Raw genomic sequence first — 223,780 nt, 5'->3', positions numbered from 1 at the left:
TCTGTGGATAAGCCGGAACAACATTACTTATATTCATGATTTCAAAGGAAATTTTTCCTTTGATTAAAATCATGGCAGTTCATGAATGCGAAACTCGCCTCATGTCATTCCATCTAAGGAAGGCCTCGGATGCGTGTATCGGGCCAAGCATCACATGGAGATGCTTGCCGCGCGTTCGTTTTTCCCAGGAGGAGTTGCGATGAAATCATCCAGAAAACTGGTTTCAGCAATGCTGATCGTGATGGGCGGCATGCTGGTCTTGCCGCCTGCAGCGCAGGCCGCGCGCAGCACCGAAGAAAGAGCTGAAGCGCAACAGTCCAGGGAGGACATGAGTCCGCAAGGACAATACAAGATTGCGAAGAAAGAAGCTGATGCCGCTTACCGCGAAGCGCTAACAAACTGCAAGAAAATGGGCAAGGCTGATCGTGTCGCCTGCATGAAAGATGCAAAGGCAAACTATCAGTCCGACCTCGCCCAAGCAAAAAAAGAGATGAGTAGCGGCAGATAAGTTTTATACGGGCCCAACTGTGCGAAAAATGCACTGAACAGCTCTTGCCTGCTTTCCCGCAGGTGATGCACTGAGCGAGGCACCGCATTCATCGTCAAACTGCTATATTGCGATATCCTAATTTGCTCGGAAGAAATTTTTTACAAGCATTCATTTGAAGGAAATCGCATGAAGCTCGCGCGCTATGGCCGTCCCGGCAAAGAAAAACCTGGCTTGATCGACGCCGACGGTAAGTTGCGCGATCTGTCGGCAATCATCCCCGACCTCGGACCGGACCAGTTGTCCGCCAAGTCCCTGGCTAGGCTGGCGCGCCTCGATGCGCGCAAGCTGCCTCTCGTGCGTGGCAAGCCGCGTTGGGGCGTGCCGGTTTCCCGCGTCAGCAAATTCGTCGCAATCGGCTTGAACTACTCCGATCATGCGGCCGAGGCTGGCATGGCGATTCCGAAGGAACCGATCGTTTTCCTCAAGGCGCCCAGTTCGCTGTCCGGTGCCGATGATCCGATCATGCTGCCAAAGGGGTCGAAGAAGACTGACTGGGAAGTCGAACTCGGCATTGTCATCGGCACCCGGGCGCGCGTGGTCAGCGAGAAGGAAGCACTGCAATACGTTGCCGGCTATTGTGTCGTCAACGATGTCTCCGAGCGCGAATTCCAGCTGGAGCGCGGGTCGCAGTGGGACAAGGGAAAAGGTTGCGACACCTTCGGCCCGGTCGGGCCATGGCTGGTGACCAAGGATGAAATTCCTAATCCGCAAAGGCTCGATCTCTGGCTCGACCTGAATGGCAAGCGCATGCAGTCAGGCAACACGAAGACGATGATTTTCCCGGTTGCCAAGATTGTCAGCTATGTCAGCCGCTTCATGACGCTCATGCCCGGCGACATCATCACGACCGGTACGCCGCCCGGCGTCGGCATGGGCATGAAACCGCCGCTCTTCCTCAAGCGCGGCGACGAACTGGTGCTGGGCATTACCGGCTTGGGCGAGCAGCACCAGAAAGTGATTCCGTATCAGGCCGATTGATGTACAGGGGGCTTGCGCGGCGGGCTCTCGGCCGCACCTACTCTGCATCTGGCTGTCTGGCCGGCATCGCGTCGGCAAAGGCACTCAGCGCCAAGCAAGCTTCGTTAATGCGCATAATGGTCGGCATGCCCGACAAGTCGCACTGCATGCGTTGCGCGTTGGCGATCTGCGGAATCAGGAAGCAGTCCCCTAACGTCGGCGCATCGCCATAACAGAATTTCCCCGTCCTCTTGTCCCGCGCCAGCATGGTTTCCACCGATGCCAGCCCATGCTCGCACCAATGGCGGTACCAGGCATTTTTGTCATCCTCGCCCACCTTCAATTCCCGCACTAGGTAGCGCAGCACGCGCAGATTGTTCAACGGGTGGATTTCGCAGGCAATCGTGAGCGCGATGCCGCGCAGGTAAGCGCGGTCGACCGGATCTTGGGGCAGGAGCGGCGGAGCCGGGTGCGTTTCATCCAGATACTCGATGATCGCCAGCGATTGCGTGAGCACCGCCGTCGGTTCTTGCGTATCGTCGATCAGGGCCGGGACCACGCCATCCGGATTGAGCTTCAGGTAATCCGGGGCCAACTGCTGGCCGCCATCCTTGAGCAGGTGTACCGGCACCGTTTCAAACGGCAGCCCTTTCAGGTTCAACGCAATGCGCACCCGGTACGACGCCGAGCTGCGAAAATAACTGTAGAGTTTCATGCGTCTGCTCCGAAAGGCGCCTAGACGATTTTTATGCGCAGCGCACCCAGGCCATCGATGCGTCCCTCGAGCAGATCGCCGCGCTCGACCGCCGCCACGCCTTCCGGCGTGCCGCTGAAAATCAGGTCGCCGGGCTGCAGTGCATAGTACTTCGACAGATGCTCGATCGTCTCGGCAACATTCCAGATCAGCTTGCCAATGTCGCTGCTCTGCCGCTTCTCACCGTTTACGTCGAGATGAATGGTTCCGTGTGTAATGTTTCCGATTTCGGCGACACGGTGAATCGGCGCGATCGGTGCGGCATTGTCAAATCCCTTGCCGGTGCACCAGGGGCGTCCCAGCTTCTTGGCTTCGCCCTGCAAATCGCGGCGCGTCATATCGAGGCCGACGGCATAGCCCCACACGTATTGCAACGCATCGGCGGCGGCAATATTCTTCCCACCCTTGCCGATCGCGACCACCAGCTCGATCTCGTGGTGCAAATCGCTGGTCATGTCCGGGTAGGGCATTTCACCGATCGCATCATGCGGAACGGGCAACACAGCATCGGCCGGCTTCATGAAAAAGAATGGCGCTTCGCGTCCGGTGCCCCCCATTTCCTTGGCGTGTTCGGCGTAATTGCGTCCGACACAGTAAATGCGATGCACGGGGAACAATTCATTGCTGCCGGCAACAGGAACGGCGGGGATGCGTGGCGTAAAAGCATAGTGCATGAAAGCCTCCTCCAGAATGGAGTTTCATTATGCCATCGCTCGCGCTGCACGGTAGGCTGCTGCGCCGCACGCAATTATGGCCATGCCGGCACTTTTCATTTGCGGGATGATCCCAATATTCTCAGCTACCGCTGCATTTCATTCTGGAGAATGCCATGTTCCTTCGCCTGCGTCGCCTGTTCCGCACGGCCGGCCGCGATATCGTCGTCTTGTGGTATGCGTTCCGTCATCCGCACACGCCCGGCACCGTCAAATTGTTGTCCGTTGCTCTGGCGCTATACGTATTCAGCCCGGTGGACCTGGTGCCGGATGCCTTGCCGGTCCTGGGATGGCTCGACGATGCGACCCTGCTTGCCATTGGTATCCCCGCAATCCTGAAACTCATGCCGCAGGCGCCGTTGCACGAATCATACGGCGCGGCCGACCGCTTCCTGTCGCGCTGGGCCTTCTGGCGCAAGCGCGCCTGACGGCGGCGCAAAACAAAACCGCCTTGCCGGTCACCCTGGCAAGGCGGTTTGTCTGTGTCAGGGCAAGGTCTCAGCCTTCGCCCAGATAGGCTTCCTTCACCTTCGGATCGTCGAGCATGTCTTTCGCATTGCCGCTCATCGTGATCAGGCCGGAGTCCATCACGTAGCCGCGGTGCGCGGCCTGCAGCGCGAGCTTGGCGTTCTGCTCAACCAGCAGGATGGTGACGCCCTGCGCCGACACGGTGCGCACCACTTCGAAGATCTTCTCGACCATGATCGGCGACAGGCCCATCGACGGCTCGTCCAGCAGCAGCAGCTTCGGATGGCTCATCAATGCGCGCGCCATTGCCAGCATCTGCTGTTCACCGCCCGACAAGGTGCCGGCCAGTTGCGCCGAGCGCTCCTTCAGGCGCGGAAACACGCCGAACCACTTGTCGATGTCGGCCTGGACGCCACCCTTGTCATTGCGGGTATAAGCGCCCATCAGCAGGTTTTCCAGGATGGTCATGCGGGTGAATACGCCGCGGCCTTCCGGCACCATCGCCAGGTTCTTCTTCACCAGCTCGAACGAATTGGTGCCCATGATGGGAGCGCCGGTATAGTGAATCTGCCCTTCCACCTTGCAGCCGGGCAGCGTGCCGGTGATCGCCTTCAGCGTCGTGGTCTTGCCGGCACCGTTGGCGCCGATCAGCGTCACCAGTTCGCCCTGGTTGACTTCGAGATCGATGCCCTTGACCGCCTGGATGCCGCCGTAGGCGATCTTCAGGCCGCTGATCTTCAGAATATTTTCACTCATTAATGAGACCCTCCCAAGTATGCCTCGATCACCGCCGGGTTCTTCTGTACCTCGGCCGGCACGCCTTCCGCAATCGGTTTTCCGTAGTCCAGCACGGTCAGGCGATCGCACAGTCCCATCATCAGTTTCACGTCGTGTTCGATCAGCAGAATCGTCTTGCCTTCGGCCTTGATCTTCACCAGCAGCTCGCGCAGGGCCAGCTTTTCGGTCGCGTTCATGCCGGCGGCCGGTTCATCCAGCGCCAGCAGTTGCGGATCGGTCGCCAGCGCGCGCGCGATTTCCAGGCGGCGCTGGTCGCCGTAGGACAGATGGCGCGAAGTGCGGTGCGCGAACTGAGCGATGCCGACGAAGTCGAGCAGTTCCATCGCGCGCTTCTTGATCGCTGCTTCCTCTTCGCGCGCCGCCTTATGGTGCAGGACCGCGCCCAGCACGCCCTGGTGGGTGCGCACATGGCGCCCGACCATCACGTTCTCCAGCGCCGACATCTCGCCGAACAGACGGATGTTCTGGAAGGTGCGGGCGATGCCTGCCTTGGCCACTTCATGCGGCGCGGACGGCGAATACGGCTTGCCGGCCAGTTCGAAGTTGCCAGTATCCGGCTGGTACAGGCCGGTGATGACGTTGAAGAAAGTCGTCTTGCCGGCGCCGTTCGGACCGATCAGGCCATAGATCTGGCCACGCATGATCTTGATGTTGACTTCAGACAGTGCCTGCAGGCCGCCGAAGCGCTTGTTGACACCCGAGATATTGAGAATGACTTGTTCGCTCATGGAGTTTCCTTATGCTGCAAGCGCGGCAGCTTCTTTTTCGTCGTGGCGCTTGGGCGCGTTCGCATCCATGCGGTCCTCATGCTTGGGCGACGGCCACAGGCCTGCCGGGCGATACAGCATGATCACGACCATGGCCAAGCCGTACAGCAGCTGGCGCAGCACTTCCGCTTCGATCAGCACGGTACCGAACAACTGACGCTGCAGCGGTTCCACCACGTGGCGCAGCACTTCCGGCAAGGCCGCCAGGATCGCACCGCCGAGCACCACGCCCGGAATATGGCCGATACCGCCCAGCACCACCATCGCCAGCACCGCGATCGACTCCATCAGAGAGAACGATTCGGGCGACACGAAGCCCTGGAACGACGCAAACATCGCACCGGAAATGCCGCCGAAAGACGCCCCCATGCCAAAGGCGAGCAGCTTGATGTTGCGGGTATTGATGCCCATCGCCTTGGCGGCGATCTCGTCTTCGCGGATCGCCACCCAAGCACGGCCCAGGCGCGAATGCTGCAGGCGGATCGTGATGAAAATGATCGCGCAGCACAGAAGCAGGAACAGGAAATAGTACGCGTTCACCGACGGCATCGCGAACGGCCCGAATTTCACCATGGCGCCGGAGCCCGGCTCACCCGCCAGCGACACGCCGAAAATGCGGATCGGGTCGATCAGGTTGATGCCCTGCGGGCCGTTGGTGATGTTGACCGGCGCGTTCAGGTTGTTCATGAAGATACGAATGATCTCGCCGAAGCCGAGCGTCACGATCGCCAGGTAGTCGCCGCGCAGCTTCAGGGTCGGCGCACCCAGCAACGCGCCGAACAGCGCAGCCAGCGCCGCGCCCAGCGGCACGATTACCCATACCGACAGGTGAATACCGTTCTGCACCACCTCCGGGCCATAGAACGATACCAGCGCTTCACCGATGGCCGGGTAGGTGTTCACGAACGATTCCAGCACGGTGGCGAACTGGGGCGAGGCCAGCAGGCCGGTCATGTAGGCGCCGACCGCATAGAACGCGATATAGCCGAGATCGAGCAGGCCGGCGAAGCCGACCACGATGTTCAGGCCCAGCGCCAGCATGATGTACAGCAGCGCCAGGTCCATGATGCGAACCCAGGAGTTGCCGTAATTGGACGCGACGAACGGAAAAGCGACGAGCAAGACCGCGAGGATCGCAAGGCTGGTATAGGCCTTGCGCGGATTGTGTTTGGTGTCGAATAGCGTAGCCATGAAGTTCTCCTATCCTTGTACGCTCAGGCGCGGTCTGCCACGCGCTCGCCCATGATGCCGGACGGACGCAATGTGAGCACGATGATCAGCACGACGAATGCAAAGATGTCCTGATACTGGCTGCCGAGGAAGTTGCCGGTCAGGTCGCCGATGTAGCCGGCGCCGAGGCTCTCGATCAAGCCGAGCAGGATGCCGCCGACCATCGCGCCGTAGATATTGCCGATACCGCCCAGCACCGCGGCGGAGAAGGCCTTCAAGCCGGGCACAAAGCCCATCGCGAATTGCGCGGAAGAGTAGTTCGCGCCCCACATCACGCCGGCAACGGCCGCCAGCGCGGCGCCGATCGCAAACGTCATCACGATGACGCGATTGGAGTCGACGCCCATCAGGCCAGCCACGCGCGGGTTTTCAGCTGTTGCCCGCATGGCGCGCCCCATCTTGGTTTTTTCCACCAGCAGCACCAGCGCGATCATCGATGCCATCGCCAGCGCCAGCAGCATCACCTGGGTGGGCGAGATCAACGCGCCGAGGAGATTGAACGACTCGGTCGGCATGACTGGCGGGAACGGCACCGGGCTGCGGCCCCAGATCATCATCGCGAAGGTCTGCAGCAGGATCGACACGCCGATGGCGGTGATCAGCGGCGCCAGGCGCGGCGCATTGCGCAGACGTCGGTAGGCAACACGCTCGATGATGATGTTGACCAGCACGCACACCGGAATCGCGCCGAGGATAGCGATGCAAAGCTTGACGATGCCAGGCAGGCCAGGCGCGGCCGTTTGCAGGAACTTCAAGATGGTGACGCCGACCATGGCGCCCACCATCAGCACGTCGCCGTGCGCGAAGTTGATCAGGTTCAGAACACCGTACACCATGGTGTACCCGAGTGCGACCAGTGCATACATACTGCCAAGCACCAATCCATTGATGATTTGTTGGATAAATATATCCATGGTTTACCTGCCTCTATAAGGATCGTTCAACTCGTTTTGCAAATTTGCTGTCGCCCGGCATGTGCGACTGCAGCAAAATCCATTCCGGATAACAAAAACGGCACCCGGGTGAGATCCTCATGGGTGCCGCTCGGTGCGCGCGATTGTTAACTGAAAAGACGTACTGCCGCTAGGCGAGTAGCGCTGGCGTGATTGGTGCACATGGTAATGTCTCCTGATGTCGTCTTCGGTAAAAAACTTTTTTAGTTGAGTGTTGCCTTTTGGGCGCTCACTGAAACCGGGCGGAATTATACCCAACCTGTTTAGTAAAGAAACATAATTGGGATATAGATTTGGTCCGTGATTCGATTTGGTGCACGATTGTGCTAATGCTGCAACATAAGGCCTGTAAGGTCTTGTCGCTCCGACCGCTGAAGCCGCTTCAGCTCTTTTAAAAAAGAGTTGACTACTTACTACGTTATATTCGAAAAAGAAAAAACCGCTCGAATATTTAGCATTTCCAGTCGCCGGAACTGACTTGCGGCATACCTCATCAAGCAAAAAAACAGCCTTTCGCCGATGAGTCTTCTTGCCAACATTCGATTCAGTAACGCAGCCTGAATCATAGCGAGGAACCGGATAAACTATTGATGGAAATTGAGAGGTCGTTCTGAATTAAATTTCGAGCATCAGGCAAGGCATCCTCATGCCGGACGCGTTCCGCTGAGTCCTTTCGGCATCGGGAAGGTCACGTTTTCCTCCACGCCTGCCAGCGGCCGCACGCTTTTCGCCCCCAGCTCCTTCAAACGGTCGATCACTGCCTGCACCAGCACTTCCGGCGCGGATGCGCCTGCGGTGACGCCGATCCTGTCGCGCCCTTCCAGCCATGCCGGACTGATCTGCGACGCGTTGTCGACCATGTAGGCGGCGGTACCCTTCTTTTCGGCGACCTCGCGCAAGCGATTGGAGTTGGAGCTGTTCGGACTGCCGACCACGACTACCAGGTCCACCTGCGGCGCCATGAACTTGACCGCCTCCTGACGATTCGTCGTGGCGTAGCAGATATCGCCCTTCTTCGGTTCGGCAATGTTCGGGAACCTGCGCTTCAATGCCTCGATGATGCCGGCCGTATCGTCCACCGACAGCGTAGTCTGCGACACGTAGGCCAGCATGTCAGGATTGGTCACCTGCAGCTTCTCGACGTCCGCCACCGTCTCGACCAGATACATGCCTTCCTCGGTCTGCCCCATGGTTCCTTCGACTTCCGGGTGTCCGGCATGGCCGATCATGATGATTTCGCGCCCTTCGCGGCGCATCTTGGACACTTCGATATGAACCTTGGTCACCAGCGGGCAGGTGGCGTCGAACACGCGCAAGCCGCGCGCGGCGGCTTCGATCTCGACCGACTTGGGCACGCCATGGGCGGAAAAGATGACCGTATTGCCTGCGGGGACCGCATCCAGTTCTTCGATGAAGATGGCGCCCTTGCGGCGCAGATCGTCGACTACATAGGCGTTGTGCACAATCTCATGGCGCACGTAAATTGGCGCGCCGAACTCCGCCAGCGCCCGCTCCACGATCTCGATGGCGCGGTCCACGCCGGCGCAAAAGCCGCGCGGTTGCGCGAGCAATACTTCCTTATCCATTGTCGAATCCTTCCCGCTATGCTGCCGGCAGAGAACCTGCCGTCACAGTATGCCGATAATCTTCACTTCGAATTTCACCGTTTGCCCGGCCAACGGGTGATTGAAGTCGAATAGCGCGCTGTCGTCATCGATGGCGCGCAGCACACCGGCAAAACGTCCGCCGCTGGGCGCAGAAAATTCGATCAGGTCGCCGATCACATATTCGTCGCCGCCAGCCGAATTCTCGTCGAGCGTGGCGCGCGACACGCGCTGGATCAGGTCGGGATTGCGCGGACCGTACGCCTGCTCGGGCGCCAGCTCGAAGGTCTGGTGTGAGCCTTCGGGCAAGCCGAGCAGGCAGACTTCCAGAAATGGCGCCAGCTGCCCAGTACCGAGCTGCAGCGTCGCGGGATTATCGTTGAAGGTGGTAACGATATCGTTGCCGTCCGCCGCAGCGAGGCGATAGTGCAAGGTCAGATAAGCGGCTTCGGTGACGACGGGGACGGTGGCGTTTGACATGACATCTCTCAATTGCGAGGTAACCCGTTATTGTAAGCGAGCACACGGAAAATCCGGTTGCTTTTCGGCCTGATCGCTGCCGCTAGGAATATCGGATTGAATACCGATCAATGAGAAGCGATTGAAAGTTAAATTTAATGCAACTTCTGCATATAATTGCCAGCCATATTTATTATTATTTTTGCAACTACTATGGCAATTATCGATTGGCCGGAAGATCAACGTCCGCGCGAACGGCTGATCAGGCATGGCCCGCACGTACTATCGGACGCAGAACTGCTCGCCGTTTTCCTGCGCGTTGGCGTCAGCGGCAAGAGCGCGGTCGATCTCGGGCGCGACATGATCGGGCATTTCGGCTCGCTCAATCGCCTGTTCACCGCGAAACTGCCGGAATTCTCCGTCATCAATGGCTTGGGTCCGGCAAAATATGCGCAGTTGCAGGCGGTCCTGGAGTTGGCGCGGCGCTCGCTCTCGGAAGACCTGAAAACCGGCCAAGCCTTGAGTTCACCGCAAGCTGTCACGCAGTATCTGCGACTGCTGCTTGCCAACAAGCCGTATGAATGCTTCGCGGTGTTGTTCCTCGATGTGAAAAACCGCCTGATCGCCTGCGAGGAGTTATTTCGCGGCACGCTCACCCACACCAGCGTCTATCCGCGCGAGGCCGTCAAGGCGGCCTTGTCGCACAATGCGGCGAGCCTCATCCTGGCGCACAATCATCCTTCGGGCACGCCGGAACCGAGCGCCGCCGATCGCACATTGACGCAGGCACTGAAACAGGCGCTCGGGCTGGTGGACATCCGCGTCCTCGATCATTTCGTCGTCGCCGGCCGCCAGGTTTACTCCTTTGCCGAGCATGGCGACATGTGAAATCAACGGCAGCGCAATTGTTAAATTCAAAGAATAAGAAAAGACACAATTGTTTTTCGCAAGTCATTGAAAAATCACATCATTTTATATATACTCTCGTTTTTCCAAATTTTGGATCTTTATAAGGAGTTAACCATGGCACGTGTTTGCCAAGTGACCGGGAAGGGGCCGATGGTCGGCAACAACGTTTCCCATGCTAACAACAAGACCAAGCGTCGCTTTTTGCCCAACCTGCAAAACCGCCGCATCTTCGTTGAATCCGAAAACCGCTGGGTGTCTCTGCGCGTATCCAATGCCGGCCTGCGCGTGATCGACAAGATCGGTATTGACGCGGTGCTCGCCGATATGCGCGCCCGTGGCGAAAAAATCTAAGCGGCACTTATTAGGAAATCATCATGGCAAAATCTAACCGCGACAAAATCAAGCTGGAATCGACCGCCGGTACCGGTCACTTCTACACCACCACGAAGAACAAGCGCACCACGCCGGAAAAATTGTCGATCATGAAGTTCGACCCAAAGGCACGCAAGCACGTGGAATACAAGGAAACCAAGATCAAGTAATTGATCCGGCCGTTTCAGCAAAAAGCCCCGCAATCGCGGGGCTTTTTTGTTTCAACCTCATTGACGCAGCCAATAAAAAAACGCGGCTCGAAAAAATCCGCAACCGCGTTTTCCATTCAAGCCGCCGGCGCCAGGACAACGCCAGGCCCATGATCAGCCTGCTCAGGCGTAGCTGCGCAAACGCAGCGAGAACTCCTGCAGCGCCTTGATGCCGGACGCCTCGGCGCGCGCACACCAGTCCTGCAGTTGCTGCAGCAATTGTTCGCGGCTCGAGTGCGAACGCTCCCAGATCGCCCCCAGTTCCACCCGCATTTCATGCATGGTCTTGAGCGCCTTGCTGTGCGCAAACAGTTCGCTCAGTTGCTGGCGTTGCGGCGCCTCCAGCTTGCCCGGTTCGCGCTGCAGCAGCTTCTTGGACGATTTCAGGAATTTCGACTCCAGCTTGGCTTTCCCGGCGAGGTGTTCCAGTTCGTCTCGCCAGGCACGCCTTACCGACTTGGCATACTTGGCCATCACGTCGTAGCGGTTGGCGATCACCGATTGCAGCGTATCGACGTCTGCGATCGCCTTCTTGCGGTCGAACTTCGGTGCCGGCGCGACCTTCTTGACCTTGGCCAGTCCCAGCAATTCCATGACGCGGATATAGAACCAGCCGATATCGAACTCATACCACTTGGATGACAGCTTGGCGGAAGTGCCGAAGGTGTGGTGGTTGTTGTGCAATTCCTCGCCGCCGATGATGATGCCGATTGGGAAAATGTTGGTCGAGGCGTCGGTGCAGTCGTAATTGCGGTATCCCCAGAAGTGGCCGATGCCGTTGATAATGCCGGCCGCGCTAATCGGGATCCACAGCATTTGCACCGCCCATACGGTCAGCCCGAGCGCGCCGAACAGCAACACGTCGATGATCAGCATCAGGCCGACGCCTTGCCAGCTGTATTTGCTGTACAGATGATGCTCGAGCCAGTCGTCCGGCGTGCCGTGACCGTATTTCTCTATCGTTTCGCGGTTTTTCGATTCGGCGCGATAGAGTTCGGCGCCTTCCAGCAAAACCTTCTTGATACCGCGCGTGACGGGGCTGTGCGGGTCTTCCTCGGTTTCGCACTTGGCGTGGTGCTTGCGGTGAATCGCAGCCCATTCCTTGGTTACCATGCCCGTGGTGAGCCACAGCCAGAAGCGGAAGAAATGGCTTGGAATCGCGTGCAGGTCGAGCGCGCGGTGGGCCTGGCAACGATGCAGGAAAATCGTCACGCTGGCGATCGTGATATGAGTCAGCACAAGGGTGTACACCAGGATCTGCCAGCCGGTCGCGCCGGACAATCCATTCGCCAGAAAATCAAGAACAGCGTCAAACATGGTATTTATGGTCATTAAAACTCCGGAAAATTGCTGTTATACAACCTGGCCAACTGGTTGCACAGCTTTGCTCGGTGCAGATTGTACGCTTTTTACGCAGCGCTCGCGGCCTGCACGATACGTGCGGCGGCAGTGCCATCGGTGGCATCGAGAATGCGCACTTCGCGCTGAGGATAAGGAACTTCGATTTGGTTTTGCTGAAACAAATTCCAGATCAACCGATTCACATCAGACAGCAAGGCCAGGCGTCCGTTCTCGGGATCGGCAATCCAGAATGCCAGCTCGAGTTCCAGTCCATCCGCTGCGAAAGCCACCAGGAAGGCTTGCGGCGCCGGATCCAGCAATATGCGCGGCATGCCAGATGCCGCCTGTTCCAACAGACGCAGCACCAAGTCCATGTCGGTGCGATAGCCTACCGTCACGCGCGTCGCCAGCCGCATGCGGCGGTCGGTCAGCGAATAGTTCTGGACCACGCCGGACAACAGCATTTCGTTCGGCACCACCGTTTCGATGCCATCCATGCCGCGCAATATCGTGTAGCGCGTATTGATTTGCGTAACTTGGCCGGAGTGCTCGCCGACCTTCACGATATCGCCGATGGCCAGGCTGCGCTCCAACAGGATCACGAAACCGGATACGTAACTGCTGACGATTTTTTGCAGGCCAAGGCCCAGGCCGACGCCAAGCGCGCCGCCGAAAACCGACAGCACCGTCAGGTCGATGCCGACCAAGGACAGGCTCAGCAGCACGGCAAGCAGGATGAATACGGCGCGCCCCATGCGCGCCAGCACCACGCGCAGCGACGAATGCATCGAATTCATGCGCATCAGACGCTCCTCCAGGGATGCGCCAGCCCATAAGGCGATGATGAGCGTCACCAGAACCGAGGCAGCGGCCTGCACGATGGTCATCAGTGACACCTTGTTGCGCCCGACCGGCAGCACTGTCTGCTCCAGGTAGGCGATCAACTCGGGCCACAATCCCGTGATATAGAGCGCGACGCCGCACCAGACCAGCGTGGCGAACACCTTTTCAAACGCCAGCAGGAAGGTACCCGCCTTGCCGCCGCGCGCGAAGATGCGACGCAGGACATAGAACGCCAGGCGAATCAGCGCAAACGAGCCGACCAGCGGAATCGCGACCCTGAGCAGGTTGACATGAAAATGCCATTGCGCGAGGGCCAGCTTGGCGACCGCGATGAACGCCAGCGCCAGCAGGGGTGACAGCACGCGCGTAAAACTTTCCACCCCCAGGCGCATCACGCGCATCTGGACTTCGCGCGACTCGACGCGATTGCGGACCAGGCGTGCCAGCGCCCAGCCGGACACCAGGCATGCCGCAAGGGCGGCGATTTGCCATAACAGGCTGGGGTCGCGCAGGTCGGACCAAAAATCGGATAAGAGGCTGGAGAGTGGGTTCGGATTCATTTCTGATATGGAGTCGCTTCCTGTCGATGCCGCTCCCAGTTCGCCGCGTAACGCCCCGCAAGCGCCGGGTTTTTCCGAATGATCAGGATATTTTCCGCGTTCTTGTGCTGCGCGGTCCAGGTGAAATTGAAGCTGCCGGTAACGACGGTCGCCTCCGGCGTATCCGCGTCGATCACGATGACCTTGTTATGCGCGTTCTGATACCGCGTTTCGAGCCACACCGGGATCCCGCAGGCGGCCAGTTCGGAAGCTGCGGACGCCCCGGTTTTGGCGAGCTGCTGCGCGTCGAGCATCACGCGCACGTCGAGGCCGCGCCGACAAGCTTCGACCAGCGTAGCGGCAATGGCCTTGCTGGTCAACAGATAGGCTTGCACCAGCACCTGCCGGCGCGCGTCGCGGATGGTTTCAGTGACCAGCTCCTCGACGTTATCCCAGGGAGCGAACGCGGCCTGCAGCGTTCCATGCGCGGCAATCGGTGCGTCGGCAGCATGCGCGCCGAGCGCGGCCGACAACGCCAACGCACCGAACACGGCACGCGAGCGTACGATCATTTCTTGCGTTCGAAAACCGCGGCAAAAAAACCATCAGTACGATGCACCTGCGGCGACAGCTTCAGATAGTCCTGCATGTCGAGCGTGATCTTTTGCTCCTGCAGCACATCCTTCATCGGCACCAGGGCAAAGTCCGGATGCGACGCGATGAACTGCGTCGCAATGGCTTCGTTTTCTTCATCGAGCAGGCTGCATGTCGCATAGACCAGCCGCCCGCCTGGCTTCACCAGTCGCGCGGCGCTGGCGAGGATCGACGTCTGCTTGCCGTTCAGTTCGCAGACCGACTCCGGTGTCTGGCGCCATTTCATGTCTGGATTGCGGCGCAAGGTACCCAGGCCGCTGCAAGGCGCATCGACCAGCACGCGGTCAATCTTGCCCGCCAGGCGCTTGATCTTGGCATCGTTTTCGTGGGCAATCACGACCGGATGCACGTTTGATAGACCGCTGCGCGCCAGGCGCGGCTTGAGCTTGGACAGACGCTTTTCCGACACGTCGAAGGCGTACAGGCGGCCGGTGTTGCGCATTGCTGCGCCAAGCGCAAGCGTCTTGCCCCCCGCGCCGGCACAAAAATCCGCCACCATCTCACCGCGCTTAGCCGCGACGATTTGCGCCAGCAGCTGGCTGCCCTCGTCCTGCACCTCGATCGCGCCCTCCTTAAACAAGGGAAGGTTTTGCAGCGCCGGCTTCTTCCTGAGGCGTATGCCCAGCGGCGCGTACGGCGTCGGCTCGCATTCGATAGGCGCTTTCGCCAGTTCGGCCAGCACGTCATCGCGCTTGGCCTTCAATGCATTGACGCGCAAGTCGAGCGGCGCCGGCTGGTTCAGCGCGGCCGCCAGCTGCATGGTCGCGTCTTCGCCGTCACGCGCCACCAGCTTGTCGAACAGCCATGGCGGAAGATTGGCGCGCAGCGCGGCCGGCAACGCAGTGCGATCGATCTGCGCGATGCGGCGCAGCCATTCGCCCTCTTCCGGCGAAATACCGCCGAGCGCGTCGATGCCGACCACGTCGGCAAGTCCCAGCAGGGCCAGGCGGCGCATCGCCGGGCCATGGCCGGATTCGGAAAAGCTGGCATAGGCGAGCTTGTTGCGCAGTACGGCGTACACGCCTTCGGCAACGGCATGGCGCTCGCGCGTACCTAGTTTTGGATGTTCGCGAAAATAGCGCGACAAAATAGCGTCGGCCGGGCCGGTGAAGCGCAATACTTCGCGCAGCACTTCTTCGGCATGGCTGACGACTGCGGGATGCAATCTCATTGAAATCTTTCGTTAAGCGGGTACTTCTTCTTGCACGCGCACCAGCCCGTTGTCGATGGCAAGCCGCCCTTCGACAAACCAGCGTACCGCGCGCGGGTAAATGAGGTGTTCCTGAACCAGCACGCGCTCGGCCAGCGTGTCTTCGGTGTCGCCGGGATGGACCGCGACGGCCGCCTGTGCCACGATGGGGCCATGGTCGAGCTCGGCGGTGACGAAGTGCACGGTCGCGCCGTGCACCTTGACTCCGGCGGCCAACGCCTGGCTGTGCGTGGCCAGGCCGGGGAAGCTGGGCAGCAGCGACGGATGGATATTGAGCATGCGGCCGGTGTAATGCTCCACGAAAGCCGGCGTCAGAATGCGCATGAAACCGGCCAGCACCACGAGGTCCGGCGCAAAACGGTCGATCTGCTCCTGCAATGCCGCGTCGAACGCTTCGCGCGACAGCCCCTTGCTGACGACGACCGCAGTTGGAATGCCGTTTTCCGCGGCAAACGCCAAGCCCTCGGCGTCTGCGCGATTGCTGATGACGGCGGCAATACGGCACGGCCATTGCTCGGATCGCGCCGCACGCACGATTGCCTGCATGTTGCTGCCGCGTCCGGAAATCAGGATGACGATATTTTTCATGGCGCGCATTTTACCGCACTGCGGAAATAAAAAAGCCGACCATCGGGTCGGCTTCCGGCTCCGCCGATATCGCTCCGTCTACTGGAAAGAATAGAAAACCCGGAACGCCACCTTCTTTTCAGCCCAGAACTCGGCGGCGTCGCGGAATACGTCCAGCAGGGTTTCGCGCGCCTCCTTGTCGAATTTCGGCGTATTGGGCAATTGTTCGATCACCACCAGAAATCCGGGCTGCGGCCCTGCCTTGTAAGGAAGATCGGTCAGGCAATCGCTCAGCGCGTCGAAGTTCTTGCCGAAATGCTTGGGAAAATGAAAAGCGTTGGCGATGCAAGCAAGCACCTGCTGCTTGGTCGTTGCATCCGCACAATACGCATACAGAAAGTGTTGGCCGAGGCGGGCGGCTTCTTCCTGCAGGTCGGTGACCCGGAACGCACGGATGGACTGCACCACATTGGGTGGCACGGTTTTAAACAAGCTCATGTCTTCCTCGGCTCGTACGATGTGCATAGAAGAAGGTTCAGTGTGGAATGACTCGAATCGCATTGCTTACTCTCTGATGCGCCTGAAAGTCGCATAGTGGTCGTCGGTGTAGTAATACTCCCCCGACGAGGCTGGCTCTCCTCCGCTGATGATGCGGCGTGCGCCGCGGTTGCGGGCGCCAGGAGTCTTCACCGTAAATTCGTGATAATACCCGCGCTTCCGTTTCGGCAAAACCCCTTCATAGTTGCCGAAAACGACACCGTCCTTGGCATAGGGAAAAGGGCCGCCCTGCTTGATCAGCGCGAGCGTTTGCCTTGCCTCTTTGGGCAACTCCTGGGCATCAATGCTTCCCAGAGGTGCTACTTCCCTTGCAAAAACAGTTATTGAAAGCAATAACGTCGCAAGGACCAATATCCAGTTTCTAAGAAACTTAGCGTTCATCGTCGAGTGCCTACCCGATTAATTGCAAGATCAACAAGATCGATGCTCGTAATACCGTAGAGTAACTTGTTGTGATAAGCGAATCAACTCAATTTGTGGTAAGAAATTCTCTAGATTGCAATATTGGAAATAACCTTGCCAGCTTTTTACTTTCTTGTTTCATTGGTCATGCTGCTCATTATTTTGCCCATGCTTTTTGACATGAAGTGTGAATCATTTTGCATGATTGCCTCCGAACGCTCCGCCATTACAAATTGTTTCAAAACTTACTTGCCTTTGAATAATTGCCAGTAGCCGCTTCCCGCTGCAATGGCGTTTAATGTACAAGAGGACATTAAGGAGAACGTCATGCAACACCTCTTCAGAATTTCAGTTACCAAGCTTATTGCGGCCATTGCGCTAGTCGCGCCGCTGACCTTTGCACATGCCCATGGCGACGTCAGCTGGTCGGTCAGCGTGGGATCGCCGGCACCTGTGTATGCACCTCCGCCGGCCGTCTATGTCCAGCCGCAGCCCGTCTATGTACGTCCGCAGCCGGTGTATGTCCGTCCGGCGACGATTGTCGAGTACAGCCAGCCCTATTACGTTGAGGAAGTACGCTATCGGAAACACGGGCACGGGCAGGGCCACTGGAAGCATCACCACCACGATTGAAGGACCAGTCCGCCGCTCCTGCCGGGAGCGGCGATCTCCGCCTCCCATCCTTTCCGACAGCGCGCCTCAACCGGTCCTGATCACGCCTTCCAGCGGCAACGCGCCGCTTTGCGTCATTCCAAAGAAATTGAGCACATCGATGCGGCGCTCCAGCGCATCGGCCTGCCCGAGCCGGATCAATTCGCCGGTATAGCTCGCCTCGAACAGCAGGTAGGATGCCAGTGCGCCGCCCCGTTCGTCCGTCGCGCCGATTGCACCGAGCAAAGCGCGGATCGGGCGTGGCAGGCTATGTACGTGGCGCACGGCAATCTCGTCGAGTCGCTCCGACGGAGCAATGATGAGCATATCGATCGGACGCAAAGGCGTTCTCGCCCTTTGTTCCTCGGTCAGGACCGAAAGCGTCAGGTTGATGCGACTCATCCGTTCGATGTCGACAGCCAGGCTGTCCAGGAAGATGCTGGACATGGCATGGCCCGCGATCTGCGCCAGGGTCGGGTATTGAGCCGACGTCGCAATGTCGCGCGGCTGTTCGATCAGCCGCCCCGCGCCGATCACCAGCACCTTTTCGGCACCGAGATGGATCGCCGGTGAAATCGGCGCCAGCTGGCGCATCGAGCCGTCGCCGAAATATTCGCGCCGGCCGTTGCAAAAGATCGGCATGGCCGGAAAGATCAGCGGGATGGCGGACGAGGCCAGCAGGTGCTCGACGCCAATCTGGCTGCGCAGCGCAATGCGCTGCGAGCGCACCCACGGCGCGATGTCCGCCTCGGTCTGGAAGAACGTGATGTGCTGGCCGGCGGTATAGGACGACGCCGACACCGCCAGCGCATGCAGCGCGCCGTCGAGCAGCGCCGCATCCAGCCGCGGGAAATTGAGCATCCGGTTCAAGAGCGTCACCAGCGGCGTATTGTCCAGCAGCGCGTTGGGCGATGTCGCCCTCCATCTGCGCAACACCCAGCCGAACGACAGCAGCGACAGCCACTTGGCGCCGGACCGGATCACGCCCAGCGAATCGGCGCGGTAGACCTGGTCCGCGCTGAAATTCTCCCAGACGTGCAGGACCCTGTGCAATCCTTCCTCGAAGTTGTCGGCATGGCATGCCAGCGCCGTGGCATTGATGGCGCCGGCAGAAGTGCCGCAGATGATGTCGTAGGGATTGCGTTCGGGCCGCCATCCTGCCTCGCCCAGTATCGTGGATATGCCCTGCAGGACACCGACCTGATAAGCGGCGCGCGCGCCGCCTCCCGTCAACACCAACCCGGTTTTTTTCTTGTCTCCCATACCGGCAGATTAGCAGGGCGGGTCGTATTTGGGGAGACATGCCGCGTTCGCCTCATGCAAAAACAACGCGGCACGATCAGGCCGCTGGCGCGTCAGTCGCCCATGACGCTGCCTTCGCGACGCGGGTCGGCGCCGCCGAACCACATTTCGTCGCCGTGAATGCGCACGCGCATGATGCCCTGCAGGCCCGACGTCTGCTCCATGAGTCGCACGTTGTGCCCCTTCGCTTTCAACTGCTCGACCAGCTTGGGAGACACCCGCCCCTGCTCCAGCTCGGTAGGGCCGTTGCGGCTGCCGAAGTTGGGCAGGTTGATCGCCTGCTGCACGTTCAGGCCCCAGTCCATCGTCGCGACCAGAACCTTGGCAACGTAGTTGATGATCGCCGAACCGCCGGGCGAACCGGTCGACAGCACCAGCTCGCCGCTGCCCTTCTCGAACACCAGCGTCGGCGCCATCGAACTGCGCGGCCGCTTGTTGGGCTGGACGCGGTTGGCGACCGGGCCATGCGCGTCCTTCGCGTCGAACGAAAAATCGGTTAGCTGATTATTCAGCAGGAATCCATCCACCATCTGCCGCGAGCCGAACGCATCTTCGATGGTCGTCGTCATCGAAATTGCGTTTCCCCTGGCATCGACGATCGAAATATGCGATGTGCTAGGCAGTTCGGGCGAGGTATCCGCTCCCCGGGCAACATCGATCGCGAGAGGCATGCCAGCCTGAGCCTGCCCCATCGACTGGTCAGTGATCAGCGCCGCCCGCTCGACGAGATACTTCTTGTCGAGCAGCGGCTTGACGCCATTGCCCGGCAAGGGCACGAAGTCGGTGTCGGCCACATAACGGGCGCGGTCGGCATAGGCGAGACGTCCGGCTTCCGAAAACAGGTGCACCGCCTGGGCATCCAGCTGCCCATCCTTCGGCGCGAGCGAACGCATGTCCTTCGTCTCCAGCATGCCCAGCATCTGGGCAATCGCGATCCCGCCGGAAGACGGCGGCGGCATGCCGCATACCGTCCATGTCCTGTAATCGGCACAGACCGGCTCGCGCACCTTGGCCTGGTACGCGGCGATGTCGGCCGCGGAGAGCAAGCCGGGGTTGGTTGGATGATTGCGTACCTTCGCTTCGATGTCGCGCGCGATCGGCCCCTTGTAGAATGGGTCGGCGCCACCCAATGCAATGTCGCGCAACACCTTGGCCAGCGCTGGATTTTTCAGCACATGCCCGGCCGGCCAGGGATTGCCATCCTTGTCGTAAAAATAGGCCGCCGCTACCGCATCCTTTTTCAGGTGCTGCTCGCTTTTCAACAAAGTCGCAAGACGCGGACTGACCGGAAAGCCCTCCTCCGCCAGCCTGATCGCCGGCGCGAACAGCGATGCCCAGGGCAGTTTTCCATACTGCCTGTGCGCCAATTCAAGCATGCGCAGCACGCCCGGCGCACCGACCGATCGGCCGCCGACAACGCCGTCATAAAACGGCATCGCCTTGCCTTGCGGTGTCTGGAACAGCTTGTCGGTGGCGGCGGCTGGCGCGGTTTCACGGCCGTCGAAAGCCTTGATGGACTTGTCGCCTTGCGCGGCCCGATCGAAATAAAGCATGAATGCGCCGCCGCCGATGCCGGAGGATTGTGGTTCGACCAGCGTCAAGACCATCTGCACCGCGATTGCCGCGTCGACGGCGGAGCCGCCCACGCGCAGTACCTGATAGCCCGCGTCGGTGGCAAGCGGATTGGCAGTCGCCACCATGAATTTGCGCGCCGTCCAGCCGGCTTTTTCGGCATAGCCGGAGGCGCCTTCCGGGGCTTGCATGCCGGGCATCGGTACTACCTGCCGAGATACCGGGCCGGTTGCACAACCGGCGAGCAGGGCCAGGACGAGCGCAAGAGAACTGATTCTGGTCTTGTTCATGGGAATTGCTAGCGCGTGAATGGATCAGGCTAGTCTAGCCCGGGCAAAAACAGCTGTCATTGCAGGTCTTCGCAAAAGCCCGCCCCATTCGGCCCGGGCTTGCGTTGCCTCATTGCCGGAAATGAGGCCGGGGCGGCTAGCGCCCCAGGCAGCGGCATTATTTCGGCTGCATGCGAATGGCGCCGTCCAGACGAATCGTTTCGCCGTTGAGCATCACGTTTTCGATAATGGACTTGGCCAGGTGAGCGTACTCGGCCGCTTTGCCGAGACGAGGGGGGAACGGCACCATGCGTCCAAGCGCATCCTGCACTTCCTGCGGCATGCCCAGCAGCATGGGCGTCTCGAAGATACCGGGGGCAATCGTCATAACGCGAATGCCGTTGCGCGACAGGTCGCGGGCCATGGGCAATGTCATGCCGACCACCGCCGCCTTCGATGCGCCATAGGCGGCCTGACCGATCTGGCCGTCGTAGGCGGCGACCGATGCGGTATTGATGATCACGCCGCGCTCGCCGTCCGCACTGGCGTCGGTCTTGGACATGGCATCTGCCGCCAGGCGCGCCATGTTGAAGGTGCCGACGAGGTTGACGTTGACGGTGCGCTGAAATACGTCCAGCGGGTGCGGACCATCCTTGCCTACCGTTTTGACGGCCGGCGCGATGCCGGCGCAGTTGACCAGGCCGCGCAGAGTGCCCATCGACGTGGCCGCATCGACCACGGCCTTGGCGTCCGCCTCCGAAGTGACGTCGCACTTGACGAAGCGGCCTTTCAGCTCGGTGGCGAGCTTTTCACCCGCTTCCACCTGTACGTCGGCGATCACGACCTTGCCGCCGTTGTCGACAATCATCCGCGCCGTTGCTGCGCCCAAGCCGGATGCACCGCCGGTAACGATGAATACGTTGTTTCCAATTTGCATTTTTTCCTCTCTGTGGAATGTGGGTGGCGAAGAGTGCCACCAAGAATTACGTTTACGTAAACGTAAATTTTTGGCCATTTTAGCGAATTTGCAGCAAAAGACAAAAGGCAGCCGAAGCTGCCTTTTGCCGGGACGAATGCGCTTATTGTTTCGTCGCAGCCTGATCTGCGGCTGGCGCGGTCGTCGTCGTGGCAGCCGCCGGGGCCGTCACCGCAGCCGGCACCGCAGCATGCGGAATGGACATCTGCACGCCAACCGAAGGCAGCAGCGGAACCAGCAGCAACGCGACGATATTGATGATCTTGATCAGCGGATTGACGGCAGGACCGGCCGTATCTTTGTACGGGTCGCCGACCGTGTCACCGGTTACCGCCGCCTTGTGGGCTTCGGACCCCTTGCCGCCGTGGTTGCCGTCTTCAATGTATTTCTTGGCGTTATCCCATGCGCCGCCACCGGTGGTCATCGAAATCGCGACGAACAGGCCGGTGACGATCGTTCCCATCAGCAAGCCGCCGAGTGCGGCCGGCCCGAGCACCAGCCCTACCAGGATCGGCACCGCGACCGGCAGGAGCGAAGGCACGATCATTTCCCTGATCGCGGAAGCCGTCAGCATATCGACCGCGCGGTCGTACTGCGGCTTGCCGCTGCCATCCATGATGCCCTTGATCTCGCGGAACTGGCGGCGCACTTCGATGACCACCGCGCCGGCCGCGCGCCCCACCGCTTCCATCGCCATGGCGCCGAACAGGTAGGGAATCAGGCCGCCGATGAACAGGCCGACGATCACCATCGGATTGGACAAGTCGAACGAGGTGCTCTTGCCGACCGAATCGAGCGCATGCGTATAGTCCGCAAACAGCACCAGCGCGGCCAGGCCGGCCGAGCCGATCGCATAGCCCTTGGTCACAGCCTTGGTGGTGTTGCCCACAGCATCGAGCGGATCGGTGATCGCGCGCACCGAGGCCGGCAGATCCGACATCTCGGCGATGCCGCCGGCGTTGTCGGTGATCGGGCCGTAGGCATCGAGCGCGACGATGATGCCGGCCATAGACAGCATCGAGGTTGCGGCGATTGCCACGCCATACAGTCCGGCCAGCCAGTACGTGGTCAGGATGGCGATGCATACCGCCAGCACCGGGTAAGCGGTGGCCTTCATCGATACGCCCAGACCGGCGATGATGTTGGTGCCGTGGCCGGTGGTGGACGCTTCGGCGATATGGCGCACCGGCTTGAATTCGGTGCCGGTGTAATACTCGGTAATGTAGACCATGAGACCGGTCAGGACGATGCCGGCCACTGCCGAGCCCATCATCGGCATGCGCATTGCCTCGGGCATCAAGGTCCAGGTCACGATCGCGAAGCCGATCAGCGACAGGCCCGCCGCCCACCACAGGCCGGTGTAGAGCGCGAACATGATTTTTTTGCCGGGCCGGGCCTTGACCATCGAGCAGCCGACGATCGATGCCAGGATCGACACCCCGCCCAGCAGCAGCGGATACAGGATGGCCTGGGTCTCCGCCCCGGTGACCACCAGCGCGCCGAGCAACATTGTCGCAATCAGCGTCACCACGTAGGTTTCGAAAAGGTCGGCCGCCATGCCGGCACAGTCGCCGACGTTGTCGCCGACGTTGTCGGCGATCACCGCCGGGTTGCGCGGGTCGTCTTCGGGAATGCCTGCTTCGACCTTGCCGACCAGGTCCGCGCCGACGTCGGCGCCCTTGGTGAAGATGCCGCCGCCCAAGCGCGCGAAGATCGAGATCAGCGATGCGCCGAAGCCCAGCCCGATGAGCGGCTTGATGACGTCATGCGCCGAGGCGCCGGCTGCGGCCGCGGATGAACTGAGCCCCCAGTAGAACAGTGTCACGCCCAGCAGGCCAAGTCCGACCACCAGCATGCCTGTGATCGCACCGCCCTTGAAAGCGACGTTCAGGGCGTCGTTCATGCCCTTGGTCGCGGCCTGAGCAGTGCGCACGTTGGCACGCACCGAGACATTCATGCCGATAAAGCCGCAGGCGCCCGACAACAGCGCTCCGAGCAGGAATCCCAGCGCCGTCTTGAGGCCGAGGCCGGGGATGAGGGCGATGACAATGAACAGGACGACGCCGACAATGCCGATGGTGCGGTACTGTCGTGCAAGATAGGCGGCCGCGCCTTGCTGGATGGCTGCGGCGATTTCCTGCATGCGTGCATTGCCCGCGTCCTGGTTCAAGATCCAGCTGCGCGATATCAGCCCGTAGATGACGGCAATGACGCCGCATGCCACGGCAAACCACAAGCCTGTTGCCATATTCTTACCTCCATTGTTGTTCACGTCTAAGTTGGAACACGGTCCGGAGGACGGCGGAGGCATCTGCCTTCACTTGCGACCGGCCGGCATTGCCGTCGTCGTCCTGCGGGCGCTGCGTACTGCAAAAACTCTTCCGTTCTTCTTTATTGGAGTCGGATTGGGCCGCTCGCTGTCTGAGCTGGATCAAGCCCGGCCATGGCAAAAAAAAGCGGACACTAGGTCCGCTTTTTTTATTCCGCCAATGCCGCGAAGGCTTTGTCCCGGATTTCCTCGACCGGCCCCACGCCTGCAATCTTGCGATATTTCGGCGCGCCGGGCTGTCCCGACTGCGCCCACTTGTTGTAGTAACCGACCAGCACTTCGGTCTGTTCGTGATACACCTTCAGGCGCTTTTTCACCGTTTCTTCCTGGTCGTCGTCGCGCTGGATCAGTTCTTCGCCGGTGACGTCGTCACGGCCGGCAACCTTCGGCGGGTTGAATTTCACGTGATAGGTGCGGCCCGACGGCTGGTGCACGCGGCGGCCGCTCATGCGCTCGATGATCGCCTCGTCCGGCACGTCGATTTCCAGCACGTAGTCGATCGCCACGCCGGCTTCCTTCATCGCATCGGCTTGCGGAATGGTGCGCGGAAAACCGTCGAACAAGTAGCCATTGGCGCAATCCGGTTGCTTCAGGCGGTCCTTCACCAGGCCGATGATGATGTCGTCGGAAACCAAGCCGCCCGCATCCATTACCTTTTTCGCTTCGATGCCCAGCGGGGTACCAGCCTTGACAGCAGCACGAAGCATATCGCCGGTAGAGATCTGCGGAATGTTGAACTTTTCCTTGATGAAATTCGCCTGCGTGCCCTTACCGGCACCTGGCGCTCCTAGAAGGATGAGGCGCATGAGATTTTCCTAAACGAGTTTTAAATTCGGTCGTGGTGATGGGTGTGTTTCACCCCAAGACATGCTTTTTATCACACAAACATTGCATGAAACTTACCACAGAATTCTGCCAAACCGGCACTTCGGAATTGTTTTCTTCTAATTTTCTTGACCAAAGTGCAGCCGCACCCGCGCCAGGTCTTCGGGGGTATCGACACCGGCTGCCGGCGCGTTTTCCGTCACGTGTACCGCAATCGGAAAGCCGTGCCAGAGCACCCGTAATTGTTCCAGAGCCTCGATCTGCTCCAGTGGCGATTGCGCAAGCCGGGGATAAGCCTGCAGGAATGTATTGCCGTATGCGTAAAGCCCGATATGGCGCAACGGCCAATAATCGGGGGGAAGCGTTTCCTTCGTGCGAGCGAAGGCATCGCGATGCCAGGGAATGGTGGCACGCGAAAAATAAAGCGCCCTGCCCGTCTTGTCCAGCACCACCTTGACCACGTTCGGGTTGAAGACGTCAGCCACGTCGGCGATCGGATGAGCAGCGGTGGCCATCGGCACGCGCGCATTGATCAGGGCCGCGGTGGCGGAAATCAGCGCCGGATCGATCAGCGGCTCGTCACCCTGCACATTCACGATTACCGCATCATCCGGCAGCTTCAGCGCGGCGGCGACTTCGGCGATGCGGTCGGTGCCGGAGGGATGATCAGAGCGGGTCATGCATACCGTTACCGCGTGCCGCTCGCAGGCGGCGACAATGTCTGCATGGTCGGTGGCCACCACGACCCGTGCAGCGCCGGATTGCGCGGCCCGCTCCGCGACGCGCACGACCATCGGCTTGCCGCCCAGGTCGGCCAAGGGCTTGTTGGGCAGGCGCGTCGACGCCAGGCGGGCGGGAATGATAACGGTAAATGACATGGGAATGGCGCCAGCGCGGTCGGTGCCGTTCAGCTGGCCGAGGGCGCGGTCGACGCGGGTGCGTTCAGGTCGCGTGCCTGGTCGGCCCACATGATCGGAATGCCGTCACGGATCGGGAATGCGAGCTTGTCCGGCTTGCAAATCAGCTCCTGCGCGTTTTTATTGTATTCAAGCGGTCCCTTGCAAATCGGGCAGACCAGGATATCAAGCAGTCGGGCGTCCACGAACTTTCTCCACAATGCGTTCAGCCAGCGCACCATCCAGGCGCGCCGTTACAGGTACGACCCACAGGCGCGGGTCGTTTCTCAGCGTATCAAGTTGCATACATTTTACTGCATCCTTCTCCGTGACCAGAATGATATCGGCCGGAATTTGGGCAAAAGGATTTTCGGAAAAAGCGAAATGATCCGGCAGCGGCATTTCCGCGATGTCGAGCCCCGCGTTGCGCAGCATCGCAAAAAAGCGTGCCGGATTGCCGATTCCCGCTGCCGCCACGATGCGCGGCTGACTCACGCCGGCCATGGCGGGCAGTTCCTGCAGCGCTACCGTTTGCGAAGGCGCACTCAGTCGCTGCGCCTGGTCTCCTGCCAGTTGCATGCGAAACACCGGCTGCTGCAATCCGGCAGGTTGATGTTCGCCGTTGACGATCGTGAAATCACGTCGGCGCGATGCCGGTTCCCGCAGCGGCCCGGCCGGCAACGTCCAGCCGTTGCCGTTTCCGCGCTCGTCGCACAGGACGATTTCCACGTCGCGCTGCAACGCATAATGCTGCAAGCCATCGTCGGAGACGATCAGGTTGACTTCCGGATGTCGCGCAAGCAGGGTCTGCGCCGCCGCAACGCGGTTGCGGCCGACTACGACCGGACAGCGGGCGCGATGCGCGATCAGGAGCGGTTCGTCGCCGACTGTCGCAGGCGACGACTGCGCATCGACTTCTTGCAAGTTGTCGTGATGCGCTCCGTATCCGCGCGAAATTACTCCAGGAACGTAGCCAGCACGCCGCAGTTGCTGCACCAGCCAGATGGTGAAAGGCGTCTTGCCGGTACCGCCGACAAAAATGTTTCCGACCACAATGATCGGCACCGGCATGCGCGTGGAACGTGCCATGCCCAGCCTGTACGCGGTACGACGCGCGGCGGACATTACCCGAAAAACTAGGGAAAGCGGAAACAGCGCGCATGCCAGCCAGCCGCGCCGCATCCAGGCGCGCATCAGGACAGACTCGACTGTGGAGCGTTGCAGGGGCAAACGGAGGTCCCGCCAAAGGGTGCAAAGGGTGAGACGGGTACCGCCCGCCGCGGCATGAAAGCGGCGGGCAAGCCGCATTCATGTGTCGTTTATTCTTGTTACGCATGCACAATGGCATGCGCCGGCATGATCGCCTATTTCGCGCCGCTGGCCTGAGCGGCGAACGTGACCTTGTCGAAGCCGGCCAGGCGCGCCGCTTCCAGCACATTGATGACCGACTGGTGAGCAGCGGTGGCATCGGCATTGATCACGATGACCGGGTCCTTGCCTGCCTGTCCCCGGGCGTTTGCTGTGCGTTTCAGTTCGTCGGCCAGGCCGGCGGCATCGTGCGCGCCGATTTGCGTATTGTCGATCGCGTAACGGCCCTGGGCATCTACGCCGACATTGATTTCGGCCGGCTGTTCGATCGCCTTTTCGGCATCCGCGGTCGGCAGCGTGATTTGCAGCGCCGTGAATTTACTGTAGGTGGTCGTGACCATCAGGAAGATCAGGATCACCAGCAACACGTCGATGAACGGAATCAGGTTGATTTCCGGATCCTCGCGGCCTTTGCCTTTACGGAAGTCCATTGCAGCGCCTTATTTGCGGTTGCCGTGCACGGTATCGACGAACTTCACCGCCTGCTGTTCCATGTCGACGATGAAGCTGTCGACCAGCGCGCGGAAGTGGCGGTAGAACACCAGGGCAGGCATGGCGATCGCCAGGCCGAAACCGGTGTTGTAGAGCGCCACCGAAATGCCGTGCGCGAGCTGGGCCGGGTTGGTGCCTGTGGCGCTTTGCGAGCCGAAGATCTCGATCATGCCAACCACGGTGCCGAACAGGCCCATGAGCGGGGCGAGCGTGGCGATGGTGCCGAGCGTGGTCAGGAAGCGCTCCAGTTCGTGCGCGGTGCCGCGCCCGGCTTCCTCGATCGACTCCTTCATCGCGTCGCGCGGCGCGTTCACGTTGCGCAGCCCGGCGGCGAGCACGCGGCCCAGCGGCGAGTTCTGTTCCAGCTTGGAAATGACTTCGTTGGTAATCTTGCCGTTGTGGTAAACCCGGATCACTTCGTCGAGCAGGTTGGGCGGCAAGATGCGACGGCGGCGCAGGTACAATAGGCGTTCGATGATCAGTGCCAGTGCGACTACGGATGCAATCAGCAACAGCCAGATCGGCCAGCCGGCGGCTTGGATAATGGCGAGCAAAACAGGCTCCTCGGTTCAAATTCGGATGGATGCAGAATGTAACTTGTTGGGCCTTTGTGAGCAAGCGTCGCGACACGAGAATGCCGGCAAAAAAGTTCTTCACATATCCTGTGGATAACTTTGTGGGCAAAACATGTTGTCATAGGCAAAGTATTTGATTCAAAAGGTTTTTTCCTTGCTGCACAGAAATACATCAAATTCCACTCCTTTTTTAAAATCAAAGACTTACGACTGCAAAATGTTTTTTGCAACCATATATGACGGCCAGATGACACATTGTCGCGGCTGTGGAAAGGTTTTGCCTTGGATGACCGCATGAATCCTGGCCCCGCACTTGACAATCCGGAAGGCAAGCCTTCGGTGCTGACGGTATCGGCCCTGAACCAGGCGGTGGCGCGCATGCTGGAGCGTAATTTCCCACTGGCCTGGGTGTCCGGCGAAATTTCCAATTTCACGCGCGCCGCCTCCGGGCACTGGTATTTCACGCTCAAGGACGATGGCGCCCAGGTGCGCGCCGTGATGTTCCGGGGCCGCGCGCAATATGCCGATTTTTCACCGAGGGAAGGCGACAAGGTCGAAGTGCGCGCCCTGGTCACGCTGTACGCGCCGCGCGGCGACTACCAGCTCAACGTCGAAGCCATCCGGCGCGCCGGCGTCGGCAACCTGTACGAGGCATTCCTGCGGCTGAAGGAAAAGCTCAATGCCGAAGGATTGTTCGATCCGTCGCGCAAGCGCGAACTGCCGCTGTTTGCCAGGACGATAGGCATCGTCACCAGCCCGCAGGCCGCGGCCCTGCGCGACATCCTTACTACGCTGCGCCGGCGCGCGCCGCACGTACAGGTGATCCTATACCCGACGCCGGTACAGGGCGAAGGCGCGGCGCAAAAGATCGCGCAAGCGATAGATACCGCCTCGGCCCGCGCCGAATGCGACGTGCTGCTGGTGTGCCGCGGCGGCGGCAGCATCGAGGATTTATGGTCGTTCAACGAGGAAGCGGTGGCGCGCGCGATTGCTGCCTGCGCCATGCCGGTGGTTTCCGGCGTGGGCCATGAAACCGATTTCACCATCGCCGACTTCGCCGCCGACCTGCGCGCGCCGACGCCTACGGCGGCAGCCGAAATGGCTGCATTGCCGCGCGCCGACTGGCTGGCGACGCTGGAGGCGCACGCGGACGACCTGACGCGGGCGATGCGGCGCCAGCTGGCCGACAGCGCGCAGTCGCTCGACTGGTTCTCGCGCCGCCTGGTCAGCCCGTCGTCCTACATCGGCCGCGAACGGTTGAAGCTGCAAGCCTTGCAGGCCCGGCTGGGCCACGCAGCGCGCGCGCCTTTCGAACGTTCGCGCTTCGCGCTGGCGCACCTGCGCACCCGCCTGGCGGCGCAGCTGCCGGATACCGCGATGCCGCGCGCGCGCATCAAGGACCATGCGCGCTGCCTGGCCGCCACGATGAACATGCAGCTTGGGCAGCACCGGCAGGCGCTCGACGCCTTGCAGGCGCAACTGGAACTGCTCAATCCGCAGCGCACGCTGGAACGCGGCTATGCGATGGTGCTCGACGCCAAGGGCAGGATCGTGCGCAGCCCGAAGGATTTGCATCCGCGCCAGGCGGTCACAATGCGGCTGGCCGACGGCTCGGCGGAGGTAGGCATTGCCAGCGTGCAGCCGGCGCTTGAATAAGGTTTCTCTCGATTTCAGGCTCGGAAAGTTCCGGTACTCGCTTGGCGATGCGTCAAATGCCGGCTTCAAGCAGCCGATTCGCATCCGACATACAATTGATATCTTACAAAAACGACAGCAACCCAAGAAATAGAAAGGAAGAGCACCATGGAACATACCCTCCCTCCCCTGCCGTATGCGAAGGACGCGCTGCAGCCGCACATGTCTCAGGAAACCCTTGAGTATCACTACGGCAAGCACCATCAGACCTACGTCACCAACCTGAACAACCTGATCAAGGGCACCGAATTCGAAAACGCGTCCCTGGAAGACATCGTCAAGAAGTCGTCCGGCGGCCTGTTCAACAATTCTGCCCAGGTGTGGAACCACACCTTCTTCTGGAACTGCCTCAAGCCGAACGGCGGTGGCGCGCCGACCGGTGCGATGGCCGATGCGATCAACCAGAAATGGGGTTCGTTCGACAAGTTCAAGGAAGAATTCACCAAGTCCGCAGTGGGCAACTTCGGCTCCGGCTGGACCTGGCTGGTCAAGAAGGCCGACGGTTCGGTGGACATCGTGAACACCTCGAACGCCGCTACGCCGCTGACCAGCGCCGACAAGGCGCTGCTGACCTGCGACGTATGGGAGCACGCGTACTACATCGACTACCGCAATGCCCGTCCGAAGTTCCTGGAAGCGTTCTGGAACCTCGTGAACTGGGATTTCGTGGCCAAGAACTTCGCCTGATCGACATACGTCCTTGGAATACATCCGGCAATTGCCGGAAAGCCGAGGCAAAAAATCCCCGCCCGACGAAAATCGGGCGGGGATTTCTTTTTTATCGGATAAGCGGCGCAGCGCCGAAAAAAGAGGCGCGGCCGATAGACCGGCGCCGTCAGCTGCGCAGCCACCCCTTCATGCGGGCGGTATGGATGAACGCCCTGGCGCCCTCGGCGATCTCGTTGTCCGAGCCGGGGAAAGCCGCCTGAAGGTCGGCCACAATGGTTGCCACGCTGGTCTGGCCATCGCAGCGCTTCAGGATTTCGCCGGCCGACGGATTCAGCTTGATCAGCCCTTCCGGGTACAGCAGGATGTAGGCATCTTGGCTGTCTTCCCAGCGGAACACGAAATGCGGTGCTAACCGAGGACGGGCTTCCTCGCGGGTATCGGTGTGTGACGTCGTCATGATGGTATGGGCGCCGGGCGCAAGCGCAATGGCTCGCCGCCCGGACTGCCGCTCAATGCGCGTAATTAACGCACGTAGACATAGGCGGTCACCTCGAAGCCGAGGCGGATTTCGCAGTAGGCGGGGGTTTCCCAGATCATTGCAAGTCTCCTTGAATTATGAAGCGGCGACATGCCGCTCCTTGGTTGATTATCTGTTTGGCGCGCGCGCCGCTCCAGCGCGATTTCGCCAAAAGCGGCTCATGAAAATCATGATGGAGCCGCGCCGCGTTCCATCGGCGCATAACGCCCCCACCCGCCGATTTGCACATCGGCATAGGCAAGCATCATCGCGTCGAGCATCGTCCACAGGATGTCGAGCTTGAACTGCAGGATGTCCAGCGCGCGCTCCTGCAGTTCGCGCGTATTGAAATGGCCAAGGGTGATGCGCAGGCCGTTGACCACATCGCGCGGCGCCTCGCTCAGGCGCCGCCGGAAGTAGTCGTAGCCTTCCGGCTCGATCCACGGGTAATGCCGCGGCCAGAAGTCGAGGCGGGATTGGTGGATGGCCGGCGCGAACAGCTCGGTGAGCGAGGCCGCGGCCGCTTCCTGCCATGGCCGCTGGCGTGCGAAATTGACGTAGGCATCCACCGCGAAGCGCACGCCAGGCAGCACCCGCTCTTGCGACACGGCTTGCTCGCGCGGCAGCCCCACCGCCTCGCCGAGGCGCAGCCAGGCTTCGATGCCGCCCTCGTCGCCGTCGCAACCGTCGTGATCCAGAATGCGCTGCACCCAATGGCGGCGCACTTCGCGCTCGGGGCAGTTGGCAAGGATGGCGGCGTCCTTGATCGGGATATTGATCTGGTAGTAATAGCGATTGGCCACCCAGCCCTGGATCTGTTCCCGGCTGAGCTGGCCGCGATGCATCATCAGCTGGAACGGATGGTGGATGTGGTAGCGCTCGCCCATGGCGCGCAGCCGCGCCTCGAATTCCTCGCCGCTCCATGGCCGGCTCTCGATCATGTTCATGGTTCGTCTCCCGTTTCGATCAGCATGCCATCCCACGCCACCTCGATGCCGGCTCGCGCCAGCTCGGCGCGCTGCGCGGAATCCTCATCCAGGATCGGGTTGGTATTGTTAATGTGGATCAGGATCTTGCGCGGCTTTTCAAAGCGCGACAGCAGCGCGATCATGCCGCCTGCCCCGCTCTGCGGAAGATGCCCGATGGCGCGCGCGGTATGGCCGGACAGGCCGAGCTGGATCATCTCGTCATCGGTCCAGAAGGTGCCGTCGAGCAGGACGCAGTCGGCCTCGGCGAGATAAGGCTCCAGGTGCGGCTCCATGGCGCCGAAGCCGGGAGCGTAGAAAATCTTTTTCCCGCTCGCGAGTTCCTCGATCAGCACGCCGATGTTATCGCCCGGCTGCGCATGGTGACGATGCGGCGAATACGGAGGCGCCTTGCTTGTCAGCGGCACCGGCGTGAAGCGCACGCCGCCGAGCGCGGGAATGGCGAACGCCGTCGGCGGCTCCGCCCGCAGCGGCTGCCAGCGCACCGTGCAGAAGTGCGACAGCACATTGAAGATGGGGTTGCCGGAAACGAGGTCTTCCCGTACCTGCGGCGTGCACCACACATCGAGCGGCTTGCCTTCCCTGAGCATGAACAGGCCCGTGGTGTGGTCGATCTGGGCATCCATCAGCACCACCGCAGCGATGCCGGTGTCGCGCAGCCCCCTGCCCGGCTGCAGGCAGGCGTTGGCGCGGAGCTGGGCGTGGATGTCGGGCGAGGCATTGAACAGCGCCCAGTCGCTGCCGTTGACGCTGACGGCAATCGACGATTGGGTGCGCGGGCGCGCCCGCACATGTCCTTGCCGCACGCCGTCGCAGTTGCGGCAGTTGCAATTCCATTGCGGGAAGCCGCCGCCGGCGGCCGATCCGAGTACGAGTAGTTTCATGGGCCCAGTATGCAAGCGGCCGGAAATGCGCCGCATGCATGGATTTGCGAAATCGCCGTCATGGATTTCTGGAGCCGCTCCGCTCGACGCCCGTTGTTCCATGTTGGTACACCCTGCTCGATTCTTGAACAGGTCAAGCTACCCGCAGCCGGCAGGCGCGCCGCCGGCGGCATGGCTCGGAACTTGCCTTGGCCAACTGACCGTGGGCCGTGCGCCCGATCAGGAGGCGAATGCAACCATGACCACTACACTGCGACTGGACGAATTGAGCCTGCATACCCGCATCAGCCTGGTGCTGACGGCGCTCGCCGCGGCGCTGGTGCTGGCGCTGGGAAGCCTGTGGCTGAAGCAGACGCAAGATTCGATCCGCGAAGAAGTTCAGGCCGCCACCCGGGTCGCCGAGCAGTGGCTGGGCGCCGTCGCACTCGAAATGCGCACACAGCCGCCCGGCTGGACCAGCCAGCGGCTGCTCGCGCATCTGCAGGCCGCAGGCCGGATCCGCGCCAATGCACTGGAAGCCGTCGATGCTTTCGGCCGGCGGCGCTATCTCTCTCCGCAGCCGACCTACAAGGCCGGCCATTCCGCTCCCGGCTGGTTCGCCGCCCTGGTCGAACCCGGATTCGCCGCGCATCGGGTCGAGGCCGGCGAGCTGACGCTGATCCTGCGCCCCGATGGGTCGCGCGCGACGCTGGATGCGTGGGACGATTTGTGCGCGATGGCCGGGTGGGCCGGCGTGCTGCTGGTGGTGCTGTTCTTCGCGGTGCGCCATGCGCTCGATCGCGCCTTGCGCCCCCTTGGCCAGGTGATGGCGGCCCTCGACCGCACCGGCCGCGGGTGCTTTGACACCCGCCTGCCGGTCTTTCCGGCACCGGAACTCGGACGGCTGGCGAAAGCTTTCAACGGCATGGCCGATCGCCTCGTCGAAGCCGTCAACGACAACGTGCGACTGAGAAGCGAGCGCGAATGGGCCGACCGCCTGCAGGCAAGAATCGAAGGCGAGCGCCGCGGCATCGCACGCGAACTGCACGACGAGCTGGCGCAGGGCATCACCGCCATGCGTGCGCTGGCCGGCGCCATCGCGCAGCGCAGCGGCGACCAGCCCGCGCTGCTCGGCCCGGCCCAGAGCATCGTTGCCGTGACCGGGCAGATGCAGGATGGCGTGCGCGCCATCCTGCATCGACTGCGCCCGCTCCAAGACGGCCCTGGCGCCGACGCGGACGATACGTTGCGCCGCTACCTGCAGGCATGGCAGCAGCACTATCCCGACATCACGCTCCGCATGATGCTGGATGCCGGCTCGCAGCCGCTCTGCGACGACGTGATCCAGGCCCTCGTGCGCATCACCCAGGAAGGATTGACCAACGTGGCCCGGCATGCCGCCGCCACGCAGGTGGAGGTGACGCTGCGCCGACTCGGGGCCGGTGAAGATGCCTGGCTGGAGCTGATCCTTGCCGACAACGGCCGCGGTCTCGGCACTCCCTCGGCGGCAGCCGGCTGCGGCTTCGGTCTGGCCGGCATGCGCGAGCGCGTGCTGGCGCTCGCGGGCGAACTGCAATTCGACACGGCCGCGGGCAGCGGCACGCGGCTGCGCGTGCGGCTGCCGCTAAACAATGTCACGTCTCTGGAGGAATAATCATGAGCGCATCTCTTGCCGGTCTGAAGATCCTGCTGGCCGACGACCATGCCATTGTCCGCATGGGTTTTCGCCTGCTGCTGGAAGGCGCTGGCGCGGCCGTCGCGGGCGAAGCCGGCAGCGGCGAGGAGGCATTGCGCCTGTACGCCGACGTCGTGCCGGACGTGCTGGTGATGGACGTTTCGATGCCGGGCACCGGCGGCCTGGCGGCACTCGAGCGCCTGTGCGTCCGCCACCCGCAGGCGCGGGTGCTGATGCTCTCGGCGCACCAGGACGCGGTAATACCGGTGCGCGCGCTCAAGGCCGGCGCCTCCGGCTACCTGTGCAAGCGCTGCCTGCCGGAGGAATTCCTACAGGCGGTCAGGCAGGTCGCGCACGGGCGACGCTATCTCGATCCGGAACTGGCGCAGCAAGTGGCGCTGGCCCAGATTTCCGGCACCGCCCATCCGGCCGATACGCTGACCGAAAAGGAATTCACCGTCTTCCTGCAGCTGGCGAAGGGACGCACCGTGAACCAGGTGGCGCAGGACTTCCATTTGAGCGCGAGCACCGTCGGCACCCACCTCTACCACATCAAGCAAAAGCTCAATGCCGCCAATGCAGCCGAGCTGGCTGTCATCGCCATGCGTTCGGGACTGATGGAGGCATAAAGGCATTCGCCATGCACGAGCCGCTATTGCCCAGGACAGCGCCCTTCCGCACGCATCAGCTGTCCGTCGGCGGCGGTCATTCCCTGTACGTGGAGGAATGCGGGCGACCTGACGGCATGCCGCTGGTTTTCCTGCATGGCGGCCCGGGCAGCGGATGCTCGCCAGAGCACCGCCGCTTCTTCGATCCGTCCCGCTTTCGCGCCGTGCTGTTCGACCAGCGCGGCAGCGGCCGCAGCGAACCGCTGGGCAGATTGCAGGACAATACCACCGCGCACCTGGTCGCCGACCTCGAACGCATCCGCGCAGCGCTCGGCATCGAACGCTGGATCATGTTCGGCGGATCCTGGGGCAGCCTGCTTGCGCTCGCCTATGCCATCCGGCACCCGGCTCCGGTCGCGGGATTGGTGTTGCGCGGAATATTTCTCGGTTCGGATGACGAGCTGCGGCGCTTCGTGAACGGTGCGGACGGCGCCGCGCCGATCGCGTGGCAAGCCTTCGCGAAGGGCATTCCGCCGCAGGAGCGCGGCGATCTGCTGCGCGCCTATACCGCGCGCCTGCTCGTTCGCGACGCCGGCGCAGCGCGCCGCTGGCTCGATTACGAGCGGGCGCTGATGGGAGAAGCACCGCTGGCGGACGCGCCGGATGCGCGGCGCCTGGCCAAGACCGCGATCCAGGCGCACTACCTGGACAATGGCTGCTTCACCGATCCGGATACCCTGCTCGCCGGCTGCGCCAACCTGCGCCACATTCCCGTGTGCATCGTGCAGGGCCGGCGCGACGCGGTCTGCCCGCCGGCCGCGGCACGGCGTGTCCATCGCGTCTTGCCGCAAGCCGAATGGTTCGACGTGGAAAACGGCGGGCACAATGCGCTTGCGCCGGACATGGCGGCGGCGTGCGTCGCGGCGCTCGCCCGGGTCGCTACGCGCGCCGGCATGTAGGCAACTCCTCCATCAAGAAAATCGCGAGCCCGCGCTCGGTAAAAAACCGACGGCCGTCTCCACGCTATCTCGTCGCGCCCTATGACGCGCCAGTCCACAATGCATCAGACGCTGGATGAGAAAGGAATCGACCATGCCGAAAGAATCGAAGGGAATCAGCCTGGACGGCGACGGCAAACCGCTGTGGCTGACGCTGGAGCTCACCTATCGCTGCCCGTTGAAGTGCCCCTGGTGTAACAACCCGCTGGATTTCAAGGACTACGCGCAGCGCGAACTGTCCACCGAGGAGTGGAAACGGGTGCTGCGCGAGGGGCGCGCGCTGGGCGCGCTGCAACTCGGCTTTTCCGGCGGCGAGCCGCTGCAGCGCGACGACCTGGAAGATCTGGTGGCCTATGCGGATCAACTTGGCTATTACACCAACCTCATCACCTCCGGCATCGGGCTCACCGAGGCGCGCATGCTCACGCTGAAGAACGCCGGCCTTAAGCAGGTGCAGCTGTCGCTGCAGTCGACCAAGGCGGCGCTGACCGATGAGCTGGTCGGCGCACGCGCGCACGCGCACAAGCTGGAAGCGGCGCGCCTGATCAAGGCGCACGGCTTCCCGATGGTGCTGAACATGCCGGTCGGCAGGCAGAACATCGGCGACATCGACGCCATGTGCGAACTTGCATCCGGCCTGGGCGCCGAGTACATCGAGTTCGCCAACCTGCAGTATTACAACTGGGCGCTGGTCAACCGCGAAGAGCTGATGCCGACCATCGAGCAGGTGCGCGCGGCGGAGGCGACCGTGAATCGCTGGCGCGAAAAGCTGGACGGCAGCATGACCATCTATTTCGTCATTCCCGATTACTACGAAGGCCGGCCCAAGGCGTGCATGAACGGCTGGGGCGCGATCCACCTGACCATCGCCCCCGACGGCGTGGCCATGCCATGCCAGGAAGCGCGCGCGATTCCCGGTCTGGAATTCGAATCGGTGCGCGACAAGCCGCTGTCATGGCTGTGGCATGAATCGCCGCTGTTCCGCAAGTACCGGGGGCTCGACTGGCTGCCGGAGCCGTGCAGCTCCTGTTCGGAAAAGGAGAAGGATTTCGGCGGCTGCCGCTGCCAGGCCTTCCTGCTCACAGGCGACGCCTCCAACACCGATCCCGCGTGCAGCCGTTCGCCGCATCACCATGTGGTGCGGGAGGCGGTGGGCAGCGTGACGCGCCCGCTGCGCTTTCGCAAGCCGCTCTATAAGCGCACCGGCAGCGCCGTGTCGACCGCCTTCATGGAGGATTGAATGCGCCATCCCTACGACACTGCCGCCGGCACGGTGCTGCTCGGCCTGCTGCTGACCGGCCTGCTGTCCGCGTTGCTGCGGCTGCTGGCCTGAGGCGCGCGATGGACGGCGTTCCTTTCGACCTGCTGCTGCGCTGGATCCATTTCGCCGCGGGCGTCATCTGGGTCGGGCACAACTATTCGAGCGTGATCCAGCGGCCGACCTGGCGGCCTCCGGCGGCGGCCGATCTGAGCGACGACACGAGCCCGCGCTTCCAGGCGCTGCTCAACCGCGAGCACGGCTTCTTCCGCTGGGCCTCGGTGGTTGCCTGGTGCGCCGGCATCCTGATGCTGCAGCAGCGCGGCTGGCTGGCCGGCGCGCTCGGTTTGCATGGCGCGCTGGCGCCGATCGGCGCGGGCACCTACATCGGCACGCTGATGATGGCCAACGTCTGGCTGGTGCTCTGGCCGCACCAGCAAAAGGTGCTGGGCCTCAAACCGGCGACGCTGGAAGAGCGCCTGCGCTGCTCGCGCATCACCCACCTGTCGTCGCGCACCAATACCATGCTGTCGATCCCGCTCCTGTTTTTCATGGCCGCCAGTTCGCACGGCGGCCTGCTTGCCGCCTGACGCGATGACTTTGCATCCGCCCCGCCGCGTTGACACGGTCTGGAATTTCGCCGCGGGGCCGTCGCGCCTGCCCGACGCGGTGCTGGCACGCGCTGGCGATGAATTGTTTTGCCGCGGTGCGGACGGCGCGGCGGCGATCGAGCGTCCGTTTTCCGGGCCCGCCTTCCGCAAGGTGCTCGATGACGCCCGCGTGCACCTCGCGCAGCTTCTCGATGTGCCGGACAATTATCGCGTGCTGTTCCTCGCCGGCGGCGCCATGCATCAGTTTTCGGCGGTGCCGATGAACCTGCTTGATCCGACGCGCGGCCTGACCCGCGTCGCCTATGCCGATTCCGGCTACTGGTCGCGGCGCGCGATGCAGGAAGCCTCGCGTTATGCGCAGGTCGCCGTCGTCGCCAGGCATGCCGATGAAAAGCCGCTGAGCGCGCCGACCGCCGGCGACTGGCATGTACCGCCGGACTGCGCGTATTGCCACATCACCGCGAATGAAACGGTCGACGGCCTTGCCTATCCCGAATGGCCCGACACCGGCGATGCGCCGCTGGTGGCCGATGCGACATCCTGCTTTCTCGGCGCGCCGCTCGACGTCTCCCGCTTCGGCCTGATCTATGCCAGCGCGCAGAAGAACATCGGGCCGGCCGGCATGACCGTGGTCATCGTGCGCGAGGACTTGCTGCGGCGTCCGGCGCGCGCCGCCCCGTCTCCCTTCTGCTATCGCCTGCAGGCGGCGTCGGAGGGGGGCGTCAATACGCCGCCGACACTGTCCATCCAGCTCGCGGGCATGGTCTTCGAGTGGATCGCCGACTGCGGCGGATTGACGGCCATCGCCGCGATCAACCGGCGCAAGTCGGATCTGCTGTACCGTGCCATCGACAGCAGCGGCGGCTTCTACACGGCGCCGGTGGCACCCGGCCACCGTTCGGTGATGAATGTGCGCTTCCATCTGGCCGACGACAGACTGATCGAGCACTTCCTGCGCGATGCCGAAGCGGCGGGTCTGACCCATTTGCGCGGCCATCGCGAGGTCGGAGGCTTGCGCGCCAGCCTGTACAACGCCATGCCGCTGGCTGGCGTGGCTGCGCTGGCCGACTTCATGGCCGAGTTCCAGCGGCGCCGCGGATGAGCGGGCGTCAGTGGCCCGGCGGGATCGGGCTGGCCGGGGGCATCGACAAGGATGGCAGCCGGGCGGCCGAATTGCTTGCAGCGGGGTTCGACAGTGTCGAATTCGGCACGGCGATCCCGCGGCCCGAATCGGGCGAGCATCCCTGCGTTGCCTCGCTGGCGGCCCGGCTCGCGGCGCTGGCGAGATGCGCCGACGCGCGGATCGGGATCGGGATCGGGATCGGGATGGGCGACGGCGCGAGTCCGGCGGCGCTGGCGGCCGAGTGGGTCTGCGGGCTGCACGCCGCGTATGACGTGGCCGATTACCTGAGTTTCAATCTGAGCGCGCGCCGTTACCGGCCGTTGTTATCCGCAGCACTCCTGCCTCTGCTCATGCATGCGATGGAAGCCGTCGCCGCCGCGCGGCGACGATGCGCAAAGGAGTCGGGACGACGCGTCGCCCTGGCGCTCAAGCTGCCGCTCGGTTCAGACGGCATGCTTCCGCTGATATTGGCCGAGGCGGCGGCGGATGCAGGCTTTGACGCGGTCACGGCGGTGCTGCCCGAGAATGTGGGGCGCCTGTCCCGCCTGCGCCATCTGGCGGCGCACCTGCATGGCAAGGCCGCGCTAGTCGCCGTGGGCGGCATACGCAGCGCCGGCGATGTGGCAGCGGCGCTGGCCTGCGGCGCCGACGGTGTGCAAGTCCATACCATCTTCGCGCAATGCGGCGCGGCCTGTCTCGCATCGCTGCGCGCCCGCTGAGCACCGTTGAACCGGGGCGCCGCCGAAAACGCCCTATGATCGCCGCGTGCCGAAAAAAGAATCGGCGCCCCAAGGCGCCGATTCTTTTACTTGTTGCTGTCCGACGAGCCGGATGGCGAGGAGGTACCTTGTCCGCTGCCGGAAGCGCCGCCCCGCATGGAGCCCGAGCTGCCGGTAGACGTCTCCGACGAGATCCCGGCGAGCGCCTCCTTGAGCACGTCGGCATGCGGGTTCTGCACCTTGCCGCTGATGACATCGTTGGCCGCCACTTCGCGCCGGTAGTAGGCACTGGTCTGATCCTGGCTGAAGCGGATGTCCTGCACGCCGATGGCGGCGCTGCCGAACAGGCCCTTGGTGCCCGACCAGGCGACGATGTCGCCGGTGCCGGCATTGCCTTGTGCGACTTTCGACCAGTCGACGATCGTCAGCCCGGCGTCGGCGCTGAGCGAGAAGTTGTTCTGCTGCCGGAAGCTGTTGACCGCCTTGTCGTTCGTCAGCACCATCGCGATCGGCCCCGCTTCGGCGCCGGCCTGGGCGCCGATGCTGATGCCCCCGATGTTATAGAAAACCGGATTTCCCCAGGTACCGTTGTTCTTGGCCAGCAGCACGCCTGCCCCGCCGCTGCCGCCCACGCCGAGCGCCGCGCGCCCGTATTCCGGCACGATGAAGACGCCCTTGGCTTGCTGCAGCAACTTGTTCATGCCGGGCTCGTTTTCCATCCTCTTGACCACCGCGGCGGCATCGTTGATGTGCTGCATGGCGTTTGCTTGCGCCTTGCCTGATTGCTGGCTTTCCTGACGGCTGGTGTCCATGGATTGTGCCGAGACAAGGCCGCCCAGCGACAACAGTGCGAGCGAACAAGCTGTAACAATTACGCGCATTTTGTATTTTGCAGCGATCATTTCATGCTCCTTTCAGGTTCGTTGCTTATCAAGCCGCACGCTACCCCGGCGGCCGCCTTCCGCATCAAGGCGCTGCAAGCTCCATGCCGCCCAGCCTTTCGATGATGTTGCGGGTGATCCGCTCCACCCGCTTGTCCTGTCCGCTGGAAAGCACCTGCGCCCAGTCGGTCGTGCCGGCGCTAAACACCGTGCCGTTGCGTGTGAAGACGGCCATGGTAGCCGCATGGATGCCCGCGCCAGGGCCATGATTTTCGCGCGGCGGCAGCTCCTGCCAATCGCCGCCGAGCACAGCGGCCGCCAACAGCTGCAAGTCCGGCGGCGTGCCGCAGCGCCCGGCATCGTCGGCAAGCTCCGCCATCCCGGTCGCCTGGTCAAAACTCTGCAGCGGCGCGCCATCGCACTCGTAGCCGACCAGCGGCGGCAAGGTATCGGCCCCGAACGATTGCCCGCGCCGCAGCCCGGTGCCCGCGAATGCCCAGTGCAGCGGTTGCTGCGCCACGTACCCGCCGGCGCGGCGCGGCCCATCCCACCAGCCGCCGCCGTGGCGATAGCTCGCGCCGGTCAGCCCATCCTCCGGGCGGCCCGCGCCGCTCGGAGGCCACCAATGGTCGAAGGCGCCGCGCGGCCCGCCCTGATGGCACACGATCGCGCCTGCATTATCGACCACATGAATGCGCCACCAGCAGATGTTCGCGCCGAAGAACGCCGCATTGCCGCCGGCCGTCACGAAGGCCTCCACCCGGTCGCGCATGGTCTCGCTCCAGTATTCGTCGTGTCCCACGCTGAGCAGCAGGCGGTAGCGGCCGCACAGCGCGGGGTCGTCATGGAGGTCGAAGTCGGTGCAGAAATCGGGCGTGCATCCGCGCCGCGCCATCCAGCCGATGAAGCGGGCATCCCAGTGCGCGAAAGTCTGGCGCGGCGAACTCGGGTCGTAATGATCGAGCGCGCCCCAGGTGTCGCCGCCGATGCCGCCGCCGGGACGATGCAGCGAAACACGCGCGCCCGGAGGATCGGACGAGCGCGGCGGATTGACGTAGAAGCAGCCGCCTCCGGTGCAGTTATAGGCGTGGTAGGTCGCCAGCGGAAGCTTGTAGAGAATCGGGCTGCGCCCCTGGCCGCGCACCACGAACAGCGCGGCCGCGCTGGTGGCGGCCAGGTGCAATGCCGCGCCGCCCGGCTCCTCCAGGTGCGCGATGTACACCGCCGACGGCCAGTCGCGCGGGATGGCGAATTCGTAGGCCGGCCACTGCCAGTCTTCGGCCGCGCCACGCGGCTGCGCGAGTTTCCCGGCCAGCCAGGGCGTTTCGCGCACCTGCTGCAAGCCGTCGCTCCAGCGGTGAAACACCACGCGAAAGCGCGCGGCATCTGTCGACACATGCAGCACCAGATGTTCGCCCGGCGCCACGCTGGCGCGGGCGGGATAACCGCTGATCATGCGGGCCTCCCCGGAGAAAATGCGGAGGGTTATGTGAATAGCTATGCGACCGCATCCGGTTCGATGCGCTTGCGTATCAGGAACGGCGGCATGGCAAGCGCGTGCATCGGCGTGCGGCGAAACGATTCGAGCGCCTCGGCCGGCGTCTCCACGATCGGCTCTTCCTTGCGGTTGAACGAGGTGTTGAGCAGGACCGGCACGCCGGTGCGCGCATCGAATCCGGCAAGCAGTGCGCGCAGCAGCGGATCGTCGCTCTCGCCCACCGTCTGCAGTCGCGCGGTGCAGTCGACGTGGGTGACCGCCGGAATGACGTGCGCCGCCTGCGGGCGCACCGGCGCGGCGAACTGCATGAAGGGCGACGGCCGGCGGATGTCGAAGAATTCCTCGGCGCGCTCCAGCAGCACGATCGGCGCCAGCGGCCGGAACCACTCGCGCTCCTTGACCCTGGCGTTGATCCAGTCGCGCACGTAGCCGTGGCGCGGATCGCCCAGGATGCTGCGATGGCCGAGCGCGCGCGGCCCGAATTCGCTGCGGCCCTGGTACAGGCCGACGACTTTGGTCGCGCACAGCAGGTCGACCATGCGCGCGCACAGCGCTTCGGCATCGTCGATGCGCTCGACCAGCAGGTCGTCTGCGCCGCGCAGCGCCGCTTCGATATCGTCCAGGCGCGGCGGCGGCCCGAGGAAGTCGCTGTCCCAGCGGAAGTCGCAGCGTTGTCCCAGCAGCTCGGTCAAGCCGTAGACGGCGCAGCCGAGCGAGGTGCCGGCATCGCTCGGCGCCGGCGGAATGAAGACGCGCCGGAACGGCGTTTCGCGCAGCAGACGGTCGTTGGTCGAGCAATTCAGGCCGGTCCCGCCGGCAAAGCACAGGTTCTCGGCGCCGGTCTGCCGGTGCAGCCAGCGCGCCACCTCGAGCACGGCTTCCTCGAAGGCGCGCTGGCCGGCAGCAGCGAGATTGGCGATATCGGCGAAGCGCGCGGCATCGGCCGCCTTGCCGCCGGCGTAGCGGAAGCGCCCGCGCTCGGCCAGGATCTCGAACCAGCGCGCCGGTATCGACACCCGCGCGCCGTCGACCTCGAGCGGAGGAAGGGCGAGTGCATCCGGATCGCCATGCGGCGCCATGCCCATGACCTTGCCCTCGTTGCCTTCGCCGGGGAAGATCGCCTGCGTCAGCAGGAAATAGAACATGCCGAGGCCCACCAGGCGCCGCTCGTCGCGGTCCCACAACTGCTTGCCGATGCACTCCACATGCCGGCGGTCGGCGCGGTAGAAGGACGACACTTCGCGCCAGTCGCCCGGCACGCCGGCCGCGCCGCTCCATTGCTCGGTGAGGTCGGACACGGCGCTGCCCTGCCCGTCGATGATCATCACCGCCGCTTCCTCGAACGGCGACGGGTGGAACACGCTATATACGTGCGACAGGTGATGCGAGATGCGCGCGCGGCGGCAGCCGGGGGAAAACCGCAGCGCTTCCATCAGTTCCTGTTCGTAGGCGGCCAGGTTGCCGATCTCGCTGTCAGACGAGTAGCACTCGACCAGCACGTCGATGGCCCCGTCCAGCGCAGCCAGCCGCGGCAGGTATACCTGGCGGAGGTCATCGACCTTACCCCAGTGGTGCTTCTGCCGCGTCAGCCTTTCCTTCTGAATCGCAAACACCACGCGCGATCCCTCCATCAGGCACAGACTGGCATCCTGGGTACGGTTCACGCCCAGTATTCTCGGTGTATCGTTCATCGTCTTCTCCTTTTGTTGTCATTGCAGCGCTTGCCATGCATAGCCGTCGCCTTCCTTGCGCAGGCGCCCCAGGCCGGGGGCCGGCGCATGCGGACATACCAGCAGCGCGTCACGCTCGACGGCCAGCGCAAACAGCCGTCTGCGGGTGCGCGGCGTGATGCCGGGATCGGTGTCGAAGGAACTCACCCAGCCGGGATGCGAGAAATGCAGCGGGTGGTGACAGACGTCGCCGAGAAAGAGCGCGCATTGTCCAGTCGATTCGATCAGCACGCTGGTATGGCCGGGAGTGTGGCCGGGCGTCGGCAACAGCGAAATCCCGGGGAACAGTTCCGTCTCGCCTTCCTCCAGCGCGAGCCTGCCCAGCCGCGCAAGCACGGCCAATTGCTCGTCGAATTCGGGCACATGCCCCGGCCCGCCGAACCACTCCCAGTCGGCCCGAGCCAGGTGGTAGCGGGCGCGCGGGAAGGTCGGCCGGCGCTCCCCGTCGCGCAAGGTCGTATTGCCCTTGATATGGTCGCCGTGCCCGTGCGTGAGGATGACGGTGCCGACCTGCTCGCGCCGGTAGCCCGCGCGAGTAAAGTCTTCCAGCAGATGGCCGGTGCAGCCGCCGTGGGTTTCGTCGCCGTAGCCGGTATCGATCACGATCAACTCCTCTCCGGTATCCACCAGGCCATAGTTGTGCCCGACCGGGATCTTTCCCTGCGCATCGACGTCGAGCAGGGCACGCCAGGCCGCTTCCGGCACGTTATGAAAAAAGAAGTGCGCCGGAAAGCGCCATGTGCCGTCATCTAGGACAGTGAAGCGGAAACGGCCTATGGGGAAGCTGCGCATCGATTTTTCCTTGCTCACGGTAGCGGATCGATGGCTGGCACAACCGATTCGGCGTTGCTGTCCATGTCCAGTTTTCCACGTGCAATCGTTGATCGAAAGACGGCGCTTCGGCGTGCAAGTTATGTGCCCTGAATACGCTTCCCGAGCCATGCCGAGGATTTGCGCAAGTGCAAACTGTTCATCGCATTGTCATAAATGGATCGCAGAATGCATCTCTCCAACCCGTAGGCGATTCCGTGATGGGACAGGAAATGAATATCACCGATGAAATGTTGCAAGCAGCGGTAGGGAAAGCCATCGAGGCAGGCTTGCTGCCTCGAAACGCGTGCCGTGACAATGCGGTCGAGAGCAAGGAACTCATGCGGCTGATCGTTCAGGCAGCCTTGTCAGCAGAACCGCATAGCGCCTTTATCAGCGGAGTGCCCGCGCTCGGCAGATGCCCCGGCGCGCCGCATCTTTCCGTCGTACAGGATAGAAAGCATGCAATTTCTACCTTTGCGTACGGCTGAATTTTTCCCTTGCTCTGCATATCGGCAGCCAGCCCGCTGATGTAACCGGACAGCGTTTAACCTATATCAAACCTGCCGCCTGCCCGGATGGCTTCTCCGCGCCGAGTCTCGGTACGCTGTGTGGATTCCGGTTTTCGCATATGTGCGCCTCGCGGGAGTTTTTATGTCCGACCCGAAAGCCGCCAGCGACAGCACGCTCGGCGTCGCCGCCATGGACGAGCGGATTTCACGCTGGCGAATCGGCGTCCTGCGCCAGCAAGTGATTTACGCGGGTTGCCTGCATGTATTGTGCGCCACCGTGCTGGCGGCGCTGCCCCTTCCCAAGCCTTTTCCTGCCCTGCAAGGGGTTGCACTCGCCGCCGCCATATGGATCGCCGGCACCGCCGGCTGCTACGGCTTTACCGCTACGCGTTTTGCAGCCAGGTATCCGCGCCGTGCGGCGGGCTTGTTTTGCGTTGCCGTGTCGCTCTGGGCGCTGGCATGGGCCATCGCGTTCCAGCAATTGCTTCCGCACGTGCCCGGCACTGCGCTGCCGGCGATCGTGCTGCTGCTCGCGGCGGGCACCGCGCTGGCGTTCGCCGCCAGCTTCGCGGCGATGGCGTGCTTCACCCTGTTCCTGCTGCTGCCGTTCGCAGCGCACCTGCTGGCCGGCGGCGCAGCCGACGGACTGTCGCTGGGCATCGTCGTGCTCGCGCTGCTGCCCCTTTACCTCGCATTGTGCCGGCGCCTGAACCAGGTCGTGCTGGAGAATTGCCGCCTGCGCATCGAGAGCGAACAGGCGGCAGAAATGCTGCGCGAACGCGCCGGGGCCGACGCCGTCCTGCGCGAGCGCACCGAGCAGGCGTTGCGCACGGCCGAACAGGCCTGCGCCGACAAGACGCGCTTTCTTGCCGCAGCCAGCCATGATTTGCGCCAGCCGGTGCATGCGATCAGCCTGTTCGTCGCCGCCCTCAAGCTGGAAAACTTCGACACCCGCGCCAAGTACCTGGTCGACCGGCTGGACCGCTCGCTGGCCGGACTGGACGAACTGTTCAACCGCCTGCTCGACATTTCGCGCATCGACGCCGGCGTCATCACCCCGTCGGCGCGGGTGTTCGAAGCCCATCCGATCGGGCAGACGCTGGAGACGCGCTTCGCGCCGCTGGCTGCCGGCAAGGCCCTGCGCTTTCACGTGCATTGCCCGAAGGGGCTGTTCCTGCACACCGACGCGGAACTGTTGATCGAGCTGATCATGAACCTGCTGTCGAACGCATTCCGCTATACCGAGCGCGGCGGCGTGCTGCTGGCGTTCCGCCCGCGCGGGGACAAGGCGCTGGTGCAGGTGTGGGACACCGGCTGTGGCATCCCGGAAGACCATCTCGACCGCATCTTCGACGAGTTCGTCCAGCTCGGCAATCCGTCGCGCGACCGCAGGAAGGGGCTGGGCCTGGGGCTGGCCATCGTCAAGCGCCTGTCAGGCATCCTCGGCTGTACGCTGCATGTGCGCTCGACGCCGGGCAAGGGCTCGCTGTTCGAGCTCGAAGTCGCGCGCAGCACCGACATCTCGGCCGCCGACTATGCGGCGACGCAGGCGCAACAGGCGGAGCAGGACTTGAGCGGCATGCTGGTGCTGGTGGTCGACGACGAGATCGATATCCTGGCGGCGATGGAAGCGATCCTGTCGTCATGGGGCTGCTATGCGATCCTGGCCCGCTCGATCGACGAGGCGCTCAAGTATGTCGATGCCAGCCTGCGCTACCCCGACGTGCTGATCACCGACCACCGGCTGGGCGACCACAAGACCAGCTTCGACGCGGTGCGGGCGGTGTCGGCGGTGGTGCCGTACGAGATACCGGTGATCGTGATTTCGGGCGAGGCGAATTCCGTGCTGGAACGCGAGGTGCAGGACATGGGCTGGCTATTCATGAACAAGCCGGTCAATGCCGCCGGCCTGTATCACGCCCTGCAGCGGGCGCTGGCCCTCGGCAGAAAGGAGTTGCCGCAGGTGGCGTGAAGAGGCACGGCCGGGCGGCGTTGTCGCGTCATAGCATCGGCAGCTTGATCCCGTACCTGGCCACGGCGATGAGCGCCTGCGTGCGGGACGCCACCTTCAATTCGCGCAAAATCGCGCTGACGTGGATCTTGACAGTCGACTCCACGATATTCAGGCGGCGCGCGATGAGCTTGTTGGGCAGGCCCATGATGATCAGGGCCAGCACTTCCTTTTGCCTTTCGGTCAGCGACCAGTTGCCGGAAGCGGCTGGCGCGCCAGCCGCGGCGTGCGGCAGCGCATCCGACTCCAGTATGCTTTCCGGCAGGTAGACCCGTCCGTCCAGCAGCACCTCGATCGCGTTGCGCATGCGTTCCGAATCGGCCGATTTCGGCACGAAGGCCTTGGCGCCGAGTTCGAGCGCCTTCAACACCGTGTTGCGGTCTTCTTGCGCGGACACGACGACGACCGGCATCAGCGCGTGCCGTTCCTTGAACAGTTCGAGCGCGACGAAGCCGGGCTGATCGGGCAGGTTCAGATCGAGAAAGACGAAGTCGATAGGCTGCGCCGCGGCAATCTCCAGCGCCGAGGCGCAGCTGCTGGCCTGCCACAACTCGGATTGCGGCTGAATTCTTTTGATCATGATCGCGATGCCTTCGCGGATCAGCGCATGATCGTCGACAATCAGAATCTTCATCGCTTGCGTCATCCCGCCAACCTGTTTGCGACAACCAAGAGGCTACTCCCGCGGCCTCGCCGCGTCTTTACTACTTGAGTATGATCGAATCGCCTCGCGTCCTGCGGTATCGTTGCCCTGATCTGATTCGGAAGAAATTTTTTATCTTCATCGTGGAAAAGCGGGGTCATCGTGATCAATGACAAGCAATCGCTCCATTGCGCGAACTATCTTTCCGCGGCACGAGCCCAATGGCTGGAAGAGACGGTCCGCATGCGCTCTCCCACCCAATTCACAACCGGCGCCATCCCGGCGATGCGTGCCCCGGCCCATCGGCAGCGACGAGACGCCATGCAGCGCCCCGCAGAAGTTGCGCCACGCCAAAGTCCGTGCCATGCCGCCCATCCAGCCTTAACGAGTCGGTGAATTCCTATGATGAACGACGACAAAGACAAAACCATGGTGCGCAGCCGTCGTGTGCCGCCTTCGGCCGCAGGCGGCTTGCCCGAGGAGCACAGCGTCAACGTGCTGCCGGTGGGCACGCGACTGGGCGAGTTCGAGATCCTGGAACTGATCGGCGAAGGCGGTTTCGGCATCGTGTACCTGGCCTACGATCACTCGCTGGAGCGGCACGTCGCGCTCAAGGAATACATGCCGACCGGGCTGGCCACGCGCACCACCCGCATGGCAGTCACGGTGCGCTCGCAGCACAACGCCGACACCTTCACGGCGGGGCTGAAGAGCTTCGTCAACGAGGCGCGCATGCTGGCGCAGTTCGACTCTCCATCGCTGGTGAAGGTGTACCGCTTCTGGGAAGCCAACGGCACGGCCTATATGGTGATGCCGTTCTACGAAGGCATCACGCTCAAGAAGGCGCTCAAGGAACACCGCATCACGCCCACCGAAAACTGGATCAGGATGCTTCTGGCGGACCTGTTCGATGCGATCGATACCATTCATCGCGTGCAATGCTTTCACCGCGATATCGCGCCGGACAACATCCTGCTGCTCAAGGATGGTCGTCCGCTGCTGCTCGACTTCGGCGCCGCGCGCCGTGTCATCGGCGACCTCACGCAGGGGCCGACCGTGATCCTGAAGCCGGGCTTCGCGCCCATCGAGCAATATGCCGACATCGCCGGGCTGCGCCAGGGCGCCTGGACCGACATCTACGCGCTGGCCGCGGTGGTGTATTACCTGATGACAGGACGCGCGCCGCCACCGGCGGTGGCTCGCATCGTCAAGGACGAGATGGTGCCGGCGCGCGAAGTCGGCAAAGGCCGCTACAGCAAGACCTTCCTGGCCGTCGTCGACAAGGCGCTGTCGGTCAAGCCGGAACAGCGCTACCAGTCGATCGCCGAATTGCGGCGCGCGCTCGACATCATGGAGTCGGTGCCACGCAGCCTGCCGCGCACCGGCACGCAATGGGGCAACACCGACGTGCCGACCGTCCCCATCGCCGAGGCCCGCCCCGAAAGAAAACAGGAGAAAAGGCCGGAAGAGCGCCCCGTGGCCCAGCCCGACCGCGACTGGCAGCGTGCGCGCGGCATGAGCCATGCCGACGAAGGCGTCAGGCGCGGCAAGCCGGCATGGCTCGCGCTGAGCTTGCTGCTGTTGGCCGGCATCGGCGCCGGCGGCTACTGGGGGATGCGATACTGGAACGCGCCGCATCAACCGGCGCTCGCTTCTTCCGGCAGCGCGCCTGCCGTCGAGTCGTCCGGCGCCAGCACGACACCGGATGACGCCAATCCCGAGCGCGAAGCTGCGTCAGCCCCGCCGCCCGCGCACGAACAAGTGCCACCGCCTGCGGCTTCCCAAGCACCATCGTCGCCAGCCACCGCACCGGCATCGCCGCCTGTCGCCGCCCTCACGAAGCCGCAGCCCTCATCCACCGATTCGTCCGAGGCCGCGGCCGCACCGCCCGCGCCGCCCCGCGAACAGGGCAACGGCAAGCGGCATGAAGCGCAAGCGCCGGTCGGGGAGACGCCGGCCCCCGCCGCGCGCAATGTCCGCACCCAGTCCGAGGATGATCTATGGCGCATCGCCTCCGCATCGGACCGCAACGACGCGTACGAGTTTTATCTCAACCGCTTTCCGAAGGGTCGGCATGCCGCCGTCGCGAAACAAAAACTCAAGCGCAAGACGCCCGTGGAAGAGCAAAGGCATGCCGCGATCGCGATGAACACTCCGGACGAAGCCCCTGCCCTGCCGTCGGCGCCTGCGCCGGCCGCTTCGGCGGCGCCAGAAACGTCCGGGTCGTCGGCATCCGAGAGCGAAAGCCAGGCCCAGGCCCCGGCACCAGCTGCCACGCCGCCGGCTGCACCGACCGCATCGGCGCCCGCTGCGCAAGCACCCTCATCCGCTGCGCCAGCCGCACCGGCGGCGTCGGCAGCAGCTCCCGATGCGGCACCGATTCCCCCGCAGGCATCGGCGGACGACCAGTCATGGCAGGCCGCGACGAGCGGCGACAAGATCAAGGATTACCAGGCATATCTCGACCGATATCCGAACGGGCGTCATGCGCCGGCGGCCAGCGACAAGCTGGCGAGCCTGAAGCGGCAGCTCGAACCGCCCGCGTCCCAGCCCAGGCAGCCGGCGCCGGCCGAGCGCGGCGAAAGTGCCGCAGCCGACGACGCCGAAAGCACATCCTTGCATAAGCCTGCCGCCGGCAACACCGTCCTGCGAATGGCTGGTCAAACCATGACCGGTCGCTTCACGGCCGATCCCAAGACCGGCATCGTATCGGGCACCGGACATATCGTCTGGAACAACGGCGACCGTTTCGAAGGAACGCTGGTCAACGGCGTCAAGCAAGGCAAGGGCCTGTTCGTATGGGCCAACGGCCAGCGCTACAAGGGCGAATGGGCCAACGACATGCCCAATGGCCGAGGCACCATCTACTTTGCCAACGGCAACCGTTACGATGGCGAAGTGAAGGATGGCCGCCCGCACGGCCAGGGCGTCACCCGCTTCAAAGGCGGCGACACCTATGCCGGCAACTGGGTGCGAGGAAAGAGCCAGGGACAAGGAAGATATACCTGGGCCAACGGCAGCTATTGGGAAGGCGAATTCCGCGACGACAGGAGAACGGAAAACGGCAAGATGGTGTTTGCCGATGCGGCCGCCAATCAGCGCGCGGCCTCCGCCGCTTCGGATACGCCCACCTCGGGCAACGGCCAGGATACCGGCAGCGCGGCGGCAGGTGGCGGCAAGGAATAAAACAGGGAGGCCGCGATTTTTCCAGATATCTCCTCGGCTCATGCAAAGGCATCGATGCAGACAACATGCGTGTCGCTCGCCAGCGATGCATCGGTCAAATCATCCCCACGATACAACATCGGGCAGACATTTATGCTCAGATGTATACGCGCCTTAACACACTTAGACAGGTAGCCTGTCAAAACTTGCATTCTCCATATTCACAAGCTAAGCTCCCGCTCGGCTCTTGTCGTATCACAACGTACTACAACCGATAAGGCCGATCCAACAACAATCGAAAAAAAGGGAGTTTCATAATGAAAGTCGCAGCATATGTCGCTATCGCCGCCGCAGTTGCATTAAGCGGTTGCGCATCCATCCTCAACGAGAAGACCCAGCCGATCAACGTGTCGAGCTCGACCGGCGGCGAAATCAAAGGCAAGGTGGATGGCGTTCCGTTCAGCGGTCCGGGCGTTGTGAATGTCCTCCGCGAGAACAAGAACAAGGTGATCGTCGCTGAAACCTCGGGCTGCGCCAAAGAGACCGTTATCGAAAAGAATGTCGATCCGAAGTTCTTCGTCAATATCCTGAGCGGCGGTGCTTTCGGCTCCACGACCGACTACTCCACCGAAAAGATGTGGAAGTATTCCGAGAACGTTGTGATCTCCTGCAAGTCGTAATGCGTATTGCGGACTTGTTCGCGAAAAGCGGCATTCTTGCCGCTTTTTTTTATTGCCTGTTCCTGCCTGCGACAGCGGTGAACGCTGCATCGCCATCCTCCGAGCTGTCGCAACGCCTCGGCGCATTGGCGCAAGAACGGCGGCTGCACGATTCCACGGTCTGGCACTCCCTGCTGCATGCGTCCGGAACACGCGCTTATCTGCGCGACCCGAATTTTTTGCTGAGCCTGCCGAATTTCACGCCCGAGGCGGAACTGAAGCGCACCGTCGAATTCCTCTACGGAGGACCCGCGGCCAACGTCTGCCGTTTTCCCGCACGCTACCAATTCCTGCGCCATCATCTGGATGCGCCTCCGTTGCCGCTGGAAGACTGCCCGGATGTGGTCGAATTCCGTGCGAAGGCGCCTGCCGAACGCATCTCGCTGGTATTCGCCAGCGAGAATCTGACCCAGCCCGCAAGCATGATGGGCCATGCATTCCTGAAGATCTCCGGGCACGACCGATCCGGCAAGGAGCTAAGCCACGCCATCTCCTTTTACACTGAGACAGGCACGGTCAACGTTCCCAAGCTTCTCTACGACAGCACGGTAAAGGGAAAGCCCGGCTACTTCACGCTTTCGCCCTACCATGAAAAACTCGAGCAATACATCAATGACGAGCAGCGCAGCGTATGGGAGTATCAGCTGCAGCTTGACGAGACGGACAGGGAGCTGCTTCTGCTGCATCTGCTTGAATTAAAGCAGGCAAGCTTTACCTACTTTTTCCAGGACTATAACTGCGCGACGCTGGTCTACTTCATCCTGGGCACGACCAGCGAGCGCCTCAAGCATGACGGTTACTGGGTCACGCCACGCGATGTCGTCCAACATGCCGCTACCGCCGGCCTGGTCCAGCGCACGGAAGTCCTCACACCGGACCGCTGGGTGATCCGCGCACTGGCTCAGCAGCTGCCGGCCGCGACTTTGCGCGAGACCGGCAACCAGGTGCTGCGTGGACTGTCGCCGGATGCGTGGGCCGAAGAGCGCGACAATACGGCGTTCCTGCGATTGATGCTCGCCGAGACCGACAACGACTATGCGTTCCGCCAGGGCCGGCTGGCTCGTTCGGTCTGGTCGCAGAATCGCGAGGTGCTTGCGCAAATCAAGCAGAGGGATTATCCGCATACCCAACTCGAAACAGGGGACGACAGAAACCCGCTGTTCGCGCCACCCGACAAGCAATTGAGCTTCGGATTGGCATCGGTAGAAGGCCTGCCGGAACTGCGTATCAATTTTTTGCCCGTCTCGCATTTCATCACCGACGATAATCGCCGCTATTTCAACGAGAATGAATTGCTCCTGTTCGAGACCGAGGCACATGTATCGCGACGTGGAACGCTTTCGCTCGATCACCTCACCATTTACGGAATACAGGCGCTGACGCCGTTCGACCCGCTCACGGGCGGCATTTCAGGAAAGTTTCGCATCGGCGTCGAACAACAACGGGATGCGCAATTGCAGAAGCGCCGGGCGGCCTATATCAGTGGGGCCGTCGGCCTCACCGAGCGGGTAGCCGGAGACGTGGACATGTTTGTGCTGGCAGGAGGCGGCCTTGGTTACGCGCGGCACAGTTATGCTTATGCCGATATCCAGGCAGGAATTTTGGTGCGCGAAGTGTTCAACATGAAATCCATGTTGACGTATGACCGCATCATGGGTCAGGTAGACTCCGGAACACACTATGACACGCTGCGCTTTACGCAGTCGAAATACCTCGATCGCACGCAGACAATCCAGCTGGAATTCGCGCAAAACCGAAATAGCCGCACGCATGAAACGACCGCTGCATTAATCTACAAGCGATTGTTCTAGTATTCCTCATGGCGGGTGGAAGCGCATCCCTCTATGACGAATCGGTCGCGCTCGTCCCCATGGAGCGCAATATCGTTGTTCGCCCGAGCTCAAATATGTCATTGTGGTGCGCGCCGTTCACCTCCTGGTAATCCGCCCAAGGAAATTTCTGGCTCAACTCTCGTCCGAAATCGACAGGAACGACTTCGTCGGCGCTGCCGTGCACGATATGCAGGCTCACCTTGCGGTTCTCCAGTTCCTTCATGCGGACCAGGTTGTCGTATTCGTTGTTTATCAGCGGACCGACCCATGCGCCAAGGATGCGCTTGCCGATAGCTTCGAGCGAAGTGAACGGGGAGACCAGCACAACGCGTTGCGGCGCATGTCTTGCAGCAAACTGCAAAGCCGTGGCCGCGCCCAGAGAATGCCCCAGCACCGAAGTCTTGCTCCATAACTGGTCCTGGTCGGAACGAAGGTTAAGCGCAAGCTGGGCAAAGGCCCTCTCGCTCACCTCAAGAATTGATTCAGCGCTGGGGCTACCTTTGGAGAACCCGTAACCCGGATAGTCGATCAATAGGAATCCTGTTCCGGCATCCGGATACCGGTCGGTCCAGGCCAGCCAATTCAGCGCGGCACTTCCGTTACCGGGAAAAAATACCCACAGAGTATCGAGCCTTCCGGAGCGCGGAAGAACGTAAAACGCCCGCTGCAGTCCTTGCTGTGTAGAAAACGCAATGGGATGTACTGCGGAGGAAAGTTGAGAAAGGGAAAAAGAATAGCTGCGTGGATGGTAGACCAAATAGTTTTGGGGAGAACATCCGGCGACCATGAAGGCCAGTAGAGGCAAAACTCCGTTGAAGAATCTCATATGTTCTCCGGCCGTGCCCGCAATATGGATAGTGTAGGACCGCGATGCACCTATGTCTATCGGACAAACCACATCCGTGTCCATGGCATGCGCTATCTCAACAGAGCGCGCCGCACGGCATACGGGGCGCAATGCCTCCCAAGCGGTCAGCCTCCCCTGGCGCGCTGCACCGTCGTGCTCTCGACCTCGCCGCACCATACGCCGACGGCGGAATAGTTGTCCGATCCATCCCCGATCTGCAGGCTGATGTCGGCCTCCATCCGGGTGAGCCACTCGTCGGGCGTCATCGCGTCCATCAGCGCGCCCTCGATCGCCGCTTCGTCCTGCAAGCCCCAGAAGCCGTCGCTGCACAGCAGGAAGGCATCGCCTTCGCTGATCGCGAAAGGCCGCTCGACCACGCTCGGCTGGAACGACTCCTGCGAGCCGATCGAGGCGATCAGGACATTGCGTTCGCTGTGCGTGAGCGCTTCTTCCGCGCTGATCAATCCGCCGTCGACCATGCTTTGCACCAGGCTGTGGTCACGCGTGCGAAACTGGGTCGCGCCGTGCCGCAGCAGATACAGGCGGCTGTCTCCCACGTGGCCCCATACCGCGCACAGCGCCTCCGTGTCGAGCACCAGCACCACCAGCGTCGAACGCATGTCGGCCAGCGCGGGATCGCTGCCCTGCTGCTGCAGCACCGCGTCGTTGGCATGGCGCAGCAAGGCGGAAACCGCGGCGACCGATGCTTCCGGCTTGGCCACGAATTCCCGCAGCACCGCCTCGACCGCCACGCGCGAGGCCACGTCGCCGCCGCCGTGCCCGCCCGCGCCGTCGGCCAGCACGCAGCAGACAATACCCTCTTCCTGCAGATAGCCGCAGGCATCCTCGTTGCGCTCCCGGCCACCGACCCGGGACAAGGCGGAAATTCTACATTCCACGGATTCTCCTGCCACGTTGGTTAATTGGCCGTGCCCGGGCACGCCGGCCTAGCGGCGCTCCTTTTCCCCCAGGCGCCCGGCCTGCGCCTCGTATGCGCTCACGAATTCGCGGCCGAACAAGGCCTCGATGTCGCCCTGCGCTTCCCTTGAAACATCGGCATGCATTTCCTCGTACAGTTCCCACAACCTGGCCTTGCGATTCATCGGCAGCATGGCGTCGAACATCGACCGGCCTGCAAGGCGCCTGTTCATTTCTTCCGGGCTCAGGCGCTGCAGCACGCCCTGCAGCACAGCCTGCATTCCGGCCAGGATGCCGGACTGATGGGCGAGCAAGTCGCTCACGGCATCCTGCACGGCGTCGTCGGGTTTCATGTAGCCGCGCGTGGGGCGCGCCGTGAGCAAATGGGCCAGCGCCTCCGCCGCGTCGGGAGCGAACTTCAGCGGATTGTTTCCTTCTGAAGAAATGATGGTCATTTCCGCCCGCAGTTCCGCCTTGAACGCCGCGCGCGTCGCAAGCAGGTCGACGAAACCCTGTGCAAAACTGCGCAGCAGGGCGCCCAGGCGCAGCATCGTTTCTTCATCCAGCGCGCCAAGCGGCAGGTCGGGCAGCCCGGCGCCGCATAGCAGCGCCTGCGCCAACTCGGGCGAGGCCTGGGCAACGTGCCCGCCGTCGCCGGATTTGGCATCCAGCACCTTGCGGTTGAGTTCCTGCAAAAAGCCGGTGGTGCGCGACTTGGGTATCGGTACAAAGTCACGCCGATGCGCATGCGCCGCCCTGTTCACGAGTTCGGCGAGCCTGGCGGGCGAATCCGTCGCGGGCGCCCCGGGCGCGGACGGCGCATCCGGCCGCACCGTCGGCGTGCCCGGCTCGCTTTTGCCGACAATGACGGTCTGGCTGGTGCCTTCCGGATTGTCCCAGGAGCGAAATGCCGTGGCCGAGGCAGGATAGGTGGCGGCGACCTGATACGGTTCGCGGCCGTTCTCCGCATTGCCGGCGGGCGCCACCGCGCGTTCCCGCAGCGCATCCAGCACGGCGGGGCGCTGCGACAGATTCAGCTGCGTCGCTTCCGTGCCAGGCTGGGTGCGCATGCCCGGATCGCCGCGCAAAGGCGCCGGCTTGGTGTCGAACAGTTCGGAATCTTCGGCATGCGGCTTGCCGGTCGGTAGAGTGGAAAAATCGCCGGGCCGACGCGGCGCCACCTCGGTCCTGGTCTGCTGGAACTCGACGCGCAATACATAATCGCCGATATGCAGTTCGTCGCCGTCGCTCAATTCCGTCGACTGTCCGGCGGCGACCGGTTCGCCGTTGCGCTCGATCGGGTTGGCCGCGCCGCGCCCGAACAGTAAGAAGCGTCCGTCCGTCCACCGTATTTCCGCCTGCACGCGCGAGACATGCCGCTCCGGGTCGGGCAGGGAGAGCGTGCACTCCGAACTGCGGCCGATATTGCCGCCGGCTTGCGAGAACTCTGCCTCTGTAATGGTGTCGGGCGCACGCCCCCGGTAACGTAAAACACGGATGAGCACATTATCTCCCGGTCATTCCTGTACGTACGGTGCCCCCGACGCACCGCATCGCAGCCAGGCGCTGCACAGCCATGCGTCTGCATCGGCTGCAAAGCAGGCTGCATTTCTCCTCTTCAAGCTATTGGACAACGCCGGATGATAAGGGTGCGATGAGAAAGGTCCCAACCTATCGATGACAGAATCGGTCTTTTTCGATCGGGCAGCCATACGACTGAAGTATGAGAAGGCGCGCCTGACCGGCGTGCAACAGGCATTGCTCCGGCGGGGCGCGCACGCCATGCTTCAGTGACGCCATGCGCCGCGCAAAGAAAAAGCCCGGCAACGCCGTGCCGGGCCTTCGTTCCCGCCGCCGAATCCGGATGTCAGTGTCCCGAGGAGGCCACCGCCTGTCCGCGCGCGAACATCAGGCCAAGCTGGTATTGCGCCATCGAATGCCCCTGGTCCGCCGCCTTGCGATACCAGTGCGCGGCCTGCGCGAAATCCTGCCGCACGCCCATGCCGACGGCATACAGCTGTGCCAGGTTGTACTGCGCATTGACGTCGCCCTGGTCGGCCGCCTGACGATACCACTGCGCCGCCTGCGCGAAATCGCGCGTCACGCCCAGGCCTGCCTTGTACATGGTGCCGAGGTTGTTTTGCGCGGCGGCATAGCCCTGCTCGGCCGCCTTGCGATACCATTCCGCCGCCTCCGGGTAATCCTGCGCCGCGCCCTGGCCGCTGGCGAACAGCAGGTTGCCCACATGGTTCTGCACGTAGGCGTCGCCCTGGTAGCCGGCCTTGCGATGCCAGCGCATCGCCGCCGTGTAATCCTGCGGCACGCCTTGCCCGGCGAGGTACATGTTGCCCAGGTTGTGCTGCGCCAGCGCATGGCCCTGCTCGGCTGCCCGGCGGAACCACTGAGCCGCCTGCGCATAATCCTGCACCACGCCTTCGCCGTTGCTGTACATGAGGCCGAGGTGGTACTGCGCGCCGGAGTCGCCCTGGTCGGCCGCCCTGCGGTACCAGCCGAGCGCTTCGGTGTAATCCTGCTTCACGCCTTCGCCGTTGTGATACATGAGGCCGAGGTTGGTCTGCGCGCCGGCGTCGCCCTGCTCGGCCGCCTTGCGATACCAGTACAAGGCTTGCGCGTAATCCTGCTTCACGCCCAGCCCCTTGCGATAGATATTGCCGACGTTGTTTTGCGCGTAGGCGCTGCCCTGGTCGGCAGCCTGGGTGTACCAGTGCAGCGCGAGCTTGTAATCGCGCGGCACGCCCTGGCCGTTGATGTACATGTTGCCGAGATTGATCTGCGCCAGCGGATGTCCCTGGTCGGCCGCCTTGCGGTACCACTGCTGGGCCTGGTCGAAATCCTGCGGCACGCCCATGCCATTGTTGTACAACAGGTTCCCCAGCGTGAATTGCACGGTCGTGTAGTCGCGCGTCACGATGTTGCGGTACACGGGCAGGTTCGTCTCGTTTTCCTGCGTTCCGCCTTCGCCGTTGTCAAAGCGAACGCCGAGGTTGACCGGCGCGCTGGTATAGCCCTGGTCGGATGCCTTGCGGTACCAGTACACGGCCAGCTTGTGGTTCGGTGCAACGCCCTGCCCGGTGGTATAGGCATTGGCGAGGTTGATCTGTGCCAGCGCATAGCCCTGGTCGGCCGCCTTGCGGTACCACTGCACCGCTTCGCCGGAATCCTGCTTCACGCCCTCCCCCATGTCATGCATCCAGCCCATGTAATACTGCGCGCGCGCATCGCCCTGCTCGGCCAGCGGCTTCCATTCGCCAAGCGCGCTCGCGTAGTCGTTCCTGTTGTAGGCGGCGAGGCCTTCCACGAATCCGGCGTGGGCCGAAACGGAAAAAACGGAGGCGGCGAGGATGGGAACGAGCGAGTAGCGCATGTTTTCGTCACAAGTGTGGATTGATGATAGGCATTACTCCGTTGAGGAAAGATGCCGTAAGGATCTGAATAATATGACAACACTTGAAGGGCTCTCGCCGGTTTGCGCTGACACGCCAAGCCAAATATTTGGCCTATAGAGCCAATAGTTGATTGTTGGAACTATCGCGGGAGATGAGGTAAGGCACTGCTTGAGTTAGCACAAGCAGTGCACTTTTCCCGGGCGAAAAACAACGTCGGATTTCAGGAGCGGGCTGGACGAAGCTTGCGTAGTGCGTCCATGACGCTTGTCGCGAGGCGGGCCGCCGCATCGTCCCGGCCCTGCAACTCGTGCAGCCAAAGCTGGCCCTTGCGCCGGCAGCTACGGGCGACGTCGTCGAGTACCGTGCCGAGATACAGAAGGCGATGCCAATGCGAACGATAGACTGTCAGGTGGTCGAGGCCGCGCTCGACGCCGAGCAGGCGGAACTTGTAGTCGTTCCTGCCCCACAGGAAGTGGTATTCGGCGCCGCCGCGTTCGATGCAGGCGCATATGGTGAGGTAACAGCACAGCGTGCCGAGGCGGTATTCGTTGTATGCCGGGTCGTGCGCGATCAATTCCAGAAAATAGTTGTCGCCGACCTGGTAATTGATGGTGCCGGCGCAGACACGGCCGTCGATCAGCAGCACGCTGAGCAATCCGCACTCGCGCGCCAGGCGCAGGATGCGCTGCTCCTCCTGTGCACCGACGCCGGCGGTCTTGCCCTTCTCCGCCATTCTGGCGCCGTTGAGCCGCACCAGCTCGCGCACATGCCGCTCTTCGATTTCGTCCCCGGCGATGATGCGGTGCTCCAGGGATGGGAAGCTGCGCTTCAGTTTGTTCAGGTAGCGCTTGATGTAATTGCGGGTCGAATTGCCGAGGCTGTCCAGGTACGCCACGCGGTTCTGCGGCAGCGACAGCACGATGTCTTCGAGGCAGTTATAGCGGTGATGGGGAAAAGACAGCTGGCGCGTGTCGGGCTGGAGCGCATGGAAGCGGACCAGATCGAGCGTGCGGTCGGTGGAAAACAGGTGGCTGACGAAGCGCTGCAAGGCGGCGCCGTCGATCCGTATGCCTTCGTTGAGCACGCGCGCTTCTCGTTTCGCGCGCTGGTACAGGAAGAGCGCGGAGATGTCCTGTCCCCTGCGCTCGACGTAGGTGCTGGTGGGCGCATCCAGCGCGCCGGCGATCCTGAACTCGCGCAGCGACGAATAAATGTTCCCGTACAGGCGCACCAGCTCTGCTTCCACAAACGGCGGCACCTCGTTCTCGTGGCAGGTCACGCCGCAGGCATCAGCAACCGGCGCCTGCGCCGGCACGGCAAGCGCCTCCGTCATTGTCGTCATCGATGCATTGATCGGCGCTTCGCTCATGTTCATCCTCGCCTCCCCATGAATTTCACCTTGTTTGGGTGATACGAGAAGCAAGAGTTCATCGGTGCCCAGGCCGGAAATGCGTTTGTTTGCGTAGCCACAAAAGTCGTGCCTGAGGTTAGCGAACGGCCACCCGGAGACGGCACCAGAAGGCTCATGCCATACAACAATTTGTTTCACCCATCCGCATCTCCATCCTTTCGGATGGTGACGTTCGCGCCTTCGCTTCCTACTCTGGATCGAGACAAGGCGACGCAGTTCGTCGAGGCATGCCAGGGGCCGGAGAAATCCATGCCGCCTGTTGCGCCAGGTCGGCAAGCCCGTTCCACCTGCGCGCAACCAGGCAACAACAGGAGACAAGCATGTTCGACTACGTGATTGTCGGCGGGGGCTCCGCCGGCTGTGTACTCGCATCCCGGCTGAGCGAAGACCCCGAGGTAACGGTATGCCTGCTGGAAGCCGGTCCACCCGACACCCATCCGATGATCCACATGCCGATGGGCATATTGTGGATGATGCACAGCAAGGTGCTGAACTGGCATTTCCAGACGCGCAGCGAGCCCGAACTCGGCGGCCGCCAGCTGTTCTGGCCGCGCGGCCGCACCCTGGGCGGCTGCAGTTCGAGCAATGCAATGTGCTACATGCGCGGGCATCCGTTCGATTACGACACCTGGGCCAGCCTCGGCAATCCGGGCTGGTCGTTCAATGACGTCCTGCCCTATTTCAAGCGCGCGCAGCACCAGGAGCGCGGCCCCTCCGACTTCCACGGCGCGGGCGGCCCGCTCAACGTGGCCGATATCCGTTCGCCGAACCCGCTGTCGCACGTCTTCGTCGAAGCCGGCCAGCAGGCCGGCCTCCCCTACAACGACGATTTCAACGGCCCCGAACAGGAAGGCGTCGGCCTGTTCCAGCTGACCCAGAAGAATGGGCACCGCTGCAGCACCGCGCGCGCCTACCTGGACCCGGCGCGCGCGCGGCCGAACCTGGCCGTCATCACCGATGCCCATGCCAGCCGCGTACTGTTCGACGGCACGCGCGCCATCGGCGTCGAATACCTGCAGCAGGGCCGGCCCAGGCAGGTGCGCGCGCACCGCGAAGTGATCCTGGCCGCCGGCGCGATCCAGAGCCCGCAGCTGCTGATGCTGTCGGGCGTGGGCGAAGGCGCGGCGCTGCACGCCGCCGGCATCCCGGTGATGGCGCACCTGCCTGGCGTGGGCAAGAACCTGCAGGACCACCTCGACGTGATCATCGTCCACACCTGCACCAAGCCGGTGTCGTGGGGCATTACCGGGCGCAATCTTTTGCGCGGCGCCTGGGATGCCTTCCGCTACGTCACCGCCGGCCGGGGCATGTACACCAGCAACGGCGCCGAAGGCTGCGCATTCGCCAAGAGCGCCGCGCACGAGCCGGTGCCGGACCTGCAGTTCCACTTCACGCCGCTGCGCCTGTCCCACCACGGCCGCAAGCTCGGCTTCCTGATGGGCGACGGCTATTCGCTGCATGTGTGCAACCTGCGCCCGAAGAGCCGCGGCGAGATCCGCCTGGCCGGCCGGGATGCGCTGGCCAAGCCGGACATCTTCGCCAATTACCTGTCGGCGCCGGAAGACATCGAGCACATGGTCAAAGGGGTGAAGCTGGCGCGCAAGATCCTGGCGGCGCCCGCCTTCACTCCATACCGTGGCCGCGAAATGGTGCCGGAAGCCGATTGCACGACCGACGACGACATCCGCCGCTTCATCCGGCAGCGTGCCGAAACGATCTACCACCCGGTCGGCACCTGCAAGATGGGCAACGATCCGATGGCTGTGGTCGACGCCGAACTGTGCGTGCATGGGCTGCAGGGCTTGCGCGTGGTGGATGCCTCGATCATGCCGACGCTGGTCGGCGGCAATACCAATGCGCCGACGATCATGATCGCGGAGAAGGCGAGCGACCTGATCAGGCGCAGCCGCCTGGCCAGGACCGACATGTCGATTCCCTGGGCCGAGGCGGAGACCGCCCGCATCCTGGCGCAATACACGACGCCGGCGGCACCGGCCACACCTGCCACACCCGCGACACCGGCGGAATGACGCACGGCTTCATGGGCAAGCGCCGCTTGCCCGCCGGATAATCCGGCGCGAACCGAAAACTGGCTATCGGTCAAAGCCGTGGCCTGGCGCGTTGCTATGCTGGCCGTATCATCGTCAGCCAGGCCGACCGCGCCAGCGCCCCATGAACCAGTTGTCGCTGCCCTCTCCCGGTTATGCCGCGCCCGCGGGCGCGGCGGCCGTCGCGCTCAACGTCACCAAGTTCCAGCCTCCGGTGGCAGGCCGCGGCGGCGTGCCGCGCGAACTGCTGCTGGCGCGGCTGGAGCGGCACGCCGACGTCCACCTGGTCCTCCTGCTGACGCCGGCCGGATATGGCAAGACCACGCTGATGGGGCAATGGATGAACCGTATCCTGCGGCGGCGCGGCCAGGCGTGCTGGCTGACGCTGGATCAGGCGGACAACGACCCGGCGTGCCTGATGTGCTATCTGTACGGCGCGCTGCATCCCTGGATGCGCTCGGTCGCGCCGGGCTCGGACGACGCGGCGCTGGTGGCGTCGTCCGACTGGATGTCGGTGCTGGACCGGATCGGACCGGACAGCGCGCCGCTCACGCTGTTCCTCGACGAATTCGAACAATTGACGAGCGCCGCGTCGATGCGTGTCGTCAAGCTGCTGGTCGAGCGCCTGCCGCGCCAGGTGCGGCTGGTAATCGGCAGCCGCGACAAGCCCGCGCTCGGCCTGGAGCGCTATCGCCTGCGCGGCGAACTGCTGGAGCTGACAGCAGCCGACCTGCGCTTCGACGTCGCCGAAACCGCGCGCTTTTTCGGCAGCCGCATCGCCGAACCGGTCGGTGGCTGGACCATCGAAAAAATGCAGGCTGTCACCGACGGTTGGCCGGCCGCCCTGCAGCTGACCGCGCTGGCCGCGCGCAACGGCGGCGACCTGGAACGCTATGCGCACGACCTGTCCGGCAGCCTGGCGCACATCGCCGACTACCTGGCTGAGGATGTGCTGAACGCGCAGCCGCCCGAAGTCAGGATGTTTCTGCTGGAAACCTGCACCCTGCCACGGCTCTGCGCCGGCGCCTGTGACGCCACGACCGGCCGCGACAATGCGCGCCACATGCTGCAATACCTCGAACGGCACGGCCTGTTTACCGCGCCGGTCGACGACAGCCGCCACTGGTATCGCTATCACCCCTTGTTCGCCGAATTCCTGCGGGGTCAGCAGGCGCTGACGTTCCCGTCCGCTGCGGTGCGCGAGCTGCACCGCAGCGCGGCCCGCTGGTTCGCACGCCACGGCGCCTCCATCGAAGCGGTCGACCTGTGGCTTGCGGCCGGCGACCATGCCGCCGCCATGCGCGAAATGACGGGCTGCGCGCGCGAGCTGGTGATGCAGGCGCAGTTCGGCATCATCCTGCGCTGGCTCGACCGCCTGAGCGACGCGGCGCTCGACGAAGCCGGCCCCGAACTGATGCTGGCTGCGGCCTGGGCCTGTGCCTTCGGCAACCAGAGCGAAGCCGCGCTGCGCTGGCTGGCCCGCCTCAAGCCCGCCCTCGGCGCCGCCGGCGGCACGCTGCACGATGAATGGACGGCGCTGCAAGCTGTCCACATGGCATTGTGCGGCGACACCCGCGCCGCGCTGGCGAGCGGCCTGGCGAAGTGGGAAAAAATCGATGCCGGCCACCGTTTCGCCGCCGGCGCGCTGGCCAACGTGATCTCCTACTGCCTGATGCAGGAAGGCGATTTCGCGCGGGCGCGGACCTTCTCCGATCGCGCAAGGCGCTGCAACGAAGATATCGGCAGCGCGCTCGGCCTCGGCTATGCGATGGCGCTTTCCGGCTTGATCGAGTCAATGCAGGGCAACCTCGATGGCGCGCTGGAGCAATGCCGGGAAGTGGGAAAAATGGCGGCGATCAGGTTGCGCCAGCCCTGGTTCGATCCCGGCCACGTCAATGCCGCTTCGGTCGGGCTGATCGCCGGCGTGCTGTACGAAAAGGATCGCCTCGATGAGGCCGAGGAACTGCTGCAGCGCTATCTTCCGTTGATCATGCACCAGCCCTCGCCCGACATGCAGCTGTTCAGCTACATCGTGCGAACGCGCATCAGGACCGCGCAAGGCGACCTGGAAGGCGCAGTCGCCGCGCTGGACCAGGCCGCGAGCCACTGCGCAGCATGGCCCTCGCCGCGCGCGCGGCGGCTGTTCGACTGGGAACGGGTGCGCCTCGACCTGTTTGCCGGACGGGACGAAGCGGCCCTGGCGCGCGCGGCCGCCCTGGAGCGCATGGAAGACGGCGCGGCCGGCGGGCACGGGAACCCGTATGTCGAGGAACTGTTCGGCGCCGGCATCGAATCGGTCCGCTGCGCCATCGTGCGCGGCGATCTGCGGCGGGCGACGCAAAGGCTGGAACAAGAAATCGCGTGCGCGACCGCGCAAGGCCGGCGCTGGCGCCTGCTGAAGCTGACGCTGCTGCATGTGCTCGCCCTGGATGCCGGCGGAGCGCCCCAGGCGGCCCGTGACGCGCTGATGCGGGCGTTGCAGATGGGAGCAGCGATGGGCGCACGCCGCAGTTTCTCCGAGTATGGCTCGCGCATCCCGGCCCTGCTGTCAGCGCTGCCGCCGCAGTCGTTCGCCATGCTGCCCGACGCAGAACTCGTGCTGGCCTACTGGCGCGACCTGCGCGGCGAATCGCCTGCCGTGCTGCGCCCCGCCGTGGGGGACGGCATGCCCCTGAGCGAACGCGAGCGCGCCATCCTGGCGCTGCTGGCAACCGGCATGGGCAACGAACAGCTCGCCCGGGCCGTGTTCCTCTCCGTTAACACCGTCAAATGGCATGTCCGCCGCATCCTGGAAAAACTCGATGCGCGCAACCGCAGCGAAGCGGTGTTCATCGCCCGCAACCGCGGCCTGATCGACACCTGAAACGCGCGGCGTGGCGGCCGGGAAGCGGAGTTTCCCTATCCGGGCACGGCAAATCCTTCTGGCGCGTCGCCTCTCTGGTGGCGCTCCCACATGTGAATGTAGGCATCCTCGATGTGGCGGCAAAAGCGCGCGGTGTCAAACAGCGGAAAGACGGCGCGATTGGCCGCGAGTTTTTCCCTGATCTGCGCCAGGCGCGACGGCGAGAAGGCCAGCAGCATCGCCAGCTCTTCATATTGCTCCAGGCTTTTCGTCACCAGCTCCGGCAGGCCGATGGCGTGCAGCAGGCTGCCCGCCACGCGCCCGGCAAAGGACTTGCCCAGGCAGGTGAGCACCGGCAGCCCGGCCCACAGGGCGTCGCTTGCCGTGGTATGCGCATTCACGGGCAAGGTATCCAGGAACAGGTCGCCCAGCTTCATGCGCGCCAGATGCTCGTCCTGCCGCATCCTGTTCGCAAAAACCAGCCGCCCGGGGTCCACCTCGCGCGCCGCCGCTTCGCGCCGCAGGCTGGCGGAAGCCGCGCGATTGTCTTCGAGCAGCCACAGCACGCTGCCCGGCACCTTCCGCAGCAGGCGCATCCAGACGTCGAATATCGACGGCGTGATCTTGTAGCTGTTGTTGAACGAGCAGAACACGAAACCGGACTCCGGCAATGCCGACTGGCCGCGCGCCGGCGCGTCCGGCGCGATGGCGCGCTTCGAGTCCGTCGCCTGGTAGGAAGCGGGCAGGTAAACCACCTTTTCCGTATAGTGCTGCCGTTCGTCCTCCGGGATGACATGCCGGTCGGCGAGAATATAGTCGATGTAGTCCGCCCCCATGGTGCCGGGATAACCGAGGTAATTGACCTGGATGGGCGCGGCGCGCTGCGCGAGAATGCCGGTCCGATTACCGAAAGTGAATCCCTTCAGGTCGACCGCGATGTCGATTTCCTGCTCGCGCATCAGCTGCGCGACCTCGGCGTCGCTTTTCTCCCGCACATCGATAAAGCGATGGAAGGCATGAAGCAGCCGCTTGCGCATTTCGTCGTTCGCATCCGGGCCGAAGGAGACCGCGCTGATCTCGAAGCGCTGCCTGTCATGCGCCTCGAACAACCCGGCCATCAGGTAAGCGGTCGCATGATCGTGAAAATCGGCGGACAGGTAGGCGACGCGGATCTTGTCGCGCCGCGGGCGCTGCACCTGCCAAGCCGGAGCGGCACGCGCGGGAAACAGATCGGCGGCGTAAATTTGCGCGCAGCGCTGCTGATCGGCGGGCGAATCGGAGGCACTGAGCAATGAAAATGGCGTGGCCGCCTTCTTCCCGGCCCGCACCATCTGGACCAGGCGCTCCTTCAGTTGCGCATGCTGCGACCAGTCGCAGCAGCGCAGCAGGCAGGAAAACAGGCTGCCGGATGCGTAATCCTCTTCCGGCGCGCGCTGCAGCAGCCTGGCATAAGCCTGCGCCGCCTGCTCGAACCTTCCCGACACGAACAGGATGGCGGCGTAGTTCCCGAGCGCTTCCCTGAAGTCCGGACTGGAGCGCAATGCCTGCTCGTAACTCGCCAGCGCTTCGTCGAACCGGTGCAGGTTCCTGTAGGCGTTGCCGCGGTTATTGTGCGCATCGGCGAAATCGGGCTGCAACGCCAGCGCCCTGTCGCAGCTGGCAAGCGCCTCGGCGTTGCGGTTCAGCGCGCTCAGGGCAATCGCGCGGTTGTTGAACGCGTCGGCGAATTCCGGGTTGCGGGCAAGGGCGCGCTCATAGCCGGCGAGCGCCTCGGCATAATCGCCCAGGGCCGCGTACGCCAGCCCGCGATTGTTGAGCGCTTCGGGGCTGTCCGGGTTCAGCGCCAGCACGCGATCGAAGTCCGCAACGGCGTCTTCATAGCGATGCAACAGGAGCCGCGCCGTTCCACGGCTTTGCAGCAGGGCGACATCGTCCGGCCTGATCCGCAGTGCGCGCTCGCACGCCCTGAGCGCCTCGTCGTGCCACTTCAGGCCCAGCAAAGCGTCGGTCAGCGCGTAATGCAGCTCGATCGTTTCAGGCCTGAGCTGCAGCGCGCGCTCGTAGCATTGCAGCGCCTCGGCGTGGCGGCCCAGCTGTCGCAATCCCGTCGCCAGGTTGCACAGCGCGGGGACCTGGCTTGCGTCGATCTCCAACGCCCGGCCGATCAGTTCCACGCCGGCCTGCGCCTGCCCCTGCTGCAACGCGATCAGCCCCATGTAGTGCAAGGCATCGAAATGCCGGGGATGCAGGCGCAGGATGTCGCGGTAAATCGCCTGCGCCTGCGCCAGTGCGCCCTTCTTATGCAGCGCGACTGCTTCCTTCAGGCGGCCGTCGACCTCCGGGATGGCGTCCTGGCCGTCGCGCGAGGCGGGATGCGAAGCGACGGGCGCCGTCACTTCCGGCATGCGTCGCATCCGCTTCTGCCTGACGAACATGGCGAGAATATCCGCCAACGGCATCATCCCTGCCCTCCCTGAAGAAGTTCAATCGCACGGTGCTCATTCCCCGGCGCCTATCGCGCCGCCTGCGGCGCCGGCAAGGCCACGCCCGCCGGACTGCTTGCCGCAGCGGCCTCCCGGCGCCGCAATGCGTAGCGGTTCAAGCCGGTCATGTGGATGCGGCACAAATAATCCGGCCAGTTGATCAGTCGCGCGTCCACCGGAAAAAGATACCCTTCCTCCGATCCGAAGCGCTGCGCCAGCGCAAGCAGTTTGGCGTTATGAAAACGGTAGCGCGGCTGTGTGTAAAAGGAGAACGTGATCGCGAGCGTGCGCGTGGTGCGCAATGCTTCGAGCGACCTCGATGCGCCGCCGGCGCCGAGCAGGCGCTGCGCCGCGCTGCGCACGCCGACCACCACGCCCATGCATCCCATCATCAGGCGGAACGTCGTGTTGTTCACCACGCGGAAATCATGCTTGGGCTCGCTGTAGAACAAGCGGTCGTATGCTCGCCAGTTGCGCTTGGACTCTCCTTCCAGCAGGCGGATGACGTCGCCCATCAGGATCGGATTGCCTGAACCGCTGCAGCATTGATAGATGCGATGCTGCGCCGGTTCGGCGATGGCTTCCGCCGTCGTCAGCAAGATGCTGTTGGCGACCAGGTCGGCGGGAATGATGTCGATGACGCCGTCGGTCTTGGCGGGGAAAAAGCTGGTTTTTCCGCGCGCATAGGCCAGGATGATCGCATCGGCGACCTTGACGCCCTCGATCCATCCCGGCGCCGGTTCCTGCAGCACGCTTTCGATGATGGACGGGCGCAGAATGCCGAGGGCGCGGCCATGCATGCCGCGCATGGCAAGCTGCTCGCCCATCCATTTCGTGAACGTGTAGGTGTCGTTCCAGCCATGGCGGTTCGACTCGGCGATGCCTAGCTCGGTCAGGCGCCGCTCCAGCAGCTTGGGGTCGCGCACCCTGGCCTTGATGCGCTCGATCTTCTTTTGCAGCTTGCCGATCAGCGCCTCGACGTCGTAGTACCCGTCGCGATGGCGGGGAATCGCGGCGCCGGCCGGCTTGACGATCTGCTCGCGCATCTCGCCCCGGTTGTAGCCGTTGACGTAACAGGTCGATATCTGAACGAGCGGCGCATCGGCGGCGCGCGCCAGCGCGGTGAGATGATGCAGGCTCAAGGTATTGATCGCCAGCGCCTGGTCGAGCGGCTCGCGGAAATTCACGCTGGCGGCAGCATTGATGATCACGTCGACCCGCCCGGCCAGCTCGACGAACTTACTTGCAGGCAGGCCGAATCCCGCTTCCGTGACTTCGCCCGTCAGGCATTCGACCTTGTCGGCAAAAAAACGCTCCAGGAAGTCAGGCTGCTCTTCCCTCAACCTGTCGAACACGGACGAAGTGGCGATCTCCCGCTCGAAACGTTCGCGCGCGCCGTCGCCTCCCCGGCCGCCGCGGATGAGCAGGATCAGGCGGCCGACATCCGGCACGGCGCGGATCAGTTTTTCCAGCACCACCTTCGCCAGAAAGCCGGTTGTGCCCGTCAACAGGATGCGCTTGCCGGACAAGGCCGTCCGTACGCTCAGATTCTGCATTGGTTGTTTCATCTTATTTCTCTCAATCGGACAGGCTGCCCGGCCGGCGGCCGCGGCATGCGTTGCTGAAGCAGTCAAATGATGCGCGTCAGGCGGAACAAGGCAAACATTGCAAAGCCGGGCAGCGCGTTGCGGTGGCAGCAGTACGTCTTTTCGACAGTGCCGTGGAAGCGCGACTTGGCGAATTCAAGGCCCTTGAAGTTGTACAGGAAGTCCATGCGTTCCCGGATCACCGACATCACGCTGCGCAACAGGCGCGACTCTTGCGGCTCGACGGTATCGGCCAGCATCAGCGGCACCAGTCCCAGATCGATGTACGCCACGCCCTCTTCCTTGAAGACCTCCATCGCGTGCGCCATCAGGGCGTACCACAAGCCCTGCTTGAAGTTGGCGGACGACCTGGAGATGTTCGGAACGTAGCTGACCAGCCTGCCGTCGCGGTAGATCGGATCGAAGAACACGAAGCCGACCGCTTTGCCGCCCAGGCAGGCGTAGAAATAACGGGTGCCGTCCCTGTAATCGATCAGCATCGGCCGGATCAGGAAGCGGATTTCATTGTTCTTGCAGCGCCGGGTGCGGATCCAGGCCTCGGATATCTTCTTGACGTCATGATCGAATCCGCTTTCGCGGATCTCGATCCCCTGGTTGCGGGCCTGGTTGACCGCGGTGCGGATGATCTGTTTCTTCGCGCCGCGCAGCGACCAGGTCGCGAGGTCGATCTTCGATTCGCTGCCGAACTGGGTGCCGTAGAAACCGTAGCGATAATGGAGATGATCGACCACCGCCTTGCTGACCTGCACGAACACCGCGTCGGGGAACTCGGCAATAAAGCGATCCAGCATCAGTTCGCGGTGCTTCGGATGGCACACCGGGTCGGCCAGCGCGAACCGCACCCCGTAATGCCGGGCATAGGCGATGTAGCCGATGCCCGGCATATCGAAATACGCCAGGTCCGGCTGCATCGTCGAAAAGGCCATCGAGTGCGAGCCGAACTGCTTCAGGCACGCGCTGCGGCGCACCATGTCTATATGCGTGACGCCAGTGGCAATAGGCCTATCCAGCGCAAAAGCCTGATCAGTCATGTCGACCTCCATATATGCGGCAAGCTGGCATCGGAATGCGGTGCACGCGATGGCGGCAGGACGGGCGAGAAATCAGCTCAGTCCGTTTGTCCCCTCCTGCCGCGCATGCGTCCTTGCAAGTTCATGCAATGCACATGTGACCGGCAGCGCGCCATACCCCCGCTTCCTTCGCTTCAGACAGGCTTTTTCCCAAGGACGGACCAGTAGCAGTTCAGCATCAGCAAGCGAAAATGCTTCTGCTCCCGGATATGCAATCCGAGTCGTCGCATCGACTCCGGATAGTTGTAAATGTTGTGGACCGCATTGCCGGCGAACAGCCAGAAAAACAGCACCGCGCCATACCAGTAGGCGACCTTGAAGGCGCGCGAAAAGAGATTGCCGGTCGGGTAGGAGAAATCGCCGACGACCACGTGCGCCCCCGGCTTGCCGAGCTTGATCAGGTGCTGCAGCACACGCACCATCATGTCTTCGCTAAACACGTTGAGGAAGAAATTGGCGACGACCATGTCGTACTTTTCGTACTCATCCACCTTCATGATGTCGCTGTGCACGCGCCGGATTTTCACGGTGACGCCTTCCTTTTCCAGATTGCGCTGGAAATTCCGCAGCATCGTTTCCGACAGGTCGACGACCGTCACGTCCGCGCCAAGCTTCGCCGCATGCACCGCGTCCCTTCCGTGGCCCACGCCGGCGAACAATACCTTGTCGCCCGGCTTCAGATGCTCCAGCATGGCCACCTTGCAGTGATGAATCGAATTTCCGCTATAGACCGCGCTTAACAAGTCGTAAATCGGGCCAACTATCTTGTACTTGTCTTTCATGGCTTGATCCTCAGGTTTTTCCAACCTTTTTGTTTGTAGCAATGCCAGCGGATGTTTTCGCCGGCACGTCTCCTCGAAATGAAACCGGCCCTGCTTCAGCCTCGCGTCATCGCATCGGCGTTGCTCGCGCCAGAGACTGAATTAGAGTTCTACCTCGATCCCCGAAATGCACAGCCCCGATCATCATGAAAGGGCGCGCCGTTTATTAGCATTTCATTAACACAGGGAACGTTTAGATTAAGCCAATATCCGGAATAAACATCGCGCGTCACCATGGCCTGGGAAGCCAAATTTGTGACCTTGAGAGTCAGTTTTCCTGGGGCAAAAGACCACTGCGATTAGATTCTTTTTATTAATATCTTCCCGGAAAGTTCACCCGGAATCCGCGTCTCCGCTGACTCTTAAAGCCAACCATTTGGCCCATAAAGACAATGAGGTGCGGCCTGTGCGTTGGCGGTTTCGCATTACCATCAATCGGGCCGGCGTTGCGTTTTTTGCATTTTCTTCCTGCTGTCTTACCAGCGCCGGCGGTTTGGAAAATGGCTGCCGCCACTCGTTCCGATGACGGGCCTGGCGGCGAGACATCCCTCTTTAAAAAATGCGCATGGACCAGGCATGCAGGTTTCCGAAGGCGGACCCGGGATCGCCGGCCTCGCTTCGGGACAGGACAAGCCGCCGTGCAGCACGACAAAAAGCGCCGCAGCTCAAAGACGCAAACACCGGAGACACCGATCGTGAAACATCCTATTTCCGCGCCACTCGTGGCCGAGCAGCAGGAACACCGCGTTCAGCCAGACTGCATGAACGATGCCGCACAAGCTGCGCAAAACATGCAGTCGGCCATGACGCGGCGCGACTATGCCTGGTACCGGATGGACACGAATCGGAACCTCATGGTGATCAACAGCATTCTCCTGTTCGAGGGGCCGCTGGACATGGCGCGCCTGATTTCAACGGTCGCGCACCGGTTGCCGAATTACCCAAGGTTCACGCAGAAAGTCGTGACACGCAGGGGAAAGCCGTACTGGACCGAAGACCTGGCCTTCAACATCCTTAACCACGTCAAGCTCGAAAAGATCGGGCATGAAGTCACGCGCCAGGAACTCCAGGCCCACCTCACCGTGCTGGCGCATGTGCCGCTCGACGAGAACCGGCCGCTATGGGAAATGACCGTGATCGACCAGGTCGAAGGCGGGTATGCGATTGTCTTCCGGGTCCAGCACTGCATTACGGACGGGCTTGGCCTGGTCCATGTGCTCAATCATCTCACCGACGACAACGACAGCCATGGCAGGAGCCCGGCCGCCGAGGGGCACCCGCACCGCGCCCAGCCGGTCCTCCACCCGGTATGCTCGCGCGTGGTCAAGGGCGTCTCCTGGTTGAAAATCGCCGCCCACGTCACCCGCCTTGCCTTGCTGCTTCCCGATGCGAAGACAAGGCTCAAGGCCCCCCTGGCAGGGAACAAGCAACTGGTGTGGCTGCCGCCGCTCGCCATGGATCAGGTCAGGGCCATGGCAAAGAGGATGGGCGTCACGCTCAACGATGTATGGGTGGCGGCCGTTTCCGCCGCCTTGCGCCAATACCTGGCGGAACGCGGCGAACGGGTCGAGGGAAAATCGATACGGGCGGCAGTCACGTTCAACTTGCGCGAAAAGGCGAACGCCTTCCAGCTGGGTAACGAGTTCGGCCTGGTGGCAGTCGAGCTGCCCACCGACCTGGACGATGCAGTGCAGCGCCTGCGCGAATCGAGCCGGCGCATGACCGCCATCAAAAAGTCGCATCAGCCCAGGGCGACCATGGCCTTCCTGTCCATCGCCGGCTGCCTGCCGCGGATCTTGCAGCGTTTTGCGCTGAACCTGTTCACCTCGAAAGGTTCGGTCGTCTTGACCAACATAGAAGGTCCCGCCAGGCCGCGCTATCTGGCAGGCTCAAGGATGACCGACCTGATTTGCTGGGTGCCGCAGGCTGGCATGATCGGCGTCGGACTCGCGTTCATTTCCTATGCCGGCCAGATCCAGCTGGCCCTGTTTGTCGACACCGACATGGTGCCCGATCCCGAGCGGCTGATGACATTGACCCAGGATGCCTTCGCCGAACTGGAGCGGGCGACGCGGGCTTCTGCAGAGCACGTTCCTGCGCCGGCCGCGGACGGCGAACTCGCCACGCAACTGCCCAGCGCTGCCTGAGCCCCGGCCGGGGCCGGAACTCGCGCCGTTTCATCATTGCCGCTGCAAGCCGCGCTTGCGCCGGTGCCGCATGCATCGACGATAAAACAAACCTGATCTTGAAAATGAAAAGCTGGGACAGCGCCGCTGCCCCAGCTTTCTTATCGTTCTTATTTAACGGCCGCCTTGCTACACATTGGCGCGCAACAACGGCGCCTTCAACGCGTCGTCCAGGGTATTGAGGCTTTCGTTCAGATGCGCCCTGGCTTCCCTGCTCATCGGCTTGTTGAGCGCGGCGTGGATTTTCCCCTGCAGTCGAATCGCGTTTTCGCGTTGCAAGCTGCGCACCTCGGCCAGCACGCCGGGCCGCAACAGCGCGCCGGCAACGCGCTTGAGATGCTCGCGCTGGAGATTGCGGCGCAGGCGCGGAATCTCCTTGCCGCTCTTGAGCTCGCTCCAGATGGCGTCTTGCAACGCGTCGTAGAGCTCGCTCAGCGACAGCAGCTTCTTGCCATCGACGACCTTTTCCTGCGCATCCAGCAGCCGTGAGGCGACCGGATCGGACATCAGCTGGTCGAGCGCCGCGACCTGCACCGCCAGCACGCGGCTGGCAACCGAAATGTCCCGGCTGTATGCCGGATCGAAATGGTCGACGCCAAGCCGGCTGATCAGGTCGGGCGGGAACTTGAAGCTGTCCACGTTGAACAAGCTGTCGTTGATCAGCGCCAGCGCCTCGCGCTGGCTTTCCGCGGACACCGGGGTAAAGGTCGCGCGCGGCGTGCCGGCATGATCGCGCACGAACTTCTCGCCGCCGATATATTTGACGGCCACCGGCACCGTGCTGGCGAACTGCGTGAATCCATAGTCGAAGCTGTTGCGCAGGCTCTCGTAGCTCTCGCCCGGTTTCAGCTGCCGCGCCTGCAGGCGCGACCAGAGTTCGCGCGACAGGACCAGGCGCTTCCTGAAATACGCCAGCGGGTCGCTGCCGAGGTCAAACACGTTCACCTCCGGGTCGGCCACGCTCCCTCCCGCGTCCTCGTCGGTGCCGTAGGCCAGTTGCGGTTCGTTGGAGCGCGCGGCGATCTTTTCCAGCTCCTGTTTTTCCCGCGCGCCATCGATGGGCTTGTACGCATATTCGATCGCCCAGTAATCGTACGGCCCCAGCGTCGACATCGCATACTCGCCTTGCCTTTCGCCTTTGGCTGCGATATTGAAAGGCGTGTAATCCATGATCGAACCCGCCATGCCGTTCTTGCGGGTGAATTCCGGGTCCTGGATCTGGCTCAGGCTGTAAGCCGTGGACGACCTGAAATTGTGGCGCAATCCGAGCGTATGGCCGACCTCGTGCATGACCACCTGCTTGACGTATGCCTGTGCCAGCACGTCGGCTTCGTGTGTGCCCATTTCGACTTCGCCGCGCGCCTGTAGCAAGCCGAGCGCGAATCCCATTTCATGGGCCGCTTCGTGCGCGAAGTCGCAATGCGTGGGGCTGAGCGTCAACGGGTGACCGATATTTTCATTGATCATGCGCCGCGCGCCGCGCGCATAGACGTCGGACATGCCGATGTCGGCGTCCAGGATTTCTCCGCTGCGCGGATCGACCTGCGACGGGCCGATCGCAAAGCCGGCGTCGGCGCCGATGAACCAGCGTATCGATGCATGGCGCGCGTCGAGCGTGTCGAAGTCGTCCTTCTCGGTCTGCTGCTTGACGACGATCGCATTCTTGAAGCCGATCCGCTCGAATGCCTTGTTCCATTCGAGCACGCCTTCGGCGACCGACTTGCGGTACTTCTCGGGGATGTTCTTGTCGAGCCAATAGACGATCGGCTGCTTCGGCGGGGACAATTCGGCCTTCGGGGCGGCCTTTTCCAGGCGCCAGCGATTCACGTAATGCACCGCCGTCTTCATCGTGACGTCGTCGGAAAAATCGTAGCGCGTGGTCACCGTATGGCCGATCCGGTCGTCGGCCACGCGGGCATGCATGGGCTCGGCCGGCAGCGGCGCGAAACTGTAGTAGAAGCCGATGAAGAAACTGCGCGGGTCCGGCGTCGTGCTTGGCAGGCTAGGCTGCATCGCTCCATTCTGCGCGGCCGTCGGTGCCGCTATTTTCGGCACGAAGAAATGCGCATTGACCTGGAATCCGGCAAGGGATTCGTCCACGCGCACCTTGCCAAAGCTGCTGTTGGCCGGATCGATCATATACGGCTGGTGATACGCCGCATCGAGCTGGGTCGCATAGCCGGGGATGTCGCCGAACAGCAGCGCGCTGGCGTCGATCAGGATCGCCTTGGTCTGGTGGTGCGGCGTGCTGGCCACCGGCACGCTGGCCAGCAGGCTGTCGGAAAATGCTTGCTTGACCGCGATTTCCTGGGGCGTGCCGGCTTGCGCGGTGAATTTGGTGTTCTTGGCGACCAGTTGAATATGGTTGCCCACCCGCTTGAATTCAGCCATGTGGCTGCCAAGCATTTGGCTGCCGTACAGGCGACGCTCACCGATGCCGTTGGAAACGTTGACCGAAAAGAAGAACGGTTTTTCCAACTGCTCCGGCCTGATCTCCATCCAGACTTTTTCATCCTTCTGATACAAGGTGAAAAAGCCCTTCATTTCCCTGGCATCCTTGACCAGGTACTCGTACGGTTTGAGGGCGGAAGGAGACAGTCGGGCGACCACCGCTTCCGAGGTGGCGAGGGCAATGGCGGCTGCGAAATTTTGCGCCGACGTCTGGGCTGTCTGAGCCGTTTGCGGCGCGCTATCCTGCGCGCTCGCCACGCTTCCCAGCGCCGGCGCCAGGCCGGCGGCCATCGTCAACAAAAAGCGCGTGCGAAACAGCAATGCTGGCATGGCAATCCTTTGTCTAACCTGAGTCGGTGAAGCCGGTCCGCGCTTATTCGGACCAGGCTGCATACACTTCGGAGTCGTTGCGGCCGCTGGCGTTGACGGCGTCGCGCGGCGAGCATGCTTCCCCGCCCTCGAACAGGGCCGCGCCCTGCTGCAACTGCTTCGGCGAACGCCCGAACCAGCGCTTGCAGGCCCGACAGAACGCGCTCGGCTCGGAGAACCCGAGCTGGAAGCTCATCTTCTTCAACGACAGCTCGCCCTTGCTGAGGTATTGATGCGCCAGCTCGCGCCGGGTATCGTCCACCAGCTTGGTGAAGTTCGTGCCCTCCTCCGCCAGCCGCCGCTGCAAGGTGCGCTCGCTCATCCTCAACTGCTTGGCCACGTCCTCGCGCAAGGGCTCGCCCTTGGGCAGCATCCCCGTAAGCAGCTGCTGCACCCTGGAGCTGAAACTGACGCTCGGTCCGGCGCGCTGCGTCTGGTCCATTTTCGCCAGCATGCGGCGCGTCCAGTCGCGCTGCGACTGCGCCAGTTCCGCCAGCATGTTCAGCGCCCAATCCGCCGCCATCGGGCGCGCGGTGGTAATCGGCGCCGCCAGGTCGGCATTGTCGAATTCCATCGCGTTGGCCGGCATGTCGAAGCGCACCGGGCATCCAAACGCCTCCGCATAAGCTTGCGCGATTTGCGGCTGCTCGGGTTTCGGAAAGGCGTAGGTCACCAGCGCCGGTTTCAAGTCGCTGCGCGCCGCCGCGCATTGTATGGTGCGCAGTACCATGCACCAGACGAAGTCGTAGTACTGCTGGGGCGAGTTGCGCTGGCGTCCCTGCAGGTACAGGCCGACCCGAACGCGGCCGGACACATGTTCAATCGTGCTCTGTATGGCGGGCGATACCAGCGGCGTGTAGCGCACCAGGTTTTCGATCGCCGACCTGACGTCCGGCGACGCCCGCAGGATATGGCCCATCAGCCCGGAGCGGTCCAGCGGCTGCGGCGACGACACTTTCAATCCGATCAGGGCGTCATCGGACGCATGCATGACCAACTCCCACAAGTGGCTCAGCTTGTCGGACAGTGTCAAAGCGTCGTCGGCAATGCATTCGCCGTCGGCAAGCCCCGCCTGCCTGAACAAAGCGTCAACCTCGAAATGACGCTCGGCCAGGCGGGCCTTGATGCTGTATACCAGATCTATCGCTGACGAGTACCTCATGTTGTCCCCTCACCAAAGATGCATTCGCTGTCCAACGCGGTTTCGCTACCCTTCATGACCTGCAGCGCTTCCAACACCGCTCAGGGCATGGCAGCGGTGCGCAGACGCAGGCCGATGCGCTGCTTCAGATCCGTCAGCTTGGGATCGATCGTCGGGCCGACGTCGCTGGCGACCTTCTGCCCCAATTCTTTTTCCATCTCGGGCAGCAGCGCCTCGTATTTTTTCTTCAATGGCGACTCCAGCATGGCGATAATCTGACGCAGTTCGTCTTCGGTGAACCGTTCGGCCAGCAAAGGCACTACCGTCACCGGAATGAATTTTTCCGCGCTTTTCTGAACGATCGGGCTGTTTTCGTCGACGAATTTCTTCGCGTCGGCACTGATATCCTTCAGCGCAGCATCCTGCTTGCTCGCAGCGACACGTCCCTGGAGCACGGCATTCGCCTGCTGCATGGCGTCGGCCACAGGGCGCAGAAGCATTGCGTGCGCGACCGAGTCGGAATGCGCCAACTGGGCGACGCGCTTGGCGAGCTCCAGCTTGGCCGCGGATGGCGCTGCCTTGGCGGGTTCGGCTGCATACGCTACAGCGGCGCTGGCTGCGATCACGACAACTGCAATAGCTGATTTGAACATGGGCAGTACTCCTCTATAAAATCAAAACAAATCCCGATGAAGCATCGGCTCGTCAGAAGCGTTTGGTGAAATTGAAGCCAAGGTATTTCACGCGAATGCCGCCTGAAACATCCATCCCCGCGTAGGGGTTGTAGACCGCGTTGAAAAATTTGTCGCAGTTCAGATTGCAGCTCGAGTTGGCCGGCGCATTGAAATCTCCCTTGAGGTAGCTGGCAGCGACGTTAATCTCGGTATCCCGGTCGATCTTGAGATTGAATCCCATACCGTAGAGCTTGGTATCCGGAAGAAGCGTCATCAGGGAAATTTTGTCGGCAGGGATAGAACTCTTGCGCGGCTCGTAGCCGAAGCGCAGCGTCAGCTTCTTGGTCGCCTGCACCTGCAGCCCGAAACCCCAGTGCACGACGCTGCGAAAGCCGGTATTCATCGTGAACTTGCTCGGGTCCGTGATACCCAGGATGCGGCCGGCTTCCAGCAGCTTGATGCTCTGGTCGAACTGGAGGGTCAGGTTGTCCCACTCGTTCCACTTGGAGTAGTTCGCGTCCACGTTGAACTGCACGCGCTTGACCGGCTTGAATTTGAAACCGACCTGCCAGTGGGATGGAAATGGGACGGTTGCGGTCACATTCCCTTTCTGCACCTCCGGGATCGAGGTCGGCATGCCAGTTACCGCGGCGGCAATCGGCCCCAGCAGGCTGGCATACATCCCCTCGACGAATTTGCGCATCATCGGGTCGGTGCGGATCTCGTACGTGCCCGTATGCACGGCCTTCGAGCCCCCCTGGTAAACCACGCCCATCGCGAACCAGTCCTTCGGCTCCCATAGCACGCCGAGGTTAATGGTGGGGTCGATCGGCGCGGTCATGTCGACATTGATGTTCGCCACCCGCTTGAACGGATTGATCCGTCCTTCCGGGCCGCCGCCGCACAAACCGAAGGCAAAGGTGTCGACCGGATTGCCGCTGTCACTGCACCAGCCTTGCTGCAGCTTGCCGATAATGCCCAACAATTTGTTCGGCATGCGCACGTCCGTATTAATCACCATGGCCTGGTGCGATATCGGCACGGATGCGCCGATGCTCAGCGTGTCGGACACCTGAAAGCCTACCGCCGGCGACAGCAGTGCCAGCCGCTGCATCAGCATCTTCCTGCCGTCGTACCGCATCGGATCGTTCGGATCCTTGGTGTGATCGACGGAGAAGACCGATTGCGGATACGTCAGCGTTCCGAATGTGAACGGGGAACCGTCATTGTTGAATGAAAAGCCCATCGTGGCCGCGGCGGCGGCCGGCAAGCGCCAGCCGGGCAGCCCGTATCCCGGAACGTACAGGTTGAGCCGCGTCGGTCCGCCGGTAGTGCCGTTCAGCGGGTCATTCTTGAAACCCCCAATGTCGAAGTCGTCCGGCTGATGGAACTTTGCCGTGGTCTTGAGGCTCGCCAGAAATATGTTATGGAACTCCTTGTCGCCCTTCACACGCGCCAGGCCGGCCGGATTGAAATGGATCGATTCGATCCCCGGCGGGTCGGCAGTAACGGCATTGCCCAAGGACATAGCCGTCGCGCTGGTTAATAGGTTTTCATTCAATGCAGCATGTGCGGCCAGCGGCATGCCGGCACTCAGAAAGGAAACCGCCGCCAGTGCCAGCCCGGTTCGCGCCCGGGGGCGCGTATTTCGCCGTGTGAAGGTGTGATCCATCGCAGTCGCTTCCGGTCAGAATTCCACTGGCAGGCTCAAGCCAAGGGTGAAGTTGGGAGAATCGGCTGTCAGGCCGATACCCGCAGTCAGGTTGACCGTGGTCTTCGGCGATACGCGCACGCCGAGACCGAAGCTCATGACGCCGCCGGTCTGGAGCTTGGTCTTGCTGGTCGTGCCATCGGCAAAGGTGAGCTTGGTGGGCGACGAAATCGATTCGCTGATCGAGAACGACGTCGTGATGTCGTAGGAAAGCGCGTATGCGAAACCGAGGCCGAAGCCGAAGCTGTTACCCGGCGCCACTTTTTTCAGGATGCTGCCGTCGCTGCGGATCTGGGAAAGATGCTTGGCCGGCAGGTTGTAGGTGTAACTGATGTTCCCGAACAGGGCGACGGGATCGATCACGTGGTTCAGGCTGACGCCGCCGGTGAAAGACGTATATCCCGACCCGGTTGCCACACCCTGGTTGGCATCGACCTTGAACGGGCTGCGCCCGGTAGGCAGGCGGACACCGCCCGTCAGGGTCAGTTGCGGCTTGCTGCGCTGGACCTCGAAGGGCTGGAAGCGCGCGTTAATGCCGATATCGCCGAGCGAATGCGACAATCCGCTGAACGACGGATTTTCCGAATACTTGCTCATGATCGGCAAGCTCAGGCTGGCGGTCAGGTTGTCGCGCACGCCGTAGTCGACGGTGAGCGTGTTGGTGATGGTATGCGAGCTGTCGTTCTCGATATTGAACAGCGTGAGCGTGCCGGTGTCCTTCGAAAAGTTGGCATTGATCTTGTCCTGGCCGATATAGGTGTAGCCCAGGTCATAGGTCGCCGCCAGCTTGCCGCGCTTGAGCAGCGAATACTGCTTGTCTACCGCCGTCAGCGTCTGCTTGAGCAGCGTGGTCTGATCGGTGTCTCCCTCTTGCTGCTTGAGCGCCTCGCGCGCCGCCGCGGTGCCCGGCGCGCCCGCACTGGCCTCCGTCCCGGTTTGCTGCGCATGGACCGGCAGCGAGAGCGCAGCAGCGATGACCCCAAGAAGTGGATATTTTTTCATGACGACTCCCTTGTAGTGGTTGTAATAGCCAGGCAAGAATTCCGGCCGCGAGATTACTGCTTGCGAACGTACACGCCGCCGAAACCCGAATTGATTGCGCGCTCCAGGCGGTAGGTGGTTGCCACCGATGATTGGAGAGTTGCAGAGTCCTTGACGCGATCCATGTCGAATACGCCCAGCTCCCTGTCGGTCAATGCAAGCTGGCCGGCCGCCGGCTTTGTCTTGGGCGGGTAAACGATGAACAGCGTGTTGCGGTCCCAGTGCTTGGCGAAGTCGCTGACCGAGAACACATAGTTGCCTGTGGATGGATCGGCGATGTACACCAACCCGTCGCGCAGGCCGCGAAACACCACGAAATGCTTGAAGCCCGCGTAGTCGATCGGCACGATGGCCGGCTGGTCCAGCGTTTCGAGGTCCTTCACTTCAGCTCGGAAACCGGCGCTTTCAACGCCGAGGGAAGCCACATAGCGCTTCATGTCGAGGAGAGAAAAGCCGCGGCGCTCGACGATCTTTTCTTTTTCGCCGCGTTCGAGCATGCCTTCCATGCTCTGCTGTTCGGTCACGTCCAGGCCGACGTGATATTTCAGGAGCGTCACCAGTGCGGCCGAACCGCAGCTGTAGTCGTACGCCTGGCGCACGATATGGCGGTATTTCAGTTCGGAATACGGCTCGACCTTCACCGTTTGCACGATCGGTCCCGCGCCGACCATCTTTTGCGGCAAATCGATCTGCCCCTGGAGCCGATCGGCGGGTTCGTGCTTTGACCACACACCGGAACCACCAATGAGCGCGGCTACGGCGCCCAGTATGATCATGAGCATGTCTTCATCCCCTTCATGTCCTCTCCTTGATGTCGCTACCTTGCGATGTCGCGATGTGTCCCGCGATCATCTCGGGAAGCCTGGCTGGCCACGCTTCCTGTGACGCTAAGTCGTTCGCAATTCCGGGTGTTTTCTATCCGTGAGTCAAATGTCAACAAAACTGCGAAGTGGCATTAATGTAAGAGGGAAATTGACTTACCGAACTCGTCCGATCGGACGATATCTGCTTGTGAAGTATCAATTCCAGCGTGGTTTACGCCGAAAGCAGTGCACAAAATTGCAGAGAGGAAATTAAAAGAATTCCCTGTGGAAATAATTCAGAAAAACGTACGCGATTGAAGCGCTATTGAGGTACTCGGGCACTTCATTTGAAGTTGCCCAATACCTTTGAGAAGAGGAAAGCGAGGGGTACGAAGCAAGGTGCACGATGCCACGAAGCACCACGCGTTTGCAAAAGCGCTCAGGCGATGATGGATAGCTTCCGGGCGACCGAAATCGCTTCGGTACGGGTGTGAGCGCCCAATTTGAGATTGATATTACGTAAATGCGTTTTGACCGTGGTAACGGAAACGAACAGCTTTTCGGCAATGGCCTGGTTGCCATAGCCTTTTGCAAGCAGGGTCAGCACATCCAGTTCGCGCCCGGTCAATTCGCTTTCCAGCGCTCCGTGAGGCTGGCGCGGCTCCATGGCCGCGCTGTCGCCTCCATGAAAGGCCGGCGCGGATGCGCCGTTCTTCAGTGAATTCAGGATGCGTTCCGCAAAGAAGTGCAGCGCGCCGTTTTCCACGCTGGACGCGTCCTTCATGCTCTTGAGCATGTCATTCACCAATGCCAGCAGCGCCGGCCCCTCATCCTTGAAGACCCGCACGAACCCCTCACCCAGCGCGTCCTGCAGGGCTTCCTTGATGGTTCGCAATGCGGGATTGCGCTGGCCGGCCAGATGCAGCGCCAGCGCATAGAGTGCCTTGACCCGCAAGGCATAGCGCACGCGCCCGCGCGCCTGGGCATCCTGCAAGTGCTCCTTGAGCAAAGGCAGCGTGGCCGCCGCCTGGCCGCCATGCACTTGCAGGCGCATGGCGCCGAGTAGCGGGGTTTCGATATCCTCGGCGATCATCTGCAGGTCGCGATGCTGCCAGGCGGGCGCAATGCCGACCAGCGAAAACATCGTCTTCGCCGCTTCCAGATCGCCGTCGAGAACGGCCCCCCTGGCCCGCTCCAGGCGCGCCGCATCGGTGATCCGCTGCAGGTTGCGCTGCATGCCGAGCTGCTCCAGCTCCAGCAGGATTTGCAGGGCACCGTTCACGTTGCCCTCGGCACGCAAAATACGGGCGTAAATCACATGACTGGCAATGAGCTGATCCGGAATGCCGGCATCCTTGATCAAGGGCAAGTAAAGTTTCAACAGGCGCTTGGCTTCTTCCAGCGCATCCATCTCGTACAGCACTTCCGCCAGGTAGATGCTGGCAAAGCCGGCGTCGGCGCCATACCGGCGGTTCGGCACGTCGGACTCGGCACCCATGATCGCGCGCATGCGCGGTGCGGTTCCGCGCACGCGCACCTGCGACTCGTCGCCGATCAGGGCGCGCAGGCGCGCCCCCGCCGCGCGCAAGTGTCCTTGTCGCAGGTCCAGCATGCCATGCATGTACCCGGCCACCGTCACGCTGAACAAGGGTCCGACGGCCGAATGCTCGCGCGTGGCCTGGTCGAGGAGCATGCGCGCTTCCTGGTACCTGCCGGCCGTCGCATAGTAGTAGGCGCAACCGATCATCAGCATGCTGCGCAAGAGCGGCTCCTGCGCGGCGCTGCCGAGGATCTGCGGATCATCCCACATCGGCGCCGTCTGCTCGACGCGATCGAGCATGACCAGGCTGAAGGTCCTGAGCACGTGAAACGTCGGATGCGAAATCGGCGAGGCGCCGTCTTCGTTGGTGACGGTCTCCAGCAGCGTCAGCGCCTCCTCGCTGCGATTGATATGGATAAGCACCCATGCGTAGACCGACATCAGCTTCGGATAGGCCGCCAGGCTGGCACGGTCGAGCGCATCGAGCCAGCGCGCCAGCAGGCGCACGCGTCCTTGCAGGAACAAGGGTTCCGCAGTCTCGCTCAGCAAATCGAATAGCAGCTTCTTGTCACCGGACGCGATGGCGTGATCGATCGCGGGAATCGGGCGCTCCTGTTCGACATACCAGAGCGCGGCGCGCCGGTGCAGTGACGATGCGAGTCCCGGATATTGCCGGCCGAGCTGGGCGCGCAAAAAACCGGCAAAAAGCGGGTGATAGCTGTACCAGACGTGCTGCTCGTCGAGCGCCGTCATGAACATGTTGGAGCGCTCCAGTTCCTGCAGCAGGACGCCGCTGTCCGCGCGTCCCGTGACCGCATTGCAGCTGTCGGCGCAAAACTTCTGAAGAATGCTGGTTTGAAGAATGAAATCCTGCACCGGCTTGGGACGGTGCGACAGGACGTCCTCGGCAAGGTAGGACGCGACGACCGTGTTGGAGCCGGAAAATGTCCGGATGTACTGCTTGGGATTGTCGTTGCTCTCCAGCGCCAGCGATGACAGCCACAATGCCGCCGCCCACCCGCCGGTGACTTCCTGCAGCCGTTCCACATCCTGGCTGTCGAGCCCCAGATTGCGCTTGCCGCACAAGAAGCGCGTGGTTTCCTCAAGACTGAATCTGAGTTGCGCGGCGTCGATCTCCAGCATCTGCTGGCAAGCGCGCAGACGGCCCACGCTTAACATCGGCAGCTCGCGCGAGCCGATCACGATTTTTTGCTGCGGACCGAGCATTTCAAGCAGTTGCTGAATAATCGAAAGCGCCGCCGGGTTATGCAGGTGTTCAAACTCGTCCAGCATCAGCATGAATGGCAGCGGTGTCGCGGCCATGGCCTGCGCCAGCTCGAAAAGCTGGTCGTCGCCCGCGCTCTGACGCGTTTGCGTGCCGGACGGCGGAATCTGGCTTATTTGCGCAAACGCCTGACCAAGGCAGGTCATGAACCGGTCCAGGTCATTATCCCCGGCATCGAGCGTCAACCAGGCAATGGTGCACCTGTCGGCGATGAAAGCATCGTAAATATGGCGCAGCAGAGTCGTCTTGCCGAATCCCGCGGGCGCTTGCACCAGGATAAGCTTGGCATCCTCGGCCTGCCTGATCCGGTCGATCAGGCGTTGGCGCGCCATAAATGGCGCACCCATTGCCGGAGGTCTGAATTTGGACGGCGGCGTCCGCAACACCATTTTTTTATCCGTGCCTGTTAAAAGAGTTTTTTGATCAATTACTTATTAAGGTAGCGCTACTTCGCAGCACATTATGCCGCCCTTGTAGATTCTGGGAAATAAATGCCATGAAGGATTACGTGGAAATTCCTAGAGGTGTGTTTCTAATAGGCAGGCAATTGTAATATTTCCCCTCGAACCGGGTACGGCCGGCCACCTCCACCGCCCCGCCCTTGAGCCGAGGCAGCCGAGGGCCGCGCCACGAACCTCCGGCCGGTAGACAAATAAACAAAATTACCGGGGCCGTCGCCGCGGCGGTCGAAAAGCCGATACCGACACGTCAAGAACGAAAAACAAGCCTGCCGGGGACGGCAAATATCGGATACGAAGCGATTGATGCTTCAAGAAATCGTTCCACGCCATTGCGTACGGATCCCGGACGAAGCGAAGAGAACCTCATGGATATTGGGTTGCAGCGAAAGCACCCGCTCACTTCCCTGGTGATTCGCCATGACGGATACCGTGCCGGCTCGGTTCACTGGCTCTCGAAGCCAATTCTTTGGCCCCAGCGGTCAGCGCGAAACACTCGGTTCGATCTTAACAATAACCTAAGATGAAGGCTCTTAATATTGCTTCAATGTTAAGAGCCGCAAGACGCGAAGCGCCGGCGAAATCTGGAATGTTGACAACACATGCCAAGAATCGCAAGCACCCACAAGGAGCATGGAGCAAGCGTTTGCAACATCGAAATAAAAAACTTTTAAGAAATTCTTTTACCATTTTGGAGACTACATAATGAAACTGATCAAGAAATCCGCTATCGCTCTGGCCCTGTCCGCAGTTTCCTTCGGCGCTTTCGCAATGACCTCCATCGATGACGCAGCGCTGAGCCAAGTTAGCGGCCAAGACGGCGTGTCGATCGCTGCTGACCTGAACATCAACATCGGTTCCTTCACCTACACCGACAAGTCCGCAGCAGGTAACGGCTCCGTGTCGTTCAACAACATCGGTATCCGTGGCGCCTTCATCATGACCATCGACGTGCTGAACGCTGCTCAGTTCAACGCTGGCGTGGTCGGCGCTCTGCAAGACACCTACTACGGCCTGGATCAAGCTGGCGCAACCAACCTGGCTCTGGCTACCAGCGCAGCACTGGGCCGTCCGGTTGACGCACAAGGTAACGGCGGCGACGTCGTTCAGTTCGCCTTCCCGAAGGTTACCGGCCAAGAAGCTCAAGCTCGCGCCGCTTCCATGTCGATCACGGTTGACTCGATCACCACCGGCAACGGCGGTGCTTCCTTCGGTAGCGTTGCTATCAAGAACTTCGACCTGCAAGGCACCAAGGTCTGGATGTTCGGTCACTAATCTCTTCTTGTTGCTGAAACAAGAGTCTGACCTCGTAGTATGAATACGCCCCCTTGCGCGAGCCGGGGGGCGTTTCTTTCAGTAGTGTTAAAAATCTTTCTGTAGAGATACTGCGCCTGGTGCTTAACATGATGAGCCTGCTCCGAATTGGTCTTGTATGCTTGACTGCGACTGCCGCACTGCTTGGTGCCGGTCCGGCCTCGGCACAGCTCCGGCCGATGTCGGAGAAGGAATTGTCGGCTACCTACGGCCAGGGCTTGCTGGACCTGACCAACAGCAGCTTCGTCTCCAACGGCGACACGCTTTACAGCACCCGCATCGCCATCGGCGCCGATGTCCTGCTGAACGCGAATTTTGGAAAAATCAACCTGGGCGCAAAGACGACCAACGGCGTCACCGACTGGAGCACGTCCTATATCGACATGCCGGTGCTGCAGTTCGGCCGCCTGGACAGCACGGCAGACAAGCGCCTGGTGCAAATCACCAATCCCTATTTCGAATTCGTCTACAAGAACGCGCCGGATGCAGCCACGCGCGAAGTGGTCGGCATGCGCATGGGCTTCGAGGGCATCAAGGGCGACATCGGGCTGACGATCAACACGCTGAGCGGATCGATGCTCATCGATGGTGTGGAATACAAGGGTTCTAAAATCGCAGGCCCTGCGATTCCTGGCGTGACTGCCGGCGACGTCAATGGCGCCAGCCGCGACTTCTGGATTTCGGCGCTCAAGACCGCCGTGCAGTTCCCGACGACGTCCGGCATGGCCGAACCGCCGTCTGTCGCACAGACGGGATTCTGGCTCAACTGGCGCGACAGGCTGACAGCCCTGAGCACCGCGAACGGCGCACCGCCGCCCAACGCCTTCAGGCGGTAACGCAAGGCGCGCCCGATCATGAAGCCCAGCCGATTCATGCCACGTCCCCGCAGCGCTTCCCCCGGCGCGTTGCTACTGTGCGCAACATTGGTCTGCCTCCAGGCGAACGCAGCCGGCCTGGAACCGTTGAGCGACGCGGCGCTGTCGTCCGTGCGAGGCGGCGATGGCGTCAGCTTCGACCTGAACAATTTCTCGATGTCGGGCAATGCGAAGATCACCTATCTCGCACCCACAGGAGCCAGCGCGTACATCAGCAATATCTATCTTGCGCGTTCGGACGACACCAGCAATCCCTTCGGCGATCCCTATACCCTGGACGTCAGAACGGCATCCGGGCTGGCGGACGTGATCGAGCTGATGTTTCCGAAAAATTCGGCGGGGCTCGCGAAGTGGCAGTTCGCCTACGATTGGGGCGTCAACGCGAATGACATGACCTTCGAAGGCGGCAGCACCGTTTTCAAGGACGTGGTGTTCTACGGCGGCGGCCTGCAGCTTTTCCCGCCGCGCGCCGGCGAGGGCATCGGCTTCGGCCTCGGCCTGCGCATGGATATCGGCGAAATCCTGGTGCGCCCGCGCGGACGCGACGATATAACGAATCCGGATTCGACTGCCGAGCAAATGAGGTTCAGCAGGATTCGGGTGGGCGCCGTCGGCAGCGACGGCATCAGCATCACCTCTTCGCCCTGGCAAATCGCCGATGCCGGCGCACAACCGGGCGTGATTAACGCGGTAACCGATCCCAACGACCCGACCAAGTCGCGCCTGCACATCGGCATCGGCTGGCCCGACCTTGACCGCGCGCCGAATGGCGCCGCGGTAGGCGGCATAGAAATCGGAAATATTTCATTCGGAAACAGCACTGCGCCATTCGATCTCGGCGCCAGCCGCATCGGCAACATACAGATCCAGTATCTGGACATTAAATTCAAGCCCTGACATGTACAAGAAATTGCTTAGCTTTATTGCTGGAATATGTGTCAGTGCCGGAGCACTGTCGCAGGGTTTGCGCCCGCTGGACGATGGCGAACTGTCCAAAGTGAGCGGCAAGGACGGTATCGGCATCATGATGGACCTGCGGCTCAATACGACGTCGCTGACCGATTCCAGCGCAAACGGTCATGTCGCTCTGGGCTTCAAGGGCGAGGACGGCAAGACCAACTATATTGTCGTCAAGAACCCGCGCGGCGCACTGTTTACTGGCATAGGGATCGATGTCAAGAACCGCACGGACGGCGGCCCCGACTACGTCGCGGTGAAACTGCCCAGCGACACACTATTCAGCAACTTCGGTTTCGAGTCGATCAACGCGCAAAGCGATCCGGCGGCCGTGGTGCCGTTCAACCAGACCCTCGGCGGTTTGAAGATCGACGGCAAGATGAACATGACGGGCGAGCTCCGGCTCTGGTCGCATTAATCCGAATGACGAGCCAGCCCCCTACAATCGCACCGCCGGCCGAATGGAACGCCGCGTCCTTGTCCATTCGGCTGCGCCTTATCCGGCGCCATCAGCGCCTGCGGCACATGCGTCGTCGGTTCGCCAGACGCGCCGCCGCGGCAGCGCTAGCGTGGCGCATGCCTCATACCGCCTGAACTTCCTGTCACTCGTTGGCCGCTGCAAGCATCGGTGCCGGCTCGGGCCGGCGCAGCGTGACAATGCGGGCCGCCTGCGATGAGGCTTCCGCTGCCTGCGGTTCATCCTGTTGCGGCTCCGTCGCGCCGTCCAACCGGAAAACGCTCACCGCGTGCGCCAGGGCTTCGGCCTGGTGCTGCATCGCATCCGACGAGGCGGCGGCCTGCTCCACCAGCGCCGCGTTCTGCTGCACCGCTTCATCCATCTGCGCGATGGCCAGGTTGACCTGCTCGATGCCGGCGCTCTGCTCGCGGCTGGCGGCGCTGATTTCACCGACGATGTCGCTCACATGCCTGACGCTGTCGAGGATTTCATGCATCGTGGCGCCGGCCTGGTCGACCAGCCTGGTTCCGGCATCGACCTGACTGACCGAATCGGTGATCAGCACCTTGATTTCCTTGGCGGCGGCGGCCGAGCGCTGCGCCAGGCTGCGCACCTCGCTGGCGACGACCGCGAAGCCGCGCCCCTGCTCGCCGGCGCGCGCGGCTTCCACCGCAGCGTTCAGCGCCAGGATATTGGTCTGGAAGGCAATGCCGTCGATGACACTGATGATCTGCTCGATCTTCTTTGCCGAGCCGCTGATCGAACCCATCGTATCGACGACCTGCCCCACCACCGCACTGCCCTTGCTCGCGACTTCTGACGCGGACAGGGCGAGCTGATTGGCCTGCTGCGCATTGTCGGCATTCTGCCGCACGGTTGCCGTCAGCTCCTCCATCGAGGAGGCGGTTTCCTGCAGCGTGCTGGCCTGCTGTTCTGTGCGCGACGACAGGTCGAGGTTGCCGGAGGCGATTTCGCCCGACGCGGTCTTCATGGTTTCGGTGCCGCTGCGCACCCGGCTGACGATGCGAACGAGGCTGTCGTTCATGTCCTTGAGCGCCTGCATCAACTGGCCGGTTTCATCCTTCGATTTGACGGTGACTTCGGCGCTAAGGTCGCCATCGGCCACCCGGCGCGCAACGCCGACCGCTTCGTGCAGCGACCGGGTGATGCTGCGCGATACTACCCAGGCGCCGCCGGCGCCGAGCAGCAGCGCCACGCCGGTAATGGCCAGCGTGAGGATGAGCGCGATTTTGTACGACTTTTCCGCCGCGGAAAACGCCTTGTCGGCCAGGCTTTCCTGGTAGCGCACCATTTCGTCCATGGCAGAGACCCACTTGCGCTGCGCCGCGCGCACTTCATTGCTGAGCAGCGGAGCGGCTTCGGCGCGCTTGTTCTCGCGCAACAGGCCGATCACCTTGTCGGTCAGGGGATCGATTTCGGCGCGCGCCGCCTCGATCTTGGCGAGCACTTCCTTGCCGTGTTCGTCGCCCAGGCGCGCGGTCAGCGATTCGATATGCGCGGCATACTCGTCGCGGTCGTCGGCAATGCTGTCCGATTCCCGCGCCAGTTGATCCTCATCGTCGGTGAGCGCCATGTTGCGGGTGGCGATGGCAATCGACAGCACGGCGCGGCGCATCTCGCCGATGGACTTGATCTTGGCGTTGTTGTCGTTGACGATGCGGTCGAGGCTTTGCTGGATCTGCGCCATGCGGGACACGCCGGTCAGCGCCAGCGCGACCATGAGGGTCAGAACGAGGCCGAAACCGGCTCCCAGGCGCACGCCGATTTTCAGGTTGGTGATTTTCATTGGTTTGCTCCCTGCGTGCGTTTGGCCATGACTTCCCTGCCACGGTAACCAGCACGATTGCTACCCCTGAGCAATTTTCTTGCCAGCCACAAAATATGCAAAATACGGGCGACTTTTCCGGATGCTTACCATGGCATCGTTTTCCTTGATGCCAATGTGGTCATTCCAATAAGCGGGAAGTGGCTTCCTGTTTTTGGAAATGGGCAGCCGCGCCACTTGCGACAGTTCAACGGCGTAAAATGCCTTTTTCAGAAATGCTTCCTCATCATGCTTTTCGATCTCACCGACCTGCGCCTGTTTATCGCCATAGCCGAGCTCAAGAGCATGACGCGCGCGGCCGAACGCCTGCACCTGTCACTGGCGGCGGCCAGCAGCCGCATCAAGGAACTGGAGGCGCGCTTCGGCGTGCGCCTGCTCTATCGCGAGAACAAGGGCGTGCAACTGGCGCCGGCCGGCGAGACGCTGCTGGTCCATGCGCAGCAATTCATGCAGCAGGTGGAGCGGCTGAAAGGCGACATGCAGCAGTACAACAACGGCATCAAGGGCCATATCCGCATCTTCGCCAACACCACCGCCGTGACCGAATTCATGCCGGAAGTGCTGGGCGACTTCCTGGCGAAGCACCCGCAAGTGAATGTGGCGCTGGAAGAAAGGCTGAATCACGACATCGTGCGCGCGGTGCACGAGGGCACGGCCGACATCGGCATCGTCGCCGGCGACATCCAGTCGCCCGGCCTGCAGATCCTGAATTTCTCCACCGACCGGCTGGTACTGGCGACCTCTCCCGCCCACCCGCTGGCGCAATCCGGCCACGTTCCTTTTGCCGCCACGCTGGAATACGACCATATCGGCCTGCACGAGGGAAGCACGCTGCAGCATTTCCTGAACCGAATCGTGGCCGAAAACGGCAAACAGCTCAAAATGCGCATTCAGGTGCGCAGCTTCGAAGCGATGTGCCGCATGATCGAAGCCGACGTCGGCATCGGCATCCTGCCGCAGTCGGCGGCGCAGCGCCTGAGCCGTTCAATGCGGCTGGCGCTGGTGGAGCTGGACGAGCCGTGGGCGGTGCGCGAACGCAGCGTGGTAGTGCAGCAGCTCGAGACGCTGCCGCATTACGCGCGCGAACTGGTCGATTGCATTTGCCGCTGGGAGCAGGACAAGTAGCGCCTGTCCGGCCAAGGCCTCAGGCGTCCTTGCGCAGCAGGTCGACCCGCATCGGGATCTGAAAGAAGGCGCCGTCCGGCGTCATGTGCCGCTCGAACCGCTCGCGCACCTGTTCGTGCAGCTGCGGCGACAGCCGGTGCGCGGTGTGAGTCACATTGAGCACGCCGCGCTCGAATTGCGCGAAGTCCCGAAAGCGCAGCGGCGCCTTGAAGAAGATCTGCCTGACCAGCGCCATGCGGCCGTCGTCGACGGCGCGCCGGACCGCTTCGAAGGCGGCGCTGCGCACCCGCTCCTCGTCATGGAACAGCCGCATGATCTCGTTGTATTCGCCGGCGAAAATCGGTTCCGACAGCCAGGCCAGCCCGCCGGGCCTCAGGACGCGCCGGATTTCGTCGAGCGCACGGTCCATCTCCGCCAGCGGCACGTGGTGCAGCGACTTGAACATCAGCACGATGTCGAAGCTCGCGTCCTGCGCCGGGATAGCCTGCGCGCCGCCCGCAGCGAAACGCACCCGCGGCAGGCCGGCGATCTGCAGGTTCTTCGCGTGCTGTACTTCATCGACTTCGAGCGCCAGGATGGCTTCCACCTTGCCGCCCTCGGCGATGGCGCGCGTCTTTTCAGCCTTGCCGCAGCCCAGCTCGAGCACGCGCGCGCCGGCCGGCAGCACCTCGTTTAGCAGTTGCATTTCGTCGCAGACGAGTTCGATCGTATCGGGCGACAGCAGCATGCGCATCTCCTTCCCTGTTTCCTTCCCTGGACAGCGTCGGGGGCCGGCAGCACGGCGCCGCCCCCGCCCTGGGCGATTATTTGTAGCCGAGCGCCGCCGCTTCCTTGTTGACCGAGTCGATCAAGTCCTTGCCGATGCGGCCTGCCATCTGCGTGTGCACCGGTTGCAGCGCCTTGCGCCACTCCGCCTTTTCCTTGTCGTTCAGCACGTAGACATTCGTCTTGCCCGCCTTCTTGATGTTTTCCAGCGCCTGCGCGTTCTCCTGCTCCGCGATGGCGTTGGTGTACTTGGTCGCTTCCTTCATCGCGCCTTCCAGCGCGGTGCGGATGTCCGCCGGCAAGCCGTCCCAGAACTTCTTGTTGACGATCACCGCATAGCCGATATATCCGTGCTTCGACACGGTCATATTGCTCTGCACTTCATGCATCTTCTGGGTGTAGATGTTCGACGGCGTGTTCTCGGTGCCGTCCACCACGCCGGTCTGCAGCGCCTGGTACACCTCGGAGAACGCCATCACCTGCGGGTTGGCGCCGAGGGCGCGGAACTGGGCGTCGAGCACCTTGGACGACTGGATGCGCATCTTCAGGCCGCGGAAATCGGCCGGCGTGCGCAGCGGCTTGTTGGCGGTCATGTCCTTGAAGCCGTTGTCCCAGTAGGCCAGGCCGGTGATGCCCTTGGCTTCCAGCTTCTTGAACAGGCTCTTGCCGATCGGGCCTTCGGTGACGCGGTACAGCACTTCCCGGCTCGGGAAAATGTACGGCAGATCGAACACCTCGAATTCCTTCACGCCGAGCGGGCCGAACTTCGCCAGCGACGGCGCCAGCATCTGGACCGACCCCAGCTGCAGCGCTTCCAGCTCTTCCTTGTCCTTGTACAGCGTGCTGTTCGGGTAGACCTCGACCTTCACGCGGCCGTTGGTCGCCTTCTCTGCCAGTTCCTTGAAGCGTTCGGCGCCCTTGCCCTTGGGCGTATCGTTTGCCACCACGTGGCTGAACTTGATGACGATCGGGCTTTGCGCGAAGGCGCTGCCGCTGGCGATCAGGGCGGCGAACAGCGCCGCGTGCAATTTATTCAGTTTCATCCTTGTCTCCTTTGAATTGAACTATGTACCAGGGTGCATCCGATCCGCCGGGTGCCTGCGCGCCGCTTCGTCCGCTATCTGCCTGGCGCGCAGAATGACCGGACGGTCGACCATTTTTCCATCCACCGCCACCGCCGCGCCGCCGCTGGCCGCGCTGGCATCCAGTATCCGTTTCGCCCAGGCGATGTCTGCGGCCGACGGGCTGAAGCACCTGTTCACCGCCGCGACCTGCTTCGGATGGATGCACAGCTTGCCGCCGAAGCCGAGCCGGCGCGCGCGCAGCGTGTCGCGCTCCAGTTCGCCCGCGTCGTCGATTGCCGTGCTCACGCCGTCCACCGGAGGCTGGGCGCTCGCCAGGCGCGATGCCAGCACCAGCTGCGAGCGGAAGTACAGCAGCGCGTCATCGTCGCCCTCGATGCCCAGGTCGAGCTTGAAATCGATGGAGCCGAACATCAGGCGCCGCACGCCCGGCGCTTCCGCCAGCACGCGCGCATTCTCAAAGCCGTGCGCGGTTTCTATCAGCGGATAAATCTCTTTCGCGCCGGCGTCATGCAACTCCAGCAGCTCGCCGGGCGCGCCGGCCTTGGGCAGCACGATGCCGGCCACGCCCGGCAGTCGGCACAAGGCCAGGTCGTCGTCAAACCAGCGCGTGTCTGCGCCGTTGATGCGCACCAGCACGGAGCGAGCTGGCGACAGCCAGGCTGCCAGTGCAGCGCGAGCCGCCTCCTTGTCGTCCGGCGGCACCGCATCCTCCAGGTCGACGATGACGGCATCGGCGCCGGCAGCGCAGGCCTTCTCGAAACGGTCGGCGCGGTTGCCGGGCACGAACAGGTAGGAGCGTGCCACCGGGTTGGATTCGGCTTGCGACATAGGCATGCCCTCTCAGGTGAGGAAATGGCCGACCGCGGCGGCGCGTTCGATATCCCACAGCTGGCGGAACACGGCCTGCATTTCCTGCTCCGTGGCGCCGCCGCTGAACTGCGCCAGGCGCAGCGCTTTCTGTTCCAGTTCGTCGCGCGACAGCGTGTTGCCCGGATCGCCCTTCGGTTCGTCGACGCGCCCGAGCAGCGTGCGCCCATCCACGGTCCGCACTTCCACCTTGCCTATCCAGCGCGCCGGATAGGCGCCGTCGACTTCGGGGTCGAGCGTCATGCCGACCTTGGCGCGGAATGCGGCGATGCGCGGATCGTTGAAATGGTCTTCGAATTCCTTCATGCCGGCGCGCTGGAACTGGGCGATCAGGCCGAGCACGGTGCCCATCGAGAATTTCGCCTGGTGCACGGTCTGCGGATTCACGACCGGGCCGAGCACGTCGATCGCTCCCTGATGCACCTGCGCGTTCACGGCGGCGATCTGTTCCGGCGCCAGGTTGTGTTCGGTGACGACCTGCAGCAAGGCGTCGGCGGCGGGATGGGTATGGCGGCACGATGCGTGGAACTTGAACGAGGTTTCCGCCAGCGCCCAGCGCTGCCCGAGGCGGTCGGTCAGTTTCGCCGCGTCGGCTTCCCACGACATGCCGGCGGCCATGCCCTGCGCGCCTTCCAGGATGCGCTTGGCGCCGGTAAAGCCGTCCCTGGCGAGATAGGCGGCCGTCAGCCCGGCGGCGGCGGCATGCGCGGTATGCAGCTGCTTGGAATCGGCGGCGTCGCGCAGGAATTCCCACAGGCCGGCAGCTTGCGTTCCGGCCGAGCCGAAGGCGTCGAGCATCTGCTCCGGCGTGAGTTTCAGCAGGCGGCCGACGGCGGCCGCGGCGGCGACGGTGCCGACGGTGCCGGTGGTGTGGAAAATCTTGTAGTGCGAGCGGCCGAGGAATTCGCCGATGCGGATGCCGACTTCGTAGCCGGCGACCGAGGCGGTCAGCAGTTCACGGCCGGAGCAGCGCAACTCCTGCGCCACGGCCAGCGCGGGCGAGAACACGACCGTTGCCGGGTGGAATACCGAACCGTTATGCACGTCATCCTGTTCCGCCACGTGCGACGAAGCGGCGTTGACCATGGCCGCGAACAGCGGCGAGGTGCGGCGGCGCGAGATCAGCACCTCGGCGGCGCCGCTGTCCGGCCCCATCTGCCGCGCGAAGCGCTCGATGGTTTCCACCGGGCGCGCACCCTTGCCGGCAACGGCCGAGCCGAACCAGTCGAGCAGCAGGTCTTCCGCGCGCCGCACCACCGCCGGCGGAATGTCTTCGAAGCGCAGGTTGGCGGCGAAGGCCGCGAGGGTCTTGCTGGGATGATCGGTCATGTCGGCGTGTCTCCGGATATGGTTCAGATGGCTTTTTGCTGGCGCAGTTTCACGATGGCGTCGTCCGCGTAGCCGAGTTCGCGCAGGATGCCGTCGGTATGCTGGCCCAGCGCGGGAATCGGGTCCATGCGCGAGGTGTACGTATTGGGCACGCCGGGCGGCAGCAGCGCAGGCACCTTGCCGGCGGGCGTGTCGACCTCGGTCCAGCGCTCGCGCGCTTTCAACTGCGGGTGCTGCCACAAGTCGTGCATGTCGTTCATGTGGGCATTGGCGATCTGAGCCTCGTCCAGGCGGGCGATCACCTGCTCGGCGCTCATCGCGGCAAACACGTCGACGATGATCGCCCGCAGTTCGGCGCGCGCCACGGTGCGGCGCGAGTTCGACGAAAAGCGCTCATCGGTCGCCAGTTCCGGCTGGCGCAGCACCTTGTCGCAGAAGGCCACCCATTCGCGCTCGTTCTGCAAGCCGAGCATGACCGTCTTGCCGTCGCCGGCCGGGAACGGGCCGTACGGATAGATCGTGGCATGCGCGGCGCCGGCGCGTGGCGGCGGCGAAGCGCCATCGAAGGCGTAGTACAGCGGATAGCTCATCCACTCGACCATGCTCTCCAGCATCGACACATCGATGTTGCAGCCCTTGCCGGTCTTGCCGCGCTGAATCAGCGCCGCGAGGATATTGCTGTACGCATACATGCCGGCGGAAATGTCGGCGATCGAGCAGCCCGCCTTGGCCGGTTCTTCCGGCGTGCCGGTGATCGACAGGAAGCCCGATTCGCTCTGGATCAGCAAGTCGTAGGCTTTCCTGTCGCGGTAGGGACCGTCCGAACCGTAGCCGGAAATGTCGCACACGATCAGGCGCGGGAATTTTTCGCGCAAGGCGTCGTACGACAGGCCGAGGCGCGCCGCCGCACCGGGCGCGAGGTTCTGCACCAGCACGTCGGCGCCTTCCAGCAGCTTGTCGAGGATCACGGTCGCCTCCTCGTGCTTGACGTCGAGCGTCAGGCTTTCCTTCGAGCGGTTGGTCCACACGAAATGCGAGGCTAGGCCGTTGACGCGTTCGTCATAGGCGCGCGCGAAGTCGCCCACGCCGGGGCGCTCGACCTTGATCACGCGTGCGCCGAGGTCGGCCAGCTGGCGGGTGCAGAATGGCGCGGCAATCGCGTGTTCCAGGGTGACGACGGTGATTCCATCCAATGGGCGCATGCTCATCTCCTCAGAACGAACGCGGCAGGCCGAGCACGTGCTCCGCCACATGCGACAGGATCAGGTTGGTCGAGATCGGCGCGACCTGGTACAGGCGGGTTTCGCGGAACTTGCGCTCGACATCGTATTCGCAGGCAAAGCCGAAGCCGCCGTGGAACTGCAGGCAGGCGTTGGCCGCTTCCCAGGAGGCGTCCGCCGCCAGCATCTTCGCCATGTTGGCTTGGGTGCCGCACGGCTGCCGGGCGTCGAACAGCTCCGCCGCCTTGAAGCGCATCAGGCTGGCCGCCTCGACGTTGACGAAGGCGCGCGCGATCGGGAACTGCACGCCCTGGTTCTGGCCGATCGGGCGGCCGAACACCACGCGCTCGTTGGCGTACTTCACCACCTTGTCGATGAACCAGTAGCCGTCGCCGATGCATTCGGCGGCGATCAGCGTGCGCTCGGCGTTCAGTCCGTCGAGGATGTACTTGAAGCCCTTGCCCTCCTCGCCGATCAGGTTCTCTTCCGGGATCTCCAGGTTGTCGAAGAACAGCTCGTTGGTTTCATGGTTCACCATGTTCGGGATCGGCCGCACGGTCATGCCCTTGCCGATCGCATCGTGCAGGTTGACGATGAAGATCGACATGCCTTCCGATTTCTTCTTCACGTCCGCCAGCGGCGTGGTGCGCGCCAGCAGGATCATCAGGTCGGAATGCTGCACGCGCGAGATCCACACCTTCTGGCCGTTGACCACGTAGCGGTCGCCCTTCTTCACCGCGACGGTCTTGATCTTGGTGGTGTCGGTGCCGGTGGTCGGCTCGGTCACCGCCATCGACTGCAGGCGCAGCTCGCCGGTGGCGATCTTCGGCAGGTACTGGCGCTTCTGCTGCTCCGAGCCGTGGCGCAAGAGCGTGCCCATGTTGTACATCTGGCCGTGGCAGGCGCCGGAATTGCCGCCGGAGCGGTTGATCTCTTCCATGATGACCGAGGCTTCGGTCAGGCCCAGGCCGGATCCGCCGTATTCCTGCGGAATCAGCGCGGCCAGCCAGCCGGCATGGGTCAATGCGTCGACGAACTGCTCGGGATAGCCGCGCTCCTCGTCGATCTTGCGAAAATATTCGGCCGGAAATTCGGCGCACAGGCTGCGCACCGCGTCGCGGATGTCCTGGTAGGCGTCGTGCTGGGCTGTCATTGATGTACTCCTGAATTAGTTCTTGAGCGTGGCGGTGGCCTGCATCGCAAGCTCGCCGCGAATATTCTTGGCCCACAGCTGGACGGTGCGGCCGTCGGCGGCGGGCTGCCCGCACACCTCGAACGGTTCGATGTCGAAGATCGGCCCGACGGCGCGGAATTCGAATGCGGCCAGCTGGGCCTCGGGCCGGTTGCGGTACAACAGGTCGACCAGCAGCGTGGCGATCAAGGGGCCGTGCACGATCAGGCCCGGGTAGCCCTCTACCTCGGTGACGTAGCTGCGGTCGTAGTGGATGCGGTGGCCGTTGAAGGTGAGCGCCGAATAGCGGAACAGCAGCACCGGATCGGGCGTGACGGTGCGCGACCAGGCGGCGTCGGCCGGCGCCGGCTTCGGCGCGGGCGCTTCGGCGCCCTTGGCCGGCATGTCGCGGTAGACGATGTCATGTTCTTCGGTGATGGCGACGGTGCCGCCGTGCGCGATCTGGTGCTGCACCGTGACGAAGGCCAGGTTGCCGCTCCGGCCCTGCTTGGCGGTGACGTTCAGGATGCGCGAAGTGCGGGTGGCGGGCGTGCCGATCGGCAGCGGCGCGTCGAACGTCAGCCGGCCGCCGGCCCACATGCGGCGCGGCAGCGGCACCGGCGGCAAAAAGCCGCCGCGTTTGGCGTGCCCGTCCGGGCCGACTTCGGATTGCGCATGAATCGACCAGAAATAAATCCAGTGCCACAGCGGCGGCAATGCCTCGCCCGGCTGCGGCGGCACCGCGCGGTCGAGCACGGCGGCCAGCGCGGCGGCCATGTTGGGGGAAATGGTGTCGTGATGTTGCTCGGTCTTGCCAGTCCACTGTTGCAGAAAAGCCAAGTCGAGGGAAGCGCTATCCATGATGATCTGTGCAGGAATCGTGTGTTGAGGACCCTGCGCAGTGTGTGCCCGCACTGGCGAAGTGACAATCTGGATTTTTGGAAGGGGGGCTTTGCCTGCGCTTGAGGTCAGAGCCTGTTCGGCATCTTAGGCGACCGCGCGCACCAGCTGCACGGCCGGCGCCACCAGTTCTTCCAGCAGGCCCACCCGCTCGCGCTCGATGGCGCGCAGCACCAGCTCGTGGATGCCGCCCACCACCGCCAGCGCCATGTCCGCCGACAGCGGCGGCCGCTCGCCGTTGCCGCTGCGCTGCCCATTCACCACGTCCAGCATGAAGGCGACGATCTGGTCATGCGCGCGGCGCCGCGCCATGAGGCCGGCCGCGCCCAGGCCGAGAATCTCGATGAACAGGGTGCGGATCAGCACCGGGTTCTGCGACAGGCAGCCGAGGTAGGCGCGCATCGCCTGCTCCACTTGGTCGTGCCAGTCGCGGTTCGCGTCGATGGCGTGGCGCAGTACGTTGAGCGCATTAAGGCTGGCGGCTTCGTACAGTGCGATCAGGCAATCGGCCTTGGTGGAAAAATGTTCGTAGAAGGTGCGCCGCGACACGCTTGCGGCGCGCACGATGTCGGCAATCGTGGTTTCGGCGTAGCCCTTGCTCGCGACGGCATGCGCCATTCCCTCGAGCAAACGCGCCCGATGCGGGTTGCCGGCAACCTCGCTGCTGAACATTTGATTCATCTCCTTGGCAAATCGATTGGTACTTGACAGTACCGGCAATGAACACCACCATTATCGCATGGTACCAAGCAGTACCATTTCCGCTATCAAAGAATAATTGCAACCATTGGGGACTCCATCATGACCGACCTCGTCGTGCGCCGCCTGCTGATCGATCTGGAAACGCCGTTCGACCGGCACTGGCATGGCGGGGATGCCTTCCGCTCCGCGTTCTTCAATGCGCTGTCGATGAGTTTCCCGGTCGGCGAACAGTTTTTCATCGATGCGGTCCGCAACGGCTTCAAGGCACTGCCGCTCGACAAGCAGGAACAGTTCCGCAAAGAGGTGCAGGGCTTCGTCGGCCAGGAAGCGACGCATCGCCGCCTGCACGGGCTGTTCAACGGCCACCTGGAAAAGCAGGGACTGCAGAATGCCTGGGGCCCGCGCGCGCTGAAACGCCAGAAGCTGATCGAAGGCCTCGATCCGCGCCATGCGCTGGCCATCACCGCCGGCTACGAGCACTTCACCGCGATCTTTGCCGACTGGATGCTGCGTAACCATGACTTGCTCGACGGCGCGGAACCGCGCCTGAAAACCCTGTGGCTGTGGCACAGCGCGGAGGAGTCCGAACACAAGAGCACCGCGTTCGACCTGTATTGCGCGCTGGACGGATCGCACGATCGCCGCATCGCCTGGTTCCGCCGCACGACCTTCTTCTTCCTGACCGACGTGCTGCGCCAGACCATGAACAACCTGCGGCGCGACGGCACGCTGTGGCAATGGCGCACCTGGAAGAGCGGCGCCGGCTACCTGTTCGGCAAGCGCGGCGTGCTGCGGCAATCCTACCGGGCCTGGCGCGACTACTTCCGCGAGGATTTCCACCCGTCGCAGCAGGAAAGCGACCTGTCGCGCCGCTGGCTGGAAAACAATTCCGGCAACTACTCGGTGGTCGGCGCCTGATTCCCTCGTCGTCCTGCTCCACTCGACAAGCGGGCCCTCAGCCGCATATCAAGCAGGACAGGCTCACTCCCGCTGCGCTGCCAGCGCCGCCCCTGCGCCCACCGCCTCGGGCGCGCCGGCAAGGCTGGCCTGATAGGCATTCGCGAATGCCGCTTTCGTCATGGCGCGTCGGCCTTCCAGCGCCGACTCGATCATCCGGTAGAAATGCCGCACGATGTCGGGATAGCTGGCGTCGATTGGATGCAGGCTGATGCGCAACAGCGGATTGTCCGTCAGCGAGCGCAGCAGCATGGCATTCCATGCGCACGACATCTGGCGCCGCCATGAGCTGCGCACCGTGTAGACCAGGCTTTGCGAATGCAGCGCGCAACCGTTGCGCAGCAGGTGAAAGCGGCGCCGCGTCGTGGTATAGGTGAACGGGAAATCGGCCAGCGCGCGCCACCCGCCCTCGCCCATCAGCCAGGCCGGCGCGACGAATCCCTCCAGCGGCCAGCCGCGTTGCGCGAACCAGTCCCAGCCGAGCCGCAGGCGGCGCCGTGCCTCGTCGCTGTCGATCGCATAAAACTCGCCTTCGCGGCGGGTATAAATTTCCCGCACAAAGCTGTCGCGCCAGCCCTGAGCCCGCGGCGCCTCGTCGAGATGGGTATAGCCGTGCAATACCAGCTCGTCGCCGCGCGCGAGCCGATATTCGAGCGCCCGCTCGAAGCGGCGGTTGCAGGCATGGCGCTGGCGATGGTAGGCCGGCACGACCAGGAGGCTGACCGGAATGTCGGCCACCGAGCGCACCGCGCGCAACAGCCGCTCGCACTGCAGCCAGGTGGCGGGCGCGACGTCGTGGATCGACACGCATACCGCGCGCAAGGGCTCAGTCTGGTGCATACGAGCTTCCTACGCCGAACTCCACCTGGCGGTGGGCGGCAAACAGGCTGGCGTAATGACGCATCAATTGCGGGAGGACCCGGCTCCAGTCGTATTGGGCGGCAGTGCGGCGGTGCGCGTTGCGCCCCAGCGCGCCGATGTCCTTTTCGTACAGATGGCGAATGCCTTCGGCCAGCGCCGCCGCGCTGCCGGGCCGCACCAGCACGCCGCTGCTGTCGTCGATCAGTTCGCTGATGCCGCCGGCATCGGCGCCGACCACCGGGATGCCGCATGCCATGGCTTCCAGCACGATCAGGCCGAAGGTTTCCTGGTCGCCCGGATGCACCAGCATGTCGCAGCTCGCGATCAGGCCGGCCAGCGCGGCGGCGTCGCGCTGGAACGGCAGGTAGGTCACGCGGCTGGCGGACGGCAGGGCACCGCCGCTGCCGATCATGACCAGGTGGTAGGGATCGCCCAGGCGGCGCACCGCGTCGAGCAGCAGGGGAAGGCGCTTTTCGCGCGTGAAGCGGCCGGCGTAAACGAGCAGCCGGGTTTGCTCCGGCAAGCCCAGCTCCCGCCGCAGCGCCGGATTCCTGCGCGTCGGGGAAAACATCCGCATGTCGACGCCAAGCGGCTGGTGGCGCGCCTGCGCGATACCCATGTCGTGCAGTTGCTTCGTCACCGTCCGGCTCGGCGCGAGCACCATGTCGAAGTGCCGGTAGAGCGAGCGCATGTAGCGGCTGGCAAGGCGCTGCGCGGCGGGGCCGAAACGGTGCGCGATCAGGCGCGGCAAGTCGGAATGGCAAAAGCCGACGGTGGGTGTGCCGGTGCGGTCGCGCACGCGCAGCGCCGCCCATGCAAGCTGATAGGGATCGCCGACCTCGATCAGGTCCGGTTGCAACTGCTGGATTTTATGCGCAGCAATGCGGCATGACAGCGGCATACGGTAACCCTTGGCATAAGGAATCGGCAGGCTCGGCACGCCGATGAAACGCGCCCCCTTGGCTTCGATCATGGATGGCGCGACCACGACATGCTCGATGCTCGTCTGCCGCGCCAGCCAGTTTCCTTTTGCGGTCAGGTAGGTGCGTACACCCCCGCTTTCCGCTGTATAAAACATCGTGACGTCGACAAAGCGCAATTTGAGATGGGCTGTTGATAGTCAATGCGCACACCGTAGCTGATATTCCGGCACCGCAGGTTGAGTTGTCTCAATCCGCGCCGGTACGCCAGATGAGCAGTCGATTGTTGGCCGGCATCGCGTGATCTGCCAGCAGCGTCATCCCCTGCTCTGCCGCAAGCGCGTTGACCGCCTCGAAGTCGCGTATCCCCATGTGCGGCGCCTGCATCTTCAATGCTGCATCGAATTGCGCGTTGCTGGCGCTGGTGAATCGGCCGCCGAAATTGAACGGACCATACACGCAGGCAAGGCCGCCGGGACACAGCACGCGCCCGATTCCCGCGAACATCGCCTGCACTTCGCGCCACGCCATGATGTGGCAGGTATTGGCGGAAAACACGGCATCGTACGGGCCGCGCGGCCATTCGCCGGACGCGACGTCGAGCGCCAGCGGCGGGAGCACGTTGGGCAGGCGCGCCTCCTGCTGCCAGGCGAGGATACTGGCGTGATTGTGCGGCAAGTCGCTGGTCTGCCATTGCAGGTGCGGCAGTTGCGCGGCGAAATACACGGCGTGCTGCCCGGTGCCGCTGCCGATCTCCAGCGCTCGTTTACTTTCGGCGAGCAGTGGGCGCAGCACCGCCAGGATCGGTTCGCGGTTGCGCTCGCAGGCTGTGGAGAATTTTTTGTCCATTGGGAATGTGAAAAAAGCGTTCCTGCGCCGGTAGCGCCGGCCTACTCCTCGGCATCTGCCGTCCCCAGCATGCGCGCTACGCGAAGGCGCATGCGTTCCACATGCGAGCCTTCCCAGTACACTTGCGCGCAATCCTGGCACTCGTAGAAGCGTTCGTAGAACTGGCGGCTATGCTGCGGCACGCGGTGTTCGACGGCGGCCTTTTCCACCGTGCGCAAAACGCCGTTGCAGCTCAGGCAGCGGCTGAAGGCGCGCGCCAGGGGCGCCAGGTTGAAGCGGCCGAACACTTCGGCGATCTGCGCATCGCACGAGATGGCGTGCAGATAACAGCCGTAGATGATTTCCTTGCGTATCAGCAGGTCGCGGTCGCGCGTGAGCACGATGCGATCTTGTTCCGCCGAAATGCGCGCGACCGTGGCATCGCTGTAGTCATTGCGATACAACACGTCGAAGCCGAGCATGCGAAGATTTTTCGCCAGCTGCCCGAGGTGGGCATCGGCGATGAAGCGTTCCGGTGGCAGCGGCCGCAGCCGGGGCAGTGCCGCCGTATCGATGGCGGTAAAGCACGGATAGACGCTGACCGATTCGCGGTCATGCAAACGGTGCGAAAAATCGACCGGCGCACCGTCGACCAGGATCAGGTCGACTTCGGTATGCGGCACGCCGAGCGCTTCGATCATGTGCTTGACGGAAGCATCGCGCGAGCAGGCGTGCGCCACGCGGCGCTGCCGCTGCGCCGGCGGCAGGAAATTGTTCAGCTCGGCATAAAAGCGGAAGCTGGCGGTGACCACAGGTCATCCACGTCTCGCGCGCACGGCGCCGGCCGAGCGCACCATGGGGGGTGCATCCTCCGTTTTCTGGCGCGCGGCCTCCCGGGGCGCGGGCGCGGTCGCGCCGGCGGGACCGGCCACGGACTGGACCAATGCTTCCGCCAGGGCAACGCCGGGCAGCGCCGCCTGGTCGAGATCGGCCAGCAGGTCGAGCAGTCGGCGGTTGCAGTCGGCGATGCGCATGCCGAATTCCTTGATGAAGGCTTCCTGTGCGCTGGAGGCGATATTCGCCAGATAATAGCCGTAATCAAACACTCTTTCCGAATTCGGCCTGGCCTGGGCGGCAGCCAGTTGGAAAAATTGCCGTGCGTTTTCCGCCGCGGCGAGTTGTCGCGCAACCAGGTTCGACTGTTCGAAAGTGGCTCGCGCAAGATTGAGATGCAGGTCGCTCAAGCGTTCGATGCTGTCGACGGCCTTGTCCGCCAGCATGGCGGTGGTCGACAATTGCGAATCCAGTTGCGCCATCGCCGCTTGCGACACACGGTCCCGGACTGAATGCATGCTGTCTCCTTTTTGTCTTGCCATTCCCGCATGCTATTGCTGCGGGCGGCAAAACTCCTTTCATCGGTTCCATTTATTCTAAGTAAAGGTCTCCTGAAATCAAGGCCATGGCGGGATATCGCTTGATCTTGCCGACCTGTTTGACGCCCATCAAATTTTCCCGCCTACCTCCTTGTTTGGCGTGAAAAGGCGGGTCTAAGAAACTATTCGGAGTCTTTTCCAGGGCCGCGCCGCCGGAGAATGCCATGCCCTACAAAACCGTGCTCGTCCATGTGGATGAATCGGCCCATGCGAGCGAACGCATCAAGATCGCCGCCGCCATCGCGATGGCGGAAAACGCCCACCTGATCGGCACGGCCATGACCGGCGCCTCGCGCTACCTGGTGCAGGCGCGCATGCTGGCCGAACTCGATCCGAACCTCAGGACGCATCTCGATTTCCTGCATGCGCGCGCCATGCGCGGCCTCGACGATTTCGAGGCAACGGCGCAAAAGCTCGGCCTGACCTCGTTCGAAAAGCGGATGGTGGATGACGAAGCGGGCGGCGGCATTTGTCTGCAGGCACGCTACGCCGACCTGGTGGTGATCGGGCAGAACGATCCGAACGAACTGTCGCCGGTGGTGATGCCGGACTTCCCTGAATACGTGGTGCTGTATTCCGGGCGCCCGGTGCTGCTGGTGCCGTACTCCGGCCACTTCGAGGGTATCGGCAAGCATGTGCTGGTCGCCTGGGACGCGAGCATGCCGGCCACGCGCGCGGTGAGCAGCGCCATTCCGCTGTTGCGGCGCGCCCAGACCGTGCAAGTCGTGGTCTTCAACCCGCATGTTCGGCCACAGGCTCACGGCAACGTGCCCGGATCGGATATCGCGCTATACCTGGCGCGGCACGAGGTCAGGGTGGAAGTCGTGCAACGCAGCGCCGAACACGACATCGGCCTGGCGCTGCAGGCGCTGGTATCCGAGTTGCAGGCGGATTTGCTGGTGATGGGCGGCTACGGCCACGCGCGCTTTCGCGAAATCCTGCTGGGCGGCGTGACCAGTACCGTGCTGGAGACCATGCGGGTGCCTGTGCTGATGGCGCACTGAGCACGCGCAGCGGGAATTGCCGCGCTGCCGCCTATGCGCCGGGACGCTTCGCGCCGCGCTGGGCACTGTCGCGCGCGCGGGACGCCGCCATGTTCGATTCGAATGCCTGCATCTGTAGCCCGATCGCCTGCAGGTCGAGGTTGGCCTGGCGTATCGCCGGGAACAGTTGCTGCTCCTCCACCTGCATATGCCGCAGCACATCATCGCGCAACTGCTGGAACAGGCGGTCGCATTGCGGATCGCCGGCATCCATGCCCTTGAGCTGCTGGACCATCTGGTCGACCTGCTCGTGATCGTTCTTGCACTGCTCGACCAGCGCGGCATCGGCCTGCGCGACCGCCGGATAAAACGTCGATTCTTCCAGCGCGGAATGCATTTCCAGCAGTTCCAGAATGCGCCGGCCGGCTTCCTGCTTGACTTGCCGGTCCTGGGTGTTGCCGTACCGGTCGAATAACTGTCTCACAAACTGGTGGTCTTTTTCCAGTGCCTGCATGGGCTGGTCTACGGGAAACGCGCCTTCTCCCCGTGTGCCGATAGGATCATCCGTCATCATTCGTTTCTCCATTCGTCGCCGAGCGACCAAAGTTGAACAATCGAGCGCCCGCCGCATGTGCCGCGGGCGTCTGCTTGGATGCAAAAGCGTCTACGGAATTCCGCCCGATCGGAAATACATGCATGCATAAAAAAACCGGGCTCCCTGCTACAGGGAACCCGGCTTGCTTTCGTGCCGGATGCGCTTAGCGCGGAGAAACTAGAACTCGGTCCAGTCTTCGTCGTTGCCGCGCGGCGCATTGGCGATGCGCTTGGGGCTCGGAACCGGGGATGCCGGACGCGTCTTGGCGAGCGGAATCACGTGCGCGGAAGGCGCAGCCGCAACCTTGACGGCGGCCGGCGCGGCCTGCGGCAGGTCGTTGAGCTTGAACACGCTGACCACGTGCGACAGGTTGACCGCCTGCTCCTGCAGCGAGGCAGCCGCCGCCGCGGCTTCTTCCACCAGCGCCGCATTCTGCTGGGTGACCTCGTCCATCTGCGCGATCGCCTGGTTGACCTGCTCGATGCCGTCGGTCTGCTCCTTGCTGGCGACCGAGATCTCGCCCATGATGTCGGTCACGCGCTTGACGCTGTCGACGATCTCTTGCATGGTCGCGCCGGCCTGGTCGACCAGCTTGGCGCCGGTGTCGACCTTTTCCACGGAATCGTCGATCAGCGACTTGATTTCCTTGGCGGCCGCGGCCGAGCGCTGCGCCAGTTGCCGCACTTCGGTGGCGACCACGGCGAAGCCCTTGCCCTGCTCGCCGGCGCGCGCGGCTTCGACCGCCGCGTTCAGCGCGAGGATGTTGGTCTGGAAAGCGATACTGTCGATGACACCGATGATGTCGACGATCTTCTTGGCCGACTCGTTGATCGAGCCCATGGTATCAACCACCTGCGACACCACGGCGCCGCCCTTGACCGCCACTTCCGAAGCCGACATTGCGAGCCGGTTGGCCTGGACGGCGCTGTCGGCGTTCTGCTTGACGGTGGAGGTCAGCTCTTCCATCGAGGACGCGGTTTCTTCCAGCGAACTGGCTTGCGTTTCGGTGCGCGCGGACAAGTCCATGTTGCCGGACGCGATCTGGCTGGACGCGGTGGCGATAGTCTCGGTGCCGCCGCGCACTTCGCTGACGATGCGCACCAGCGCCTCGTTCATTTCCTTCAGCGCCTGCAGCAGCTGGCCGGTTTCGTCGCCGCTGGTGACCTCGATCTTGTTGGTCAGGTCGCCGGCCGCCACGCTCCTGGCGACCTTGACCGCATCGGCCATCGGCTTGGCGATCGCGCGCACCAGCCAGATGCAGATCACGGAGCCCAGCAGCACCGAGAACAGCATGCCGCTGGCGCAGGAGTTGCGCACCCAGCGATAGCGCACTTCGTTTTCCTCGAAATCCTTCTTGCCCATGTCGAGCTGGTATTGCACCAGGCTGTTGGCGGCATCGCTGATCGCCTGGGCCTGCGGATTCATCTTGTCGCGCATGATGCCGCCAGCCTTGGCGACATCGGCTTCACGCAGGGCGGCCACCGCCGGCTTCAATCCTTCCTCGACGAAGCTCTTGCGGGCGGCGATGAATTTGTCCGCCAGCTCCTTTTCCTTCGGAGACAGCGATGATGTCATGTAGGCGTTCCACAGCTGGCTGATCTGCCCGATGCGCTGATCGACGCCATCCATTTCCTTGCCCACGCTCGCCGGGTCGGCGGTCAGTGCCTGTGCCACCGCCAGCTCATTGGTCTTGATCAGGCGGATGATCTGGTCCAGCTGCCCGGTCGGCACCAGCCGTTCCTGGTAGCTTGCCTTGACCGCTTCGTTGGACATGTACAGACTGGACAATCCGATGATCGCCCCGGCGATACACATCAGCGACAGGAAACCGACGACAAAAATCAGCCGGGCCCTGATAGTGAGATTCTTGAACACGCGTACTCCCCTTATTTCTACCTGTTTTTGGTTGCGCAAGACGCCTGCGGCACAAATGTTGCCTCATATCAATATGATGCATGCAGGATATGTGCCGCAAGGATGAAAAACCTTGATTCCGGTCAATATTATCATTGCGCTTAATGCCTAAAGGCAACTTCTCTCCCCGCACGGGCCCGGACAAGGACGCATCGCTGCCCCGATGCCGTGGTCGGCATAACAAATCCGTATCGGTACGGCCTGTACAATGGCGGTCCCGCCGCCCGCCATCGGCGCGGTATAACACCTATTCAATGTAATGAGCGCCCCCCACCTGACCGAATACGCCGGAGCGATCATCTTCGGGCTGGCCGTGCTGCACACGTTCGGCGCCAAGTGGTTCGACCATCTCTCGCATGCCGGCGGCAGGCACGCCGGCCTATGGCATCTGCTGGGCGAAGTGGAAGTGGTGTTCGGCTTCTGGGCGCTGGTCCTGGTGCTGTTCATGGCGCTGGCAACGACTCCCGCGGACGCGGTCGGCTACCTCGACGGGCAGGACTTCACTGAGCCGCTGTTCGTGTTCGCCATCCTGGTCATCGCCAGCACCCGCCCCATCCTGCACCTGGCGAGGGGCCTGGTGGACCGGACCGCGCGCCTGATGCCGCTGGCCGAGCCGATCGCCTGCTACCTGGTGTGCCTGACGCTGGTGCCGCTACTGGGATCGTTCATCACGGAGCCGGCGGCCATGACACTGGCGGCACTGATATTGCGCGACCGCTATTTCGCCGCCGGCGTGTCCGAGCGCCTGAAGTACGTCACCCTCGCGATCCTGCTCGTGAACGTGTCGATCGGGGGCGTGCTCACGCCATACGCTGCACCGCCGGTACTGATGGTGGCCGACAAATGGGGCTGGGACATCGCTTTCATGAGCAGCGTGTTCGGCTGGAAGGCCGCCGTCGCCGTCGTCGTCAACGCCGCGGCCGCGGCCTGGCTGTTCCGGCGCGAACTGGCCCGGCTGGGGCTGCCGGCGGGGCAGGCCGCACAGTCGCCGATGCCGGCAGCCGTCGTCCTGATCCACCTGTTGTTCCTCGCCGGTACGGTCGTCTTCAGCCACCATCCGCCGGTATTCATGGGGCTGTTCCTGTTCTTCCTCGGATTTACCGATGCCTACAAGCGCTACCAGGAACCGCTGCTGCTGCGCGAAGGGCTGTTGGTCGCGTTCTTCCTGGCCGGGCTGGTGGTGCTGGGCGGGCAACAGCGCTGGTGGCTGCAGCCGATCATCGGCGGCCTGGATTCGGTCGTGCTGTTCGCCGGCGCCACCGGCCTGACCGCGATCACCGACAACGCCGCGCTGACCTATCTCGGATCGCTGGTGGAAGGCATCTCCGACAGCGCCAAATACGCGCTGGTGGCCGGCGCTGTCACCGGCGGCGGGCTGACCGTGATCGCCAACGCGCCCAACCCGGCCGGTTTCGCGATCCTGCGCGAGTCTTTCGACGAGCAGTCGATCAATCCGCTCACGCTGTTCCTGTCTGCATTGGGGCCCACCGCCGTGGCGGCTGCGTGTTTCCTGCTGCTGTAATCGAGCTAATCACAAGGCGCCAGTTCCACCTCCGGCGCTGCTTCCACCGGGCCTACGATGTCTGCCATGGCGCGGCAGGCGCCGTCCCAGCACAGCTGGTAATCGGCGACATATGGAGAGCGCGCCAGGCGCACGCGCGGCAGCGGCGGCAGCGCCGGCACGTAATGCCAGACGCCATCCTGCAGCCGCGCGCCCTCGGGCGGCTCCATGCCGGCGCCGGAACCGCGGATGCGCGACTCGACCAGCTGCAGCCGGCCGCCGGCGATGCGGTAATCCTCTTCCCAGCGGATCTTTTCGATGGAATGAGTCCAGGCCAGCGTGAACGTTTGCAGCGGCAGCGCCACCGTCAGCGCGGCGGCCGCCACGCAGAGCGCGCTCATGCGACCGCCAGCCGGCGCCGCTGCATGACTTGCCAGATGAAGAACGCCGCGGTCAGCGCAAAGCCGATCTGGTCGGTCAGCGGTACCGCCGCCACCAGCAGCGCCGCCGACACGACGGCAATCAGTCGCTCCAGCGGTTTCAGCGGCGTCCACAGGTAACCGACCGAAGCCGCGCCCCACAGCCCGATCGCCAGCAAGGCCTTGCACACCACGTAAGCCACCGTCACGACCGTGAGTTCCCCCTGCAGCATCAGCGCCGGATCGTAGACCGCCATGTACGGAATCACGAAACCGGCAATCGCGATCTGCGTAGCCTTGAAGCCGATCTTCATCGGCGAGTCCTTGGCGATCGACGCGGCGGCGAACGCGGCCAGCGCCACCGGCGGCGTCAGGTCGGCCATGATGCCGAAGTAGAACACGAACATGTGCGACACGATCAGCGGCACGCCCAGCTTGAGCAGCGCGGGCGCGGCGATCGAGCTGGTGATGATGTAGTTCGGGATGGTCGGGATGCCCATGCCGAGGATCAGGCACACGATCATGGTCAGCAGAAGCGACAGGAACAGGCTGTTGGCGCCGACGTCGAGGATGAAGCCGGCGAAGCTCGACGCCGCGCCGGTCAGCGTCAGCACGCCGATGATCACGCCGACGATGGCGCAGGCCAGGCCCACCGCCAGCGCCTGCTTGGCGCCGTCGACCAGGCTCGACTTCATCGTGTGCAGCGTCTTCCTGCCGCCCTTGATCCACAAGCAGGCCACGGCCAGCACCGCGATGATCGCCAGCACCGGATAGATGCCCAGCTTCACGAAGGTGGCGGCGCCCAGGCCCAAGGCTACCCAGAACACGTAGCGGAACGCCGTGCCGGACAATTGCGCGGCGATGGCGGCGCCGAGAATCAGGATCGCGGTCAGCGCCAGGCCGGTCATGCCGGCGAACATCGGCGTGAAGCCGTGGAACAGCATGGCCACCAGCGCCGCCAGCGGCAGGACCAGGTACCAGTTCTTCTTCAGCGCGGCGAGCGGGCTGGGGCACTGCTCCTTCGGCAAGCCGGTCAGTCCCGCGCGCCCCGCCTCCAGGTGCACCATCCAGAATGCGGTCACGTAGTACAGGATGGCGGGAATGGCCGCCGCCTTGACGATGTCGACATAGGGCACGTTGAGCGTTTCGGCCATGATGAAGGCCACCGCGCCCATCACCGGCGGCATGATCTGGCCGCCCATCGACGAGGTCGCTTCCACCGCGCCGGCGAACACCGACGAATAGCCGAAGCGCTTCATCAGCGGGATGGTGAACTGGCCGACGGTCAGCACGTTGGCCACGCCGGAGCCGGAAATGGTGCCCATGAAGCCGGACGAGATCACCGCCACCTTGGCCGGCCCGCCCTTGGCCTGACCGACCAGGCCGAGCGCGATTGCGTTGAACAGGTTGATCATGCCGGCATGTTCCAGGAAAGCGCCGAACAGGATGAACAGGAAGATGTAGGTCGCCGACACCATGGTCGGGATGCCGTAGATGCCCTCGGTGCCGGTGAATAGCTGGCCGATGACCTGGTCATAGCCGAAGCCGCGGTGCGCGATCGCGTCCGGCAGGTATTGCCCGAACAGGCCGTACAGCAGGAAGGCGCCGCACACCAGCGGCAGCGCCAGGCCGAGGATGCGCCGCACCGCCTCGAACACCAGCACCACCACGATCGTGCCTACCACCAGGTCGGCCGTGCTCGGGTCGCCGGCACGCTGGATCAGGTCGGCTTCGAAAATCCATTGATAGGCGCCGAGCGCGAATCCGCCCGCCGCCAGCAGCCAGTCGTACCAGGGGATGCGGTTGTGCTTGCCGAGCTTGAGCGCCGGATACAGAAGGAAGCACAGCATCAGCAGAAAGCCCACGTGCAGCGAGCGGATCACCAGGCTCGACAGCGGATGAAAGGCGGCGACCACCAGCTGGTAGCCGGAAAAGGCCAGGGCTGCCGCCGTCAGGATTTTCAGCGGCAAGCCGCCCAGATGGCGCTGCACGCCGTGTTCCTGGAATTGCTCGCTTGCGGCCGGCGCGGCGCCGCCCGCAGCGCCTCCGGGCGGGGCCGCGTGAAGATTGAGTTCGGACATTGAACGTGCTCCTTGATGGAATGGCGGCACGGGTCGGCCGGTTCGTGCATCGGCGCATCACGATGCGCCATGCCGCCGCCCGCACTCTGTAATGATGGTCTTACTTGATCAGGCCGGCCTCGCGGTAGTACTTCTCGGCGCCCGGATGCAGCGGCACCGGCATGCCCTTGATCGCGGTGTCCTTCTTGATCGCCTTGGCGGCGGCATGCGCCGCCATCAGCTGGTCGGTATTGTCGAAGATAGCCTTGGTCATCTTGTAGACCGTATCGGCCGGCACGCCCTCGTGCGTGACCAGGAAGTTCTGCACATACGCGGTCGGCACGTCGACCGCCTGGCCTTCATAAGTCCTGGCCGGGATCACGCCGGACTGGTAGGCCGCGTCGCCCACCTTGGCCACTACCTCGGCCGGCACCGGCACCACCACGATCCTGACCGAGGTGGCCAGGTCGCGCAGCGAGGACACGCCAAGGCCGGCCGACTGCAGCGTCGCGTCGAGCTGGCGGTTCTTCATCAGTTCCACCGATTCGCCGAACGGCAGGTACTCGACCTTGGCGAAATCCTTGTAGGTCATGCCGGCGGCCTTGAAGATGGCGCGCGCGTTCAGCTCGGTGCCGGACTTGGGCGCGCCGACCGAAATGCGCTTGCCCTTGAGGTCGGCCAGGGTCTTGATGCCGGAGTCGGCGGACGCGACGATCTGGATGTAGTTGGGATAGATGCCGGCCACGCCGCGCAGCTTTTTCAGCGGCGCCTTGAAGCCGGCTTCCTCGTCGCCCTTCCAGGCATCCGACAGCGAGTCGCCCAGGGAAAAGGCGAGTTCGCCGCGCCCCGCCTGCAGCAGGTTCAGGTTCTCGGCCGAAGCCTTGGTCGCCTGCACCGAAGTCTTCGCATTCGGGATCGCCTTGGCGTAGTTCTGCGACAGCGCCACGCCCATCGGGTAGTACACGCCGCTGGTGCCGCCGGTCAGGATGTTGATGTACTGCTGCTGCGCGAGCGCCGGCGCCGCCGCCAGCAGCGCCACGCCAGCCGTCGCCAGCAAGCGGCGAAGGAATACAGAAACCATGGTCATCTCCTCTATCGAATCGTTATTAGTGACGCTATTGGCCTGTCATGCACATTCGGTAGCCAGACCAATCGTGCCTCGACCATTGTATTCGGAGTCGACCGATGGGGTGTATCGGGAGTAATACGGAGGGATAAGTATCTGAAAAGTAACGTTTTTATTCCAACCGGCGCAGGCTCCCCTACGCGAAAACTAGTACTTCCTTATCTTGAAATCGTGCTGCAGCACGATCCTGGTGGCGGCGATCAGGGGGCTCAATCCGAGCACCAATTGCGTCAGCGTGTGTCCCGGCAAGGCCCAGATGCGCGCAGGCGGCGCTTCGACGCCGGTCGCGGCGCTGAGCAGCGGCGCGACCCACTCCGCTTCCGGCGTCACATCCAGCAGTACGTCGCCGTCGGACGTGGTGTGCAGGTAGATTTCCCCGCCGTGCCCGAGCCGGAAGCAGATGCCGTAGCCGACGGCGCGGGTATTTTCGATCGCGCGCTGCAGTTCGCGGTTGTAATTATCGATCCAGGCCTCGACGTCATAGGTTGTCGCAAGCACGATCCACGGGCGCTCGGCGGGCTCCACGGATTTTCCGCTGTCTGCCTCTTGCATGAAAGTCCTTTTCAATTCCGTTAGTCACTCTTCTTCGCTGTCCGGCAGCTTGAGCCGGCCGGTATGGTAATCGTATTCGTACGCCTCGCCGTAGCGTCCCCATTCGATGGCGACCTGCAGCACGCGCTTGGCTTCGTCCGCCTTCAGGAATTCCTCCAGCAGCTCCAGGAACGGTTTCTCCGGCAGCGTGCCGCTCTGCTCCGCTTCCAGCCGGTGCCGGATATGCGCCGCCAGCGGCACGTGCGTGAGCAGCTGCTGGCCGAAAATCTCCTGCCTGAGCGCCTGGTCGGCCTCGGCGTAGCGATGCCCCAGCGGCGTGAGCGCGATGTCGCCCTTTTCCACCTGCGCCAGCGCCAGCAGGCCGAGCGCCTCGTAAGCCGGGAACAGCTCTTCGTCGGGGAGCTCGGCTTCCTGCGCCAGCTGCGGCAAGTCGGCGCGGCCGTTGAACGGGGCGTCGGCGAGCAGGTCGAGCACGCCCTCGATGTGCTCGACATCGGTGTCCGGCAGGCGGTAGCCCAGGTGCATGCGCGCCAGAACCTCGGCCGCCGCCTCCTGCGCCGGGCGCATGGTCATCAGCCCGTAGACCTCGTCCACCAGCCCCCTGACCTCGACCGAATCGGCGTTGCGCGGGCGCGGCAGGTCGATCCGGAATTCGCTGCGGATCCGGCCCGGGTCGCTCGACAGGATGATGATGCGGTCGGCCATCATCACCGCTTCCTCGATATTGTGCGACACGATCAGCATGCCCTTCGTCGGCATGCGCTGGCTGTCCCACAGCTCCAGGATGTCGTCGCGCAGCGTCTCGCCGGTGAGCACGTCGAGCGCGGAGAACGCCTCGTCCATCAGCAGCACGTCGGGGTCGGTCACCAGCGCGCGCGCGATGCCCACGCGCTGGCGCATGCCGCCCGACAGTTCGCGCGGCAAGGCGCCGCCGAAACCGGCCAGACCCATCAGCTCCAGCATCGCGTCGGCGCGCCGCTCGCGCTCGGCCGGCGGCATGCCTTGCGCTTCCAGCCCGAGCTCGACGTTCTGCTGCACCGTCAGCCACGGGAACAGCGCGAACGACTGGAACACCATCGCGATGCCGCCGACCGGCCCGCCGATCGCCTGCCCGCGATACGCGGCGCGGCCGGCGTCGGCCGGGATCAGGCCGGCCATGATGCGCAGCAAGGTCGACTTTCCCGACCCCGACTTGCCCAGCAGGGCGACGATCTCGCCCTCCCGCAGCGCGAAGTCGACCGACTCCAGCACTGTGCGCGGCGCGCCGTCGGCCGAGCGGAACGACTTGGCGACGCCCTTCAGTTCGATCAATTCATTGCGGCTCATCACATCATCCTCATCATCGGCTGCGGTCTTCGGCCAGCAGGTACAGCTTGCGCCAGAAGAAACGGTTCAACAACATCACGAATACGCACATCACGCCGATGCCCAGCGCGATCCGGTGAAAATCGCCGGCATCGGTCATCTGCTTGATATAGCTGCCCAGCCCGTCGGCCACCAGCGTGGTCTTGCCCCAGGTGACGTACTCGGCCACGATGCTGGCGTTCCAGGAGCCGCCGCTGGCAGTAATGGCACCGGTCAGGTAGCTCGGAAATACCGCCGGCAGGTACACGCGCTTCCATTTGAGCCAGCCCTTGAGGCCGAGGTTGTCGGCCGCCAGCCGCAGTTCGGTCGGGATAGTGGAGGCGCCCGCCACCACGTTGAACAGGATGTACCACTGGGTGCCGAACACCATCAGCGGACTCAGCCAGACATTCGGGTTGAGGCGGAACGCCACCAGGGCATAGACCACCAGCGGGAACAGCAGGTTGACCGGGAACGCAGCCAGGAATTGCGCCACCGCCTGCACCCGCTGCGAATACTGCGGGCGCAGCCCGATCCAGACCGCGACCGGCACCCACACCGCCGACGCCAGCCCGATCAGCAGCATCACGCGCAAGAGCGTGACAATGCCCAGGCCGACCACATGCGCCGCTTCGCCCCAGCCGACGTCGCTATGGATGTAGACGACCAGCCGGATCGCTGCCAGCGCGGCAGCGACGACCACCAGCGCATCCCAGGCGCGCGGCAGCCACGCCGGCCGCTTGCGCGCGCGCTGGTCGCCGGCACGCTGCGACGCACCGCCGAACCAACCCAGCGCGCCGCGCATGCGGGCCCAGAACCGGTCGGAAAGCGCGCGCATCCAGCGGCTGCGCCGTATCCAGTCGAGCAGCCACGACTGCTGCGCGGTCTCGCCCTGCGACTCCTCGAAACGGAACTTGTCGGCCCAGGCCAGCAGCGGCCGGAAGAACAGCTGGTCGTACAGCACGATGCCGGCCAACATGGCGGCGATCGCATAGGCGATGGCGCGGCCGTTTTCCTGCTCGATCGCAGTCGCGATCCAGGCGCCGATGCCGGGCAGCTTGATGTCCTGCCCGGCCACCGAGATCGCCTCGGCCGCCACCAGGAAGAACCAGCCGCCCGACATCGACATCATCATGTTCCACAGCAGGCCCGGCATGGCGTACGGCAGTTCCAGGCGCCAGAAGCGCTGCCAGGCCGACAGGCGGAACACGCGCGCGGCCTCGTTGAGCTCGGACGGCACGGTGCGCATCGATTCGTACAGGCTGAAGGTCATGTTCCACGCCTGCGAGGTGAAGATCGCGAAGATCGCCGCGCATTCCACGCCCAGCAGGTTGCCGGGAAAGAGTGCGATGAAGGGAGCGATTGCGATCGCCTGGAAACCCAGGATCGGCACCGACTGCAGGATGTCCAGGATCGGGATCATCACCTTCTCGGCGGCGCGGTAGCGCGCGGCGACGGCGGCGAACGCGAACGAAAACAGCAGCGAAAAGCCCATCGCCGTAAACATGCGCAGGATGGTGCGCAGCAGGTAGTACGGCAGATAGATCGGATCGAGTGCGATCTCGGTCGGCTGGCCGACGACAAACGGCCGGGTCATTTGCATCGCACCGAAGGCGAGCGCGGCCAACAGCGCCAGCACCAGCGGCAGCAACGCCCAGTCCCAGCGGTTGGGGCGCGCCGCCAGCCAGTCGCGGCCGCTGCGTTGCGGATCGAACAGATCGAACATGTTGGCCTTTCTCTATCTTAATATTCGGCGTGCAGCCGGAGCGATGCTACCTTGACCGGGCCGCGATCGGCGTTATACGCGGGATTGCCGATACGCTGGAAATCGAACGTCAGCCAAGCCTGACGCGCCAGCGCGACGCTGTAGTATGCCTCCGCAATGGTTTCCGGGCGATAGTTCAGGCGGCCGTCGCCGATGAACGCGCCCAAGCCGCCCGCCGCCAGATAATCGCGGTGCGCGCGCGACAGCCCGTTGCGCACCAGCGCGACGCCGACGGTATCGGCCGTGCGCTTCCAGGCGGCCCCCTTGAGCGCCCCGCCCAGCGAAACCGAGCGCTCGATTTCGGTGAAGGCGTAGGTTTCGGTGCCGCCGTCGTTGCGGCTGGCCCGCGCAAACACACCGAGATCGGCCGTCAGGTTCTGTTCAGCGCTGACGCCGAAACCGCGCTTGATGTTGTCCTTGCGCACCCGAGCCACATCGGGTATGCCGCCGTTGACCGCGGCATCGGCCAGCGCGTCGCGGAAACTGCCCATTTCAGCCTTGTTGCGGAAGGCCAGCAGCCGCAGCTTGCCGGGCTGCTGGCCGATGCTGTACGCGTGTTCCAGTTCCACCTGGTCTCCATAATGGGCAAAGATGCGCGTATCCAGGGGCAGGCCGTTGGATTCGGCCGGCTGCATGAAGCGCCCGGCGCGCACCGCCCAATCATCGTGAAAATATTCGAGTACAGCGCCCCAGGTATAGCCGCGCGCGTCGCCCGCATAGTCGTATGCGCCGTGCGCCAGCAGTGCCCAGTTCAGGAACTGGGCGCGGGCGTCGTGCGCGTAGGCGCTATTATCGAATACATCAGTGACCGCGAAATTGCCGGCGGTGAGCACGATGCGGCGCTTGTCGACCGCGCCGGCCAGCCGGTTGGCGTCCGACTCGACCTCCTGCCTGTCGCCGCCTAGGCCCCAAGTCTGGCGCAGGAACAGCCGCGCGCGGTACAGCGTGGGGTTGGGGCCGCTGGTTTTCTGCTGTTCGCCGTTGGTCATGCCGCCCAAGCCGTGCAAGCCCGACAGCGGCACGCCCTGCACGACTTCCGGGTCGAAATACAATTCCCCGCCCCGCCAGGGCCGCCAGCCGAAGGCGGCGTCGGCCGAGAACGAATAGCTTTTCTCGCGCTCTGGACGCAGGCTGTTGGCGCCGGAATAGGCTGCCGCAAACGCCGGTTTGGCCTGCCAGACATAGGTCGCCTGGAATTTGGCATTCCATGTTTCTTCGCGCTGCTCTTGAGCGCGGGCAGGCTGCGCCGCCATGAGCGCGGCAGCCAGCAATAGTGTTGCGCGGGTTGTGAACATCGGCACCTCCGTTACTGCTCAACGAAAAGCACCTCTCATCAGTACTTGCCATCCTCGCTGCGCAATGCGCAACATGTTCCGCGAGCCGGGCGCGGCTGACAAAAGGATCTCGCCGCCACCGTCCCGGGGCGACACTGCATAGATGTTTTTGGAACTCGGAATATTCCGGGGCGAACCGGAACATCGGGATACCGTCATTCGCCTGCGGCGCGACGACGGCAGGAGGAAGAAAGTCCTGCGTTATCTTGCCGAGGCAGAACCGGAGCGACTCCGGCAACAACTACCACTCGAACAAGTGCCCATGAAAGGGGGCTCCATGAAATGAAAACAGGCGGATTCTATTTGCGTATCGTTTATTCCGTCAAGGAAAAATATTCCCGGTCAGCGCCATGCGCCGTCCTTGCCGACGGAACGCCGCAAGAACAGCGCCGGGCGCACGCAACATGCCTTTCACCGGCTTCGCATGGCAGGCGACAGAGCCGATGAAAGGCGCGCAAATGAACAAGCCGGTATTCGCTTTAGCGAATACCGGGCGGTCCTGCCCGAGGCAAGGGCAAATATCAGTGCAGCGCGCTCTGCTGTTGCGCCGACGCGTCCGGTGCAGCCGGTTTCGGCTTGCCCTGTGCGTCGCTCAGGCGGTACTTGGTGCGCCGGTCGCCCATCAGGTCGCGCAATTCGCGAATGCTCATGTTGGTGGTCTCGTGCATGCGGATCAGCAGCGAAGCGCCGATCGGCAGCCGGCGGTGCCGGATCTTCGAGATCACCGGCGGCGCCACTTCCAGCATGCGCGACAGCGCCGCATCGTTTTTCAGGTTCATCTTCTCCAGCAGGGTATCCAGCAGGCGGTTCGGATCGTAGGTTTCCTGCCCTGCCAGCGCGTGTTCAGTCAGTTGTTCAGCCATGATGTACTCCTCGGGAAATGTGAAAGCTGTACTCCGGTGTAACAAATGACAGCTTGTCCGTGATTAAGTTTCCGAATGCAATAGATATTGTTTCAAAATATTTCGAAAACTTTTTCACCGCGCGCAAACTCTTGCTGCGCAACCAATCCAAACGCCATGAAGCTGACGTCCGGCAGCTTTTCTCCCGCGCCCTGTATTGTTTTCAAAAGTCATTGGAACATTTACACCGGTTATGCCCGTTATTCCGGCTTCTGATATGACGTTCAACAGGCACAGGATTTGCACCGCTTCTGGCGCCGCACGCATCCATCGGCAACACGGATTGTTCGAGGCGGGTTATTTCATCAGGAGGTCAACATGAATTGGGACACTGTCGCCGGCAACTGGACGCAATTCAAGGGCAAGGTGAAGGAACAGTGGGGCAAGCTGACTGACGACCAACTCGACATGATTGCCGGCCAGCGCGATCAGCTGGCGGGAAAGATCCAGGAAGCATACGGCATCAGCAAGGACGAAGCGGAAGACCAGATCACGCGCTTTAAAAACCGGGGCCTGCATTGATGCCCGCGCCGCGCCGCCGGCGATGAGCGCGGCACCAATCACGTTTCTCTCGCAACTAACTAGAAAGGAGCTGGAAGATGAAGACTGCATTCGCCACCCTGCTGCTTGCCGCCGCCGCGTTCGGCCTGGCCGGGCCGGCCGCCGCCGCCAGTGACGCCGCCAAGGCAGAGTACAAGCATGCCAAGGATACCGCAGACGCGGATTACAAGGCTGCAAAGGAAAAATGCGACGCTCTCAAGGGCAACGACAAGGATGTGTGCGTAGCCGAGGCCAAGGCCACGCGCGACAAGTCCAAGGCGGCCGCCGAAGCGAAGTACAAGGGCACGCCGAAAGCGGCAGCGGACGCGCGCAAGAAGGAAGCCGATGCCGACTACGCAGTCGCCAAGGCCAAGTGCGATGCGATGAAAGGCAATGAGAAGGACGTCTGCGTCAAGGAAGCGAAGGCTAAGCAGACCGCCGCCAAAGCCGACGCCAAGGCCGAGGGGAAATCCGCCCAGGCACGCAAGGATGCGCGTGAAGACAAGGACGAGGCCGCCTACAAGGCCGCACGCGAGAAATGCGACAGCCTGTCCGGCGCGCAGAAGGACAAATGCGTGGACGAAGCGAAAGCCAAGTACAAGCATTCGTAACGCCGCGCAGCGTGCGGCAAGGGCTGGAGCGTCCATGATGGAACGCGATCGGAACCAGGTACCGGTGATCTGCATCTCGCCCGGCATCAATGGCAGATGGGATGTATCGGAAAAGGAATCGGAAGAACCGCTTGCGTCATTTGACGAGAAGGAGGATGCCTATGACTATGCCACTGACTTGACGGCGTCGAAACAGGGCGCGACCGTGCTGATCGAGGACGAAGTCGGCTTCTCGCCGCTTCCGTTCCGGCGCGGCGGCGGCGCATCGGAACGGAACGACGGGCATATCGCAGGCTGGCCGCGCGTTCCGGGGACAGGCTGAACCATTTCAACAGCGGCCAGTCTATTTCACATAGCAGTTTTTCAACATACTGGAGGTTTATATGAACTTCATTATCTGGATCGTCGTAGGCGGTATTCTGGGCTGGCTGGCCAGCCTCGTGATGCGCACCGATGCGCAGCAAGGCCTGCTGCTCAATATCGTGGTTGGCATTGTCGGCGCGCTGCTCGGTGGCTGGCTGCTGGCGCCTCTGTTCGGCACCGGCACCATCAACCAGAACGACTTCAGCATCTCCTCGCTGCTGGTGTCCTTCCTCGGCGCGGTGGTATTGCTGGCGATCGTGAATTTGCTGCGCCGCGGCACGCCGCGCTAGCCGGGCCGTTACCGCGGGTTCTGCCCGCGGTTGTCTTTGGGGGCGAACGTCTTCGGTGTCGAACATCTGGTGCGGGACTGTTTCATGGCCTGAGTCCCGCACATCGACACCTTCTCGACCCCTTCCCTTCAGGCCGCCGCTCCTCCCTTCGCGCCCTTCCTCGCCTCTTCCTCGTACAGCTCTTTCTTCGACAATTTCCCGACCGGAGTCCTGGGCAACTGGTCGCGGATTTCCAGCGACTGCACCATCTCGTGCTTGCCGAGACGACGCTTGAGGAAAGTCTTGAGCTCTTCCAGCGTGAAATGCGGCGCCCCCGGCTTCAACGTGACAAATGCCTTGGGCGACTGGCCGCGGTACGCATCCGCAATGCCGATCACGCTCACCTCCGCCACGGCCGGATGCTCGTAGATCGCTTCCTCGATATTGCGCGGGTAGACGTTGTAGCCACCGCACAGGATCATGTCCTTGGTGCGGTCGACGATGTAGACGAAGCCATCCTCGTCCATGTAGCCGACGTCGCCGGTGCGGAAAAATCCGTCCGCCGTCATCGCCTCGCGCGTGGCCAGCGGCTTTTTCCAGTAGCCTTTCATTACGTTCGGGCCCTTGATGCACAGCTCGCCGCGCTCGCCCAGCGGTACTTCCCGCGCCGGATCGTCGACGCCGACGAACTTGAGCGTCACGCCCGGCATCGGCATGCCGCACGATCCCACCTTCTGCATCCCGTACACGGGCGTGAAAGTGCCGGTGGGCGACGTCTCGGTCATGCCCCAGCCCTCGACCAGGCAGCAGCCGGTCAGTCGTTGAAAGCTCTGGTTGACCTCGACTGGCAGCGGCGCGCCGCCCGAGCCGCAGAATTTCAGCGAGCTCAGATCGTAGTCGGCGATGCCGGGGTGATTGATGATCGCGGTGTACATGGTCGGCACGCCGGGGAAGATCGTGATCTTCTTGGCGGCGAGATCCTTGACCACCGCCTCCAGCTCGAAGCGCGTATGCAGCACCAGCTCGGCGCCCATGCGTATGCCGAACAGCATGTTGACCGTCAGCGCGTAGATATGAAACAGCGGCAGCACCGCCAGCACGCGCTCCCGGCCCTCTTCCAGCACCCGGGGTTCGCCGCTGACCGTCGCATGAAACTGGCTGCATGCGGTAGTCAGGTTCGCGTGCGTAAGCATGGCGCCCTTGGGCAAGCCGGTGGTACCGCCCGTGTACTGCAATACCGCGATCGCCTCGTCCAAATCGGCGATCGGATACGGCTGGTAGACGCCGTCATTGTCCAGCAGCTGCGCGAAACGCAGGTGCCGCTCGTCGGACGCAACCGCGGCCAGCTGTTGCGCCTCCTGCAAATGGGCACGCACGGCATCCGGCGCGGCGCTCATTTCCGCGATATCCCCGATCACCAGCTTCTTCAGGCGCGTGCCGCCGAGCAGCCGGTCCATCTGCGGATACAGCGCAGCCAGGTCGAGCGTGACGATGAAATCGGTCTCGCTGTCCTCGACCTTATGTTCCAGCACTTTTTCGGCGTCGAGCGGCGAATAATTCACCACCGTGCCGCCGGCTTTGAGCACGCCGAAAAAACTAATGATGTAGTGCGGCGTATTCGGCAGGTACAACCCGACATGCACGCCCGGCTTGACGCCGAGCCGCTGGAAACCCTTGGCCGCGCGGTCGGCCAGCGCCTGCAATTCCCGGTAAGAGATGCGCTTTCCCATGAATTCGAGCGCAGGAAGATCCGGCCATTTCCGCGCCGCGTCGTCCAGCAGCTGCGGTACCGGCATGACCTGCAGGTCGGCGTTCCAAAACACGCCCGGCGGGTAGGATTTCATCCAGGGGAATGGCGTCATTTCGCGTTTCATCGTTTAGTCTGCCTCTTTATTCTCTTGTAAACGAAAAAACTCCCTCCCCCATTATCAGGGGGAAGGAGTAACCAGTTTTGGAATAAACATTTAGATTGCGGTCAGGCCGCCGTCGACAGCCAGCTGGTGACCGGTCACGAACGACGCCGCGTCCGAGCACAACCACAGCACCGCGCCCGCGATCTCGGCGGCTTCGCCGATGCGCCCGATCGGGTGCGCGCGCACGATATGCTTTTCGCGGCGCGGCTCGCGCTCCAGGGCACGCTCCAGCATCGCCGTGCGGATCACGCCGGGGCACACCGAATTGACGCGGATGCCGGCCTTGCCGTACTCCGCCGCGGCGGTCTTGGTCATGCCGACCACCGCATGCTTGCTGGCTGCATACACGCCCTGCAAGGGTGCGCCGACCAGCCCGGCGACCGACGCGGTGTTGACGATCACGCCGCCGCCCTGCCTGAGCATCTGGCGGATTTCGTGCTTCATGCACAGCCACGCGCCTTTGACGTTGATGCCCATGATGCGGTCGAACAGCGCTTCCTCGCATTCGCCGATCGGCTTGCTTTCCTCCTCGATGCCGGCATTGTTGAATGCGCAGTCGAGCCGGCCGTAGGCCGCGACCGTTTTCGCCACCAGCGCCTCCACCTCGGCATCGCGCGACACATCCGCCTGGACGAAGATGGCTTCGCCGCCGGACTGCCTGACCAGGGCGACGGATTCCTCGCCCGCCTGCGCGCTGATATCGGACAGCACCAGCCGCGCACCGGCGCGCCCGAAGGCGAGCGCGGTGGCGCGACCGATGCCGCCGCCGGCGCCGGTGACCAGGACGGCTTTCCCGGCAAAGTTTTGCTCCGGCATGGCGGCCCCGCTCACTGCGCCGGCTTGGCCGGCTTGTACTTCGCCAGCTCCAGCTTGCCGACCTGGTTGCGGTGCACCTCGTCCGGGCCATCCGCGATGCGCAGCGTGCGCGCGTTGGCGTAAGCGTGCGCGAGGAACGGATCGGCCACGCCGGCGCCGCCGTGCGCCTGGATCGCCCAGTCGATCACCTTGCACGCCATGTTGGGCGCGGCGACCTTGATCATGCCGATTTCCTTCAGCGCCGCCTTGTTGCCGACCTTGTCCATCATGTCGGCGGCATTGAGCACCAGGAAGCGCGCCTGGTCGATCATGATGCGCGCCTCGGCGATGCGCTCCAGCGTCACGGTCTGCTCGGCGATCGGCCGGCCGAACGCGACGCGCTTCAGGGTGCGCTTGCACATCTGTTCCAGCGCGCGCTCGGCCAAGCCGATCAGGCGCATGCAGTGGTGGATGCGGCCCGGCCCCAGGCGGCCCTGCGCGATCTCGAAGCCGCGCCCTTCGCCCAGCAGGATGTTCGATACCGGCACGCGCACGTTTTCAAACAGCACTTCGCCGTGGCCGTGCGGCGCGTCGTCGAATCCGAATACCGGCAGCGGGCGGATGACGGTCACGCCGGGGGTGTCGCGCGGCACCACGATCATCGACTGCTGCTTGTGCTTGCTCGGGTTGTCCGGGTCGGTCTTGCCCATGAAGATGAACACCTTGCAGCGCGGATCGTTGGCGCCGGACGACCACCACTTGCGGCCGTTGATCACGTAGTGATCGCCGTCGCGCACGATGCGGCTTTCGATGTTGGTCGCGTCCGACGACGCCACCGCCGGCTCGGTCATCGCGAAGCAGGAACGGATCTCGCCTTCCAGCAGCGGTTTCAGCCATGTTTGCTTCAGTTCCTCGCTGGCGTAGCGCTCCAGCGTCTCCATGTTGCCGGTGTCCGGCGCGGAGCAGTTGAACGCCTCGGCGGCCCAGCCTGCGCGGCCCATGATTTCGCACAGCGGCGCATATTCGAGGTTGGTGAGACCCGCGCCCTTGTCGGACTCCGGCAGGAACAGGTTCCACAGGCCGGCGGCCTTGGCCTTCCGCTTGAGGTCTTCCATTACCTTGGTCGGAATCCAGGCGTCGCCCTTGGCGCGGTTTTCCGCGATCTCGTCGAAGAAGGCTTTTTCGTTCGGATAGACGTGCTCGTCCATGAACGCATTGAGGCGCTTCTGCAGTTCCTTTACCTTGGGGCTGTAGTCAAAGTCCATGTTTCACTCCGTTGTGTATGCGCCAGGCGCGATTGTGTTTTTTGCTGCTTAACCGATCAAATAGCCACCGTCGACATTGATGCAGGTGCCGGTGGTGTAGCTCGATGCATTCGACGCCAGGTACAGCACGGTGCCGGCCATCTCGTCCGGCTGCGCCACGCGGCGCATCGGCACGTGCGGCATCATGCGGTTCAGCACGGCCGGGTTGTGCACCAGGGCGGCGGCGAACTTGGTGTCGGTCGGCCCCGGCAGCAAGGCGTTCACGCGCACGCCGGAGGCCGCGCATTCCTTGGCGAAGGCCTGCGTCATCGAAATCACGGCCGCCTTGGTGATCGAATAGATGCCCTGCCCTTCGCCGGGGATGACACCGTTGACCGAGGCGACGTTGACGATGCTGCCGCCGCCGTTCTTCGCCATCAGCTTGGCGCCATGCACCGAGCTGTAGAAATAGCCGCGGATGTTGACATCGACCGTCTTCTGGAACGACGACAGGTCGGTATCGACGATCGGGCCGAAGTACGGGTTGGTGGCGGCGTTGTTGACCAGGATGTCGAGCCGGCCGTGCTTGCTTTCGATGGCGGCATACATCGCCTCGATCTGCGCCATTTCGCCGATATGGCAGGCGATCGTCTCGGCCGAGCCGCCCGCTTCGCGGATGGCGGCTACGACGGCGTCGCACGACTCCGCCTTGCGGCTGGAGACGAGCACGTGCGCGCCGTAAGCGGCCAGCGTCCTGGCGATCGATTCGCCGATGCCGCGCGAGGCGCCGGTCACCAGCGCGATTTTTCCTGAGAGGTCGAACAGGTTTGCGTTTGTCATAGGTTAGCGATAGGTGATGGTGTGCGGCTGCCCGAGCCATTCGAGATGGGCGTAATTGTTGAGATAGCTGAGCGACACGCGGCGCGACGGCGCGCCGCCCGACTGATAGAGCAGCTTGGTAAGGCCGCAGTTGGCCAGCGTCCAGTTCAGCTGCGCCATCTGGCGATCCTCCAGCCCGAGCACGTGCTGGCAGATAGTGGCGATGGTGCCGCCGGAGGTGAACACGATGATCGATTGCGACTTGTCGGCGCCTTCCACCAGGTGCTGCAATCCGCGCACGCAGCGCTGGCGGAATTGCATCCAGGTTTCGCGGTAGTCGGCGTCATGTTCGCCGCTCATCCAACGCGTCATCGCGGCCTGGAAGATTTCCTGGAACGCGTGGCGCGCATCCGGGCTGGCGGCCAGGAAGCGTTTGATCTCGGCAGGATCGTCGAACGGCGGATGGTGCCGCACCAGCACTTCGTGGTGGTCGTACTCGTTGAAATCCGGATCGGTGTGCCAGTCGGTATCGACCCGGTGCGCCTTGGGCAGCACCGCCATGCAGGCATCCGCCGTCTGCCGGTGGCGCTTCAGGGCGCCGGTGACGACGCGATGGAATTTCTGGCGCGAATTGGCAAACCATTCGCCCAGCAGGCGCGCCTGTTCCAGGCCGAGTTCCGACAACTGGTCGTAGTCCGCGCTGCCGAACGATGCTTGTCCGTGCCGGACCAGGTAGATTTGTCCCATGCCGAGCGTGTCTCCCCAAACTGCCGCCGCATTCGGCGGGTTGTGAAGAGCATATCGCCGGGTATAGAATCGATCAAATGAATAGTTATTATTATTTCAAATAAATTTCATGCATATATCCCGGGTCGACCTTAACCTGTTCACGGTCTTCGAAGCGATCTATACCGAAGGCAGCGTCACACGCGCCAGCCAGAAGCTGAACCTGACGCAGCCGGCGATCAGCCACGCGCTGGGACGGCTGCGCCAGATGTTCGACGACCCGCTGTTCGTGCGCCAGGGCCATGCGATGGTGTCGACGCCGATGGCGCGCAACATGATCGAGCCGGTGCGGCGCGCCCTGCGCGGGCTGGAAGTGACATTGAACGGCCTGCATACCTTCGACCCGGCCAGCACGCCCAAGCAGTTCAACATCGCCTTGCGCGACGTGCTGGAAGCGACCATCCTGCCGCCGCTGATGCTGCGCGTGCGGCAGGCCGCACCGCTGGTCGACGTCGCCGCCAGTCACGTCGAGCGGCGCGAGCTGGAGAGCGAAATGGCTGCCGGCACGCTGGACGGCGCCATCGACGTGCTGCTGCCGCTGTCGGGCGACATCATGCGCACCCGGATCTACCAGGATTCGACGGTGGTGGTGGCGCGCAAGGGGCATCCCGCAATCGACGGCAAGCTCGATCTCGACACCTACATGCAGCAGGACCACATCCTCGCCAGCTCGCGCCGGCGCGGCCCCGGGCTGGAAGATTTCGAGCTGAGCCGCTTCGGCCTGGAACGGCAGATCCGCCTGCGCTGCCAGCACTATTTCGCCGCCTGCCGGGTGGTGAGCGAAACCGACATGCTGCTGACGATGCCGGGACGCTACGCGCGCATCGCCAACCAGCAGTTCGACAACCAGATCCTGCCGTTCCCGCTGGAAGTGCCGGCCTTCGACGTATTCCTGTACTGGCATGCGAACATGGATAACGACCCGGCCAACCGCTGGTTCCGGGAACAGGTCATGGAGTCGGTCCGGGAGTAAGGACGCCATCCGGGCCACTGCCCGGCAAGCCAGGGATCAGTGCGCCAGTCGCTTGACGTTTGCCCGGCTGCCGGCCGCGGCGGGCGCCGCTGCCTTGTCGGCCGCCGGCGCGCTCGAACGGTAACCGACCCGAAAGCCGCCCCAGTGCCGTCCCTTCACGTAGATCGGCACCGACAAGTCATGCATCACCTCGCCGGTATCCCGCTTGTAGGTCTGCAGCAGGGACGGTTTCGTATTCGATCCGCAGCGCGCGCCGGTGGCGTCGTTGAAGATGCGCTTGGTGCGGTTGTTCACCAGGTCGACGTCGTAATTGCCCGTCAGCGGCTTGGAAAACTTGTGGTTATGGGTCGGGAAGTAGCCGTTGTTGTCGACCGCGCCAGCATAGGCCAGCTGCGGCAGCGACTCCAGGATGCGTTCCTGGATCGCCGGCAGCGTGCGGTCGGTGAAGGCGTCGAACGCGGTCGTATATTTCGGAGGATTGGTGTTCGGGATCGGCTTGTAATTGCGGTCGAACAGGGCCGTCTCGCTGATGCGGCCGCCGGCGATCGCTTCCTCGAACAGCGCGCCGATCTGCGCCGCGCCCTGCTCGGCCAGCGCGCGCACTTCATCGTGCGTGGTCGGCACGCCGAATTCGGTGGCCGCCTCGAACAGCGCTTCGGCCCGCTCGGTCAGCACCATCGCCGATTTCGACGCCAGCGGCAATGCTTCCTCGGTCGACAGCATGCCGTCGCGAATGCGCAAAATCGATTCCGCGATCAGTTGCGTCGTCTCGACGTGCTCGCGCGAGGCCGCCGCGATCATCTGGATTTCAGTCTGCGACACGCCGGCCGACTGCTCGATATTGTCGAGCAAGGCGTGGACCCGCTCGACGTTCTGCGCCGCTTCCGACACCTTGCCGCTCAATGCCGTCATGCCGGCCGAGGCGCGCTCGGCCTCGTCGTTAATTTCGCGCACCATCACGCCGATGTCGTCAGTGGCGGACTTGGTGCGTTGCGCCAGCTGGCGCACTTCGCCGGCCACCACCGCGAAGCCGCGCCCGTGCTCGCCGGCGCGCGCCGCTTCGATTGCAGCGTTGAGCGCCAGCAGGTTGGTGCGCGCGGCGATCTCGTTGATCACCTCGGTGATGACATGGATGCGACGCGACTTTTCCTGCAGATGGGTCATCACTTCCGAGGCGGCCTGCGCGTCCTGGCGCGCGTTGCTGATGCGGCGCAGGCCCTGGTCCACCTCCGCCCGCCCCGCCACGCTTTCGCTGCGTACGTCGCTGGCGATCTTCGACGCGCGCTCCGCATTGGCGGCGATTTGCTCGGTGGTCTGCGCGGTCTGCCGGGAACGCCCGACGATGTCCTCGGTGATCTGCAGATCCTGGTCGATTTTCTTCTTGATCGAGTCGACGAAATAGGACGTTTCCGCCGAACCGATCATGAAATGGTCGAGCACGCCGCCGGCACGTGCGGCAAACCGGCTGTTGCCGTCCGGCCGGCTCCGGATCGCCAGCATTACCACGGCGGCCGAACAGAGCGACGCGATGGCGGCCAGCGTCACCGCGCCGATGGCCGCGCCGGCCAGCCAGTCCAGCAGCGCTGCCAGCGCCGTGCCGCCCGCCGCCGCTGCCATCAGCGGAACCAGAAATCGGAGCAAGTGACGTCCCATCTTCTCTACTCTTTCTTGATGTTTCTTGATACTACCCGATCAACTGCGAATAGTCCGACGCATCATGCAAGGCATTGGCGCGCCTGCAACACGGTTCGCGGGTCAGGTAAATCGGTTCAAGGGAAACTGGTGCAGGGCACGGCCCGGTCATTCGGCATATCGCCGCCGGATATGCGAATGTGACAACCTTCCAACGGCCCTGTGGATGTCGAGTCGCCACCTATGGCCGGGAAGTCAAGCGTAGACTAGGATGCGCGGTGTTTATTACAGGAAACTTACAGCACCACGGACTGCAGGGGTTAACCGGACGCGCCGGGGCCGGTCATCTCCTGCGGGCGCACCCAGCGCTCGAAGTCGGTTTCCGACACATAGCCCAGGTCGAGCGCGGCCTGCTTCAGGGTTGCGCCGGTGCGGTGCGCCTGCTTGGCGATCTGCGCCGCGCGGTCGTACCCGATATGCGGCGCCAGCGCGGTCACCAGCATCAGCGAGCGCTCCATCAATTGCGCGATGCGCTCGCGGTTGGCTTCGATGCCGCGCGCGCAATGTTCCTCGAAACTGCGCATGCCGCCGGCCAGCAGGCGCACGCTTTGCAGGAAGTCATGGGCGATCATCGGCTTGAACACGTTGAGTTCGAAGTTGCCGGACGCGCCGCCGATATTGATCGCGACATCGTTGCCGAACACCTGGCAGCACAGCATGGTCAGGGCCTCGGCCTGCGTCGGATTGACCTTGCCGGGCATGATGGAGCTGCCCGGCTCGTTCTCGGGAATGGCGATTTCCCCGAGGCCGGAGCGCGGCCCGGAAGCGAGCCAGCGGATGTCGTTGGCGATCTTCATGAGCGCCGCCGCCAGCGTCTTGAGCGCGCCGTGCGCGGCCAGCAGCGCATCGTGCGACGCCAGGGCGGCGAACTTGTTGGGCGCACTGGTGAACGGGAAGCTGGTCCGGTGCGCCAGCTCGGTGGCCACGCGCGCGCCGAATTCCGGGTGGCTGTTGAGCCCGGTGCCGACCGCCGTGCCGCCCACGGCGAGTTCGCCCAGCGCGGGCAGGCCGGCCGAGATGGCCACGACGGCATGGTCGAGCTGCGCCACGTAGCCGGAGAATTCCTGCCCCAGCGTCAGCGGCGTCGCATCCTGCAGGTGCGTGCGGCCGATCTTGACGATGCCGGCAAACGCCTGCGCCTTGTCGTCGAGGGTGGCGCGCAGCGCGCGCAGCGCCGGCAGCAAGTCATTCTTCACGGCGGCCACCGCGGCCACGTGCATTGCCGTGGGGAAGATGTCGTTGGACGACTGGCCGAGATTGACGTCGTCGTTCGGATGCACCAGGCGCCCTTCGCCGCGCGCGCCGCCCAGCAGCTCGGAGGCGCGATTGGCGATCACCTCGTTCATGTTCATGTTGGTCTGCGTGCCGGAACCGGTCTGCCAGACCGACAGCGGGAATTCTCCCAGGCGCTGTCCGGACGCGACTTCTTCCGCCGCCCTGATGATGGCTTCCGCCTTTTTCCGTTCCAGGCGATCCAGGTCGCGGTTGGCAGTGGCGCAGGCGGACTTGACCATCGCCAACGCGACGATCAGCTCGTCCGGCATGCGTTCGGTGGAAATGGAAAAATGATGGAGCGAGCGCTGCGTCTGTGCGCCCCAAAGTCGGTCCGCCGGCACCTCGATCGCGCCAAACGTGTCATGTTCCGTCCTGGTTGCCGGCATGCTGGTCTCCATGCTGATTTCATAACAACAGACCCGTTTGCGGGTATTCGGTTCTGCCGTGCGACCCGCATTCCACTATTACACTCTATTGCTTCGATAACAGGCTTTCCAGCCTGACTTCAATCCGCATCTGGCTCTTGACCGGGGTGTCGTCGCGCAGACCCGGACGAAACTTCATCTTGGAAAATGCTTCGACCAGGATAGCCATCTGCTCGGGCGGCAGATAGGACTCCTCGGACGTCACGCGATCGATGGCGCCCTCCTCGTTGATGAACAGCCGCAGGATAACGGCTTGCGCCGGCACGCCAACGAACCCGCCTCCCAGGTCCGGCGGTATGTCTTGCACGACATGCGGCCGTTCCGACAGTTCCGAGGAGCGGAAATATTGCGGCTCGGGCTGGCGCGCCAGCACCACCACAGGCGCCTCGACCGGCTCCCGCTCCGCTTCCTGTTGCGCAGGCTGCACTTCCTCGGTAAGCGGCGTGCGTTTTTGGGGGGCCGGGACCGCCGTTTCCGCCGCTGCCGGAGATACGGCGGGGGTGCTTTCTTTCAGATAAACCGCGAGCGGCCGCGGCGCACTCTGCTGCCGCTTTACGCCGGCGGCCGGCACGCCGGAATATGCGACAACCGCCCAGGCCAGCGCGCCATGCGCCAGCAGCGACAGCATCCATGCCAGCGGCCGCCCTCCTGCCAGCCGGACCGAGGACGGGCGGGCGTCAATCGGAAAGTTCACGCCAGGACGCCCTCTTCACATCGCCGCCGGTGCCCGGATTCGAGGTCGGATCGTCGTTTCCGCCCAGCCCGCCTCCCGTGTCGGTGCTGATTGTCACGGTCTTCCCGGTGGTCAGCCTGATCGTCTTGATCCCCGCGATCAGGGCATTGGTGGAAAGCTTGCGGCCGACCGTGTTGTGCGCCGCCGTCTTGACGTACTGCCCCGTCTTGTAGTCGAAGGAATACAGCCAGGCATAGCCACCGGTGGTGCAGGCATTCGCGCTGGGCACGTTGGTCGCCACGGTCAGCAAGCCGAGCTGCTGCTGCATGTCGACATTGACGCGTTCGCCCGGCGACTCGTTGTTCGGGTTGAAGTCGACATACCATCCGGCATCGGTGGCCCAGTCGACATCGTTGACCGAGGAAGTGCGCAGCTGCTCGCCGGCGTCGCCGGTAAAGCTGGTCAGGGTCTGCCTGACCAGCACGCCGTTGGCCCGCACCCGCCCCAGGCCGGTGGCCGTCAGGTTGTCCTTGAATGCGTACACCGATTGCTGGCTGGTGTCGCCCAGGTCGGTCAGTCCCAGGTAGCGGCCGGTGGCGACGTTGATCACGGCATAGGCCGCGCCGCCCGCGGTGATGGCGGTCAGTTCCGGCTTGACGGTGACCGGCTGCAGGCCAGCGCCATTGATTTGGCCCAGTTCCGCGATCAGGGTCGCCTCCTTGCCGCTCGGTGGGACCGTGTCGTTGATGTCGAAGCGCCACACATTGCCGAGCAAGTCGCCGCCGTAGAGGCGCTCCGCCGTGTTGCTCGTGGTGCTGTTGACCCAGGCGTTGATTTTCGCCAGCCCGCTCGGCGTGGCCGGGCTGCCGGCACCGGTGCAGATCTTGTCGAGCACGGCGCCGGTGTTCGCATTGAGCACATAGAGATATCCCTGGCCGTCGCCGGGAGACACGTTGTTATAGCCGGAAGTAACGATCACGACCCAGGTGCCGTCCCGCCGCTTGGTGATCACGGGGTTGCCGAACGAATAGCCGAGATCGGCGTCGTTGCTGACCGTGAAGTTCCACAAGGCGCGCGGATTGGCCGGATCGGTCACGTCGAGCGCGTAGTAACCGCGCCCCCCGGCGTTGAGCCCGCCCACCAGGATCGACTTCCATTGCGAACCGCTGCAGGTAGAGGCTGGCGCGTCGGGGCAAATGTCGCCGACCGTGGGCGAACCGTCCACGAAATACTGGTGGTTCGCCGAGTAGCTTTTATCGGCGAGCTTGTACAGGTTCGGCAGTACCATCGGCGGTATATAGGCCCACTCCTCGACGCCGGTGTCGCCATTGAACGCATGCAGCATGCCGTCATTGACGGCGACATACACCATCGCCCGCCGGTTCTTCTGCGTGGTGTCCCTGAACGTGGCGTAGTTGTCGTCGTTGTAGGCGAACGGCGGCTTCTTTACATAGACCGGCTGCGAACTGACCATGTCGCCAAGCACGTGTTCGCGGTCGCGGTAAAGGCGGTTGGCATTTCCCGACTCGTCCTCGTACCCGTTCTGCCCGCGGATGAAATTGACCAGGTTCTCGCCGGAGGCGGCGGTTTTCTGCGCATCGGTCAGGGTGGCGCACTGGCTGAGCTTGTCGGTCGACGAGCACATGTCGCTGAAGTAGGCTTTCTCGGCAGCGGTCAGGTTACTCCAGGTGAAGGTTTTCAGGCCGCCGGTGGCGCCATTGAAGGTATAGATCGTGCGGGTGTCGGTGGTGGCGCCGGCCTTGGCATCGAGCAGCGGCTGCGCCGACCAGGCCGCCGCAGCCGAGATCGCGCCGCTGTTCGGGTCGATGGTCTTGGCCTGCAGATCGCCATCCCATTTGACGGTGCGATACAAGGCCACGTACACGTAGTTGTCGCCGGCGACCGGCTCGAGGTTGCTGGTGGCCGCGGCGGCCGCCGTTCCGGTGCGCGCCGACACGCCGCTCAAGGCCTTGCTGATGCCGCTGACCAGCGAATCCGGGTTTTGCGCGCTGAAATAGGTGCCCCTGCCGTTGACGGCGGCGTGCCACAGGTCGTCCACCGCGGTTTGCCCGTTGGCGGCCGGCGCCGGCCAGGAGGCGGTGCCCTGGACGATGGCGTTGTAATCGGCCGACCCGCCCTGCAGATAGTCTTCCGAGTAGGCCAGCGTGCCGTTGACGCCCAGGCCGAGCGTGAAGGTGGTCATGTGCTGCTGCGGGTTCAGGTCGGCTCCCGCGCCGGGCACGTTGTTCTCGCACACGTCGGTGCCGAGCGCTCCCCGGCAGTTCCCGAGGTCGGCGGTGCGCAGGTCCGTCTTGTAGTAATACATGGCGACGTCGGCCAGCGTGTCGCTGCGGCCGAGCGCATCGTACATCGGCCTGGCGGTGCTGCCGCCGTCCTGGTTGCCGACCGCGGTGCTGCCGTCGATCTGGTAACCCGCGCTGCTGTTCCAGTAGCCGTCCGTCGACAGGATCGCGAAGTTCTGCTGGCAGGAATACTGGACCGGATCGGCACCGATCTTGCCCGCGTAAATCCTGCCCGCCTTGGAAAGCGCGGCCCGCAACGGCGTATTCGCCCCCGGCTCGACGCCATAGAACTTGTCATACCAGCTGCTTTTCTGCGCCGCGTTGAAATCGCCGATGCTCAGGTAGCGGCCGTCGCTGTTGTCCGATCCCGCATAGTTGATGGTCGTCAGTCCGACGCGGTAGGCATTGCCGATCGACTTGAAAGCCCTGCCCGCCGCGCTTTTCATGGACAGGATGCGGGTCCGGTAATAGCTGTACCAGTTGGCGAAGTTGGTCCGCTCGTCGGTCCCTCCCGTGCCGGAAGCGGCGCCGACCGTCACCCTTGAAAAAACGTTCTTTCCCGGGCTGTCTCCGACATCGCTGTTGCACTCCTTGTAAAACGTGGAGCTGGTCTTGACGGTGCCGTCCGAGTTGTAGGAGAACGCCAGGTCGGCCTGGGTGCCGGAATACTTGTAGTACACGCTGCCGGTGAGATCGGTGCGGCCATCGGCGGTCCGGAAGCCGTTGTCCCATGCGGCGGTAAAACTGGAATTCGGATAGCTGGCACCGGTCGCGTCGACCGGCGGCGAGTAAGTGACCGTCGGGTTGTAGTACAGACCGTTGCAGTGCTTGCTGCGCGAGCCATACTCGTTCCAGCTGAAGTTTTCCGCGGCGTCGGGCAGGAAGTTATCCGCCATGCTGCCCGAATCGTCGAGGATGAACAGGATGTTCGGCTTGACTTCCGATGATGACGAGGACGCCATCGGCGCATTGGCGATATCGGTCACGTCCGCATGGGACATGGCCCAAGGCCAGAGCAGCACGGCCGGTATCAGCCGGACGAGCGTGGTGCGGGGTTTGGTCATCGAATCCTCCCGGTATCCGTGCGCCGCATTCCCGCAGTGCGCCCGGATGAAGCAGTTCTAAAAATGGACGATCGTCTCGACGAAGCTGACGGTGTTCTTGGGTCCCTTGACCCGCGAGGTAATCCGGTAGTACTCCACCGGCATCGGCTCGAACCGCTTGTCGTCGCCGTATTTCAGCTCGCCCCGTTTCGGGCTGGCCGAGGTCGACGACTTGAACGTGGCGCAGGAGTTTCCGGAGGCGTTAGGATCGCCGGCCGCCTTGCACAAGCGGTGAATGATGTAATTGACCGAGTTCCCGCCCGCGACCGCGATCGCCGCCGACGGCCGGATGCAGGCTGCCGGCGAGTTGCCGCTGCAATTATTCAGGTCCCAGTCGACCAGCGCGCGGCTGGCGTCGTGGCTGCTGCCGGTCAGGTCGAGCGTATCCTGGCTGGTCGCATAGTATCCGCTCGCGGCCTGGTCCTGATAAAGCGTCGCGGTACCAACCGCCGTCCTGAGCCAAGCGATGGCGCTTTCCGCGCCCGCGTCGCCCGCCGATGTCGCGCTCTGCTTGAAAGCGAGATTGCCGGCAACGAGGTTGCCGGTATCGACCGAGCGCACCATGGCCAGGCCGGCCAGCGTCATGGCCACCAGCACGATCAGCGCCAGGATCAGGACCACGCCGCTCTCGCGCCGCGCCCCGGCATGCCGGTTAAAGCGCGGCATCATCGTTCTCCCCACAGCAGGTTACGCAAGGGCACCACGGTTTCGAAGACTTTGTAGCGGTAGCAGCTCCAGTCGGCGCGGGCGGAACCGTCCGGTTTCTTGCTGACGTCGATATCGCCGGCGGACCATTTCGGACGATTGGCGGAGGTCGCCGTGGTGATGGTGCAGTTGCCGTCGGCGTTCGGCCTTTCCCGTGCCGCGCTGCGCGCGACCAGCGCCAGCCTGAGCGCGTATATGCGACGGATGTCGCCGCCGTCGCCTGGCGTGCCGTTGCCGTCGGCATCGATCATGGTGTCGCTCCAGGTATCGGCGCGCCCGTCCTCCTGCGCGCCGGCACGCGTGTCAAATCCGTATTGCGCCTGCAGGCTGACGATGTTGGAGGCGAGCGGCAGCGTTTCGGCGCTGTTGCTCGCCAGGCTGAAGTTCGACTGCAACAGGTTGTCGCCGGCGTCGAGCGAATAGGTGTGATCGACCAGGGCGCCGATGTCGAAGACCAGCGCGCCGGCGGTGTACCCATCCGGCTGCGGGAAAATGTTTTGGCCGCCCGGCGGATTCCACGGGCTCGTATTCTGGTGATGGATCTGCACATTCCCGTTCGGGATGCCGGTCAGCTGCAGCAGTGTGCAGGGCTTGCCTTCCTGGTACGCGATCAGGAAGTCGTTTACCGCCATGCCCTGGGTCGTGTTCAGGAACATGTTGGTCGCTTCCGGCGGATGGTCGGTCGTGATCCGGGACGGCACGCTCCAGTTCTGCTTGGCGCTGGCAAGCACCCTTATCGTATCCGGGCCGCCGCCGGCGCCATTGGTGATGATGATCGGCGCCAGGATGAACGACGACGCAGTGCCGTTGTAGCTGCTGTTGACCGTGCAGCCGAGCGCATTCAGGAGATTGAGCCCGTAGCCGGCCATGCGCACGTCGCGCTCGAGCGCATACAGCGCGATCCTGCCATTGATCTGCGCGTCGGCTCCCGCGCTCGTGGTGCGTTTCTGCCCCTCGAACACCGCGAACACCTGCATCATGACCAGCGCGGCGATCATCGCGATGCCGATGCCGACCATGATTTCCACCAGGCTGAAACCGGAATGGCGGGGCACTTCCCGGCAAGTGCGCATGATCGGGCTAGCCATTGATTCTGGCGACCAGGACATAGCTGTGCGGGACCGCATCGCCGGGCGCCTGCCATTGCACGCGCACCGTTGCCACGTTGTCGTCGCTGACGCCGATGGTCGGCGCATTGGACGCGACGCCAGGCAGCGCGCCGGCAACCGTGGTTTTCCAGGAAGCGTACTCGGGGCCGCCCGGGCTTTCGAAGTTGGCCTTCAATGCGGCATTCGACTTGTCGCCGGCCCACATCTGTCCGATGACCTGGTTGGCCAGCATGCTCGCATCGTTGCGGTATCTGGCGTCGGCATTGCTCCTGATCGAAGCGGCCAGCAGGCCGACGATGCCGAGTATGCCCACGGAAAAGACCAGTATGGCAACCAGGCTTTCGATGAGCACGATGCCTTCCTGCCGGCTTGTCGTTGTCTTCATTCGCCCCCCTACATGCATCCTTGCGGACTGGCGGACAAAGCAACGGCCGGGTCGCACATGCGCACCTGCCCGCCGGTTCCCACCACAATGACCAAGCGCCGCGCGGACGGCAGCGCCGCATTCGTAACGTCCGCCCGTGTGATATCGGTGCCGATGTTGGCGGCCGGAACCCGGCCCATCCCGTCAAAACTGACTCCTGCGCTCAACCCCGCTCCGGCGGCCAGCGCGCTGTTGAATTGGCCCGCCGGCAGCGGGCTGGGAATGGCCTGCGTGCTGACGCCGACGCGGGCGTTGGCACTGCCCTCCGCCGCCTCGCGGCGCTGGATGGAGGCCGGGCAATCGTCGCCGACCGTCACGCATCCCACGCTCCACGCCACCAGCCCGGTGGGGTCCGTAAGCGTGAACCGCACCGCGGTATTGCGCTTGACCGCCTCGGCGCGCGCCAATTGCATGCCGCTCTGGATCGACTCCGCGGCCACGCGGTTTTGCGCATTCTGCAGCCACAGCGCGAACGACGGCGCCCCCATCGCCAAGACGATCGCGACGACGGCTATCCCGACCATCAGTTCGACGAGCGTGACGCCGCCCTGCCGCCGCGGCTTCAACATATCCCGCCCTTTTTGGTGACCCAGCACGAAATCGGCGCCGTGCCCCATCCGCTCGGCACGGCTGTCGTGGTGCGGGTGTTCGCCTGGTCGATGGTGTAGGCAAAGCCGCTCATCGGCCCGCCGGCGACGCCTTGCGCCCGGGCGGTGTAAGTCGACGCGGTCAGCGTCGGGCAAGAGTATTCAAAGTCGTCCGAGGCAGGCAGCGGCGCCGTCGTTCCGGCGGCACATGCGCCGACATAGGTCTGGTTATCCTGGTAGTACTGTTCCAGTTGCGCACGCAAAGTGGAAAGGTTGTTCGTCGCCTGAGGAATCTTGCCGCGAATGACATAGTCCCTGTAGGACGGCATGGCTACGGCTGCGATGATCGCGACTACGGCAACGGTTACCATCAATTCGATTAACGTAAATCCGGATTTCCTGTGATGCCGCATGCGTCCTCCGCTATCTATTGCTTCACATTATTCTCGAATCAATTGCAGTTCGCAAATACATTGTTTTTTTACAAGAAGTCGTGCAATGCAAGTTTCCTTCTCCTTATCAGGATGCAATCCCGACCTTTCTTGACTATGAGAAATAACTAATCCGGCGCCCTTTGCATCCCCTTGGTTCGGCGCACAAAATTGCATTATTTGCAACGTAGAATATTTCCTCTAATCATCAGATTAGTCGTCCGGAAGACTCAAAAATCGTCCCCTTGGCAGCGAGGCATTCGACAATGTGCTGATAGGAAATATGATTGGAAGACAACCGTTGGTGGGCATCTCCTTCGCGTGGAAGGCGAGCCACGAATCAATCGACTTCGGTGATCGGATTGCGGTCGAGAAGGTAGAGCACGGCAACCAGGCCGATCGTCGCCGCGACCAGGAACAGCGGGCCGAACAGCCAAAACACCAGCGGCACGGTCATGAAAAACGCGCGCATGCCGATGCTGTACAAGGTGCTGGCCTTGTTCAGGCGCTGCGCGACATAGTCGGGCGACAGGGGCCCTGCGCCACGGCGGCAGGCAGGCTGATCATGAAGACCACGTGATTGAGCAGGCGCACTGTCAGCGCAAACGCAAAAAACGCGACGATCAGCACGGTCAGCAGGCACAGGATCTTGACGATCCACCACTGCGGCTCTTGCATGCTCACGATGTTGAGCGCATGCCAGGTTTTCGCGAGGCTCTCCGCCTGCCCGGACAAGGTAAGCGTGCCCATGATCAGCAGCACTGTGGACGACGCCTTGAATGTCGCCGCCATCACGTAATTGCGCAAGGTTTGCACCGCCAGCACTTCCTTGCCGCCGCTTTTCATCACTTCCGCCACCCACAGGCGGCGCGCACGGCGATTAATGGCGTGTACCGTGAAATCGGGCCGACGGCGCTGGCGTGCGACTAGGAAAAGATAGTACCCGAGCACCAGCAGCACGCTGATGGCGATGGCGACCGCATCTGGATGGATATGCACAGAATCTCCGCTGTTATTTGCTCCATATGTTAACGCGTCGGTGAAGAAATCCGGCGTTGCCTGCCGGCCTTTCCTCCGCGCGCCCCTTCATTACGGCAAAAACAACCCTTCTCGTGTGTAACCGTAAGTTACATGGCCGCATTTGCTCAATATCGGCCGCCGCCCGGTGCATTACGATGCCAATGACCCCACTCCCTTCCTTTCCCGATGGCCGAATATCGCTTCATCACCTCTTGGCAGATTGAAGCGCCCTTGCAGGCGGTGTTCGACGCCGTCCTCGACTCGCTGCACTGGCCCGACTGGTGGCCCGGCGCACGGGAAGTGACACAACTCGAGCAAGGCGATGCGAACGGCATCGGCAGCCTGCGCCGGTACACTTGGCAAAGCCTGCTGGGATACGGGCTGCGCTTCGATGCGCGGGCCATCCGCATCGCGCCGCCGCGGGTGCTGGAAGCAAGCGTCGAAGGCGACCTGAAGGGATATGGACGCTGGACATTTTCCCATGACAAGGGCATCACCACTGTCTGCTACAAATGGGATGTGCATACCACCCGGCACTGGATGAATCTGCTGGCGCCGATCGCCCGCCACGTGTTTGCACACAGCCACCACATCCTGATGCGACGCGGCGCACAGGGGCTGGCGCGCCATCTGCGCGCACGCCTGATTGGCGTGTCGCAGCGCGAGCTGCCGCGTCGTTCGCGCACGCGCGGCACAGCGGGCGGCAGCATGCCGGTGCGCTGGCGCGCGGCGGCACTAGCCGGCCTGCTCGCCGGACTTGTCGCCACCGCCGTGCAACTGCTGCTGTGGTGGGCCACCGCCCGCCAGCCCGTCGGCATGCTGCTGCGCGATACGCGCCTGGCCGCCGCGATCGTCATGGGATCCAGTGTCCTGCCGCCGCCGGCGACATTCGACTGGAGCGTGATGGCGGCAGCTACGACCGTGCATGGCGTCTTGTCGATCGCATATGGGCTGCTGCTGGGACGCATGGTCGCACACTTGCCGATGCGCTCCGCCCTGCTTGCCGGCGGCATCCTGGGGCTAGTCATTTTTTTCATCAACATGTATGGCTTTACCGTCCTGTTCCCCTGGTTTGCGGTCAGCCGCGACTGGATTACCGCCATCGCCCACCTCTTCTTCGGAATGAGCGCCGCGCTTATCTACAAGGTATCGCATGATCAGCAGACATGAGCCGCAGTACAAGGCGGACGAACACCTTTTTCGGCAGCAGATACGCAGCCTGAGCTTGCTTGCCGGCGTCGTTACGGCAATTAGCGCACAGGCGGCGGGCGTGATGACGGAACTCCACATCGCTCCACAAGAAATTTCCGAGCCGAAGTATTTTGTGCAAGAGAATGACGGCCAGGTGATTGTCACCGGCCTGTGCGTCGATATCATGCATGCCATCGCGCGTATCGATCCGCAAATCAGGTTCGTGTTCGGCCAGCACCCGCAGTCGCTGGCGCGCATCGAGGCGGGCCTGGTTACCGGGCAGCTGCAGGCGGCCTGCGGCTTGCTGCGCACCAGCAAGCGCGAACGCATGTTGCGATATATCGAGCCACCGCTGCGTTCAACGGATTTCTACATGGCGGTGCGCGCGGACGACGACGTCAAGGTGCAAAACTGGGATGATGTGCGCCGGCTCGGCGACGAAGGTATCGTTCTGGGAAAATATGACTGTGCGCTGGTCCTGCGCGACGTGCATGGCTTGAAGACTGATTTCAGCGCCAAGGATCCGAAAACCAATATCCAGAAATTACTGGCCGGCCGCGGCCGCTTCTTTCTTCACCGCTTGCCCGGCATTGAGCATGCCATCCGTGACGCCGGCGCGCAGGGCAAGGTCAAAATACTGCCCGCTGTCATGGCCCATGAGCCAATTTACATGGTGTTATCCAAGGAAGTTCCTGCACAGGCGGCAGCAAGGATACAAACGGCGATTTCCCAGTTGGAGGCAAGCGGCGAACTCGACAGGCTATTTGTCAAATGGAACGCCTATTGAGGCGGTATGTTTGAAGTGTTCGCTTATGCCTTCTTTTCCGCCGGCTCCGGCAGCAGGCAGGCGTCAACGATTTGCAAATCGTTATCTTTTGCGAAATTGATCACGAAGTGATATGCCATCGGCTCGACGTCGCGCAATGCTTCGTTGACGACCACCGATTTCACGCCACCCAGCACGGTCGGCCGGACATAAGGAGAGTATTGCAAGTGGGCATGGCGACCGCCCGAGCCTTCCGGACGGAAGCAGGACATGACTCCGCACAAACGCTCTGCCCAATCGCTGGGGCGGAACTGCCTGCCGTCGCTGGTCAGGCCCTGGATGAAAAACTCGCGAGCGAGTGTCTTGCGGTCAATGGAATCGGCCATGTGTGCGGCTTGTCTCTATAGCGGTTGCTACCTCGACCCGGTTACCCCCTGCAAGCGGTGCAGCCGGCCTGAATTTCTGGGCGCCATTATGCAGTGCCAAGCTTTCAGAATTCTTGCATATTATATCTTATAGAAGAGTTGATGTGAAACAACATCTCGCAATGTGAAAAACTGACAAGAAAAACGGCCGGACCGGCGGGCAACAGACTGGCCATGCCACTCATCCAGTAAAGCACATCGAGAGAAATTTGCTAAGAATGCCGTACCCGGCAGCGCGTACGGACATAATTGCGGCCAGGGTCGGCTGGCTTGCTTAGAAGGAAAGGCAAGCGCGCCGGCGAATTCCGGCACGCTGAAAGGAAAGAGAAACGGCGATCGTCAGCCGAGCCAGACCGCGAAGGACAGCAGCAGGAGCATCAGCATCCACAACAGGAGCGCGCGCCAGACCAGCCCGACCGTGCTTTGCAGGGCGCGCACGGTCGCCTCTTCGCCCGGGGGCGCCTCGACTTCCAGCGAGACCGCATCGATCACCGCCGCGTCCGCGGCCGGAATCGCCGCGGCACTTTGCGTGGCTGTACCCAGGCGCAGGCCCATGGCGCCGCCGCCGGCCGACAGGATGATGCCGATCGCCTCGTCCTGCCAGCGCTGGGCAAAATTGCGCCAGGCGTAAATTGCATCTTCAAAATTGCCGACGATAGCAAACGCAATCGCCGTCAGCCGCGCCGGAATCCAGTCGATCCAGTAAAACGCCCTGGCGGCAAAACGTCCGAAGGGCTCGTTCCTCAAGTGCTCCGGCTCGTTCCATGCGCGCGCCAGATATTCAGCCACGCGGTACATGATCGCGCATGCCGGCCCGACCGGCATCAGGAACCAGAAGAAGACACCGAACACGTTGCGGTGGCTTGTCACCAGTGCGTTTTCGACGGCGATCCTGGAAATGTCGTTGACGCTCATCGCCGCCGTATCCTGCCCGGTCCATTCGGCCAGCAAGCGCCGCGCGGCCAGTTCGTCGCCACCGTTCAAGGCCAATTGAATCGAGCTGAAGTAATGGCTGTAATGGCGAAAACCGAGCGTCAGATACACGACCAGGATATTCCATGCCAGCGCGGCGAACGGGCTGATCCGCAGGCACAACCAGTACACCAGTGCCGTCGGCAGCATCATGGCCAGCATCATCATGAGCCATGCGGTGCGGCCGTGCGCCTCCTGTCCCGCGTTGAACCCTGCCTCAATGCGCGCCGCGAGCTGCTTGATGGCGCCATACATGGGATTGTCGGCGCGCAGCGGCTTGAGTTGTTCGATCAGCAGGGCACAGAGAATGGAAAGAAAGGTCATCAGACAGCCTTATAACGTATTACGCATACGATAACGCAGCACAACATCAGAATCAAACCCGGGGCGGGAAAACGAGCGTCACGCCCGCAGAAAATGAAACAGATTGCGCAGCATGCCGGCCGTCGCGCCCCAGATGAAGAACCGTTCGTAGGGCATCGCGTAAAACGTGCGCCGGCCGGCGCCGTCGGGAAGATCGACCGCGCGCCGCTGATGATTCATCCCGTTCATCAGGAAAGCCAGCGGCACCTCGAAGATTTCAGCCACCTCAAACGGATCGGCACGCAACTCAAACGGCGGCTGCACCAGCGACACTACCGGCGTCACCCTGAATCCGGTGCCGGTGATGTAGTCCGGCAGGGTGCCGAGGACTTCGATATGGCGCCGGTGCAGTCCAACCTCTTCTTCGGTTTCCCGTAAGGCGGTTTCGATGGCAGAGGTGTCGATTTCATCCATCCTGCCACCGGGCAGGCTGACCTGCCCGGCATGATCATTCAGATGCGCCGTGCGCTGGGTCAGCAGCAGCGTCAATCCGCCATCGCGCGCAATGATGGGCAGCAGTACCGAAGCCGGCGTGGGCGCACCGGTCGCCTTGCGCATCAACTGTTCGTCAGAAACCTCGGGCTGCCACAGCGGCGGATTGGAGAATTGCCCGCGCAAACCCTCGATAGTAAGGCGCTGCGGCGCAACCGCCGGCTCGCCGGCGATGGAGTCAATGGGGAGGAGTTCCGGGTCGAAGAGCAGCTTGGACAAGACGTTTTCCTGAGGCAAATTGAGCAGCATCGATTCTAGCGCGAATGCCTGCTTCCATTCGCGCCTGGACGGCAAATGAAAAAGGCACCCGAAGGTGCCCTTTCCTGAAGCCAGCGTCGATTACTCTGCTGCTTGCTCGACCACACGGCGGTTCGGCAGCTTTTCCTTGATGCGTGCAGCCTTGCCGGAACGATCGCGCAGGTAGTACAGCTTGGCGCGACGCACGTCACCGCGACGCTTGACTTCGATCGAAGCGATCAGCGGGGAATACAGCTGGAACGTACGCTCCACGCCTTCGCCGGACGAAATCTTGCGAACGATGAAGTTGGAATTCAGGCCACGGTTGCGGCGCGCGATCACGACGCCTTCGTATGCCTGCGCACGCTTGCGGGTGCCTTCCACCACGTTGACGCTGACGACCACGGTATCGCCCGGCGCGAAGTCAGGGATGTTTTTGCCCAGGCGGGCGATTTCTTCTTGCTCGAGTTTCTGGATCAGATCCATTTTTAGCTCCTTGGACCATCGTGCCGGCGCTGTATCTTTGTTTGCCCGGTAGAGGATGGGGTTAAACAAGCGGATGATTCATCCGCGCGGTACTGCAACTACAAACTGCTCAAAAATTTTTCATCGGCTCGCGACAGCAAACCCGCCGCACGCGCCTGCTCGATCAGATCGGGCCGTTTTTTCGCCGTCGCCATCAATGCCTGCTGGCGGCGCCATTTTTCAATCTCGGCATGATGTCCGCCCAACAGCACCGGCGGTACCGCAACGCCTTCGTACACTTCCGGGCGCGTGTAGTGCGGACAATCGAGCAAGCCGTTGACGAAGCTATCCTCGACGGCCGACCCTTCGTCGTTCAGCACACCAGGCAACTGCCTGATCACCGCATCCATCAGTGCCATCGCCGGCAGCTCGCCGCCGGACAGCACGAAATCGCCGATACTGATTTCCTCATCGACGCAGCGATCCAGCAAACGCTGGTCGACCGCTTCGTACCGGCCGCACAACAAGACCAGGCCCGGCTCCGCCGTCAGCTGCATCACGCGTTGATGCGTAAGCGTCCTACCTTGCGGCGAGAGGTAAATCACGCGTGTCCGCGCCACTCCCAGCTGCGCCTGACGCGCCTTGGCTGCATTGATCGCCGCTTCGAGCGGCTTTGCCAGCATGACCATTCCGGGGCCGCCGCCATACGGGCGGTCATCCACGGTGCGGTAATTATCGGCGGTGAAATCGCGCGGATTCCACAGCGATATCGCGCACTTGCCGTTCTCGAATGCGCGCCGGGTGATGCCCGACTGCGTAATCGCGGCGAACATGTCGGGAAACAGCGTGATGACATCGAATTGCATCTCGTTGCCTACCCTAGAAAATGGGCTCAATAATCGAGCCCCCAGTCCACCGTAATCTTCCTTGCCGCCTGATCCACCGTCTTGACGAACTGGTCGACAAACGGGATCAGCCATTCTTTCGGCTTGTCGGAATCGACAACCGGCGCCTGCACCTGCAGGATCGCCTGCGCGCCATTGTCCATCAGGCCGACGACGCTGCCCAGGCTTTCGCCCTGCAGATTTTCGACTGCCAGCCCGATCAGATCGACCCAGTAGAACTCGTCGTCCGTCAGCACCGGAAAATGGCTGCGCCGGATTTGCACCGTCGCACCCTTGAGCACTTCCGCTCCGTTGCGATCGGCCACGCCGACCAGGCGCGCCACCACGTCATCGCCGTGGTGCTTGGCCTCCATCATGTCGACGTCGTGCAAAGCGGGCTTATCCAGCCACCACGTCTTTGCATGCAGCATCGCGTCTGCATCGGCGGAATAGGGTTTGATTCTTACCCAGCCGTGAATGCCATAGGCGCCGGTCACATGACCGACCAGCACCAGGTCATCAGGGACAGTCATCCCTGCAGTCTTGCCAGCCAATTAGGCGGCAGCTTTGTTGCCGGCTTCCTTGACCAGACGGGCAACGGTCGGCGACAGCTGGGCGCCAACGCCTTGCCAGTGAGCCAGGCGGTCCTGCGCAATACGGAAGCCTTCGTCGTTACCGGAGGCGACCGGGTTGTAGAAGCCGATACGCTCGATGAAGCGGCCGTCGCGGCGGTTACGCGAGTCGGTGGCAACGATGTTGTAGAACGGGCGCTTCTTGGCGCCGGAGCGGGACAAACGGATAACGACCATAATGTGCTTCCAAAAATTGTTCGAAGACGGAAAAAGCCGGGAATTATAGCCTATTTTTCGCGCATCCTGCAAGATTGGTAATGCATCGCAATTTCCGCAGCGCTTCCGTTGCTTTACAGGCATTGCTCGTGCACACTACCTGCCACTCTGCGCAACCACTCGCCCCTAACTTACAGCAGCAGCCCGATGTCCACTTTTCACAAGAACAAAACCGTCGCCACCCTCCTCGCCTTCGTTGCGGGTGGCCTGGGCGCGCACCGGTTTTATCTTTACAACAGAAAAGACCCATGGGCCTGGATCCATCTGGCATCCGTTCCGCTGTCGCTCCTGCTGCGGCTGCTGGCACCCGCCCAGCCCTCCCTGTTTGTCGCCGCTCCGCTGGCCATCTCGGTTCTGTCCGGCTTCATCGAAGCACTGGTGGTCGGATTGACGCCGGATGACAAATGGGATGCCCGGCATAACGCAACCTCGGGGCGCCGCTCCGAGTCCGGCTGGCCGCTCGCGGTCCTGCTTGTCCTGACGCTGGGCGTCGGCGCCGTAGCCTTGATTGCCGCAATTGCGCGCAGCTTTGACCTGCTGTTTACCGGCGGCGCATACGGCTGACCCACTCCTCACGCAAGAACGCCCCACGCCATTCCAACACCCCAGGCCATCAGTAGCCCCCCGCTGCCGCGCGCCACCCACAGGCCTTTCGGAACCGTTTTTTCGATCAGCACAAAGGCGCTCAGGGCCGCGATCCAGGCGACATTCATCACGCCGAGCACAAATAACAGGGCCATCAGCATCCAGCAGCATCCGGTGCAGTACAAGCCATGCGTAAAGCCCATGCACCACGCGCCCCAGGAACCAGCGCGCCAGTGCGCGGCGAGATAGTCCATCGGGGAGCGGCAATGGTCAAGGCAGGCGCGCTTGGCCGGCAGCCACTGATAGGCGCCTGCCGCGATCAGCAGCGCGGCAGCCAGCAATGGGCTGGTTGCAATCATCATCGGCGACACCAGCGCCATGTCATGCAGCCACCACTGGGCTAGCGTCGCCAGCATGCTGAACAGCGTCCACACCGAAAGATAACCAGCCAGGAATATCGAAGTGGCGACAAACGCGCCCCGCTGAACGCGGCGCTTGCGGTTGACCGCGGCAAACAGCAAGACGACCGGGGTTGCCGAAGGCAGCATCATCGCCACCATCATGATGGCCCACATCGAGAATACCAGCAGAAAATCCGGCCATGCCCACCCATGCGCGCTGGGCATCGCCATATCGACAATATCCATGTGACGCATCGCCCAGTCCTGGTAAAGCAGGTAGGCCCAGGACAAGGCGCCGATCCCGCACAAGCCGAGCAGCACGGCCGCGCGGTCGGCGCCAGCGGCATCACGCAACCACCCCGTCCTGCGTATGCTCGACATAAGCCAATGAACTATTGGTGTTCTGATGGCTGAAGCTGATTTCGCCTGCCACTTCCAGCGTCGTCGCTTTCGCCACTTCCATTTCCTTGTACTCAAACCCATCGGGCATCAGCACCTTGACCCGTTGCGGCGCACCGGTCGCGGGGATCGTCAAGGGAGCGGTGGCCGTCTTGAGGAACTTGCCGGCAGAGAGATAGGCATGGCGCCCATCCCTGTCGAATTCCCAGGCGAACGGAACAAACTGCGGCGGATAAACCTCCGGACAAACGGCCGCCAGGATTTCAAAAAACGGACCGCCGTTCTTGCCGCTCAATATCCGCAGCAAGGCGTCGCGCTGCTCGGCCGTGGCGCGTTCATCGATCAGCGGCTGCATCTTGCCATTACCCTCATGCATCGCACCGGGCCATTGCACAATGCCGGCCCAGTGCAATCCATCGAGCTTGATGCCACCAAAATTCCCCTCCGTAATATGCATAGCCGCCATGCCTTCACAATGGTCATACGGCTTTGGGAAGCCTTCGGTATCGCATGGACAGGCGGCGATGCAATTGCAATTCTTTAGGTACTCTCCCTTCATTTTCCAGGTAGTCATTTGAATCCCCTCGATGCAATCAGCGCACAGGGAACGTCTCGGCGCGTTTATGCATGGACCACCGGCCGTTCGACAGGCGGCGTTCCTTCCTTGAAAAGTTGCTTGATCTGCTGGCGAAACTCCGGCGTATCCTCATGTTTGTGCACGGACACGGCATGCTGCACGGCAGCTTCGAGCAATTCCTGATCAGAATCTGCCGCGATGGCAACAGTGCAATTTGAATCGCTCGGGAATTCGCGGCAATCGATGAATTTGCGGGCCATGATCGGCCTCCTTTGAAATGGGTGATGATGAGATTTCAGGCAGGACATGAAACGAGCCTGCGGGAGCAGGCTGGAGCGCGGCGACAATGCCACGCTTTGTTATAGGTAGCCGCGCACCGCGCCGCAAGATGAGTGAAGTGATAGGGTTTGATGCAGGTCGAACCGTGACACAGCCACCGCGTGAATGGCACGCAGGTCAAGCAGACATCGGCTAGATGGAGACGCTGGTCGTTTCCACGAGCTGGCACCCGTCGATCTTCCAGCTGCTGTCTTCTTCCTGTTGCATCCAGAAAATCGCCAGCCAGACCCGGCTCTCGCTGTCGGTCACGCGCACGACCTGGATCGCATCGCCGTCGACCACTTCGGGGTGTGAAAAGATCACGCGCTGGTGGCGGTAGATCGGGTTGTACTGCTCTTTCATCAGGCGCAGGAAATTGTCCGGGCTACCGATCAGCATGCGCTTTTCGGGTGTGGCCTGCTCGAACGCGCTGGCCGCATCATCCTTTGCCAGCGCATCCAGCTGCGACTGCACCGCTTCATGGATGGCGATCGCATCGGCGGTCGTAATCCCGTCCACCGCCGCCGCACTGCTCCACCATGGTGCAAGCAGCCCGGCAAGCAGGCCTGCCATAGCCAAGAAACGTTTCATGACCCCCTCCTAATGAGGAACGACAAACGCTTGAAACAGTATATGGCAGATTAAAAAAAGTGCATGGAGTTCAGCGGGGCGCCGAAAATAAAAAGGCGGCCCCGAGGCCGCCCTTCATGCACGCTGCGGCGCACACAACAAGACTCAGAACTGGTCTTCCGCCAGCGCCAGGACACCTGCGCTACCTTCGACGATCGCTGCGCGATAACCGGCCGCCTGCGACAGGAAGTAATCGGCGAAGAAGCGCGCGGTGGCGATCTTGGCTTGATAAAACTTGGCGTCGCCCTCGCCGGCCTTTAGCTTGCGCTCCGCCACCAGCGCCGCGCGCGCCATCTGCCAGCCGCCCAGCACGATGCCAGCCAGCTTGAGATACGGCACGCTGCCCGCAAACACACCCTTGATGTCGGACTTCATGTTGGCGACCACGTAGTTCACCACCTCTTCCAGCGCCTTGGAGCCAGCAGCCAGTCGCGTGCGGATTGCCGCCAGATCGGCCGACGACGAAGCCGACAGCTCTTCCTCGGTGCGGCGCACCTGGGCCAGGATGCCCTTCGCAGTGGCGCCGGCATCGCGCACCGTCTTGCGGCCGACCAGGTCATTGGCCTGAATCGCGGTCGTGCCTTCGTAAATCGGCAGAATGCGCGCATCGCGATAGTATTGCGCAGCGCCCGTTTCCTCGATGAAGCCCATGCCGCCGTGCACTTGAACGCCGTTGGAAGTCACGTCGAGCGACATCTCGGTCGACCAGCCCTTTACGACTGGCACCATGTACTCGTAGAAAGCCTGGTTCGACTTGCGCACTGCATCGTCAGCATGATGATGTGCAGCATCAAATGCGGCGGCAGTTACATAAGCCAAGGCGCGCGCCGCTTCCACCTGCGCGCGCATCGACATGAGCATGCGGCGCACGTCCGGGTGATGAATGATGGCAACCGGGCCGCTGGAGCCGGCCAGGTCGCGCGACTGCACGCGCTCGCGCGCATAGGCAACCGCCTTTTGATAAGCGCGCTCGGCCACGCCGATGCCCTGCATGCCCACCGCGAAACGCGCGGCATTCATCATGATGAACATGTACTCGAGGCCGCGATTTTCTTCGCCCACCAGCGTGCCGATTGCGCCGCCATGGTCGCCGAATTGCAGCACCGCGGTCGGGCTGGCCTTGATGCCGAGCTTGTGTTCGATCGACACGCAATGCGCGTCGTTGCGCGCGCCGAGCGTACCGTCGGCATTGACCAGGAACTTCGGCACCACGAACAGCGAAATGCCCTTCACGCCTTCCGGCGCATTCGGTGTGCGTGCCAGCACCAGATGGACGATGTTCTCGGCCATATCATGCTCGCCGTAGGTGATGAAGATCTTGGTACCGAAGATCTTGTAGGTGCCATCATCCTGCGGCGCCGCGCGCGAACGTACCAGCGCCAGGTCGGAACCGGCCTGCGGCTCGGTCAGGTTCATCGTCCCGGTCCATTTGCCGGAAATCAGGTTCGCCAGGTAAATCTGTTTTTGCTCTTCGCTTCCCGCGGTCATCAGCGCCTCGATCGCACCATCCGTCAGGAGCGGGCACAGCGCGAACGACAGGTTGGCGGAATTGAGCATTTCGATGCAGGGCGTCGCCACCAGTTTCGGCAAGCCCTGGCCGCCGAACTCGACCGGGTGCTGCACGCCCTGCCAGCCGGCTTCGCCGAACGACTTGAACGCTTCCTTGAAGCCCTTGGTCGTGGTGACCTGTCCATCGTGCCAATAGCTCGGCTCCTTGTCGCCCGCGACATTCAGTTCCGCGACCACCTCACCGCAAAACTTTGCGTTCTCTTCCAGCACGGCTTCGACGGTTTCCGGGCTCGCATCTTCGCAGCCGGGCAACGCATTCACTTCAGACAGACCTGCGAGTTCGTTGATCACGAACAGCATGTCCTTCAACGGGGCGACATAGCTCATGGGGGCTCCAAAAAAAATGGGCAGGGCTGCGGGAATTATTACGGACCGACCGGAAAATTCCTGTCATGTCCGCGACAAACCCGGCAAGCCTGCCCGGTATTTTCAAATAATTATTCTTGTGCGACGGGCTGTTTGCCGCCCGCCGTTTTTTCTTCTTAACCGAGTTCGGCAACGAGTTGCGGCACGATTTCGAACAGATCGCCGACGATGCCGTAGTCGGCCACGGAGAAGATCGGTGCTTCCGGATCCTTGTTGATCGCCACGATGGTCTTGGAATCCTTCATGCCGGCCAGGTGCTGGATCGCGCCGGAGATACCGACCGCGATGTACAGCTGGGGAGCCACGATCTTGCCGGTCTGGCCGACCTGCCAGTCGTTCGGCACGAAGCCGGCGTCGACGGCGGCGCGCGACGCGCCCATTGCCGCACCGAGCTTGTCGGCCAGCGGCTCGAGAATCTTGAAGGCTTCGCCCGAACCCATGCCGCGGCCACCGGACACCACCACCTTGGCGGCTGTCAGTTCCGGACGGTCGGACTTGGCCAGCTCGCGCGAGACGAAAGCGGACTTGCCGAAATCGCCTGCCGGCGTCACGTTTTCGATAGCGGCGGAACCACCGGCTGCGGCGGCATCAAAGCCGGTGCCGCGCACGGTGATGACCTTCACCGCATCGCTCGATTGCACGGTGGCGATCGCGTTGCCGGCGTAGATCGGGCGCTCGAAGGTGTCGGGCGAATCGACCTTGGTGATTTCGGAAATCTGGCCGACATCCAGCTTGGCGGCAACGCGCGGCGCGATGTTCTTGCCGTAGGCGGTAGCCGGAGCCAGGATGTGCGAGTAGGACGAGGCGAGCGCCAGCACCTGCTCGGCGACGTTCTCGGCCAGGCCGTCGGCCAGGTGAGCGGCGTCAGCCACCAGAACCTTGGAGACGCCGGCGATCTTCGACGCAGCTTCGGCGGCAGCGCCGCAGTTATGGCCGGCTACCAGGACGTGGACATCGCCGCCGCACTGTGCGGCAGCGGTGACGGTATTGAAAGTGCTTCCCTTGAGCGAAGCGTTGTCGTGTTCAGCAATGACAAGTGCGGTCATGATGGTCTTTTCCTGATCTGAAATTATTAGATGACTTTCGCTTCATTCTTGAGCTTGCCAACCAGCGTGGCCACATCCGGGACCTTGATGCCAGCGGAGCGCTTCGGCGGCTCGGCCACTTTCAGGGTCTTGACGCGCGGCGCGACATCGACGCCCAGGTCGGCCGGCTTGACGGTATCGAGCGGCTTCTTCTTGGCCTTCATGATGTTCGGCAGGGTCACGTAACGCGGCTCGTTCAGGCGCAGGTCGGTAGTCACGATGGCCGGCAATTGCAGCGAAACAGTCTCCAAGCCGCCGTCCACTTCGCGGATCACGGTCGCCTTGCCGTCTTCGATCGTCACCTTCGACGCGAAGGTCGCCTGCGGCCAGCCCAGCAGGGCTGCCAGCATCTGGCCGGTCTGGTTGCAGTCGTCGTCAATGGCCTGCTTGCCGAGGATGATCAGTTGCGGCTGCTCCTTGTCGGCCAGGGCCTTGAGCAGCTTGGCCACAGCCAGCGGCTGCAGTTCGGCGTCGGTTTCAACCAGGATGCCGCGATCGGCGCCAATCGCCATGGCGGTGCGCAGGGTTTCCTGGCACTGGGTCACGCCACAGGAGACCGCAACCACTTCGGTTACCTTGCCGGCTTCCTTCAGGCGAGTCGCTTCTTCCACCGCGATTTCATCGAACGGATTCATCGACATCTTGACGTTGGCAATGTCGACGCCTGTACCGTCGGACTTGACGCGCACTTTGACGTTGAAGTCCACCACGCGCTTGACTGGAACCAAAACTTTCATAAGTTTGCCTTTGCAAAAAACAATTGACGTTAACGTAAACCGAACCGTGATTATAAGAGAGAACCTGCAGCGCAGATGGAATTTAGCACGACCGTTCTATTAATTGGTAGAGAGTATGCACTAAAACACATGGAAAATCCAAGATAGTCCGTGGAAGTTGCTTGATAGCACGAATTGCAGGCGAACCGTGCGAAAAAGACGTATCGGGACGAGAATGGAGCAAGGCTGCGGACACGCCGCGCGGCATGCCTGTTTTATTTGCGCTTCATGAAGAAGATGAATTCCTGATCGAGTTCGCTTTGATCGACCAGTGTGTTTCCGGTCTGGCGCGCGAAAGCCTGGAAATCACGGACGGAGCCTGGGTCAGTGGCGATGACGCGCAAGATTTCACCGCTGGCCATTTCCGCCAGCGCCTTCTTGGCTTTCAAGATCGGCAGCGGGCAGTTCAAGCCGCGAGCATCCAGCTCTTTATGAAATTCCATGGTCATTGCTCTGAAAAGGGAGTCGCAGATCGGCAAATTCTACCGTAAATATGGGAGTATTTGTGCGACGCAACAAGCAATATCCGGTGATTAGCGCTCAGGCGGAAGGCAAGTCGATGAATTCGACCGGCAAGCCGCGCGCGCGCAGCCAGTCGGCCACCGCATAGCCGGTCCCGGCATGCCACGGTCGCAGCTTTTCAGGGGCGACCAGCCGATACTCGACGAGCTCCGGCGACAGCCGGATTTCGCCGCTTGCCTTGACGTGGTAGGCAATGATCACTTCATTCTTGCGTATGAATTCGTAGACGCCGATCAGCTGGATGTCGGTGGCGTCGAGATCGGTTTCTTCCTTGAGTTCGCGTGCCACGCCCTGCTCGGGCGTTTCGCCGCGTTCCATGAAACCGGTGATAAGGGCAAACATCTTTTCCGGCCAGGCGGCATTGCGCGCCAGCAGAATCCGGCCGTCGATCTCGACCAGCGCGGCCAAGACCGGCAGCGGGTTGTCCCAGTGCGTCCAATGCCCGTCCGGACAGGCGAGGCGGAGCTTGCCGCCCTCGCCTTCGTCCGCGCGCTCGACGAGCGGCGCGGCGCACACGGGACAAAAGCGCATCATGCGCGCTGGCGCACCCAGTCGGTCACGCCGTCGAGCGCCTTCGGCAGGCCCGCCGGGTCGGTGCCGCCAGCCTGCGCCATGTCGGGACGGCCGCCGCCCTTGCCACCTACCTGCTGCGCGACAAAATTGACCAGTTCGCCCGCCTTCACCTTGGCGGTCGCATCCGACGTCACGCCGGCGATCAGGCTGACCTTGCCGTCGTTGACGGCGGCCAGCACGATGGCGGCGGTCTTCAGCTTATCCTTAAGCTTGTCCATGGTTTCCCGCAGCGCCGGCACGTCGGCGCCGTTGAGCGTTGCCGCCAGCACCTTGATGCCGTTGACATCGACCGCCTTGCCAAGCAGTTCGTCGCCCTGAGCGGACGCCAGCTTGCCCTTGGCCGCGGCGAGTTCCTTCTCCAGTGCCTTGACCTGCTCCAGCACGCTGCCGACGCGGGACGACAGTTCCGCCGGCGTCGCCTTCAGCGTGCCTGCCACCTGGTTCACGGTGGATTCCAGCGACTGCAGGTAGGCCAGCGCGTTGTCGCCGGTGATCGCCTCGATGCGGCGCACACCCGCGGCCACGCCGCTTTCCGACACGACCTTGAACAGGCCGATGTCGCCGGTGCGCTGCACGTGGGTGCCGCCGCACAGTTCGCGGCTGGAGCCGATCGACAGCACGCGCACCTCGTCGCCGTACTTTTCGCCGAACAGCATCATCGCACCCGACTTCTGCGCGTCCTCGATCGGCATCACTTTCGCCACGGTCGCCTCGTTGGCGAGGATTTCGGCGTTGACGATGGATTCCACCTTGCGGATCTGCTCGGCGGTGACCGGACCGTTGTGGGCGAAGTCGAAGCGGGTGCGCTCGGCGTTGACCAGCGAGCCCTTCTGCTGCACGTGGGTGCCGAGCACTTCGCGCAGCGCCTTGTGCAGCAGGTGGGTCGCGCTGTGGTTGCGCATGGTCTTCGCGCGTTTTTCGGCGTCGACGCGGGCGACAATCGTATCGCCTACCTTGATTACCCCCTCGGCGATGCTGCCGTGGTGACCGAAGACGTCGGCCTGGATCTTGATCGTGTCTTCCACCAGGAAGCGCGCAACGGCGTTGCGCAGCTCGCCCGTGTCGCCCACCTGGCCGCCGGATTCGGCGTAGAACGGCGTGTGGTCGAGCACGATGACGGCATCGTCGCCGGACTTCGCTTCCGTCACCTGGGTGCCGTCGACGTAGATTGCGGTCACTTGCGCCGTTTCGTGGATCAGTTTCTCGTAGCCGTGGAAGGTGGTAGGGCTGCCGCTGTATTCGAGGCCTTGCGCCATCTTGAACTTGCCGGCTTCGCGCGCGCGCTGGCGCTGCTCGTCCAGCAGCGCGTTGAAGCGCGCCTCGTCCACCGTCACGCCGCGCTCGCGGCAGACGTCGGCAGTCAGGTCGACCGGGAAGCCGTAGGTGTCGTGCAGCTTGAAGGCGGTGTCGCCGTCGATCTGCTTGGTTCCGGTTGCCAGCGCCTTTTCCAGGATTTCCATGCCGTTGGCGATGGTGCGGAAGAAGGCGTCCTCCTCCTGCTTCAGCACTTCGGTGGCACGCTTTTCATTCTGGCGCAATTCCGGATAGGCGTCGCCCATCTCGGCCACCAGCGCCGGTACCAGCGCGTGGAAGAACGGCTTGCGCGCGCCGAGCTTGTAGCCGTGGCGGATGGCGCGGCGGGCGATGCGGCGCAGCACGTAGCCGCGGCCGGCATTGCTCGGGATGACGCCGTCGACCACCGTGAAGGTGCAGGCGCGGATGTGGTCGGCGATGACCTTCAGCGAAGGCGACTCGTGGTCGCAGTCACCGGCGCCGGCGGCGTACACCGCCTTCTTGGCAGCGGCCAGCAGGTTGACGAAGGTGTCGATCTCATAGTTGCTGTGCACGTGCTGCAGCACGGCGGTGATGCGTTCCAGGCCCATGCCAGTGTCGACCGAGGGCTTGGGCAGCTTGTGCATCACGCCCGCTTCGTCGCGGTTGAACTGCATGAACACGTTGTTCCAGATCTCGATGTAGCGGTCGCCGTCCTCGTCGGGCGATCCGGGCGGGCCGCCGGCGATCTCGGGGCCGTGGTCGTAGAAGATCTCGGTGCAGGGGCCGCACGGGCCGGTGTCGCCCATCATCCAGAAGTTGTCGGAAGCATAGCGCGCGCCCTTGTTGTCACCGATGCGCACAATGCGCTCGGCCGGCACGCCGACCGTCTTGTGCCAGATGTCATAGGCTTCATCGTCTTCCGCGTAGACGGTGACCCACAGCTTGTCCTTGGGCAGCTTGAACACCTCGGTCAGCAGCTCCCAGGCGTACTGGATGGCGTCGTGCTTGAAGTAGTCGCCGAAGCTGAAGTTGCCCAGCATTTCGAAGAAGGTGTGGTGGCGCGCGGTATAACCGACGTTTTCCAGGTCGTTGTGCTTGCCGCCGGCGCGGATGCATTTCTGCGCCGTCGTCGCGCGCGTGTAGGGACGCTTATCGAAGCCCAGGAACACGTCCTTGAACTGATTCATCCCGGCGTTGGTAAACAGCAGGGTCGGGTCGTCGCCCGGCACCACCGGGCTGGACGCAACGATGGCGTGGCCCTTGGACTCGAAAAACTTCAGGAATTTATCGCGGATCTCAGACGATTTCATGTTCTAGGCGAATGATGGAATGCGTTGCAAACCGTTGATTATACGTGATAACCCCTGTCGGTTGAGGCATGGCCCGGAGTGTCAAAATAAAAAGCCCGCCGGTTAAATTCCGGCGGGCCTGGCGGTGTCGGACGCCGGCGAACCGGTCTTGGATCAGCCGCGGCGCTGCGCGTCGTGCCGCTCGCGCTGGATGCGGCGCGACTGGCGGTTTTCGCTGCGCTGTACCTGGCGCTGCTCGACGCCGCCGACATGGCCGTCGCGTCCGGCGCGGAATTCCTTGCGGTCGACCCTGGCTTGCCCGCGTTCCATCCGGGCCGCTTCGCGCTTGGTCAGCGAACCGTCCTTGAGGCCGTTCGCGATGCGCTGTTCCTGGTTGGCGTTGCGCTGCACATCGGCCTGCATGCGCTGGCTGGACGCGGAATTCGGATTGCCGGTCTGCGCGTCGTGCTTTTCGGCGCGGATGTCGCGGCTGGCGCGGTCCTGCATACGCTCGATACGGCTCTTTTCGGCGGCGCTCAAGCTGCCGTCCTTCAAGGCTTGCGCCTCGGTGCGGTCGATCTTCGCCTCCTCGCGCTCCAGCTTGGCGGCTTCGCGCGTGGTCAGCTGGCCGGATTTCAGGCCGTTTTCGATGCGCTGCTGCTGGCGGGCGTCGCGCTGCGCTTCGGCGCCGGCGCTTTGCGCGAACACGGGCACGGCCAGGAAGGCGGCCAAAAGAACGGGGATCATGCGTGCAGTCTTCATTGTCGTTTCCTTTCGTTGGGTCGGCATGAGCGGTTGCCCATGTCGCCTTCAACGGAAAAACTGCATCGGCGCCGACCGCCAAACTGTAAGCGGTGTAACGAGGCGTAACGATGGCCTAGGCGAAATCCGGGGCGATCAGGTCGATGCGGTCAGTGCAAAAGGCGTCGACGCCCCAGGCCATGATTTCGCGCGCGCGTTGTGGCGTATTGACGGTGTAGCACAGCAAGCCGACGTCCTGCGCCTTGACGGCGCGCGCCAGTTGTTCGGTCAGGTGCCGGTGGTTGGTGTGCAGAGCCACGGCATCGAGCTCGCGCAGGAGCGCCATCCAGTCGGAGGGAATCGTATCGACCAGGAAGCCGCGCGCGATGCCGGGAGCGGCCGCTTTTGCTGCCTGCAGGGCGTCGAACGAAAACGAGGAAAACAGCGGCAGCGACGCGTCATTTCCGCTCGGAACTTGCGCAGCGATTTCCGCCGCAAACAGGCGCTGCGTCAGGGCAGCCACCACGCTGCCGGTTTGCGTTTCAAAGCCGGGAGCAGGCTTGATTTCGATGTTCATCCAGATGTTGTTTGCCTTGCAGAATGCAACAACCTGCTCGAAGTCCGGCACCGGCTCCCCGGCGAATTGCGGTCCGAACCAGGAGCCGGCATCCAGCGCCGCCAGCGCGGCGGCCGTGGTGTCGCACACCCGGCCGGCGCCGCGCACCGTGCGGCCGAAATCCGGGTCGTGCATCAGTACCGGCACGCCGTCGCCCGACAGCATGACGTCGAACTCGACCGCATGAAAGCCGCGCGCCAGCCCGCAGCGCATGGCCGCGAGCGTGTTTTCCGGGGCGAGCGTGCCGCCGCCGCGATGGGCAATGATCCTGGGATAAAACCACATGGCTTGATCTATCTCTTGGAATGATCTGCAACGGCAAGTAGTCTAATCCCAATCTTTCTCTTGAAGCGAAACGATTTTCGCCATGCGGTGAGAGTCGTTCGCTCCCGTCCGGACATGCCTACCGACCGCAGCCAGCAAACGCCCTCCGAGACATCCCAGTTCCTGTTTCCCGCCGAATGGCAGGCGATTGCCGCGGCTTGCGACGACGCGCATAACGGGCTGATTTTCATGCAGGATGGAATCATTACCAGCGTTAACAAGGTGCTGGAAGAGCTGCTCGGCCTCGATGCGGCGCAACTGGTCGGCCAGCCGGTCGCGGCCCTCCTGTCCGGAGCCAATCCGGATTCATTCCTAGCAAATGGAAACGCCGCCGGCCTGGCCACACCCGGCCAGACCGTGCGCCTGGCCGGCAAGGACGGCTCCCCGATCGAATTTGCTGTGACCGTCAACCGGCTCGACGGCATGACCGACGCCGCCGGCGCGGCATGGATACTGCACCCCGCCGCGCCCATCGACGGCTGCGGCGCCCTGTCCCGGGAGCAGGCGCAGGAAATCGTCGACCAGCTTCCCGATCCGGTGCTGATCTGCGCCGCCGATTCGACCATCCGCTATGCCAGTCCATCGTTTTTCCGCCTGTGCGGCGAGCCGGATCAACTTGGCCAGTCGCGCCTGCAGGATCTGGCGCACCCGGAAGACCGTGCCCGGCTGGACGATGCGTTCGGCGCACTGGCCAGCCGCGTCGAAACCCCGCTCGCGTTCCGCCTGCGCGGCCGTGACGGCCGCTGGCGGCAATGCGCCGGCCAGGCGCGCGCGCTGGCGCAGCGCGGCGCGACCGGCGCGGTGCTCGTCGCCGTGCATGACGTCACTGCGCAAACGCAGGAACTGCAGCGCGCGGCGGCCGACAGGAAGCGCCAGCTGCACTACCTCAACCGCTTGCTGCGCCTGGCGCAGCAACCGCATCCGCAAGCGGATACGGCGCTGAAGGTGATACTGAAAGCGGCGGCCAAGGCACTCGGCGCGCACCGCTGCGGCTACTGGGAAGTCGGGCCCGAGCCGACCGCCTCGCGCTGCGTGATGGCATACGATGAAGTGCGGCAGAACCTGCTGACCGGGGTGCCCGAGGCCGCCGAAACAAGCGGTGCCATGGCTGCGCAGCTGGCCGCCGCATTGCATCCGCTGTTGCGGCAAGTTCTGAGCGACGAGCAAGCCCTGGTGGTGGCCGACGTCGGCCAGGACCCGCGCGCGGCGCTCGCGTGCGAGTACTTTCATGCGGCATCGATCAAGGCCCTGATGATCGTGCCGGTGCGCGGCGCGGAGGACGCCGCCGGACTGTTGGTGGTGTCGCAGCTGCACGCGGCGCGCGCCTGGCGCAAGGACGAGGCGGAGTTTGCCCATCAATGCGCCGCGCTGATCGGACGGGTGTTCGAGGAAGCCGAGCACGTCCGGGAAAAAGCGCAGCAAAACCGGCATGCGTACCAGGACAGCCTGACCGGGCTGCCGAACCGGCAATTCCTGTTTGAGCGCGCGGCCGACATCTTTCCGCGCATGGCGGCCAATTCGGCCTCGCTGGCGGCATTCTTCATCGACCTGGATGGCCTCAAGCACGTCAACGACGCGCTCGGGCATGCCATCGGCGACGAGCTGCTCAAGGCGGTGGCGCTGCGGCTGAAGAACATCGTGCGCAAGGACGACGTGCTGGCGCGCCTGGGCGGCGACGAATTCATGCTGCTGGCGCAAAACCTGAGCGACATGCGCATCGCCGAAGACATCGCGCAGCAGATCGTCGACGCGATGAACGCGCCCTTCTCGCTGCGCGGCCACGAGCTGCAGGTGTCGGTCAGCGTGGGCATCGCTCTGTATCCATTCGACGGCGGCGACCTCGACACGCTGATGAAAAAGGCCGACATCGCGCTGTACCACGCCAAGTCCGGCGGACGCAACCGCTACCAGATGTTTTCGCCGCGCCAGGGCGGCCGCATGTCCAAGCAATCGGTGCTGGAAGGCGAGCTGCGCCGCGCGATCCGGGAACGCGAACTGCAGCACTACTATCAGCCGCAGATCGATCTGCGCACCGGCAAGGTGCGCTGCGTGGAAGCGCTGCTGCGCTGGCACCATCCGCGCCAGGGCCTGCTGCTGCCGGCGGCCTTCCTGCCGCTGGCGGAGCGCTCCGGGCTGATCCAGACCATCAGCAAGTGGGTGATGAACGACGCCTGCGACCAGCTGGCCGCGTGGCAGGACAAGGGGCTGGAGCGCTTCAGCATCGCGATCAACCTGGCGGCCGGCCAGCTGGCCGACAACAACCTGGCGGCAGTGCTGGAGGAGGCGCTGGACCGCACCGGCGTGACGCCGGCGCAGTTGGAGTGGGAAGTGCAGGAAAACACGGTGATGCAGCACGACGCCATGAGCGCGTCGCTGCTGGACCGCATGGTGGACATGGAGGTGGCGCTGAGCATCGACGATTTCGGCACCGGTTACTCGAATCTGGGGTATCTCCGGCGTTATCCGGTGCGTAAGGTTAAAATCGACCGCAGCCTCATCCACAGCCTGCCCGACGAAGGGGACGGCCGCGCCATCACCGATGCCATCATCATGATGGCGCAGCCGCTGGGCCTGGATGTGGTCGCCGAGGGCGTGGAGACGCCGCAGCAGATGGAATACCTGCGCGCGCGCGGCTGCCATATCGCCCAGGGCTTTTACTTTACCCAACCACTCACCGCAGACCAGTTCGAAACATGGCTGATTCGCCACTGAAGAAAGCATTAGGACATATCCGCGTACTCGACCTGACCCGCGTGCTCGCCGGCCCCTGGTGCGCGCAGAACCTGGCGGACCTGGGCGCCGACGTGATCAAGATCGAGCGCCCCGGCGCAGGCGACGACACCCGCCACTGGGGACCGCCCTACCTGAAGGATGCCGAGGGGCGCGACACCACCGAGGCCGCCTACTACCTCGCCGCCAACCGCGGCAAGAAGTCCGTCACGCTAGATATCGCCACCTCCGAAGGCCAGGACATCGTGCGCGCGCTGGCGCGCGAATCGGACGTGGTGCTGGAAAACTACAAGGTCGGCCAGCTGAAGAAGTACGGGCTCGACTACGAGTCGCTCAAACGCGAAAAGCCGGACCTGGTCTACTGCTCGATCACCGGCTTCGGCCAGGACGGTCCGTATGCGCAGCGCGCCGGCTACGATTTCATCGTGCAGGGCATGGGCGGCTTCATGTCGATCACCGGCGAGCGCGACGACTTGCCGGGCGGCGGGCCGCAGAAGGCCGGCGTGGCCATCTCCGACCTGATGACCGGCATGTACGCGACCATCGCCGTGATGGCAGCGCTCGCGCACCGCGACCGCACGGGCGAGGGCCAGTACATCGACATGGCGCTCCTGGACGTGCAGGTGGCGATGCTGGCCAACATGAACACCAATTACCTCGCCAGCGGCAAGGCGCCCGCGCGCTGGGGCAACGCGCATCCGAACATCGTGCCCTACCAGACCTTCGCGACGTCCGACGGGCACATCATCGTCGCAGTCGGCAACGACGGGCAGTACAGGAAGTTCGTCGAGGCCGGCGGGCAGCCATGGCTGGCGGTCGACGAGCGCTTCGCGACCAATCCGATGCGGGTGCGCCATCGCGACACCCTGGTGCCGATGCTGGCCGAGATGGTCAAGAGCAAGACCAAGCAGGAATGGATCGACCTGCTGGAAGCGGCCGGCGTGCCTTGCGGGCCGATCAACAATCTCGATGAAGTGTTCGGCAACCCGCAGGTCCAGGCGCGCGGCATGCGCGTCGATCTGCCGCATCCGAGCGGCGGCACGGTCCAGCTGGTGGGCAGCCCGATCAAGATGTCGGCAACGCCGCCGCGCTACGATGCGCCGCCGCCATTGCTGGGGCAGCATACGCGGGAAGTGCTGGGCGAGATGCTTGGAAAGAGCGAGGAAGAGATTGCGGCGTTGCGGGAAAAAGGCGTGATCTGATTCGCATTTGTCGCCCTGCACAGGAGGCCTTCTCCCGCTACGGGAGAAGGAAGCAGATCACAGCACGAACGTAAAGTCCTTGATCAATGCGCCGGGCAACAACGCGCTTGCCGTGCTGCGCGCTCCATAGCTGTCGCTATCGATCAGCAGTTCGCGCTCGCGCGTCAGCCCGACCAGCTTATCCCCCAGCATCCTGAACAGCGAGTCGTCGAACCGCATTACATTGAGCGGCGCCTTGATTTCCCCGTTCTCGACCCAGAACGTCGCAAAGCGCGTCATGCCGGTCAGGCGGCAACTGCTGCGGTCGGAAAAATTCAGATACCACAAATTGCCGATGAAAACGCCGGTGTCGAGCTGCGCGAGCACCTGCGAAAGCGGCAGATCGCCGCCGGCCAGGTCGAGCGAAACCATCCCTTCATTGGCATCGGCGCCGTTGGCGGCGATGCCGTACTCCTTCGCGGTGCGCGGAGAAATCATGCTGCCCGCCAGCCGCCCCTGCTCGAACAGCGCCACCCGTTCCGGCTTGAGGAATCCGTCGGCCTGAAAGCCCGGCGCCAGCCCCGCCGCGGTATTCTCCGCCAGCGTCACCGCGTCGTTGAGCCGCAGCCCCTCGTCGCGCATGCGGCGCAACGGGCTTTGCCTGGTGCGCAACGCCTTCTCGGACACGCAGTCCCAGTTCAGCATGCCGAGGATGTCGTTCAATGCGGCCGGCGCCAGGTAGGCGCGGTAAGCGCCGGGGGCGATGCCGACCGGCGCCTGCCGCAGCATGGCAAGCTGGGCCGCGGCGGAATCGAACCTGGCGCGCAACGCGCCGCCGTCCCAGTCGAATCCCGCATAGCTCGCCTTGGCCGCCTTGTCGCCCTGATGGTACAGGCTCCAGTCAAGATGAAAACTCGCGCTCTCGTGCCAGTTGCGCTGGCCGTAGGAATTGGCGAATCCGCGCCAGATCGGCCCGGCGGCCAGGATGCCGACCAGGTCGTGGCCGCGCGCGGCGGCGAGCACTTCGCCGACCATCGCGGCCGTGTCCGGCAGGCGCGATGCGACGGTGCGTTCTGTCGACCGCACCTCGCAGGACAGCAGCAGGTGCGGGTCCGGCGGCAGATCGGGAAGCTGCGCGCGCAGGCCTTCGATCGCGCCAGTCAGCAGCGCCCGGTCGGTTTCGAGGTCGCCGGCCACGGCCAGCGTGCAGCTCGCGTGGCGCAGGCCGTCGATCAGGCGCAATGTCAGGTAGCGCTGCGCCACATGCCCGGCCTGCCTGATCGCGCTGCGGTTGAAGCGCACGAAGTCCGACGCTTCCGCCGCCAGCCAGCAGGTGTACTGCTCGCCGCCTTGCAGCGCGCCGTCCAGGAAGGCGGCCAGGCGATAAAAATAGTCCCGCATCATTCGCCTCCGAACACGTCGACATCGGAAAACAGGCAGGCCGGCGAGGCGTGGCCGACGCGGATCACCTGCGACGGCTCGCCCTTGCCGCAAAAGGGCGTTCCCATCACGCTGAAGGTGGATGCATCCCCGACCGCCTTGAGCGAGCGCCAGAACGTGGCGGACACGCCACGGTAGTTCGGATTTTTCACCAGTCCCTTCAGCTCGCCGTCTTCGATCAGGCGTCCGACTTCGCAGCCGAACTGGAACTTGTTGCGCGAGTCGTCGATCGACCACGACACGTTGGTATCCATCAGCACGCCGCGCTCGACCGACCGGATCATGTCGTTCAGGCTGGATGCGCCCGGCTCGATGTTGAGGTTGGCCATGCGGTCGATCGGGGCGCGGTTCCAGCCGCAGGCGCGCGCGGTCGACGCACCCTGCAGCCCGGCGCGCGCCTGCGACACCGCGCCGCCCAGCGGCCGCTCCAGCACGCCGTCGCGGATGAGGAACACGCGCTCGGCCGCGCAGCCGTCGTCGTCCCAGCGGTAGCTGGCGAACTGCTCGGGCCGCGTCGGATCGCAGGTGACGTTGAGCAGCGCGGAGCCGTAACGGTAATGGCCGAACATGTCGAGCGTGACGAAACTGGTGCCCGCGAAATTGCGCTCGTCGCCGAGGATGCGGTCGAGTTCGAGCGGATGGCCGATCGATTCGTGGATCTGCAACATCATCTGTTCCGGCATCAGGAGCAGGTCCATGCGCCCGCCCGGGCAGTTCGGCGCAGCCAGCAGATCCAGCGCCTCGCGCGCCACGCGCTGCCCGGCGCCGTCGAACCCGGCATGCTCCAGCACTTCCAGCCCGCCCTGGCGGCAAAAACCGTTGTACTGCCCGCCCAGACTGCGGGTCTGGGTTTCGGCCCCCTCGCTGGCGGTCACCGCCATGCTCGGAATCGCGTACCGGAACTGCTGCGCCAGGTCCGCGCCGTCGGCCGTCAGGTACAACTGGGATGAGTCGACCGTCCACAGCGAAACCTGCCAGTCGACGATGCGATCGTCGATGCGGCAGGAGCGCGACTCGCGCATCAGCAGCGCGATCAAGTCCTTGCGCGAGACGCCGTCCGCGCCACTACCCTCCGGGCCGGCATAGCTTCCCGCCGGACGCGGCAGCGCGAGCGCCGCATAGTCGACCAGCGACCGTCCGGCGCTCTCCCGCGCCCAATCCCGGGCACGGCGTATCGCCTCCTTCAGCCCGGACTCGCTCAGGTCGCTGGTGGCTGCATAGCCGCAGCCGCCGCCATGCATCACAGTGATCATCGCGCCGCGGTCGATGCCGGTCGTCGCCGGCTGCAGCACGTCCTGGCGCACGGCCAAGTGCTCGCTTCTCTCCTCGACCAGGCGCAGCGAGCAGAAATCGACCGCAGGGGCGAGACGATGGAACAGGCGTCGAATCGAATCCGGCAAAACCACCTCGCAATTAGATTCAGAAAAGGTTCAGGAACAGAACAAAGACTGTGCGGCATCAAGATCGTTCATCGCCGCACACCGGATATTAATTCCGTAGAACAACTTTGATGCCTGATTTCATGCCGGCTAGCATTCTTTTTTATTGCCAACCAAACAATCATCAACATTCCTTTCCTTTTTGCCACGTAAAATCGCCGGGTAGCCAGAATCACGAAGCATGAGCCCCGCCGCCCCGCGACGGACGTCCGACACCCACCAAGACGATTGCCATGGCCGACTTCAACTGGGACAACCCCTACCCTTCCATCCGTACCCCGCTGCTGGCGCGTAACGTCGTCGCCACGTCGCAGCCGCTGGCGGCCCAGGCCGGCCTGCGCATGCTTCTCAAGGGCGGCAATGCGGTCGATGCCGCCGTCGCCGCCGCCGCCGCGCTGGTGGTGGTCGAACCGGTTTCCTGCGGGCTGGGCGGCGACGCCTTCGCCATGGTGTGGGACGGCGCCGAGCTGCACGGCCTGAACGCGTCCGGCCCGGCGCCGGCGGCGTGGACCCCGGAGTATTTTGAAAGCAGACATGCGGGCGAGCTGCCGCAGCGCGGCTGGGACAGCGTCACCGTGCCGGGCATGGTGGCCGGCTGGGTCGAGCTGGCAGAACGCTTCGGCAAGCTGCCGTTCTCCGACCTGTTCGAGCCGGCAATCGAACTGGCCGAGCGCGGATACCTGGTGTCGTCCAGCGTGCAGCGCAGATGGGCGGCGGCGGTCCCGCACCTGAAAAGCCAGCCCGGATTCAAGCGCGTATTCATGCCGCACGGCAGGGCGCCGCATATCGGGGAGCAGTTCGTCTTTGCCGAGGCCGCGCACGGCCTGACCCGCATCGCCGAAACCCACGGTGAAGTGTTCTACCGCGGCGAGCTGGCCGAGGCGATGGCGCAGCACGCCCGGCAGCACGGCGGCGCATTGACGCTCGACGACCTGGACAGCTACAAGCCGGAATGGGTAACGCCGATCCAGAAGGATTTCGCCGGCTACACGGTGCACGAGCTGCCGCCCAACGGACAAGGCATCGCTGCGCTGATCGCGCTGGGCATCGTCGACCAGCTCGACATCGCCCGCTACCCGCTCGATTCCGCCGACAGCCTGCACCTGCAGATCGAGGCGATGAAGCTGGCGTTCGCCGACACCTACCGTTGGGTCGCCGACAGCCGCCACATGGGCAAGGTCACGGCGCAGGACTTGCTGGACGACGCCTACCTGGCCGAACGCGCGAAGCTGATCGACAAAAAGCGCGCCGGCGAATTCCGGCATGGTGTCCCCAAGGGTGGCACCGTCTATCTCACCGCCGCCGACGAGAGCGGCATGATGGTCAGCTTCATCCAGTCCAACTACCAGGGCTTCGGCTCGGGCGTGGTGGCGCCGGAAACCGGCATCAGCCTGCAGAACCGCGGCGCCGGTTTTTCGCTCGACCCGAAGCATCCGAACTGCGTCGCGCCCGGCAAGCGCCCGTTCCACACCATCATCCCCGGCTTCCTGTCGAAGGATGGCCAGCCGCAGATGAGCTTCGGCGTCATGGGCGGCAACATGCAGCCGCAAGGTCACCTGCAAGCGCTGGTGCGCATGCTCTGCCACGGCCAGCAGCCGCAGGCCGCCTGCGACGCGCCGCGCTGGAAGGTCGACGGCGGCCTGGCGCTCGCCCTGGAGCCGTCGGTCGCGCCGGAAGTCGCGCAGGAACTGGCGCGGCGCGGCCATCGCATCGACCCGGCCGCCGGCGGCATGGACTTCGGCTCCGGCCAGTTCGTCTGGAAGACGGAGCACGGCTATATCGCGGCCAGCGATGCGCGCCGCGACGGGCAGGCGGTCGGGTTCTGATTCGCTCCGGGATTGCGGCGCTTCGCGCCGTCATACGCGCATTTCGTCGCACCGCGCCGCCGCCGGCCCGGACCCGGGTTACCATTTCATGCCACGCAGGGATAACAGCAACCAGAAGCGATGCCGCGCATGAAAACTGAAGCAGCCTACCTGACCGACCACCGCCCGATTCCGATCATCCTGTTGCGGCACCTGGCCATCGTCACGCTCTTCAACGTGATCGGCGCGGCGCTCGGCACCTACACGATGTACTCCGACCGCGGCTTCGCCGAAAACCTGGTGTTCGCCCTATGCGTCGGCACGCTCGCCCTCCTGTTCATCGACGGCGGCCGCCTGCTGCTGTGGGGCCGCCGCATACCGCCGCTCCTGCCCTTCATCGCGCTGGTCGCGGCCGCCATGCCGGTCGCCAAAATCCTCGGCAACAGGCTGGCCGCGTCCCTGCTCGGCCTCGATCCCGCCAATGTGGCGGCTTACCAGGCGCGCAACGCCACCGGGATGATCATCGTCATGGTGCTGTTTTGCGCCGGCATCACCTGGTTCTTCTGGACCAACGGCAAGCTTGCGGTGCTCAAGGCCTCCGTCGAAGCCGAACAGGCGCGCGCCGCCGCCATCGAAAAGCAGGCGCTGCAGGCGCAGCTGCAAATGCTGCAGGCGCAGATCGAGCCTCACATGCTGTTCAACACGCTGGCCAACCTGCAGGGCTTGATCGCGGTCGATGCGGCACGCGCGCAGCACATGCTGGACCAGCTGATCCAGTACCTGCGCGCCACCCTGTCGGCGTCGCGCTCGGCGCAGGCCACGCTGGAACAGGAATTTGCGCTGCTCGACGCCTATCTCGGGTTGATGGCGGTGCGCATGGGACCGCGCCTGTCATATGCGCTGCACCTGCCCGACCAATTGCGCGAGACCATGGTCCCGCCGATGCTGCTGCAGCCGCTGGTCGAAAACGCGATCAGGCACGGGCTCGAACCGAAGATCGGCGGCGGCCGCGTCGATGTCACGGCGGCGCACGATGCGGGAACGCTGACGCTGAGCGTGGCGGACACCGGCCTCGGGCTCGACGGCCAGCACCAGCAGCCCGGCACCCAGGTCGGCGTCGCCAACATCCGCGAACGCCTGCGCGCGCTGTACGGCGAGCGCGCCTCCTTTACGCTCCATCCCAACATGCCCGAAGGCGCCATCGCGCAAATCAGGATCCCGCTATGACGACAATCCGCGCTCTGATCGCAGAAGACGAACCGATTCTCGCTTTTACGCTGGTGCAGGCGCTGGCGCGCCTGTGGCCGGAACTGCAGGTGGGCGGCGTGCTCGGCGATGGCGTGTCGGCGGTGCAGGAAGCGCTGGCGCAGCGGCCCGACGTGCTGTTCCTCGACATCAGGATGCCGGGCAAGAGCGGGCTGGAAGCGGCGCAGGAGCTGGCGGAAGACTGGCCGGAGGAGGCGCCGTTCCCGCTGGTGGTGTTCGTCACCGCCTACGACGACTACGCGCTGGCGGCATTCGAGCAGGCCGCCGCCGACTACGTGCTCAAGCCGGTGAGCGAAGCGCGCCTGGCGAAGACGGTCGACCGACTGAAGGCGCGGCTGCAAGCGAATGCCGAGCGCGACAGCGAACTGGCGCGCATCGTCGGGCAGCTGCGCGCGCTGGTGCCGGCCGCGCCAGTGCAGGACGAGAAACTGTCCATCGTGCGCGCGGCGGTCGGCAACCAGATCCGCATGATCCCGGTGGCCGACGTGCACTACTTCGAAGCCGCCGACAAGTACGTGAATGTCGTCACCGCCGACGGCGAATCGCTGATCCGCACCAGCTTGAAGGAGCTGCTGCCGCAGCTCGACCGGAACCAGTTCTGGCAGGTCCATCGCGGCACGGTCGTCAATGTCGGCTGCGTGCAGGCTGCCGTGCGCGACGACAGCGGCAAGCTGTCGCTGCGACTGCGCGGGCGCAGCGAGACCCTGGCGGTGAGCCGGGTGTTCGCGCACCTGTTCAGGCAGATGTGATCAGTTCGATTCCTTGATCAGGCGTCCGGACGTGTCCTGTACCGGCCGCGCATTCATCGGGTACAGGCGGCCGAAGATGGCGATCTGCTGCGGCGATGCCTGGATCGGCTCCTTCATCACGATCCACAGCACGCCCTCGCTGCACGGCGGCGTGGTGAGCGACCCCATGTAGGTGTAGTAGTCGCGCCGCTGCGGCAGCAGCTGGTTGATGTCGATGGTCGAGATCGGCGCCAGCGGCTCGTTCTTTTCCAGCGGCAGATTGTTCCAGACGGTCTGGATCAGGCCGTGCGCGGTGCCGCTGTCGATCAGCACCGCCACCACCGCGATCCGGCCCTCCGCATCCTTGTGCACCAGGTGCGCGACCATCTCGGTGCCGCGCCCGTTGATCTTTTCCTCGGACGGCCGGTGGAAATGAAAGTGTTCCAGTTCATACCGGCGCCCGGTGAGGGTGATGCTGCTGCCGCTGCCGACATTGACCCGCACCGTGTGGCCGTTGTCGAGCACGCTGAAGCGCGAAGGCAGGTAATCGAACATCACCGGTTCCAACTCGACCTGGATGCCGTCGCGGATGTCGATCGGCGACTGGCGCTTGCCCGAGGCGCATGCCGCCCAGGCGGGATTGAGCTTGCCCCATTTCTCCGGGCCGTTTTCGCCGTCATAGCTCCAATGCTCGGCGCGCTCGCTGCGCTCGGACAATTCGGCGGCGGCCTTGGCGCGCTCGTCGGCGAGCCTGGACGCCCTGTTCTTGCGGATTTCCGCCAGCCGCGTCTTGATCATGGCCGCGATCTCGTCGGCGGTCAGAGGCCGCGTCGGCTTGGCGTCCTGCGCCTTGTCCGCCACGGCGCCCTTGCGGCTGTCGCCTTTCGTGATCGCGTCGCTCGCAAAATCCGCCGGCGATTTCTCGGGTTCCCTGGCAAATGCGCCCTGGCCCAGCAGCAGGACGCATGAAAAAACAGCTATACCAATCCGCATATCGACCCAATCCGAGGCGTATTACTTAAACGCAATATCTTATCGGACTCTGCCAATCTGCGAAACACGCGGCGGGCCTGCCCGCGCCCGGTGTCTCGTTTTCATCCGGCGCGGCGATCAGGCGCCGACATGATGCAGCGCCAGCACCGCCAGCGGCACCCATGCCACCACCAGCGCCGCCGGCATGCGCAGACGCGCGCGCAAGCCGCGTCTGCGCCACGAGGACGCCAGCGCCAGCAACCCGCCGCCATAGGGAATGACGACAAAGAGCAGCAACTCGATTTCGGCCGGCGATGGCCCGCCGCGGCCAGCCAGCAGTACGGCGAACAGGATCGCCGTGAGCAATCCGAGCGCGCCGGCCAGATAGGACAGCCAGCGGTTCACCCGCCGCAATGGCGCCGGATGCATGCGCGCCAGCATTTCCTCGCGCTTTTCGCGCAGGTCGCGCTGCAGCAGGAATACCAGCAGCGGCTCGACCTGCCGGTAATGAAGAAGGCCCGCCGCTGCGGCGGCGGCCAGTTCCTCGCGTCGTATCGTCATGCATCGCTCCTTCGGATGATTGTTTTTTTATCGGGCGGCGGGACGACCCAAACACGCGGAACTGCCGCATCGGAACCCGATCGCCCCGGATGGGATGACGGGATATTCAGAGCGCCCTCACATTGTTGTCAAAATAACCACTTAAATATTTAATCGATTTTCCAGTAAAAATACGTAGACAAAAATCAACTTCCTACGCGCACTTATCGCCTGTTTGAAACGCGTCTTATCTAAATCAAAACCGGCGCCGGCAGTTGGCTGCACCGCCCTGCGCCACAAAATCTTTTCTGTCAGCAATTTGTCAGCTTTTCTTCAGGTTGCCGCAAGCGTCGCTGTCTACCGTACGCATGCCGACTAAAAACGCGCGGCCGGCGCGCCAAGGCGCCGCCATTCCCCGGAAGACGGCACACCACGAAACGACCGACGATGAAGCTGACTGCCCGACTTTTCAGACTAACCATATCGCTGCCCGGCGCCATCGCGGCCGGCATCCTGGCGGTTCTGCCGCTGCTGGCCCTGGCAGCCGAACCGGCGGACGGCCTGGACAGCCTGTCCCTGCCGCAGGCTATCGAGATCGGGCTGCGGCAAAACCATGACGTGCGGCTGTCCGCGCTTGCCGTGGACAGCGCCCAGGCAGCAGCGACTGCCGCCGATGCGCGCCCCAATCCGGCGCTGACCGTACAGACGGCCAACATCAATCCGGCGCAGGGCATCGGCTCGGGCGGCCTGCGCGCCAAAACCGTGGACACCACGATCCGCATCGACCAGCTGATCGAGCGCGGCGGCAAGCGCGCGCTGAGGAAGGAAAGCGCGGACGGGCTGGAGCGCGCCTCGCGCGCCGACCTGAGCGAAGCGCGGCGCCAGCTGCGGCTGAACGTCAGCCAGGCCTACTACGACCTGCTCGCGGCCCAGGAAAAGTGGCGCGCCGCCACGGAAACGGTCGCGCTGTTCGACAACACGCTGAGCGCGGCGCAAAAGCGCAAGAAGGCGGGCGACATCGCCGGCGCCGACGTGGAACGCATCCAGGTCGACGCCTTGCGGGCGAAAAACGACGCGCGCCAGGCTGAAACCGACCTGGCCAAGGCCCGGCTGGCGCTGGCGCTGCTGATGGGAGTCGAAGCGCAGGCCGACACAATCCGCGCCGTGGAGGCATGGCCGCAGCCGCAACAGGCCGCGCCGGACACCGACATCGACAGGCTGATCGAGCGGCAGCCGGCCATCCGCGCGGCGCAGGCGCGCGTCGACGCCGCGGTCGCCTCCGCCAAGCTGGCGAGCGCTGCGCGTACCCGCGACGTGTCGGTCGGCGTGCAGTTTGAACATTACCCCGCCAGTGCCGCCAATTCTCAGGGAAGCGGCAACAGCTATGGCGTCTCGGTGCAGTTTCCGCTGTTTACGAACTATGCCTATCAGGGCGAGATCCGTGCCGCGCAGGCTGCACTCGACACCGCCAGGCAATCCCTGGAAAAGGCGCGCAGTGCCGCGCGCGGCGAACTGGTGGGCGCGCTGCACGAACTGCGGGCCTCGGCCGAACGCGTGCTGCGCTTTCAGCAGGAGCTGTTGCCGGCAGCGAAGAAATCCGCCGACGCGGCGGAATACGCGTTCAAGAACGGCGCCATCGGCGTCATGGATGCGCTCGACGCCCGCCGCACCTACCGCGCGACGCAGCTCGACGCCGTGGCGGCGCAGGCCGACTACGCAAAGTCCCTGGCGGCCTGGCGCATGACTGTTTTGGAAGAAAGCGACAAATGAAACCGAGGACAAAAATTCTTTCCGCAATCGGCGTCGCCGCCGTATCCGTTGCGCTCGTGGTCGGCGCCCGGCACCAGGCCGCATCGCAGGAGCCGGCGAAAACCGAGCGCCCGCAGGAACAGCGTACGCCGGGCATCGTGAAGTTCGCGCCGGGCGCGCCTGAACTGTCGGCCCTCAGGATCGAGCCGGTCGCCGCAATCCCGATGCCGGTAACGGACCCGGTCAACGGGCGCATCGCCTACGACGAAAACGTCACCGCGCGCGTGAGTTCCCCGATCCTGGGGCGCGTGGTGCGGGTGCAGGCGGAGATCGGCGACCGCGTCGGCCGCAACGCCGACCTGCTCGAACTCGATTCCCCCGATCTGGCGAGCGCCGACGCCGACTGGCGCAAGGGCCAGGCCGACGAGCGGCGCAAGAAGCTGGCGCTGGAGCGCGCGCGCAACCTGCTGGACAACGAAGTGATCGCCCGCAAGGATTATGAGCTCGCGCAAGCCGACTACCTGCAGGCGCTGGCCGAAACCCGGCGCGCCGCGCTGCGCATGAAGAACCTGAACGCGTCCGGAAACGAGAACGGCAGGTTCGCGCTGAAGGCGCCGATCGACGGCGTGGTCGCCGACAAGCAGGTCAATCCGGGCCTGGAAGTGCGGCCGGACCTGCCCAACCCGCTGTTCGTCATCACCGACATCGGGCGCCTCTGGGTGGTGGCCGACGTGCCCGAACGCAGCGTCGCCGCCATCAGGCCGGGCCAGGCGGTCAGCATCGAGACGGACGCCTATCCGAACGAACGCTTCGCGGCGACGGTGGACCGCGTCGGGCTCGCGCTCGACCCGACCACGCGGCGCGTGCAGGTCCGCTGCGCCGTGCAGAACCCGCAGCACAAGCTCAAGCCGGAGATGTTCGCGCGGGTCTTCTTCCTGGCCGACGGCGGCAAGAAAGGCGTGCGGGTGCCCAACACCAGCCTGATCGCGGACGGCCTGCACAGCTACGTGTTCGTCGAAAAGCAGCCGGCCACCTTCGAAAGGCGCGCCGTCACGACAACGCTCAAGGGCAGCGACAGCAGCTTCATCGAAGGCGTGTCCGGCGGCGAGCGCGTGGTGACCGAAGGCGCCCTCCTGCTCAATTCGGAGGCGGCGGGCGATGCTCAATAAGCTGATCGATTTCGTCCTGACGCAGCGGGTGTTCGTGCTGGTGCTGGTCGCCGCGCTCGGCGTGTTCGGCTACCGCGCGCTGACCGAGCTGCCGATCGAGGCCTTTCCGGACGTGCAGGATGTGCAGGTGCAGATCGTCACCCAGTATCCGGGCCAGGCGCCGGAAGAAGTGGAGCGCACCGTCACCCTGCCCATCGAGCGCGAGATGAGCGGCGTGCCGCGCCAGACGCAGCTGCGCTCGGTGACGATCACCGGCCTGTCGGTGGTCACGCTGACCTTCGAGGACGGCACCGACGACTATTTCGCGCGGCAGCAGGTGCTGGAAAAGCTGCAGAACGTGACTTTGCCGGCCGGCATACAGCCGAGCCTCGCGCCGCTGACGACCGCGGTGGGCGAAATCTACCGCTACATCGTCGAAGCGCCGGCCGACATGCCGCAAAACGAAATCCGCTCGCTGCAGGACTGGGTGATCCGCCCGCACCTGCGCATCGTTCCCGGCGTGGCCGACGTGGTCAGCTTCGGCGGCACGGTGAAGGAATACCAGGTGCGCATCGACCCGTACGCGCTGAAACGCTACGGCGTCACGATCGACCAGGTGAACCAGGCGCTGGCCAACAACAGCGCCAACGTGGGCGGCGGTTTCGTGCGGCGCGGCGACGAAGCGCTGGTGATCCGCGGCATGGGCATCTTCACGCGGCTGGAAGACATCGGCCGCGTGGTCGTGGCCGCCAAGGGCGGCAAGACCGTGCTGGTGTCGGACGTGGCCGAAGTCGGCATCGGCGCGCGCCCGCGCTCGGGCGTGGTGGCATTCAACGGCGGCGACAGCGTGGTGGAAGGCATCGTGCAGATGACCAAGGGCGGCAACGCCGCCAAGGTCATCGAGCAGCTGAAGGCCCGCGTCGACGAAGTCAACGCCAAGCTGCCCCGCGGCGTGCGCATCCGGCCGATCTACGACCGCACCACGCTGATCAATCACACCGTGCATACCGTCGGCGAAAACCTGCTGGTCGGCGCCCTGCTGGTGATCGCGATCCTGGTGGTGTTCCTGCAGAACTGGCGCGCCGCGCTGATCGTCGCCACCGTCATTCCGCTGTCGCTGCTGTTCGCCTTCATCATGCTCAACGCGAAGGGTATCCCGGCCAACCTGATCTCGCTGGGCGCGGTCGACTTCGGCATCATCATCGATGGCGCGGTGGTGCTGGTCGAGGCGCTGATGGTGCGGCTCGCGGCGCACCAGTTCAACGCCGCGATGGCGTCCGCCGACATGGGCTGGCGCATGGACACGCTCAAGCAGACCGTGGCCGAGCTGGGCCATCCGATACTGTTCGCCAAGGCCATCATCATCATCGCGTTCATCCCGATCTTCACGTTCCAGCGCGTGGAAGGGAAAATCTTTTCCCCGGTCGCGCTCACGCTCAGCTTCGCCATGCTGGGCGCGGTCATCCTGACCATGACCTTCGTGCCCACGCTGCTGGCGCTGACCATGCAGCGCCACACGATGGCGGAAAAGCACATCGCGTGGATGCATCACATGCAGCAGCGCTACCGCAGCCTGCTGCAGCTTGCCTCCGGCAAGCGCTTCGTGGTGATGGCGGCGTCGGCTGCGGCGCTGGCGGTGACGCTGGCGCTGGCGCCGCTCCTGGGCAGCGAGTTCCTGCCCAAGCTCGACGAAGGCAACATCTGGCTGACGATCACGCTGCCGCCGTCCAGTTCGCTGGAGACCACCAAGAGCATCGAGCGGCAGGTGCGCGCGATCCTGCGCGGCTATCCGGAAGTGGGCGACGTCGTCTCGCACGTCGGGCGCCCCGACGACGGCACCGACCCCAAGGGGCCGAACAACATGGAGATCCTGGCCGACCTGAAGCCGCACGGCGAATGGCGCTTCGCCGACAAGGAGGATCTGATCGCGGACATGTCGAAAAAAATCCGCGCCATCCCCGGTATCCCGACCAACTTCTCGCAGGTCATCCAGGACAACGTCGAAGAATCGCTGTCGGGCGTCAAGGGCGAGATCGCGGTCAAGGTGTTCGGCCCGGACCTGCAGATCCTGACGCAAAAGAGCGAGCAGATCGCCGCCATCCTCAACGGCATCGCGGGCGCGACCGACGTGGCGGCGGTGAAAATCGGCGGCCAGAGCGAGCTGGACATCGCGCTCGATCGCGACAGGATCGCCCGCCTCGGCATCAACGTGTCCGACGCCAACGCCGCGATACAGGCCGCGCTGGCGGGCATGGCCGTCAACACCTATTACGAGCGCGACAAGCGCTTCGACATCACGCTGCGCCTGAAGGAACAATACCGCGACTCGATCGACGGCATCTCGAACATCCAGGTCAACCTGCCCGGCGGCGCGGGCACGGTCGGCCTGGAAGACATCGCCAAAATCGAGGTGCGCCAGGGCGCGGCGCGCATCAGCCGCGAAGCCGGCGGGCGCAACGCGTCCGTGAAGGCGAACCTGCTCGGGCGCGACCAGGGCAGCTTCGTGGCCGAGGCGCAGCAGAAGGTGCGAGAGCAGGTCAAGCTTCCGCCGGGCTACCAGATCACCTGGGGCGGGCAGTTCGAGAACCAGCAGCGCGCCGTCAAGCGCCTGGCCGTCATCGTGCCGATCACCGCCCTGCTGATCTTTTCCCTGCTGTTCTGGGCATTCCGCTCCGTGCGCAAGGCGTCGCTGGTGCTGCTGATCGTGCCGTTCGCGCTGATCGGCGGCATTGCCGGCCTGGCGCTGGCCGGCCTGCACTTCTCGGTATCGGCCGCGGTCGGCTTCATCGCCGTGGCCGGCATCTCGGTGCAGAACGGCGTAATCATGGTCGAGCAGATCATGGAGCTCGCGCGCGGCGAGGCGCCGCCGGCGCTCGCCGCCATCGAAGGCGCGGTGGCGCGCCTGCGGCCGATCATCATGACCGCGCTGATGGCCGGCCTGGGCCTGCTGCCGGCCGCCCTGTCGCACGGCATCGGGTCGGAGACGCAGCGCCCGTTCGCCGTGGTGATCGTCGGCGGCATCGTGTCGGCGACCTTCTTCACGCTGCTGCTCCTGCCGCTGGCCTACCCTTATTTTGCGGACAGGGAAAATGAGAAATAGTTTTCCATTCGGGCCGTGGCGTCGAACGGCACGGCTGCCCGCGCTTCTGATGGTGCTGGCCTGTTGCCTCCACGCCGCCAATGCGGAGGATGCGACGGTGCCGTGCTACCGCATGCGGCGGCAGGTCAGCTGCGTCGCGGTGCCGCTCGCGAGCGCGGCCGAAGACATCGAGGCGAAACGATTCCAGCCACAGGACGACCGGGCCAGGCTTTATCTGCTTCGCCCCGGCACCATGGCGCCGATGACGAAATCCACGATACTCCTCGATGGCAAGCCGGTGCGGGAACTGGCACCAATGACCTATGCGGTTCTGGACGCTTCACCCGGCCTGCATCGCCTCACCACGCGGGCCGACCATGACGTCGAACTCGAAGTCAGCCTGGAGCCAGGGAAAATCCAGTATGTCGAGAATCGGTACTCGCTGCTTTTCTTCACAACCTCGGCACAGTTGCTGACGATGGACGAGCGCAAGGCACAGGCTGCCATTTCGCAGTTAAAGCTTGTAAAGTCGGGCGGCGAGAACCAATAATGACCGGCATGTCCCCGGCGACCGTTCCGTCCCGGGCGAAATTGAGCAAACCTGATCCGTTGACCAAATATGCATGTCCTGTTGGTTGAAGATGACGCCGTCCTGGCCGACGGCATCCGCCGCGTCCTGCAGGGACATGGCATGGCCGTCGATGTTGTGCACACGGGCACCGAGGCTGATTGGGTACTGGGGCATTCCCAGGTGGCCGTCGTGGTGCTGGACATCGGCATTCCCGGCATCGATGGCTTTGAGGTGGTGCGCCGGCTGCGCGCGCGAGGCAGCAATATCCCGGTCCTGCTTCTGACCGCGCGCGACGCCATCCAGGACCGCGTGCACGGGCTGGAACTGGGCGCGGACGATTATCTCGTCAAGCCGTTCGCCACGCCCGAGCTGGTGGCGCGGCTGAAGGCGCTGGTCAGGCGCAGCAACCCCAAGCCGGCCGAGCTTCAGGTCGGCCGCCTGACGCTGGATCCGTTCGCGAAGCGCGCCTCGGTCGACGGCCAGCCGATCGAATTGTCGGCGCGCGAATGGGCCGTGCTCGAATACCTGATGCAGCAGGCGTCGCGCGTGGTGTCCAAGCAGCAGATCATCGACGCGATACTGCCGTGGGGCGAGGAAATGACGCTCAATGCGGTTGAAGTCTATGTCTCGCGCATCCGCCTCAAGATCGCCGATGCCGGCGTGGCGATCCGCACCATCAGAGGCTTCGGCTACATGCTCGAGAAGGCGGATACGCCATGAGCAGCATACGCCTTGTCCTGCTGAAATGGCTGATCGTCCCGCTGCTCGTCCTCAACATCAGCGGCGCCGCCCTGACCTACTGGCTTGCCTGGATGCCGGCGCAGGTCGCATTCGACCAGAGCCTGGCCGACGCCGCCTGGGCGCTGATTCCGCACCTGCGCATGGTGGGAAGCCGCATCGAAACCGACCTGTCGAACCAGGCCGAGGAAGTACTGAGGGTCGACCATTTCGACGCGGTTTACCTGATGGCGCGCGATGTCGAAGGCAAGACCATCCTCGGCGACAAGGACTTCCCGCTCACCTGCCTGCCGGCCGCCCTGGACGACCCGACGATTTGCGATGGAGAAATGCGTGGCGAGCCGGTCCGTCTCATCACGCTCAAGACCGATATCGGCACCGGGCAAGTGCTGATCGGCGCCGCGGAAACGCTTCGGAAGAGGAACGCGATCCGCTCCGAAATCGTGGCCGCGCTGGTCATACTGGAAGGGCTGCTGGCCGCCGTCTCGGTGACAATGATCTGGTTCGGAGTCAGAAAGGGGCTGCTTCCACTGCAAAAAATGCAGGAAAAACTGGACAGCCGGCGTGACGACGACTTGTCTACGGTGGGCGAGCAGGAGGCGCCGCTTGAGGTCAGGCCGTTCATCAATGCCATCAACAAACTGCTGTTGCGCGCACAAACCAGCGCGCGGGCGCAGCAGGATTTCCTCGCCAACGTTGCACATCAGCTTCGCACGCCGCTGGCCGGGTTGAAAACGCAGCTCGAATGGCTGCAACAGAAGTGCTCCGACGAGCCGGATACCGCGCGCTCGGCCAGTCTGATGATGTCATCCACCGACAGGATGATCCGCCAGTCCAACCAGCTGCTCGCACTGGCGCGCGCAGAACCGAGCCAGTTCGAAAGAAACCGGCTCGGCACTGTGGAGCTGGACAAGGTGGTGGAGCAGTCGATCCAGCATTTCGTGCAGGAAGCGGATCGGAAACGCATCGATATCGGCTTCGATCTGCAGCCGACCAGGGTCATGGGCGACCGGTTCCTGCTGCACGACCTGATCGACAACCTGATCGACAACGCGGTGCGCTACTCGCCGCTCAACGGCGTGGTGACGGTACGGTGCTTTCAGACGGACACGGCCGGCTGCCTGGTGGTGGAAGATTGCGGCCCCGGCATCCCGCCGGAGCGACAGGAAAGGATATTCGACCGCTTTTACCGCCTCGACGAAAAGCAGGCCGGCAGCGGCCTGGGGCTTGCGATCGTGCACGACATCGTCCAGGATCATGGCGCGACGATTTCCATCGAACAGGGCAGCGACGGAAAGGGAACCATTTTCCGGGTCGAGTTCCCGCTGGCCTGAGGGGCCGCCGGCGGCAAATCGTGTTCTCGCAGCAAGTCCGCGCCGCGATGCAGTCCCTCCCCTTGCGCGCTACGGTAAAATGACCGGTTAAGCCATTCACCGACCAGCATTCAAGAACATGAGCAACGATCCGAAAAAAGCTGCCGCAGCCGCCGCGACCGACACCAACGCCCCGGCCTCCAACTTCCTGCGCGGCCTCATCGAAGCCGACCTCGCTTCCGGCAAGTACGCCAACCGCACTGATCCCAACGGCAATGTTCTGCCGTCCGTGATCACCCGTTTCCCGCCGGAGCCCAACGGCTACCTGCACATCGGTCACGCCAAGTCGATCTGCCTGAACTTCGGCCTCGCGCGCGACTTCGGCGGGCGCTGCACGATGCGCTTCGACGACACCAACCCGACCAAGGAAGAACAGGAATACGTCGACACCATCCTCGACGCCGTCCAATGGCTCGGCTTTCACTGGAAGGAGGACAGCGCGAATGGTGAACAATCCCATCTGTACTTCGCCAGCGACTACTTCGACCAGATGTACTTCATGGCCGAGTACCTGATCACCGCCGGCCACGCCTACGTCGACAGCCAGAGCGCCGAAGACATGGCGAAGAACCGCGGCTCGTTCTCCGAGCCGGGCAAGAACTCGCCCTTCCGCGACCGCCCCGCCGAAGAATCGCTCGACCTGTTCCGCCGCATGAAGGCCGGCGAATTCAAGGATGGCGAACACATCCTGCGCGCCAAGATCGACATGGCCTCGCCCAACATGAACATGCGCGACCCGGCGATCTACCGCATCCGCCACGCGCACCACCACCGCACCGGCGACAAGTGGTGCGTGTACCCGATGTACGACTACGCGCACCCGATCGAGGACGCGATCGAAAACGTCACGCATTCGTTCTGCACGCTCGAATTCCAGGACCACCGCCCGTTCTACGACTGGCTGCTGGAGCGCCTGGCCGAAGGCGGCTTTTTCAAGAAACCGCTGCCGGTCCAAACCGAATTCGCGCGCCTGAACCTGACCTACGCGATCACCAGCAAGCGCAAACTGCTGCAACTGGTCGAAGAAAAAATCGTCGACGGCTGGGACGACCCGCGCATGCCCACCATCGTCGGCATCCGCCGCCGCGGCTACACGCCGGAATCGATCCAGCTCTTCTGCGAGCGCATCGGCGTCGCCAAGTCCGACAGCTGGATCGACATGAGCACGCTGGAAGGCGCACTGCGCGACGACCTCGACGCCAAGGCCCCGCGCGCCGTCGCCGTGCTGAAGCCGCTCAAGCTCATCATCGACAACTTCCCCGACAACCTGGTCGACGAATGCAAGGCCCCGGTCCACCCGCACCACCCGGAACGCGGCCAACGCACTTTCCCGCTCACCAAGGAAGTGTGGATCGAGGAAGAAGACTTCATGGAAGTGCCGACCAAGGGCTACTTCCGCTTCTTCCCCGGCAACAAGGTGCGCCTGAAATACGGCTACGTGGTCGAATGCACCGGCTGCGACAAGGATGAAAACGGCAAGGTCATCGCCGTGCACTGCAATTACTTCGCAGATTCCAAGAGCGGCACCGAAGGCAGTGCCAACTACAAGGTCAAGGGCACCATCCCCTGGGTCAGCGTGCAGCACGCGCTGGAAGCGGAAGTGCGCCTGTACGACCGCCTGTTCACCGACCCGAACCCGGATGCCGGCGGCAAGGATTTCAAGCAGTCATTGAATCCGAATGCGAAGGAAGTGATTACCGCCTACCTGGAACAGGGCATGCGGCATGCGCTGCCGGATGAGAAGTTCCAGTTTGAGCGGCATGGGTATTTTGTCGCGGATCGGGTGGATCACTCGGCGACGAAGCCGGTGTTTAATCGGGTGGTGACGTTGAAGGATAGTTGGGGGAAGTAGAAATTTGATCTGCTCCTAGTTGCTGGTTCGAGTCCAGATTGGGGAGCACATCGCTACAGAAATGGGCACCTTTATGGTGCCCATTTTAGTTTCTGCTGCTAGTAAAAACGCCGAGCCAATACAAGTCGTTATGCAACAGGTTTTACAGCGGCACAGGTTTCTTGAAAGAAAGTAAAATCATGTTACTTTTGGTTAAATTTGTATTGATAAGCGCCCTTATAACCGAGGAATCAGCGCGGGCTTTTGGGTGATGCGTTTTATGGTTAATTAATTATGTACAAACAGTACTCCGCGCCAACCTAGCGCCGGCTCTGGCTTTGAACAGTTCAGCGTCCCGCTTTATCAGTCAGGCCATGACGTATAAAACTACTAGGCTTCAGCAAGGTCTGGGGCATCTCACCGTAAATCAACATGGAGAAAAACTTGGCGGAAGAAAAAGACAGCATTGATACACCACTCGCAAAAGCTGCTAACCCTTTGGTGTTCATCTGATGTGCCCCCAATAAAGAGTGCCAATCGGGATCTAGTAAAGTTCGTTTTCGAAAGGGAGAATGAACGTGAAGAAGCGGTTTACCGACGAGCAGATTATTGGATTTCTGAAGCAGGCAGATGCCGGCGTATCGGTCAAAGAGCTGTGTCGACAGCATGGCTTTAGCGATGCATCGTTTTACACCTGGCGCGCCAAATTCGGCGGCATGACGGTGCCGGATGCGAAGCGGCTGCGGGACCTGGAAGCAGAGAATGCCCAGCTCAAGAAACTGTTGGCCGAATCAATGCTGGATGCAGAAGCTCTGAAAGTGGCGTTAGGCCGAAAGCACTGAACCCACAGGCCAAGCGTGAGATGGTCGCAGCGATGCGGGAGAAGACTACGATTTCCGAGCGCCGCGCCTGTCTGCTTGTGGGGCTGTCACGCACTGTCTTGCACTACCAGGGCAAGGCACAACCCGAGAACGAGCAATTGCAGGCTCGCATGGTTGAACTGGCCGGCGAACGCCGCCGCTTTGGCTATCGTCGCCTGCATGCGCTGTTACGACGTGAAGGCATCGAGGCAAATCACAAACGGATCTTTCGTCTTTATCAGGGCGCTGGCCTGGCGGTAAAGCGCCGGCGCAAGCGGCATGGTGTAGCAGTCGAACGGGAGCAACTGGTACTGCCAAGCCGGCCCAATGAAGTATGGTCTATGGATTTCGTCAGCGATGCGCTGGCCAATGGCCGCAGGATCAAGGTGTTGACCATCGTGGACGACTTCACCAAGGAGTCGGTCGACTTGGTGGCTGAGCATGGCATTTCCGGTCACTACGTCGTTCGCGTGCTGGAGCGAGCAGCGCAGTTCCGTGGTTTGCCATCAGCAATCCGAACGGATCAGGGTCCGGAGTTCACCGGCAAGGCATTGGATCAGTGGGCGTATCAGAATGGCGTGCAACTCAAGCTGATTGAGCCGGGCAAGCCAACGCAGAACGCCTACATCGAGAGTTTCAATGGTCGCTTCAGAGATGAATGCCTGAACGACCACTGGTTCACCAGCCTGGCGGAAGCGCGCATTCGAATCGCGGCATGGCGGCGCGATTACAATGAGCATCGGCCGCATAGCGCATTGAACTACCAGACACCAGCCGAATTTGCTGCAAGCTGCCGGACAAACCGGCTGCCAAAGGCCGGCGAGCAGGAAAGAATTTGATGTTTTTAATTGGACTTTGCTAGAAGGCCCCTGGCACTACGAATGGGGGCACATCAGAGGTGCTCAAGCCACACGAAGCCAGCGATTTGAATACCCTTAGGCAAGGGTTTGAGCGGGTATTTCATTGCGAAGATGCTCAATCGGCTAGGAATGTTGTTTTCTTTTGGGCGGTTGATAGGCCTTTTCATCATGAGAGCGGCCACCGCCTCGCTAGCACTATTTCGTACATTGAGATTACAAAGGGAAGTATCGCTCGGCGGTGGCCGTCACGTTATATTAGAAAGATCACTCGCGACAAGAAAACAGCCGAGGGACTTGTAGTACTCGGCCTTGAGCAGCTTGCAAAGTATGACAAGAATTTGAGTTTCTACAGCCAGTTAATTCGCGAACATGGCCCTCTCCGTGTATGGTACGCCGGTCTTGAAGATCTGAACCAGTGCGCGAGAAAGGCGAACCTATCAGAGCTCGGAACGATAAGGGAGTGGGAGCGTATGATGATCAAGACTTACCGTAAGCTGCACGGGAGACGCCCTCTAAAGAACCGGCGGGACTAACATAATCGTGGATACATGGGGTCAGACTCGATTTAACTTCATGTCGAATTCCGGTATATGGGGTCAGACTCGATTTAAAGCTTTAATCGAGTCTGACCCCATATAGTTTTAAGGGCCGATATGTCTACATTGGTCCCGCATCCGAAGCTTCTGGCGACAAAAGCGTCTTGAAAATAATGTAAATTTCGGAAAAGAACTTTTTGGCCGCCATGATCGGAAAAGGAAAGCATGAAGAGACCACTATTCTTGTTGGCTATCGCAACGATGACGGCTGGTTGCCAGACTGCCTTGCGTCCGTATGACGGTGTCCTTGGCTATAGTTCTTCCGCCATGCCGAACGGGCGATTTCTAATTTCGTACACCGATGAATCCCGTGCAAACTGGGATGACATGGAAAAAAGCGCGCATGCCATTTGCGCGCAAACATTAAATGCCACGCAAGAATCTGCACGATTACTGAATCTTAAAAGAGAAGCGTTTTCGCAAAACGTGAATATGGCGTTCATGACCGCACCCGGCAAGCAGGAAAGCGGCGGGCGTGAGCTACAGCTTAAACGGATTACTGCCGAATGCGTCCGGGGTACCCGTGTTACTGAAGCGGAACGCGAAGCGGCGCCCTTGCCGGTGCAAACGCAAAGCAAGGTCTCGCCGCAGCAAAAGGAAAAAGAAAAGCAAGACGATGGATGCCATTGGATTGGCGGCCCCTCCCCCCAAGACCATCTCGGCTGCAAATTCTTTCACGAAGACGAACACCATCCAACGAATATCCCCAGCTCTTTACTGAAGTTTAAGACGTGAAAACGAGCTGTGCCCGAGATATATGGGGTCAGACCCGATTTAACTTCGTCTCGAGTCCTGTCCCATATTTTGCGACGCAAATTCAATTGGGAACGTATGGCTCAGGTGCCGTGCTTGGAGACCGCAATTCACTCAAGACAGGATCCGTAAGCTTTCTCCACTGCGCCTCGAACGGTGGGCGCGTGCCATCGATCAAAACGAGACGCCCGTTTCGTTCTTCTCTCGTCGGCAGAACCTTCCGGTCATAACGCGCCTCGAGCGTCATCGCAAAATCGCGAGTCCAAACGCGATTCCCGATATGCCAGCTGTGGTTCCAAGTGCCAATATGGACGGACTGAGAGTCCGGGTCCAACCGCGCGAAGTAGTCACTGCAATCGACGTTAACCGCCTTCGGATTGGCATTGGCTGTTAGTCCCACCCGCCCGGCTCGCGGCGACGTGCCGAGGCGCTTTGCATTCGACACGGCCAACACATCGTCAAAGCCATTCGAGTAATTGGTGAGCCTCATGATCCTGTCAAACATAGGCTTACACCAGTCACTGTCAATATCCAGACTGTCGGCTGCCACATCTGCACCAATAAAGGCGACCTGCGCCACCCTCCAATCCTTTCGGTAATAGTCACCGATTTTTTGCGCATTGGCGAACGCATCCATGATGACGTACGCCCCAGTCGATTGACCTAAAAGGTGAATGTTTGTTTGGCACTTATATTTATCTTGGCCCTCGACGATCAGGCGTATCCCGTTATCAACGAGGAAGTGTGCAGTCTCAGCGGCTTTACTGCGATCACTCAAATAATTCAGCGTACTATCCCCGCATGGCCAGTCATAAGAGACGACGATGCCGTCCCATCCCTCAATTGCAAGATACTCTTGAAGCGTCTCATGACGATCTCGGATCGTCTCAGGGGTATTGTTGTAGCCATGAACGAATACAAGAACATTGCCCGCCGGCCCTAGCACATGGTCGCCGATGCTGTCCGCAATATCCCGCACCTCCACAAACCATCGCTCTTGCGATATGCGGTCTTCAGGCGTCGGGATTTTTCCTTTTGGGATTCTCAGGAACGAAACGTCACCGATATCCTCGCCGAATTCCCCATTCACGATGTTTCGCGCACTGATGTAGTAATTGAATGAAGCGGCCGTTTCGATGCCCACGGCAGGGCCGTTGGCCGTTTTCGCTGTCGCCATGTTTATTCCTTTTTATTCTTCGACGGCCAATGCTTCGGGCATTGGCTGCCCAAATGGGATAGCAAACAGATGGAATCAGACTCGACTTAACGTTTAATCGAGTCTGACCCCAAATTTTTAATGACGCGAAGGATCATGCGCGGAGCGCGCCCTATACTCATTTACGGCTTGCGATGCGAATCACTTCGACTGCATCCGATTCAGATAATCGACGAGGGCAAGAATCCGCTGGCGCACGAACAGCTCGGGATCATATGGCACATCGACGAAATATTCCGCGGCTTTTGCCTGGTAATCGCGTCCCCAGATGGGCATATCCGCCGTACCATGGCTCTTCACTGGCTGACGGCCGTCGATGATCGAGTACACGCGTTCTACAGGAAACACGCCACCATTTTTCTTTGCCAGCTGTGTCAGGTCCGGCGGGGTGCTCTTGAGAAATTCGACGTACGCACCACCTTTCCCGTTGGCCCCATGACAAGCTATGCAATTCGATTCGTACTCCCGCTTTCCGAGGTCGACCTTGTCTGCCGCCGACGCGATGGGAGCGCTTGCGCCGGCAACGGACATCAACACCCATGCTGCTACCGAATGCATTTTCATCTTGTTCTCCTTGGTTTGAACGATGACGGCCTTTTCCGAACATGCCATTTATACGCCGGGGCCAGTCCTCACCGGTTTGCGGGGAATCAAGGATCGGGGCGTAACTAGTGATACATGCAACCTGACTTTCCCAATAACGTGGCCTGTTTCCAATTCCCTGCAAGAGGGACATCGAACTCGAACGGGGTCAGGTCTTGCAATGCAATATTTGCCGCGTTGCTTGCGCCATTCATAATTGCTCCTGATGTATGGGGGGCAGGCTCGATCAAACCGCTTCTGTCCTTTTCTTCCGCCCCTTCGGCAACGGCATCGCCCGACGCTCAGCCAGGCGAGCGATCTTTTCCTGAAAATGCCCTTGGCCCAATACCCAGCCCTTGTTCGTGGAGTTGCGGATCACATCAAGCAATTGCGTATCCATTGGTGCCTTGACGAGTTCACGATACGCAGCCCGGCGCTCGCGCTCGTCTTCGGCCAAGCTTCTATATAACGCGTGCGGATGATGTAATGGGTCGCCCCTGCCTTCCGCATTGGCACGATAGCTAGACCAGGGATAGTCTCGTGGATGTGCAACCATTCCTGCTCGTACCGGGTTGAGCTCGATATAACGCATGCATTCGAACAGATAATTTTCGGCATCCACCGCCGTCGCGCGGTACCGCCCCTCCCACAAGGTGCCGCTGCGCTTGTAACGATGGTTGAAGTACTGGACGTAGCGGCGTCCGACGCTTTGCATCGTCTTCGGCGCGCTCTCCTCAGAGCCGGGTGAAGCGAGCAAATGCACGTGATTGGTCATGAAGACATAGGCGTGAATCGCCAGGCGGTGGCGGCAGGCCGCGCCCAACAACGATTCCTTGAAAAACCCGCAGTCTTCGTCATTGCCGAAGATGGGTTCGCGATTATTCCCCCGCAAAATGATATGGAGAGGAACGCCTTGGACGAAGTAACGGGGAAGACGGGCCATGAGGAGGCACATCGTACGTTCCCTCGGCGACTCGATATTGAGTCACAACAAGAGCGGGTCTATATCGAGTCTGACCCCATATAGCGTGTATAGCGTGAATAAACGCGCTTGCAATTCCGCTGGCCGTCCGCATCTGTAAGGTCGAGTCCTGTGTGCCGTCGAGGCACTACGATGCAGGATTCTTCATTACATTGGAAACAATTCACTCCCGGCATGCATTCCGAACTCCGCTATCGATTCCGCAAAGTAAAAAGAGGTGCTCTGGCAAGGCTGGCATTGTTGTCTTCCCGTTTCGATCCGATGCTAAAGACGGCGGAGTCGCTGCTCAGGATGGAATACCCGGGAGATTCGTCGAACAAGAATTTGATCGTTTTCCTGCCGGGCATTGGCGATCTGGCGGAAGACTTTGAGAGGAACGGCTTCATTGCCGACCTGCGGCATTATGGCATTACCGCCGACGCCGTGGCGGTCGATGCCCACTATGGTTACTACGCGTCGCGCGCCATTCACGCGAGAATTGCGGAAGATGTGGTCGATGCCGCGCAGGAGGCCGGCTATGAGCGAATCTGGCTGGCTGGTATCTCCCTCGGCGGATTCGGCGCTTCATCCTTCGCGGCATTAACGTCGTCCCGATTGTCCGGCTTGCTGCTGCTGGCGCCATACCTGGGAAACGGCGAACTGGTGAATGAAATCGCCTCGGCTGGAGGCGTCCGGCAATGGAAGCCGGGCATCGTGCGGGCGGAAGACTACCCGCGCGCGGTGTGGGCATGGCTGAAGGAAAACTGTGCGCAGCAACAGCCGCCGTTGCCGATCTATCTCGGCTATGGCGCAGAAGACATGTTTGCCGATGCAAACGCGCTGCTTGCCGATGTCTTGCCAGAATCGCAGGTGTACTCGGTCCGCGGCGGACACAACTGGGCGACATGGAAAAAGCTTTGGCCGCACATACTCGCTGGGAGCAGGGCAATGATCGAGGCGCCCTACGCTCCGGCGTCTTCTTCACCGGTGAGCGGCAACATCGCCTGATGCGCTGCCATGCGTAATTGCAGTTCCTGCAGCGCATCGACGCCGTGTGGTGGAAGAACCGGTCCGATTTCAAGTTCAATCGCAGTGCGGCGGGGCAGCCATGTTCCCGGCCTCAGTGCTTTACGCGCGCCGCGCAGTCCCGCCACGACGATCGGAACGTCTTCGGCAATGGCTGCAATGAACGCGCCGGAGTGAAAGGCTTTCAATCCCGTTTCAGGGGCAAAACCCCCTTCGGGAAACACGATCAGGCTTTTCCCATGCCGGAGCGCCGCTTTCAGAAGGTCCACATTGGTCGCGTCATTGTGATGGCTGCGGTTCAGCACCACCGTTCCCAAGCCCCTGAGTAGCGGGTAGAGCAAGCCCTGGCTGGCATATTGCTGCCGCACGACGAATGCATATCCCGGCCGTGCCGGCAGAAGCGCGGTAAGTGCCAAGCCGTCCACGAAACTTGCGTGATTTACCAGCAGTATATGTTGTGTGTGAGGTAACCGTTCCATGCCGTATGCGGAAACGGGCATCCCTGCCAACCGAAAAAGCAGGCGTGTCCCGGCACGCGCAACAAGCCGTCCGTGCCGTGGCGACTGTAATAGACTGACCAGGCTGCCGAATGAAAGCATGACCAGCGCAAAGACAAGCCATGCATAGCATCCGTAGCTCCATGCTGCAAATAATCGTCGTCGTTTCATGGCGTGCGGGTAAATGCGGCGGATATACCGCCGACTAATGCATATGGTGCACTATGGCGTCATGTCCTTTCTGCGCCAGAACCAGATAACGAACGATTTAAGGCAAAGACCAAGGAAGAAAAATTGACGAAGGATGAATTCGAGGCGCTCGCCCGGGGGCATCGAGTCGGACGCCGCAGCGTTCCTGAGCAGAAAACGGTTGATCGCGCCGATGACAGCCGGGGAAGGATTCGACGTGACCGAACGCGGACGCGGATCGCTGGCTGATACTGATGCGAGGGAAAGCAAGCCGAGGAAGGCCGGCCGTTACTTCACGCCCAATTTTTTCATCAGTGCATCGAATTCAGCTTGGGCACGAGGATCCATCGTTGCATCGCCGGATGCAGCAGCATGGGCTTCATCGTCTTCATACGTTTCCGCAAGATTTTTCCATCCCCTGCTCGCCGCGAAATGGCCGAACTCTTCGGGTGCTTCGAGAACGATCAGCTTGTCGTCCTGCTGGCCGGGATCGCCAGCACCGAAATCCGGGCCGTCGTAGCCGAGCGTGTGCAGCCTTCCCAGGATCTGTCGGATGACGACCGGATCTTCGTAGAGCAGATCGTCTTCCATGGACGCGTCCAGGTCGACATAAACGTCGATGATGCCGTAGCCTTCATCGTAGATGCGGATCGCGCGGACTTCCCATGTCCGCCCCAGGGAGTCATTAATGCGGAACGGGCCGCTCAGCTGGATGACGTTTTCGTTGTCCATGCCCAAGGGTACACCAACAAAGGGATATGGGGTCAGACTCGATAAAGTTTTATGTCGAGTCTGACCCCATGTAGTTCTGTCGAGTCTGACCCCATATAGTTCCGCGTTTTCACGATTCCTCGTCGTCTTGCGGCTGTACGCGGGAAATCCTGTTAAGCCGGAATGACGATACGCCGAGCAGAATAAGCCCAAGCACCCAGAACACTGGAACCCGTTCAAAAAGGCCAAACACCAATAGACCGGTGCCTATCCAGATCCCGGCCATGAATTGCTTGCGCAACTGTTCAAGCTTTTCACGTTTCATGCGCGATCACGCCTGCTGCGTGCCAATGGCGTCGGGTCTTGCAATCACGCCTCCGCCGACGGAAATGTCCCCTCGGTTCCGAAAAAGAACCATTCATCGCCCGTCGCTGCACTCGCCTTGGGCAAAATGATGTGTCCGTCCTCCGGCGCGACCAGTTCGCCCTTGGCGCCGCTGACAATGGCTTCGCCGCGCGCAACGCGATCGAAGTGCTGCCACGGCTTCACGAAGGTGCACTCTGCCTCCTTGTAGAAGACGCTTTTCATCCAGACGCAACGTTGCGATTCAGCCGCAACGCCGACGTCCAGCGAGCGTGCCGCTTCGCAATCGGGAGCAAGCATCTCGAGATGCGCCAGCGCCCGGAGAATGGCGCGATAGCCGACATCGGCCGCATCGGCGTTGTGGTGGTGCCCGCATTCGAGCGTGACCGCCAGCGCACCGTTGGCACGCGCATATTCGGTCGTTCCCTGCGATTCCTTGTCGCCGCCTTTGCCGCCGCTGCCGAACGCCTCGGACCATCCACAGACGAAATCGCGCACGCCGAGCGCGCGCGCAAAAGCGACCTCCTCCGGCCGTGACTGCGACCCGCCGAGAAAGACGAACGGGCCGCCTTGCGAGGCGTAGGAATGCAGATCGAGCAGCACGTCGGCGCTGTCGAGAAAGCTGCAAATGACGGGATCGAGATGATCCTCGTAGTGCCGTTTCTCTTCCTTGGGATAGAGATAGCGGTTCAGGTTGCGCTCGACGAAACGCGTTTTTTGCGCGTAGGCGCGCGGATTGGCAACCGGGATTACTTGCAGGGTGCCGCGCTGCAGGGCGACGGCGCCGCTATCGAGATCGGACAACAGCTTCGTGGTGGCGGCCGGCCCGCAGTATTCGTTGCCGTGCACGCCGCCCATAATAGCGAGCGTCTTGCCGGGTGCCAGAGAATGGTGAAAGACGGTTTTTACAGTCATGACGTTACAGAAACTAAGAGGATGCGAGGTAAGAGATTATAAAAAGGAAGTCTCTCATGCCGTGCTGCAAACCTCAATCGACTGCCGGCGGGGCGTGCGTCTCGCGTGCCATTTCCATGTCTGCCTGCGGCATTTGCGTTGCAGCCGAAGGAGACCAACGCATAGATGTGGCGTCATGCTCTAAAGGTTTTATGTCGAGTCTGTCCCCATAAATTCCAATGAAACGCAGCCGATGCGTGAAGATAGCAACAGTATCGCAAGCGTCCCTCGGTCAACTGACCACGCCAAATTTTCTTATGGGAAAATGCCGTTTCCCATGGCTTCCACGTGGCACTGATTTACCTAAAGGACAACAATGGCAATCCGAAAGCTCCTGATCACTATTAGCACCTTCGCTCTTTTGGGCTGTGCCACTCCACAGGAAATGCTTGGCTGGGCAAAAGACGTTCCTTTCACGCTGACCGAAGCAGACAAGAGTGAGTTCGCAACGTCCGGGCCCCTGTTCTCGAAAGGCATCGAACAGGTCACATTTAGCGCGGCCAAAGTCTGCCTGGGTTGCGGCGACTTCTCGGATACGAATGGAATCGGCATGGACCATCTGACCGGCCGCATCAAACGCGACTACCCGGCGCTGCTGCGCGAACAGCTTGTGCAATCCCCGCTGTTTTCTTCCGCAGTCCGCAGCCTGATCATGCGGGCGACGCTAATGGCGCTGGACCAGAAGAGTTCGGTCGGCGCCGACGCAGAACGGAAGCACCCGATGAGTTCGGGGGCGGTCCTGACCACGAAAGTCTCGATCCAATACGAATTGCTGGATGGCGGCCAGACGGTGGGCAGCTGGCTGGTCACGACCTCGGCACAGTCAAACAGCATTGTCGCAAGCACCAGGCTGACCGAGAACATCGACGGGGCGCTCAAGCGCAACCTGCGTGCGCTGCTGCTGCGTATCGTGGCGGACAACAGCCCGCCTGACAGCGCACGAGCAAGTAAAGCCTTGGCGGCCCTGCATAGCGAAGTTGACAGCAAGCGAATTGCGCTGGGGTACCTGGCATACGGGACCAGCAAAGTCGTTTCGACCACGGCCAGCGTCGCGGGCGCTACCCTTACTGCGGTGGCGCAGAACAGTGGCGCCATTGCCGATGGACTGAACGCGACGGCGGGACGATTGGAGGCGTCGAACCGCGCGTATAACAACAGCTACACACAGGCGCTCGTCGCCGGTCGCCCGCAGACGAGTGCCAGCTCCCCCGCCTCGCGCTCCGACAGCCAGAACAATGCCGCAGCCCCTGCGTCCAGTTCGCTAGTTGCGGCGAGTTCGACCACACCTGTGGCCGGGGCACAGGCGGCCCCATCATCGAAGTCTCCCCAGCCAGCGACGTCCTCGCCAGCAAAGGCCACTCAACTCGCGTCAGCAGACAAGGCGCCGGCATCCGCACGAGAAGCGGAGCGCCTGGCCGAGCAAAAGCGCAAGGAACAGGAAACGCTGCAGATCGAGGAAAAGCGGCGTAAGGATCTGCAAGAGAAGGCGCAGCAAGAAGAAAAAAGGAAACAGCAGCTAGCGCAAGAAAAGGCCGGCCGCCAAAAGAAAGAAGAACAAGAAAAGGCAGAAAACCGTCTCAAGGAAGGTTGTTTCGTTCCTCCGCGTTATCCGGTTCAGTGCGTGGTGGTGGATAAAACAAGAATGCACAAGGACGAATTCACTGTCACTTATCGCAATAATTGCGAAGGGCGCGTATATGCAGGCTTCTGCAATATGCAGAAAGACGGCGGTGCGGATTGCGGAGCAGATGGAATCAGACAGGGAGGAACGATGAGCTGGCATACCTATAATGCTACCGGGGCGTATGCCTATAAATACACAGGTTCAAGAAAGATGGACTATGACTGGGTCTGCGCCGATGAAAATCACGATCCGGAATTTCATCGTCAGAATTTGAAGCGCGAACTGGGGGCCAAGTAACTGGTTTCGGAAAAGATATGGGTTCAAAGATATTGGGGTCAGACTCGATTAGTCCTGATATCTTGGCTCTGACCCCGATTTTTATCCCGAGATTTGCACGACCTCGTTGTTACGCTTACTCATTTTTCTTGCATTGCAGCACGATCACCGGTAGACTTCGCTCCCTCAGACGCGGGGTGGAGCAGTCTGGCAGCTCGTCGGGCTCATAACCCGAAGGTCACAGGTTCAAATCCTGTCCCCGCAACCAGATAACAACAAAAGGCCCGGCGCATGCAGCCGGGCCTTTTGTTTTGTCATCGCGCCATATAAAACGGGGCGGATTTGATTAGCCCCCCCATCAGGCCGCCCCTTCGGCAAGCGCGCCGCTGCCGCTCAGCCAAGTTCTCTCTTTTTCAGAAAACGCCCGCAATGGGTATGGTGCAGACGCTATTTCATGCTTTGTCGCGCCTGCCCCCCCGCGAATCAGCTCGTCTTGCCCGGTTCAGCGACCAGGTCGCGGTACGCGTACCAAGTCGCATGCCCGATCAGGGGCGCGGTCAGCAATAGCGGGATGAAGGACAGGGCCAGGCTGGCGCCGATGACTGCCACGATCAGCGCAGCCCACAGGTACAGCGGCACGATGTTGTCCCGCAGGGCGCGCACGCTCGTAAACAGCGCGATCATCGTGTCGGTCTTCCGATCCAGCATGAGCGGCACCGATACCACCGAGATCGCGAATGCAATCGAGGCAAACACAAAACCGACGCCAAACCAGGCGATCACGAACGGCATGTTCGTCATCGAGAAGATCTGAACGATCATCCCGTGCATGGTCGGAAAATCGCGGGTGGAAAACAGCGCAAAGATCACGACCGAGACACGTGCCCATATGACCATCAGGAAGGTCAGGATTGCAGCGAAGAAACCGACCGACGCCGGGTTATCCTTCCAGCAGAAAAGAGACGCCGTCAGGCTCGGCTTCTCGCCTCGGTCGCGCTGGCGCGACAGGCAGTAAATACCGCAGAAAAGGAATGGCCCGACCAGGAAGAAACCGGCGGTCAGGCCCATGGTCAGTTGCCAACGGGTTTCATACACCGCCGCGATGGCAAAGCCCATCAGCATGAACATCAGGCCGTAGAAGGAAGCGCGCAGCCGCGTCGCTCGCATGTCCTTCAAGCCTGCGGCGAGCCACCGGAATGGCGCACCTGCGCCGACGGAGCGGATGTCAGGCATCAGCGAAGCGTCGGAAATCTGCGCGGAAGCAGGCGGATCGGACGGTGGGGTGTGCACTACCTCTGCCATGAATGTCTCCTGATGTCTGTCCTGTATTCCGGATTGTGTCGACAGACTGTGGGAGCAGAGGCGGGAAATGTCAATTTGCAGTGCGAAAAAATGCGCTGGACGCCGTGCTACACAACGCCATGCAGTTTTGATGCGGAGCGGAAAAGCGCAGTAATGAGCGTTGAATTACTTCGTGTCGTAGAAGGAAATACGCTGGCAGTCGGCCGCGCGTACCGCAACGGAAGGGCCACCGTAGAAACGAGGGACGCTGATTTGTATGACGTGGATCGAATCGTCCAAAGTTCGGTGAAAGTCGCGTCGCTTAGTCTCAAGTAGTTGGTAGCCACATCCTGGTGGACGCCACCCCGCGCTTCTTCAATGCAGCGCCCGCTGTTCAAGCCAGCCTGCCAATTGATCGGCGGGCATCGGTCTGCCATACAGGAAGCCCTGCACCGTGTCGCAGCCGAGATTGCGCAGGCAGCGCACCTGCGCCGCGGTCTCCACGCCCTCGGCGACCGTTTCCGCGCCGAGCTTGTGGGCCAGAGTGATGATGGTTTCCGCGAACAGGTCGCCCCGGCCGCGGTCGATCTCCACGACGAACGAGCGGTCGATCTTGATGCAATCGATCGGCAACTGCCGCAGATAGCCGAGCGACGAGTAGCCGGTGCCGAAATCGTCGATCGTGATCTGGATTCCCTCCTGTTTCAGCGCTTGCAGATTGCGCAATACCAGCTGCGGTTCATCCAGCAGCTGGCTTTCGGTGATTTCCAGTTCCAGCGCGGAGGCGGGCACGCCGCGGGCCGCGAGCGTGCGCGCCACGCGCTCGGGAAAATCGGGCCGGCGCATCTGCGGCATGCTGACATTGACGGCGATGCGCCGAGGCGCATGGCCTTCCGCGGCGAGCCGGGAATACGCGGCGCAGCTCTGGTCGAGTATCCAGGCGCCGATATCGACGATCAGGCCGGATTCCTCGGCCAGCGGGATGAATACGCCCGGCGGCTGCGTGAAGCCGCCGGCATCGGGCCGCCGATCCGGCCAGCGCGCCAGCGCCTCGAGGCCGGACAGGCCGCCGTCGGCCAGCGACACCTGCGGCTGGAACCAGACGGCCAGGCGGCCGTCATGAAAATCGCGGCGCAGCTGGCGCAGCACTTCGAGACGCCAGTGCGTGTGCTGCTCCATGTCCGGCGAAAAATAGAGCGGCCCGCCATGCGGATTGAGGCGGGCCCGGGTGAATGCCATGTCGGCGCGATTGAACAAGGCATGGCCGCTTTCGCTTCCGGTGATGCGGCACAGGCCGATGGTTGCGCTGATCGGCAATAGCTGGTCGCCGGCGGCGAAAGGTTCCTGCAGCAGCGCCTGCAGGCGCTCGGGCGCCAGCTGCTGTTCCGGGCCGATCAGGCCGAAGGTATCCGCGCCGATGCGCGCCAGATGGCAGCCGGGACAGGCTTGGCCGAGGCGCTGGCCGACGGCGATCAGCAACTGGTCGGCGACGGCATGGCCGAGCGCATTGTTGATATCGGTGAAGCGGTCGATGTCGATCATGCAAACCACGCTGCCCTGCGCGGCGCTGGCGCCGGCCTTGTTCAACTCCTCGATGAAACAGGTGCGGTTGGGCAGGCGGGTCAGCGGATCGTGGTAGGCGATGTGGTTCAGGCGCTCGACCAGCGTGACATTGCCGAAGCAGCTCAAGACGTTGGCGGCAAAGATTTCGAGTAACTGGCGCTCGACCACCGTCAGCGCCCTTTCGCTCCTGACGAGCATCACCGCCTGCCGCTGGCCTCCTTGCAGGTACAGGGCGGTATGGCTTGCCGCGAAACAGTGCGCCTGGCGCGCCAGGCATTCCCGGACGGCGGCGACCAGGTCCGCATCGCCCAGCTGTTCCAGCGGCCGGCCGGCCGCGCCTGCGACCCGGCCGGCGGCGGCGATGACCCGGGGACGCTCGCCGTCGTTGTCGCCAATGCCGCCCTGGACACAAACGGCGCCGTCGCCATGCAGGTGCAACAATGACATCATCAGCCGCAATGCCTCGTCGGCGCAGCTTTCCAGGTCCTTCGCCCGCATCAGGCTCGGCGTGGCGGTAACGATCATTTCCAGTCCGCGCCGGTTTTCGCTGATCGTGCGTAATTGGTCGTAGGAGCGGATCGCGGCGATCAACGCCGTCACCAGCCGGGTATGGGTGAGCTCGGCCTTGGTCTTGTAGTCGTTGATGTCGTAGTCGCGGATCACATTGAGTTCCGGCGCGTGGCCGGGCTGGCCGGTGCGCAGGATGATGCGCACGTCGCCCAGGCCGAGTTCATGGCGGATGCGCTGCACCAGGTCCAGGCCGGCGTTCGGGCTTTCCATCACCACGTCCAGCAGGATGACCGCGATTTCCGGTTCCGTCTTCAGGAGGGCGGCGGCCTCTGCCGCGGATCGCGCGTTGAGCAGCTGCAGCGGCCGGCCGGCGATGCGGATGCCGTTGATCGCAAAGCGGGTGGCCGCATGCACCTCGACGTCGTCGTCGACGATCAGCAGCTTCCAGGCCACGCCGCCGGCAGCAGCCGGCTCGGGTTCCTGGTCGAGAAAGTCAAGCGGTTCGTCTTCAGGTCGCATGGCTTTCCTCTTCGACGACGGGCGCTTGCGGCGCTACCCGCGGCAGCAGCAGTTCGAAGCGAGCCCCCTGCCCCGGGCTGCTGGCAAGGCTGATTGTGCCGCCCAACACGACCGTCGCCAGGTTGTAGACGATGTACAACCCGAGGCCGCTGCCGCCTTTTCCCAGCTTGGTGGTGAAGAAGGGATCGAACGCGCGCCGGGCGGTCGTCTCGCTCATGCCTACGCCATTGTCGCTGAAGCACAGCGCGACATGGTCCCGGGCGCGCTGTTCGGCGCTGATGCGGATGATGCCCTCGTCGATGCCTTCGAACCCGTGCAGCAGCGAATTGGTCAGCAGGTTGGCGATGATTTGCTCGACCGGTCCGGGATAGCCGTCGATCTCGATGCCCGGTTCGACGTCGACTTCCAGGCGATGCCGGGTATGCCGGAAGTTTGGCTGCAGCGTCGACAGCACTTCGTCCAGCGCCTGGCGCAGGTCGAATTTTCGGCGGCGCATGCTGGTCTGGTCGACCGCGACTTGCTTGAAATTGCCGATCAGGGCGGCGGCGCGTTGCGAGTTGCGTTCGACCAGCTGCGCGGCTTCGCGGCACTGGGCAATGAAATCGAGCAGCGCCTGCTTGCTCAAGCTGCCTGCATGGAAGCGTTCCATGAAATTGCGGATCACCTCGTTCAGCGCCGAGGCCACCGTGAGCGAATTGCCGAGCGGCGTGTTGAGTTCGTGCGCCACGCCCGCCACCAGGCTGCCGAGCGCCGCCAGTTTCTCGGCCTGCACCAGCTGGTTCATCGCTTGTTCCAGCTGGTCGATCAAGACTTTCTGCTCTTCGCGCTCGCGCTCGAGTTCGGCATGCGCCCGCTTGCGCTCTTCGATCTCGCGTTCCATCTGCTCGGTGGCGCGCTGCAGGGCACGGTTGATCTTTTCATTTTCCCTCAGCGCCGCCTCCAGTTCGCGGGTGCGGTCGCGCACCTGGTCTTCAAGGACGATGGCGGTCTGGAACAAGCCGAAATCCGACCCCTGCGCATTCATGCTGCGCTCGGCACGGTTCATCAGCGCCTGCACCACCTTGTTGAGGCGCGCGATTTCATTGCGCAGCTGCTGCTCTTCGGCGGCTGCGGCGGATGCCATCAGTTCAGCCATCGCGCGGGCAGCCGAAGGCGATGCCGGTCAGCGTCTGGTTGACGTGCACGCCACGGAACTGCTCTCCGTAAGTACTGAAGCCGACCGCGTTGTTTTTGCGCAGCACGGCGCCGACCGCTTCTTTCAACCCGCTTTGCGTTATTTCCAGGTTGCGCAGCACACAGTCGCAGGCAATCACCATTTGCAGCGGGCCGACGGACGCGCGCAGGCCATCGAACGCTCGCTCCAGGTTACCGAGAAGATCCACGCCCCGTACCACGCGCAGCACCAGGCCTTCGTCGATCGCGCAATAAAACGTCAGGCTGCCGTCGTCGTTGGATTTCTGGATCGACCTCACGTAATCGGTGCCGTCGATGGCCACCACCACCGGCGATGCGGCGAAGCGTTGCGGACTGAGGTCGCTGACATGGACGCCGACCACCCGCGCGTATTCCTCGGCGGCCGGCAAGCCGTTGATTTCCTTGACGACGCGGCGGCTGGCGTCCGCTTCGGTCACCACCAGCCGTTCCGCTTCGCTGACGAAGTGCTGGGTCTTGAAAATCTTGAAGGGAAGCGCGCTGCTGACTAAAACCAGCACGGCACTGTCGGAATGAAACTTGTTTTCATGAAAGACCCAGGCGCGCGCCAATTCCAGGTCGTCTCCTGCGGAACCGCCAAACAGCGGGATCTGCCCCAATCCATCCTGCAACGCGCGCGCCACCGCTTCTTCCCGCCGTGACATGCCGTCAATCAGCAGAAACGCAAAGCTGTTGCCGGTATCCGCCGCCGGCGCACGGCTTTCCAGTTGTTGCAGCAGTGATTGCGCGAAGCGCCTTCCGCTGGCAATTTCGAATTGCTGAAGCTGGCCGATGCGCCCGATCACTGCCGAACTTACGCTGGCGGAAAAACTGGCGCCGGTAATGCTATGGCTCTTATAGCCGTCCGGTCCGATCTCGCCCGCCGTGGTACAGCCGACGACGGTCACGCCGGCGAACAATCGGTTCACTTCATCAGCAACGGCATCGAGATCGTAGAGGCTCGAACAAAAGAAGATGACGAGCTCGGTATTCGGTTGTTGAATACCAGCATGAAGCTCGCGCACGGCAGTGCGCGCATCTGTCGCGCAAGATTGCGCAGCACGAACATAGGTCTGTGGAGTCACTGCGGATGCCCTATCGCGACACTGCGGCGCAATTTTTACGGTTACCGGGTCTTTCTTTGGAGCCTTATCTGAATAGTAAAGTTCAAATGTGGTGCATCGGTGCTATATGGGGCAGCCCCGATCAAGCGCGAAATCGAGCCTGCTCACCGCGTTCGCGCGTTGGAAGCACGCACGCCGGGCGTCATGGCGGCCGGACGGAGAAACACGGCAAGCAGGGGGTATACTGCCGCCGTTACTTCCCTCTCCACCTACTCATTAAAGGAATATTCATGAAGCTTCAATCCCTCGCCTTCGCCGCACTCGTCGCGATCCTCGGCCTTGCGTCATCCGGCATGGCCGCGGCGCAGGCCAACATGAAGTCGGTCGCCGAAATATACAAGACCAAGGATGCGCTCGCCGGCAAGACCATCAGCGCGCAAGGCAAGGTCGTGAAGGTCAACAACGGCATCATGGGCCGCAACTTCGTTCACGTCCAGGATGGAACCGGCGCGCCGGACGGCAACAAGCTGATCGTCACCAGCAAGCAGAGTGCCAATGTCGGCGACGAGGTCACCATCTCCGGCGTGGTGGTGCTGAATCGGGATTTCGGTTCGGGCTACATGTATCCGCTGCTGATCGAGGAAGCGACGATCAGCCCGAAGAAGTAACAAGGGGTACATGGGGCGGACTCGACAAGCTCAATCGGGTCTGCCCCTTTCATTCCCGGCAGACGGCGCTTTTCGATGCTGTCCCAAGTGGTGCGCAAGCATTACGCTCACTGAAACGTGCGTATGCCTGGCGCTTTAAACAGGAAAAATTTCGATGGCACGAAACATTCTCGACGAAGATCACATCCACCCGGCTATCCGCGCCACAGTTGCCAATGCCAATGCCGATATCGTCAACGAGGTCAAGGCGGCGATTGCATCAAACGCGGTCGTCGTGGTCGGCATGGCCCAAAATCCTTTCCCGCGCAAGGCAAGAGCGGCGCTCGATGCGGCGAAGGTGCCGTACAGGTATCTCGAGTACGGCAGCTATCTCTCCGGCTGGCGCCGGCGTAACGCGCTGAAGATGTGGACCGGCTGGCCGACTCTTCCGATGATCTTCGTGAAGGGCGTGCTGATCGGCGGCGCCAGCGACTTGCAGAAGCTGATTGCGAGCGGCGAGCTGTCTCGCCTGTTGCAAGCCTGACGGCCCGACACGCCGGTGCCGCGTATTGGCTATCCAGACGCTTTCATTCAAAGGTATTCATGTCCCGGAACTCCTCGCTTGTCTCCAGCGCCGCATCGATACTTGCAACGCGGCGCAGGAATGCCGACCAGGGCCCGCGCCTGCCTGAATCGTGCCGGCCACCGGACGTCGGCGCGGCGCTGGCGATCCAGTCCAGCGTCACCGGGTTGCTCGGCGTGCCGGTGCGCGCATGGAAATGCGGCACGCCTTCCGAGGGCCGCATTGTCATGGCGCCGATTTACGACGTGACGGTCCAGGGCGCCGGGGATTGCCGGGCTATCGTTCGCGCAGGACATGTTCGCGTCGAACCGGAACTGGCATTCATACTCGGCAAGGACCTGCCTGCGCGCGATGCCGCCTATATGCCGGCAGAGGTCGATGCCGCGATCGCGGAGACGCGCCTCGCGCTGGAATTGATCGACAGCCGCTACAGCGATCCCGCCGGCGTGTCTTTCGCGGAGAATCTGGCGGATGGCTTGCTCAATCAGGGACTGTTCGTCGGCATGGCAGTCGATGGGGAAAAGGCGCGTATGGCTGCCGCGATGCCGATTCGCGTGAGACTTGAATCGGGACATGAAACATCGCTCGACGGCCGTCATCCGAACGCCGATCCGCGCGCTCCGCTGTACTGGCTGGCGGAATTCCTGCGCAGCCAGGGAACGGGTTTGCAAGCGGGACAAGCGGTGATCACCGGCTCGTACGCCGGCAGTTTCGATTTGCCTGTCGGACAGGAAGCGGCGATCCGCTATGGCGATCTCGGCGACCTGACGGTGCGTTTTTCACAACGGTGAAATTTCCCTGGACGGGTCCCGGGGTTTCGACATCCGAGTGATGCAGCGTTTGTTTTGCGCCGCGCCAAGCACTTGCCTCCTGAACCTTATCGTTGTTGCATTCTCAAAGTCATCATGAATGAAGACAAGGGACGATAAAGTGGCATTGACGGAATTATTACTTCACGGCATAGGCGTGTCTGCTTCGTCGAAGCATGCATCGGTCGTCGAGCTGTTGAGCGCTATCCGGCAGCACCTGCAGATGGATGTCGCGTTCGTTTCCGAATTTTCGCAAGGCCGACGCGTATTTCGCCATGTCGATCCTGTCGCGCCGGGCAATCCGGTCCAGGTCGGAAACGGCGATCCCCTCGAAGAGTCCTACTGCCAGCGGATCGTCGATGGCCGCCTGCCGGAGCTCATGACCGATGCGCGCGACAATCCGGTCGCCGCCGCCCTCCCCGTTACCCACGCGCTGCCGGTTGGGGCGCATCTGAGCGTTCCCATCCGCCTGGCCGACGGCGACATCTACGGGACCTTCTGCTGCTTCAGCTTTACGCCGGACCGCACGCTTGATCAGCGCGACCTGAACATGATGCGGGTTTTCGCCGACGTGACGGCCAGGCTGATCGACAGCGAACAGGAAGCCTCGCGCAGGCGCCAGGCGATGGAAGCCGGCATTCGGGAAGTCCTGCAGCGCGACTACCTGCAGATGGTCTTTCAGCCGATCTACGACCTGTCGAAAGACCGGGTCGCCGGCTTCGAAGCGCTTGCCCGTTTCAGCCCGCGTCCGCACCGTCCGCCCGATCGCTGGTTCAAGGACGCCAACGAAATCGGGCTGGGGCTGGAACTGGAGACCAAGGCCATCCACATGGCGTTGGACGCGCTGCAACGGTTTCCGGCCAATGTGTATTTATCGGTCAATCTCTCGCCCCAACACATCCTGCAAGGCGCGCTGGACGACATTTTCAGGGACAGGTCGCTGCAGCAGGTCACGCTGGAGATCACCGAGCATACGATCGTGGATTACTACGATGACTTGATCAAGCGGATTCAGCCCTTTCGGGATCGCGGGTTGCAGATCGCGGTCGACGACGCCGGCGCCGGCTATGCGAGTTTTCGGCACATACTCAAGCTCGCGCCGGAACGCATCAAGCTCGACATGAGCCTGACGCACAATATCGATGGCGACGCTTCGCGCCGGGCGCTGGCCGCGGCTTTTTCCATGTTTTCACGGGAAACCGGGGCGACCATCGTCGCGGAAGGCGTGGAGAACGCTTCGGAAATCGAGACGCTGCGAAACCTGGGCATCTCTCACATGCAGGGATACTACCTCGGACAGCCGGTGCCGCTCGAGCAGGCGGCCCGCAGGCATCTTCACTAGCATCCTGCCGGCTCCGGCTTGCCCTTGCGGCATGCCTTGCCTTTTGCCTTCACACGGCAAATCCAGCATGCGCGCCGCGCACTATTGCCCGGCGCCCGATATACTGCGTAGCACATCAACACGCGCGCCCCACCATGCCAATGACCTACGAAGACTACCTGGACGAAGTCACCACGCTGCTGACCGAGATGTTCGACATGAGCGACGCCGCCGCGATCAAGCATGTGATGCGCGCGCAGGCGGCGGATTTTTTCACGCTGCATGACGACATTCCGGCGATGCGCACGCAAGAACGCGCGGTACAGGACGCGAAGACATTATTCGCACAAATCAGCCAGTCCCGTTCTCAGGCGCGTCCTCAATCCCGCCAGCCGTCGGCGCCGAAACCCAGGCAACCGGGCAAGCGCAAGAAATAGCCCGCTTGATAACAGGAATACGATTTCAGGAAAAAGACATGGACGACAGTTTGACGAAGGATGAATTTGAAGCGCTGGCCCAGATCCGGCAGATGAAAAAAGGCGTGCGGCCCAATGCCTGCATCGCACGAAATGCCAAGAAGCTGATTGGACTGAAATATGTGGCGAGCGCCAGGGATGGCACGCTTTCGCTCACTGAAAAAGGACAGCAAACGCTGTTCGTCAAACGCTGTGTCGATGGACTGCGCGCGGTGGCGAACGCGGCGGTGGTGGCTGCCGCACCGGCCTCGATCGATGCGGACGTCGCCACCTTCCTGAGCAGAAAAGGACTGATCGCGCCGAAGGCAGAGTCGGGCGGTTTCGATCTTACCGAGCGCGGGCGGGAGTCGCTGGCGGACATGGATTCCAGGGGCAGCAAGCCGGCATAGCCACACGGGTCCCGATGACGCTATCCGGCAGCGTTGTCCGGATGATCTACCGGCGATCTGCGCCGGCGGTCTATCATCAGCCAGGCGCTCGCCGCGCCGGCCAGCGCCAGCAATGCGGACAACAGCATGACGCGCCGGAAGCCGGCCACGAACGCATCATCGATGGCCGCCTTCAGCGCGGCCTTTTCCGCCTGCGTGCTTTGCGCCGGCAATGCAATGGCCGCGAGCTTGTGGCGCTGCGCCAGCACCTGCTGCACCACGGCTGGCGATAGCACCAGCTGGCGCGTGCGGCGCATCAGTTCCGCATCGAACGCTCGCGCCATGACGATGCCGAACAAGGCAATCGCCACCAGCGCCGCCACCCGTGACACCGCATTATTGATCCCGGATGCCACGCCCGCCTGATTTTTATCCAGCGCATTCATGACCGTGGTGGTCAGCGGCGCGACGCTGATCGCCATGCCCAGTCCAAGCACGAGCGCGGCCGGAAAAAACGTCGCCCAGTACCTGCCGCCGACCGCGGGCACGGCAAACAGCGCAAACCCGCAGGCGGCGATCAACGGGCCGACGATCAGCGGACGCCGTGAGCCGTAGCGATCGACCAGCCTGCCGGCCCAGCGCGAAAGAGCGAACATGGTCAGAATGAACGGCAACAAGGCGGCGCCGGCCGCCGTCGCGGAATAAGCCTGCACCTGGATCAGGTTCAGCGGCAGGAAGAACAGGCTGCCGCCGAGCGCCGCGTACAGGAATAAGGTCAGCAGATTGGCGCCGCTGAAGTTCCAGGAACGGAACAACGCAAACGGCAGCATCGGCGACGGATGCCTTGTTTCCACCAGCATGAATGCGGCCAGCGCCGGCACGGAGCATCCCATTGCCCCGACCACAAGAGGATCTCTCCAGCCGCGGGATGGCGCTTCGGTCAGCGCATACACCAGGCAGCCCAGCGCGACGCTGACGAACAAGGCCCCCGACCAGTCCAGGCGGCCCGGCGCCTGCGTGTTGCGGCTTTCGGGCACATAGCGGAAGGCCAGGAAAAGCACGACCAGCGCCAGCGGCAGATTGATGAAAAAGACGTAGCGCCACGACAGGTGTTCGATCAGGAAGCCGCCGACCACCGGGCCGAGCGCAGCGGTGATCGCGGTAAATCCGGACCAGGTGCCGATCGCCTTGCCGCGCGCATCCTCCGGAAAAGAGGCACTGATGAGCGCAAGGCTCCCCGGCACGAGCAGCGCGCCGCCCACGCCTTGCACTGCCCGCGCATCAATGAGCCTGCCGACCGAACCGGCGACGCCACACCAGAGGGAGGCCAGGGCGAACAAGCCGACGCCGGTGGCGAATACGCGCCGCCGGCCGAACCGGTCTCCCGCGCTTCCGCCGACCAGCAACAAGGCCGCCAGCAACAATGCATAGGACTCGATCACCCATTGCACGTCAGCGGCGCTCGCGTTGAATTCCCGCTGCAGCGCGGGGAGCGCGACGTTGGTCACGGTACCGTCGATAAAGACCATGCTGGATGCCAGGATGGTCGTTGCCAGCACCCATGGCCGCGCGGCCGGCGCGCAAAAGGAGCTGGCGGCGGAACTGCGGTTGACGGCTTCCTCGCGCATCTGTTCTTTCTTTATGCCTGCCTGCAGGGCAGGCCTGCCAGGCGCTGAATCGAAGCCCCGTAGCCGATGCCGTCATGGATGTCCGGCAGCCACGAGCGCACAGCTTTTGCTAAAACTATAAGCCTATATTTCCTGCATGGGATTGCGCAGCTTGCCCTGTCCTTCCCTGCAAATCAGGGGGGCAAATTCGATTGATCTTTAAGTCGCGTCTGCTTGCAATTATTTCCAGTGCAGCGCTTGCCAATTTGAGCCCGCACACAGAATTCATGGGCTGCAGACTCTTCGCCGTCTCGCATAACAATCCTGATGAAAGCGCCCGATTTTGTGGAATAATCCACCGTTTGCCCATCTTGAGTTCAGGAAACCTTCCATGAAAAAAACGCTTTCGATGCTTTCCGCCGCCCTTGTTGCAGGCGTATTCCTGTCGGCTTGCAACAAGCCTTCGGCACCGGCCGCTTCGGCGCCGGCCGCTTCCGAGAAGATCGTCATTGGTCTGGATGACAACTTTCCACCGATGGGTTTCCGTGACAGCAAGTCGAACGAGCTGGTCGGCTTCGACATCGACCTGGCGCGCGAAGCCGGCAAGCGCCTCGGGGTCGCGGTCGAATTCAAGCCGATCGACTGGAATGCGAAGGAAGCCGAGCTGAGCGGCAAGCGCGTCGACGCCCTGTGGAACGGCCTGACGATCACCGAGCAACGCAAGGCGAATATCGCCTTCACCTCGCCGTACCTGGAGAACCGCCAGATCATCATCGTGACCGCCGCCTCGCCGGTCAAGACCAAGGCCGACCTGGCCGGCAAGGTCGTCGGCGTGCAGGAAGGCAGCAGCGCCGTCGAAGCTGTCGAGAAGGATGTCGCCGCGAAGACCCTGAAGGAACTGCGCAAGTTCGGCGACAACGTCGCGGCCCTGATGGACGTGAGCAATGGCCGTCTCGATGCGCTGGTGGTCGACGAGGTGGTCGGCCGCTACTACACGGCCAAGAAGCCGGGCGAATATGTCGTGCTGGACGAGAATTTCGGTACCGAAGAGTACGGCGTCGGCGTGCGCAAGGACGACACGGTCCTGCAGGGCAAGCTGGAAAAGGCGCTTGCCGACATGAAGAAGGACGGCACCGCAGAGAAAATCTCCACCCAGTGGTTCGGCAAGAACATCGTCAAATAAGGCTTTTTTCCGAGCCGACTTCCTGCATGACCCGGCCCGCGCCGGGTCATCTGCAATATGAACTACCTCTTTGAAATCATTGGCCCGCTGCTGGACGGCAGCGTCGTCACCCTGAAGGTTTTCCTGATCACGCTGATGCTGTCGGTGCCGCTGGGCCTGGCGCTGGCGCTGATCCGCGTCTCCCATTTCCGTCTTGCCAGCGGCCTCGTCAGCGGTTACATCTGGCTGATGCGCGGCACGCCGCTGATGCTGCAGATGCTGTTCATTTACTTCGCACTGCCGCTGGTGCCGGTCGTGGGCGTGCGGCTGCCGGATTTCCCCGCCGCGATCGTCGCGTTCGCGCTCAATTACGCGGCCTATTTCGCCGAAATCTTCCGTTCCGGTATCCAGTCGGTCGATCGCGGTCAGTACGAGGCGGCGCAGGTGCTGGGCATGAACTACGCACAGACCATGCGCCGCATCGTCCTGCCACAGGTCATCAAGCGCATCCTGCCGCCGATCAGCAACGAGACCATCACCCTCGTCAAGGACACCTCGCTGATCTACGTGCTGGCCATGAACGACTTGCTGCGCGCGGCGCGCGGCATCGTGCAGCGCGACTTCACGACCATGCCGTTTACCGTCGCCGCCGCGTTCTACCTGATCATGACCCTGGTGCTGACCTGGGGCTTCCATCGCCTGGAAAAACGTTATGCCGTCTATGAAGGATGATGCCGTGAAGGATAATGACGTGGGTGCGATGTTGATGATTCAGGCACGCGACATACGCAAGAGCTTCGGCGACCTGGAAGTATTGAAGGGCATTTCGCTGGATGTCGGGAAGGGGGACGTGATCGCCCTGATCGGCCCTTCCGGCTCGGGCAAGAGCACCTTTCTGCGCTGCCTCAACCACCTCGAAACGATCGACAGCGGCCATCTCGCCATCGAGGGCGAAACGATGGCGACGACCGATGCCGACGGCACCTGCCGCTACGTGCCGGTAGCGGACGTGCGCCGCATCTGCAGCCGGACGGGCATGGTGTTCCAGCACTTCAACCTGTTCCCTCACCTGACCGTCCTCGAAAACATCATCGAGGCGCCGATGACGGTGAAACGCCTGCGCCGCGACGAAATCGTGCCGAAGGCGGAAGCCTTGCTGCGCAAGGTCGATTTGATCAGCAAGAGCGACAGCTATCCTTCACAGCTCTCGGGCGGGCAGAAGCAGCGCGTCGCGATTGCACGCGCGCTCGCAATGGAACCGGACCTGATGCTGTTCGACGAGCCGACCTCGGCGCTCGACCCCGAGCTGACCGGCGAAGTCTTGCGCGCCATGCGCCAGCTGGCCGAAGAGCACATGACCATGCTGGTCGTCACCCATGAAATGAACTTCGCGCGCGACGTCTCGACCCGCGTGGTTTTCATGGACAAGGGTGAAATCGTGGAAACGGGCAGCGCGGCGGCCATCTTCTCCATACCGCAGCACGCCAGAACGCGCGCCTTCCTCGACCGCGTGTTGTAACTCCTTGCAGGCCGGTCAACCGACCGGCCTCTCCTTACTCCGCCGCCATCGATACGCGCCCCAAGTTGTCGGCCTTGCTAGCACATTTGGCATGCCCGCATGACCAAGCGCCAAGCTGGAATGTCTTTTCCCCTCTGCTCGTGATAATGCGCCGGGTGAGGCGCGCTTAAGCTGGATTTCAAGCTCGCGCGCCGTCCTCATGGAAGGGCTGCGCATTGCGGCCTCTTTTCCCGGATTCACGGCAACGAATAATTTCTCATGAAACTTGCAGACAAGTCGGTAGGCGCTCGCCTCGCGATTGGATTTTCCTTCGCCTTTCTTCTGTTGGGGCTTGCCGTCGGTTTTGCCAGCTGGCGCTTGCACGAGGTACGCGCCGTGACAGAGACAATGGTGAATCAAAAGATGGTCAGGCAGCGGCTGGTAGCCGAATGGGCGGCGAACACGAACATCAACGGGGCGCGCACGATCGCGGTGGCCGAATCGACCAACGCCGCGCGCCAGGAACAAGTCCAGAAGCAGATCAAGGCGACCAGCGGCCGCATCTCCGAGATTCAGAAGACACTCGACGGGTTCGGCAAGGACGAGGAAGAAAAGCGCCTGTTTGCGCAGATCGCGCAGCAGCGCAGCGCTTATATCGCCGTGCGCGACGAGGTGTTCGCGGAAAAGCGCAGCAACGAGGAAAACGCGCACAAACTGGCGCAGGCGCGTCTCGAACCGGCGCTGAACGAATACGTGATCACGATCGGCAAGCTGTCCGACTACGAGGCGGACATGATCAAAAGACTGAGCGGGGAAATCTCGGCCGACTCGACGGCGTCGCAGCGATTGCTGGTCCTGTTCGGCATCGTGTCGGCCGCGCTTTGCATCGCGGCGTCCACCCTGATCGCGCGCAGCATCCTGCGCCAGCTCGGCGGCGAGCCGGTGCAGGCCATGTCGATTGCAAACCGGATCGCGCAGGGCGATCTGGCGGTCGGGATCGATCTGAAGGCTGGCGATACGACGAGCCTGATGCATTCGCTTAAGAAAATGCAGGATAGCCTGGCGCATATCGTCGGCCAAGTGCGCGCCGGCTGCGACGTGATCGCCACGGCGTCGAATCAGATCGCTTCCGGCAACCTGGACCTGTCGTCGCGCACGGAAGCACAGGCCAGCGCGCTGCAACAGACCGCCTCCTCGATGGAGGAACTGACGTCGACCGTCAGTCAGAATGCCGACAATGCCCGCCAGGCCAACCAGCTGGCGGCATCGGCCTCCGGCGTGGCGAGCGAGGGCGGCGCGGTGATGCAGCAGGTGATCGCCAACATGGGGGCGATCGACGCGTCGTCGAAGAAAATCGTCGACATCATCGGCGTGATCGACGGCATCGCGTTCCAGACCAACATCCTGGCCTTGAACGCGGCGGTGGAAGCGGCGCGCGCCGGCGAGCAGGGCCGCGGCTTTGCCGTCGTCGCCGCCGAAGTGCGCAGCCTGGCGCAGCGTTCGGCCGCCGCGGCCAAGGATATCCAGGCCCTGATCGGGGACTCGGTGCAAAAGGTGGAAGCCGGGTCGGCCCTGGTCGACAAGTCCGGCGCCACCATGCGGCAGGTGGTCGAGAGCGTCAGGCACGTGAGCGGCATCGTCGGCGAAATCGCCGCTGCCAGCGACGAGCAGCACGCCGGCATCGGCCAGGTGAATACGGCGATCTCGCAAATGGACCAGGCGACGCAGCAGAATGCCGCGCTGGTGGAACAGGCTGCCGCAGCAGCGGCTTCGTTGCAGGAGCAGGCGGTAAAGCTGTCCCAGCTGGTGAGCGTATTCAGGCTTGCCGCGTGAATATATGGCAAATGCCGCGTAGCGCAGGCAAGGCGCAATCCCTTTTTATCGGTGCGCTTTTACGCCGACCTGCCGGCACATGTCCTGCACCGGGCAAGTCGAGCACCGAGGAAGCGTGCCGGTGCAAATATGCTTGCCGAAGGGGACGAGCAAGCGGTTGATCTCGATCCAGTAGCGGCGCGGAAGCCTGGCCTCGAGCGCCGGCAAGGTTTTTTCGGGCGTGGAAGCGTGCACATAACCCCAGCGCCGGGTCACGCGATGAACGTGCACATCCACGCTGATGAAAGGTTCTGCGCAGGCGATCCCCAGGACCAGGTTGGCGCACTTGGGACCGACGCCGCTAAACGAGAGCAGCACGTCCCGTTCGCATGGCAGATTCCCCTGGAATTCCTCCGTCACGCGGCGCGCAATGGCGAGAATTTGGCTGGCCTTGCGCTCATGGAAGGTGCTCGCACCGATCAACCCATCCAATTCCCCGTGGGTCAATTCGCTCATCGCGGCCGGCGTGCGGGCGCGGCCGAACAGCGCGCGTGACACCGGCAGCGTCACTTCGTCATACGTGCGTATGGAAATAATGCATGCCGCCAGCTGCTCGAAAGCGGATGAAAACCCTTCCTCGGCCAGCTGAAAAAGCGCCGCCTTCGGCCATGGACGGACGGCCGCTTCAATGCGCCCGAACGCCAGGTCGATATCGAACGGCTTTTTCTCCATGAAGAATATATGGGGTCAAGTATATGGGGTCAGACTCGATCAAGATGCAGGTCGGGTCCGCCGCCCCGAAATACTTCACAGGCGGCTGTCGCCATCGCCGCCCATGTACTTCGGATCGGGCGCGACATAGGCATCCACACGATGGTCAAGCATCCCGGGCGGCGCGACGCGGCGCAAATCGAAGGTGCTGATGCCGCTTGCGACGTTGAATGTCCAGGCGAAAGATTTTTCACCTACATCGAACCTCACGATGTCGCCGCCGGTGACATTGACCCATTTGGTGTCCGGCCGGATGGCGATGGTTTCCGTGGCGGCGTTTAACGGCGCCGGGTCGCCCAAGAAGGCAACCGGGGATTCTGCCCCCCGGTGCGCGCATGCAGTCAGTAGCACGACAACCAATACGCCGATGAATGGCTGCTTCATACACTTCCCCTCGATAGGACATGAGATTTGGACATCCGGGTGATGTTGCGGTTCGTTTAACGCACGACGGATAGAAGGTCGATCTTCCCCCATGGCACTTTGCTGCAACCCGACACATAACGTTACAAAATCGGCATGATCGGATGTCGTCGAACCCATCGCGCGTCGCGTTAAGAAGGCGCAGCACTTCCAAACGAACACATCGACTGAAAGGGAACGACGATGCTCAACTCCACGCAGAAAGCCGCCCTCGCCACCGTATTGCTCGCCTTGTTTTCCGCCAGCGCAAGCAGCGCCAGCGCCGAGGAAACCAGGTGGGAAAAGCGCCATCCGCGCCGCGACCAGGTCAATGACCGGCTGGCCAGGCAGAATCACCGGATCACCGAGGAACGCAAGGAAGGCGAAATCACCAAGCAGCAGGCCGTGGCGCTGCGCAAGGAGGATAGGCAGATTCGCCAGGAAGAACGCTCCATGGCGGCCCAGCACGGCGGCCATATCACCCGCGCCGAGCAGCGGGACCTGAACCGGCAGGAAAATGCGGTCAGCCGTCAGATCGGCAAGTAAGCGCCGCAACCGGGCCGAGCACCAGTCGTCCAATCCACCGAAAGAAGCGGGGAAACCATGAGTGACGAGGCGCACCACTCGCCGGGCCGCAGGGCGGTTCTGATATCGCTGCTGGGCGCAGTGGCATCCGCGGCGTGCGGCGGGGGTGGCGGAAACTCGCCGCAGCCGGCACCGCCCACGTCGGCTGGAACGTCCGATCCGCCGCCGGCACCGGTATCCAGGCTGGCGCTGAATGGTTCAAGCATGCTGGCGCCGGATGGGACCCCGGTCATTCTTCGCGGCATTAATGAGGGCACCTGGGGCGAGATGCGCAGCTACGATGCGGCGACGATTGCCGCCCAGGGCGGGCAAGTGGTCCGCGTCCTGATCCGCTGGTGGGGATTGTACGGCGGCACGGATGTCGAAAGCCGGGCAGATCCGTCCCCCGGGCATTTCAAGCCGGACCATCTGAGCCGGTTTCTGCAGGAGATTCAGTGGTGCATCGATGCCGGGCTGTGGGTCATCCCGGTCATCGACTCCAACTGCGGGCAGAATGGATTGCAGGATGCGGCCATGGCGCAGTATTGCGATCCGAGCGGAACGTATCCTGGCGGCCGCAACTTCTGGACCGACCTGGCCCAGCGCCAGTTGTTCAAGGAAGCATGGGTCTATCTCGCCGGCATTCTCAAGGACTATCCGAAGATCGCCTTCTACGAGTTGTTGCCCGAGCCTCTGGCAGGCAGGGATTCATCCTATGGCGACGACGTATCGGCTTTCTACCAGGAGCTGATGGCCGCCATCGAAGATCAGGCCGGTGACAAGAGAACCCCGATTCTCGTCGGGCCACGGGATGCCTACAACATCAACCTGTGCGATGAAGCGTATATCGCCGATCCGCGCTGGACGAACCGGGTGGTCTATACCGGCAATCTCTTCATACGCACGAACCAGACGCAGCAGCAAAACATCGCCAACCTGGAGAGCCGGCTGGGCGCGCTGGTGAATATGAAGACGGCGCGGAATGTCCCGGTATTCATCCAGCAGTTCGGGGTGCGGAGCGGCGACGACCCGGACCAGTTTTATCTCGACGCCGGGCTGAGCCGCCTGAATGCGGCCGGCGTCGGCTACACCGGCTGGCAGTGGCGGCAAAACACGTCCAGCCCCAGCGAATACGCAGTCGTCATCGAAGATGCGACGACCGGAGCCGATGTCGTCAAAACGGCCGTCCTTGCGGTGTATTCAAAGTACTGGAAGGCGTAACTGAATTCCCCCTTCCGGCGCCCATCACAGGCTCTGTCCGTCCGCACACAGGAAGGTGTCGACCAGCTCCGTGACGAAATCGCGCATCGCGATGACCCGCTGGCTGGCTTTCAGGTCGCGGTGATAGACCAGCCACAGGTCGCGCGACAGCGACAGGCGATCGCGGCCGACGCGCTGCAACGCCGGGTCGCGGTCTCCAATGAAGCAAGGCAGCATGCCCACGCCCATCCCGGCCCGCACCGCCACATGCTGGGCCAGCGCGCTGTTGCAGGCTAGGACGGGCCGCTTTCCGCGATATGCGGCGTGCAGCCATTTCGCCGTCGGCAGGTCGGCCCAGGACTCGTCCCAGGAAACATAATCGAGCGACAGCCACGCGTCGTCGTCCGCTTCCGCCGGCGCGGGCGGCAGCAATCCGGACTTGCAATACACGCCGAAGTCCATCTTGCCGACACGGCTGGCGATATAGTCGCCGGCGCCGTCGTCCGGGTCGGGCGCCACGATGCGCAGCGCCAGGTCGGCCTCGCGCCGCGACAGGTTGGCGCGTGTCAATCCGATGTTGATTTCCACCTGCAACTGCGGATAACGCCGGCGAAAATCGGGCAGATGCGGCACGATCAGATGCGAGGCCAGCGTTTCCGTGGTGGCCAGGCGCACCTGCCCCGACACTTGCCGTTGCACCGACAAGGGGCCGTTGCGTTCGGCCGCCATCATCGCCTGCTCGACCTGTTCGACGTGCTTCAACAGTGCGCTGCCGTCGTCCGTCAGCAGATAGCCGGTTTGCTGGCGCAGGAACAGGGTTGCCGCCAGGCGCCCCTCCAATGCGTCGATATGGCGCGACACCGTCGACGCGCTGGTGCCGAGCGCGCTTGCTGCGCCGCTCAGCCCGCCTTGGCGCGCGACCGCCAGGAAGTATTTCAGATCGTTCCAGTCGAAGGCGAGATTTTTCATATATGGAAAATCATATTCCAAATAAACAAAACAATTTGCAAAGTTGGAAAACTATACTAGCTCCATATCTGAACGGGAGCAATCGCCATGACCCATTCCTGGACCTATCTGAAACTGCTGCTGACCACCCTCTTCTGGGCTTCGGTTTTCCACCTCGGGAAGTATGCGGTCGCGCTGATGTCGCCCCTGTCGCTCGGCGCCTGGCGCTTTCTGCTCGCGGCGGCGGTGCTGCTGCCCTTCGTCGCCTATCGCGAGGGCTGGCCGCTGCCGGCGCTACGGCGCAACGCGCCGCCCTTGCTGCTGATGTCGGCGCTCGGCGTGTTCGGATTCAATGTCAGCCTGTTCTACGGGCTGCGCCTCACATCCGCAGTCAACGGCGCGCTGATCATGGCCTTCAACCCGGCCCTGACGGTGGTGCTGTCGGCGCTGATCAATCGCGAACCGATCGCGCGGCGCCAGGCGATCGGCCTGCTGCTCGGCCTGATCGGCGTCATCGTCGTGGTGAGCAAGGGATCGTGGCATGCGCTGGCGGCGATGTCGTTCTCGACCGGCGATCTGCTGGTGTTCCTTGGCAGCCTGGGATGGGCGGCGTACTCGGTGATTCCGAAACGCTTCGTCCATGGCCTGTCGACGATGCAGGTCACCGGCAGCACGATCACCGGAGGCGCCGCCCTGATGGCTGCGTTCGCCGTGGCGGCGACGCCGGATTTCCTGACGCCGCCGTCTCTTCCCGTTGCGGCAGCGATCGTCTTCATGGGCTTGTTCGGCTCGGTGCTGGCCTACCTGTGGTGGAACCAGGGCATCCAGAAGCTGGGCGCGGCGTCGGCCGCCGTGTTCATCAACCTGGTGCCGATCTTCGCCGCCCTGATCGGCTTGCTGCTCGGGCAATCGATCTCGGCTGCGCAGGCCGGCGGCGCGGCGCTGGTGATAGCGGGCGTGCTGTGCTCCTCCGGTGCGATCAGATTCCCCTCGCCCCGGCCGGCGCTGCGGCAAGCCCAAACATGCCGCTGAATCCAATCGGCCACCGATGAACGGAGACAAAGACATGCAGGCAATGCCATCCATCCTCTGCGAGGAAAACGACGGGATCGCGCTGGTGACGATCAACCGGCCGGAAGTGCTCAATGCGCTCAACATCGACGTGCTGCAGCGCCTGTCGGAATTGCTCGATGCGCTGAAGACGCGCGAATCGGTGCGGGCCGTGATCCTGACCGGCGCGGGGGCGGCCGCATTCTCGGCGGGCGCGGACATCCGCTATCTGCACCGCGCGACGCCCCTGGAAGTGCGCGAGTATGCGCGCCTGGCGGTCAGGATCACGAACCAAATCGAGGACCTCGGCAAGGTGACGGTGGCCGCGCTCAATGGCTATGCGTATGGTGGCGGCCTGGAACTGGCCGAATCGTGCATGCTGCGCATCGCGGCCCGCCACGCCATGCTCGGTCATCCGGAGGTGCGCATCGGCGCGGTGGCCGGATTCGGCGGCACGACCCGCCTGCCGCGCCTGGTCGGCAAGGGACGCGCCGCGGAAATGCTGCTGCGCGGCCGTGCCGTGGATGCCGAGGAAGCGTTGAAGATCGGCCTGGTGCAAGGTATCGCCGATGCCGACCAATTGATGGATGAAACCGGGACGATCGTGCGCGACATACTGCAACAATCGCCTGCGGCCGTGCGGCTCACCTGGGAGGCGCTGCACCGGGGGCTCAACATGACGCTCGAGGAGTCGGCGGCACTGGGCGCCGATTTGTTCGGCCTGGCCGCATCGACGGAAGATTTCCGCACCGGCACGCGCGCATTTATCGAGAAGACGCGGCCAGCCTATCGCGGCAGATAACAAGCGCGGCGCGCGCGCCGCGAATTCCGCTAAGATGGCGCTTTTTGCCAATTTCACCGCCATGAAGCGAGATCAAATGCTAATGGAAGCGATCCTAGGAAAGCTTCTGGAGGCTCCGGAACCGGAGCTGAACGTTATCGGGGTCGCCCAGCGCTTGAACGCGGAACAAGCCGCCATCCGCCATCACCTTCACCTGCTCCAGGACAAGGGATGGGTCACCGTTTCCGAAAGTGGTTTCTGGCGATTGACGAACACGGGCCACGACTACCTGGAGGGCACGCCGGAACAAGGCATTTCCCTGAAATCCCTCGGGTAGGAAAAAGCAGGCGCGGCGCATTCTACTGAGCATTTCGCATGCGTCGCCTCATTGATTTATCACAAAGCCCAGAGGCATGCGCGGCCTTGTCCGGAATGGAGCGCTATGCTGAGATGACCCGGCGCTTTTCGCTCCCGAGGCCATGCCAGGTGGCGCGCCAAAGGATAGGTTTTGTTCCCGCGGCGGACATCGGGACGCGATCGAAGGAGAAGGCCCATGTCAAAAATCATCTCCGCTTTTGCATGCTTCATGATCGCGCTGCTGGTCACGGATGCTGGCGCCCAACCCGCGCGGGAAACGGACGGCAGCCTGGTAGGGGCATGGATCGTCACGGTCAGCCGCCCTTCCGGCGTCGGCAAGAATCTTTTGACGTTTTCGTCGGACGGCACGTTTTTCAGAAGCGGCGATACGCACCCGGTCCTTAGCGGCGGGCATGGTGCCTGGAAACGCGTCGGCGAAGGGCAATATGATGCCACCTATATCGCCTTCCGCTTCGACCAGAGTGGAAAATGGATCGGCAGCACCAAGACGAAAATCCGCATTACCCCGGGTCCGGGGAACAATGCATTCAGCGGCGTGGCGAAAGTCAGCACCCGCGACTTGCAAGATGCCGAAACCGCGTCGTCGGAAGTTCGTCTGGAAGGCAAACGTATTCAGGTTGAGCCGTTTTGATAAAGCTCTGTCAGTGCATCCTGCATCGCACAATGTAACAAATTTCGTCAAAGCAACATCTCTCCGTTTTTGCTGATTAAGATCGACAGGCATTGCAAAGACAGTGCAGCGGTCAGGATCGGGGTACGTATTCACCCTTCGATCAATCAGGCGCGGCTCGCGTGGAGTTGCCTGCGGGAGCGCATCATTACGGAGACAATCTGATGAAAAAGCTATTCCCTGTACTCGTGCTTCTGGGCGCCGGCATGTCCGCCGCTCTCCCTCAGGCATTTGCCGAAACGCCTGCCGCCACGCCGCACAAGAAAACGGCGAAGCACGCGCACCAGCATGCCGCGGCCAAGGCGGACGACGATGACCGTCAGCCCGATCTCGCCGGGCATGTCCGCGTCGACTTCAACTGCGAACTGGGCAACAAGCTCTCGATCTACGAAAACACCGCCGACACCAAGCGCATCGGACTGCGCTGGCACAAGAAGATGCACGAGTTGACGCGCGTGGAAACCACCACCGGCGCGCACCGTTTCGAAGACAAGGAGGCCGGCCTGGTGTGGATCAACATCCCAGCCAAGGGGATACTGCTCGATTCGAAAAAGGGCCAGCAGCTCGCCAATGAGTGCAGGAACAACCAGCAGGTGATGGCGAAGAATTCGGCCTCGTGACGGCTTGACCGCCTATGGCCGCATGAAGCGCAGCCGGGCAGACTCGATCATGACTGATGTCGAGCCTGCCCCGTTTTTTTCATATCGGCAGCCAAGCGCGACCTGCGCTTGCGCCGAGTTGTCTGCCATCGCTCGATGGCACGGGTCATTCCAGGCGGATGACTTCCTCGCCCTTGTGGGTCAGTTCGATGAGCGAACCATTGCGGCGCGCGATGCCCGCGGCCAGCGCGGCTTCATGCGCGGCCAGCCCCGGCTGATACACGGTGTCCTGGTGATTGATGAGCAGTGCGGCCTCGTACAGTTCGCGGCTGATGATGTGCATGGGTCGTCTCGCAATGGTGAAGAGGTCGATGTTAACCGTTTCCGGGCTGCCGTGCGAGGCGGAATAACTGGATAGATGTGGCGGGCGGCGCGTATGGCGGCCGAGCCCGGTCCGACCGGGCTTGCGGTCGAAGCCGGCCCCGTCGCCGAAACGTGCGTTCAGCCCAGCGCCGCCAGGTCGGTTTCGATCTTTTCGAGCGCCTCGTTGGAGATGAGGCCGCCGGAGAAGCTGGCCACCGTCTTCAGCGGGAAGCCGCGCCCCATTCCGATCTGCGGGTGGGTGGACACGCCGGGCAGGTACTTTTCGAGGATAGCCTTGGCGGCCTCGTTGTCGAGCAGATCACCGAGAGTCGAGTTGATGGAAAGGGACATGGGTTGCTCCTGTAGGTAAGGACGGCGCGAAAGCGCCGGTCAGTTGTGAAAAGGCAATAGCATCATATATGGGGTCAGGCATGAATTGAAGCCGAGTCGAGCCGCCCCTCTAATTTGCGGCGCACCCTGCGCAGCGCGCTGACTGCGCGATACATCTTGTTTCAAATATGCTGTTGTGCAACACGCCATGCAATACTTCTTTTGGGCAACACTGCTATAAAATCGTTCTCGCATCGCCGTGCCTAGTCAGGCCGGGAAGCTGCAAGGCCCGGCTGTGAATAGCAAAACAAGACATGTTTTGCGGCGATGAACGCTCCTCCCGCTGAAGTGGAAACCACTCTTGAATTCAAAGGCAAAGATATGTTGCGCAAAATACTGAGCACCGGCGTGATTGCCGCCCTGCCCTTGATGGCAGCCGCAAGCGAATATCAAATCGTCGAGCGCCCGCGCCAGGAATGCTGGAACGAGCAAGTCGCAGTGCAGTCGGGCGGACAGGGATACGGCGGCGCCATCGTCGGCGGCATCGCGGGCGGCCTTCTGGGCAACCAGGTCGGCGGCGGGAATGGAAAAACCGTGGCGACCGCGGTCGGTGCGGCCACCGGCGCCGTGGTCGGCGACCGGATGGCGGCGCAGGGTGCGCCCCAGGGCACGTCCTACCGGACCGTGCAGCGCTGCCGGACCGTGGTGGAACGGGTGCGGGTGCCGGTCGAACGCGAGGGCGGCCGGTTCTGCCCCCCGGGTCAGGCCAAGAAGGGGAATTGCTAGAGCCTGCCGGGCCGCGCGCCCGGCAGTCGATCAGGCGGGATGGATCGCAATGCTGCGCGGCTGATCCGCGATTGCGCGCGCCCGTAACTGCCCGCAGCCGCCATCGACTTCCTGCCCCGCCGAATCGCGCAGCTTGGTCAGCACGCCGCGCCGGTGCAGGCGGCGCAGGATGTCGCGCGCATGCTCCCACGACGGGCGCCTGAACTGCAGGTCGGGAATCGTGTTGTAGGGGATCATGTTCAATATCGCGTACTTCCCCTTGAGCAGGTCGACGATGCCATCCATCTCATCCTCACCGTCGTTGATTCCCTCCAGCAGGGTCCACTGGTATTGCACCGGATAATGGGTAAGGCGGGCGTACTGCTCGCCCAGCTCCACCAGCTCTCTCGGTGTCAGGCGCGGCGCGCGCGGCAGCAGCCGTTCGCGCAAGTCCGGCTTGGTCGTGTGCAGCGACAGCGCCAGCGCCGGCTTGACCACGCCCTGCGGCAGGCGCTCGAACACGCGCACGTCACCCACCGTCGAGAACACCAGGTTCTTGTGCCCGATATTGCCCTCGGTGCCCAGCAGCTCGATCGCCTCCATCACGTTGTTCAGGTTGTGGGCGGGCTCGCCCATGCCCATGAAGACCACCTTTTTCACCGCGCGCTGCATGCGCGCCAGCGCGACCTGGGCGACGATCTCGCCGCTGGTGACCTGGCGGATCAGCCCGCTGCGCCCGGTCATGCAGAACTGACAACCGACCGCGCAGCCGACCTGGCTGGAAACGCACAGCCCGCCGCGCGGCAGCAGCACGCTTTCCACGGTCTGGCCGTCGTTGAGCCCGACCAGCAGGCGCGCCGCGCCATCCTCGGTCGGATGGGACGACAGCAGGCGCGCCAGCCCGTGCAGTTCGACGTCGAGCGCCGGCAGCGCCTCGCGCAGCGCCTTGGGAAAGAAGTCGTCGAGGCGTCGGCGCACCTGGTCATGCGGCCGGGCTCGCACCCAGTCGCGCAGCACGCGCTGCTCGTGGATCGGTCCGGCGCCCAGCGCGCGCAGGCGCTGGCGGATGAATTCGATTTGCATAGGGAAGATTGGCGGACATGCAGCGTCGAAAGCCGCCCGCTTGCGTGTGACAGGCGGCATCTTCCAATCTTTCGCGGCATTGCGCAAGGCCGGTAACGGCCGCACGCCGGCTCAGCGCCGCCACAGCGTTTCATGCAACAATTCCGCTTCCCTCTTTCATTTCCTGCAGTCATGCAATTCGCCAAGGATTTTTCGCTGTCCGCCGTCGCCGCCGGCTTCGTCACCGTGCTGGTCGGCTTCACCAGTTCCGCCGTCATCGTGTTCCAGGCAGCGCGCGCGCTGGGCGCCGGCCCGGTCGAGATCGCGTCGTGGATGTGGGCGCTCGGGCTGGGCATGGGGCTGACCTGCATCCTGCTGTCGCTGCGCTATCGCGTGCCCGTGGTCACCGCCTGGTCGACGCCGGGCGCGGCCATGCTGATCACGGGCGCGGCCGGCGTGGCGCTGCCGGAGGCGACCGGCGCCTTCCTGCTGTCGGCGGCGATGATTACTTTTTGCGGGTTTTCCGGCCTGTTCGAGCGCATGATCAGCCGCATTCCGGTGTCGCTCGCCTCCGGCATGCTGGCCGGCGTGCTGCTGCGCTTCGGGATGGATGTGTTCGTGGCGATGAAGACGCAGTTCGCGCTGGCGCTGGCGATGTTCGTCGCCTACCTGGCCGGCCGCCGTTTGTTTCCGCGCTATGCGGTGATCGTGACGCTGTTGCTCGGCATTGCCATTGCCGCCGCCCAGGGCTTGCTGCACATGGACGGCGTGCGGCTGGAACTGGCGCAGCCGAAATGGATCGCGCCGGGGTTTTCGCTGGCGGCGACGATCGGCGTGGCGCTGCCGCTGTTCGTGGTGACGATGGCATCGCAAAACGTGCCGGGCGTGGCGGTCATCCGCTCCTTCGGCTACGCGGTACCGATTTCGCCGGTGATCGGCTGGACCGGCGTCGCCAACCTGCTGCTGGCGCCCCTGGGCGGCTACGCGCTGAACCTGGCCGCGATCACGGCGGCCATCTGCATGAGCCCGGAAGCACATGAAGACGCCAAGCGCCGCTACGTGGCGGCGGTCGCGGCGGGCTTCTTTTACCTGCTGGTCGGCGTGTTCGGCGCAACCGTCGGCGCGGTGTTCGCCGCGTTCCCGAAAGAGCTGGTGCTGGTGATCGCCGGCCTGGCGCTGTTCGGCACCATCGGCAACGGGCTGGCCGCCGCGCTGGCCAACGAGCGCGAACGCGAACCGGCGCTCGTCACCTTCCTGGTGACCGCGTCCGGCGTGACGCTGTTCGGCGTGGGCTCGGCATTCTGGGGACTGGTGGCCGGCGTGGTGGCGATGCTGGCGCTGCAGGGCGGGAAGAAATAGCCCGGGAAAGCGGCGAGCCCTTAGTCATCGTATCTCAGCGTCTTCATGCGCAGTATCCAGGCGCTGACGCCGAGTCCGATCAGCACCAGCATGCCCTTGAGCAGCAAGGGGCGAACCGTATAGATGGAAAATGCCAGCGAGGCCCAGAGCAGGATCAGCGTCATGATCTTGCCCTTGAGCGGAATGCCGCGCTTTTCCTCGATGTTGCGCAGGTATTCGCCGAACAGGCGATTGGTCAACAGCCAGCCGTGCAGGCGTTCAGAGCCGCGCACGAAGCAGGCCGACGCCAGCAGCAGGAAGGGCGTGGTCGGCAAGAGCGGCAGGAAGATGCCGAGAATTGCCAGCAGGACGGCGATAATGCCGATGATGTTCAACAGGATTTTCACGGTCGCCGTGGCCATGCTTTCTTCCATGTGAAAATAGACATACAGATTCGTCCGCAATCAGGTTTGCGGCCAGCACCGGCCGCAGGCGGATGTGTTTTCTCGTTTCAATGTAATCGAAAAAACCGCATCGCTGAAAAAATACGGAGCCATCCCCGGATACGATGCCATGTGCCGGTCGCACCGCTGCGACACCCGGGATATTAATCGCTTAACGAAAAGGAAAAAATGCAAACATGGTATGTATTGCTGGCCATTGCCGCCGGCACGGTCTTGCCGCTCCAGGTCGGCGTCAACAGCACCCTGCGCCAGGGCATCGGCAGTCCCGTCGTCGCCGCCCTCATCTCGTTTGCGGTGGGCAGCGCCTGCCTGCTGGCATATGCGATTGTCTCGCGCGCGGCCTGGCCGACCGCGCAGGCGCTCGGCAAGCTGCCGCCATGGGCATGGATCGGCGGCGCGCTCGGCGCGTATTACGTGGCGACCGCCATCCTCGTCGCGCCGAAGCTGGGCGCGGCCAACCTGGTGTGCCTGACCATCACCGCGCAATTGCTCACGTCGCTAGTGCTGGACCACTACGGCCTGATCGGCTTCGCCCAGCATGGCATCAATACGGCGCGCATCGCCGGCGCCCTGCTGCTCGTGGCGGGGACGGTGATGATCGTGAAGTACTGACCTACTGCATGCCAGGCGCGACGTTGCCGCGACCGGGGGCGCCGTTCTCTTTCGACCAGCGCTGCGCCAGCTGGCCCGATTCGGCGACCTGCCCGGCGCTCATGCCGCGCTCGATCGCCTGCATCTTGCGCTCGGCGTCGGCATAACCGCCCTTGCCTGCCAGCGCGAACCACTTGTGCGCCTGGATCGCGTCCTGCGGCACGCCGCGCCCGGTCTCATATAACGATGCGAGGCGATACTGCGCGATGGCATACCCCCGGTCCGCCGCTTTCGCAAACCATGCCGCCGCCTGCGTGGCATCCTGCGCGACCCCGCGCCCATCCTCGTAGGCAGCGCCCAACGCGAACTGGGCGCGCTCGTCGCCCTGGGCGGCCGCTTTTTCGAACCAGTAGATGGCCTGCGTATAGTTCAGAGCGACATCCTGTCCCAGGTAATTCATCACGCCGATGCGCAGCTGGGCATCCGCCTCCCCCTGGGCGGCAGCCTTGGCAAGCCAGGGAATCGCCTTCCTGACGTTTTTCGGCAAGCCGCTGCCGTGATAGTAGGCCACGCCCAGGCTGTACTGGGCCTTGGCATGCCCCTGCCTCGCCGCGCGCATCCACCAGTGCTCCGCCTTCTCATAGTCCTGCGGGACGCCTCGGCCGTCGAAATACATCTTGCCCAGATTGAACTGGGCGCCGGGGTTGCCGTATTCGGCCGACCTGGCAAGCCAGGATGCCGCCAGGCGATCGTCCTGCGGCACGCCCTTGCCAAGCAGGTACATGGAACTGAGCTGGCGGTTGGCATCATCGAGCCCCAGCGACGCCGCCTTTTCGAACAGCGCCAGTGCCTTGCCGGCGTCGCGGGCAATGCCTTCCCCCTCGAAATACAGCTGGGCCAGGTTGTAGCATGCCACCGGGTTGTTCTGCCCGGCCGCGCGCTCGTACCACTGCGCCGCCAGCCGATAGTCGCGATCGACGCCCTGCCCGTTCTCGTACATCGCGCCCAGGTAAAGCTGGGCATCGGGATTGCCGCGCTCGGCCTCCCTGGAAAACACCGCATAGGCGCGGTCAAACCTTCCGGATGCGTAATCGTCCTGCGCGTCCTCGAATCCGCCCGCCGATGCGGCGCTCATGGCGACGGCAAGCGCCAGGAACAGGGATGGCACGAGCCGGTCTCTGATGGATTTCACGTTGCTCCTCCCGCGCGTGAATGCGGCCTTGATTGTTTTTTATTGAAGCTACAGTTCTACATTTAAATTATTGAAAAATCAACAACCAGAAGAATGACCGAAAGGCCTCCCCGTGCGCGTCCGCCGGAGCTGGCACGCGGCCTGCTGTACCCCTGGCGGGCGCGGCGGCGATGCGCAACTCGTCGCCGGGCGCGCGATCCAACTATCGGAGAGAAACCATCATGTTATCCATCTTGAAGGTCTTGCCAGCGACCGGCCTGCTCATGCTGCTTGGCGCATGCGGTGGCGGAGAGAATGGGGATGCCGGCGCAACCGGCGCGCGGCTCTTGCCCACCTTTTTTACATCCGATGGCAGGATCCTCAATTCCTGCAGCCTCGATCCGCGCTGTTCCAGCGTGCCGACCGCGCCATTTTTCGTCGCGGCAGCGATGGCGCCGGCCGGCGGCGCAGCGCTTGCCGGCCTGGTGCGGCTGGAAGTGAGCGGCAACGACATGGCCAACGTCGAATTGCTGCCGGCATCCGGATACAGCCCGCGCCTGGGGGTGTTCAACATATCCGGGGACAAGACCCGGGCCTGGATGGATCTCGACACCACGGCGCTGCCCAACGGGCCGCTGAGCGTGCGGATCAGCGCCTTCAATGTCGCGGCAGGACAGCCGGGCGCGACGGAAATCATCGCGATGCCGGCGCGCACCTGGAACATCAGCAACACGTCTGCGCCGACGGCCGCTTTTGCCGCCACGCTCACCGCCGCACCCGCCGACGGCGCCGTGATCAGCGGCACAACGCGGCTGGAAATCCGCGGCAGCGCAATTGCGAACGCCGAACTCTTGCCCGCCAGCGGCTATGCGCCGCGACTGGGCGTCTTCAACGTGTCGGCGGACAGGACGCTTGCCTGGCTGGACCTCGACACCCGGTCGCTGCCCGATGGTGTGCACGATGTCAGAATCAGCGCGTTCAACGTGACCGATGGACAGCCCAATGCCCGGGAAATCGTGGCCATGCCGGCGCGGCGCTGGGATGTCAGGAATGGAACGACGTCGTTTACCGCATCGGTGACGATGGCGCCGGTGCATGGCGACATCGTCAGCGGCGCCACCCGGCTCGAAGTGCGCGGCAGCGGCCTGCAGAATGTCGAGCTGCTGCCGGCTACCGGCTATGCGCCGCGCCTGGGCGTGTTTGCCGTGTCGGCCGACAGGAAGTTCGCCTGGCTGGACTTCGACACGTCGGCATTGCCCACCGGCGTGCTGCATGCGCGCATCAGCGCATTTAATGTCGCGGCGGGCCAGCCGGATGCGACGGAAATCATCGCCATGCCGACAAGGCAGTGGAACCTGCAACATTGAGCGCGCCGCGTCTGCCTTGTCCGCAAAGCGGACAAGGTGCGGCAGGAATGTGCCGGATGAAAAAAAGCCCGTCAGTGACGGGCTTTCGCTTTCCGCAACAGTCGAGACCCAGGCTATCTGCAAGGTGTCTCCAAGGCGAGGTGGCGCTTGTGCGCCGCCGGCCTGCGGAAAAAAGAGTATCGCCTTTAGATGGGGCGAATATTCGTTGCCTTGGCGCCCTTCGGGCCCATGCCGCGCTCGAAGGACACGCGCTGGTTTTCAGCGAGGCTCTTGAAGCCGGTGGACTGAATGTCCTGGAAGTGCGCGAAGAGGTCGTCGCCGCCCTCGTCGGGCTTGATGAAGCCGAAGCCCTTGGAGTCGTTGAACCATTTTACGGTGCCGGTTTGCGTAGTCATGTGATTTCCTTTTGAAACGAAATAAGGGCGGGTGCCCGAAATGCACTCGAGACCAAGGAATACGACCGAAAGGAATCAGACAGGAATGGCTCTTCAGGAAAGAGCAAAACGGGAACGAGACCAGCAAAGACGACGACTTGATACAAGTGCGGAAGTCCACTATACAGGCAATCCGCTCAAACGCCTAACAGTATCGCTCAGTATTTTTCGTACATCACATGGCACCCCGTCATTGCATGCCGACAATTTGACAATGGCTTGCCGCCCGGCCAGCAGCTCAAGGCAGTAAACCAGCTTTGCCGCGGCGGTAAAGGGATCGCCTTCGAACTGGTCTTCCTTGCGCATGATCAGGGCCATGATTTCACACTTCGTCATGATGACCTCTCCAAAGGAGAAGAAACAAACGTAAGGCGTACCGCGATCGTTGCATCGCGTGTTCGCGCGTCGCGCACGCGGCCGCTCCTCCAACGCAACATTCTTCAAAGGCACATCATGAAC

214 protein-coding genes and 1 tRNA gene (1 of these 215 running past the window's edge) are annotated in these 223,780 nt (G+C 62.9%); 79 read left to right on the top strand and 136 right to left on the bottom strand.

Annotation, left to right across the window (positions count from 1 at the left end; translation table 11 throughout):
- Window positions 1–199 precede the first annotated feature (199 nt).
- Both FAY22_RS02900 and FAY22_RS02895 read left to right on the top strand, forming a co-directional pair.
- The gene (locus tag FAY22_RS02900; protein ID WP_146328836.1) at window positions 200–508 is read left to right on the top strand and encodes a hypothetical protein; all 309 of its coding nucleotides are present in this window, start codon (window positions 200–202) and stop codon (window positions 506–508) included.
- 168 nt (window positions 509–676) lie between these two features.
- The gene (locus FAY22_RS02895; protein WP_146328835.1) at window positions 677–1,528 is read left to right on the top strand and encodes a fumarylacetoacetate hydrolase family protein; all 852 of its coding nucleotides are present in this window, start codon (window positions 677–679) and stop codon (window positions 1,526–1,528) included.
- A gap of 37 nt (window positions 1,529–1,565) precedes the next feature.
- On the opposite strand, the gene maiA is transcribed toward FAY22_RS02895, so the two are convergent.
- Entirely contained in the window at window positions 1,566–2,222 is a 657-nt protein-coding gene (gene maiA, locus FAY22_RS02890) for a maleylacetoacetate isomerase (RefSeq protein WP_146328834.1), read from the bottom strand.
- Window positions 2,223–2,242: 20 nt separating this feature from the next.
- Window positions 2,243–2,935, bottom strand: coding sequence for a fumarylacetoacetate hydrolase family protein (locus tag FAY22_RS02885; RefSeq protein WP_146328833.1), 693 nt, complete (start codon window positions 2,933–2,935; stop codon window positions 2,243–2,245).
- A gap of 155 nt (window positions 2,936–3,090) precedes the next feature.
- On the opposite strand from FAY22_RS02885, the gene FAY22_RS02880 reads away from it, so the two are divergent.
- The gene (locus tag FAY22_RS02880) at window positions 3,091–3,402 is read left to right on the top strand and encodes a YkvA family protein (protein ID WP_146328832.1); all 312 of its coding nucleotides are present in this window, start codon (window positions 3,091–3,093) and stop codon (window positions 3,400–3,402) included.
- Window positions 3,403–3,472: 70 nt separating this feature from the next.
- Here the strand turns inward: FAY22_RS02880 and FAY22_RS02875 are convergent, their stop codons facing one another.
- From FAY22_RS02875 to FAY22_RS02850, 6 genes are all read right to left on the bottom strand, one after another.
- On the bottom strand, window positions 3,473–4,198 hold the full coding sequence (locus tag FAY22_RS02875; protein ID WP_146328831.1) for an ABC transporter ATP-binding protein: 726 nt from the start codon (window positions 4,196–4,198) through the stop codon (window positions 3,473–3,475).
- Window positions 4,198–4,968, bottom strand: coding sequence for an ABC transporter ATP-binding protein (locus FAY22_RS02870; RefSeq protein WP_146328830.1), 771 nt, complete (start codon window positions 4,966–4,968; stop codon window positions 4,198–4,200). The genes FAY22_RS02875 and FAY22_RS02870 overlap by 1 nt, the downstream gene beginning before the upstream one ends.
- A gap of 9 nt (window positions 4,969–4,977) precedes the next feature.
- Window positions 4,978–6,198 carry an ABC transporter ATP-binding protein gene (locus FAY22_RS02865; protein ID WP_146328829.1) on the bottom strand — a complete coding sequence of 407 codons (1,221 nt, stop codon included), beginning with the start codon at window positions 6,196–6,198 and terminating at the stop codon, window positions 4,978–4,980.
- Between the two features lie 23 nt (window positions 6,199–6,221).
- A complete protein-coding gene (locus FAY22_RS02860) occupies window positions 6,222–7,151 on the bottom strand; it encodes a branched-chain amino acid ABC transporter permease (protein ID WP_146328828.1) in 930 nt (309 codons plus the stop codon).
- Window positions 7,152–7,834: 683 nt separating this feature from the next.
- The gene (gene ispH, locus FAY22_RS02855) at window positions 7,835–8,776 is read right to left on the bottom strand and encodes a 4-hydroxy-3-methylbut-2-enyl diphosphate reductase (RefSeq protein ID WP_146328827.1); all 942 of its coding nucleotides are present in this window, start codon (window positions 8,774–8,776) and stop codon (window positions 7,835–7,837) included.
- Between the two features lie 42 nt (window positions 8,777–8,818).
- Window positions 8,819–9,274, bottom strand: a complete 456-nt coding sequence (locus tag FAY22_RS02850) for a peptidylprolyl isomerase (protein WP_146328826.1) — start codon at window positions 9,272–9,274, stop codon at window positions 8,819–8,821.
- A 192-nt stretch (window positions 9,275–9,466) separates the two neighbouring features.
- Between FAY22_RS02850 and radC the strand changes: the two genes are divergently transcribed.
- From radC to rpmG, 3 genes are all read left to right on the top strand, one after another.
- Complete coding sequence (gene radC / locus FAY22_RS02845) at window positions 9,467–10,141, top strand: DNA repair protein RadC (protein ID WP_146328825.1); 675 nt, start codon at window positions 9,467–9,469, stop codon at window positions 10,139–10,141.
- Window positions 10,142–10,276: 135 nt separating this feature from the next.
- Window positions 10,277–10,513: a 50S ribosomal protein L28 gene (rpmB, locus tag FAY22_RS02840; RefSeq protein WP_026075705.1), complete on the top strand. Its 237-nt coding sequence runs from the start codon at window positions 10,277–10,279 to the stop codon at window positions 10,511–10,513.
- A gap of 23 nt (window positions 10,514–10,536) precedes the next feature.
- Window positions 10,537–10,704 carry a 50S ribosomal protein L33 gene (gene rpmG / locus FAY22_RS02835; RefSeq protein ID WP_146328824.1) on the top strand — a complete coding sequence of 56 codons (168 nt, stop codon included), beginning with the start codon at window positions 10,537–10,539 and terminating at the stop codon, window positions 10,702–10,704.
- 162 nt (window positions 10,705–10,866) lie between these two features.
- Here the strand turns inward: rpmG and FAY22_RS02830 are convergent, their stop codons facing one another.
- The 7 genes from FAY22_RS02830 to FAY22_RS02800 form a co-directional block, all read right to left on the bottom strand.
- A complete protein-coding gene (locus tag FAY22_RS02830) occupies window positions 10,867–12,060 on the bottom strand; it encodes a fatty acid desaturase (protein ID WP_371417408.1) in 1,194 nt (397 codons plus the stop codon).
- Between the two features lie 92 nt (window positions 12,061–12,152).
- The gene (locus FAY22_RS02825) at window positions 12,153–13,487 is read right to left on the bottom strand and encodes a mechanosensitive ion channel family protein (protein WP_146328822.1); all 1,335 of its coding nucleotides are present in this window, start codon (window positions 13,485–13,487) and stop codon (window positions 12,153–12,155) included.
- Window positions 13,484–14,038, bottom strand: coding sequence for a phospholipase D family protein (locus FAY22_RS02820; RefSeq protein ID WP_146328821.1), 555 nt, complete (start codon window positions 14,036–14,038; stop codon window positions 13,484–13,486). Before FAY22_RS02820 ends, FAY22_RS02825 begins: the two co-directional genes overlap by 4 nt.
- Complete coding sequence (locus tag FAY22_RS02815; protein WP_146328820.1) at window positions 14,035–15,291, bottom strand: RsmB/NOP family class I SAM-dependent RNA methyltransferase; 1,257 nt, start codon at window positions 15,289–15,291, stop codon at window positions 14,035–14,037. The genes FAY22_RS02820 and FAY22_RS02815 overlap by 4 nt, the downstream gene beginning before the upstream one ends.
- A 12-nt stretch (window positions 15,292–15,303) precedes the next feature.
- On the bottom strand, window positions 15,304–15,918 hold the full coding sequence (gene purN / locus FAY22_RS02810; RefSeq protein ID WP_146328819.1) for a phosphoribosylglycinamide formyltransferase: 615 nt from the start codon (window positions 15,916–15,918) through the stop codon (window positions 15,304–15,306).
- A gap of 78 nt (window positions 15,919–15,996) precedes the next feature.
- Window positions 15,997–16,395 carry a barstar family protein gene (locus tag FAY22_RS02805; RefSeq protein WP_146328818.1) on the bottom strand — a complete coding sequence of 133 codons (399 nt, stop codon included), beginning with the start codon at window positions 16,393–16,395 and terminating at the stop codon, window positions 15,997–15,999.
- Window positions 16,396–16,461: 66 nt separating this feature from the next.
- A complete protein-coding gene (locus FAY22_RS02800) occupies window positions 16,462–16,836 on the bottom strand; it encodes a ribonuclease domain-containing protein (RefSeq protein ID WP_146328817.1) in 375 nt (124 codons plus the stop codon).
- A 348-nt stretch (window positions 16,837–17,184) separates the two neighbouring features.
- Here FAY22_RS02800 and FAY22_RS02795 point away from each other — a divergent pair, with 348 nt between their 5' ends.
- Entirely contained in the window at window positions 17,185–17,490 is a 306-nt protein-coding gene (locus tag FAY22_RS02795) for a hypothetical protein (protein ID WP_246860638.1), read from the top strand.
- A 66-nt stretch (window positions 17,491–17,556) separates the two neighbouring features.
- Here the strand turns inward: FAY22_RS02795 and FAY22_RS02790 are convergent, their stop codons facing one another.
- From FAY22_RS02790 to FAY22_RS02745, 10 genes are all read right to left on the bottom strand, one after another.
- Window positions 17,557–18,771 (bottom strand): patatin-like phospholipase family protein, encoded by a 1,215-nt coding sequence (locus FAY22_RS02790; RefSeq protein ID WP_146328816.1) that lies wholly within the window; start codon window positions 18,769–18,771, stop codon window positions 17,557–17,559.
- Window positions 18,772–18,863: 92 nt separating this feature from the next.
- Window positions 18,864–20,672, bottom strand: a complete 1,809-nt coding sequence (gene ggt, locus FAY22_RS02785; RefSeq protein ID WP_146328815.1) for a gamma-glutamyltransferase — start codon at window positions 20,670–20,672, stop codon at window positions 18,864–18,866.
- Between the two features lie 157 nt (window positions 20,673–20,829).
- A complete protein-coding gene (locus FAY22_RS02780) occupies window positions 20,830–21,588 on the bottom strand; it encodes a 3-hydroxyacyl-CoA dehydrogenase (RefSeq protein WP_146328814.1) in 759 nt (252 codons plus the stop codon).
- A gap of 142 nt (window positions 21,589–21,730) precedes the next feature.
- Complete coding sequence (locus tag FAY22_RS02775) at window positions 21,731–23,875, bottom strand: sodium-translocating pyrophosphatase (RefSeq protein WP_146328813.1); 2,145 nt, start codon at window positions 23,873–23,875, stop codon at window positions 21,731–21,733.
- Between the two features lie 230 nt (window positions 23,876–24,105).
- The gene (gene adk / locus FAY22_RS02770; protein WP_146328812.1) at window positions 24,106–24,762 is read right to left on the bottom strand and encodes an adenylate kinase; all 657 of its coding nucleotides are present in this window, start codon (window positions 24,760–24,762) and stop codon (window positions 24,106–24,108) included.
- 138 nt (window positions 24,763–24,900) lie between these two features.
- On the bottom strand, window positions 24,901–25,659 hold the full coding sequence (kdsB, locus tag FAY22_RS02765; RefSeq protein ID WP_146328811.1) for a 3-deoxy-manno-octulosonate cytidylyltransferase: 759 nt from the start codon (window positions 25,657–25,659) through the stop codon (window positions 24,901–24,903).
- A 29-nt stretch (window positions 25,660–25,688) separates the two neighbouring features.
- Window positions 25,689–25,883: a Trm112 family protein gene (locus tag FAY22_RS02760; RefSeq protein ID WP_146328810.1), complete on the bottom strand. Its 195-nt coding sequence runs from the start codon at window positions 25,881–25,883 to the stop codon at window positions 25,689–25,691.
- The gene (gene lpxK / locus FAY22_RS02755) at window positions 25,864–26,859 is read right to left on the bottom strand and encodes a tetraacyldisaccharide 4'-kinase (RefSeq protein ID WP_246860791.1); all 996 of its coding nucleotides are present in this window, start codon (window positions 26,857–26,859) and stop codon (window positions 25,864–25,866) included. The genes FAY22_RS02760 and lpxK overlap by 20 nt, the downstream gene beginning before the upstream one ends.
- A 182-nt stretch (window positions 26,860–27,041) precedes the next feature.
- Window positions 27,042–27,476, bottom strand: a complete 435-nt coding sequence (locus FAY22_RS02750; RefSeq protein WP_146328808.1) for a biopolymer transporter ExbD — start codon at window positions 27,474–27,476, stop codon at window positions 27,042–27,044.
- A gap of 9 nt (window positions 27,477–27,485) precedes the next feature.
- Complete coding sequence (locus tag FAY22_RS02745; RefSeq protein ID WP_146328807.1) at window positions 27,486–28,091, bottom strand: MotA/TolQ/ExbB proton channel family protein; 606 nt, start codon at window positions 28,089–28,091, stop codon at window positions 27,486–27,488.
- Between the two features lie 315 nt (window positions 28,092–28,406).
- Between FAY22_RS02745 and xseA the strand changes: the two genes are divergently transcribed.
- Window positions 28,407–29,768, top strand: coding sequence for an exodeoxyribonuclease VII large subunit (gene xseA, locus FAY22_RS02740; protein WP_146328806.1), 1,362 nt, complete (start codon window positions 28,407–28,409; stop codon window positions 29,766–29,768).
- Window positions 29,769–29,915: 147 nt separating this feature from the next.
- Complete coding sequence (gene sodB / locus FAY22_RS02735) at window positions 29,916–30,494, top strand: superoxide dismutase [Fe] (protein WP_146328805.1); 579 nt, start codon at window positions 29,916–29,918, stop codon at window positions 30,492–30,494.
- A gap of 148 nt (window positions 30,495–30,642) precedes the next feature.
- Here sodB and pqqD read toward each other — a convergent pair whose 3' ends face one another.
- The 4 genes from pqqD to pqqB form a co-directional block, all read right to left on the bottom strand.
- On the bottom strand, window positions 30,643–30,933 hold the full coding sequence (gene pqqD, locus FAY22_RS02730; protein ID WP_146328804.1) for a pyrroloquinoline quinone biosynthesis peptide chaperone PqqD: 291 nt from the start codon (window positions 30,931–30,933) through the stop codon (window positions 30,643–30,645).
- 65 nt (window positions 30,934–30,998) lie between these two features.
- Window positions 30,999–31,106, bottom strand: a complete 108-nt coding sequence (gene pqqA / locus FAY22_RS02725) for a pyrroloquinoline quinone precursor peptide PqqA (RefSeq protein WP_210411884.1) — start codon at window positions 31,104–31,106, stop codon at window positions 30,999–31,001.
- 75 nt (window positions 31,107–31,181) lie between these two features.
- A complete protein-coding gene (gene pqqC, locus FAY22_RS02720) occupies window positions 31,182–31,940 on the bottom strand; it encodes a pyrroloquinoline-quinone synthase PqqC (protein ID WP_371417342.1) in 759 nt (252 codons plus the stop codon).
- On the bottom strand, window positions 31,937–32,863 hold the full coding sequence (gene pqqB, locus FAY22_RS02715; protein ID WP_146328803.1) for a pyrroloquinoline quinone biosynthesis protein PqqB: 927 nt from the start codon (window positions 32,861–32,863) through the stop codon (window positions 31,937–31,939). Before pqqB ends, pqqC begins: the two co-directional genes overlap by 4 nt.
- 238 nt (window positions 32,864–33,101) lie before the next feature.
- On the opposite strand from pqqB, the gene FAY22_RS02710 reads away from it, so the two are divergent.
- The 7 genes from FAY22_RS02710 to FAY22_RS02680 all read left to right on the top strand — a co-directional run bounded on the left by FAY22_RS02710 (window position 33,102) and on the right by FAY22_RS02680 (window position 39,834).
- Window positions 33,102–34,496, top strand: coding sequence for an ATP-binding protein (locus FAY22_RS02710; RefSeq protein WP_146328802.1), 1,395 nt, complete (start codon window positions 33,102–33,104; stop codon window positions 34,494–34,496).
- A gap of 2 nt (window positions 34,497–34,498) precedes the next feature.
- On the top strand, window positions 34,499–35,146 hold the full coding sequence (locus FAY22_RS02705; protein ID WP_146328801.1) for a response regulator transcription factor: 648 nt from the start codon (window positions 34,499–34,501) through the stop codon (window positions 35,144–35,146).
- Window positions 35,147–35,157: 11 nt separating this feature from the next.
- Window positions 35,158–36,084, top strand: coding sequence for a prolyl aminopeptidase (gene pip, locus FAY22_RS02700; protein ID WP_146328800.1), 927 nt, complete (start codon window positions 35,158–35,160; stop codon window positions 36,082–36,084).
- A 133-nt stretch (window positions 36,085–36,217) separates the two neighbouring features.
- The gene (gene pqqE / locus FAY22_RS02695) at window positions 36,218–37,363 is read left to right on the top strand and encodes a pyrroloquinoline quinone biosynthesis protein PqqE (RefSeq protein WP_146328799.1); all 1,146 of its coding nucleotides are present in this window, start codon (window positions 36,218–36,220) and stop codon (window positions 37,361–37,363) included.
- Between the two features lie 101 nt (window positions 37,364–37,464).
- The gene (locus FAY22_RS02690) at window positions 37,465–37,971 is read left to right on the top strand and encodes a urate hydroxylase PuuD (RefSeq protein WP_146328798.1); all 507 of its coding nucleotides are present in this window, start codon (window positions 37,465–37,467) and stop codon (window positions 37,969–37,971) included.
- A gap of 4 nt (window positions 37,972–37,975) precedes the next feature.
- On the top strand, window positions 37,976–39,094 hold the full coding sequence (serC, locus tag FAY22_RS02685; protein ID WP_146328797.1) for a 3-phosphoserine/phosphohydroxythreonine transaminase: 1,119 nt from the start codon (window positions 37,976–37,978) through the stop codon (window positions 39,092–39,094).
- A complete protein-coding gene (locus FAY22_RS02680; protein WP_146328796.1) occupies window positions 39,091–39,834 on the top strand; it encodes a dihydroorotate dehydrogenase in 744 nt (247 codons plus the stop codon). The genes serC and FAY22_RS02680 overlap by 4 nt, the downstream gene beginning before the upstream one ends.
- A gap of 86 nt (window positions 39,835–39,920) precedes the next feature.
- Here FAY22_RS02680 and FAY22_RS02675 read toward each other — a convergent pair whose 3' ends face one another.
- From FAY22_RS02675 to FAY22_RS02660, 4 genes are all read right to left on the bottom strand, one after another.
- The gene (locus tag FAY22_RS02675; RefSeq protein ID WP_168204748.1) at window positions 39,921–40,646 is read right to left on the bottom strand and encodes a lipid-binding SYLF domain-containing protein; all 726 of its coding nucleotides are present in this window, start codon (window positions 40,644–40,646) and stop codon (window positions 39,921–39,923) included.
- A gap of 154 nt (window positions 40,647–40,800) precedes the next feature.
- Window positions 40,801–42,171 (bottom strand): N,N-dimethylformamidase beta subunit family domain-containing protein, encoded by a 1,371-nt coding sequence (locus FAY22_RS02670; protein WP_146328794.1) that lies wholly within the window; start codon window positions 42,169–42,171, stop codon window positions 40,801–40,803.
- Between the two features lie 41 nt (window positions 42,172–42,212).
- Complete coding sequence (locus tag FAY22_RS02665) at window positions 42,213–43,904, bottom strand: carbamoyltransferase C-terminal domain-containing protein (RefSeq protein WP_146328793.1); 1,692 nt, start codon at window positions 43,902–43,904, stop codon at window positions 42,213–42,215.
- An 18-nt stretch (window positions 43,905–43,922) separates the two neighbouring features.
- The gene (locus FAY22_RS02660) at window positions 43,923–44,735 is read right to left on the bottom strand and encodes an MBL fold metallo-hydrolase (RefSeq protein ID WP_168204747.1); all 813 of its coding nucleotides are present in this window, start codon (window positions 44,733–44,735) and stop codon (window positions 43,923–43,925) included.
- 251 nt (window positions 44,736–44,986) lie between these two features.
- On the opposite strand from FAY22_RS02660, the gene FAY22_RS02655 reads away from it, so the two are divergent.
- Together FAY22_RS02655 and FAY22_RS02650 are read left to right on the top strand one after the other, a co-directional pair.
- A complete protein-coding gene (locus tag FAY22_RS02655; protein ID WP_146328791.1) occupies window positions 44,987–45,244 on the top strand; it encodes a hypothetical protein in 258 nt (85 codons plus the stop codon).
- A 163-nt stretch (window positions 45,245–45,407) separates the two neighbouring features.
- Window positions 45,408–47,237 (top strand): hybrid sensor histidine kinase/response regulator, encoded by a 1,830-nt coding sequence (locus tag FAY22_RS02650; protein ID WP_146328790.1) that lies wholly within the window; start codon window positions 45,408–45,410, stop codon window positions 47,235–47,237.
- Between the two features lie 28 nt (window positions 47,238–47,265).
- On the opposite strand, the gene FAY22_RS02645 is transcribed toward FAY22_RS02650, so the two are convergent.
- Complete coding sequence (locus FAY22_RS02645; protein ID WP_168204746.1) at window positions 47,266–47,910, bottom strand: response regulator transcription factor; 645 nt, start codon at window positions 47,908–47,910, stop codon at window positions 47,266–47,268.
- 411 nt (window positions 47,911–48,321) lie between these two features.
- On the opposite strand from FAY22_RS02645, the gene FAY22_RS02640 reads away from it, so the two are divergent.
- The 3 genes from FAY22_RS02640 (at window position 48,322) to FAY22_RS02630 (ending at window position 53,614) form a co-directional block, all read left to right on the top strand.
- Window positions 48,322–51,105: a serine/threonine-protein kinase gene (locus FAY22_RS02640; RefSeq protein ID WP_146328788.1), complete on the top strand. Its 2,784-nt coding sequence runs from the start codon at window positions 48,322–48,324 to the stop codon at window positions 51,103–51,105.
- Between the two features lie 296 nt (window positions 51,106–51,401).
- Window positions 51,402–51,764 carry an adenosine deaminase gene (locus FAY22_RS02635; protein WP_146328787.1) on the top strand — a complete coding sequence of 121 codons (363 nt, stop codon included), beginning with the start codon at window positions 51,402–51,404 and terminating at the stop codon, window positions 51,762–51,764.
- Window positions 51,764–53,614 carry a DUF4105 domain-containing protein gene (locus FAY22_RS02630; RefSeq protein WP_146328786.1) on the top strand — a complete coding sequence of 617 codons (1,851 nt, stop codon included), beginning with the start codon at window positions 51,764–51,766 and terminating at the stop codon, window positions 53,612–53,614. The genes FAY22_RS02635 and FAY22_RS02630 overlap by 1 nt, the downstream gene beginning before the upstream one ends.
- Window positions 53,615–53,645: 31 nt before the next feature.
- Here FAY22_RS02630 and FAY22_RS02625 read toward each other — a convergent pair whose 3' ends face one another.
- The 5 genes from FAY22_RS02625 to FAY22_RS02605 form a co-directional block, all read right to left on the bottom strand.
- Window positions 53,646–54,461, bottom strand: coding sequence for an alpha/beta hydrolase (locus FAY22_RS02625; RefSeq protein WP_168204745.1), 816 nt, complete (start codon window positions 54,459–54,461; stop codon window positions 53,646–53,648).
- Between the two features lie 146 nt (window positions 54,462–54,607).
- On the bottom strand, window positions 54,608–55,381 hold the full coding sequence (locus FAY22_RS02620; protein ID WP_168204744.1) for a PP2C family serine/threonine-protein phosphatase: 774 nt from the start codon (window positions 55,379–55,381) through the stop codon (window positions 54,608–54,610).
- A 48-nt stretch (window positions 55,382–55,429) separates the two neighbouring features.
- The gene (gene tagH, locus FAY22_RS02615; RefSeq protein WP_146328783.1) at window positions 55,430–56,905 is read right to left on the bottom strand and encodes a type VI secretion system-associated FHA domain protein TagH; all 1,476 of its coding nucleotides are present in this window, start codon (window positions 56,903–56,905) and stop codon (window positions 55,430–55,432) included.
- A gap of 362 nt (window positions 56,906–57,267) precedes the next feature.
- Window positions 57,268–58,785 (bottom strand): SEL1-like repeat protein, encoded by a 1,518-nt coding sequence (locus FAY22_RS02610; protein ID WP_146328782.1) that lies wholly within the window; start codon window positions 58,783–58,785, stop codon window positions 57,268–57,270.
- Between the two features lie 242 nt (window positions 58,786–59,027).
- The gene (locus FAY22_RS02605; protein ID WP_168204743.1) at window positions 59,028–60,176 is read right to left on the bottom strand and encodes a GNAT family N-acetyltransferase; all 1,149 of its coding nucleotides are present in this window, start codon (window positions 60,174–60,176) and stop codon (window positions 59,028–59,030) included.
- A 362-nt stretch (window positions 60,177–60,538) separates the two neighbouring features.
- Here FAY22_RS02605 and FAY22_RS02600 point away from each other — a divergent pair, with 362 nt between their 5' ends.
- Window positions 60,539–62,248, top strand: a complete 1,710-nt coding sequence (locus FAY22_RS02600; RefSeq protein ID WP_146328780.1) for a GMC family oxidoreductase — start codon at window positions 60,539–60,541, stop codon at window positions 62,246–62,248.
- A gap of 142 nt (window positions 62,249–62,390) precedes the next feature.
- On the top strand, window positions 62,391–65,129 hold the full coding sequence (locus tag FAY22_RS02595; RefSeq protein ID WP_146328779.1) for a LuxR C-terminal-related transcriptional regulator: 2,739 nt from the start codon (window positions 62,391–62,393) through the stop codon (window positions 65,127–65,129).
- A gap of 35 nt (window positions 65,130–65,164) precedes the next feature.
- Here the strand turns inward: FAY22_RS02595 and FAY22_RS02590 are convergent, their stop codons facing one another.
- From FAY22_RS02590 to FAY22_RS02575, 4 genes are all read right to left on the bottom strand, one after another.
- Window positions 65,165–67,570 carry a tetratricopeptide repeat protein gene (locus FAY22_RS02590; protein WP_146328778.1) on the bottom strand — a complete coding sequence of 802 codons (2,406 nt, stop codon included), beginning with the start codon at window positions 67,568–67,570 and terminating at the stop codon, window positions 65,165–65,167.
- A gap of 50 nt (window positions 67,571–67,620) precedes the next feature.
- Window positions 67,621–69,147: a fatty acyl-CoA reductase gene (locus FAY22_RS02585; RefSeq protein ID WP_246860637.1), complete on the bottom strand. Its 1,527-nt coding sequence runs from the start codon at window positions 69,145–69,147 to the stop codon at window positions 67,621–67,623.
- A gap of 74 nt (window positions 69,148–69,221) precedes the next feature.
- Complete coding sequence (locus FAY22_RS02580; protein ID WP_246860636.1) at window positions 69,222–70,229, bottom strand: DUF2156 domain-containing protein; 1,008 nt, start codon at window positions 70,227–70,229, stop codon at window positions 69,222–69,224.
- Between the two features lie 173 nt (window positions 70,230–70,402).
- Window positions 70,403–71,050, bottom strand: coding sequence for a class I SAM-dependent methyltransferase (locus FAY22_RS02575; protein WP_146328775.1), 648 nt, complete (start codon window positions 71,048–71,050; stop codon window positions 70,403–70,405).
- Between the two features lie 734 nt (window positions 71,051–71,784).
- Between FAY22_RS02575 and FAY22_RS02570 the strand changes: the two genes are divergently transcribed.
- Entirely contained in the window at window positions 71,785–73,236 is a 1,452-nt protein-coding gene (locus FAY22_RS02570; RefSeq protein WP_246860635.1) for a wax ester/triacylglycerol synthase family O-acyltransferase, read from the top strand.
- Between the two features lie 168 nt (window positions 73,237–73,404).
- Here the strand turns inward: FAY22_RS02570 and FAY22_RS02565 are convergent, their stop codons facing one another.
- The 7 genes from FAY22_RS02565 to FAY22_RS22575 form a co-directional block, all read right to left on the bottom strand.
- A complete protein-coding gene (locus FAY22_RS02565) occupies window positions 73,405–76,056 on the bottom strand; it encodes a zinc-dependent metalloprotease (protein ID WP_246860634.1) in 2,652 nt (883 codons plus the stop codon).
- Between the two features lie 43 nt (window positions 76,057–76,099).
- On the bottom strand, window positions 76,100–77,257 hold the full coding sequence (locus tag FAY22_RS02560; protein ID WP_146328774.1) for an AraC family transcriptional regulator: 1,158 nt from the start codon (window positions 77,255–77,257) through the stop codon (window positions 76,100–76,102).
- Between the two features lie 80 nt (window positions 77,258–77,337).
- Window positions 77,338–77,889 (bottom strand): DUF2059 domain-containing protein, encoded by a 552-nt coding sequence (locus FAY22_RS02555; protein WP_146328773.1) that lies wholly within the window; start codon window positions 77,887–77,889, stop codon window positions 77,338–77,340.
- 52 nt (window positions 77,890–77,941) lie between these two features.
- Window positions 77,942–79,582: an OmpP1/FadL family transporter gene (locus tag FAY22_RS02550; RefSeq protein WP_246860633.1), complete on the bottom strand. Its 1,641-nt coding sequence runs from the start codon at window positions 79,580–79,582 to the stop codon at window positions 77,942–77,944.
- A gap of 15 nt (window positions 79,583–79,597) precedes the next feature.
- Window positions 79,598–80,623 (bottom strand): transporter, encoded by a 1,026-nt coding sequence (locus FAY22_RS02545; RefSeq protein ID WP_146328772.1) that lies wholly within the window; start codon window positions 80,621–80,623, stop codon window positions 79,598–79,600.
- A gap of 53 nt (window positions 80,624–80,676) precedes the next feature.
- The gene (locus FAY22_RS02540) at window positions 80,677–81,444 is read right to left on the bottom strand and encodes a C39 family peptidase (protein ID WP_146328771.1); all 768 of its coding nucleotides are present in this window, start codon (window positions 81,442–81,444) and stop codon (window positions 80,677–80,679) included.
- A 460-nt stretch (window positions 81,445–81,904) separates the two neighbouring features.
- Window positions 81,905–84,622, bottom strand: coding sequence for a LuxR C-terminal-related transcriptional regulator (locus FAY22_RS22575; protein WP_168204742.1), 2,718 nt, complete (start codon window positions 84,620–84,622; stop codon window positions 81,905–81,907).
- Between the two features lie 831 nt (window positions 84,623–85,453).
- On the opposite strand from FAY22_RS22575, the gene FAY22_RS02530 reads away from it, so the two are divergent.
- The 4 genes from FAY22_RS02530 (at window position 85,454) to FAY22_RS02515 (ending at window position 88,312) form a co-directional block, all read left to right on the top strand.
- Window positions 85,454–86,023, top strand: coding sequence for a DUF6160 family protein (locus FAY22_RS02530; protein ID WP_146328769.1), 570 nt, complete (start codon window positions 85,454–85,456; stop codon window positions 86,021–86,023).
- Between the two features lie 233 nt (window positions 86,024–86,256).
- Window positions 86,257–86,898: a hypothetical protein gene (locus FAY22_RS02525; protein ID WP_246860632.1), complete on the top strand. Its 642-nt coding sequence runs from the start codon at window positions 86,257–86,259 to the stop codon at window positions 86,896–86,898.
- 18 nt (window positions 86,899–86,916) lie between these two features.
- The gene (locus tag FAY22_RS02520; RefSeq protein WP_246860631.1) at window positions 86,917–87,834 is read left to right on the top strand and encodes a hypothetical protein; all 918 of its coding nucleotides are present in this window, start codon (window positions 86,917–86,919) and stop codon (window positions 87,832–87,834) included.
- A 1-nt stretch (window position 87,835) separates the two neighbouring features.
- Window positions 87,836–88,312 (top strand): hypothetical protein, encoded by a 477-nt coding sequence (locus tag FAY22_RS02515; protein WP_146328767.1) that lies wholly within the window; start codon window positions 87,836–87,838, stop codon window positions 88,310–88,312.
- Between the two features lie 184 nt (window positions 88,313–88,496).
- Here FAY22_RS02515 and FAY22_RS22570 read toward each other — a convergent pair whose 3' ends face one another.
- Window positions 88,497–90,158 carry a methyl-accepting chemotaxis protein gene (locus FAY22_RS22570; RefSeq protein ID WP_146328766.1) on the bottom strand — a complete coding sequence of 554 codons (1,662 nt, stop codon included), beginning with the start codon at window positions 90,156–90,158 and terminating at the stop codon, window positions 88,497–88,499.
- Window positions 90,159–90,425: 267 nt separating this feature from the next.
- Between FAY22_RS22570 and FAY22_RS02505 the strand changes: the two genes are divergently transcribed.
- Window positions 90,426–91,322 carry a LysR family transcriptional regulator gene (locus tag FAY22_RS02505; RefSeq protein ID WP_146328765.1) on the top strand — a complete coding sequence of 299 codons (897 nt, stop codon included), beginning with the start codon at window positions 90,426–90,428 and terminating at the stop codon, window positions 91,320–91,322.
- Window positions 91,323–91,341: 19 nt separating this feature from the next.
- Here FAY22_RS02505 and FAY22_RS02500 read toward each other — a convergent pair whose 3' ends face one another.
- The 8 genes from FAY22_RS02500 to FAY22_RS02465 all read right to left on the bottom strand — a co-directional run bounded on the left by FAY22_RS02500 (window position 91,342) and on the right by FAY22_RS02465 (window position 99,331).
- Complete coding sequence (locus tag FAY22_RS02500) at window positions 91,342–92,049, bottom strand: class I SAM-dependent methyltransferase (protein WP_146328764.1); 708 nt, start codon at window positions 92,047–92,049, stop codon at window positions 91,342–91,344.
- A gap of 76 nt (window positions 92,050–92,125) precedes the next feature.
- Window positions 92,126–93,130, bottom strand: coding sequence for a TRAP transporter substrate-binding protein (locus FAY22_RS02495; protein ID WP_146328763.1), 1,005 nt, complete (start codon window positions 93,128–93,130; stop codon window positions 92,126–92,128).
- A 21-nt stretch (window positions 93,131–93,151) separates the two neighbouring features.
- Entirely contained in the window at window positions 93,152–94,006 is an 855-nt protein-coding gene (locus FAY22_RS02490) for a CoA ester lyase (RefSeq protein WP_371417341.1), read from the bottom strand.
- Between the two features lie 6 nt (window positions 94,007–94,012).
- Window positions 94,013–95,368 (bottom strand): MmgE/PrpD family protein, encoded by a 1,356-nt coding sequence (locus FAY22_RS02485; protein ID WP_146328762.1) that lies wholly within the window; start codon window positions 95,366–95,368, stop codon window positions 94,013–94,015.
- Between the two features lie 23 nt (window positions 95,369–95,391).
- A complete protein-coding gene (locus tag FAY22_RS02480) occupies window positions 95,392–96,570 on the bottom strand; it encodes a CaiB/BaiF CoA-transferase family protein (protein WP_146328761.1) in 1,179 nt (392 codons plus the stop codon).
- A gap of 10 nt (window positions 96,571–96,580) precedes the next feature.
- The gene (locus FAY22_RS02475) at window positions 96,581–97,741 is read right to left on the bottom strand and encodes an acyl-CoA dehydrogenase family protein (protein WP_146328760.1); all 1,161 of its coding nucleotides are present in this window, start codon (window positions 97,739–97,741) and stop codon (window positions 96,581–96,583) included.
- A 15-nt stretch (window positions 97,742–97,756) separates the two neighbouring features.
- The gene (locus tag FAY22_RS02470; RefSeq protein ID WP_146328759.1) at window positions 97,757–98,620 is read right to left on the bottom strand and encodes a MaoC family dehydratase N-terminal domain-containing protein; all 864 of its coding nucleotides are present in this window, start codon (window positions 98,618–98,620) and stop codon (window positions 97,757–97,759) included.
- 126 nt (window positions 98,621–98,746) lie between these two features.
- Window positions 98,747–99,331, bottom strand: coding sequence for a TetR/AcrR family transcriptional regulator (locus FAY22_RS02465; protein WP_246860630.1), 585 nt, complete (start codon window positions 99,329–99,331; stop codon window positions 98,747–98,749).
- 129 nt (window positions 99,332–99,460) lie between these two features.
- Between FAY22_RS02465 and FAY22_RS02460 the strand changes: the two genes are divergently transcribed.
- Complete coding sequence (locus tag FAY22_RS02460) at window positions 99,461–100,279, top strand: metal-dependent hydrolase (protein ID WP_146328758.1); 819 nt, start codon at window positions 99,461–99,463, stop codon at window positions 100,277–100,279.
- Window positions 100,280–100,342: 63 nt separating this feature from the next.
- Here the strand turns inward: FAY22_RS02460 and FAY22_RS02455 are convergent, their stop codons facing one another.
- From FAY22_RS02455 to FAY22_RS02435, 5 genes are all read right to left on the bottom strand, one after another.
- Complete coding sequence (locus FAY22_RS02455) at window positions 100,343–101,158, bottom strand: DUF2334 domain-containing protein (protein ID WP_146328757.1); 816 nt, start codon at window positions 101,156–101,158, stop codon at window positions 100,343–100,345.
- Complete coding sequence (locus tag FAY22_RS02450; RefSeq protein WP_168204741.1) at window positions 101,145–102,257, bottom strand: glycosyltransferase family 1 protein; 1,113 nt, start codon at window positions 102,255–102,257, stop codon at window positions 101,145–101,147. Before FAY22_RS02450 ends, FAY22_RS02455 begins: the two co-directional genes overlap by 14 nt.
- A 91-nt stretch (window positions 102,258–102,348) precedes the next feature.
- Entirely contained in the window at window positions 102,349–102,948 is a 600-nt protein-coding gene (locus FAY22_RS02445) for a DUF938 domain-containing protein (RefSeq protein ID WP_146328755.1), read from the bottom strand.
- A gap of 41 nt (window positions 102,949–102,989) precedes the next feature.
- A complete protein-coding gene (locus FAY22_RS02440; protein WP_146328754.1) occupies window positions 102,990–103,739 on the bottom strand; it encodes a Mut7-C RNAse domain-containing protein in 750 nt (249 codons plus the stop codon).
- Between the two features lie 3 nt (window positions 103,740–103,742).
- Window positions 103,743–104,279, bottom strand: coding sequence for a phasin family protein (locus FAY22_RS02435; RefSeq protein WP_168204740.1), 537 nt, complete (start codon window positions 104,277–104,279; stop codon window positions 103,743–103,745).
- A 245-nt stretch (window positions 104,280–104,524) separates the two neighbouring features.
- Here FAY22_RS02435 and FAY22_RS02430 point away from each other — a divergent pair, with 245 nt between their 5' ends.
- Entirely contained in the window at window positions 104,525–105,364 is an 840-nt protein-coding gene (locus tag FAY22_RS02430) for a universal stress protein (protein ID WP_146328752.1), read from the top strand.
- A gap of 31 nt (window positions 105,365–105,395) precedes the next feature.
- Here FAY22_RS02430 and FAY22_RS02425 read toward each other — a convergent pair whose 3' ends face one another.
- Together FAY22_RS02425 and FAY22_RS22565 are read right to left on the bottom strand one after the other, a co-directional pair.
- The gene (locus FAY22_RS02425; RefSeq protein WP_168204739.1) at window positions 105,396–105,917 is read right to left on the bottom strand and encodes a hemerythrin domain-containing protein; all 522 of its coding nucleotides are present in this window, start codon (window positions 105,915–105,917) and stop codon (window positions 105,396–105,398) included.
- A 198-nt stretch (window positions 105,918–106,115) separates the two neighbouring features.
- Window positions 106,116–107,813, bottom strand: a complete 1,698-nt coding sequence (locus FAY22_RS22565; protein ID WP_146328750.1) for a methyl-accepting chemotaxis protein — start codon at window positions 107,811–107,813, stop codon at window positions 106,116–106,118.
- Window positions 107,814–108,111: 298 nt separating this feature from the next.
- On the opposite strand from FAY22_RS22565, the gene FAY22_RS02415 reads away from it, so the two are divergent.
- A complete protein-coding gene (locus FAY22_RS02415; RefSeq protein ID WP_146328749.1) occupies window positions 108,112–109,374 on the top strand; it encodes a putative Na+/H+ antiporter in 1,263 nt (420 codons plus the stop codon).
- A gap of 5 nt (window positions 109,375–109,379) precedes the next feature.
- Here FAY22_RS02415 and FAY22_RS02410 read toward each other — a convergent pair whose 3' ends face one another.
- From FAY22_RS02410 to FAY22_RS02375, 8 genes are all read right to left on the bottom strand, one after another.
- Window positions 109,380–109,754, bottom strand: coding sequence for a DUF1850 domain-containing protein (locus tag FAY22_RS02410; RefSeq protein ID WP_146328748.1), 375 nt, complete (start codon window positions 109,752–109,754; stop codon window positions 109,380–109,382).
- A complete protein-coding gene (locus FAY22_RS02405) occupies window positions 109,751–111,853 on the bottom strand; it encodes a TRAP transporter permease (RefSeq protein ID WP_146328747.1) in 2,103 nt (700 codons plus the stop codon). Before FAY22_RS02405 ends, FAY22_RS02410 begins: the two co-directional genes overlap by 4 nt.
- A gap of 100 nt (window positions 111,854–111,953) precedes the next feature.
- Window positions 111,954–112,913 carry a TAXI family TRAP transporter solute-binding subunit gene (locus FAY22_RS02400; RefSeq protein WP_146328746.1) on the bottom strand — a complete coding sequence of 320 codons (960 nt, stop codon included), beginning with the start codon at window positions 112,911–112,913 and terminating at the stop codon, window positions 111,954–111,956.
- Window positions 112,914–113,105: 192 nt separating this feature from the next.
- Window positions 113,106–113,510, bottom strand: coding sequence for a hypothetical protein (locus FAY22_RS02395; RefSeq protein ID WP_146328745.1), 405 nt, complete (start codon window positions 113,508–113,510; stop codon window positions 113,106–113,108).
- A 24-nt stretch (window positions 113,511–113,534) separates the two neighbouring features.
- The gene (locus FAY22_RS02390) at window positions 113,535–114,836 is read right to left on the bottom strand and encodes a nitrate/sulfonate/bicarbonate ABC transporter ATP-binding protein (RefSeq protein WP_146328744.1); all 1,302 of its coding nucleotides are present in this window, start codon (window positions 114,834–114,836) and stop codon (window positions 113,535–113,537) included.
- A 13-nt stretch (window positions 114,837–114,849) separates the two neighbouring features.
- Window positions 114,850–116,580 carry an ABC transporter permease subunit gene (locus tag FAY22_RS02385; protein WP_146328743.1) on the bottom strand — a complete coding sequence of 577 codons (1,731 nt, stop codon included), beginning with the start codon at window positions 116,578–116,580 and terminating at the stop codon, window positions 114,850–114,852.
- 17 nt (window positions 116,581–116,597) lie between these two features.
- Window positions 116,598–117,914, bottom strand: coding sequence for a carbohydrate porin (locus FAY22_RS02380; RefSeq protein ID WP_246860629.1), 1,317 nt, complete (start codon window positions 117,912–117,914; stop codon window positions 116,598–116,600).
- Between the two features lie 560 nt (window positions 117,915–118,474).
- Window positions 118,475–118,816, bottom strand: coding sequence for a hypothetical protein (locus FAY22_RS02375; protein ID WP_371417340.1), 342 nt, complete (start codon window positions 118,814–118,816; stop codon window positions 118,475–118,477).
- Between the two features lie 357 nt (window positions 118,817–119,173).
- On the opposite strand from FAY22_RS02375, the gene FAY22_RS02370 reads away from it, so the two are divergent.
- The 4 genes from FAY22_RS02370 (at window position 119,174) to FAY22_RS02355 (ending at window position 120,659) form a co-directional block, all read left to right on the top strand.
- Window positions 119,174–119,377 (top strand): CsbD family protein, encoded by a 204-nt coding sequence (locus FAY22_RS02370; protein ID WP_146328742.1) that lies wholly within the window; start codon window positions 119,174–119,176, stop codon window positions 119,375–119,377.
- Window positions 119,378–119,454: 77 nt separating this feature from the next.
- Window positions 119,455–120,006 (top strand): hypothetical protein, encoded by a 552-nt coding sequence (locus FAY22_RS02365; RefSeq protein ID WP_146328741.1) that lies wholly within the window; start codon window positions 119,455–119,457, stop codon window positions 120,004–120,006.
- Between the two features lie 34 nt (window positions 120,007–120,040).
- The gene (locus tag FAY22_RS02360) at window positions 120,041–120,328 is read left to right on the top strand and encodes a hypothetical protein (protein WP_146328740.1); all 288 of its coding nucleotides are present in this window, start codon (window positions 120,041–120,043) and stop codon (window positions 120,326–120,328) included.
- A 61-nt stretch (window positions 120,329–120,389) separates the two neighbouring features.
- A complete protein-coding gene (locus FAY22_RS02355; RefSeq protein WP_040039440.1) occupies window positions 120,390–120,659 on the top strand; it encodes a GlsB/YeaQ/YmgE family stress response membrane protein in 270 nt (89 codons plus the stop codon).
- Between the two features lie 128 nt (window positions 120,660–120,787).
- Here the strand turns inward: FAY22_RS02355 and FAY22_RS02350 are convergent, their stop codons facing one another.
- The 5 genes from FAY22_RS02350 to FAY22_RS02330 form a co-directional block, all read right to left on the bottom strand.
- Window positions 120,788–122,500, bottom strand: coding sequence for a long-chain fatty acid--CoA ligase (locus tag FAY22_RS02350; protein ID WP_146328739.1), 1,713 nt, complete (start codon window positions 122,498–122,500; stop codon window positions 120,788–120,790).
- A gap of 102 nt (window positions 122,501–122,602) precedes the next feature.
- On the bottom strand, window positions 122,603–123,367 hold the full coding sequence (locus FAY22_RS02345) for an SDR family oxidoreductase (RefSeq protein WP_146328738.1): 765 nt from the start codon (window positions 123,365–123,367) through the stop codon (window positions 122,603–122,605).
- Between the two features lie 11 nt (window positions 123,368–123,378).
- Window positions 123,379–124,611 (bottom strand): acyl-CoA dehydrogenase family protein, encoded by a 1,233-nt coding sequence (locus tag FAY22_RS02340; protein WP_146328737.1) that lies wholly within the window; start codon window positions 124,609–124,611, stop codon window positions 123,379–123,381.
- Between the two features lie 48 nt (window positions 124,612–124,659).
- Entirely contained in the window at window positions 124,660–125,430 is a 771-nt protein-coding gene (locus tag FAY22_RS02335) for an SDR family oxidoreductase (protein WP_146328736.1), read from the bottom strand.
- A 3-nt stretch (window positions 125,431–125,433) separates the two neighbouring features.
- The gene (locus FAY22_RS02330) at window positions 125,434–126,156 is read right to left on the bottom strand and encodes a histidine phosphatase family protein (protein WP_146328735.1); all 723 of its coding nucleotides are present in this window, start codon (window positions 126,154–126,156) and stop codon (window positions 125,434–125,436) included.
- A 109-nt stretch (window positions 126,157–126,265) separates the two neighbouring features.
- Here FAY22_RS02330 and FAY22_RS02325 point away from each other — a divergent pair, with 109 nt between their 5' ends.
- Window positions 126,266–127,168, top strand: coding sequence for a LysR family transcriptional regulator (locus FAY22_RS02325; RefSeq protein ID WP_146328734.1), 903 nt, complete (start codon window positions 126,266–126,268; stop codon window positions 127,166–127,168).
- A gap of 36 nt (window positions 127,169–127,204) precedes the next feature.
- Here the strand turns inward: FAY22_RS02325 and FAY22_RS02320 are convergent, their stop codons facing one another.
- The 11 genes from FAY22_RS02320 to FAY22_RS02275 all read right to left on the bottom strand — a co-directional run bounded on the left by FAY22_RS02320 (window position 127,205) and on the right by FAY22_RS02275 (window position 138,894).
- The gene (locus tag FAY22_RS02320) at window positions 127,205–128,821 is read right to left on the bottom strand and encodes a methyl-accepting chemotaxis protein (RefSeq protein WP_246860628.1); all 1,617 of its coding nucleotides are present in this window, start codon (window positions 128,819–128,821) and stop codon (window positions 127,205–127,207) included.
- Window positions 128,822–129,120: 299 nt separating this feature from the next.
- A complete protein-coding gene (fumC, locus tag FAY22_RS02315; protein WP_246860627.1) occupies window positions 129,121–130,533 on the bottom strand; it encodes a class II fumarate hydratase in 1,413 nt (470 codons plus the stop codon).
- Between the two features lie 73 nt (window positions 130,534–130,606).
- Complete coding sequence (locus tag FAY22_RS02310; RefSeq protein WP_146328733.1) at window positions 130,607–131,254, bottom strand: hypothetical protein; 648 nt, start codon at window positions 131,252–131,254, stop codon at window positions 130,607–130,609.
- Window positions 131,238–134,600 carry a pilus assembly protein gene (locus FAY22_RS02305; RefSeq protein WP_146328732.1) on the bottom strand — a complete coding sequence of 1,121 codons (3,363 nt, stop codon included), beginning with the start codon at window positions 134,598–134,600 and terminating at the stop codon, window positions 131,238–131,240. The genes FAY22_RS02310 and FAY22_RS02305 overlap by 17 nt, the downstream gene beginning before the upstream one ends.
- A 57-nt stretch (window positions 134,601–134,657) precedes the next feature.
- A complete protein-coding gene (locus FAY22_RS02300; RefSeq protein ID WP_146328731.1) occupies window positions 134,658–135,308 on the bottom strand; it encodes a pilus assembly protein PilX in 651 nt (216 codons plus the stop codon).
- The gene (locus tag FAY22_RS02295) at window positions 135,305–136,432 is read right to left on the bottom strand and encodes a PilW family protein (RefSeq protein WP_168204918.1); all 1,128 of its coding nucleotides are present in this window, start codon (window positions 136,430–136,432) and stop codon (window positions 135,305–135,307) included. The genes FAY22_RS02300 and FAY22_RS02295 overlap by 4 nt, the downstream gene beginning before the upstream one ends.
- Complete coding sequence (gene pilV, locus FAY22_RS02290; RefSeq protein ID WP_146328729.1) at window positions 136,425–136,838, bottom strand: type IV pilus modification protein PilV; 414 nt, start codon at window positions 136,836–136,838, stop codon at window positions 136,425–136,427. Before pilV ends, FAY22_RS02295 begins: the two co-directional genes overlap by 8 nt.
- Window positions 136,839–136,846: 8 nt before the next feature.
- On the bottom strand, window positions 136,847–137,494 hold the full coding sequence (locus FAY22_RS02285; protein ID WP_146328728.1) for a GspH/FimT family pseudopilin: 648 nt from the start codon (window positions 137,492–137,494) through the stop codon (window positions 136,847–136,849).
- A complete protein-coding gene (locus tag FAY22_RS02280; RefSeq protein WP_146328727.1) occupies window positions 137,440–137,877 on the bottom strand; it encodes a type IV pilin protein in 438 nt (145 codons plus the stop codon). The genes FAY22_RS02285 and FAY22_RS02280 overlap by 55 nt, the downstream gene beginning before the upstream one ends.
- Before the next feature lie 358 nt (window positions 137,878–138,235).
- Window positions 138,236–138,382 carry a DUF599 family protein gene (locus FAY22_RS22525; RefSeq protein WP_256377355.1) on the bottom strand — a complete coding sequence of 49 codons (147 nt, stop codon included), beginning with the start codon at window positions 138,380–138,382 and terminating at the stop codon, window positions 138,236–138,238.
- Between the two features lie 14 nt (window positions 138,383–138,396).
- Window positions 138,397–138,894 (bottom strand): DUF599 domain-containing protein, encoded by a 498-nt coding sequence (locus FAY22_RS02275; protein WP_256377354.1) that lies wholly within the window; start codon window positions 138,892–138,894, stop codon window positions 138,397–138,399.
- Between the two features lie 207 nt (window positions 138,895–139,101).
- Between FAY22_RS02275 and FAY22_RS22250 the strand changes: the two genes are divergently transcribed.
- Complete coding sequence (locus FAY22_RS22250) at window positions 139,102–140,085, top strand: SRPBCC family protein (RefSeq protein WP_246860626.1); 984 nt, start codon at window positions 139,102–139,104, stop codon at window positions 140,083–140,085.
- Entirely contained in the window at window positions 140,069–140,893 is an 825-nt protein-coding gene (locus FAY22_RS02260; protein WP_146328726.1) for an ABC transporter substrate-binding protein, read from the top strand. The genes FAY22_RS22250 and FAY22_RS02260 overlap by 17 nt, the downstream gene beginning before the upstream one ends.
- Before the next feature lie 23 nt (window positions 140,894–140,916).
- Here FAY22_RS02260 and FAY22_RS02255 read toward each other — a convergent pair whose 3' ends face one another.
- The 7 genes from FAY22_RS02255 to rpsP form a co-directional block, all read right to left on the bottom strand.
- The gene (locus tag FAY22_RS02255) at window positions 140,917–141,258 is read right to left on the bottom strand and encodes a DUF3579 domain-containing protein (protein ID WP_146328725.1); all 342 of its coding nucleotides are present in this window, start codon (window positions 141,256–141,258) and stop codon (window positions 140,917–140,919) included.
- A 378-nt stretch (window positions 141,259–141,636) separates the two neighbouring features.
- A complete protein-coding gene (locus tag FAY22_RS02250) occupies window positions 141,637–142,593 on the bottom strand; it encodes a CobD/CbiB family protein (RefSeq protein WP_146328724.1) in 957 nt (318 codons plus the stop codon).
- A gap of 78 nt (window positions 142,594–142,671) precedes the next feature.
- On the bottom strand, window positions 142,672–143,343 hold the full coding sequence (locus FAY22_RS02245; RefSeq protein ID WP_246860625.1) for a CoA pyrophosphatase: 672 nt from the start codon (window positions 143,341–143,343) through the stop codon (window positions 142,672–142,674).
- Between the two features lie 120 nt (window positions 143,344–143,463).
- Window positions 143,464–143,847, bottom strand: coding sequence for a 50S ribosomal protein L19 (gene rplS / locus FAY22_RS02240; RefSeq protein ID WP_146328722.1), 384 nt, complete (start codon window positions 143,845–143,847; stop codon window positions 143,464–143,466).
- A gap of 98 nt (window positions 143,848–143,945) precedes the next feature.
- Entirely contained in the window at window positions 143,946–144,692 is a 747-nt protein-coding gene (gene trmD / locus FAY22_RS02235) for a tRNA (guanosine(37)-N1)-methyltransferase TrmD (protein ID WP_146328721.1), read from the bottom strand.
- A gap of 26 nt (window positions 144,693–144,718) precedes the next feature.
- Entirely contained in the window at window positions 144,719–145,243 is a 525-nt protein-coding gene (gene rimM / locus FAY22_RS02230; protein ID WP_210411882.1) for a ribosome maturation factor RimM, read from the bottom strand.
- A gap of 21 nt (window positions 145,244–145,264) precedes the next feature.
- Window positions 145,265–145,519 carry a 30S ribosomal protein S16 gene (gene rpsP / locus FAY22_RS02225; RefSeq protein WP_146328719.1) on the bottom strand — a complete coding sequence of 85 codons (255 nt, stop codon included), beginning with the start codon at window positions 145,517–145,519 and terminating at the stop codon, window positions 145,265–145,267.
- Window positions 145,520–145,705: 186 nt separating this feature from the next.
- Between rpsP and FAY22_RS02220 the strand changes: the two genes are divergently transcribed.
- Entirely contained in the window at window positions 145,706–146,122 is a 417-nt protein-coding gene (locus FAY22_RS02220) for an NINE protein (RefSeq protein ID WP_146328718.1), read from the top strand.
- A gap of 8 nt (window positions 146,123–146,130) precedes the next feature.
- Here FAY22_RS02220 and FAY22_RS02215 read toward each other — a convergent pair whose 3' ends face one another.
- The 12 genes from FAY22_RS02215 to ugpQ form a co-directional block, all read right to left on the bottom strand.
- Window positions 146,131–146,898, bottom strand: a complete 768-nt coding sequence (locus FAY22_RS02215; RefSeq protein WP_210411881.1) for a DUF2182 domain-containing protein — start codon at window positions 146,896–146,898, stop codon at window positions 146,131–146,133.
- Window positions 146,891–147,502 carry a DUF1326 domain-containing protein gene (locus tag FAY22_RS02210; protein ID WP_246860789.1) on the bottom strand — a complete coding sequence of 204 codons (612 nt, stop codon included), beginning with the start codon at window positions 147,500–147,502 and terminating at the stop codon, window positions 146,891–146,893. The genes FAY22_RS02215 and FAY22_RS02210 overlap by 8 nt, the downstream gene beginning before the upstream one ends.
- Window positions 147,503–147,564: 62 nt before the next feature.
- Entirely contained in the window at window positions 147,565–147,780 is a 216-nt protein-coding gene (locus FAY22_RS02205) for a DUF1059 domain-containing protein (protein ID WP_146328716.1), read from the bottom strand.
- Between the two features lie 211 nt (window positions 147,781–147,991).
- A complete protein-coding gene (locus tag FAY22_RS02200; protein ID WP_146328715.1) occupies window positions 147,992–148,429 on the bottom strand; it encodes a DUF4864 domain-containing protein in 438 nt (145 codons plus the stop codon).
- A 144-nt stretch (window positions 148,430–148,573) separates the two neighbouring features.
- Window positions 148,574–150,364 carry an acyl-CoA dehydrogenase gene (locus FAY22_RS02195; protein WP_146328714.1) on the bottom strand — a complete coding sequence of 597 codons (1,791 nt, stop codon included), beginning with the start codon at window positions 150,362–150,364 and terminating at the stop codon, window positions 148,574–148,576.
- 155 nt (window positions 150,365–150,519) lie between these two features.
- Window positions 150,520–151,449 carry an electron transfer flavoprotein subunit alpha/FixB family protein gene (locus tag FAY22_RS02190; protein ID WP_146328713.1) on the bottom strand — a complete coding sequence of 310 codons (930 nt, stop codon included), beginning with the start codon at window positions 151,447–151,449 and terminating at the stop codon, window positions 150,520–150,522.
- Between the two features lie 26 nt (window positions 151,450–151,475).
- On the bottom strand, window positions 151,476–152,225 hold the full coding sequence (locus tag FAY22_RS02185) for an electron transfer flavoprotein subunit beta/FixA family protein (protein WP_146328712.1): 750 nt from the start codon (window positions 152,223–152,225) through the stop codon (window positions 151,476–151,478).
- Between the two features lie 254 nt (window positions 152,226–152,479).
- Window positions 152,480–152,713 carry a sulfurtransferase TusA family protein gene (locus FAY22_RS02180; protein WP_146328711.1) on the bottom strand — a complete coding sequence of 78 codons (234 nt, stop codon included), beginning with the start codon at window positions 152,711–152,713 and terminating at the stop codon, window positions 152,480–152,482.
- 91 nt (window positions 152,714–152,804) lie between these two features.
- Complete coding sequence (locus tag FAY22_RS02175; RefSeq protein WP_146328710.1) at window positions 152,805–153,320, bottom strand: NUDIX domain-containing protein; 516 nt, start codon at window positions 153,318–153,320, stop codon at window positions 152,805–152,807.
- Entirely contained in the window at window positions 153,317–155,944 is a 2,628-nt protein-coding gene (alaS, locus tag FAY22_RS02170; RefSeq protein WP_146328709.1) for an alanine--tRNA ligase, read from the bottom strand. The genes FAY22_RS02175 and alaS overlap by 4 nt, the downstream gene beginning before the upstream one ends.
- A gap of 153 nt (window positions 155,945–156,097) precedes the next feature.
- A complete protein-coding gene (locus FAY22_RS02165) occupies window positions 156,098–156,685 on the bottom strand; it encodes a hypothetical protein (RefSeq protein ID WP_146328708.1) in 588 nt (195 codons plus the stop codon).
- 115 nt (window positions 156,686–156,800) lie between these two features.
- Entirely contained in the window at window positions 156,801–157,565 is a 765-nt protein-coding gene (ugpQ, locus tag FAY22_RS02160; RefSeq protein WP_146328707.1) for a glycerophosphodiester phosphodiesterase, read from the bottom strand.
- A gap of 114 nt (window positions 157,566–157,679) precedes the next feature.
- Here ugpQ and FAY22_RS02155 point away from each other — a divergent pair, with 114 nt between their 5' ends.
- Both FAY22_RS02155 and FAY22_RS02150 read left to right on the top strand, forming a co-directional pair.
- A complete protein-coding gene (locus FAY22_RS02155) occupies window positions 157,680–160,316 on the top strand; it encodes an EAL domain-containing protein (protein WP_146328706.1) in 2,637 nt (878 codons plus the stop codon).
- Window positions 160,298–161,536: a CaiB/BaiF CoA-transferase family protein gene (locus FAY22_RS02150; protein ID WP_146328705.1), complete on the top strand. Its 1,239-nt coding sequence runs from the start codon at window positions 160,298–160,300 to the stop codon at window positions 161,534–161,536. Before FAY22_RS02155 ends, FAY22_RS02150 begins: the two co-directional genes overlap by 19 nt.
- A 57-nt stretch (window positions 161,537–161,593) precedes the next feature.
- On the opposite strand, the gene FAY22_RS02145 is transcribed toward FAY22_RS02150, so the two are convergent.
- On the bottom strand, window positions 161,594–162,919 hold the full coding sequence (locus FAY22_RS02145; protein ID WP_246860624.1) for a TldD/PmbA family protein: 1,326 nt from the start codon (window positions 162,917–162,919) through the stop codon (window positions 161,594–161,596).
- Entirely contained in the window at window positions 162,916–164,355 is a 1,440-nt protein-coding gene (locus FAY22_RS02140; RefSeq protein ID WP_146328704.1) for a TldD/PmbA family protein, read from the bottom strand. The genes FAY22_RS02145 and FAY22_RS02140 overlap by 4 nt, the downstream gene beginning before the upstream one ends.
- Window positions 164,356–164,627: 272 nt before the next feature.
- On the opposite strand from FAY22_RS02140, the gene FAY22_RS02135 reads away from it, so the two are divergent.
- The 3 genes from FAY22_RS02135 (at window position 164,628) to FAY22_RS02125 (ending at window position 168,214) form a co-directional block, all read left to right on the top strand.
- On the top strand, window positions 164,628–166,220 hold the full coding sequence (locus FAY22_RS02135) for a gamma-glutamyltransferase family protein (RefSeq protein WP_146328703.1): 1,593 nt from the start codon (window positions 164,628–164,630) through the stop codon (window positions 166,218–166,220).
- A gap of 129 nt (window positions 166,221–166,349) precedes the next feature.
- The gene (locus FAY22_RS02130; protein ID WP_146328702.1) at window positions 166,350–167,426 is read left to right on the top strand and encodes a sensor histidine kinase; all 1,077 of its coding nucleotides are present in this window, start codon (window positions 166,350–166,352) and stop codon (window positions 167,424–167,426) included.
- Window positions 167,423–168,214 (top strand): LytTR family DNA-binding domain-containing protein, encoded by a 792-nt coding sequence (locus tag FAY22_RS02125; protein ID WP_146328701.1) that lies wholly within the window; start codon window positions 167,423–167,425, stop codon window positions 168,212–168,214. The genes FAY22_RS02130 and FAY22_RS02125 overlap by 4 nt, the downstream gene beginning before the upstream one ends.
- Here the strand turns inward: FAY22_RS02125 and FAY22_RS02120 are convergent, their stop codons facing one another.
- Both FAY22_RS02120 and FAY22_RS02115 read right to left on the bottom strand, forming a co-directional pair.
- A complete protein-coding gene (locus FAY22_RS02120) occupies window positions 168,215–169,186 on the bottom strand; it encodes a carbonic anhydrase (protein ID WP_146328700.1) in 972 nt (323 codons plus the stop codon).
- Window positions 169,187–169,303: 117 nt separating this feature from the next.
- Window positions 169,304–169,726, bottom strand: a complete 423-nt coding sequence (locus FAY22_RS02115; protein WP_146328699.1) for a hypothetical protein — start codon at window positions 169,724–169,726, stop codon at window positions 169,304–169,306.
- A 426-nt stretch (window positions 169,727–170,152) separates the two neighbouring features.
- Here FAY22_RS02115 and FAY22_RS02110 point away from each other — a divergent pair, with 426 nt between their 5' ends.
- From FAY22_RS02110 to FAY22_RS02080, 7 genes are all read left to right on the top strand, one after another.
- Window positions 170,153–171,475, top strand: coding sequence for a TolC family protein (locus tag FAY22_RS02110; RefSeq protein ID WP_146328698.1), 1,323 nt, complete (start codon window positions 170,153–170,155; stop codon window positions 171,473–171,475).
- Window positions 171,472–172,623, top strand: coding sequence for an efflux RND transporter periplasmic adaptor subunit (locus FAY22_RS02105; protein ID WP_146328697.1), 1,152 nt, complete (start codon window positions 171,472–171,474; stop codon window positions 172,621–172,623). The genes FAY22_RS02110 and FAY22_RS02105 overlap by 4 nt, the downstream gene beginning before the upstream one ends.
- Entirely contained in the window at window positions 172,613–175,702 is a 3,090-nt protein-coding gene (locus FAY22_RS02100; protein ID WP_146328696.1) for an efflux RND transporter permease subunit, read from the top strand. The genes FAY22_RS02105 and FAY22_RS02100 overlap by 11 nt, the downstream gene beginning before the upstream one ends.
- On the top strand, window positions 175,692–176,231 hold the full coding sequence (locus FAY22_RS02095; RefSeq protein ID WP_146328695.1) for a DUF2846 domain-containing protein: 540 nt from the start codon (window positions 175,692–175,694) through the stop codon (window positions 176,229–176,231). The genes FAY22_RS02100 and FAY22_RS02095 overlap by 11 nt, the downstream gene beginning before the upstream one ends.
- 69 nt (window positions 176,232–176,300) lie before the next feature.
- Window positions 176,301–176,972 (top strand): response regulator transcription factor, encoded by a 672-nt coding sequence (locus FAY22_RS02090; protein WP_146328694.1) that lies wholly within the window; start codon window positions 176,301–176,303, stop codon window positions 176,970–176,972.
- Complete coding sequence (locus tag FAY22_RS02085; RefSeq protein WP_146328693.1) at window positions 176,969–178,324, top strand: sensor histidine kinase; 1,356 nt, start codon at window positions 176,969–176,971, stop codon at window positions 178,322–178,324. Before FAY22_RS02090 ends, FAY22_RS02085 begins: the two co-directional genes overlap by 4 nt.
- A 118-nt stretch (window positions 178,325–178,442) precedes the next feature.
- Window positions 178,443–180,215: a glutamine--tRNA ligase/YqeY domain fusion protein gene (locus tag FAY22_RS02080; RefSeq protein WP_146328692.1), complete on the top strand. Its 1,773-nt coding sequence runs from the start codon at window positions 178,443–178,445 to the stop codon at window positions 180,213–180,215.
- A gap of 326 nt (window positions 180,216–180,541) precedes the next feature.
- On the opposite strand, the gene FAY22_RS21905 is transcribed toward FAY22_RS02080, so the two are convergent.
- Window positions 180,542–180,703, bottom strand: a complete 162-nt coding sequence (locus tag FAY22_RS21905; RefSeq protein WP_168204738.1) for a hypothetical protein — start codon at window positions 180,701–180,703, stop codon at window positions 180,542–180,544.
- Window positions 180,704–180,772: 69 nt separating this feature from the next.
- Here FAY22_RS21905 and FAY22_RS02075 point away from each other — a divergent pair.
- Together FAY22_RS02075 and FAY22_RS02070 are read left to right on the top strand one after the other, a co-directional pair.
- Window positions 180,773–181,893 (top strand): IS3 family transposase gene (locus FAY22_RS02075; protein ID WP_146333116.1). Its coding sequence is split into 2 segments (ribosomal slippage): window positions 180,773–181,016 and window positions 181,016–181,893, totalling 1,122 coding nucleotides; the frame shifts between segments, so codons are not numbered across the junction.
- 782 nt (window positions 181,894–182,675) lie between these two features.
- Window positions 182,676–183,245, top strand: a complete 570-nt coding sequence (locus FAY22_RS02070) for a hypothetical protein (RefSeq protein WP_146328691.1) — start codon at window positions 182,676–182,678, stop codon at window positions 183,243–183,245.
- Window positions 183,246–183,327: 82 nt separating this feature from the next.
- On the opposite strand, the gene FAY22_RS02065 is transcribed toward FAY22_RS02070, so the two are convergent.
- The 3 genes from FAY22_RS02065 to FAY22_RS02055 all read right to left on the bottom strand — a co-directional run bounded on the left by FAY22_RS02065 (window position 183,328) and on the right by FAY22_RS02055 (window position 186,004).
- Window positions 183,328–184,440 (bottom strand): alpha/beta hydrolase, encoded by a 1,113-nt coding sequence (locus tag FAY22_RS02065; RefSeq protein ID WP_146328690.1) that lies wholly within the window; start codon window positions 184,438–184,440, stop codon window positions 183,328–183,330.
- A 180-nt stretch (window positions 184,441–184,620) separates the two neighbouring features.
- Window positions 184,621–185,091, bottom strand: coding sequence for a cytochrome c (locus FAY22_RS02060; protein WP_210411880.1), 471 nt, complete (start codon window positions 185,089–185,091; stop codon window positions 184,621–184,623).
- Between the two features lie 217 nt (window positions 185,092–185,308).
- Entirely contained in the window at window positions 185,309–186,004 is a 696-nt protein-coding gene (locus FAY22_RS02055; protein WP_146328689.1) for a transposase, read from the bottom strand.
- A gap of 171 nt (window positions 186,005–186,175) precedes the next feature.
- Between FAY22_RS02055 and FAY22_RS02050 the strand changes: the two genes are divergently transcribed.
- On the top strand, window positions 186,176–187,030 hold the full coding sequence (locus FAY22_RS02050; protein WP_146328688.1) for an alpha/beta fold hydrolase: 855 nt from the start codon (window positions 186,176–186,178) through the stop codon (window positions 187,028–187,030).
- Here the strand turns inward: FAY22_RS02050 and FAY22_RS02045 are convergent.
- From FAY22_RS02045 to FAY22_RS02030, 4 genes are all read right to left on the bottom strand, one after another.
- A complete protein-coding gene (locus tag FAY22_RS02045; protein ID WP_146328687.1) occupies window positions 186,985–187,716 on the bottom strand; it encodes a 1-acyl-sn-glycerol-3-phosphate acyltransferase in 732 nt (243 codons plus the stop codon). The genes FAY22_RS02050 and FAY22_RS02045 overlap by 46 nt on opposite strands.
- A 306-nt stretch (window positions 187,717–188,022) precedes the next feature.
- Complete coding sequence (locus FAY22_RS02040; protein ID WP_246860623.1) at window positions 188,023–188,466, bottom strand: hypothetical protein; 444 nt, start codon at window positions 188,464–188,466, stop codon at window positions 188,023–188,025.
- 109 nt (window positions 188,467–188,575) lie between these two features.
- Window positions 188,576–188,770 (bottom strand): hypothetical protein, encoded by a 195-nt coding sequence (locus FAY22_RS02035; RefSeq protein ID WP_146328686.1) that lies wholly within the window; start codon window positions 188,768–188,770, stop codon window positions 188,576–188,578.
- 44 nt (window positions 188,771–188,814) lie between these two features.
- Entirely contained in the window at window positions 188,815–189,723 is a 909-nt protein-coding gene (locus tag FAY22_RS02030) for a succinylglutamate desuccinylase/aspartoacylase family protein (RefSeq protein WP_146328685.1), read from the bottom strand.
- 355 nt (window positions 189,724–190,078) lie between these two features.
- On the opposite strand from FAY22_RS02030, the gene FAY22_RS02025 reads away from it, so the two are divergent.
- Window positions 190,079–191,683, top strand: a complete 1,605-nt coding sequence (locus tag FAY22_RS02025; protein WP_146328684.1) for a hypothetical protein — start codon at window positions 190,079–190,081, stop codon at window positions 191,681–191,683.
- A 170-nt stretch (window positions 191,684–191,853) separates the two neighbouring features.
- Window positions 191,854–191,930: transfer RNA gene (locus FAY22_RS02020), tRNA-Met, on the top strand.
- Between the two features lie 215 nt (window positions 191,931–192,145).
- Here the strand turns inward: FAY22_RS02020 and FAY22_RS02015 are convergent.
- The 4 genes from FAY22_RS02015 to nosP form a co-directional block, all read right to left on the bottom strand.
- Window positions 192,146–192,964 (bottom strand): DUF2189 domain-containing protein, encoded by an 819-nt coding sequence (locus FAY22_RS02015; protein ID WP_146328683.1) that lies wholly within the window; start codon window positions 192,962–192,964, stop codon window positions 192,146–192,148.
- Window positions 192,965–193,318: 354 nt separating this feature from the next.
- Window positions 193,319–195,535 (bottom strand): bifunctional diguanylate cyclase/phosphodiesterase, encoded by a 2,217-nt coding sequence (locus FAY22_RS02010; RefSeq protein WP_146328682.1) that lies wholly within the window; start codon window positions 195,533–195,535, stop codon window positions 193,319–193,321.
- Window positions 195,525–196,658 carry a sensor histidine kinase gene (locus FAY22_RS02005; protein ID WP_210411879.1) on the bottom strand — a complete coding sequence of 378 codons (1,134 nt, stop codon included), beginning with the start codon at window positions 196,656–196,658 and terminating at the stop codon, window positions 195,525–195,527. Before FAY22_RS02005 ends, FAY22_RS02010 begins: the two co-directional genes overlap by 11 nt.
- A gap of 4 nt (window positions 196,659–196,662) precedes the next feature.
- Entirely contained in the window at window positions 196,663–197,811 is a 1,149-nt protein-coding gene (gene nosP, locus FAY22_RS02000) for a nitric oxide-sensing protein NosP (RefSeq protein ID WP_168204737.1), read from the bottom strand.
- 269 nt (window positions 197,812–198,080) lie between these two features.
- Between nosP and FAY22_RS01995 the strand changes: the two genes are divergently transcribed.
- The 6 genes from FAY22_RS01995 (at window position 198,081) to FAY22_RS01970 (ending at window position 202,015) form a co-directional block, all read left to right on the top strand.
- Window positions 198,081–198,458, top strand: coding sequence for a hypothetical protein (locus tag FAY22_RS01995; RefSeq protein ID WP_146328680.1), 378 nt, complete (start codon window positions 198,081–198,083; stop codon window positions 198,456–198,458).
- 154 nt (window positions 198,459–198,612) lie between these two features.
- Window positions 198,613–198,981, top strand: coding sequence for a glutaredoxin domain-containing protein (locus FAY22_RS01990; protein ID WP_146328679.1), 369 nt, complete (start codon window positions 198,613–198,615; stop codon window positions 198,979–198,981).
- Window positions 198,982–199,040: 59 nt separating this feature from the next.
- Window positions 199,041–199,811: a fumarylacetoacetate hydrolase family protein gene (locus FAY22_RS01985; protein WP_146328678.1), complete on the top strand. Its 771-nt coding sequence runs from the start codon at window positions 199,041–199,043 to the stop codon at window positions 199,809–199,811.
- Between the two features lie 175 nt (window positions 199,812–199,986).
- Complete coding sequence (locus FAY22_RS01980; protein ID WP_210411878.1) at window positions 199,987–201,171, top strand: EAL domain-containing protein; 1,185 nt, start codon at window positions 199,987–199,989, stop codon at window positions 201,169–201,171.
- A 134-nt stretch (window positions 201,172–201,305) separates the two neighbouring features.
- The gene (locus FAY22_RS01975; RefSeq protein WP_371417337.1) at window positions 201,306–201,587 is read left to right on the top strand and encodes a hypothetical protein; all 282 of its coding nucleotides are present in this window, start codon (window positions 201,306–201,308) and stop codon (window positions 201,585–201,587) included.
- A gap of 38 nt (window positions 201,588–201,625) precedes the next feature.
- A complete protein-coding gene (locus tag FAY22_RS01970) occupies window positions 201,626–202,015 on the top strand; it encodes a hypothetical protein (RefSeq protein ID WP_146328676.1) in 390 nt (129 codons plus the stop codon).
- A 20-nt stretch (window positions 202,016–202,035) separates the two neighbouring features.
- On the opposite strand, the gene FAY22_RS01965 is transcribed toward FAY22_RS01970, so the two are convergent.
- Window positions 202,036–203,622 carry an MFS transporter gene (locus tag FAY22_RS01965; protein WP_146328675.1) on the bottom strand — a complete coding sequence of 529 codons (1,587 nt, stop codon included), beginning with the start codon at window positions 203,620–203,622 and terminating at the stop codon, window positions 202,036–202,038.
- 370 nt (window positions 203,623–203,992) lie between these two features.
- Between FAY22_RS01965 and FAY22_RS01960 the strand changes: the two genes are divergently transcribed.
- The 4 genes from FAY22_RS01960 to FAY22_RS22560 all read left to right on the top strand — a co-directional run bounded on the left by FAY22_RS01960 (window position 203,993) and on the right by FAY22_RS22560 (window position 208,094).
- Complete coding sequence (locus FAY22_RS01960) at window positions 203,993–204,784, top strand: amino acid ABC transporter substrate-binding protein (RefSeq protein ID WP_146328674.1); 792 nt, start codon at window positions 203,993–203,995, stop codon at window positions 204,782–204,784.
- 57 nt (window positions 204,785–204,841) lie between these two features.
- On the top strand, window positions 204,842–205,495 hold the full coding sequence (locus tag FAY22_RS01955; RefSeq protein ID WP_146328673.1) for an amino acid ABC transporter permease: 654 nt from the start codon (window positions 204,842–204,844) through the stop codon (window positions 205,493–205,495).
- Window positions 205,476–206,282 (top strand): amino acid ABC transporter ATP-binding protein, encoded by an 807-nt coding sequence (locus FAY22_RS01950; protein WP_371417335.1) that lies wholly within the window; start codon window positions 205,476–205,478, stop codon window positions 206,280–206,282. The genes FAY22_RS01955 and FAY22_RS01950 overlap by 20 nt, the downstream gene beginning before the upstream one ends.
- Window positions 206,283–206,540: 258 nt before the next feature.
- A complete protein-coding gene (locus tag FAY22_RS22560) occupies window positions 206,541–208,094 on the top strand; it encodes a methyl-accepting chemotaxis protein (protein ID WP_146328672.1) in 1,554 nt (517 codons plus the stop codon).
- A gap of 45 nt (window positions 208,095–208,139) precedes the next feature.
- Here FAY22_RS22560 and nth read toward each other — a convergent pair whose 3' ends face one another.
- Together nth and FAY22_RS01935 are read right to left on the bottom strand one after the other, a co-directional pair.
- Window positions 208,140–208,805 carry an endonuclease III gene (nth, locus tag FAY22_RS01940; RefSeq protein WP_146328671.1) on the bottom strand — a complete coding sequence of 222 codons (666 nt, stop codon included), beginning with the start codon at window positions 208,803–208,805 and terminating at the stop codon, window positions 208,140–208,142.
- Window positions 208,806–208,880: 75 nt separating this feature from the next.
- Window positions 208,881–209,228, bottom strand: coding sequence for a CzcE family metal-binding protein (locus FAY22_RS01935; protein ID WP_146328670.1), 348 nt, complete (start codon window positions 209,226–209,228; stop codon window positions 208,881–208,883).
- A 222-nt stretch (window positions 209,229–209,450) separates the two neighbouring features.
- On the opposite strand from FAY22_RS01935, the gene FAY22_RS01930 reads away from it, so the two are divergent.
- Window positions 209,451–209,792: a hypothetical protein gene (locus tag FAY22_RS01930; protein WP_146328669.1), complete on the top strand. Its 342-nt coding sequence runs from the start codon at window positions 209,451–209,453 to the stop codon at window positions 209,790–209,792.
- A gap of 57 nt (window positions 209,793–209,849) precedes the next feature.
- Complete coding sequence (locus FAY22_RS01925; RefSeq protein WP_146328668.1) at window positions 209,850–211,031, top strand: glycoside hydrolase family 5 protein; 1,182 nt, start codon at window positions 209,850–209,852, stop codon at window positions 211,029–211,031.
- Window positions 211,032–211,055: 24 nt separating this feature from the next.
- Here FAY22_RS01925 and FAY22_RS01920 read toward each other — a convergent pair whose 3' ends face one another.
- A complete protein-coding gene (locus FAY22_RS01920; RefSeq protein ID WP_146328667.1) occupies window positions 211,056–211,979 on the bottom strand; it encodes a LysR family transcriptional regulator in 924 nt (307 codons plus the stop codon).
- A gap of 87 nt (window positions 211,980–212,066) precedes the next feature.
- Here FAY22_RS01920 and FAY22_RS01915 point away from each other — a divergent pair, with 87 nt between their 5' ends.
- The 5 genes from FAY22_RS01915 to FAY22_RS01895 all read left to right on the top strand — a co-directional run bounded on the left by FAY22_RS01915 (window position 212,067) and on the right by FAY22_RS01895 (window position 215,457).
- The gene (locus tag FAY22_RS01915; protein ID WP_146328666.1) at window positions 212,067–212,990 is read left to right on the top strand and encodes a DMT family transporter; all 924 of its coding nucleotides are present in this window, start codon (window positions 212,067–212,069) and stop codon (window positions 212,988–212,990) included.
- 43 nt (window positions 212,991–213,033) lie between these two features.
- Complete coding sequence (locus tag FAY22_RS01910) at window positions 213,034–213,810, top strand: enoyl-CoA hydratase/isomerase family protein (protein WP_210411877.1); 777 nt, start codon at window positions 213,034–213,036, stop codon at window positions 213,808–213,810.
- Between the two features lie 34 nt (window positions 213,811–213,844).
- A complete protein-coding gene (locus FAY22_RS01905; RefSeq protein ID WP_146328665.1) occupies window positions 213,845–214,126 on the top strand; it encodes a hypothetical protein in 282 nt (93 codons plus the stop codon).
- A 216-nt stretch (window positions 214,127–214,342) separates the two neighbouring features.
- Window positions 214,343–214,798 carry a hypothetical protein gene (locus FAY22_RS01900; RefSeq protein ID WP_146328664.1) on the top strand — a complete coding sequence of 152 codons (456 nt, stop codon included), beginning with the start codon at window positions 214,343–214,345 and terminating at the stop codon, window positions 214,796–214,798.
- 203 nt (window positions 214,799–215,001) lie between these two features.
- A complete protein-coding gene (locus FAY22_RS01895) occupies window positions 215,002–215,457 on the top strand; it encodes a hypothetical protein (RefSeq protein ID WP_146328663.1) in 456 nt (151 codons plus the stop codon).
- A gap of 145 nt (window positions 215,458–215,602) precedes the next feature.
- Here FAY22_RS01895 and FAY22_RS21900 read toward each other — a convergent pair whose 3' ends face one another.
- Together FAY22_RS21900 and FAY22_RS01890 are read right to left on the bottom strand one after the other, a co-directional pair.
- Entirely contained in the window at window positions 215,603–215,779 is a 177-nt protein-coding gene (locus tag FAY22_RS21900; RefSeq protein WP_168204736.1) for a hypothetical protein, read from the bottom strand.
- Between the two features lie 158 nt (window positions 215,780–215,937).
- The gene (locus tag FAY22_RS01890; protein ID WP_146328662.1) at window positions 215,938–216,150 is read right to left on the bottom strand and encodes a hypothetical protein; all 213 of its coding nucleotides are present in this window, start codon (window positions 216,148–216,150) and stop codon (window positions 215,938–215,940) included.
- A gap of 360 nt (window positions 216,151–216,510) precedes the next feature.
- Here FAY22_RS01890 and FAY22_RS01885 point away from each other — a divergent pair, with 360 nt between their 5' ends.
- Window positions 216,511–216,915, top strand: coding sequence for a glycine zipper 2TM domain-containing protein (locus FAY22_RS01885; protein WP_246860621.1), 405 nt, complete (start codon window positions 216,511–216,513; stop codon window positions 216,913–216,915).
- Window positions 216,916–216,945: 30 nt separating this feature from the next.
- Here FAY22_RS01885 and FAY22_RS01880 read toward each other — a convergent pair whose 3' ends face one another.
- Window positions 216,946–217,977: an RNA methyltransferase gene (locus FAY22_RS01880; RefSeq protein ID WP_146328660.1), complete on the bottom strand. Its 1,032-nt coding sequence runs from the start codon at window positions 217,975–217,977 to the stop codon at window positions 216,946–216,948.
- A gap of 171 nt (window positions 217,978–218,148) precedes the next feature.
- Between FAY22_RS01880 and FAY22_RS01875 the strand changes: the two genes are divergently transcribed.
- Entirely contained in the window at window positions 218,149–219,315 is a 1,167-nt protein-coding gene (locus tag FAY22_RS01875; protein ID WP_146328659.1) for a benzoate/H(+) symporter BenE family transporter, read from the top strand.
- Window positions 219,316–219,335: 20 nt separating this feature from the next.
- Here FAY22_RS01875 and FAY22_RS01870 read toward each other — a convergent pair whose 3' ends face one another.
- A complete protein-coding gene (locus FAY22_RS01870) occupies window positions 219,336–219,716 on the bottom strand; it encodes a YbaN family protein (protein WP_246860620.1) in 381 nt (126 codons plus the stop codon).
- 210 nt (window positions 219,717–219,926) lie between these two features.
- Here FAY22_RS01870 and FAY22_RS01865 point away from each other — a divergent pair, with 210 nt between their 5' ends.
- Window positions 219,927–220,370: a DMT family transporter gene (locus tag FAY22_RS01865; protein ID WP_146328658.1), complete on the top strand. Its 444-nt coding sequence runs from the start codon at window positions 219,927–219,929 to the stop codon at window positions 220,368–220,370.
- 1 nt (window position 220,371) lies between these two features.
- On the opposite strand, the gene FAY22_RS01860 is transcribed toward FAY22_RS01865, so the two are convergent.
- Window positions 220,372–221,541 (bottom strand): tetratricopeptide repeat protein, encoded by a 1,170-nt coding sequence (locus tag FAY22_RS01860; RefSeq protein ID WP_146328657.1) that lies wholly within the window; start codon window positions 221,539–221,541, stop codon window positions 220,372–220,374.
- Between the two features lie 221 nt (window positions 221,542–221,762).
- On the opposite strand from FAY22_RS01860, the gene FAY22_RS01855 reads away from it, so the two are divergent.
- Entirely contained in the window at window positions 221,763–222,887 is a 1,125-nt protein-coding gene (locus tag FAY22_RS01855; RefSeq protein ID WP_146328656.1) for a hypothetical protein, read from the top strand.
- Between the two features lie 185 nt (window positions 222,888–223,072).
- On the opposite strand, the gene FAY22_RS01850 is transcribed toward FAY22_RS01855, so the two are convergent.
- Complete coding sequence (locus FAY22_RS01850; RefSeq protein ID WP_146328655.1) at window positions 223,073–223,282, bottom strand: cold-shock protein; 210 nt, start codon at window positions 223,280–223,282, stop codon at window positions 223,073–223,075.
- Window positions 223,283–223,441: 159 nt separating this feature from the next.
- The gene (locus tag FAY22_RS01845; RefSeq protein WP_146328654.1) at window positions 223,442–223,657 is read right to left on the bottom strand and encodes a hypothetical protein; all 216 of its coding nucleotides are present in this window, start codon (window positions 223,655–223,657) and stop codon (window positions 223,442–223,444) included.
- A 117-nt stretch (window positions 223,658–223,774) separates the two neighbouring features.
- Here FAY22_RS01845 and FAY22_RS01840 point away from each other — a divergent pair, with 117 nt between their 5' ends.
- A protein-coding gene (locus FAY22_RS01840) for a DUF1488 family protein (RefSeq protein ID WP_146328653.1) crosses the window boundary here: on the top strand, window positions 223,775–223,780 show its 5' end (the start). The gene runs 270 nt beyond the window's last position; only the first 6 of its 276 coding nucleotides appear in the window; its start codon is at window positions 223,775–223,777; the stop codon falls past the right edge of the window.

The organism is Noviherbaspirillum sp. UKPF54, assembly GCF_007874125.1.
In the GTDB taxonomy this organism is placed as follows: Bacteria; Pseudomonadota; Gammaproteobacteria; order Burkholderiales; family Burkholderiaceae_D; genus Noviherbaspirillum.
This window is presented reverse-complemented; position numbering and strand designations above follow the sequence as displayed.

What these genes read in the sequence shown, in the direction of transcription:
- FAY22_RS02900 (WP_146328836.1), top strand. Translation starts at nt 200, where the DNA reads ATGAAATCATCCAGAAAACTGGTTTCAGCAATGCTGATCGTGATGGGC.
- FAY22_RS02895 (WP_146328835.1), top strand. Translation starts at nt 677, where the DNA reads ATGAAGCTCGCGCGCTATGGCCGTCCCGGCAAAGAAAAACCTGGCTTG.
- maiA (WP_146328834.1), bottom strand. Translation starts at nt 2,222, where the DNA reads ATGAAACTCTACAGTTATTTTCGCAGCTCGGCGTCGTACCGGGTGCGC.
- FAY22_RS02885 (WP_146328833.1), bottom strand. Translation starts at nt 2,935, where the DNA reads ATGCACTATGCTTTTACGCCACGCATCCCCGCCGTTCCTGTTGCCGGC.
- FAY22_RS02880 (WP_146328832.1), top strand. Translation starts at nt 3,091, where the DNA reads ATGTTCCTTCGCCTGCGTCGCCTGTTCCGCACGGCCGGCCGCGATATC.
- FAY22_RS02875 (WP_146328831.1), bottom strand. Translation starts at nt 4,198, where the DNA reads ATGAGTGAAAATATTCTGAAGATCAGCGGCCTGAAGATCGCCTACGGC.
- FAY22_RS02870 (WP_146328830.1), bottom strand. Translation starts at nt 4,968, where the DNA reads ATGAGCGAACAAGTCATTCTCAATATCTCGGGTGTCAACAAGCGCTTC.
- FAY22_RS02865 (WP_146328829.1), bottom strand. Translation starts at nt 6,198, where the DNA reads ATGGCTACGCTATTCGACACCAAACACAATCCGCGCAAGGCCTATACC.
- FAY22_RS02860 (WP_146328828.1), bottom strand. Translation starts at nt 7,151, where the DNA reads ATGGATATATTTATCCAACAAATCATCAATGGATTGGTGCTTGGCAGT.
- ispH (WP_146328827.1), bottom strand. Translation starts at nt 8,776, where the DNA reads ATGGATAAGGAAGTATTGCTCGCGCAACCGCGCGGCTTTTGCGCCGGC.
- FAY22_RS02850 (WP_146328826.1), bottom strand. Translation starts at nt 9,274, where the DNA reads ATGTCAAACGCCACCGTCCCCGTCGTCACCGAAGCCGCTTATCTGACC.
- radC (WP_146328825.1), top strand. Translation starts at nt 9,467, where the DNA reads ATGGCAATTATCGATTGGCCGGAAGATCAACGTCCGCGCGAACGGCTG.
- rpmB (WP_026075705.1), top strand. Translation starts at nt 10,277, where the DNA reads ATGGCACGTGTTTGCCAAGTGACCGGGAAGGGGCCGATGGTCGGCAAC.
- rpmG (WP_146328824.1), top strand. Translation starts at nt 10,537, where the DNA reads ATGGCAAAATCTAACCGCGACAAAATCAAGCTGGAATCGACCGCCGGT.
- FAY22_RS02830 (WP_371417408.1), bottom strand. Translation starts at nt 12,060, where the DNA reads ATGTTTGACGCTGTTCTTGATTTTCTGGCGAATGGATTGTCCGGCGCG.
- FAY22_RS02825 (WP_146328822.1), bottom strand. Translation starts at nt 13,487, where the DNA reads ATGAATCCGAACCCACTCTCCAGCCTCTTATCCGATTTTTGGTCCGAC.
- FAY22_RS02820 (WP_146328821.1), bottom strand. Translation starts at nt 14,038, where the DNA reads ATGATCGTACGCTCGCGTGCCGTGTTCGGTGCGTTGGCGTTGTCGGCC.
- FAY22_RS02815 (WP_146328820.1), bottom strand. Translation starts at nt 15,291, where the DNA reads ATGAGATTGCATCCCGCAGTCGTCAGCCATGCCGAAGAAGTGCTGCGC.
- purN (WP_146328819.1), bottom strand. Translation starts at nt 15,918, where the DNA reads ATGAAAAATATCGTCATCCTGATTTCCGGACGCGGCAGCAACATGCAG.
- FAY22_RS02805 (WP_146328818.1), bottom strand. Translation starts at nt 16,395, where the DNA reads ATGAGCTTGTTTAAAACCGTGCCACCCAATGTGGTGCAGTCCATCCGT.
- FAY22_RS02800 (WP_146328817.1), bottom strand. Translation starts at nt 16,836, where the DNA reads ATGAACGCTAAGTTTCTTAGAAACTGGATATTGGTCCTTGCGACGTTA.
- FAY22_RS02795 (WP_246860638.1), top strand. Translation starts at nt 17,185, where the DNA reads ATGCAACACCTCTTCAGAATTTCAGTTACCAAGCTTATTGCGGCCATT.
- FAY22_RS02790 (WP_146328816.1), bottom strand. Translation starts at nt 18,771, where the DNA reads ATGGGAGACAAGAAAAAAACCGGGTTGGTGTTGACGGGAGGCGGCGCG.
- ggt (WP_146328815.1), bottom strand. Translation starts at nt 20,672, where the DNA reads ATGAACAAGACCAGAATCAGTTCTCTTGCGCTCGTCCTGGCCCTGCTC.
- FAY22_RS02780 (WP_146328814.1), bottom strand. Translation starts at nt 21,588, where the DNA reads ATGCAAATTGGAAACAACGTATTCATCGTTACCGGCGGTGCATCCGGC.
- FAY22_RS02775 (WP_146328813.1), bottom strand. Translation starts at nt 23,875, where the DNA reads ATGGCAACAGGCTTGTGGTTTGCCGTGGCATGCGGCGTCATTGCCGTC.
- adk (WP_146328812.1), bottom strand. Translation starts at nt 24,762, where the DNA reads ATGCGCCTCATCCTTCTAGGAGCGCCAGGTGCCGGTAAGGGCACGCAG.
- kdsB (WP_146328811.1), bottom strand. Translation starts at nt 25,659, where the DNA reads ATGTCATTTACCGTTATCATTCCCGCCCGCCTGGCGTCGACGCGCCTG.
- lpxK (WP_246860791.1), bottom strand. Translation starts at nt 26,859, where the DNA reads ATGCGGCGCGGCTGGCTGGCATGCGCGCTGTTTCCGCTTTCCCTAGTT.
- FAY22_RS02750 (WP_146328808.1), bottom strand. Translation starts at nt 27,476, where the DNA reads ATGGACTTCCGTAAAGGCAAAGGCCGCGAGGATCCGGAAATCAACCTG.
- xseA (WP_146328806.1), top strand. Translation starts at nt 28,407, where the DNA reads ATGAATCCTGGCCCCGCACTTGACAATCCGGAAGGCAAGCCTTCGGTG.
- sodB (WP_146328805.1), top strand. Translation starts at nt 29,916, where the DNA reads ATGGAACATACCCTCCCTCCCCTGCCGTATGCGAAGGACGCGCTGCAG.
- pqqD (WP_146328804.1), bottom strand. Translation starts at nt 30,933, where the DNA reads ATGACGACGTCACACACCGATACCCGCGAGGAAGCCCGTCCTCGGTTA.
- pqqA (WP_210411884.1), bottom strand. Translation starts at nt 31,106, where the DNA reads ATGTCGCCGCTTCATAATTCAAGGAGACTTGCAATGATCTGGGAAACC.
- pqqC (WP_371417342.1), bottom strand. Translation starts at nt 31,940, where the DNA reads ATGAACATGATCGAGAGCCGGCCATGGAGCGGCGAGGAATTCGAGGCG.
- pqqB (WP_146328803.1), bottom strand. Translation starts at nt 32,863, where the DNA reads ATGAAACTACTCGTACTCGGATCGGCCGCCGGCGGCGGCTTCCCGCAA.
- FAY22_RS02710 (WP_146328802.1), top strand. Translation starts at nt 33,102, where the DNA reads ATGACCACTACACTGCGACTGGACGAATTGAGCCTGCATACCCGCATC.
- FAY22_RS02705 (WP_146328801.1), top strand. Translation starts at nt 34,499, where the DNA reads ATGAGCGCATCTCTTGCCGGTCTGAAGATCCTGCTGGCCGACGACCAT.
- pip (WP_146328800.1), top strand. Translation starts at nt 35,158, where the DNA reads ATGCACGAGCCGCTATTGCCCAGGACAGCGCCCTTCCGCACGCATCAG.
- pqqE (WP_146328799.1), top strand. Translation starts at nt 36,218, where the DNA reads ATGCCGAAAGAATCGAAGGGAATCAGCCTGGACGGCGACGGCAAACCG.
- FAY22_RS02690 (WP_146328798.1), top strand. Translation starts at nt 37,465, where the DNA reads ATGGACGGCGTTCCTTTCGACCTGCTGCTGCGCTGGATCCATTTCGCC.
- serC (WP_146328797.1), top strand. Translation starts at nt 37,976, where the DNA reads ATGACTTTGCATCCGCCCCGCCGCGTTGACACGGTCTGGAATTTCGCC.
- FAY22_RS02680 (WP_146328796.1), top strand. Translation starts at nt 39,091, where the DNA reads ATGAGCGGGCGTCAGTGGCCCGGCGGGATCGGGCTGGCCGGGGGCATC.
- FAY22_RS02675 (WP_168204748.1), bottom strand. Translation starts at nt 40,646, where the DNA reads ATGGACACCAGCCGTCAGGAAAGCCAGCAATCAGGCAAGGCGCAAGCA.
- FAY22_RS02670 (WP_146328794.1), bottom strand. Translation starts at nt 42,171, where the DNA reads ATGATCAGCGGTTATCCCGCCCGCGCCAGCGTGGCGCCGGGCGAACAT.
- FAY22_RS02665 (WP_146328793.1), bottom strand. Translation starts at nt 43,904, where the DNA reads ATGAACGATACACCGAGAATACTGGGCGTGAACCGTACCCAGGATGCC.
- FAY22_RS02660 (WP_168204747.1), bottom strand. Translation starts at nt 44,735, where the DNA reads ATGCGCAGCTTCCCCATAGGCCGTTTCCGCTTCACTGTCCTAGATGAC.
- FAY22_RS02655 (WP_146328791.1), top strand. Translation starts at nt 44,987, where the DNA reads ATGAATATCACCGATGAAATGTTGCAAGCAGCGGTAGGGAAAGCCATC.
- FAY22_RS02650 (WP_146328790.1), top strand. Translation starts at nt 45,408, where the DNA reads ATGTCCGACCCGAAAGCCGCCAGCGACAGCACGCTCGGCGTCGCCGCC.
- FAY22_RS02645 (WP_168204746.1), bottom strand. Translation starts at nt 47,910, where the DNA reads ATGAAGATTCTGATTGTCGACGATCATGCGCTGATCCGCGAAGGCATC.
- FAY22_RS02640 (WP_146328788.1), top strand. Translation starts at nt 48,322, where the DNA reads ATGATGAACGACGACAAAGACAAAACCATGGTGCGCAGCCGTCGTGTG.
- FAY22_RS02635 (WP_146328787.1), top strand. Translation starts at nt 51,402, where the DNA reads ATGAAAGTCGCAGCATATGTCGCTATCGCCGCCGCAGTTGCATTAAGC.
- FAY22_RS02630 (WP_146328786.1), top strand. Translation starts at nt 51,764, where the DNA reads ATGCGTATTGCGGACTTGTTCGCGAAAAGCGGCATTCTTGCCGCTTTT.
- FAY22_RS02625 (WP_168204745.1), bottom strand. Translation starts at nt 54,461, where the DNA reads ATGAGATTCTTCAACGGAGTTTTGCCTCTACTGGCCTTCATGGTCGCC.
- FAY22_RS02610 (WP_146328782.1), bottom strand. Translation starts at nt 58,785, where the DNA reads ATGCGCTACTCGCTCGTTCCCATCCTCGCCGCCTCCGTTTTTTCCGTT.
- FAY22_RS02605 (WP_168204743.1), bottom strand. Translation starts at nt 60,176, where the DNA reads ATGAGCGAAGCGCCGATCAATGCATCGATGACGACAATGACGGAGGCG.
- FAY22_RS02600 (WP_146328780.1), top strand. Translation starts at nt 60,539, where the DNA reads ATGTTCGACTACGTGATTGTCGGCGGGGGCTCCGCCGGCTGTGTACTC.
- FAY22_RS02595 (WP_146328779.1), top strand. Translation starts at nt 62,391, where the DNA reads ATGAACCAGTTGTCGCTGCCCTCTCCCGGTTATGCCGCGCCCGCGGGC.
- FAY22_RS02590 (WP_146328778.1), bottom strand. Translation starts at nt 67,570, where the DNA reads ATGATGCCGTTGGCGGATATTCTCGCCATGTTCGTCAGGCAGAAGCGG.
- FAY22_RS02585 (WP_246860637.1), bottom strand. Translation starts at nt 69,147, where the DNA reads ATGCAGAATCTGAGCGTACGGACGGCCTTGTCCGGCAAGCGCATCCTG.
- FAY22_RS02580 (WP_246860636.1), bottom strand. Translation starts at nt 70,229, where the DNA reads ATGACTGATCAGGCTTTTGCGCTGGATAGGCCTATTGCCACTGGCGTC.
- FAY22_RS02575 (WP_146328775.1), bottom strand. Translation starts at nt 71,050, where the DNA reads ATGAAAGACAAGTACAAGATAGTTGGCCCGATTTACGACTTGTTAAGC.
- FAY22_RS02565 (WP_246860634.1), bottom strand. Translation starts at nt 76,056, where the DNA reads ATGCCAGCATTGCTGTTTCGCACGCGCTTTTTGTTGACGATGGCCGCC.
- FAY22_RS02560 (WP_146328774.1), bottom strand. Translation starts at nt 77,257, where the DNA reads ATGAGGTACTCGTCAGCGATAGATCTGGTATACAGCATCAAGGCCCGC.
- FAY22_RS02555 (WP_146328773.1), bottom strand. Translation starts at nt 77,889, where the DNA reads ATGTTCAAATCAGCTATTGCAGTTGTCGTGATCGCAGCCAGCGCCGCT.
- FAY22_RS02550 (WP_246860633.1), bottom strand. Translation starts at nt 79,582, where the DNA reads ATGGATCACACCTTCACACGGCGAAATACGCGCCCCCGGGCGCGAACC.
- FAY22_RS02545 (WP_146328772.1), bottom strand. Translation starts at nt 80,623, where the DNA reads ATGAAAAAATATCCACTTCTTGGGGTCATCGCTGCTGCGCTCTCGCTG.
- FAY22_RS02540 (WP_146328771.1), bottom strand. Translation starts at nt 81,444, where the DNA reads ATGCTCATGATCATACTGGGCGCCGTAGCCGCGCTCATTGGTGGTTCC.
- FAY22_RS22575 (WP_168204742.1), bottom strand. Translation starts at nt 84,622, where the DNA reads ATGGCGCGCCAACGCCTGATCGACCGGATCAGGCAGGCCGAGGATGCC.
- FAY22_RS02530 (WP_146328769.1), top strand. Translation starts at nt 85,454, where the DNA reads ATGAAACTGATCAAGAAATCCGCTATCGCTCTGGCCCTGTCCGCAGTT.
- FAY22_RS02520 (WP_246860631.1), top strand. Translation starts at nt 86,917, where the DNA reads ATGAAGCCCAGCCGATTCATGCCACGTCCCCGCAGCGCTTCCCCCGGC.
- FAY22_RS02515 (WP_146328767.1), top strand. Translation starts at nt 87,836, where the DNA reads ATGTACAAGAAATTGCTTAGCTTTATTGCTGGAATATGTGTCAGTGCC.
- FAY22_RS22570 (WP_146328766.1), bottom strand. Translation starts at nt 90,158, where the DNA reads ATGAAAATCACCAACCTGAAAATCGGCGTGCGCCTGGGAGCCGGTTTC.
- FAY22_RS02505 (WP_146328765.1), top strand. Translation starts at nt 90,426, where the DNA reads ATGCTTTTCGATCTCACCGACCTGCGCCTGTTTATCGCCATAGCCGAG.
- FAY22_RS02500 (WP_146328764.1), bottom strand. Translation starts at nt 92,049, where the DNA reads ATGCTGCTGTCGCCCGATACGATCGAACTCGTCTGCGACGAAATGCAA.
- FAY22_RS02495 (WP_146328763.1), bottom strand. Translation starts at nt 93,130, where the DNA reads ATGAAACTGAATAAATTGCACGCGGCGCTGTTCGCCGCCCTGATCGCC.
- FAY22_RS02490 (WP_371417341.1), bottom strand. Translation starts at nt 94,006, where the DNA reads ATGCCTATGTCGCAAGCCGAATCCAACCCGGTGGCACGCTCCTACCTG.
- FAY22_RS02485 (WP_146328762.1), bottom strand. Translation starts at nt 95,368, where the DNA reads ATGACCGATCATCCCAGCAAGACCCTCGCGGCCTTCGCCGCCAACCTG.
- FAY22_RS02480 (WP_146328761.1), bottom strand. Translation starts at nt 96,570, where the DNA reads ATGCGCCCATTGGATGGAATCACCGTCGTCACCCTGGAACACGCGATT.
- FAY22_RS02475 (WP_146328760.1), bottom strand. Translation starts at nt 97,741, where the DNA reads ATGACAGCCCAGCACGACGCCTACCAGGACATCCGCGACGCGGTGCGC.
- FAY22_RS02470 (WP_146328759.1), bottom strand. Translation starts at nt 98,620, where the DNA reads ATGGATAGCGCTTCCCTCGACTTGGCTTTTCTGCAACAGTGGACTGGC.
- FAY22_RS02465 (WP_246860630.1), bottom strand. Translation starts at nt 99,331, where the DNA reads ATGTTCAGCAGCGAGGTTGCCGGCAACCCGCATCGGGCGCGTTTGCTC.
- FAY22_RS02460 (WP_146328758.1), top strand. Translation starts at nt 99,461, where the DNA reads ATGACCGACCTCGTCGTGCGCCGCCTGCTGATCGATCTGGAAACGCCG.
- FAY22_RS02455 (WP_146328757.1), bottom strand. Translation starts at nt 101,158, where the DNA reads ATGCACCAGACTGAGCCCTTGCGCGCGGTATGCGTGTCGATCCACGAC.
- FAY22_RS02450 (WP_168204741.1), bottom strand. Translation starts at nt 102,257, where the DNA reads ATGTTTTATACAGCGGAAAGCGGGGGTGTACGCACCTACCTGACCGCA.
- FAY22_RS02445 (WP_146328755.1), bottom strand. Translation starts at nt 102,948, where the DNA reads ATGGACAAAAAATTCTCCACAGCCTGCGAGCGCAACCGCGAACCGATC.
- FAY22_RS02435 (WP_168204740.1), bottom strand. Translation starts at nt 104,279, where the DNA reads ATGCATTCAGTCCGGGACCGTGTGTCGCAAGCGGCGATGGCGCAACTG.
- FAY22_RS02430 (WP_146328752.1), top strand. Translation starts at nt 104,525, where the DNA reads ATGCCCTACAAAACCGTGCTCGTCCATGTGGATGAATCGGCCCATGCG.
- FAY22_RS02425 (WP_168204739.1), bottom strand. Translation starts at nt 105,917, where the DNA reads ATGATGACGGATGATCCTATCGGCACACGGGGAGAAGGCGCGTTTCCC.
- FAY22_RS02415 (WP_146328749.1), top strand. Translation starts at nt 108,112, where the DNA reads ATGAGCGCCCCCCACCTGACCGAATACGCCGGAGCGATCATCTTCGGG.
- FAY22_RS02410 (WP_146328748.1), bottom strand. Translation starts at nt 109,754, where the DNA reads ATGAGCGCGCTCTGCGTGGCGGCCGCCGCGCTGACGGTGGCGCTGCCG.
- FAY22_RS02405 (WP_146328747.1), bottom strand. Translation starts at nt 111,853, where the DNA reads ATGTCCGAACTCAATCTTCACGCGGCCCCGCCCGGAGGCGCTGCGGGC.
- FAY22_RS02400 (WP_146328746.1), bottom strand. Translation starts at nt 112,913, where the DNA reads ATGGTTTCTGTATTCCTTCGCCGCTTGCTGGCGACGGCTGGCGTGGCG.
- FAY22_RS02395 (WP_146328745.1), bottom strand. Translation starts at nt 113,510, where the DNA reads ATGCAAGAGGCAGACAGCGGAAAATCCGTGGAGCCCGCCGAGCGCCCG.
- FAY22_RS02390 (WP_146328744.1), bottom strand. Translation starts at nt 114,836, where the DNA reads ATGAGCCGCAATGAATTGATCGAACTGAAGGGCGTCGCCAAGTCGTTC.
- FAY22_RS02385 (WP_146328743.1), bottom strand. Translation starts at nt 116,580, where the DNA reads ATGTTCGATCTGTTCGATCCGCAACGCAGCGGCCGCGACTGGCTGGCG.
- FAY22_RS02380 (WP_246860629.1), bottom strand. Translation starts at nt 117,914, where the DNA reads ATGTTCACAACCCGCGCAACACTATTGCTGGCTGCCGCGCTCATGGCG.
- FAY22_RS02375 (WP_371417340.1), bottom strand. Translation starts at nt 118,816, where the DNA reads ATGGCTGAACAACTGACTGAACACGCGCTGGCAGGGCAGGAAACCTAC.
- FAY22_RS02370 (WP_146328742.1), top strand. Translation starts at nt 119,174, where the DNA reads ATGAATTGGGACACTGTCGCCGGCAACTGGACGCAATTCAAGGGCAAG.
- FAY22_RS02365 (WP_146328741.1), top strand. Translation starts at nt 119,455, where the DNA reads ATGAAGACTGCATTCGCCACCCTGCTGCTTGCCGCCGCCGCGTTCGGC.
- FAY22_RS02360 (WP_146328740.1), top strand. Translation starts at nt 120,041, where the DNA reads ATGATGGAACGCGATCGGAACCAGGTACCGGTGATCTGCATCTCGCCC.
- FAY22_RS02355 (WP_040039440.1), top strand. Translation starts at nt 120,390, where the DNA reads ATGAACTTCATTATCTGGATCGTCGTAGGCGGTATTCTGGGCTGGCTG.
- FAY22_RS02350 (WP_146328739.1), bottom strand. Translation starts at nt 122,500, where the DNA reads ATGACGCCATTCCCCTGGATGAAATCCTACCCGCCGGGCGTGTTTTGG.
- FAY22_RS02345 (WP_146328738.1), bottom strand. Translation starts at nt 123,367, where the DNA reads ATGCCGGAGCAAAACTTTGCCGGGAAAGCCGTCCTGGTCACCGGCGCC.
- FAY22_RS02340 (WP_146328737.1), bottom strand. Translation starts at nt 124,611, where the DNA reads ATGGACTTTGACTACAGCCCCAAGGTAAAGGAACTGCAGAAGCGCCTC.
- FAY22_RS02335 (WP_146328736.1), bottom strand. Translation starts at nt 125,430, where the DNA reads ATGACAAACGCAAACCTGTTCGACCTCTCAGGAAAAATCGCGCTGGTG.
- FAY22_RS02330 (WP_146328735.1), bottom strand. Translation starts at nt 126,156, where the DNA reads ATGGGACAAATCTACCTGGTCCGGCACGGACAAGCATCGTTCGGCAGC.
- FAY22_RS02325 (WP_146328734.1), top strand. Translation starts at nt 126,266, where the DNA reads ATGCATATATCCCGGGTCGACCTTAACCTGTTCACGGTCTTCGAAGCG.
- FAY22_RS02320 (WP_246860628.1), bottom strand. Translation starts at nt 128,821, where the DNA reads ATGGGACGTCACTTGCTCCGATTTCTGGTTCCGCTGATGGCAGCGGCG.
- fumC (WP_246860627.1), bottom strand. Translation starts at nt 130,533, where the DNA reads ATGGAGACCAGCATGCCGGCAACCAGGACGGAACATGACACGTTTGGC.
- FAY22_RS02305 (WP_146328732.1), bottom strand. Translation starts at nt 134,600, where the DNA reads ATGACCAAACCCCGCACCACGCTCGTCCGGCTGATACCGGCCGTGCTG.
- FAY22_RS02300 (WP_146328731.1), bottom strand. Translation starts at nt 135,308, where the DNA reads ATGATGCCGCGCTTTAACCGGCATGCCGGGGCGCGGCGCGAGAGCGGC.
- FAY22_RS02295 (WP_168204918.1), bottom strand. Translation starts at nt 136,432, where the DNA reads ATGGCTAGCCCGATCATGCGCACTTGCCGGGAAGTGCCCCGCCATTCC.
- pilV (WP_146328729.1), bottom strand. Translation starts at nt 136,838, where the DNA reads ATGAAGACAACGACAAGCCGGCAGGAAGGCATCGTGCTCATCGAAAGC.
- FAY22_RS02285 (WP_146328728.1), bottom strand. Translation starts at nt 137,494, where the DNA reads ATGGGGCACGGCGCCGATTTCGTGCTGGGTCACCAAAAAGGGCGGGAT.
- FAY22_RS02280 (WP_146328727.1), bottom strand. Translation starts at nt 137,877, where the DNA reads ATGCGGCATCACAGGAAATCCGGATTTACGTTAATCGAATTGATGGTA.
- FAY22_RS22250 (WP_246860626.1), top strand. Translation starts at nt 139,102, where the DNA reads ATGGCCGAATATCGCTTCATCACCTCTTGGCAGATTGAAGCGCCCTTG.
- FAY22_RS02260 (WP_146328726.1), top strand. Translation starts at nt 140,069, where the DNA reads ATGATCAGCAGACATGAGCCGCAGTACAAGGCGGACGAACACCTTTTT.
- FAY22_RS02255 (WP_146328725.1), bottom strand. Translation starts at nt 141,258, where the DNA reads ATGGCCGATTCCATTGACCGCAAGACACTCGCTCGCGAGTTTTTCATC.
- FAY22_RS02250 (WP_146328724.1), bottom strand. Translation starts at nt 142,593, where the DNA reads ATGACCTTTCTTTCCATTCTCTGTGCCCTGCTGATCGAACAACTCAAG.
- rplS (WP_146328722.1), bottom strand. Translation starts at nt 143,847, where the DNA reads ATGGATCTGATCCAGAAACTCGAGCAAGAAGAAATCGCCCGCCTGGGC.
- trmD (WP_146328721.1), bottom strand. Translation starts at nt 144,692, where the DNA reads ATGCAATTCGATGTCATCACGCTGTTTCCCGACATGTTCGCCGCGATT.
- rimM (WP_210411882.1), bottom strand. Translation starts at nt 145,243, where the DNA reads ATGACTGTCCCTGATGACCTGGTGCTGGTCGGTCATGTGACCGGCGCC.
- rpsP (WP_146328719.1), bottom strand. Translation starts at nt 145,519, where the DNA reads ATGGTCGTTATCCGTTTGTCCCGCTCCGGCGCCAAGAAGCGCCCGTTC.
- FAY22_RS02220 (WP_146328718.1), top strand. Translation starts at nt 145,706, where the DNA reads ATGTCCACTTTTCACAAGAACAAAACCGTCGCCACCCTCCTCGCCTTC.
- FAY22_RS02210 (WP_246860789.1), bottom strand. Translation starts at nt 147,502, where the DNA reads ATGAAGGGAGAGTACCTAAAGAATTGCAATTGCATCGCCGCCTGTCCA.
- FAY22_RS02205 (WP_146328716.1), bottom strand. Translation starts at nt 147,780, where the DNA reads ATGGCCCGCAAATTCATCGATTGCCGCGAATTCCCGAGCGATTCAAAT.
- FAY22_RS02200 (WP_146328715.1), bottom strand. Translation starts at nt 148,429, where the DNA reads ATGAAACGTTTCTTGGCTATGGCAGGCCTGCTTGCCGGGCTGCTTGCA.
- FAY22_RS02195 (WP_146328714.1), bottom strand. Translation starts at nt 150,364, where the DNA reads ATGAGCTATGTCGCCCCGTTGAAGGACATGCTGTTCGTGATCAACGAA.
- FAY22_RS02190 (WP_146328713.1), bottom strand. Translation starts at nt 151,449, where the DNA reads ATGACCGCACTTGTCATTGCTGAACACGACAACGCTTCGCTCAAGGGA.
- FAY22_RS02185 (WP_146328712.1), bottom strand. Translation starts at nt 152,225, where the DNA reads ATGAAAGTTTTGGTTCCAGTCAAGCGCGTGGTGGACTTCAACGTCAAA.
- FAY22_RS02180 (WP_146328711.1), bottom strand. Translation starts at nt 152,713, where the DNA reads ATGACCATGGAATTTCATAAAGAGCTGGATGCTCGCGGCTTGAACTGC.
- FAY22_RS02175 (WP_146328710.1), bottom strand. Translation starts at nt 153,320, where the DNA reads ATGATGCGCTTTTGTCCCGTGTGCGCCGCGCCGCTCGTCGAGCGCGCG.
- alaS (WP_146328709.1), bottom strand. Translation starts at nt 155,944, where the DNA reads ATGAAATCGTCTGAGATCCGCGATAAATTCCTGAAGTTTTTCGAGTCC.
- FAY22_RS02165 (WP_146328708.1), bottom strand. Translation starts at nt 156,685, where the DNA reads ATGAAGACTGCACGCATGATCCCCGTTCTTTTGGCCGCCTTCCTGGCC.
- ugpQ (WP_146328707.1), bottom strand. Translation starts at nt 157,565, where the DNA reads ATGTGGTTTTATCCCAGGATCATTGCCCATCGCGGCGGCGGCACGCTC.
- FAY22_RS02155 (WP_146328706.1), top strand. Translation starts at nt 157,680, where the DNA reads ATGCCTACCGACCGCAGCCAGCAAACGCCCTCCGAGACATCCCAGTTC.
- FAY22_RS02150 (WP_146328705.1), top strand. Translation starts at nt 160,298, where the DNA reads ATGGCTGATTCGCCACTGAAGAAAGCATTAGGACATATCCGCGTACTC.
- FAY22_RS02145 (WP_246860624.1), bottom strand. Translation starts at nt 162,919, where the DNA reads ATGATGCGGGACTATTTTTATCGCCTGGCCGCCTTCCTGGACGGCGCG.
- FAY22_RS02135 (WP_146328703.1), top strand. Translation starts at nt 164,628, where the DNA reads ATGGCCGACTTCAACTGGGACAACCCCTACCCTTCCATCCGTACCCCG.
- FAY22_RS02130 (WP_146328702.1), top strand. Translation starts at nt 166,350, where the DNA reads ATGAAAACTGAAGCAGCCTACCTGACCGACCACCGCCCGATTCCGATC.
- FAY22_RS02125 (WP_146328701.1), top strand. Translation starts at nt 167,423, where the DNA reads ATGACGACAATCCGCGCTCTGATCGCAGAAGACGAACCGATTCTCGCT.
- FAY22_RS02120 (WP_146328700.1), bottom strand. Translation starts at nt 169,186, where the DNA reads ATGCGGATTGGTATAGCTGTTTTTTCATGCGTCCTGCTGCTGGGCCAG.
- FAY22_RS02115 (WP_146328699.1), bottom strand. Translation starts at nt 169,726, where the DNA reads ATGACGATACGACGCGAGGAACTGGCCGCCGCCGCAGCGGCGGGCCTT.
- FAY22_RS02110 (WP_146328698.1), top strand. Translation starts at nt 170,153, where the DNA reads ATGAAGCTGACTGCCCGACTTTTCAGACTAACCATATCGCTGCCCGGC.
- FAY22_RS02105 (WP_146328697.1), top strand. Translation starts at nt 171,472, where the DNA reads ATGAAACCGAGGACAAAAATTCTTTCCGCAATCGGCGTCGCCGCCGTA.
- FAY22_RS02100 (WP_146328696.1), top strand. Translation starts at nt 172,613, where the DNA reads ATGCTCAATAAGCTGATCGATTTCGTCCTGACGCAGCGGGTGTTCGTG.
- FAY22_RS02095 (WP_146328695.1), top strand. Translation starts at nt 175,692, where the DNA reads ATGAGAAATAGTTTTCCATTCGGGCCGTGGCGTCGAACGGCACGGCTG.
- FAY22_RS02090 (WP_146328694.1), top strand. Translation starts at nt 176,301, where the DNA reads ATGCATGTCCTGTTGGTTGAAGATGACGCCGTCCTGGCCGACGGCATC.
- FAY22_RS02085 (WP_146328693.1), top strand. Translation starts at nt 176,969, where the DNA reads ATGAGCAGCATACGCCTTGTCCTGCTGAAATGGCTGATCGTCCCGCTG.
- FAY22_RS02080 (WP_146328692.1), top strand. Translation starts at nt 178,443, where the DNA reads ATGAGCAACGATCCGAAAAAAGCTGCCGCAGCCGCCGCGACCGACACC.
- FAY22_RS21905 (WP_168204738.1), bottom strand. Translation starts at nt 180,703, where the DNA reads ATGAACACCAAAGGGTTAGCAGCTTTTGCGAGTGGTGTATCAATGCTG.
- FAY22_RS02070 (WP_146328691.1), top strand. Translation starts at nt 182,676, where the DNA reads ATGAAGAGACCACTATTCTTGTTGGCTATCGCAACGATGACGGCTGGT.
- FAY22_RS02065 (WP_146328690.1), bottom strand. Translation starts at nt 184,440, where the DNA reads ATGGCGACAGCGAAAACGGCCAACGGCCCTGCCGTGGGCATCGAAACG.
- FAY22_RS02060 (WP_210411880.1), bottom strand. Translation starts at nt 185,091, where the DNA reads ATGGCATGTTCGGAAAAGGCCGTCATCGTTCAAACCAAGGAGAACAAG.
- FAY22_RS02055 (WP_146328689.1), bottom strand. Translation starts at nt 186,004, where the DNA reads ATGGCCCGTCTTCCCCGTTACTTCGTCCAAGGCGTTCCTCTCCATATC.
- FAY22_RS02050 (WP_146328688.1), top strand. Translation starts at nt 186,176, where the DNA reads ATGCAGGATTCTTCATTACATTGGAAACAATTCACTCCCGGCATGCAT.
- FAY22_RS02045 (WP_146328687.1), bottom strand. Translation starts at nt 187,716, where the DNA reads ATGAAACGACGACGATTATTTGCAGCATGGAGCTACGGATGCTATGCA.
- FAY22_RS02040 (WP_246860623.1), bottom strand. Translation starts at nt 188,466, where the DNA reads ATGGACAACGAAAACGTCATCCAGCTGAGCGGCCCGTTCCGCATTAAT.
- FAY22_RS02035 (WP_146328686.1), bottom strand. Translation starts at nt 188,770, where the DNA reads ATGAAACGTGAAAAGCTTGAACAGTTGCGCAAGCAATTCATGGCCGGG.
- FAY22_RS02030 (WP_146328685.1), bottom strand. Translation starts at nt 189,723, where the DNA reads ATGACTGTAAAAACCGTCTTTCACCATTCTCTGGCACCCGGCAAGACG.
- FAY22_RS02025 (WP_146328684.1), top strand. Translation starts at nt 190,079, where the DNA reads ATGGCAATCCGAAAGCTCCTGATCACTATTAGCACCTTCGCTCTTTTG.
- FAY22_RS02015 (WP_146328683.1), bottom strand. Translation starts at nt 192,964, where the DNA reads ATGGCAGAGGTAGTGCACACCCCACCGTCCGATCCGCCTGCTTCCGCG.
- FAY22_RS02010 (WP_146328682.1), bottom strand. Translation starts at nt 195,535, where the DNA reads ATGCGACCTGAAGACGAACCGCTTGACTTTCTCGACCAGGAACCCGAG.
- FAY22_RS02005 (WP_210411879.1), bottom strand. Translation starts at nt 196,658, where the DNA reads ATGGCATCCGCCGCAGCCGCCGAAGAGCAGCAGCTGCGCAATGAAATC.
- FAY22_RS01995 (WP_146328680.1), top strand. Translation starts at nt 198,081, where the DNA reads ATGAAGCTTCAATCCCTCGCCTTCGCCGCACTCGTCGCGATCCTCGGC.
- FAY22_RS01990 (WP_146328679.1), top strand. Translation starts at nt 198,613, where the DNA reads ATGGCACGAAACATTCTCGACGAAGATCACATCCACCCGGCTATCCGC.
- FAY22_RS01985 (WP_146328678.1), top strand. Translation starts at nt 199,041, where the DNA reads ATGTCCCGGAACTCCTCGCTTGTCTCCAGCGCCGCATCGATACTTGCA.
- FAY22_RS01975 (WP_371417337.1), top strand. Translation starts at nt 201,306, where the DNA reads ATGCCAATGACCTACGAAGACTACCTGGACGAAGTCACCACGCTGCTG.
- FAY22_RS01970 (WP_146328676.1), top strand. Translation starts at nt 201,626, where the DNA reads ATGGACGACAGTTTGACGAAGGATGAATTTGAAGCGCTGGCCCAGATC.
- FAY22_RS01965 (WP_146328675.1), bottom strand. Translation starts at nt 203,622, where the DNA reads ATGCGCGAGGAAGCCGTCAACCGCAGTTCCGCCGCCAGCTCCTTTTGC.
- FAY22_RS01960 (WP_146328674.1), top strand. Translation starts at nt 203,993, where the DNA reads ATGAAAAAAACGCTTTCGATGCTTTCCGCCGCCCTTGTTGCAGGCGTA.
- FAY22_RS01955 (WP_146328673.1), top strand. Translation starts at nt 204,842, where the DNA reads ATGAACTACCTCTTTGAAATCATTGGCCCGCTGCTGGACGGCAGCGTC.
- FAY22_RS01950 (WP_371417335.1), top strand. Translation starts at nt 205,476, where the DNA reads ATGCCGTCTATGAAGGATGATGCCGTGAAGGATAATGACGTGGGTGCG.
- FAY22_RS22560 (WP_146328672.1), top strand. Translation starts at nt 206,541, where the DNA reads ATGAAACTTGCAGACAAGTCGGTAGGCGCTCGCCTCGCGATTGGATTT.
- nth (WP_146328671.1), bottom strand. Translation starts at nt 208,805, where the DNA reads ATGGAGAAAAAGCCGTTCGATATCGACCTGGCGTTCGGGCGCATTGAA.
- FAY22_RS01935 (WP_146328670.1), bottom strand. Translation starts at nt 209,228, where the DNA reads ATGAAGCAGCCATTCATCGGCGTATTGGTTGTCGTGCTACTGACTGCA.
- FAY22_RS01930 (WP_146328669.1), top strand. Translation starts at nt 209,451, where the DNA reads ATGCTCAACTCCACGCAGAAAGCCGCCCTCGCCACCGTATTGCTCGCC.
- FAY22_RS01925 (WP_146328668.1), top strand. Translation starts at nt 209,850, where the DNA reads ATGAGTGACGAGGCGCACCACTCGCCGGGCCGCAGGGCGGTTCTGATA.
- FAY22_RS01920 (WP_146328667.1), bottom strand. Translation starts at nt 211,979, where the DNA reads ATGAAAAATCTCGCCTTCGACTGGAACGATCTGAAATACTTCCTGGCG.
- FAY22_RS01915 (WP_146328666.1), top strand. Translation starts at nt 212,067, where the DNA reads ATGACCCATTCCTGGACCTATCTGAAACTGCTGCTGACCACCCTCTTC.
- FAY22_RS01910 (WP_210411877.1), top strand. Translation starts at nt 213,034, where the DNA reads ATGCCATCCATCCTCTGCGAGGAAAACGACGGGATCGCGCTGGTGACG.
- FAY22_RS01905 (WP_146328665.1), top strand. Translation starts at nt 213,845, where the DNA reads ATGGCGCTTTTTGCCAATTTCACCGCCATGAAGCGAGATCAAATGCTA.
- FAY22_RS01900 (WP_146328664.1), top strand. Translation starts at nt 214,343, where the DNA reads ATGTCAAAAATCATCTCCGCTTTTGCATGCTTCATGATCGCGCTGCTG.
- FAY22_RS01895 (WP_146328663.1), top strand. Translation starts at nt 215,002, where the DNA reads ATGAAAAAGCTATTCCCTGTACTCGTGCTTCTGGGCGCCGGCATGTCC.
- FAY22_RS21900 (WP_168204736.1), bottom strand. Translation starts at nt 215,779, where the DNA reads ATGCACATCATCAGCCGCGAACTGTACGAGGCCGCACTGCTCATCAAT.
- FAY22_RS01890 (WP_146328662.1), bottom strand. Translation starts at nt 216,150, where the DNA reads ATGTCCCTTTCCATCAACTCGACTCTCGGTGATCTGCTCGACAACGAG.
- FAY22_RS01885 (WP_246860621.1), top strand. Translation starts at nt 216,511, where the DNA reads ATGTTGCGCAAAATACTGAGCACCGGCGTGATTGCCGCCCTGCCCTTG.
- FAY22_RS01880 (WP_146328660.1), bottom strand. Translation starts at nt 217,977, where the DNA reads ATGCAAATCGAATTCATCCGCCAGCGCCTGCGCGCGCTGGGCGCCGGA.
- FAY22_RS01875 (WP_146328659.1), top strand. Translation starts at nt 218,149, where the DNA reads ATGCAATTCGCCAAGGATTTTTCGCTGTCCGCCGTCGCCGCCGGCTTC.
- FAY22_RS01870 (WP_246860620.1), bottom strand. Translation starts at nt 219,716, where the DNA reads ATGGCCACGGCGACCGTGAAAATCCTGTTGAACATCATCGGCATTATC.
- FAY22_RS01865 (WP_146328658.1), top strand. Translation starts at nt 219,927, where the DNA reads ATGCAAACATGGTATGTATTGCTGGCCATTGCCGCCGGCACGGTCTTG.
- FAY22_RS01855 (WP_146328656.1), top strand. Translation starts at nt 221,763, where the DNA reads ATGTTATCCATCTTGAAGGTCTTGCCAGCGACCGGCCTGCTCATGCTG.
- FAY22_RS01850 (WP_146328655.1), bottom strand. Translation starts at nt 223,282, where the DNA reads ATGACTACGCAAACCGGCACCGTAAAATGGTTCAACGACTCCAAGGGC.
- FAY22_RS01845 (WP_146328654.1), bottom strand. Translation starts at nt 223,657, where the DNA reads ATGACGAAGTGTGAAATCATGGCCCTGATCATGCGCAAGGAAGACCAG.